This window comes from Nocardia jinanensis (genome assembly GCF_014645735.1).
GTDB lineage: Bacteria > Actinomycetota > Actinomycetes > Mycobacteriales > Mycobacteriaceae > Nocardia > Nocardia jinanensis.
The window spans coordinates 227,091-414,693 of the sequence record NZ_BMMH01000007.1; the positions used below are offsets into that span (position 1 = coordinate 227,091).

Annotated in this window: 166 protein-coding genes, 1 tRNA gene and 2 pseudogenes (1 of these 169 running past the window's edge); 84 read left to right on the top strand and 85 right to left on the bottom strand. The window is 67.4% G+C overall.

All coding sequences use genetic code 11. The annotated features are described in order from the left end of the window. On the bottom strand, nt 1–160 hold the 5' portion of the coding sequence (locus tag IEY68_RS18545) for a FadR/GntR family transcriptional regulator (protein ID WP_058853633.1). It extends 644 nt beyond the left edge of the window; only the first 160 of its 804 coding nucleotides appear in the window; it begins with the start codon at nt 158–160; its stop codon lies off the left edge, out of view. 123 nt (nt 161–283) lie between these two features. After that, nucleotides 284–1,594 carry a TerD family protein gene (locus IEY68_RS18550; protein ID WP_062998638.1) on the bottom strand — a complete coding sequence of 437 codons (1,311 nt, stop codon included), beginning with the start codon at nt 1,592–1,594 and terminating at the stop codon, nt 284–286. Nucleotides 1,595–1,917: 323 nt separating this feature from the next. Between IEY68_RS18550 and IEY68_RS18555 the strand changes: the two genes are divergently transcribed. Then, a complete protein-coding gene (locus IEY68_RS18555) occupies nt 1,918–4,062 on the top strand; it encodes a hypothetical protein (protein WP_189094362.1) in 2,145 nt (714 codons plus the stop codon). Between the two features lie 155 nt (nt 4,063–4,217). Here IEY68_RS18555 and aztD read toward each other — a convergent pair whose 3' ends face one another. The 3 genes from aztD to aztB are packed head-to-tail and all read right to left on the bottom strand — an operon-like array spanning nt 4,218 to nt 8,389. Beyond that, nucleotides 4,218–5,369, bottom strand: coding sequence for a zinc metallochaperone AztD (gene aztD / locus IEY68_RS18560; RefSeq protein WP_058853636.1), 1,152 nt, complete (start codon nt 5,367–5,369; stop codon nt 4,218–4,220). A 60-nt stretch (nt 5,370–5,429) separates the two neighbouring features. After that, complete coding sequence (gene aztC, locus IEY68_RS18565; protein ID WP_058853637.1) at nt 5,430–6,347, bottom strand: zinc ABC transporter substrate-binding protein AztC; 918 nt, start codon at nt 6,345–6,347, stop codon at nt 5,430–5,432. After that, on the bottom strand, nt 6,344–8,389 hold the full coding sequence (gene aztB, locus IEY68_RS18570) for a zinc ABC transporter permease AztB (RefSeq protein ID WP_058853638.1): 2,046 nt from the start codon (nt 8,387–8,389) through the stop codon (nt 6,344–6,346). Before aztB ends, aztC begins: the two co-directional genes overlap by 4 nt. Nucleotides 8,390–8,448: 59 nt before the next feature. Here aztB and aztA point away from each other — a divergent pair, with 59 nt between their 5' ends. From aztA to IEY68_RS18600, 6 genes are all read left to right on the top strand, one after another. Next, nucleotides 8,449–9,120, top strand: coding sequence for a zinc ABC transporter ATP-binding protein AztA (gene aztA / locus IEY68_RS18575; RefSeq protein WP_058853639.1), 672 nt, complete (start codon nt 8,449–8,451; stop codon nt 9,118–9,120). Nucleotides 9,121–9,360: 240 nt separating this feature from the next. After that, complete coding sequence (locus IEY68_RS18580) at nt 9,361–9,657, top strand: DUF6285 domain-containing protein (RefSeq protein ID WP_058853640.1); 297 nt, start codon at nt 9,361–9,363, stop codon at nt 9,655–9,657. Further along, nucleotides 9,654–10,655: a phosphotransferase family protein gene (locus tag IEY68_RS18585; protein WP_058853641.1), complete on the top strand. Its 1,002-nt coding sequence runs from the start codon at nt 9,654–9,656 to the stop codon at nt 10,653–10,655. Before IEY68_RS18580 ends, IEY68_RS18585 begins: the two co-directional genes overlap by 4 nt. Nucleotides 10,656–10,663: 8 nt before the next feature. Continuing rightward, nucleotides 10,664–11,941: an acyl-CoA dehydrogenase family protein gene (locus IEY68_RS18590; protein WP_058853642.1), complete on the top strand. Its 1,278-nt coding sequence runs from the start codon at nt 10,664–10,666 to the stop codon at nt 11,939–11,941. Beyond that, nucleotides 11,942–12,124, top strand: a complete 183-nt coding sequence (locus IEY68_RS18595; RefSeq protein ID WP_156426054.1) for a hypothetical protein — start codon at nt 11,942–11,944, stop codon at nt 12,122–12,124. A gap of 593 nt (nt 12,125–12,717) precedes the next feature. After that, nucleotides 12,718–13,083 carry an HPF/RaiA family ribosome-associated protein gene (locus IEY68_RS18600; RefSeq protein WP_058853777.1) on the top strand — a complete coding sequence of 122 codons (366 nt, stop codon included), beginning with the start codon at nt 12,718–12,720 and terminating at the stop codon, nt 13,081–13,083. Between the two features lie 498 nt (nt 13,084–13,581). Here the strand turns inward: IEY68_RS18600 and IEY68_RS18605 are convergent, their stop codons facing one another. Beyond that, a complete protein-coding gene (locus IEY68_RS18605) occupies nt 13,582–14,202 on the bottom strand; it encodes a TetR/AcrR family transcriptional regulator (RefSeq protein ID WP_229718857.1) in 621 nt (206 codons plus the stop codon). Between the two features lie 53 nt (nt 14,203–14,255). Here IEY68_RS18605 and IEY68_RS18610 point away from each other — a divergent pair, with 53 nt between their 5' ends. Then, the gene (locus IEY68_RS18610; RefSeq protein WP_058853643.1) at nt 14,256–15,107 is read left to right on the top strand and encodes an alpha/beta fold hydrolase; all 852 of its coding nucleotides are present in this window, start codon (nt 14,256–14,258) and stop codon (nt 15,105–15,107) included. Nucleotides 15,108–15,150: 43 nt separating this feature from the next. Here IEY68_RS18610 and IEY68_RS18615 read toward each other — a convergent pair whose 3' ends face one another. Both IEY68_RS18615 and IEY68_RS18620 read right to left on the bottom strand, forming a co-directional pair. Beyond that, nucleotides 15,151–16,086: an LLM class flavin-dependent oxidoreductase gene (locus IEY68_RS18615; protein WP_058853644.1), complete on the bottom strand. Its 936-nt coding sequence runs from the start codon at nt 16,084–16,086 to the stop codon at nt 15,151–15,153. Between the two features lie 96 nt (nt 16,087–16,182). Further along, on the bottom strand, nt 16,183–17,469 hold the full coding sequence (locus IEY68_RS18620) for a PucR family transcriptional regulator (RefSeq protein ID WP_058853645.1): 1,287 nt from the start codon (nt 17,467–17,469) through the stop codon (nt 16,183–16,185). 237 nt (nt 17,470–17,706) lie between these two features. On the opposite strand from IEY68_RS18620, the gene IEY68_RS18625 reads away from it, so the two are divergent. Further along, entirely contained in the window at nt 17,707–18,657 is a 951-nt protein-coding gene (locus IEY68_RS18625; protein ID WP_058853646.1) for an AMP-binding protein, read from the top strand. A gap of 266 nt (nt 18,658–18,923) precedes the next feature. On the opposite strand, the gene IEY68_RS18630 is transcribed toward IEY68_RS18625, so the two are convergent. Next, a complete protein-coding gene (locus IEY68_RS18630) occupies nt 18,924–19,274 on the bottom strand; it encodes a DUF7144 family membrane protein (RefSeq protein ID WP_229718869.1) in 351 nt (116 codons plus the stop codon). 374 nt (nt 19,275–19,648) lie between these two features. On the opposite strand from IEY68_RS18630, the gene IEY68_RS18635 reads away from it, so the two are divergent. From IEY68_RS18635 to IEY68_RS18645, 3 genes are all read left to right on the top strand, one after another. Beyond that, nucleotides 19,649–20,068 carry a YciI family protein gene (locus IEY68_RS18635; protein WP_058853779.1) on the top strand — a complete coding sequence of 140 codons (420 nt, stop codon included), beginning with the start codon at nt 19,649–19,651 and terminating at the stop codon, nt 20,066–20,068. Continuing rightward, the gene (locus IEY68_RS18640) at nt 20,041–21,381 is read left to right on the top strand and encodes an RNA polymerase sigma factor (protein ID WP_058853780.1); all 1,341 of its coding nucleotides are present in this window, start codon (nt 20,041–20,043) and stop codon (nt 21,379–21,381) included. The genes IEY68_RS18635 and IEY68_RS18640 overlap by 28 nt, the downstream gene beginning before the upstream one ends. Before the next feature lie 218 nt (nt 21,382–21,599). Further along, nucleotides 21,600–22,274 carry a lysophospholipid acyltransferase family protein gene (locus IEY68_RS18645; RefSeq protein ID WP_058853781.1) on the top strand — a complete coding sequence of 225 codons (675 nt, stop codon included), beginning with the start codon at nt 21,600–21,602 and terminating at the stop codon, nt 22,272–22,274. A 136-nt stretch (nt 22,275–22,410) separates the two neighbouring features. Here the strand turns inward: IEY68_RS18645 and IEY68_RS18650 are convergent, their stop codons facing one another. Further along, nucleotides 22,411–24,579, bottom strand: a complete 2,169-nt coding sequence (locus IEY68_RS18650) for an elongation factor G-like protein EF-G2 (protein WP_058853648.1) — start codon at nt 24,577–24,579, stop codon at nt 22,411–22,413. Between the two features lie 263 nt (nt 24,580–24,842). On the opposite strand from IEY68_RS18650, the gene IEY68_RS18655 reads away from it, so the two are divergent. Then, nucleotides 24,843–25,358: an MmpS family transport accessory protein gene (locus IEY68_RS18655; protein WP_062998636.1), complete on the top strand. Its 516-nt coding sequence runs from the start codon at nt 24,843–24,845 to the stop codon at nt 25,356–25,358. Between the two features lie 155 nt (nt 25,359–25,513). On the opposite strand, the gene IEY68_RS18660 is transcribed toward IEY68_RS18655, so the two are convergent. Further along, nucleotides 25,514–26,668: a nuclease-related domain-containing protein gene (locus tag IEY68_RS18660; RefSeq protein WP_229718870.1), complete on the bottom strand. Its 1,155-nt coding sequence runs from the start codon at nt 26,666–26,668 to the stop codon at nt 25,514–25,516. A gap of 277 nt (nt 26,669–26,945) precedes the next feature. Here IEY68_RS18660 and IEY68_RS36800 point away from each other — a divergent pair, with 277 nt between their 5' ends. Together IEY68_RS36800 and IEY68_RS18665 are read left to right on the top strand one after the other, a co-directional pair. Continuing rightward, on the top strand, nt 26,946–27,074 hold the full coding sequence (locus tag IEY68_RS36800; RefSeq protein ID WP_267886553.1) for a hypothetical protein: 129 nt from the start codon (nt 26,946–26,948) through the stop codon (nt 27,072–27,074). 188 nt (nt 27,075–27,262) lie between these two features. Continuing rightward, nucleotides 27,263–27,724 carry a hypothetical protein gene (locus tag IEY68_RS18665; protein ID WP_058853652.1) on the top strand — a complete coding sequence of 154 codons (462 nt, stop codon included), beginning with the start codon at nt 27,263–27,265 and terminating at the stop codon, nt 27,722–27,724. On the opposite strand, the gene zapE is transcribed toward IEY68_RS18665, so the two are convergent. Together zapE and IEY68_RS18675 are read right to left on the bottom strand one after the other, a co-directional pair. Beyond that, complete coding sequence (gene zapE, locus IEY68_RS18670) at nt 27,718–28,797, bottom strand: cell division protein ZapE (RefSeq protein ID WP_199804871.1); 1,080 nt, start codon at nt 28,795–28,797, stop codon at nt 27,718–27,720. The genes IEY68_RS18665 and zapE overlap by 7 nt on opposite strands. Nucleotides 28,798–28,917: 120 nt before the next feature. Then, nucleotides 28,918–30,384 carry a flavin-containing monooxygenase gene (locus IEY68_RS18675; protein ID WP_058853653.1) on the bottom strand — a complete coding sequence of 489 codons (1,467 nt, stop codon included), beginning with the start codon at nt 30,382–30,384 and terminating at the stop codon, nt 28,918–28,920. A gap of 244 nt (nt 30,385–30,628) precedes the next feature. Between IEY68_RS18675 and IEY68_RS18680 the strand changes: the two genes are divergently transcribed. Then, nucleotides 30,629–31,117 carry an FBP domain-containing protein gene (locus tag IEY68_RS18680; protein WP_058853783.1) on the top strand — a complete coding sequence of 163 codons (489 nt, stop codon included), beginning with the start codon at nt 30,629–30,631 and terminating at the stop codon, nt 31,115–31,117. Between the two features lie 187 nt (nt 31,118–31,304). Here IEY68_RS18680 and IEY68_RS18685 read toward each other — a convergent pair whose 3' ends face one another. Then, nucleotides 31,305–32,060 (bottom strand): ankyrin repeat domain-containing protein, encoded by a 756-nt coding sequence (locus tag IEY68_RS18685; RefSeq protein ID WP_058853654.1) that lies wholly within the window; start codon nt 32,058–32,060, stop codon nt 31,305–31,307. 166 nt (nt 32,061–32,226) lie between these two features. On the opposite strand from IEY68_RS18685, the gene IEY68_RS18690 reads away from it, so the two are divergent. Continuing rightward, entirely contained in the window at nt 32,227–33,024 is a 798-nt protein-coding gene (locus tag IEY68_RS18690) for a nucleotidyltransferase domain-containing protein (protein ID WP_058853784.1), read from the top strand. A 118-nt stretch (nt 33,025–33,142) separates the two neighbouring features. Here IEY68_RS18690 and IEY68_RS18695 read toward each other — a convergent pair whose 3' ends face one another. Further along, a complete protein-coding gene (locus IEY68_RS18695) occupies nt 33,143–34,138 on the bottom strand; it encodes a zinc-binding dehydrogenase (protein WP_058853655.1) in 996 nt (331 codons plus the stop codon). 192 nt (nt 34,139–34,330) lie between these two features. On the opposite strand from IEY68_RS18695, the gene IEY68_RS18700 reads away from it, so the two are divergent. Further along, complete coding sequence (locus tag IEY68_RS18700) at nt 34,331–35,377, top strand: NAD-dependent epimerase/dehydratase family protein (RefSeq protein ID WP_373292986.1); 1,047 nt, start codon at nt 34,331–34,333, stop codon at nt 35,375–35,377. An 11-nt stretch (nt 35,378–35,388) separates the two neighbouring features. Here the strand turns inward: IEY68_RS18700 and IEY68_RS36935 are convergent, their stop codons facing one another. From IEY68_RS36935 to IEY68_RS18710, 4 genes are read right to left on the bottom strand one after another with little or no spacing between them, the layout of a single operon-like run. Next, nucleotides 35,389–35,730 carry a sensor histidine kinase gene (locus IEY68_RS36935; protein WP_308434978.1) on the bottom strand — a complete coding sequence of 114 codons (342 nt, stop codon included), beginning with the start codon at nt 35,728–35,730 and terminating at the stop codon, nt 35,389–35,391. Between the two features lie 7 nt (nt 35,731–35,737). Beyond that, the gene (locus IEY68_RS18705; RefSeq protein WP_308434979.1) at nt 35,738–36,397 is read right to left on the bottom strand and encodes a histidine kinase dimerization/phospho-acceptor domain-containing protein; all 660 of its coding nucleotides are present in this window, start codon (nt 36,395–36,397) and stop codon (nt 35,738–35,740) included. Further along, nucleotides 36,387–36,512: a hypothetical protein gene (locus IEY68_RS36805; protein ID WP_267886554.1), complete on the bottom strand. Its 126-nt coding sequence runs from the start codon at nt 36,510–36,512 to the stop codon at nt 36,387–36,389. The genes IEY68_RS18705 and IEY68_RS36805 overlap by 11 nt, the downstream gene beginning before the upstream one ends. Nucleotides 36,513–36,531: 19 nt before the next feature. Then, entirely contained in the window at nt 36,532–37,956 is a 1,425-nt protein-coding gene (locus IEY68_RS18710; protein WP_082681166.1) for a hypothetical protein, read from the bottom strand. A 114-nt stretch (nt 37,957–38,070) separates the two neighbouring features. Here IEY68_RS18710 and IEY68_RS18715 point away from each other — a divergent pair, with 114 nt between their 5' ends. From IEY68_RS18715 to IEY68_RS18725, 3 genes are read left to right on the top strand one after another with little or no spacing between them, the layout of a single operon-like run. Beyond that, nucleotides 38,071–38,742: a glycosyltransferase family 2 protein gene (locus tag IEY68_RS18715; protein ID WP_058853657.1), complete on the top strand. Its 672-nt coding sequence runs from the start codon at nt 38,071–38,073 to the stop codon at nt 38,740–38,742. After that, nucleotides 38,739–39,473 (top strand): TIGR04282 family arsenosugar biosynthesis glycosyltransferase, encoded by a 735-nt coding sequence (locus IEY68_RS18720; RefSeq protein WP_082681167.1) that lies wholly within the window; start codon nt 38,739–38,741, stop codon nt 39,471–39,473. Before IEY68_RS18715 ends, IEY68_RS18720 begins: the two co-directional genes overlap by 4 nt. After that, the gene (locus IEY68_RS18725; protein WP_058853658.1) at nt 39,470–40,114 is read left to right on the top strand and encodes a class I SAM-dependent methyltransferase; all 645 of its coding nucleotides are present in this window, start codon (nt 39,470–39,472) and stop codon (nt 40,112–40,114) included. Before IEY68_RS18720 ends, IEY68_RS18725 begins: the two co-directional genes overlap by 4 nt. 14 nt (nt 40,115–40,128) lie before the next feature. Here the strand turns inward: IEY68_RS18725 and IEY68_RS18730 are convergent, their stop codons facing one another. The 3 genes from IEY68_RS18730 to IEY68_RS18740 all read right to left on the bottom strand — a co-directional run bounded on the left by IEY68_RS18730 (nt 40,129) and on the right by IEY68_RS18740 (nt 44,190). Beyond that, on the bottom strand, nt 40,129–40,626 hold the full coding sequence (locus tag IEY68_RS18730) for a nucleoside deaminase (RefSeq protein WP_058853787.1): 498 nt from the start codon (nt 40,624–40,626) through the stop codon (nt 40,129–40,131). A 111-nt stretch (nt 40,627–40,737) separates the two neighbouring features. Beyond that, nucleotides 40,738–42,504 carry a cutinase family protein gene (locus tag IEY68_RS18735; protein WP_058853659.1) on the bottom strand — a complete coding sequence of 589 codons (1,767 nt, stop codon included), beginning with the start codon at nt 42,502–42,504 and terminating at the stop codon, nt 40,738–40,740. Nucleotides 42,505–42,654: 150 nt separating this feature from the next. After that, complete coding sequence (locus IEY68_RS18740) at nt 42,655–44,190, bottom strand: putative glycoside hydrolase (RefSeq protein WP_229718858.1); 1,536 nt, start codon at nt 44,188–44,190, stop codon at nt 42,655–42,657. Between the two features lie 175 nt (nt 44,191–44,365). Between IEY68_RS18740 and IEY68_RS18745 the strand changes: the two genes are divergently transcribed. Beyond that, nucleotides 44,366–45,385: a polysaccharide deacetylase family protein gene (locus tag IEY68_RS18745; protein WP_058853661.1), complete on the top strand. Its 1,020-nt coding sequence runs from the start codon at nt 44,366–44,368 to the stop codon at nt 45,383–45,385. Nucleotides 45,386–45,558: 173 nt separating this feature from the next. Here the strand turns inward: IEY68_RS18745 and IEY68_RS18750 are convergent, their stop codons facing one another. After that, nucleotides 45,559–45,756: a DUF8691 family protein gene (locus IEY68_RS18750; RefSeq protein WP_058853662.1), complete on the bottom strand. Its 198-nt coding sequence runs from the start codon at nt 45,754–45,756 to the stop codon at nt 45,559–45,561. 112 nt (nt 45,757–45,868) lie between these two features. Further along, nucleotides 45,869–48,412, bottom strand: a complete 2,544-nt coding sequence (locus IEY68_RS18755; RefSeq protein WP_189094364.1) for a winged helix-turn-helix domain-containing protein — start codon at nt 48,410–48,412, stop codon at nt 45,869–45,871. A gap of 311 nt (nt 48,413–48,723) precedes the next feature. Here IEY68_RS18755 and IEY68_RS18760 point away from each other — a divergent pair, with 311 nt between their 5' ends. The 5 genes from IEY68_RS18760 (at nt 48,724) to IEY68_RS18780 (ending at nt 53,406) form a co-directional block, all read left to right on the top strand. Further along, nucleotides 48,724–49,098 carry an SHOCT domain-containing protein gene (locus IEY68_RS18760; RefSeq protein WP_058853664.1) on the top strand — a complete coding sequence of 125 codons (375 nt, stop codon included), beginning with the start codon at nt 48,724–48,726 and terminating at the stop codon, nt 49,096–49,098. Between the two features lie 86 nt (nt 49,099–49,184). After that, nucleotides 49,185–50,261, top strand: a complete 1,077-nt coding sequence (locus tag IEY68_RS18765) for an AI-2E family transporter (RefSeq protein ID WP_062998668.1) — start codon at nt 49,185–49,187, stop codon at nt 50,259–50,261. Nucleotides 50,262–50,359: 98 nt separating this feature from the next. Continuing rightward, the gene (locus IEY68_RS18770; RefSeq protein WP_058853788.1) at nt 50,360–50,785 is read left to right on the top strand and encodes a DUF7144 family membrane protein; all 426 of its coding nucleotides are present in this window, start codon (nt 50,360–50,362) and stop codon (nt 50,783–50,785) included. A 198-nt stretch (nt 50,786–50,983) separates the two neighbouring features. Next, on the top strand, nt 50,984–51,643 hold the full coding sequence (locus IEY68_RS18775; protein ID WP_062998634.1) for a GAP family protein: 660 nt from the start codon (nt 50,984–50,986) through the stop codon (nt 51,641–51,643). A 65-nt stretch (nt 51,644–51,708) separates the two neighbouring features. Continuing rightward, nucleotides 51,709–53,406: a SulP family inorganic anion transporter gene (locus IEY68_RS18780; protein ID WP_058853789.1), complete on the top strand. Its 1,698-nt coding sequence runs from the start codon at nt 51,709–51,711 to the stop codon at nt 53,404–53,406. A 54-nt stretch (nt 53,407–53,460) separates the two neighbouring features. On the opposite strand, the gene IEY68_RS18785 is transcribed toward IEY68_RS18780, so the two are convergent. Then, complete coding sequence (locus IEY68_RS18785) at nt 53,461–53,691, bottom strand: lipopolysaccharide assembly protein LapA domain-containing protein (RefSeq protein WP_058853665.1); 231 nt, start codon at nt 53,689–53,691, stop codon at nt 53,461–53,463. 305 nt (nt 53,692–53,996) lie between these two features. Here IEY68_RS18785 and IEY68_RS18790 point away from each other — a divergent pair, with 305 nt between their 5' ends. Then, nucleotides 53,997–55,817 carry an alkyl/aryl-sulfatase gene (locus IEY68_RS18790; protein ID WP_058853790.1) on the top strand — a complete coding sequence of 607 codons (1,821 nt, stop codon included), beginning with the start codon at nt 53,997–53,999 and terminating at the stop codon, nt 55,815–55,817. Between the two features lie 54 nt (nt 55,818–55,871). Here IEY68_RS18790 and IEY68_RS18795 read toward each other — a convergent pair whose 3' ends face one another. Genes IEY68_RS18795 through IEY68_RS18825 form a run of 7 tightly spaced genes read right to left on the bottom strand, consistent with a single transcriptional unit; the run spans nt 55,872 to nt 64,112 of the window. Next, entirely contained in the window at nt 55,872–56,591 is a 720-nt protein-coding gene (locus IEY68_RS18795) for a response regulator (protein ID WP_058853666.1), read from the bottom strand. After that, the gene (locus tag IEY68_RS18800) at nt 56,591–59,137 is read right to left on the bottom strand and encodes a sensor histidine kinase (RefSeq protein WP_058853667.1); all 2,547 of its coding nucleotides are present in this window, start codon (nt 59,135–59,137) and stop codon (nt 56,591–56,593) included. The genes IEY68_RS18795 and IEY68_RS18800 overlap by 1 nt, the downstream gene beginning before the upstream one ends. Before the next feature lie 26 nt (nt 59,138–59,163). After that, the gene (locus IEY68_RS18805; RefSeq protein ID WP_058853668.1) at nt 59,164–60,111 is read right to left on the bottom strand and encodes a potassium-transporting ATPase subunit C; all 948 of its coding nucleotides are present in this window, start codon (nt 60,109–60,111) and stop codon (nt 59,164–59,166) included. 1 nt (nt 60,112) lies between these two features. Next, complete coding sequence (gene kdpB / locus IEY68_RS18810) at nt 60,113–62,260, bottom strand: potassium-transporting ATPase subunit KdpB (RefSeq protein WP_058853669.1); 2,148 nt, start codon at nt 62,258–62,260, stop codon at nt 60,113–60,115. Continuing rightward, entirely contained in the window at nt 62,260–63,930 is a 1,671-nt protein-coding gene (gene kdpA / locus IEY68_RS18815) for a potassium-transporting ATPase subunit KdpA (RefSeq protein ID WP_058853670.1), read from the bottom strand. Before kdpA ends, kdpB begins: the two co-directional genes overlap by 1 nt. Continuing rightward, nucleotides 63,931–64,020, bottom strand: coding sequence for a potassium-transporting ATPase subunit F (locus IEY68_RS18820; RefSeq protein WP_082681168.1), 90 nt, complete (start codon nt 64,018–64,020; stop codon nt 63,931–63,933). It abuts the gene before it with no gap. Beyond that, nucleotides 64,017–64,112 carry a potassium-transporting ATPase gene (locus tag IEY68_RS18825; protein ID WP_189094365.1) on the bottom strand — a complete coding sequence of 32 codons (96 nt, stop codon included), beginning with the start codon at nt 64,110–64,112 and terminating at the stop codon, nt 64,017–64,019. Before IEY68_RS18825 ends, IEY68_RS18820 begins: the two co-directional genes overlap by 4 nt. A 402-nt stretch (nt 64,113–64,514) precedes the next feature. On the opposite strand from IEY68_RS18825, the gene IEY68_RS18830 reads away from it, so the two are divergent. Continuing rightward, the gene (locus tag IEY68_RS18830; protein ID WP_156426058.1) at nt 64,515–64,670 is read left to right on the top strand and encodes a hypothetical protein; all 156 of its coding nucleotides are present in this window, start codon (nt 64,515–64,517) and stop codon (nt 64,668–64,670) included. Between the two features lie 75 nt (nt 64,671–64,745). Here the strand turns inward: IEY68_RS18830 and IEY68_RS36315 are convergent, their stop codons facing one another. Both IEY68_RS36315 and IEY68_RS18840 read right to left on the bottom strand, forming a co-directional pair. Then, entirely contained in the window at nt 64,746–65,177 is a 432-nt protein-coding gene (locus tag IEY68_RS36315; RefSeq protein ID WP_229718859.1) for a hypothetical protein, read from the bottom strand. A 178-nt stretch (nt 65,178–65,355) separates the two neighbouring features. After that, the gene (locus IEY68_RS18840) at nt 65,356–66,681 is read right to left on the bottom strand and encodes a bifunctional o-acetylhomoserine/o-acetylserine sulfhydrylase (RefSeq protein ID WP_058853671.1); all 1,326 of its coding nucleotides are present in this window, start codon (nt 66,679–66,681) and stop codon (nt 65,356–65,358) included. A gap of 380 nt (nt 66,682–67,061) precedes the next feature. Between IEY68_RS18840 and IEY68_RS18845 the strand changes: the two genes are divergently transcribed. The 3 genes from IEY68_RS18845 to IEY68_RS18855 all read left to right on the top strand — a co-directional run bounded on the left by IEY68_RS18845 (nt 67,062) and on the right by IEY68_RS18855 (nt 69,727). Continuing rightward, on the top strand, nt 67,062–68,285 hold the full coding sequence (locus IEY68_RS18845) for a cytochrome P450 (RefSeq protein ID WP_058853672.1): 1,224 nt from the start codon (nt 67,062–67,064) through the stop codon (nt 68,283–68,285). Nucleotides 68,286–68,325: 40 nt separating this feature from the next. After that, nucleotides 68,326–68,931: a TetR/AcrR family transcriptional regulator gene (locus tag IEY68_RS18850; RefSeq protein WP_058853793.1), complete on the top strand. Its 606-nt coding sequence runs from the start codon at nt 68,326–68,328 to the stop codon at nt 68,929–68,931. A 61-nt stretch (nt 68,932–68,992) separates the two neighbouring features. Then, nucleotides 68,993–69,727: a maleylpyruvate isomerase N-terminal domain-containing protein gene (locus tag IEY68_RS18855; RefSeq protein ID WP_058853673.1), complete on the top strand. Its 735-nt coding sequence runs from the start codon at nt 68,993–68,995 to the stop codon at nt 69,725–69,727. Nucleotides 69,728–69,920: 193 nt separating this feature from the next. Here the strand turns inward: IEY68_RS18855 and IEY68_RS18860 are convergent, their stop codons facing one another. From IEY68_RS18860 to IEY68_RS18895, 9 genes are all read right to left on the bottom strand, one after another. Next, nucleotides 69,921–70,298, bottom strand: a complete 378-nt coding sequence (locus IEY68_RS18860) for a helix-turn-helix domain-containing protein (RefSeq protein WP_058853674.1) — start codon at nt 70,296–70,298, stop codon at nt 69,921–69,923. A gap of 497 nt (nt 70,299–70,795) precedes the next feature. Next, the gene (locus tag IEY68_RS18865) at nt 70,796–72,700 is read right to left on the bottom strand and encodes an FUSC family protein (RefSeq protein WP_058853675.1); all 1,905 of its coding nucleotides are present in this window, start codon (nt 72,698–72,700) and stop codon (nt 70,796–70,798) included. Nucleotides 72,701–72,723: 23 nt separating this feature from the next. Next, nucleotides 72,724–73,701 (bottom strand): glycine betaine ABC transporter substrate-binding protein, encoded by a 978-nt coding sequence (locus IEY68_RS18870; protein WP_058853676.1) that lies wholly within the window; start codon nt 73,699–73,701, stop codon nt 72,724–72,726. Beyond that, on the bottom strand, nt 73,698–74,477 hold the full coding sequence (locus IEY68_RS18875) for an ABC transporter permease (protein WP_058853677.1): 780 nt from the start codon (nt 74,475–74,477) through the stop codon (nt 73,698–73,700). Before IEY68_RS18875 ends, IEY68_RS18870 begins: the two co-directional genes overlap by 4 nt. Beyond that, nucleotides 74,474–75,661, bottom strand: coding sequence for an ATP-binding cassette domain-containing protein (locus IEY68_RS18880; RefSeq protein ID WP_058853678.1), 1,188 nt, complete (start codon nt 75,659–75,661; stop codon nt 74,474–74,476). The genes IEY68_RS18875 and IEY68_RS18880 overlap by 4 nt, the downstream gene beginning before the upstream one ends. Next, nucleotides 75,654–76,304 (bottom strand): ABC transporter permease, encoded by a 651-nt coding sequence (locus tag IEY68_RS18885; RefSeq protein ID WP_058853679.1) that lies wholly within the window; start codon nt 76,302–76,304, stop codon nt 75,654–75,656. The genes IEY68_RS18880 and IEY68_RS18885 overlap by 8 nt, the downstream gene beginning before the upstream one ends. Nucleotides 76,305–76,594: 290 nt before the next feature. Then, on the bottom strand, nt 76,595–76,729 hold the full coding sequence (locus IEY68_RS36810) for a hypothetical protein (RefSeq protein ID WP_267886555.1): 135 nt from the start codon (nt 76,727–76,729) through the stop codon (nt 76,595–76,597). A 50-nt stretch (nt 76,730–76,779) separates the two neighbouring features. Further along, complete coding sequence (locus tag IEY68_RS18890) at nt 76,780–78,570, bottom strand: thiamine pyrophosphate-requiring protein (RefSeq protein WP_058853680.1); 1,791 nt, start codon at nt 78,568–78,570, stop codon at nt 76,780–76,782. A gap of 165 nt (nt 78,571–78,735) precedes the next feature. After that, entirely contained in the window at nt 78,736–79,065 is a 330-nt protein-coding gene (locus tag IEY68_RS18895) for an NfeD family protein (RefSeq protein ID WP_373292987.1), read from the bottom strand. Nucleotides 79,066–79,688: 623 nt separating this feature from the next. On the opposite strand from IEY68_RS18895, the gene IEY68_RS18900 reads away from it, so the two are divergent. After that, the gene (locus IEY68_RS18900) at nt 79,689–80,156 is read left to right on the top strand and encodes a PPOX class F420-dependent oxidoreductase (RefSeq protein WP_058853682.1); all 468 of its coding nucleotides are present in this window, start codon (nt 79,689–79,691) and stop codon (nt 80,154–80,156) included. 24 nt (nt 80,157–80,180) lie between these two features. Here the strand turns inward: IEY68_RS18900 and IEY68_RS18905 are convergent, their stop codons facing one another. The 4 genes from IEY68_RS18905 to IEY68_RS18920 all read right to left on the bottom strand — a co-directional run bounded on the left by IEY68_RS18905 (nt 80,181) and on the right by IEY68_RS18920 (nt 85,829). Beyond that, nucleotides 80,181–81,146, bottom strand: coding sequence for a glycerate kinase family protein (locus IEY68_RS18905; RefSeq protein WP_062998666.1), 966 nt, complete (start codon nt 81,144–81,146; stop codon nt 80,181–80,183). 275 nt (nt 81,147–81,421) lie between these two features. After that, nucleotides 81,422–82,879 (bottom strand): catalase, encoded by a 1,458-nt coding sequence (locus tag IEY68_RS18910; RefSeq protein ID WP_058853683.1) that lies wholly within the window; start codon nt 82,877–82,879, stop codon nt 81,422–81,424. Nucleotides 82,880–83,265: 386 nt separating this feature from the next. After that, a complete protein-coding gene (locus IEY68_RS18915; RefSeq protein ID WP_058853684.1) occupies nt 83,266–84,327 on the bottom strand; it encodes a tartrate dehydrogenase in 1,062 nt (353 codons plus the stop codon). Beyond that, on the bottom strand, nt 84,324–85,829 hold the full coding sequence (locus IEY68_RS18920; protein WP_082681169.1) for an NAD-dependent succinate-semialdehyde dehydrogenase: 1,506 nt from the start codon (nt 85,827–85,829) through the stop codon (nt 84,324–84,326). The genes IEY68_RS18915 and IEY68_RS18920 overlap by 4 nt, the downstream gene beginning before the upstream one ends. 213 nt (nt 85,830–86,042) lie before the next feature. Here IEY68_RS18920 and trpB point away from each other — a divergent pair, with 213 nt between their 5' ends. From trpB to IEY68_RS18940, 4 genes are all read left to right on the top strand, one after another. After that, a complete protein-coding gene (trpB, locus tag IEY68_RS18925; RefSeq protein WP_058853685.1) occupies nt 86,043–87,284 on the top strand; it encodes a tryptophan synthase subunit beta in 1,242 nt (413 codons plus the stop codon). A gap of 349 nt (nt 87,285–87,633) precedes the next feature. After that, complete coding sequence (locus tag IEY68_RS18930; protein ID WP_058853686.1) at nt 87,634–89,097, top strand: MDR family MFS transporter; 1,464 nt, start codon at nt 87,634–87,636, stop codon at nt 89,095–89,097. 253 nt (nt 89,098–89,350) lie between these two features. Then, on the top strand, nt 89,351–89,812 hold the full coding sequence (locus tag IEY68_RS18935) for an Ig-like domain repeat protein (RefSeq protein WP_058853687.1): 462 nt from the start codon (nt 89,351–89,353) through the stop codon (nt 89,810–89,812). Nucleotides 89,813–89,866: 54 nt separating this feature from the next. Then, the gene (locus tag IEY68_RS18940) at nt 89,867–90,697 is read left to right on the top strand and encodes an IclR family transcriptional regulator (protein WP_058853688.1); all 831 of its coding nucleotides are present in this window, start codon (nt 89,867–89,869) and stop codon (nt 90,695–90,697) included. Here the strand turns inward: IEY68_RS18940 and IEY68_RS18945 are convergent. Genes IEY68_RS18945 through IEY68_RS18960 form a run of 4 tightly spaced genes read right to left on the bottom strand, consistent with a single transcriptional unit; the run spans nt 90,672 to nt 95,279 of the window. After that, the gene (locus IEY68_RS18945; RefSeq protein ID WP_058853796.1) at nt 90,672–91,619 is read right to left on the bottom strand and encodes an NAD(P)-dependent oxidoreductase; all 948 of its coding nucleotides are present in this window, start codon (nt 91,617–91,619) and stop codon (nt 90,672–90,674) included. The two genes, IEY68_RS18940 and IEY68_RS18945, sit on opposite strands and share 26 nt — an antisense overlap. 44 nt (nt 91,620–91,663) lie before the next feature. Further along, entirely contained in the window at nt 91,664–92,602 is a 939-nt protein-coding gene (locus IEY68_RS18950; RefSeq protein WP_058853689.1) for a hydroxymethylglutaryl-CoA lyase, read from the bottom strand. Then, nucleotides 92,599–93,840, bottom strand: coding sequence for a CaiB/BaiF CoA transferase family protein (locus tag IEY68_RS18955; protein ID WP_058853690.1), 1,242 nt, complete (start codon nt 93,838–93,840; stop codon nt 92,599–92,601). The genes IEY68_RS18950 and IEY68_RS18955 overlap by 4 nt, the downstream gene beginning before the upstream one ends. Nucleotides 93,841–93,863: 23 nt before the next feature. Continuing rightward, nucleotides 93,864–95,279 carry a GntP family permease gene (locus IEY68_RS18960; protein WP_058853691.1) on the bottom strand — a complete coding sequence of 472 codons (1,416 nt, stop codon included), beginning with the start codon at nt 95,277–95,279 and terminating at the stop codon, nt 93,864–93,866. A gap of 323 nt (nt 95,280–95,602) precedes the next feature. On the opposite strand from IEY68_RS18960, the gene IEY68_RS18965 reads away from it, so the two are divergent. Further along, the gene (locus IEY68_RS18965) at nt 95,603–96,400 is read left to right on the top strand and encodes a VOC family protein (protein WP_058853692.1); all 798 of its coding nucleotides are present in this window, start codon (nt 95,603–95,605) and stop codon (nt 96,398–96,400) included. A gap of 279 nt (nt 96,401–96,679) precedes the next feature. On the opposite strand, the gene IEY68_RS18970 is transcribed toward IEY68_RS18965, so the two are convergent. The 5 genes and pseudogenes from IEY68_RS18970 to IEY68_RS18990 form a co-directional block, all read right to left on the bottom strand. Then, entirely contained in the window at nt 96,680–96,865 is a 186-nt protein-coding gene (locus IEY68_RS18970; protein ID WP_058853693.1) for a hypothetical protein, read from the bottom strand. A 35-nt stretch (nt 96,866–96,900) separates the two neighbouring features. Next, nucleotides 96,901–97,983, bottom strand: coding sequence for an Rv2629 family ribosome hibernation factor (locus tag IEY68_RS18975; protein ID WP_062998632.1), 1,083 nt, complete (start codon nt 97,981–97,983; stop codon nt 96,901–96,903). Between the two features lie 111 nt (nt 97,984–98,094). Continuing rightward, nucleotides 98,095–99,069, bottom strand: a complete 975-nt coding sequence (locus IEY68_RS18980) for a TIGR03557 family F420-dependent LLM class oxidoreductase (RefSeq protein WP_058853695.1) — start codon at nt 99,067–99,069, stop codon at nt 98,095–98,097. 121 nt (nt 99,070–99,190) lie between these two features. After that, nucleotides 99,191–99,991 carry a DUF72 domain-containing protein gene (locus IEY68_RS18985; protein ID WP_058853696.1) on the bottom strand — a complete coding sequence of 267 codons (801 nt, stop codon included), beginning with the start codon at nt 99,989–99,991 and terminating at the stop codon, nt 99,191–99,193. A 184-nt stretch (nt 99,992–100,175) separates the two neighbouring features. Continuing rightward, nucleotides 100,176–100,475: pseudogene (locus tag IEY68_RS18990) on the bottom strand (alpha/beta fold hydrolase); the annotation flags it as partial. A gap of 80 nt (nt 100,476–100,555) precedes the next feature. Between IEY68_RS18990 and IEY68_RS18995 the strand changes: the two are divergent. Both IEY68_RS18995 and IEY68_RS19000 read left to right on the top strand, forming a co-directional pair. After that, nucleotides 100,556–101,332 carry an AraC family transcriptional regulator gene (locus tag IEY68_RS18995; protein WP_058853697.1) on the top strand — a complete coding sequence of 259 codons (777 nt, stop codon included), beginning with the start codon at nt 100,556–100,558 and terminating at the stop codon, nt 101,330–101,332. A 100-nt stretch (nt 101,333–101,432) separates the two neighbouring features. Next, a complete protein-coding gene (locus IEY68_RS19000) occupies nt 101,433–102,257 on the top strand; it encodes a YceI family protein (protein ID WP_058853797.1) in 825 nt (274 codons plus the stop codon). A gap of 39 nt (nt 102,258–102,296) precedes the next feature. Here IEY68_RS19000 and IEY68_RS19005 read toward each other — a convergent pair whose 3' ends face one another. Further along, on the bottom strand, nt 102,297–103,514 hold the full coding sequence (locus tag IEY68_RS19005) for a flavin-dependent oxidoreductase (RefSeq protein ID WP_058853698.1): 1,218 nt from the start codon (nt 103,512–103,514) through the stop codon (nt 102,297–102,299). Beyond that, the gene (locus IEY68_RS19010; protein ID WP_058853699.1) at nt 103,511–103,990 is read right to left on the bottom strand and encodes a chorismate--pyruvate lyase family protein; all 480 of its coding nucleotides are present in this window, start codon (nt 103,988–103,990) and stop codon (nt 103,511–103,513) included. Before IEY68_RS19010 ends, IEY68_RS19005 begins: the two co-directional genes overlap by 4 nt. A gap of 193 nt (nt 103,991–104,183) precedes the next feature. On the opposite strand from IEY68_RS19010, the gene IEY68_RS19015 reads away from it, so the two are divergent. The 4 genes from IEY68_RS19015 to IEY68_RS19030 all read left to right on the top strand — a co-directional run bounded on the left by IEY68_RS19015 (nt 104,184) and on the right by IEY68_RS19030 (nt 107,317). Next, complete coding sequence (locus IEY68_RS19015; protein WP_058853700.1) at nt 104,184–105,269, top strand: NAD(P)H-dependent amine dehydrogenase family protein; 1,086 nt, start codon at nt 104,184–104,186, stop codon at nt 105,267–105,269. After that, nucleotides 105,259–105,774: a carboxymuconolactone decarboxylase family protein gene (locus IEY68_RS19020; RefSeq protein ID WP_058853701.1), complete on the top strand. Its 516-nt coding sequence runs from the start codon at nt 105,259–105,261 to the stop codon at nt 105,772–105,774. Before IEY68_RS19015 ends, IEY68_RS19020 begins: the two co-directional genes overlap by 11 nt. Nucleotides 105,775–105,897: 123 nt before the next feature. Continuing rightward, complete coding sequence (locus tag IEY68_RS19025) at nt 105,898–106,377, top strand: hypothetical protein (RefSeq protein ID WP_058853702.1); 480 nt, start codon at nt 105,898–105,900, stop codon at nt 106,375–106,377. Nucleotides 106,378–106,588: 211 nt separating this feature from the next. After that, complete coding sequence (locus IEY68_RS19030; protein ID WP_058853703.1) at nt 106,589–107,317, top strand: hypothetical protein; 729 nt, start codon at nt 106,589–106,591, stop codon at nt 107,315–107,317. Nucleotides 107,318–107,373: 56 nt separating this feature from the next. On the opposite strand, the gene IEY68_RS19035 is transcribed toward IEY68_RS19030, so the two are convergent. The 3 genes from IEY68_RS19035 to IEY68_RS19045 all read right to left on the bottom strand — a co-directional run bounded on the left by IEY68_RS19035 (nt 107,374) and on the right by IEY68_RS19045 (nt 109,438). Then, complete coding sequence (locus tag IEY68_RS19035) at nt 107,374–108,069, bottom strand: NUDIX hydrolase (protein ID WP_058853798.1); 696 nt, start codon at nt 108,067–108,069, stop codon at nt 107,374–107,376. A gap of 52 nt (nt 108,070–108,121) precedes the next feature. After that, the gene (gene lexA, locus IEY68_RS19040; RefSeq protein ID WP_058853704.1) at nt 108,122–108,766 is read right to left on the bottom strand and encodes a transcriptional repressor LexA; all 645 of its coding nucleotides are present in this window, start codon (nt 108,764–108,766) and stop codon (nt 108,122–108,124) included. 75 nt (nt 108,767–108,841) lie between these two features. Next, a complete protein-coding gene (locus IEY68_RS19045) occupies nt 108,842–109,438 on the bottom strand; it encodes an NADPH-dependent FMN reductase (RefSeq protein ID WP_058853705.1) in 597 nt (198 codons plus the stop codon). Between the two features lie 241 nt (nt 109,439–109,679). Here IEY68_RS19045 and IEY68_RS19050 point away from each other — a divergent pair, with 241 nt between their 5' ends. Together IEY68_RS19050 and IEY68_RS19055 are read left to right on the top strand one after the other, a co-directional pair. Beyond that, nucleotides 109,680–110,141 carry a GNAT family N-acetyltransferase gene (locus IEY68_RS19050; RefSeq protein WP_058853706.1) on the top strand — a complete coding sequence of 154 codons (462 nt, stop codon included), beginning with the start codon at nt 109,680–109,682 and terminating at the stop codon, nt 110,139–110,141. 17 nt (nt 110,142–110,158) lie between these two features. After that, nucleotides 110,159–110,983 carry a hypothetical protein gene (locus tag IEY68_RS19055; protein WP_058853707.1) on the top strand — a complete coding sequence of 275 codons (825 nt, stop codon included), beginning with the start codon at nt 110,159–110,161 and terminating at the stop codon, nt 110,981–110,983. Nucleotides 110,984–110,993: 10 nt separating this feature from the next. Here IEY68_RS19055 and IEY68_RS19060 read toward each other — a convergent pair whose 3' ends face one another. The 4 genes from IEY68_RS19060 to IEY68_RS19075 are packed head-to-tail and all read right to left on the bottom strand — an operon-like array spanning nt 110,994 to nt 115,751. After that, entirely contained in the window at nt 110,994–111,971 is a 978-nt protein-coding gene (locus IEY68_RS19060) for an SCO2521 family protein (protein WP_058853708.1), read from the bottom strand. A 1-nt stretch (nt 111,972) separates the two neighbouring features. Then, nucleotides 111,973–112,974: an SCO2522 family protein gene (locus IEY68_RS19065; protein WP_058853709.1), complete on the bottom strand. Its 1,002-nt coding sequence runs from the start codon at nt 112,972–112,974 to the stop codon at nt 111,973–111,975. Beyond that, the gene (locus IEY68_RS19070) at nt 112,975–113,889 is read right to left on the bottom strand and encodes an SCO2523 family variant P-loop protein (protein WP_058853710.1); all 915 of its coding nucleotides are present in this window, start codon (nt 113,887–113,889) and stop codon (nt 112,975–112,977) included. 11 nt (nt 113,890–113,900) lie between these two features. Further along, nucleotides 113,901–115,751, bottom strand: coding sequence for an SCO2524 family protein (locus IEY68_RS19075; RefSeq protein ID WP_058853711.1), 1,851 nt, complete (start codon nt 115,749–115,751; stop codon nt 113,901–113,903). A gap of 315 nt (nt 115,752–116,066) precedes the next feature. Here IEY68_RS19075 and IEY68_RS36320 point away from each other — a divergent pair, with 315 nt between their 5' ends. Beyond that, nucleotides 116,067–117,260: a cation:proton antiporter domain-containing protein gene (locus tag IEY68_RS36320; protein ID WP_229718861.1), complete on the top strand. Its 1,194-nt coding sequence runs from the start codon at nt 116,067–116,069 to the stop codon at nt 117,258–117,260. Here IEY68_RS36320 and IEY68_RS19085 read toward each other — a convergent pair. Continuing rightward, complete coding sequence (locus tag IEY68_RS19085; RefSeq protein WP_189094368.1) at nt 117,235–117,747, bottom strand: MarR family winged helix-turn-helix transcriptional regulator; 513 nt, start codon at nt 117,745–117,747, stop codon at nt 117,235–117,237. The two genes, IEY68_RS36320 and IEY68_RS19085, sit on opposite strands and share 26 nt — an antisense overlap. Before the next feature lie 49 nt (nt 117,748–117,796). Between IEY68_RS19085 and IEY68_RS19090 the strand changes: the two genes are divergently transcribed. Beyond that, nucleotides 117,797–119,920, top strand: a complete 2,124-nt coding sequence (locus tag IEY68_RS19090; RefSeq protein ID WP_082681172.1) for an MMPL family transporter — start codon at nt 117,797–117,799, stop codon at nt 119,918–119,920. Between the two features lie 53 nt (nt 119,921–119,973). Here the strand turns inward: IEY68_RS19090 and IEY68_RS19095 are convergent, their stop codons facing one another. Beyond that, on the bottom strand, nt 119,974–120,417 hold the full coding sequence (locus IEY68_RS19095) for a hypothetical protein (RefSeq protein WP_058853713.1): 444 nt from the start codon (nt 120,415–120,417) through the stop codon (nt 119,974–119,976). A gap of 85 nt (nt 120,418–120,502) precedes the next feature. Between IEY68_RS19095 and IEY68_RS19100 the strand changes: the two genes are divergently transcribed. From IEY68_RS19100 to IEY68_RS19140, 9 genes are all read left to right on the top strand, one after another. After that, nucleotides 120,503–121,291 carry a helix-turn-helix domain-containing protein gene (locus IEY68_RS19100; RefSeq protein ID WP_058853801.1) on the top strand — a complete coding sequence of 263 codons (789 nt, stop codon included), beginning with the start codon at nt 120,503–120,505 and terminating at the stop codon, nt 121,289–121,291. Nucleotides 121,292–121,446: 155 nt separating this feature from the next. Continuing rightward, on the top strand, nt 121,447–122,517 hold the full coding sequence (locus IEY68_RS19105) for an ABC transporter substrate-binding protein (protein WP_189094369.1): 1,071 nt from the start codon (nt 121,447–121,449) through the stop codon (nt 122,515–122,517). Further along, complete coding sequence (locus tag IEY68_RS19110) at nt 122,498–123,592, top strand: FecCD family ABC transporter permease (RefSeq protein WP_058853714.1); 1,095 nt, start codon at nt 122,498–122,500, stop codon at nt 123,590–123,592. The genes IEY68_RS19105 and IEY68_RS19110 overlap by 20 nt, the downstream gene beginning before the upstream one ends. Beyond that, nucleotides 123,579–124,334 carry an ABC transporter ATP-binding protein gene (locus IEY68_RS19115; protein ID WP_058853803.1) on the top strand — a complete coding sequence of 252 codons (756 nt, stop codon included), beginning with the start codon at nt 123,579–123,581 and terminating at the stop codon, nt 124,332–124,334. Before IEY68_RS19110 ends, IEY68_RS19115 begins: the two co-directional genes overlap by 14 nt. After that, complete coding sequence (locus IEY68_RS19120) at nt 124,331–124,954, top strand: hypothetical protein (RefSeq protein ID WP_058853715.1); 624 nt, start codon at nt 124,331–124,333, stop codon at nt 124,952–124,954. The genes IEY68_RS19115 and IEY68_RS19120 overlap by 4 nt, the downstream gene beginning before the upstream one ends. Then, nucleotides 124,944–125,597, top strand: coding sequence for a hypothetical protein (locus IEY68_RS19125; protein ID WP_229718862.1), 654 nt, complete (start codon nt 124,944–124,946; stop codon nt 125,595–125,597). Before IEY68_RS19120 ends, IEY68_RS19125 begins: the two co-directional genes overlap by 11 nt. Then, on the top strand, nt 125,591–126,094 hold the full coding sequence (locus tag IEY68_RS19130) for a hypothetical protein (RefSeq protein ID WP_058853717.1): 504 nt from the start codon (nt 125,591–125,593) through the stop codon (nt 126,092–126,094). The genes IEY68_RS19125 and IEY68_RS19130 overlap by 7 nt, the downstream gene beginning before the upstream one ends. Before the next feature lie 120 nt (nt 126,095–126,214). Next, entirely contained in the window at nt 126,215–126,586 is a 372-nt protein-coding gene (locus IEY68_RS19135; protein ID WP_058853718.1) for a VOC family protein, read from the top strand. Beyond that, nucleotides 126,583–127,899: a cryptochrome/photolyase family protein gene (locus IEY68_RS19140; RefSeq protein WP_058853719.1), complete on the top strand. Its 1,317-nt coding sequence runs from the start codon at nt 126,583–126,585 to the stop codon at nt 127,897–127,899. The genes IEY68_RS19135 and IEY68_RS19140 overlap by 4 nt, the downstream gene beginning before the upstream one ends. A gap of 51 nt (nt 127,900–127,950) precedes the next feature. Here the strand turns inward: IEY68_RS19140 and IEY68_RS19145 are convergent, their stop codons facing one another. Then, nucleotides 127,951–129,042: a DoxX family membrane protein gene (locus tag IEY68_RS19145; protein WP_062998664.1), complete on the bottom strand. Its 1,092-nt coding sequence runs from the start codon at nt 129,040–129,042 to the stop codon at nt 127,951–127,953. Between the two features lie 486 nt (nt 129,043–129,528). Here IEY68_RS19145 and IEY68_RS19150 point away from each other — a divergent pair, with 486 nt between their 5' ends. Continuing rightward, entirely contained in the window at nt 129,529–130,497 is a 969-nt protein-coding gene (locus tag IEY68_RS19150) for an Acg family FMN-binding oxidoreductase (RefSeq protein WP_058853720.1), read from the top strand. A 34-nt stretch (nt 130,498–130,531) separates the two neighbouring features. Here the strand turns inward: IEY68_RS19150 and IEY68_RS19155 are convergent, their stop codons facing one another. Continuing rightward, nucleotides 130,532–131,458 carry a D-isomer specific 2-hydroxyacid dehydrogenase family protein gene (locus IEY68_RS19155; RefSeq protein WP_058853721.1) on the bottom strand — a complete coding sequence of 309 codons (927 nt, stop codon included), beginning with the start codon at nt 131,456–131,458 and terminating at the stop codon, nt 130,532–130,534. Nucleotides 131,459–131,591: 133 nt separating this feature from the next. Continuing rightward, nucleotides 131,592–132,407, bottom strand: coding sequence for an SDR family oxidoreductase (locus tag IEY68_RS19160; RefSeq protein ID WP_058853722.1), 816 nt, complete (start codon nt 132,405–132,407; stop codon nt 131,592–131,594). A 165-nt stretch (nt 132,408–132,572) separates the two neighbouring features. On the opposite strand from IEY68_RS19160, the gene IEY68_RS19165 reads away from it, so the two are divergent. Beyond that, nucleotides 132,573–132,657: transfer RNA gene (locus IEY68_RS19165), tRNA-Leu, on the top strand. Here the strand turns inward: IEY68_RS19165 and IEY68_RS19170 are convergent. Next, on the bottom strand, nt 132,622–134,346 hold the full coding sequence (locus tag IEY68_RS19170) for a recombinase family protein (protein WP_082681174.1): 1,725 nt from the start codon (nt 134,344–134,346) through the stop codon (nt 132,622–132,624). The two genes, IEY68_RS19165 and IEY68_RS19170, sit on opposite strands and share 36 nt — an antisense overlap. Before the next feature lie 1,368 nt (nt 134,347–135,714). Between IEY68_RS19170 and IEY68_RS19175 the strand changes: the two genes are divergently transcribed. Continuing rightward, a complete protein-coding gene (locus tag IEY68_RS19175; RefSeq protein ID WP_189094370.1) occupies nt 135,715–140,070 on the top strand; it encodes an ATP-binding protein in 4,356 nt (1,451 codons plus the stop codon). Nucleotides 140,071–140,337: 267 nt separating this feature from the next. Here the strand turns inward: IEY68_RS19175 and IEY68_RS19180 are convergent, their stop codons facing one another. Continuing rightward, complete coding sequence (locus IEY68_RS19180; protein WP_156426060.1) at nt 140,338–140,943, bottom strand: GNAT family N-acetyltransferase; 606 nt, start codon at nt 140,941–140,943, stop codon at nt 140,338–140,340. Between the two features lie 34 nt (nt 140,944–140,977). Here IEY68_RS19180 and IEY68_RS19185 point away from each other — a divergent pair, with 34 nt between their 5' ends. The 3 genes from IEY68_RS19185 (at nt 140,978) to IEY68_RS19195 (ending at nt 143,823) form a co-directional block, all read left to right on the top strand. Next, nucleotides 140,978–142,138: a cytochrome P450 family protein gene (locus IEY68_RS19185; RefSeq protein WP_063916318.1), complete on the top strand. Its 1,161-nt coding sequence runs from the start codon at nt 140,978–140,980 to the stop codon at nt 142,136–142,138. Between the two features lie 89 nt (nt 142,139–142,227). Continuing rightward, nucleotides 142,228–143,307, top strand: a complete 1,080-nt coding sequence (locus IEY68_RS19190; RefSeq protein ID WP_058853725.1) for a GAF domain-containing protein — start codon at nt 142,228–142,230, stop codon at nt 143,305–143,307. Nucleotides 143,308–143,397: 90 nt separating this feature from the next. After that, nucleotides 143,398–143,823, top strand: coding sequence for a hypothetical protein (locus IEY68_RS19195; protein WP_058853726.1), 426 nt, complete (start codon nt 143,398–143,400; stop codon nt 143,821–143,823). Nucleotides 143,824–143,916: 93 nt separating this feature from the next. Here IEY68_RS19195 and IEY68_RS19200 read toward each other — a convergent pair whose 3' ends face one another. Beyond that, the gene (locus IEY68_RS19200; RefSeq protein WP_058853727.1) at nt 143,917–144,552 is read right to left on the bottom strand and encodes a hypothetical protein; all 636 of its coding nucleotides are present in this window, start codon (nt 144,550–144,552) and stop codon (nt 143,917–143,919) included. Nucleotides 144,553–144,937: 385 nt separating this feature from the next. Here IEY68_RS19200 and IEY68_RS19205 point away from each other — a divergent pair, with 385 nt between their 5' ends. From IEY68_RS19205 to IEY68_RS19240, 8 genes are all read left to right on the top strand, one after another. Continuing rightward, nucleotides 144,938–146,092: a hypothetical protein gene (locus IEY68_RS19205; protein WP_156426062.1), complete on the top strand. Its 1,155-nt coding sequence runs from the start codon at nt 144,938–144,940 to the stop codon at nt 146,090–146,092. Next, entirely contained in the window at nt 146,064–146,822 is a 759-nt protein-coding gene (locus tag IEY68_RS19210; RefSeq protein WP_189094371.1) for a DUF8176 domain-containing protein, read from the top strand. Before IEY68_RS19205 ends, IEY68_RS19210 begins: the two co-directional genes overlap by 29 nt. Before the next feature lie 69 nt (nt 146,823–146,891). Next, complete coding sequence (locus IEY68_RS19215) at nt 146,892–147,497, top strand: hypothetical protein (protein WP_058853730.1); 606 nt, start codon at nt 146,892–146,894, stop codon at nt 147,495–147,497. 298 nt (nt 147,498–147,795) lie between these two features. Next, on the top strand, nt 147,796–148,665 hold the full coding sequence (locus IEY68_RS19220) for a bacterial transcriptional activator domain-containing protein (RefSeq protein WP_373292988.1): 870 nt from the start codon (nt 147,796–147,798) through the stop codon (nt 148,663–148,665). Nucleotides 148,666–149,650: 985 nt separating this feature from the next. Beyond that, complete coding sequence (locus IEY68_RS19225) at nt 149,651–150,817, top strand: AAA family ATPase (protein ID WP_058853732.1); 1,167 nt, start codon at nt 149,651–149,653, stop codon at nt 150,815–150,817. Between the two features lie 45 nt (nt 150,818–150,862). Continuing rightward, nucleotides 150,863–152,563: a VWA domain-containing protein gene (locus IEY68_RS36815; protein WP_058853733.1), complete on the top strand. Its 1,701-nt coding sequence runs from the start codon at nt 150,863–150,865 to the stop codon at nt 152,561–152,563. A gap of 131 nt (nt 152,564–152,694) precedes the next feature. Then, nucleotides 152,695–153,132: a hypothetical protein gene (locus tag IEY68_RS19235; RefSeq protein WP_058853734.1), complete on the top strand. Its 438-nt coding sequence runs from the start codon at nt 152,695–152,697 to the stop codon at nt 153,130–153,132. An 83-nt stretch (nt 153,133–153,215) separates the two neighbouring features. Further along, nucleotides 153,216–153,932 (top strand): hypothetical protein, encoded by a 717-nt coding sequence (locus tag IEY68_RS19240; RefSeq protein WP_058853735.1) that lies wholly within the window; start codon nt 153,216–153,218, stop codon nt 153,930–153,932. Nucleotides 153,933–154,278: 346 nt separating this feature from the next. Here IEY68_RS19240 and IEY68_RS19245 read toward each other — a convergent pair whose 3' ends face one another. From IEY68_RS19245 to IEY68_RS19260, 4 genes are all read right to left on the bottom strand, one after another. Next, on the bottom strand, nt 154,279–155,496 hold the full coding sequence (locus IEY68_RS19245) for a restriction endonuclease (protein ID WP_189094373.1): 1,218 nt from the start codon (nt 155,494–155,496) through the stop codon (nt 154,279–154,281). A 49-nt stretch (nt 155,497–155,545) separates the two neighbouring features. After that, on the bottom strand, nt 155,546–156,829 hold the full coding sequence (locus IEY68_RS19250; protein WP_058853737.1) for a cutinase family protein: 1,284 nt from the start codon (nt 156,827–156,829) through the stop codon (nt 155,546–155,548). 355 nt (nt 156,830–157,184) lie between these two features. Further along, nucleotides 157,185–157,487, bottom strand: coding sequence for a hypothetical protein (locus IEY68_RS19255; RefSeq protein WP_058853738.1), 303 nt, complete (start codon nt 157,485–157,487; stop codon nt 157,185–157,187). Between the two features lie 69 nt (nt 157,488–157,556). Beyond that, nucleotides 157,557–158,198 carry a hypothetical protein gene (locus tag IEY68_RS19260; protein WP_058853739.1) on the bottom strand — a complete coding sequence of 214 codons (642 nt, stop codon included), beginning with the start codon at nt 158,196–158,198 and terminating at the stop codon, nt 157,557–157,559. A 534-nt stretch (nt 158,199–158,732) separates the two neighbouring features. Here IEY68_RS19260 and IEY68_RS19265 point away from each other — a divergent pair. Beyond that, nucleotides 158,733–159,125 (top strand): hypothetical protein, encoded by a 393-nt coding sequence (locus IEY68_RS19265; RefSeq protein ID WP_058853740.1) that lies wholly within the window; start codon nt 158,733–158,735, stop codon nt 159,123–159,125. Between the two features lie 191 nt (nt 159,126–159,316). On the opposite strand, the gene IEY68_RS19270 is transcribed toward IEY68_RS19265, so the two are convergent. The 6 genes and pseudogenes from IEY68_RS19270 to IEY68_RS19290 form a co-directional block, all read right to left on the bottom strand. Continuing rightward, nucleotides 159,317–159,550 carry a hypothetical protein gene (locus tag IEY68_RS19270; RefSeq protein WP_058853741.1) on the bottom strand — a complete coding sequence of 78 codons (234 nt, stop codon included), beginning with the start codon at nt 159,548–159,550 and terminating at the stop codon, nt 159,317–159,319. Nucleotides 159,551–159,604: 54 nt separating this feature from the next. Then, nucleotides 159,605–160,603, bottom strand: coding sequence for a C40 family peptidase (locus IEY68_RS19275; RefSeq protein ID WP_058853742.1), 999 nt, complete (start codon nt 160,601–160,603; stop codon nt 159,605–159,607). After that, nucleotides 160,600–161,502 carry a replication-relaxation family protein gene (locus tag IEY68_RS19280; protein ID WP_199804872.1) on the bottom strand — a complete coding sequence of 301 codons (903 nt, stop codon included), beginning with the start codon at nt 161,500–161,502 and terminating at the stop codon, nt 160,600–160,602. The genes IEY68_RS19275 and IEY68_RS19280 overlap by 4 nt, the downstream gene beginning before the upstream one ends. After that, nucleotides 161,403–161,609 (bottom strand): annotated as a pseudogene (locus IEY68_RS37130) (replication-relaxation family protein); the annotation flags it as partial. The gene IEY68_RS19280 and the pseudogene IEY68_RS37130, both read right to left, overlap by 100 nt. A 68-nt stretch (nt 161,610–161,677) precedes the next feature. Then, complete coding sequence (locus tag IEY68_RS19285; protein WP_058853743.1) at nt 161,678–164,194, bottom strand: type IV secretory system conjugative DNA transfer family protein; 2,517 nt, start codon at nt 164,192–164,194, stop codon at nt 161,678–161,680. Nucleotides 164,195–164,197: 3 nt separating this feature from the next. Further along, nucleotides 164,198–164,401 (bottom strand): hypothetical protein, encoded by a 204-nt coding sequence (locus tag IEY68_RS19290; RefSeq protein ID WP_058853744.1) that lies wholly within the window; start codon nt 164,399–164,401, stop codon nt 164,198–164,200. Nucleotides 164,402–164,623: 222 nt separating this feature from the next. Between IEY68_RS19290 and IEY68_RS19295 the strand changes: the two genes are divergently transcribed. Together IEY68_RS19295 and fxsT are read left to right on the top strand one after the other, a co-directional pair. Then, nucleotides 164,624–165,082, top strand: a complete 459-nt coding sequence (locus IEY68_RS19295; RefSeq protein WP_058853745.1) for a Het-E N-terminal domain-containing protein — start codon at nt 164,624–164,626, stop codon at nt 165,080–165,082. 206 nt (nt 165,083–165,288) lie between these two features. Then, on the top strand, nt 165,289–167,472 hold the full coding sequence (gene fxsT / locus IEY68_RS19300) for an FxSxx-COOH system tetratricopeptide repeat protein (protein WP_189094374.1): 2,184 nt from the start codon (nt 165,289–165,291) through the stop codon (nt 167,470–167,472). Between the two features lie 614 nt (nt 167,473–168,086). On the opposite strand, the gene IEY68_RS19305 is transcribed toward fxsT, so the two are convergent. Beyond that, nucleotides 168,087–168,566, bottom strand: coding sequence for a GNAT family N-acetyltransferase (locus IEY68_RS19305; RefSeq protein ID WP_062998620.1), 480 nt, complete (start codon nt 168,564–168,566; stop codon nt 168,087–168,089). After that, nucleotides 168,563–171,631 carry an orotidine 5'-phosphate decarboxylase / HUMPS family protein gene (locus tag IEY68_RS19310; protein ID WP_189094375.1) on the bottom strand — a complete coding sequence of 1,023 codons (3,069 nt, stop codon included), beginning with the start codon at nt 171,629–171,631 and terminating at the stop codon, nt 168,563–168,565. Before IEY68_RS19310 ends, IEY68_RS19305 begins: the two co-directional genes overlap by 4 nt. 581 nt (nt 171,632–172,212) lie before the next feature. Between IEY68_RS19310 and IEY68_RS19315 the strand changes: the two genes are divergently transcribed. The 10 genes from IEY68_RS19315 to IEY68_RS19360 all read left to right on the top strand — a co-directional run bounded on the left by IEY68_RS19315 (nt 172,213) and on the right by IEY68_RS19360 (nt 187,540). Continuing rightward, a complete protein-coding gene (locus tag IEY68_RS19315; protein ID WP_062998616.1) occupies nt 172,213–172,521 on the top strand; it encodes a hypothetical protein in 309 nt (102 codons plus the stop codon). Nucleotides 172,522–172,679: 158 nt separating this feature from the next. Beyond that, nucleotides 172,680–173,999: a cytochrome P450 family protein gene (locus IEY68_RS19320; protein ID WP_373292989.1), complete on the top strand. Its 1,320-nt coding sequence runs from the start codon at nt 172,680–172,682 to the stop codon at nt 173,997–173,999. Nucleotides 174,000–174,098: 99 nt separating this feature from the next. Beyond that, nucleotides 174,099–174,551 (top strand): cytochrome P450, encoded by a 453-nt coding sequence (locus IEY68_RS36940; RefSeq protein ID WP_308434981.1) that lies wholly within the window; start codon nt 174,099–174,101, stop codon nt 174,549–174,551. A 354-nt stretch (nt 174,552–174,905) separates the two neighbouring features. Next, complete coding sequence (locus tag IEY68_RS19330) at nt 174,906–176,783, top strand: ATP-dependent nuclease (RefSeq protein WP_189094376.1); 1,878 nt, start codon at nt 174,906–174,908, stop codon at nt 176,781–176,783. After that, entirely contained in the window at nt 176,780–178,708 is a 1,929-nt protein-coding gene (locus tag IEY68_RS19335; RefSeq protein ID WP_062998608.1) for a UvrD-helicase domain-containing protein, read from the top strand. The genes IEY68_RS19330 and IEY68_RS19335 overlap by 4 nt, the downstream gene beginning before the upstream one ends. A 455-nt stretch (nt 178,709–179,163) precedes the next feature. Continuing rightward, nucleotides 179,164–180,366: a restriction endonuclease-related protein gene (locus IEY68_RS19340; RefSeq protein ID WP_189094377.1), complete on the top strand. Its 1,203-nt coding sequence runs from the start codon at nt 179,164–179,166 to the stop codon at nt 180,364–180,366. Nucleotides 180,367–180,611: 245 nt separating this feature from the next. Beyond that, nucleotides 180,612–183,587 carry an ATP-dependent DNA helicase gene (locus tag IEY68_RS19345; protein ID WP_189094378.1) on the top strand — a complete coding sequence of 992 codons (2,976 nt, stop codon included), beginning with the start codon at nt 180,612–180,614 and terminating at the stop codon, nt 183,585–183,587. After that, nucleotides 183,587–186,037, top strand: a complete 2,451-nt coding sequence (locus IEY68_RS19350; RefSeq protein ID WP_062998602.1) for an RNaseH domain-containing protein — start codon at nt 183,587–183,589, stop codon at nt 186,035–186,037. The genes IEY68_RS19345 and IEY68_RS19350 overlap by 1 nt, the downstream gene beginning before the upstream one ends. 893 nt (nt 186,038–186,930) lie before the next feature. After that, nucleotides 186,931–187,272 carry a transposase gene (locus tag IEY68_RS19355; RefSeq protein ID WP_189094379.1) on the top strand — a complete coding sequence of 114 codons (342 nt, stop codon included), beginning with the start codon at nt 186,931–186,933 and terminating at the stop codon, nt 187,270–187,272. A gap of 37 nt (nt 187,273–187,309) precedes the next feature. Continuing rightward, complete coding sequence (locus IEY68_RS19360; protein WP_189094380.1) at nt 187,310–187,540, top strand: IS3 family transposase; 231 nt, start codon at nt 187,310–187,312, stop codon at nt 187,538–187,540. Nucleotides 187,541–187,603: the final 63 nt, after the last annotated feature.

Consider the following 187,603-nt stretch of genomic DNA (forward strand, 5'->3'; position numbering starts at 1 on the left):
CCCGGATCGAGGGGTAGGAGACGCCGAACTCCTGGACCAGTTGATCCTGGGTCGGCAGCCGGTAATCGTCGGTGCTGTTGAGGATCCGGGTCCGCAATTCGGACGCCACGGTCTGGGCCACCCGATGCTGGGTGACCCGACCCCGCCGCGGGGCCGTCACGAGGGCCGCTCCCGATCGCAAAGATGCACCATAGCGGGGAGTTTATCAGTGAACATGTTAGTTCTTAAAAGATTATAAAGGTTGTAAAGATAGATAACCGGGGCGTCATACGCCGTGAGGTGTTCAGGTGTCGTCCCGCTTGAACTGATTCACCGGCCCCTTGTCCATCCATACCTCGACCCGTCCGTCGGGGTGCAGGATCGCGGCGGGCCGATGCTCGGAGAACCGCCGGCTGTAGAGCTCCAGTCGCTCGATGAGCACGCCCTCGGGACGGTTGTAGACGATGCCCGGTACGCAGGTGAAGATCCAGCTGGACTTCTTCGCCTGGTCGGCGGGGATCGACACACTGTCGGCACCGTTCTCGATCGACAGTGTCACCCGGTACTTGTGGAACGAACCCGTGCCGTTGTTGATCGCCGAATACGCCACCGGGATCACCGCGAGGATCTCCGGTGCGAGCCGTACCTCGATGACCTCCTCGGTCTGGCCGCCGCCGCGCTGCACATCACCGCGGCCCCGGTCGCCCAGATGGCGCACCAGATCGCTGTGCCGGGGGTTCGCCGGAATGCCGGCGGCCGGGAAGGTCGCGACGTGTACGACATTGCCGTCCGACAGGACGACGAGGGCGTAGGCCTCGTAGTCGGCACCGCTGGCCCACGCCACACGCAGCCGGACCAGCGGGGCCTTCTCGAGCAGCACCGGCGGCGCGCCCTTCGTGAGGGTCACAGCGCCCTTGGTGAAATTCACCCCTGGTGTCGAAGGCCGAGCGTGGGCCTCCGGGACGGCGCGGAGAGGCGGCGCGGCGTGCGATCCGGGAGCGGCCGGAGGCGGCGTCGGCGCGGCGGGCGGGGCCCACTGCTGAGGTGGCGCCGGAACGAACGGGATGGGCGGCGGCGCGGAGCGGGGGGACCCCGGCGCCGCCGATGAGGCGTTCGGCACCGATGGTGCGTCCGGTGCGTCGTCCACGGTGATGCCGAAATCGGTGGCCAGCCCCGCCAGGCCGGTCGCGTAGCCCTGCCCCACATTCCGGATCTTCCATGCGCCGCTCCGGCGGTACACCTCCGCCAGAACGACGGTGGTCTCGGTGCCGAGGCCGGTGATGGGCAGGTCGTAGCCCTCGCCGGGCTGTTCGTCGATCCGTACGTTCAGCGCGAGGCCGCCGAAGGTCCCCGAGTCCACGGAGGCGGAGACCACGAACTTGTCGGTATCCGGCGCGACTCCCGGCAGATCGATCTCGACCACACCGTCGATCAGCCGGACGGCGCCGTCGGGCGAGACGGGCTGGTTGTAGAAAACGAAATCCTCATCACCGCCGACCTTGCCGTTCGTCCGCAGACACAGGACGGTCAGGTCGATGGCGGCGGGGGTAGCGGAGACTCGCAACCGCCCACCCGTAACGCTGACGTTGCCGCCTTTACTGATCACTCGGGACATCTGCACTCCGGCGCGCTCGACTCGGTTGTCCCGTCCAGCCTAGGGCCGGCTGTCCCTCCTGGAGCCGGGTCGGGCCGGTGAGGACCGGCCGGCGCCGGCGCATGTCTCCATTACCCGTTCCGTGTCCGGTTGACCGGACAACCTTTTCCACCACGGAGAATTCATTCCTTGCCGTCGCGAATCCGAAATGGATAATCCATCGGTACGTCGAATCCGGTGCAGATAGTGGAAAAGAGTATTCATATGGTGTCATTTCTTCTCGGACGTTGACCGGGGTGGGACCGGAAGCCTCGTCGTTTCGCGGGCGACTCTCTTCTGCGAGTATGTGGTTGCGGCGCGGGAAGTATTGCGTGGCAGCGTTATACGGAATTCTCGTATTTCCCGGGGGGATCGGCGCGGTGGCGGTGGCCGCGGAACCGGGGCAGACGGAGCGCTCGATCTCCCGGGTGGACGGTTTGTCCTGGACAGGGGTGGTCGACTCGGGTGGCGTCCCGCTGGCCGACTACTCGTTCCTGGTCGATCGGGGTGGGCTGTCGGACCCCGGCGGCACTGTCCTGTGGACGCTGCTCGGCCTGGAATTCGTCGGTTACATGGTTATCGTGACCACGGCTATATGGTTCATCGGATATGCCTTGGGTTTCGAGTGGATGGAATTCTTCTCGGCCGCCTTTCGCGGTGTGGCGGAAGCGATTTCCCGACAGCTCGCCGATCCGGTGATATCGATCACCGCGGCGACGCTCGGCGCATTTGTAGTGGCGTGGTTCATAATTCGCGGCAGCCCGGCACGCGCGGCGCGGCAAATTGTGACCATGGCCGCAGTGGCGGTGTTCGGCGGACTTCTGCTGTTCGGTCCGGTGCCGAATCCACTGTCCGCCGACGGGTGGCTGGCTCAGGGACGTAACGTAGGTATCGCGGTCGCGGCGGGGCTGAACGGTTCGGACCCCGACCCGGATCGACTCGTCGAGACGCTCTCGGCGAACATGTCCGACGATTTCGCCCGCAATCCCGTACAGGTATGGAATTTCGGGCATGTCCTCGACGACCGGTGCGGCGCGGTGTGGAACGAAGGTGTCGCCGGTGGTGAGGTCGACGGCCTGCGCGCGGATATCGCGGGCTGTGGTGACACTGCCGCCGCCGAGCGGATCGCCCACCCCACGACAGGTCAGCTCGGTATCGGTGTGCTCCTGCTGTTGTGCGGCGCTGTCCTGCTGGTCTTCGCCGTCGTCCTGGCCGGTCTCGTGGTCCGGTGCGCACTGGACTCGATCTACCACGGGATACTGGCGATCTTCGGGTTCGCCGCCGGTGGCTACATCTACGGGCCGACCCAGACCTTCCTGGTCCGCAATATCGTCACCTGTGTTTTCGCGGCGGTCCGGATGTGCGCTTTCACGGTGTTCCTCGGCATCTACCTGCTGTTTCTGGGGAATCTGTTCCACCAGGCGCCGGGGCAGGTGGTCGCCGTGATCGTGATCACCGCACTCGTCGAGATCGTCGCGATCTCGCAGATATTCCGGCTCCGTCGTGGTCTGGCCCGGGGCTCGGGGCAGGTGACCGAGTGGATCGGCGCGGCGCTGCGCGGCCGCTCGACGCCGGGGTCCGGGGGCGGAGGGGGTGGTGGCCTATCCGCGGGCCGGTCCGAACCCGGTGTCCTCGGAGCACTCGGCGCGCTGAACACGCTCGACAATTCACCGCTGGTGGCCTGGGTGGCGGCCGGGACCGTGCGCCCGTTCGACCCGCTCGCCCGGGGACAGCGGAAGGTGCAACTCGGGCTCATCGCCTCCAGCGCGAGCATGGCGGAGTCCTTCCGCTGGGGCCATCTGGCACGCCACAACTGGCGACTGGTCGCCCTCCGGGAAGCAGAACGGTTCGGCGGCGTCCGCAGCGAGATGGGGGTCGCCCGGACACTCAAGATGATGCGCGACAACCGGATCCCGGATTCCCAGCTGGCACCGGTGCTGCGCGCGATCGGCGCGCCCGATCACCTGGTCGCCGGCGCGCTGGAGGCATTCGCCGTACAGGAGGCGACCAGATCGCAGGGGCCGTACGGATTTCTGCCCCTGCAGAAGACGGTGGCGGCGGCCTTCGCGGCGAACCATTGGGCCGGTGAACCCGGTGCGCGGGCATTCGCGGCGCAGGCCGTGGTCGCGGCGGAGGGTTTCGCGCGGCACAGCAACGAGCCCGCCGCGAACGCCGTTCTGGACCAGGATTTCATCCGGCGGGTCGAGCAGAACTGGGATTCCGGGCGCGCGCTGCGCGCCGCGATCACACCCGGCGAGTGGAACTCGGTGGGTCGCGATACCCGCTGGTCGATCGGTAGCCGGCTGTCGGCGGCGCATCTCGCCACAGCGCAGGAGCATTACGACAACCCGACGAAGTCCAACCGCGACCGGCTCCTGCGCTCGGCGATGCGGGTGGCGAACCTGGATCACATCGGGCCCGCGGAAGGATTGGATCCGTGGCAATCTTGACCGGCCTCGGCCCCGTATCGGCGCGCGCCCGTCACTCATGGCCGCGCCGGGTTTCGGCCGCTGCGGCAGGCGGCCCCGATTGTTCGGGCCGCCTGCCGCAGGGTGGTGCTCGCCCGGCCCCTCACGCCGTGCCGGGCGAGCCGCCGGTACTCCGCTCAGGAGTCGACGCCGCTGATCTCGTTCGGAACCTCTGCGAGGGTCACCGACGCGGTCACCGCGCCGGAGGCCAGATCGATCCGGTGGATCTGTTTGGTCGCCGTATCGCTGACATAGGCGATCCCGTCGCGGACGAACAGTGCCGGGCGGGGCTGCTGCCACTCGATCGGTTCCTGCCACGGATCGAGCACATCGATCGTCCGCACGGTCTTGCCGGTCACCGGATCGATCACGCGCAGCCCGCCGTCGGTGCCGAGGACGAGGGCCTCGCCTTCGGGGCCGCGGGCCAGCGAACGGAAGGTGTAGCTGGTGCCGATATCGACCAGGCGGATGGTGCCGGATTCGGTATCGATCAGTGAGATCTGCTCGGGGCGTTCCAGTTCCGCGTGCTCGTCCTTCTTGTAGTCACCGAGCACGATCGGCGACTTCTCACTGCCGGCCTGATTACCGATCCGGCCGTACGGGGTCGGACTGGTGACCTTGGTCAGTTTTCCGTCGCGGTAGATCAGGGCACCGTTCCGGCAGCCGACGACCAGGGTGTCGCCGGCCGCGGTGGCCTCGCCGTGGACCCCGGGGCACTGCTCGCTGCGGGTGATCTCCTGACGATCGGCGTCCAGGATCGCCAGCCCGACCCGCTCCTCCGCGGTGCCGAGAGTGACGGCCATTTCACCGCTCTCCAGTTCCACCGCCACCCCGTGATGCGGTGCCGCGGCCCGGTACTCGGAGGTCTGCGGTGCGCCCGCGGCCAGCTCGGCGGGATCGAACGAGGTCACGGTGCCGGCGCCGTCGGAGAACAGCACGGTACGTCCGGCGTGCCGCACCACATGCCCCGGCTTCGGGCCGGGGAACTCGATATCGGTGAACTGCCCGCCGACGGCGTCGAACACCCGGAATCCGTCGGAGGTCGACACGATGATGTGCCGATCGTCGCCGGCCGCGTTGACCCGGTTGAATCCCGCGAGTTCGATTCCGCCGCCCCGCACCAGGGTGTTGCCGTCCAGGAGGTGGATACCGCCGTCGTAGGTCACTGCCAGTGGTTCGGCGATCGCCGTCTCTTCCGCGGTGTCGCTTCCACAGCCGCTCAGCGCGACGACCGCGGTGAGCAGGCCGGACAGGGCCGCGGCCCGTTTCGGGCCGATCCGAATATGCATGACGCTCCCTCATTCTGTTGTGCTGGCTGCGGCAGCGAGATATCGCAGCTGTCCCGGGGGTTACGCGGAAGCCAGACCCTCGACCATCGCGATGGTGTTGGCGCGCATCATTTCCAGGTAGGTGGCCGCGCCCGCACCGGGCGCGGTCAGTGATTCCGAGTGCAGGCCGATGATGCGCACCTGCACACCCGCTTGTTCGGCGAGCGCCCGGGCCAGCCGGTCCGGGCGGGCGGAATCGACGAAGATCGCCGGTACCCCGGTGGTCCGTACGGCAGCGGCCAGATCCGCGAGGTCGGCGGCGCTCGGCGAGGCCAGGGTGGTACCGCCGGGAATGACGGCGCCCACCACCTCCAAGTCGAAACGTGCTGCGAGATAACCGAAGACGTGATGGTTGGTGACCAGTTTGCGGCGCTCGGGCGCGATACCGCCGAACTGATCGGACATCCATCGCCCCAACCGGTCGAGTTCGGTGAGATAGCGCTCGGCGTTGGCGCGTACGGTATCGGCCTCGATATCGGGCACCGTATCGATCACGCGGTCGCGGATCACTTCCACCGCGCGGTGCACCCGCTGCGGGTCGGTCCAGAAATGCGGATCGGGCTGTCCGGCGGCGTCACCGGCCCGGTAGGGGAGCGGATCGATCTCGGCGCCCACCGGCAGTGTCGCGACCCCGGTGTCCGCCGCGGCCGCCACATGACGCGCCAGCCCCTCCTCGAGCCCGAGACCGTTCTCGACGATGAGGTCGGCATCGCCGAGTACGGCGGCCTGCTGTGCCGAGAGCGCGAAGGAATGCGGATCGGAGTCCGGCGGCATCAGCACCGTGACCGGCGCCGCGTCGCCGACCACGGCCCGGGTGATATCGCCGAGAATATCGGTGGTGACCACGACGCCGGCGCCGCCGGAGTTCGTGACGCCACATCCGGCGAGGGGGGCGATCGCGACGAGCAGTGCCGCGCAGAATCGGAGGGCGGTGTTCATCGTCCGGTCTCCACCATCAGGTCGGGTGTGATCTCGAGGTCGAAGGTGCGGGCGACGCGCAGGCCGTCGGCATAGTCGATTTCGTGGATCCGGCGTCCGGCCGGATCGTTGACGTAGGCACGCTCCGCGTCCACCAGGAGGACGGGTGGTGTCGCGGGATCCACGGGCCCGGACAGCACCGGACGCTGTGCGGTCTCGGCGCCGGTCTCCGGGTCGTAGGAGTGCAGGACGCCGCCGGGATCCAGCGTGAGGACATCGGTTCCGGCGCCCGCGGTGGTCGCCGCGGTGACCGGCCCGGTCTCGATCGGCCGCCAGCTCCGGTGTCCGATATCGAGCACCAGCACCCGCGAATCCCGGACGGCCACCAGCACATCGCTGCCGCGACGGTGGAAGAACCGGGCCGTGCTGCCGGTGATCCCCGCCGGGTACGGCAGCTTCTCGGCGGTGAAACGGTGGTCGCGTTCGGTCACCACCAGCGCGCCGTCCGCACAGGAGAATACGGCGCCGCGGCGGGTTGGTGCCTGCCCGCCCGGGTGCGCGCACGGTGGGTCCAGGGTCAGAACCGGCGCGTTCGCCCGGTCGCGGACCTGGATCCGCCCGGTGCCGGTATCCGGTATCAGCAGGTGACCGCCGTAGGGGAGCGCGGCCCCTTCCAGCACCGGGCCCGCTGCGACTTCGCCCTCGTCGAGTGCCGCCCGGTCCGCCAGCGCCGTCGAACCGTTGTCGAGGACAGGTGCGGCGAGCGCGGTATCGCTGTGCGCGATTCGCACGGATCCCGGCAGCAGGCCGACTCGGCGGGGCTGGGCCCGGTAGTAGTGCACATGGTCGCCGTGGTCGACGATCCAGCTCCCGCTGTCGACGATCGTGGTCTCGGCGCCGGCCGCGAGGTAGGCGTAACGGCCGTCGTCCGCGATATGGGCGACGCCCGGTACCGGATCCGCGGTGATGACCTCCTCGGTCACCAGGTCGAGGATGCGCACCGTGCCCGAGGACCGCTCGGCGATCACCAGTCGCGATTGGGCGCTGGCGCTCTCCTCGGCGCCCGCGACATAACCGTGGGGCACCGATTCCGTGGTGGCCTCGTCCGCTTCGGTCCCGCACGCGGCTACCGGAACGAGTAGCAGTGCCGTCGTGATCGCCCCGGCCGTCCGGCCGGCCCGGTTCTTTCCGGAGCGCGGGCGCCCGGGGTCCGGACCGGTCCCCGGCCCACCGCGTGACCTACCGCGCAGCGTCGCGCGGAGGCGGGCGCCGGTCGCGACGAGGAAGAAGATCGCCACCGCCGCCGCGGCGATGGTCGCCCCCGCCGCGGTACCGGCGTGCCAGGAGATGAGCAGGCCCGCGACGGTGGCCAGGGCGCCGAAACCGGCTGCCAGCAGCATGATCCGCGGGATCCGGTGCGTGCAATAGGTCGCGGCGGCGGGCGGTGCGACCAGTAATCCGAAGACCAGCAGGGTCCCTACGACATGGAACGACGCGGCGATCGCCAGCGTCAGCAGGGCCAGCAGCGCGACCTGTGCGCGGTGGGGCCGCAATCCGAGTGTCTGCGCGGTCCGCGGATCGAAGGCGAGGGCGAGAAAGGCCCGGTGGCCCAGCACTGTGATCACCAGGGCGGTACCGAGCGCGGCCAGCAGGAAGAGCAGATCGCGCGGCCGCGTCGCGAGGACATCACCGAAAAGGAAGCCGGTCAGGTCCACCGCGAAGGACTGGGATCGCGAGATCAGGATGACCCCGACCGCGAGCATGCCCACGAACAGCAACCCGATACCGGTATCGGTGGACAGCCGCCGGTTCCGGCTGAGGACCGAGACGCCGGCGGCCATGGCGGAGGCGCTCACCACCGCGCCCAGCAGGAGGTTGCCGCCGAGCAGGGCCGCGACCGCGACCCCGGGCAGCATGCCGTGTGCCATGGCCTCACCGAGAAAAGCCATGCCGCGCACCACGACCCAGGTTCCGGCGAGCGCGCACAGGCAGGAGACCAGCAGTCCGCCCCAGAGAGCTCGTTGTACGAAGGTGACTTCGAACGGGGCGATCAGCCAATCCATGAACACAGACAGTAAACTGATAACGATTGTCATTACAAGTTTTTGGCGGGAGTCACAGAATGCGTACGACGGGTATCGAGATCGTCGGCTTAGCCGCCGGCTATCGGGGAAATCGGGTATTGCACGAGGTCACCGGGGTAATGCCGGGTGGGCGGGTCACCGCGCTGCTGGGGCCCAACGGATCCGGGAAATCGACCCTGCTGGCCGTGCTCGGCGGTATCGTCACGCCGCTGGCCGGATCGGTCACCGGCCTCGGCGGGTCCCGTCCGGCGCTGGTCGTTCAGCAGCAGGCGATACCGGCCACCCTGCCGATCACGGTCGGCGAAACGGTTGTCATGGGCCGCTGGGCGTACCGGGGGCTGTGGCGCCGCATCACCCGGGCGGATCGGGCGATCGTCGCGGACTGCCTGGCGCGCATGGATATCACCGATCTCGCCGACCGCCGCCTCGACACCCTCTCCGGGGGGCAACGGCAGCGCGTGCTGCTCGCCCGCGCCCTCGCACAGCAGTCCGATCTGCTGCTGCTCGACGAGCCCGGCACGGGATTGGACGCGGCCGCGCGGGCCGCCATCGGCGCGGCGATCCGGGAGGCCGCCGCCGCCGGAGTCACCGTCGTACACGCCACCCACGACCCGGTCGAAGCGCGGGAAGCCGATCACTGCCTGCTGTTGCGCGGCGGACGAGTCGTGGAACAGGGGGACCCGGGGGCCGTTCTGGCCACGGCTGCCTGAAGGTCCCCGGACCCGCGTTACGTACCGCCGGGTATTTCTTCGGCACGGCCACCCGTCCGGCCCCGAGACCGCTCCGGCCGGACCCAGGAACTCTGGTGCGACGATGAGAACATCCTCTACTGTTTGTCTCACCGCGTGCCCGTAGCGACGACAAGGAGGTCGGATGGTGGTCGCTCGCCAGTTGCCCGCGGCATCGCCGGCCCTGTCCCGCCGAGCCGGAACCGATCGAGGGGAGCCGTAGTGCAGAACCGCCCGACGGCAGCCGAGCTGCTGGAATCACTTGCCGAACTGCTGGAGGGCACGCTGCTGCCGGCGTTACCGCCCGATCTGCAGCACAGAGCCCGGGTCGGCGCGAACCTGGCCCGCATCCTGGGGCGCGAAGTCGAGTTGGGGCCCGCGGCGGCGGTCCGGGAGCGAGAACTGCTCGCGGCGATCCCGGTCGGCGACGACGAGGCGCTGTGGCAGGCCCTCGCCGAAGTGGTCCGCGCCGACCTCGCCATCGCGAAGCCGGGTTATGACAGCTGGGAGGGCGAATGACCGTGGATCCGGTCCGGGGCCTGACCGACTATCTGACCGGCGCGTTCGGTGAGCCAGTCACGATCAGCGATCTACAGTTCCTCTCCGCGGGCGCGCGGCGGCGCAATATCGCCTTCACCGCCACGGTGGCGGATACGCCGCGCCGCCTGGTGGCGACCCTCGTGCCGCCCGCCGTCGAATTGATGCCGGTCGACGCCGAGGCGGGGGTCCGCGAACTCGCCCGGGCACACGGGGTACCGGTGCCGGCCGTGGTCGCGGTCTGCACCGATACCTCCTATGTAGGTGAACCGTTCGTCGTCTCCGAGCATATCGACGGAGAGACGGTGCCGCGCAAGGTGTTACGGGCCCTCGCGGCCTCCGGAAACGCGACGGAGACCGCGCGCCAGTGGGGTGCGGCCATGGCGCGGCTGCACAGTATCGACCCCGCGACCGCACCGGAATCGGTTCCGGCGGCAGCCGCCGATCCGGCCGCCGGACATCTGGCCGAGGTCGCGGCCGGTGCCCGCGCGCTGCTGTCCGACCGGCCCGTCTTCGCCCTCGCGCTGCGCTGGCTGGAGCAGCGGCTGCCCGGCCCACCGCCGGCTCCCGCGCTGGTGCACACCGATATGCGCAACGGCAACCTGATCATCGGCGCCGACGGTTTGCGCGCGGTACTGGACTGGGAGGGGACCCAGCGGTTCGGTGATCCCATGCGTGATGTCGCCTGGCCCGCGCTGCGGATGTGGCGTTTCCGTGAGGATGCGCGAGAATTCGGCGGTTTCGCCGACCGCGCGACCTTCGTCGGCGGCTACGAGGAGGCGGGTGGGACCTTCGATCTGGATCGTTACCGCTGGTGGAAGGTGATGGGCACGCTGTACTGGGGGGTCGGGCTGGCCCAGCAGGCGGCCGCCCATCTCGACGGCACCGTCCGCGATATCGTCATGGCCGCCAGCGGGCGCCGGGTATCGGAAATCGAATGGGATCTGCTCATGCAGATCCGCCCCCACGCGAAAGCATAGGAGAGACCGTGGATTTCGAGTTGCCCGCCGACCTGTCGGCCTATCTCACCGAACTCGACGAGTTCATCGAACGCGAGATCCGGCCGCTCGAACAGGCCGACGACAACATCCGGTTCTTCGACCATCGCCGCGAGGACGCCCGCACCGATTGGGACCGCGACGGCCTGCCCACCGAGGACTGGGAGGCATTGCTGGCCGAATCCCGGCGCCGGGCCGACGCCGCGGGTCACTATCGCTATGCCTTCCCCCGGGAGTTCGGCGGCCGGGACGGCACCAATCTCGGGATGGCGGTGATCCGGGAACATCTGGCCCGCCGCGGACTCGGCCTGCACTGCGATCTGCAGAACGAGCACGCCATCGTGGCGAACAATGTCGGCCTGCTGCTGATGCTGCGATACGGGACCGCGGAGCAGAAGGCGCAGTGGGTGGACGGTCTCGCCGCCGGGACCCGCTTCTTCGCCTTCGGTATCACCGAACCCGAACACGGCTCCGATGCCACCCATATGGAGACGACCGCCGTCCGCGACGGCGACGAATGGGTTATCAACGGCACCAAGACCTGGAACACCGGCGTGCACATCGCCGACGCCGACCTCATCTTCGCCCGCACCTCGGGCGCCGCGGGCGCGGGCCGTGGCATCACGGCGTTCCTGGTGCCCACCGATACGGCCGGATTCCGGGTCGAGGAATATCTGTGGACCTTCAACATGCCCACCGACCATGCCCGGGTCTCGCTCACCGAGGTACGTGTCCCGGATTCGGCGATCTTCGGCCAGGAGGGCCGTGGTCTGGGCGTGGTCCAGCATTTCTTCAACGAGAACCGCATCCGGCAGGCCGCGTCCAGTCTCGGTGCCGCCCAGTACTGTGTGGATCGCGCCGTGGCCTATGCCAACGAACGCAAACCGTTCGGCAAACCGCTGTCGTCGAATCAGGCGATCCAGTTCCAGCTGGTCGAACTGCACACCCAGTGCGAGATGCTGCGCGCGCTGGTCCACAAGACCGCCTGGTCCATGGACACCTACGGCACTTTCGCGGTCTCGGAACAGGTCTCGATGTGCAACTACTGGGCCAACAGGCTGTGCTGTGAGGCGGCCGATCGCGCCATGCAGGTGCACGGCGGCCTCGGCTATTCGCGCTACACCCCGTTCGAGCACATCTACCGCCATCACCGCCGCTACCGCATCACCGAGGGTGCGGAGGAGATCCAGATGCGCCGGGTGGCGGGCTACCTGTTCGGGTTCATGGACCGCGCCGTGGTGAAGGGCGTCGGAACCGCAAAGCCTTAGATGATTGATTCCAAGGGGTGTGGTCGGCGGCTGCGCCGCGCACCCATGCGCTACGGCACCACCGATGTCCTGCACAAGGTGAGTTTCCGGGCATATCGGATCGACACGACCTACAACGATGAAGACAACGACATCGCCGAAGTCCAATGGGGCAGCTACGCAGGAACCACACAGCACACCTGAGCAGTCGACCTGACCAGAAGGGCCGCCAGCCGAACCGTGGTGGCCCTCTCGCATACGGCGGGTGATTCGACTACTGACTACCCCACATGGAGCCGTGGCAGTGGCCGACGCTCCCGGCCGGCTGCCCAGTGTGGACGCCGGTTCCCGACCTGCAGGGCGTGTGTGACCGGATGTGGGATCGCGACGCCATCTGACAATGCGCAAACCCGCTCCGGGCTGCGAGTCACAGCCCAGGTCGATAGAAATCGGCGACTGTTCGAAAAACGCGTCGTAAAGTCTGTCTGTTCAACAACTGATGTTCAATCTCGGGTGACGGATACCGATGCGCTCGAAGCGCTTTCCCTCGATGGCGATGCCCTGGACCCGATCGGCGGGGGAAGAGCCCTGATCGGGTACGCGCGCGTCTCGACTCGCGACCAGAACCTCGAAGAAGTCGCGCCGGGAGTTACCGCAGATAGTGATCTCTCGGTCCGATAATCATCGGGGATTACGGTGAGTACCGGGGTATAGGCGAAGCAGGCGGCGGAGTCGACAAGGAACACCATCCGCCTCTGTCCGAGTAACAGTTGACCACCTACCGGAATGGATCGCACATGCAGATTCAGATCAACACCGATAGCAACATCGACAGCGGTGACAAGCTGATCCGGCACGTCGAGGAGGAGATCGCTTCGACGCTCGAGCGCTTCAGCGACCAGGTCGTCAGCATCGAAGCCCACCTCAGTGATCAGAACGCGGGCAAAGGTGGATCAGGCGACAAGCGATGCGTGTTGCAGGCTCGTCCAACCGGTCAGCAGCCGGTCGCGGTGACCCACAACGCCGCGACGATCGACGACGCCTGTCGGGGTGCGGCCGAGAGCATGGCACATCTGCTCGCCAGCCGGTTCGGCCGGCTGCACGAGACAAAGGGTGGCGACTCCATCCGGCACCCGCATAAGGACCACCCGCGCACGAACTGAGTCGGCAGCATCGGGTCGTTCGGTACCGGTAGCGACCATCCGTGCGGGAAGCCGGGCTCTCAGTGACCGTGGCCGGGTGCTACCGCATATAGTTTCGCGAGCGGATCGCGCGATGGGGAGCCTCGGCGGCTGTTCGGCTCTCGAACTGCCGCACATAGTGCGCCGACCCGAGCGATCGCATTGGTCCGGGCAGGTCGTCATCAAGGTGACATGAGAAGCGCCCGATCGGCCGACGTCAAGAGCGGACCGCACATCGGCCACGCCCGCACGACAACAAATTCGGTACGGACACCGACAATCAGCCATCCGCTATCGGCATGAGCGTGCGTTCGGCCGCTGTGGGGGTGGGCATGGCGTCATCGTCATCGTGGCCGTGCTGCTCGGCAGCGCTTGCGCCGGCCGGTGCCGCTGTCGTGGGGATGGCGTTGTCGACGAGGACGGCTGCGATGGCGGCGGCGGCGGTGCGTCGGTGTCGAGGACTCGGCTGCGGACCGATTCTCAGGGATCGGCGGATCCGGGCCCGGTGCGTTCCGGGGTGGTGAGCAGTTCGCCGAGACGTGCGCTCATCGCGCGCCCGGCGGCCAGCAGCGGTTCGGTGGACCGCAGGGTGCGGCTCAGGACGAATGCGCCCTCGAGGGCGGTGACGATACCCAGGATCAGTTCTCGTGCGGTATCCGGCGGCAGGTCGCGCGATACGAAATACGTTGTGCCGCCGGTGATCCATTCGTCGATGATCTCGGCGAGGACCTCCCGCAGCGCGGGTTCGGCGTCGGCGACCTCACCGGCGACAGTCCCCACCGGGCACATATTGATCCATCCGGTCTGCTCGATCTGTTCGGCCGCGGCGGCGAACGCCGCGGGTAGCGCCTCGCGCAGGTCCGGGTAGGGGGTGAGCAGCAGCGGGATCAATTCGCCGTAGGCGGTACCCGCCGCCCGTAGCGCGGCCGCGGCGAGTTCGGGCTTACCGCCCGGGAAGTGGTGATACAGCGACCCCATCGGTACGCCCGCTGCCACGGTGATCTGTTTGACGCCGGTTCCGCTGTAGCCGCGGGAGCGCAGCAGTTCGACGGTCGCGGTGATCAGCCGGTCGCGGGTGCTGGTTGACATCTTCTCGGTCACCGCTCCAGAATAGAGCAAACGCTCTAGAGCGATCGCTCGAAAGGGGTAAGCGGATGCCGACGGTTCACCTTCCCTCAGGTCAGGTGCACTATGTAGAGCAAGGTGAGGGCCCGCCTGTGGTGCTGCTGCACGGGCTACTGATGAATCACACGGTCTGGGACACGACGATCGGGCTGCTGCCGCCCGGGTTCCGCTATATCCGGCCCGACCTACCGCTGGGCGCACATCCGATCCCACTGGAACCGGGTACCGATCTGAGCATGCGCGGACTGAACGGACTCCTGGCCGATTTCCTCGCCGCGCTGGATCTCGACGATGTGGTGCTGGTCCACAGCGACTGGGGCGGTTCGCTGTTTCTCACCGCCTACGGACTCGACGAACGGGTCGGTCGGATGATCGTGCTGCCCTGCGAGGCGTTCGACAACTTCCCGCCCGGCCTGCCCGGGAAGACGGCGACGGTGGCGAGCTACCTGCCGGGGGGAGTGGTCCTGGCGTTGCGGCAAATGCGGATCGCCCGGCTGCGCGCCCTACCGCTGCTCTTCGGCTGGATGGCCCGCGAACCGCTCCCGGACGAACTGGTGCGCGGCTGGACCGAACCCGGACTACGGGACCCCCGCATCCGCCGGGATCTGCTCGCCTACACCCGATCGGGTTTCCGTGCCCGGGATCTGGTCGCCGACACCGAAGCGCTGAGCCGGTTCACCGGCGACGCCCTGATCCTCTGGTCGTCGGCGGGCAAGGTGATGCCCCGCGATCACGGCCGCCGGCTCGCGGAACTGATCCCCGGCGCCCGGCTGGTCGAGATCCCCGACGCCTATGTGCTGTCCATGCTGGACCGGCCCGCGGCTGTCGCGTCGGCCATGGCCGAATTCCTGACCGCAGATCGAGCCGGCAGCGAGCGGTGACCGACCGGGTCCTGGCGCCCGCCGTCCGGACAGCACGGGAGGGTCAGCGCGGAAGTCGCGGGGCGACCTCGGCGGCGAACAGCTCCATGGTCGCCGCCGCCTGTTTCGCACCGACCATGAAGATCACCGCGTCGAGACCCTGCTCGGCGCGCTCCGCGAGCTGGTCGGCCACCATGGACGGGGTGCCCACGTATCCCTCGTCGAGTGCGAACGCATCCGCGCCGAAGTGACGCCGGGCCCGGGCCTCGACCTCGGGTAGCTCGCGCTCGTCGGCGGCGAGGGCGAGGACGGCCTGGTGGGAGCGGCGGATATCGGCCGGGTCGCGGCCGATCCGTTCGCATTCGGCGTCCAGCAGACCGGACAGCCGCCGCTGATCCGGTAGGCCGTAAGTGGGGATGTTCCAGACATCGGCGTAGCGGGCGACCAGCGGCAGCGTGTACTTCGGCCCGGCGCCGCCGATATGGATCGGCGGCCGGGGCCGCTGCACCGGGCCGGGCACATTGGCAACCTCGTCGACGCGATAGTGTGCGCCCGCGAACGTGGTGCGCTCGCGGGCGAACATCGAGGTGATGATCTCCAGCGCCTCGCCCAGCCGTCCGGCACGCTCGGCGGCCGAGCCCCAGGCGAGGCCGGTGCGTGTGTGCTCGTCGCGAATCGACCCGCTGCCCAGCCCGAACTCGACCCGGCCCCCGGAGATGACATCCAGCGTGGTGGCCATCCGGCCCAGTACCACCGGATGCCGGAAATTGTTGCAGAGCACCAGCGCGCCCACCCGCAGCGTGGTGGTGGCGGTCAGTAGCGCGGTCGCGGTGGTCCATGCCTCGAGGGACGGGTGATCGGGCAGCCCGGGTGACCAGAGATGGTCGAAAAGCCAGAGCTGATCGAATCCGGTGCGCTCGGCGGTCCGGGCGATATCGAGCAGGGGAGCGAATTCCGAGACGATCTGCGGTACATAGATCCCGAGTTCCGACACTCTCACGGTGCATGATCCTGCCAGCTGTGGTGTCGGAACGCCGTACGAAATCATCGGCGCTACCCGGCACCCGATGAGCAGGTGTCCTCGGCTGGTCGGTACCTACTGTTTCGGGTCCGGGCGCAGGACCGGCCGACCGTACCAGTGGCACACCAGCAGGGCGAGTTCGACGTCGAGCCGGTCGGTGTCGATGGCTCGCCCGCGTCGCGCGATGGCCCGCCCGACCCGATATTTGACCGAGTTGAAATGTAGGTTCAGCTCGTTGGCTGCGGCTTTGTAACTGGATCCGGTACGGAGGAAGACCCGCAGGGTGTCGCGTAGGCGTTTGTCGTTGTCGTTGTCGCCGGCCAGGTCACCGAGTACCTCGCCCACCCAGTAGCGCGCCTCGTCGATGATGCCGCCCAGGAGCGCCGCGGTCGTCAGTCCGGGATCCTCGGCGGCGACGACGCTCGGCGTGGACAGTTCGTGTGCCAGGGCGACGGAGTAGGCGCGTTGTGCACTGCGGTGGGAGTAGCGGAAGCCCTCGATGCCCTCGGCGAGGGTGCCGATCGCGATATCCGGGGCGTCGCGGCGGGCGGATACGAATTTCCGGATGCCGGCCCCCAGCCCCGTTTGCGCGGACCGGTAGGGCAGCCAGGCCCAGACGCTTCCCCGATCCGCCGCGACGACGAGTGGGCTCGACGCGGCACCCAGGAAATCGGCCAGATCGCGGACGAACCGCTGTAGGCCCGGTATCACATCGCTGTCGATCTCGCTTTCGCGATACCACAGGACGAGCGCGAGGTGGTGCCAGCGCAGCGGATACCGAATCGCCTCGGTCGCCGCGTCGACGTCGATGGTCATGCGACCCCCCAGTACTTCGCGTGCCCGCACCGCGCGGATATTGTTCTGGCCTTCCAGCCATTGCTCACGCTCGTCGTTGTAGATGACCAGTACCTGCTCGGTGATGTGGTCGATGTATTCGAACAGCATGGGGGTGATGCGTTCGACCACACCGATCCGGTCGGTCGCGGGTATCGCCATCGTGTGCAACTCGGCGAACACCAGCTCGGTCAGGCGTCGCTGGCCGAGTCGGTAGGCCCGGGCCAAAGCGTTGGCCGGTACCCCCTGCTGAGCCAGACGTCTGGCGTAGTCCACGACGGCGGGCGCGGCCTGGATATCGGCGACGGAGAGGTCGTAACGCAGGGCGTGCAGGATGGTGGCGACGTTGGCTTCGACGCTGGCACCCAGTAGATCGCCGGTGTGCTGATCACGCCGCAGATCGGCGATATCGCCTTCGATATAGGCGCGGATCGCCGCGCTGATCTCGCTCACCCGTTCGTTGAACCGGGCGGCGATCGCCGCGATGACGCGGTCTGCGTTCTCATGGTCGTGACGCGCGATCGTCACGCTGCCAACCGTACCCCCGCGCCCAACGTTCGGGGGAACACCCGGTCGGCTTGTTCTCCGGCGACAAAGTTCGCCGGGCACTTCATCACCGCGCGACGACGACCCGGCGGCCGAGGATTCCTACCGTAAGAGCAGGACAACCGCACCGCTGCGTCGAGGATCGATGATGACTTCCCCGGACTCCCGGGCCGATGCGGGTGCGCGGCCCCGGATCCCCGACACCTCTCCAGGAGCTCCATGAATCTTGCGACCCTTCCGGACTGCCGTGCCGATGCCGCGCCACACGCCGCGGCAGTCGCCGACGAGCACACCGACCTGACCAACATCGGGTTTCTGGACGCCGTGCGGCGGGCGACGACATCCCTGCGTGCCGCGGGTGTCGCGCCGGGCGCCGTGGTCGCTGTCATGCTGCCCAACACAGCCGACCTCGTCGTATCCCTTTTCGCCGCCTGGCGTGCCGGCGCCGCGGTCACCCTCATCGACCCGGCGCTGCCCGCCGGAGACGCCGGTGACCGAATGGCCCGCGCGGGCGCCGGAGTCCTGATCGCTGCGCGCGAACTCGCGTGCGTTTATCCGGTCCGATGCGTTGTCTCCGCCGACCGGCTCACCGGGGCGGTCCTCGACACGAGTGAGCCGGCGCGGGCCTGCGACGACACACCGGCACTACTCGTGCATACCGAGGGCACTGCCGACCATTCGAAGATCGTCACGCTCGATCATCTGAACCTCAACGCCCTGTGCCGATTGGCGATCGAGATATTCGCACTCGCCGATACCGACCACAGCCTGTCGATTCTGCCGCTGTTCCGGATCGACGGCATCGCACTGGGCATCCTGTCACCACTGCTCTCCGGTGGCCGCGCCACCGTCGCCGAGCCCGCCGGTCCCGCCGTGTTCCTGGACCGGATCGAACGCACCCACGCCACCTATATCTCCGCGGCACCGTCCGTGTACACGCAACTGTCCGATCTGCCCGCCGACACACAGCCGAATACCTCGTCGGTGCGGGTCGCTGTCTGCGGCACTGTGCAAACCGGCCTCGAATTGCAGGGCGCCTTCGAACACCGCTACGGCATACCGATCATCCACGACCACGGGCTGACCGAGTTTCCCGCGCGACCACGGTCGTTCCGCCCGTCCGCACCCATGGGACAAGCATCCTGGGCACAGTCGAGCCGGCCCCGATGACCGGAAATGTGCCGATGCGCCGCATCAGGCGGGCACCGAGGTCCGGATTCGGCGCACGCGCCGTCGCCTGAGCACCTCACCGGGGTGCGGCGGCCGCGATCCGGAACAGCGAAACGATCGCCGACGGCTCCTGGCCCACCGGGGCCGCCGCGATCGCCATCCGATCGCGGTCGCACCGGCCGGCCCGCGAACCGGTCGCCGGCGTGGTCGCCGGCGGTGTGGTTCCCGGGCCGGCGCGCTACGGTGCCGTCCCTGCCGGGATCAGCTCAGACCCGATCGGTATCCCAGGTGGCGATGGCCCAGATGATCACGATATCGATCGCGATGATCAGGATCGACCACAGCGGATACCAGGGGATCCACAGGAAGTTGGCCACGATCGACAGGGAGACCAGCCCGATCGCGGTGATTCGTGCCCACAGTGCTCCGGTGAAGAGCGCCAGGCCGGTGAGGATCAGCAGGATACCGAAGACGATATGGATCCAGCCCCAGCTGGTGAGGTCCAGTTCGTAGACATAGTTCGGACCGGCGACGAATACGTCGTCGTTGGCGGCCGCGGAGATCCCCTGGAACAGGGTGATGAATCCGGAGACCAGTAGCAGGGCCGCTGCCGCCATGGAGGTACCGCCGGCGACGGCCTGTTTCACCGGCCGTTCGCCGGTGCCGGTCGCATGGGCCCCGGTGGCCGCGGTTCTACCGGCGGCCGGTGCTGTGGGGTCGGTGGTCATAACAACTCCCTTCGGATGGGAGGGGCCACACCGGACCTCGAGAACTGATCGCCGGTGACGCCCTCATACGCCACACTTCGATTCCTTTGTCCTGATCGGAAAGTATGCCACTGGCCAGCACGTTCCGGCCGATTCGCCGAGGAAACGGAACCGAGTCGCGACTTTCGGGAAAAATCTCCGGCGGGTTGTCGATCCGCCGGCCACCCATTCGACCTATGGGTGAAAGGGTCCGGAAGGGACCCTGAGGACAAGGAGACCAGACCATGAAATACATGCTGATCATGCGTGCCACCGACGAAGCCTTCGCCGCGATGGGCGATATCGACTTCACCGAAATGCTCGAGACGGTGGGCAAGTTCAACGACGAACTGATCCGGGCCGGGGTGCTGCTCGCCGCCGAAGGCCTCGACGACGCCGCCGAGGGAGTCGTCGTCGACTACTCGTCGCAGGACCCGGTGGTGACCGATGGACCGTACGGGGAGACCAAAGAACTGTTCAACGGCTACTACATCCTCAACGTCGCCTCGAAGGAAGAGGCCGTCGAATGGGCCAAGCGGATGCCGATGACCGGGGCCGGCTTCAAAACCGAGATCCGCCGGGTCAGCAGTATCGACGAATTCCCGCAGGACAATATCTGGATCCAGAAGGAACGCGCCTGGCGCGAAGCCACCGGACAGCTCTGACCGGCCGGACCGTGGATCGGCACGAGGGCCGTGCGGCCGTGGCCGCGGTGTGGCGGATCGAATCGGCGCGGATCGTCGGTGCGCTCGCCCGCTACACCGGTGAGTTCGGCCTCGCCGAGGATCTCGCCCAGGAAGCCCTGGCCGAAGCCCTGGTGACCTGGCCGCGCGACGGGGTGCCCCACAACCCGGCGGGCTGGCTGCTCACCGTCGGGCGGCGCCGCGCCGTGGACGGATTCCGGCGCCGCGCCGCCCTCGACGATCGCTACGCCGCCCTCGCCCGCGATCTGGGCGAGGGCGGCGTAGCTGCGGGCAGCGACCCGGTGGATCCGGTGCGGGCCGCCGAGCAGGTGCTGTGGGATCCGGACCGGATCGACGACGATGTCCTCGCCCTGATGTTCGTCTCCTGTCATCCGGTGTTGTCCCCGGAGGCGCGGGTGGCCCTCACTCTCCGGGTGATCGGCGGTCTCACCAGCGACGAGATCGCCCGGGCCTTCCTGATACCGACGGCCACCGTCCAGGCGCGGATCACCCGGGCGAAGAAAACGCTGACCGCGGCCCGGGTGCCGTTCGAGATCCCACCGGCGGCGGAACGTCCGGATCGGCTCGTATCGGTGCTGCGCGTGATCTACGTGATATTCACCGAGGGTTCGTCGGCCAGTTCCGGAACCGACCTCATCCGGTTCGATCTGGCCGCTGAAGCCCAGCGTCTGGCGCGCGTGCTGACTCGGCTCGTCCCGGACGAACCCGAGGTACACAGCCTACTGGCGTTACTGGAGCTCACCGCCGCCCGGTTTCCGGCCCGCACCGGCCCCGACGGTGCACCGGTCCTGTTGGAGGACCAGGACCGCCGCCGCTGGGACCGTTCGGCGATCGGCCGCGGCCGGGCGGCCCTGGCCCGCGCCGAACGGGTTCGGCGCGGCCTGGGGATCTACGGGTTGCAGGCCGCGATCGCCGAATGCCACGCGACCGCGCCGTCGGTGGCCGATACCGATTGGGATCGGATCGTGTTGCTCTACGAGGCACTGGGCCGGCTCGCCCCGTCGCCGATCGTCGAGGTGAACCGGGCGGTGGCGGTCGCGATGGCGCGAGGCCCGGCGGCGGCACTGCCGATCGTCGACGATCTGGAGGCCGCGGGGGAACTGGCGAATTCGCATCTGCTGCCCAGTGTGCGCGGTGAACTGCTGATCCGGTTGGGGCGTACCGCCGAGGCGCGCGCCGAACTGGAACGCGCGATCGTCCGCTGCGGCAATGAACGCGAGCGGTCGGTACTCGAGCGCAAGATCGAACTGCTCGGCCCCGGTACTGCGAGGTGACCACGGCGTACGGCGAGCGGTCGTCCACCGCGGATCGTATGACCGGTCCGTATCGGCTGGTGGTCCTGGAGGGCGTCGGTCACTGGATTCCAGAGGAGGCTCGTGTCCACGTCGTGAACGGCGGATGAGTAGTTTCCCGGATCCCGCGGCCGGATCCGGCGACGATGATGGGTACCGACCGGTGCGGATGCTCACCGGCGGCGAGTTACGGGGTGGAGATGAACGAGAAGGCCGTGCGGCCCAGAGGTCTCGGCAAACGTGCCGGGTTGACCACCGAATTGGTGCGGCGGGTACTGCGGGCGCTGGCGTGGTCGAAGTTCGTGCGTGTCACCGTGATCGGACGTGAACTGGTCCCGCGGACCGGGCCCGTGATCGTAGCGGGCAACCATATCTCCATGCTGGACGCGGTGTTCCTGTGGGGCGCGCTGCGGCGGCGGGCGGTGGCCATCGCCATGGCCGAACTCTGGGCCTGGCCGGTCGTGGGGTGGCTGGTACGGCGACTGGGACAGATCCCGGTGGTGCGCCGCGACAGCGCGTCCGGGCAATCCGCGCTGGCCGCGGGCGAGCAGATCCTGCGGCACGGGGGAGTCCTCATCATCTACCCGGAGGGACGGCTGGTCGCGCCGGGCGAGCGTGAACCGTACAAGCCCGGGGTGGCGAAACTAGCTCTCGCAACCGGTGTCCCGGTGGTGCCGGTGGGTACCACCGGCACCGACGAGGTCATGCCGATGCGGCGGCTGCGGGGCGGACGCCGGGCCTTCGATCGGCGCCGCCGGGTGACGGTCCGCTTCGGAAACCCGCTCGACCCGGCGGAATTCGACGATCCGCAGCAGTTCCTCGATCGGCTGCGGGAGCGGATCGAGGAACTACGCGATGCCCCGGAACCGCGGTGACGGTGACCGGCCGGCCATCGCGGGGGCGCGGACCGTCACCAGGGCACCGGCCCTGTCGGAATCCGGTTCCGCGGCGCGCGGTGACCAGGGCAGTGCTGCTCTCGGTAAGGGGCCGAGTTCGGTCCGGCGGGACGATTCAGGAGCGCGCCCCGGCCGGCCGGTCGCGGACCTTCTCCGCCAACTGGGCCGGCATCGGGTCGTGCCGCAGATACTCGCGGGTGAACTGGGCGACGCCGTGCGTGAGCGACCGTAGCTCCGTGGCGTAGCGCACGAGTTCGGATTCCGGTACCTGGGCGCGGATCAGCGTGCGGCCCGGATCGGCGGGTTCGGTGCCCAGTATCCGGGCCCGGCGTACCGAGAGATCGGTCAGCGCCGCGCCCAGATGATCGTCGGGAACCCGGACCTCTACCAGCGCAATGGGTTCGAGCAGTGCCATCCGGCTGCTGCCCGCCGCGTCACGCAGCGCCAGTGCTCCGGCGGTCTGGAACGCGGCATCGGAGGAGTCGACCGAATGGGCCTTGCCGTCGAGCAAGGTGACGCGTACGTCCACGAGCGGATTGTCACTGGTCACCCCACGTTCGGCCTGCGCCCGCACCCCCTTCTCCACCGAGGCGATGAACTGCCGGGGTACCGCCCCGCCGATCACCTTGTCCACGAATTCGATTCCCGAACCCTCCGCGAGTGGTTCCACCTCGATCTCGCAGACCGCGTACTGACCGTGCCCGCCGGACTGCTTCACATGACGTCCGTGCCCACCGGCCTTTTCCGCGAAGGTCTCGCGCAGCGGGACACGGGTCTCCTCCACATCGACTTCGACACCGAACCGGTTGCGCAACCGTTCCAGTGCGACATCACGTTGCGCTTCCCCCAGCGACCACAGCACCAGTTGATGGGTCCGTTCGTTGTTCTCCACCCGCAGCGCGGGATCCTCCGCGACCAACCGGGCCAGTCCCTGTGGGAGTTTGTCCTCGTCGCTCTTGCCGTGGGCGCGGATAGCGGTGGGCAGTAGTGGTTCCGGCATCGGCCAGGGCTCGATGAGCAGCGGTGAACCGGCGGCGGAGAGCGTATCGCCGGTGCGGGCGTGGCCGAGTTTGGTCACATAGGCGATATCGCCGGCCACCGCCTCGCTCATCGGCCGCTGTTCTTTGCCGAAGGGCGCGGTGACCCCGCCGATACGTTCCTCGTCGTCGTGGTCGGACCCCGGTCCGTGCCCGCGAACGCGGACGGTGTCATCGGCGTGCAGCGTGCCGGCGAACACCCGGACCAGTGACACGCGGCCCACATAAGGGTCCGACGAGGTGCGGACGACCTCGGCGGCCAGGTCTGCCGCCGGATCGCAGTGCAGGGCCACCGGCTCGGCACCGTCGGTCAGCCGCCGCGCCGAGACCGCATGCTCGGCGGGTGCCGGGAATCCCGCGGTCACCAGATCCAGCAATTCGATCGTGCCCAGCCCCTGTCGTCCTTCGCCGGTGGCGGGTGCCGCGAACAGAACCGGGTGGAAACGGCCGCGCGCCACCGCTCGCTCCAGATCCGCCACCAGGGCCGCGAGTTCGATCGGTTCGCCGCCCAGATAGCGATCCATCAGCGTTTCGTCTTCGCTCTCGGCGATGATCCCCTCGATGAGACGCTCCCGCGCCCGCGCGGCGAGCGCCCGATCCGCGTCCGCCGGTTCTGCCCAGGTCCGCTCGCCGCCGGAGTAGTCGGCGACCCGCTGTTCGAGTAGTTCCATCAGGCCGGTGGCCGGCCGGTGCCCGTCGGCGCTCGCGGGCCCGTACACCGGTAGATGCAGCGCCAGCACATTCTCGGTCGATCCGCCGCCGAGCAGCGCCTGACAGGTCTGCCGCATCTCCTCGAAGTCCGCGCGTGCGGTGTCCAGATGGGTGAGCACGATCGCCCGCGGCATTCCCACGCTCGTGCATTCCTCCCAGAGCGCCCGGGTCGCTCCGCCGACGCCTTCCACGCCGTCGGCCGCCGACACCACGAAGAGTGCCGCGTCCGCCGCGCGTAACCCGGCCCGCAGCTCACCGACGAAATCGGCGTATCCAGGGGTGTCGACGAGATTGACCTTCACCCCGGCCCAGTGCACCGGGACCACAGACAATTGCACCGACCGGTGCCGGCGCTGTTCGATCTCGTCGTAGTCCGACAACGAGGTGCCGTCCTCGACCCGGCCGGCCCGGTTCACCGCACCGGCGGCCAGTGCCAGCGCCTCCACCAGGGTGGTCTTACCCGACCCGCTACTTCCGACGAGCACCACGTTGCGGATGTTCCCCGGCCTCGTCTCCCCGTTCGCTCTGACAACCATGGCTCACCGTCCTCGGCAATCGGCACGCGGTCATCTACGAGCTTCCCACCGGCGCGGCCCGCGGTCCACGGTCTCGTGTCCCCATCCGGTCACCTCCGCTCGAGCAGGAGACTCGGCCGGACGGCACAGGGACGCCGATCGCCGGATACGCGACCGGAGAAAGGGCTGTGAACAGGAAATATAGCGATGTAACATTGATCCCATCGAATGTGATCCACCTCCTAGTGGCGCGCGGGGCGTGCCCCCGATCAGAGGAGTTCACATTGGCCGATCCTCCCGGCGAGCAGCGGTACCGTCCCGGGCGACCCGGAGAGTACGCGGGCGGGCCGGACCCGCTCGCCGGATCGTCGTCCGCGCACTACCGTCCCTCGTCGCGAGGGGCGAGATGGTCGTGGGCGGTCGGTGGGGTCACACTGCTGGTCCTCTGCCTCGTCGGAGGTTGTCTCGCGGTCGTCGCGGGGGTATCGGACGAGGTCGGCGACAGATCCGGGCCCGCGGTCACCGTGACCTACCGGGTCGAGGGCACCGGTGACGATGTCTCGATCACCTACCTCGATAACGACCTCGGGATGGCCGGGGAGACGGCCGCCGCACTGCCGTGGCGCCGGGAGGTGACCATCGACGGGTTCGGCACGATGGTCTCGCTGACCGCGATCAACGATGCGGACGGCGGCGAGGTCACCTGCCGGATCCTGGTCGGCGACCGGATCGTCTCCGAACAGACCTCGACCGGTCCGTACGCGTCGGCGGGATGTTCGGGGGACGCCGGAGCGGGGTGAGCGGCCACTCCGAGGTCGGGCGTCGTCCGTGGAAGCCCGATTCCACGCGACCGGCATTGCCGAACCGCGCGGGCTGCCCGCGCCGCGTTGGTGCGGCGGCGCTGCTCGCGCGGAGCGCGGCCGGCAGCGGACACCGCCCATGCCCGGATCGCCGGTCAGCAGTTCGATTGGAACGGATAGCACACTGTGGTGGCCGGGGGCGCGGGCGGCGGGGGCGGTACCCCGGCCCCGGGCGGCGGGGGCGGTGCTTGCGTGATCGAGCTGATCTGGTGCTGGTCGACCGTTTCGCGGGGCTCGGGCTCCCCGCCACCGCCTCGGGCCAGCAGCCACAATCCGCCCCCGATGACGGCGATCGCGGCGAACGCCGCCGCGGTCTGCAGGTGAGTGCGGCGCCGATCGGAAGTGGGTGTCGGGTCCATGTCCGCCGCTGGTTCCGATGCCGGTGCCGAAGGTGGATCGGATGCCGGCGGTGTCGGTCGTGGCGGTGGATCGGATACCGGTCGCGGCGGTGGTTGCGCCGTAGGTTCGTACGCTGCCGGGCCGGGGAGACTACTCGGAGCGTCCTTCGGAACCGGCGGCAGGGCGGGTGCATGGGGTGCGGCGGCCGGTGGCAGCGCCGCAACGGATCTCGCCGCCGGATCCGGTGCGGGCAGCGCGGCCGGGACCGGCAGCGGTTCGACCGCGGGAAGGCTCGAATCGAGCGGGAAACCCTCCTCGGCCAGTTCGGCGATCGTGGTCCGGTCACCGTATTCGAGCGCTTCGATCACCGCGTAGGCCTGCTCCGCGGTCCAGACCACGGCACTGCGGTGATGGGCGCGGTGGAACCAGGCGCGCAGCGGATTCTGGGTATTGCACAGCAGGACATCGCAGCCCGGTGGCGGTGCCGATTTCTTCTCGAGCCGCATGGTCGAACCGCGCGGCGGGACCACGACCACGAGACCGGTGACGAACGCGCTGCCGCCCGCCTGTCCGGCGGCGGCCTTCAGCTTGAACACCCCGTCGCGGACCTGGTCGTAGGGGGTGGTGTCGTTCTCCCGCACACTGACCGGGTCGCCCTCGGATCCGGGAACCTTCCATCGGCTGTTGGTGGTGCACTGCAGGACACTGCCGGTGACCTCGGGATCGACGCCTTTGACCTCGCCGACCACGGTCGTGTACGGGGTGATTATCACCAGGTCCACCTCCTGCCCGGAGATGAAGCAGTTGGTGATCGCGACTCCGGGTACCCGGTAGTCCCCCTCCCATTTCCGGAGCCAGCCGACGACCCGTTTCTCCGCGCCCGATCTGAGCTTATCGGCGATGACGAGCATCCCGATCACCCCTCCCTGTCGCCGGTGATGTGGACACGATATCGGTAGCCGGCCGCCCCGGCGCGAAACCCTTTGGTACAGACGGTGTTCATCCCCGTTGGCTGCTCGCGGCCACGCCTCCTACCAGCACTATCGGCCTCGGCTCTTGCGAGAGCGGCATACCGTACGGTATTCGACTTCATGGAGCGCCGACGGCGGCGGTGCCGATTCGTCGGCCGCGCACCCGCGCCGCGTTCGTACCGCGCCGCAGCGGAACCGAGGCCGCCCGGAGGACCAGATGCTGTTCGACACAACCCCTGAACAGGAGTTCAGTGAACGGGTCCTCGGTATGCCCCGCGAGGCGCGGTCCGATCACGAAGTCGCGTTCCGCGACGTTCCGCGTGGTGGTCGGCGCGGCACCTCGTGACAGGCCGTCCGGCGTGCGGCTCCGGATCGAAGTCCTCGGAGATCGGCCCGGAACGGCGCCGGGTCGCCGGTCCATGTATGCCCGGTCGCCCGATGCCTTGTGGCAAGCCTCGTTCACCGGCCGTAGCGGAGGGGGAACGAGGGAATACGTGGTCTGCGCGGCTGGGGCGCGCACCTTAGGCTCGAACTATGGGACTCGATGTGTACGCCGTCCGGCCCAGCCAGAGCCGGGTGACCGATAGTGGGGCCTTCCGCCGATTGCAGGAGATGTCACCGGCGGAACGCGGCGAGTTCGGATGGCTGCACCCGGCCGAACTGGAGCCGTTCCACGAGTTGCCGCGCGAGTTCGCGACGGGCGGGGTGTTCTGGCCGTCCGACGGTGACCCGACGGGAATCCGGGGGCAGGTCTACGACGAGTGGGTCTCTGATGAATTCGGACTCAGCCTGTACGAACTGTTCGACCCGGAGGATGTGCGGGGACTGCTGCGAAGGCTCGACGACTGGCTCGAGCGGGCGGGGAACGGGGAGGTTACGGTGCCGCTGTTCGGGCACGACAGCGACGACGGGTATGCGCTGTCGAGGGTGCGGTCGCTGGTCGCGTTCCTCCGGGCGACCGCGGCGCAGGAACTCTGGTTGTTTCCGGATTACTGATCGCCCGCGGGGACCGGTGCGGCGGCGCCCGGTAGTAGCGCGAGGCGGCTGGCGGTGCGGTGGATATCGGGTGGCAGGCGGTCACCGGTGAGGCATTCGGCCAGCGGCGCGGCGGCGACCAGGTGCAGGCGGCGGTCGCGGTCGCACAGGACGTCCACGAGGTTGGCGAAACGTTGCGCGGCCTCGCGGTCGGTGGTGGACAGCGGGGGTAGACCGGACAGCGTCCAGTGCCGGAACCGGTCGGCCAGGCGCAGATAGTCGATGGTCGAGTACGGGCCGTCGCAGAGATCGGCGAAATCGAACCAGACGGCGTCACCACGTACCGCCCGGGCGGTTACCGCGCGATCACCGAGGGGGACCGAGCGGCGTTCGGCCGGGGTGGGCGCCACCAGACCGGCTTCCGCCAGCTGAGCGCCGGTACCGGGCCAGAGGAAGCCGCCGCGTTCGAACTCCGCGGCGGGTGTGCCGGGCCGCCGGGTCTGCCGGTAGTCGTGGGGACCGGCGACTTCGACGATATCCAGCGTGTTCTCCAGCGTGGTGGCCAGCGGTTCGATCAGATGATGGAACAGCGGGTTGGGCAGCAGGCCGGCGGGCGGATAGTTGGAGGTGGCGACGAGAGTGATCCGCTGGGCGAAGAGTGAGTCCATGACCTTGGCCATGATCGTGGCATCTCCAGGGTCGTGCACATGGAACTCGTCGAAGCACACCAGCCGGTAGTCGCCGAGCAGTTCCCGGACGGCACGGTCGCATGCTCGTTTCTCGCTGCGGTGGGCGGCGTAGCGGGTGTAGAATTCCCGGAAGAACTCGTGGAAGTGCAGCCGCCGTTTCCGGGTGGCGGGTACGGCGTCGTAGAAGGTGTCGACCAGCCAGCTCTTACCGCGGCCCACCGGGCCCCACACGTACACCCCGCGGGGGGTGTTCCGTACGAAAGATATTCGGCGGCCAGATATTTCGCTGCCCAGCTGTAGCAGGCGGGCGGCGGCATCCCGCTGGGACGGGTCGAGATCGAACCCCGCCGTCCGGGCGGCCGTCTCGAACACCTCCGGCGCCCAACCGTGTTGTGTCGCGATCACCTTCGCCACCTCCTCGGTCCCGGAGGTCAGCCTGGCAGGGCGAGGCCGCCCGGCCCAGAGATCAGGAGCACATGTGAGGATGATCGCGCGGCGGGGCCCGGCGAGGACTTCCGCGCGCGGTTACGCGGCGGGTGTCAGGGTGTAATCCCGCGGATCGAGTTTGCGGACCCGGCGGCGATACCGGGTGACCGTCCCCGGCCAATTGTTGGTGATCTTGCCGGCCGCGTTGCGATACCAGCTGGAACAGAAATTCCACGGGGTGCGTTCGAGGCGTTTCTGCAGCGCGTCGTTGAAGGCACGTTCGGTATCGGCGCGCACCTCGAGGACATGGCCGGGTCTGTCGCCGAGCAGTTGCACCGCCTGCCGGATATAGCGGGACTGCGATTCGATCATGTAGATGATCGACCCGACCCCCAGGTTCGTATTGGGTCCGTAGACCAGGAACAGATTCGGGAAATCGGGGACGGTCATTCCGTAGTAGGCATGCGCGCCCTCGGACCACACCTCGGCGAGCTCGCGTCCGCCCTTGCCGGTGATACGCATCGGCCAGAGGAACTCCGTGCCCTTGAAGCCGGTGCCGTAGATGATCACATCGGCTGCGTGCAGGATGCCGTCGGCGGTCCGCACGCCGTGCGGGGTGATCTCGGTGATTCCCGATGTGGTCACTTCGACATTGGGCTGAGTGAGCGCCGGATAGTAGTCGCTGGAGAACAGGGTGCGTTTGCAGGCGATCGGATAGTCCGGGGTGAGTGCGGCCCGCAGCGCGGGATCGTCGACGTTCTCGCGCAGGTTGCGGGCCGCGATCCGGGAGACGAGACGGCTGATGATCGGCAGTTCCACCAGACCCAGCGAGGAGATCTCGGCGGTCAGCCACCAGCCGAGCCGCTCCACCAGCAACATTCCGGGAATCCGGGCGAACAGCTTGTGCTGGATGGGGGAGTAGTCGGTATCGAATTTGGGCAGCACCCAGGCGGCGGTCCGCTGGAACAGCGTCAGCTGCTCGACCTCCGGCTGGATCTGCGGAACGTATTGGATGGCGCTCGCCCCGGTGCCGATACAGGCGACCCGTTTTCCGGTGAGATCGATATCGTGCTCCCACTGTGCCGAATGGAACGCGGGGCCGGTGAAACTGCCGACCCCCGGGATGGCGGGCAGTTGGGGCCGCGACAGCTGCCCGACCGCGGATATCACCACGTCCGCGGTCCGCTGGCCGCCCTCGGCGGTGTGTACCGTCCAGGTGCCCGCCTGTTCGTCGAACACCGCTTCGGTGACCTCGACGCCGAACTCGATACGGTCGAGCAGACCGTGCCGGTCGGTCACCCCGCGCAGATAGTCGTGGATGGCCGCCTGGCCGGAGTAGCGCTGCGGCCAATCGGGTTTCTGTTCGAAGGAGTAGGAGTACAGCGGTGACGGCACATCACAGGCCGCGCCGGGATAGGTGTTCTCCCGCCACACACCACCGAGGTCTTGGGCTTTCTCCAGGATGGTGATGCGGTCGAAACCGTGCCGGTGTAGTTCGATCGCCATACCGATACCACCGAATCCGGCGCCGATGATCAGGATCGACACCGGGCGTCGCGCGCTCATACACACTCCTGTCGCCAATGTGGCCTCCCTCACTCTAAGGCGGTGACCGAGGTCGGGATCGGCACTTTCGGCCAAACGCCGCGGGCCTGTCGCCGACCCGATCGCGGCGGCGCGGAGCGGCCGCGGTGGCCGCGGAACTCGGTACGGCCCGGCTCGGTGGCACCGGAAAACCGCTTGCCCGGGTACGGCCAGGCCGATAAGTTGTCGCGGTTTGTCCATCCCGATGATCGAAGGAGATACGACCATGGAACCCCTGACCGAACGCGAGATCAGAGCGTCGTTCGTCAATTGCTCGAAAGGCGACGCCAAACGTCTCTCGTTACCCACCGACCTGGCCGACCGCCCCTGGGACGATCTGGACTTCCTGGGCTGGTCCGATCCCGGAGCGCCCGGGCGTGCCTATCTCGTGGTGCCCGAGGAGCAGGGTCCGGCGGGTGTCGCGCTGCGCTACGAAACCTCCGGACCGCGTCGGTCGCAGATGTGCACGATCTGTTCGACCACCCACACCAACGGTGGGGTAGTGCTGATGACCGCCCGTAAGGCGGGTGAAGCCGGACGGCGCGGGAATTCGACCGGGACCTATATCTGTGACGATCTGGCCTGTTCGCTGTACGCCCGCCGGAAGAAGACGCCCGCGATGGGCCGCGCCTATCGCGACGATTTCGATCCCGAGACCCGCATCGTGCAGATCCAGGAGAACGTGACCGCGTTCCTGGCCAGGATTCGCGGCTGATCGTCGCGGACGATACCGCCCGATGAGAAAGAGGTAGTGGCTGTGCGCCGATTCTCGAGACCCCGCCCGGGAAGTGCTCCGGATTCCGCTCTACGCCGAGGGAATCCGGAGCCTCTCGCATCCTCCCCGGCCGAGGCGCCCCGGTCGCGCCGGGCCGCCTCGGTCGGGGAGGACGCGCCCGGGACCGTCATCGCCGGCCCGGTTCGACCGGTCCGGGCCGATGGGCGATATCGCCGAGTAGGTCGGCGATGACCGCGTGCCCGTTCTGCATCGATGTCTCCCCGCTCCCGTAGCGCAGGGTGATCACCTCGGTACCGTCGCCGGCCGGGCGGCGATGAACCGTGAACTCGCGACCGGGCTCACCCCACTGCTCGACGAGAAGTGCGACCGGGTCGGCGGACGCGAGTTCGGTCGCGACGGTCAGGGCAGTACGACCCAGTTCGTCCGTATGGGCCGGGTCGGCGCCGTACGCCAGGAGCGACCGTACGATCCCGTAGCGGCCGCCCCAGGCGGCGATCGTCAGCGGGGTTCCGGGAATATCCGGGTCGGCTCCGGCCGCCAGCAGCAGCTCGACTGTTTCCCGGTGGCCGTTGCGGACCGCCCACAGCAGGGGTGGCGTGCCGGGGCCGAGCTGTTCCGGATGCGGCGGCTCGGGGAGGTCGGGGTCGGCTCCGGCGGCCAGTAGTGCCTCGACGACGCCGATATGGTTCCAGCACGCCGCCGCGCACAGTGGCAGCCCTTCGTCGTCCGCCTCGCCGGGGAGTTGCGGGTCGGCGTCGTAGGCGAGCAGCAGACGCACTATTTCGGTGGAACCGTGTACTGCGGCCCGGTAAAGGGGAGTGGTTCCGTAGTCGTCCGGCTCGTCGGGATCCGCCCCGGCGGCCAGGAGTTCGCGTACCCGGGCCGCGTCTTCCTCGGAAACGGCCGATACCAGATCTGTCACCTGTCCATTAGAGCGACTGCGTCAATCGGATATCCCCGCTCGGGTGGTGCGGGGAAACCACAGCGGACAATGGGTTTAGCCTGTGCGGCATGACCGATCATCTCAACGGCCGGCGGCTGTTCCGGAGCGCCGGACACCTCCCTCGGTGACAGGCGGTGAGCCGGAGGTGTCCGCGCCCGTGATACCGGCCGCGGTTCGGCCCTATCTGGCGGAGCTGGTCCGGCGAGCCCGAACCGTCCACGGAAACCAGCTGCTCAGTGTGTTCGCGGTGGGGTCGCTGGCGCTCGGTGACTACCGGCCCGGGCGTAGCGATATCGATGTGACGGTGATCGTCGCCCCGGACACACCGGAGAAGGCGCTGCACGACCTCGCCGCAGCACTGGCTCATCCGGCTTTTCCGTGTCCCGCCGCCGGGTTGGAATTGGTGGTCTACGACGCGGAATTCGCCGCCTCGGCAACCCCGGAGCCGGGGTATCTGCTGAACCTGAACACCGGCCCGCTGCTGCCCGCGGTCGCGGATTTCGACTCTGCCGGGGCCCCGGCGTTCTGGTATGTGATCGATCGCGCGGTCGCCCGTCAGAGCGGGTTGCCGCTGTTCGGACGCCCGGTGCGGGATGTCCTTGCCGCACCGCGACGGCCCGATCTGCTCACGGCGGTCGCGGCGTCGGTCGACGAGCATGCTGCCGGGGCGGGACATCTCACGGACAACAGGGTGCTCAACGGCTGTCGGGCCGTATTGTTCTGCCGGACCGGTCGATGGGTGACCAAACGGGAAGCCGGACGGGCGATCGCGGCTGCCGAGGAACGGTTCGAGCCGATCGTGGCCGCGGCACTGCGCAGTTTCGAAAGGCCGCGTTCGGAAGCCGTGGCCCTGCCTTGGGTACAGGTGGACGAATTCTCGGCCTGGGTGAGCCGGGCCGTTCGGCGGCCGCCGAGGAACGGCCCGACCACACCCGAGGAGTGAGTGACAGGACAAACGTGTCCAGGTGGCGCGGTGACGTTCTCGGCGGTGGACATTTCGGGTTCGGCGATCCGGCACCGCCGCGTCCACCTGTCAGCTCGCCCGTATCCGGCGACGGGTATCAGACCCGCAGCAGGGTCCGGCCGAGCGCGGTGCGGTCCTCGATGGCCGCGTGGGCGGCGGCGGCGTCGGCCAGCGGGAAGGTCTGCCCGATGACCACCTCGAGTTCCTCGGTGGCGAGCAGTTCGAGGATCTGCGCGGCATAGCGGGCGCGGCTGTCGTTTCCTATGCTCAGGTCATAGAGGCCGAGTACCCGCACACCGCGTTCTCGCGCTTCGTCGGCGGCCGCGCCGGCGAATTCGCCCGCGGCCGCGCCGTATCCGATGAAGAGCGCATCTGCGGGCGTGATCCGCAGGGCGGCGTCGCCCGGTTCGCCGCCGGCGCCGTCGAAGACCACATCGGGTCCCCGGCCCTCTGTCGCGGCCAGTACCTGTTCGGTCCAGCCGGTTTCGGAGTAGTCCACGGCAACCCGGGCGCCCAGCCGCCGGGTGAGGGCGAGTTTCGCGTCGCCGCGGGCGGCCGCGATCACTTGGGCCCCGGCTCGGTGGGCCAATTGGGTGAGCAGGGTTCCGAGTCCGCCGGCGGCGGCAGTGATCAGAACCTGTTGCCCGGGACGGATCCCGGCGCGTTCGAACGCGGCGAATGCGGTGTGGCCGTCGTGCACCACGGCGGTCGCCTGTTCGACCGTGACCCCGTCCGGTATCCGGTTCAACTGATCCGCATCGGCGAGGGCCTGTTCGGCATATCCGCCGATGGGCAGCCCGCGGCCGACGCCGCTGGCCACGGTCCGCGCTGTGACCCGAATGCCCAGAAGTGCGGGATCGACACCCGGTCCCACGGCCGCGACGATCCCGCCGATCGCGCCGCCGGCTACGTACGGCGGTTGTACGGCGAAGAAGTCGGTGCCCCATCCCGACCGCAGCCGGGTATCGAGGAACATCACATCCGCCGCGGCGACCTGCACCAGAACCTGTCCGGCCTCCGGTTCCGGGACCGGTACTTCACGGGGCTCCAGAACGTCCGGTCCGCCGAATTCCTTGACCTCTACAGCCTGCACGATGAATCTCCTCGGGTTTCGACAAGCGGTGACCTCGATCAGTCTGAAACCTTCACATAGGTTCAGGTCAAGTGCGGCTCGTCGAACTGCGGCTTCGGTCCCGGGAGTGTCGTGCCGGCCGGAAACGACGAAATCGTGACATCGGCGTCCGGCTGCCCGGCGCGGCGCCTTCCGGCGGGCAGGATCAGGGGTATGCGAGTACTGCTGACCGGCGCAGCCGGGTTCATCGGTTCCCATATCCGCGCCGGGCTGCGGGCGGGCGGTCACGAGGTGGTGGCGGTCGATCTGATGCTGCCCGCGGCGCACGGCCCCGGCGCGGAACCACCGGAGGGGGTACGGCAGGTGGATATTCGCGCGGCCGGCGGGCTCGACCCGCTGCTACGCGGTGTCGACGTGGTGTGTCATCAGGCCGCCGTGGTGGGTGCCGGCGTCGACACCCAGGACGCCCCCGCCTACGCCGGGCACAACGATTACGGCACCGCGGTACTGCTGGCCGCGATGGAGCGGGCCGGATGCGCCCGCCTGGTCCTGGCGTCGTCGATGGTGGTGTACGGCGAAGGGCTCTACCGGGGCCCGGACGGGATCGTCGCGATCACGGGCCGCCGCGGCGAGGATCTGGCCGCCGGCCGGTTCGAACACCGGTACAACGATGCGGATCTCGCCTGGGCGCCGGTCCCCGAGGACACGCCGTCCCGGCCGCGGAGCCTGTACGCGGCGAGCAAGGTGGCGCAGGAGAACTACGCCACCGCCTGGGCCGCCGCGACCGGCGGCGCGGTCACCGCGCTGCGCTACCACAATGTCTACGGCCCCGGAATGCCCAGGGATACGCCGTATTCCGGGGTGGCGGCTATTTTCCGGTCGGCCCTGGCGGCGGGCCGGCCGCCGCAGGTCTACGAAGACGGTCGTCAGGCCCGGGATTTCGTGCATGTCACCGATATCGCCGCGGCGAACATCGCCGCGATCGAGGCCGCGTTGCCCGGATTCGTGCCGTTGAACATCTGTTCGGGACATCCGGTCACCATCGGTGCGGTCGCCCGGACTCTGGCCGCCGCGCACGGCGGTCCGGACCCGGTGATCACCGGTGCCGTGCGAGCCGGGGATGTGCGCCATATCGTCGCCGACCCGGCGCGGGCCCGGCAGGTGCTCGGGTTCACCGCGCGGATCGCACCCGCCGACGGCCTCGTGGAATTCGCGTCCGCGCCCCTGCGCCCGACAGCGGCCGGCGCCACGATCGGATGAGCCCACGGTCGCTATCCGGAATCGGCCGGTAGCCGGATCTCGAAGCGGCAGCCGGCCCCCCGGTCGGTCGCCGTGATCGCCCCCCGGTGTGCCTGCATCAGACCGGCGGCGATGGCCGGGCCCATACCTCTCCCGGTCAGGACACTGTTGTCCGCCACTGGTGGGCGGGCGGCCGTGCTCCGGTAGGTCGCTTCGAGGAGATGGGACAGATAGGTGGCCGTCGTCCGGGGTCCGGAGTCGTCGACCCGCGTCCGGACCTGTTGGCCACTCTGCCCGGCGGTGATCACCACCTCGCCACCCGGTGGCGTATGCGCGATGGCATTGGACACCAGATTGGCCAGGACCCGGCTCAACGCCTGATCATCGGGCGGTGAGGGGCAGCGGCGCGGCGGACCGGCGTGCGGTGGATCCGATCTCGGCGTGAGGGCCGGCGTAGCTCTCGTCGATGAGTTCGCGCAGGTCGGGCGATTCGAAACCGGGCCGCGCGCCCGCCGAGATCTCGGACATCTCGAAGAGGTCGTCGACCATCCGGGACAGCCGCCCGGTCTCCCGGCCGATCCGCTCGGCGTACCGGGCGAGATCGGCCGGGTCGGCCACCACGCCGGCGCCGAGTGCCTCGGTCATCGCCCGGATCCCGGCGAGCGGGGTGCGCAGATCGTGACTCACCCAGGCCACGAGTTCCCGGCGGGACCGGTCGGCGGCGCGTTCCTGCTCGCGAACCCATCTCTCCCGCAACGTCTTACGGGACCGCTCCCGGCCCAAGAGGGCGGCGGCCGGCACCGTAACGGCGGTGACCAGCAGCAGGACGACGGATGTACGCCGGAACTCGGTGGTGAGCATCCATCCGCTCACCCCGGTGATCCCGGCCAGGGTCGCCAGGATCGGAACGAGGACCAGTACCGCCGCGCTCACGGCGAGCGAACGGTTGCGCAGCGCCCACAGGACCGAGGCGCCCACCACCACTACCGGCAGTGAACAGGCCAGGGTGTAGCCGATGATCTCCAGCAGGTCATCGGGCATCGGCGCGCTCCGCGGTGATCACGGACGGCCCCCAGGCGTCGCCGCGCCCCCGGACGGTTTCGATGCGGTGCCGGGCGTGGTGCACCGCGTCCCGGACCACGGGATCGTCTGCCACGAGTATGCACATGGATACCTCACCAATTCGTCATCAGCAGATGGACCAGGAGCAGGGCCCCGGCGGCCTGGATCGTGAGCCAGGGGCGAATATGTGCACGCGGCAGGAATGCGGTCGCCGCGAGCAGCCACATATCGAACGGCAACCAGATCCGTTCGGTCTCCGCCTTGCTCAACCCGCTGAGGTCGGCGGCGGCGACGGCGCATACGGCGGCGGCGACCAGCAGCGCGGCCGGGTCGAGCGCACGCAACCGGGACGGCGCCAGCGCCCGGGACAGGGCCGCCGCGGTCGCGAGTCCGACCGCGCAGATCGTGGCGGCGAGATTGCCCCACCACCAGTACCCGTCGGGGCGAGTAGCGGCGATCCCCTGGTAGTAGCGCTCGACCACCAGGTGATAGCCGTCGAACCACCAGAAACCGGCGGCGGCGAATCCGGCCACCACGAGCATCGCGCCCAGTGCAGCGGGGAGCAGCGGGCGTACGGTCCGGGCGCCGATCAGCACGGCGACGGCGAGAACACCCATCAGGATCAGGCCGTAGTTCAGGTAGATCCCGAAGCCGAACAGCATCCCTGCCGCGAACGCGACCGGCACCGCGGCCTGCCGGGTGGCGACGGGCCCGGATCCCGGAACCGGCGGCCGGTCGACCGCGGGTCCCGGTGTGCTCCCGGTGACGCGAGCGGACTCGGCGCGTGCGGAAAGGGCGAGCAGCGCCACCGCCCATGCGGTGACACCGGCGAAGAAGGCGTCGGCGGAGACCGCGATCCAGATCGCCGCGGGGGCGAGCACGAGGAAGGGCAGTGCGGTCCGCGCGTGCTCCTCGGCGCCGAGGGCGCGCAACGCGACCGCGACCGCGATCGGCGCACTGCATCCGGCCAGCACACAGACGATTCCCGCCCAGGTGGGCCCCCCGAGGCCGATCCGGTCGAGCAGGACGAAGAACAGCAGGGCGCCGGGCGGGTGGCCCGAGACATGTGTGGTCCAGGAATCCGGTTGCCCGTCGACGATCCGGTCGGCGAACGAGCGCAGCATCACCGGGATATCGGTGACACCGGGCACTTCGGCGAGATACTCGTGACCATCCGCGAGCCGCGCGGTGAACCCCCGCCGCCACCCGTCCACCAACGCCAGCGTGAGAGTCCACGCCACCGCGGTGAGATAACCGACGGTGAGCAGCCGGCGCCAGGGCAGCCGGTCGGCGAGCGCCGGGCCCCGCACGATCACGGCCGCGGCGAGGGCAAGGGCGGGGAGGGTGCCCCAGCCGATATGCGGCGACCAGTGGCCGAAAACGGGGGCGGCGGCGGCGAACAGACTGCGTCGCCACGATTCGCTCGCCAGTTGCGGAACGGCGAACGCCACTGCCACCAGAAGTGCGGCGGCCGCGGCGCCGAGCAGTTCGCCCCGGACCCGGCTGCGGGGGGCGGTGATCTCGATCGACTCCGGCACAGAGGCCACCCTAGGCCGATCCGTACCGACAAAAGCGTATTCACCAGGTAACTCGGACACGACGTCATGGTTTTGTCACAGGTTTTCCGACGGTTCGGGCTTAGCGTTGCACCCATGCCGACAGAGCACCGTGAACCGGCCGGTGTCACCGTGGTGATCCCGTGCCGGAACGAAGCCGAAGCGTTGCCGGCGGTCCTGGCCGCGCTACCGGCCGGATATCAGCCGATCGTGGTCGACAACGGGTCGACCGACGATACCGCCGCCGTCGCGACCGGATACGGCGCCCGCGTGGTCACCGAACCGCGACCCGGATACGGGGCCGCGGTGCAGGCCGGTATCGCCGCGGCCCGTACCGAACTCGTCGCCGTCCTGGACGGCGACGGATCGATGGATCCGGGGGAGCTGCCCCGGCTGGTGGCCGAGATCCGCGCCGGCGCCGATCTCGCGGTGGGCCGTCGCCGTCCGGTGAGCGGCGGAATCTGGCCGTGGCACACCCGGCTCGGCAATCGTGTCGTCGCGCGCCGGCTGCGCCACCGCTACGGGCTACCGGTGCACGATATCGGCGCGATGCGGGTCGCGCCGCGGCGGCGGCTGGAATCGCTGGGCCGGTTACACGATCGTTTCGGCTACCCCCTGGAGTTGCTCGTCCGCGCCGCCGCCGCGGGATGGGACGTCCGGGAGGTCGATATCAGTTATCGGGCGCGGGCCGGTGGACGATCGAAGGTATCCGGGTCGGCACGGGGGTCGCTGCGGGCCACCCGCGATTTCCTGGCGGTCCTGCGATGAGCCGAGTCCGGGATTCGCCCGCCGATGGCGGGGACACCACGGATCCAGCGGATGCCGAGCGGGTGCCGGTGGCGCTACTGGTGGTTGCCAAGGCACCGGTCGCCGGGTATGCCAAGACCAGGCTGACCCCGCCGCTGACGCCGGTGCAGGCGGCCCGGCTGGCGGCCGCCGCACTGCTGGACACACTCGACGCGGCAGGCGCATGTCCCGTCGCCCACCGTGCGGTCGCGTTCACCGGCGACCTGGACGCTGCCGAGCGCGGCAGTGAGATAGCGGGGAAACTGGCGGAATTCGAGGTGATCGCGCAGCGCGGCCCGGGTTTCGCGGTACGGCTGGCGAACGCGCACGCCGATACCGCGCGTGCGGGTCTGCCCGTGTTGCAGATCGGGATGGACACCCCGCAGGTGAGTACCCAGGTGCTCACCGAGGCGGCCCGGGCGCTGGCCGCGGGGGCCGACGCGGTGCTCGGGCCGGCCACCGACGGCGGCTGGTGGGCGCTGGGTCTGCCCGATCCGCGGGCCGCCCGCCTCCTCACGGAGGTGCCGATGTCCACCGCGCGCACCGGCGATCGGACCCGGGCAGTCCTACGCGCGTACGGATATCGGGTCGCGGCCCTACCGGCCTTCACCGATGTCGACCACTATGCCGACGCCCTGCGGGTCGCCGCCGACTGCTCCGGGCGGTTCGCCGCGGAAGTAGCGGCTCTGGGCGCGCCGCGGGTCGCGCGGTGATCGGCCGGTTCGATCCGGCCCTGACCGGCCGCGACTGCTGGATCCGGTCCGCCGACGGCGACCGCACCCGGTTACCGACCCGCCGCTGGCTCGGCGGTGCCCGGATCACCGCCGCGGACCGGCATGTGGACTCGGCCCTGGTCGGTTGCTGCGACGGCCCGACGGTCGATCTGGGATGCGGGCCGGGACGGCTGGTGGAGGCATTGTGCCGCCGAGGTGTCATCGCGCTCGGTGTCGACATCTCACCCACCGCGATCGCGGTCACCCGCCATCGCGGCGCACCGGCCGTGGCCCGCGATATCTTCGGCCCGCTACCCGGCGACGGCCGCTGGCACTACGCACTACTCGCCGACGGGAATATCGGTATCGGGGGCGATCCGCATCGCATCCTGCGCCGCGTCTGCGGACTGCTCCGCCCGGGTGGCCTGGCCGTCGTCGAATTCTCCTGCCCCGGAACGGGTATCTGTGTCCGGCAGATCCGGCTCGAAACCCGCACCGAGGCCGGGGACTGGTTTCCCTGGGCGGAGGCGGGTATCGATCACGCGGCCGGGCTGGCGGGTGAGACCGGATTCGATCTGCTCACCACCGCGGATATCTCGGGGCGTCATCTCGCCTGGTTACGCAGTGACGTGCGCCGGTGAGCCCCGCCCGGAGTTCAGGCGGGAGCGTGCCCGTCCGGAGCGAAACACCGTTGATAGAGAGCGCGCATCTCCGGTTCGAACTCGCGAACCGGGCCCTCGGCGACCACACCGGGGACGACCTGTTCGATCGGCAGGGCCGCCACCGGCCCGGGCGGCGCGCCCCATTCGCGCAGCCATCCGGTGAGCTGACCGGTCGAGGTGGCGAACACGATGCGGCCGAGCCCGACCCAGCCGTGGGCCGCCGAACACATCGGGCAGTGTTCCCCCGAGGTGTACACCGTCGCCGCGGCGCGGTCGGCCGGGCTGAGGTGGGCGACCGCCCAGCGGCAGATCTCGAATTCCGGGTGCCGGGTGGTATCACCGCCGGCCACCCGGTTGCGGTCTTCGAACAGCACCGCTCCGGTCGCGGAGACCAGTAGCGAGCCGAACGGCTGGTCGCCGGCCGTCAGTGCCGCACGCGCGAGTTCGACACAGCGGCGCAGATGATCCACATCGTGCGAGGAAATCGTCATGGGCCCATCCTCGCCGATACCGGTCCGTACCTCCGGCGCGTCGCCGGGTGACACCACCCGAAGAGCCGTATCCGCCGGTCGCGCGGGCGGCCGGCGGATACGGTTCGTGGATCAGCGTGCCGGTGCCGCGGGGGTGGTGGTCTCCACGGGGGTGGTGCTCGGATGAGGTGCCTCCGAGGTGCTGTTCACCGCGACCTGAGTGGGCACGGGACGGGTGGTCGTGGTCACCGGCGCCGTGGTCGCCTCAGGGGTGGCCGGGGCGGTGCCGGTCTCCGCCTGCTCTGGGGTGGTCGCCTGCTCCGTGGTGGTCCCCGGGGCCGGTGATGTCGTGGTCGTATCGGTCGTCGACGGCACCGTGGTCGGCGAACCGGTCGAGGGTTCCGTGGTGACCGGGGCAGGCCCGCTCGTCGTCGGAGCCGCGGTCGTACGGGTGGCCGGTGTGCTCGTCGGTTCGGTCGTGGTCTCGGCCGCCGCGCGATAAGCGTCGTCGAGGTCTTCCGGCGTGGGGGTCGCCTTCGTGTCCACCGGTTCGCCGGCCTGTGCCTGCTTCGCCAGATGGGTGAGCCAGGCCGCCGCGTATTCGGCCGAGGTCAGTGTTCTGCCGGTACCCGGGTCCGCGTCGCGCCAGTAGTCGAAGTGGTGACCGCTGGCGTTCGGGCCGAGCGTGAGGTTGTAGGGGTCGGACAGGATCACCGGGATCGTGTTCTGGTTGGTGACGATCAACCCGACGATCTCGTTGAGGACCTTCTGCGGCAGATAGGCCAGCGGTGACATCTGATCGGTCGAGATGGAATCGCCCGTGGTGGGGGCCGGTGTCGTGGCCTTACCGGGCTCGTAGGCCGGGTCCGATACCCGCAACAGCACTTCGAGGAAGGTTTCGTCACTGGCCATCCAGTTCGGCTGCGACTGGATATCGGCGAGCGCCAGCAGAGCGACCCGGCTGAGAACCACCGCGACATCCTGCCCGGTGGTGGGGTTGAGTCCCTCGCGTTCGAGCGCGTCGACATTCATCTGCCGCGCCACATTGACCACCAGTTGCAGCAGGGCGATATTCTCCGGCGCCGCGCAGGTGAGGTCGCCGTCGGAGCAGAAGGAGGCGATCTTGCCGTTCAGCGCACCGAAATCGCCGCTGGTCCCGGCGACCGCGCCCTGCCCGGGCACCGGGGTTCCGCCGTTCTGGTAGAGCTGGTCGAAGTTGTCCGGGTTGCCGTTGGGATTCTGGGCGCCAGGGAACGGCCCGTCACCCGCCGAGCGACCGGAGTCGGCGAGGATGACCACACCGGTGACCTTGCCGGGGTCGACGATGGCGTAGCCGCCGTCCTGTTGTTCCTGGTGGCCGATCTCCATGGCGACCCGGCGGACCACATCGGCGCCCTCGCTGTACCCGACGATCGCGAACTGCGTATCCGGGCAGGCCTGGGCGATCTCGCGCATCACCTGCTGGGTGTTGGCCACACCGGTGGTGACGGCGTCCTCGTAGGTGGCCATATCGGCCGGATAGGCGATGTAGACCGCGGCGTACGAGCCGGGGTCCACATCGTCGGTGGGTGCGTTGACCACCGGGTCGACCCATTCGCTGCTGTGGTCCCCGGACAGCGCCGCGGGCAGGGGATTGCCGTTGGCGTCGACCAGCAGTTTCGTGGTGCCCTGGGCCGGTGTGTCGCCCCGTCCCGCGACCGAGATGGTCACCATATCGTGGCATTCGGTGACCGATGCCCTGAGCTGGGTATCGGCCTGCTGCGCCGGTGAGGTGACCGAATACGCTGCCGCCACCGCCGCCACCACACCGAGGGTCGCCGGAGCGGCGATCGCCGTGGCGAGCCGGTGCTGCACGAGGTAGGTGCGGCAGCGCACCAGGTAATCACTTCGGAAAGCCATGTCCCGAGCTCCATTCCACTACTGATAAATGGACGGACAGGCCCCCCGACGGGCCATTGCGTCAACGAAGAGTTCGCTCGGCGGGTGCGCGACGTTACGGTGTGCGCAATATGCGGTCGCGGAGGCCGCAGCGACGGCGGGGGTATCGCATCACTTCGGGTCGAGTGCCCCCTCGTGGTAGCTCACCGCCGGGTTCCACAGGAAGAAACTGTCGATACCGGTTCGGTAGGTGGCGTCGATCTGAGCTCTGACCTGGGCATCTCCGTAGGCCGCGCCGAGGCTGAAGTCCTGGAGCCAGGGGATCACCTTCGCGTTCGTGCCCAAGGTCGCGGTCCGGAAATCTCGCAGTGCGGCCGCCACGATGTCGTAGGGCTGGTTGTTCGGATCGGCGACGCCGTACTCCCCGGTGTTCCAGTGCGAGGGGTAGATCATCGGCGCCACGAAATCCACCTGTCGCGCGATGAGCGGAATGTCCTGGGCGATCTGGTCGGGCCGGGAGGCGGCGATACCGTATACCGCCGCGCTGAGATGGGCACCGGCCGCGCGCACCGGTTCCCGGGCCTGGCCCAGGAACCCGGCGACGGCCTCGGTCGCCGGTCCGGTGAGGCCGGGGAATCTCATACTCGACAGGCTGCCGTCGGGACGGCGGACATAGTCGTACATGATTCCGTCGAAGCCGAGCTCACCGGCCTCGACGGCGAGCGCGATGTTGTAGGCGCGCACCTCGGGATGGGCGAAATTGGTGAACGCGATCGCGCCGTAGTGACTGGAGTACGGCTGCCCGGCCGGGCTCTGGACCACCCAGTCGGGCCGGCCGTTGTGCCAGGCCCAGCCCGCCAGTGTGGGGTCGCGGAATGCCACGATACGGCCCACCACCTGCACACCCATCTCGTGCAACTGCCGCAGCGCGTCGCGCGCCCGGTAGATGGGCGTGGCGGCGCCGGTGCTGCGGGCCAGCGGGACTTGTGAGTCGTAGCCGACGACCCCGTCCTCGTCCTTGATATCGAGCTGGACGGTATCGATCCGGCCCTGCCTGGCCATGTTCAGGACAGATTCCCGCATACCGTCGTCCGACCAGGCGTACGCGGTGACGTGTACCGCGCGCATCCGCGGTAGATCGATGCCCGCGGCCAGTGCCCGGCTGGTCGCATTGCCCGCCGAGTCGACCGCGACCACCTCGGAGCCGGACGGATGGTGCGGCAGTTCGGTCTCGAAACTGCCGTCCGCCGCGGGTGTCACCGTCGTCGCGCCGATCGAGACATGCGCGGCGCCGGGTGCTCGACCCCGGACCGTGACCGGGTCGCGGTAGGAGGACGCGGCCTCCGGTGGAGTGACCTCCAGTCGCGGTGCGGTGGTGTCGACGGTGAACGTCGCCGTGGCGGCGGGTCCGTCGCGCAACCATCCCAGGGGCCCGTCGGCCGGGATCTCCGCAGTGAAGGTGTGCTCGCCGTCCGGCAGCCCCTCGGGGTGATAGACCGCCGTATCGCCGTCCACCCGGCCGGTGACCGCCGAACCGTCCACGGTGAGCTCCACCGCGTGCGGATCGTGACCGGTGGCGTCCACTCGCAGGGCCAGATCCCGCAGAGCGGCGGCGCCCACCGGGCCCGGTGGTAGACCGGTCAGGGGGAGTGCGGGGGCCGGAGATCGTCCGGCTCCGATCCCGGCCGAAACCAGCAGTATTGCCAACAGGACACCAAAGGCCAAGGCTGCCAACCGTTTACGATCGGCGGCCCGGAACCGCATGAGCACAACGCATCAACTCCCACGAACACTGTCCCGTCAATATGGACAGTTCGCGCGGTTCTCAACCTCTTTCCCGGAGTCGAAACGTAAATCGTTGTCGGCACGTAACATTCGGGCGATGGTGCGGTTCCCGGAAGTATTCGTACGGGCGGTCGTGTCGGCGCTGGTGCTCGTCGCGGCCACTGCCTGCGGTGGAGCACCCGACGCGGCGCCACCGCAGCCACCACCGGCCGCACCCACACCGCCGCCGGCGACCACACCGCCGCTGCCCGATCCCGCGGCCGTCGGCGCCGATGAACTCGGTAGCGTTCCGATCCTGATGTACCACCAGCTCGCGGCGCAGCCGGGCGGTGAGTACGACCAGACGCCCGCCGAGTTCCGTGCGGAACTCGATCGTCTCCATCGCGAGGGATATCGCCCGATCACGGCCGCGCAGTACGCCGCCGGAGCCGTGGATATCCCGGCGGGAACTCATCCGGTCGTGCTCACCTTCGACGACTCCACCACCAGCCAGTTGCGTTTCACCGCCGACGGCACACCCGCCCCGGACTGCGCGGTGGCCATCCTCGAGGAATTCGCGGCCCGGCATCCGGATTTCCCGGCCCGCGCGACCTTCTATGTCACCGACGACCCGTTCGGCGGCGACCCGCGGGCACTGCCGTGGCTGGCCCGGCACGGCTACGAGATCGGCGCGCATACCGCGACCCATCAGGACCTCGGAACGCTGGACGCCGGGGGAGTGCAGCGTGAGCTGGCTCAGAACGTTCAGGCGATCGGGGCCGCCGCGCCGGATACCGCGGTAACCACCATGGCACTGCCCCTGGGCTCTTCACCGGCGGATCCGGGGCTGGCCGTCGCGGGCACCTGGGGCGGTACCGCCTACCGGTTCGCGGCGGTGATGCTGGTCGGCGCGAACCCCGCGCCCTCACCGTTCGGTGCGGTGGATCCGGGCGCGGTGCCGCGGATCCGGTCCGGCCTCGGGCGGGTTCCCTTCGATTCCGCGTACTGGCTCGACGAACTCGCGGTGAATCCCGGCACGCGGTTCACCTCCGACGGAGATCCGGACCGGATCTCCTTCCCGCGCGATTCGGCCGGTGAGCTCCATCCGCGCTGGGTGGGCAGGGCGGCCCAATACTGATCCGCCCGGCCCGGCATCCGGATTTCCCGGCCCGGCCGGTTACCAGGGAACCGGCAGTGTGCGCCACGACGACCCGGGAATCCTCCAACCCAGGTCGCCGATGTACTGCGGCGGCGCGGCCGGCGGCAGATACTGCGGCGCGCGATCTGGACGGCAGCGTCCTCCTCGCGATCTCAGTCCGGGAGCCGCCGCATCTCGAGCACGGTGAGCCCCAGATTGTCGATCCGGGCCAGGACCGCGCGGACTCCGGTGGGGTCGGTGAGCGGACCGGACAGCACCGTGGTGCCCTGACCACGGTCGCCGCTGAGTTCCGGGAAGGCGGCCAGTGCGCGTTCGGAGAGTTCGCCGTCGATGGTGAACTGGTATCGCATCGCCGTCTCCTGCCTCGTCCGGATCGTCCGACGGCGGGGCCGTCGCGGATCATTCGAGTCTGCGCCGGTAGCGCGGCGCGGCGCATCGTCCGCGCCGGGTGAGTGGCCCGCCTCAGAGCAGGCCGGTGCGGCGTGCCTCCTGCAGGGTCTCCATCCGGGAGCTGGTGCCGAGTTTGGCGTAGATCCCGCGCATATGGGTCTTCACGGTATTGATGGAGACCCCGAGATCGTCGGCGATGTGCTGAGTGGTGCGGCCGGAGGGCAGCTGGCGCAGGATCGTCAGCTCGGTCGCGGTGAGCGCCGGATGGTCGATCCGCCTGCGGGAATGGTGCCCGGCGCGCACCGTATCGGCGAACGCGCTGCGATGGCCGAAGCATCCCGCGTAGTAGTCGAGCAGTTCGATGGTGCCCGGAACGTCGAAGAACGGCCGGGTGATCCGGTGTGTGGCGGCGATGCACAGACCGTTGTCGACTGCTTCGCGGGTCTTGGAGTCGTTACCCAGCTGGTGGTGGGCGCGGGCGTAGAGCAGCCAGCTGGTCAGCTGGGTGACCGGATGCAGTCCGGGGGTCGGGGTCAGCAGCGGTTCGACCTGTAGAACCACCCCGTGGTGGTTACCGGCGACCGCGGTGAGCGCCGCGCCGGACAGCACCGTATCGGGGGTGCGGCCCAGGACGATACGAGCGCGCTCGGCCAACTGCTGCGCGGTGACGGTTTCGCCCGCCCCCAGCAGCGCCCACACCGCGGCGCTGAGCAGGCCGCCGCTGAGCGCCGGTGGCGGATCGGCGTCGAGGAGCCGGCCGATACTGCGCCGCAGCCGGTCCGCGGCGGCGCCGCGGTCGGCCGAATGGTGACAATCCAGCAGGCTGCCCACCACATGCGGGAGCCAGCCCGCCACCGGGCCCGGCGTTCCGTCACGGCGGATGTGCTCGGCGCACAGGATCCGGATGTGCCCCGGCTGCGGTTCGGTGCCCTGGAGATACGCTCCGTAGGCCTCCAACGCGGTGGCGTGCACGGTTTCCGGTAGGTCCAGCAGATCGTGATCGCGTGCGATGGCGCAGGCTCGTTCGGCGCGCTGGCGCATGGTCGTGATCGATCCGGCCAGCCCGGCGGTGACCGCGAGACGGGTCACCGCGATCAGCCGCAGCCGGGGATGGCACCGGGACCGGGTGCGGGTCAGTGCGATCCGTAATCGTTCCTCGCCGCGCGCGAGTTCACCGCGCAACGCCAGCGCCGTGCCGGTGGTCACCGCGAGATAGCCGTCGAGGTCCGGACGGTCGGCGGGCGGCATCCGGTCCGGGAACACCCCGGTCTCCACGGCGTTGCCCGTGGCCACCGCCAGTTCCGCGTCCACAGCTGTGGTGAGCGCCTCGAGCCGGTGCGGACCCGCCAGCGAGAGCGGATCGTCGTCGGCGAGCAGCCGGGCACTGTCGCGGTAGGCCTGCGCCGAACCGCTGTCCCCGTGTAGCAGCGCGTCGGTGACCTGCAGTAACCGCAGATACGGGTCGGCCAGTACATCCGGCGCCGTCTCGGCCAGCGAATCGAACAGCGACTCTCCGTCGCCGGCGAACACCAGGGCCAGCGCGTGCTCGGCCAGGAAACCCGCCAGCGGCCGGTGGTCGGCGACGGTGAGCAGATGCGGTAGCGCGGCCCGCAACTCTCCGGCCGACATCAGCTGCCGCGCGGCCCGCAGCCGCAGATCCGAGCACAGGTCCGCGCCGAGCCGGTTCGCTTCGGCGAGGAAGTACGCGCGCAGCATCGGATGATAGGTGTGCCAGACCCTGCCGCCCCGCGTCTGCGAGGTCATCGGGAAGTTGATCCGGTCGAGTTCGTAGAGCCGATGCGCCGAACCGCCGCCGACCATGGCGTCGGCGAGTTCCTCGGTGAACTCCTCCGGGATACTCGTGCAGGTCAGGAACTGGCGCAACGCCGGTGGGAGGGTATCGATGAGTTCGCCCACCAGCAGATCGGTGAAGGCGTGCGGCGGCCGGGCGAGTGCGGTGAGGGCGTCGCGGTGGTCACCGTCGTGGGCGGCGAGGTAGATGGCGGCGATCCGGATCAGCGCGGCCCAGCCCTCGGTGAGCGACATCAGGGTCCGCAGCGATTGCGGGTCGAGGTCGCAGCCGTGCTCCGCGCAGAGATCGGCGGCCTCCTCCGCCGATAACGCGAGGTCCGGGGCGGTCCATCGAGTGAGCCGGGAATTCAGTTCCAGCAGATGCCACCGGATCGGCGGATCGAACCGCGCGCACAACACGGTGGTCACCGTCGGCGGGGCGTATTGCAGGAAGTATTCGAGCCCGGCCAGGGCGAGCGGGTCGGTGATCAGATGGGCGTCGTCGAGGACGAGCACCGTAGGCGTGGAATCGTCGGCGAGCGCGGCGATCACCGCCTCGGCCTCCCCGACGCCGGCGGCCGGCTGCCCGGTGCCCGGCCCGGAACTGCCCAGACACGACCGCAGCTCCGGCCACAGTGAGGTCTGTTCGCGGATCGTGACCCAGGCGACCCGGGTGTCGTGATGTGTATGCGGCAACTGCTGTGCGGCCCACTCCGCGACGGCCACGGTTTTGCCGATCCCCACCGCGCCGCAGATCAGCAGGACACCACCGTGACCACCGTCGGCCACCGCATCCAGCATCGAATGCAATCGGGGCCGGGACACGGGCGCGAAGGGAAACACCGGGATGGATGATCGGGCCCGGGATCGCGGAACGGAGCGACCTGTCAGATCCAGTGTTGGCGAAGTGGTCACGGTGCCTCCGAAGACGTCGTCCGAAACAGCACTAGCACGCACTCGGCCGCAGCCTACCGGAGCCGCGAGGGCTCTCAGCGGGTCGTGAACCAACCTGTTACCAGGGCGTATCCGGGCGAAATCATCCGGATCGGGTGAACCGGTCACCCTCGGGCGCGCCATAGCGTGGGCTGGGTCGCCGGCACCGGGGACCCCTGTATCCGAGGCAAGCGAGGTGGGCCATGTCCTTCTGGGAAGCGCTCTGGCTGGTTGTCGTCAGTTTCGCGTTCGTCGCGTATCTGCTGTTGCTCTTCTACATCATCGGTGACCTGTTCCGGGACAAGCAGACCTCGGGCTGGATCAAGGCGATCTGGGTGGTGTTGCTGATCGTGCTGCCGCTGCTCGCCTCGCTGGTGTACCTGATCGTGCGCGGCCGGGGGATGACCGAGCGCACCGCTGTCGAGGCCGAACAGGCCGAAGCGGCGCAGAAGCAGTACATCCAGCACACGGCCGGTACCAATCCAGCGGCCCAGATCGCCGACGCGAAGCGGCTGCTCGCCGAGGGCACCATCACCGAAAGTGAATTCGAGCGGCTCAAGGCCAAGGCTTTGTCGTGACCGGACCGCCCTCCGGTGCGGGCGGCCCCGGGCCGGAGCACGCCGGGCCGGAGCACGCCGGGCCGGAACCAGAGCGGACCGAGGCGATGCACTGGGCGATCCCCCGCGGGTTGATCGTGCTGCTCGTGGCGGCGGCCACGGTTGTGGCCATCACCGGAGCGAAGGCGTTCTCCGGCGTCCTCGGTCCGGTGTTCCTGGCGCTGATGTTCGCGATCGCCGCGCAGCCCATCCAGACCCGGATCCAGCGCCGCGGCCGTCCCGCCTGGGTGGGCATGATCGCGGCGCTGGCGGTGGTGTACCTGGTGCTGCTGGGCCTGGTGGCCGCGATGGCGCTGTCGGCCGCCCAGTTGGCGACCGCGCTGCCGGACTATTCCGATCAGTTCTCCTCGCTGTTCGATCAGGTCCGCTCCCTGCTCGAGCAACTGCACGTGGACCAGGATCGGATAGAGCAGGCGCTGAGCGGGTTCGATTTCGGCAATCTGGTCGAGGTGCTCGAGTCCGCGTTGCGCGAACTCGCCGGTGTTTTCTCGAATCTGCTGTTCGTGCTGGCCCTGCTGCTGTTCATGGCATTCGACGGGATGACCATCGGACGCCGGATGAACGTGGTGGCGGGGATACGTCCCGATATCTCGCACGCGCTGAGCACCTTCGCCGCCGGCACCCGCAAATACCTGATCGTCTCGACGGTTTTCGGGCTCATCGTGGCAGTGCTCGACGGTGCGGCACTGTGGGTGATGGCGGTACCGTTCCCGATCCTGTGGGGTCTGCTGTCGTTCATCACCAACTACATCCCGAATATCGGATTCGTGATCGGGTTGATCCCGCCCGCGCTGCTGGCCCTCCTCGACGGCGGGTGGACGAAGATGGTGTGGGTGATCGTGCTGTACTGCGTGTTCAACGTGGTGGTGCAGTCGGTGATCCAGCCGAAGTTCGTGGGCGACGCGGTCGGGCTCAGTGTCACGGTCACCTTCCTGTCCCTGGTCTTCTGGTCCTGGGTGCTGGGGGCACTCGGGGCGCTGCTGGCCATCCCGCTCACCCTCCTCGCCAAGGCGCTGCTGTTCGATATCGACCCGTCGACTCGCTGGATGGATGTGCTCATCAGTGACCGGGCGCCCCCCACCGAACCGGACGACGAGGCCGATACCGCCGAGCCCGCCTCGTGACCCCGGCGCGGCTGTCCGGGTTCACCCGGAACGGGTGAGGCGTACCCCTTGTGCCACACGCGAGAGTCGACGCACACCTGCGCTCGGAAGGAGTGGAGATGACAACCGCACGGGAACCGATGGCGGGTACGTCCGGCCACACCCCGCGTCGGCAGGGGGTCGCTGCCGGCACCTCCATCGCCGCCGCGATCCTGTTGCTGACCGTCGGCGTGCTGTCGGTACTGGAAGGTATCGCCGCGGTGGCCGAGGACGAACTGTTCGTCGTCGGTGTCGACTACGTCTACGCATTCGATGTCACCACCTGGGGCTGGATCCATATCGTGCTCGGCGCGGTACTGATCATCAGTGCCTTCGGGCTGATGACGGGCACCTCGTGGGGACGCGGCCTGGCGATCGGTATCGCCGCGCTGTCCATCCTGGCGAATTTCCTGTGGCTGCCCTATTACCCGTGGTGGTCGATTCTGATCATCGCCCTCAATATCGTGGTGATCTGGGCGATCGCCACCTGGCGGCCGCAGAGCTGAGGCGGACGCTCGGAAGTACCCCGGTGACGCTGCCACCGGGGTACTCGATCGTATGAGCCCGGTGCCGTCGCGCCGGGCCGCCGGACGAAGTCGCGTTCGCGGGCTCAGCACCTTCGCGGGCCGGAGGCCGTCGCGGCGGATATGTTTCACCCGGTGCGTATGACGAAGTCCGCTCGGCTCGCGGCTTAACCTGGCGGAATGGGCACAGTGATCGGTGATCTGCTTCCCTTGGCGGTCGGGGTCTCGATCTCACCGATCCCGCTCGTGGCGGCCATTCTGATGATCCTGTCGAAGAACGCATCCGCGGCGGCGGGTGGTTTCGCCAGCGGCTGGACCGCGGGCATCGTGCTCGCGACTGTAGTGTTCGCCGTGCTCGCCGGTGTGATCGGTCTGTCCGGGGACTCCGAACCGGGCGGCGCGGCGGCGTGGATGAAGATCGGGCTGGGTCTGCTTCTGCTGGCGGTCGCGGTCGCCCAGTGGGGGCATCGTGCCGATACCGCGGAACCCGGGTGGATGCGGGGGATCGATCGGATCACCGCGGGTAAGGCTGTACTACTGGGAGCGACTCTCGCGGCCGTGAACCCGAAGAATCTGCTGCTGTGCGCATCGGCGGGAGTGGCGGTGGGCGCGAGCGGGCTGGGGGTCGGCGCACAGACGGTGGCGGTGGTCGTCTTCACGGTGCTCGCCGCGGCCAGTGTGCTGGGCGTGGTCGTCGGTTACGCCGTCGCGGCCGATCGATTGCGCGGCACGCTCGATCGGGCCCGGGCCTGGCTGGAGGCCAACAATCACGTGGTGATGGCCATCGTGCTGTCGCTGATGGGTGCCGTGGTCCTCGGCAAGGGGATCGGTGGGCTGTGACCGGCCGGGGCGCGGTGATACCGGAAACCGGGTGGCCCGGTACGACCCGGGCACTGCTGGGCGCGTTGTTCCCGTTTCTCCACGGCTATCGGCGGAAATGGGTCCGGCCGGATGTGATCGCCGGTATCACCGTCTGGGCGGTTCTGGTGCCGGAGGCGCTGGCCTACGCGACCATTGCCGGTGTGCCGCCCGTGGTCGGACTCTATGCCGCGGTGCCCGCACTGGTCTTGTACGCCCTGGCAGGAAGTTCCCGTCAGCTGGTCGTCGGACCCATGTCGGCGACGGCGGCGCTGTCCGCCGCGTTGATCACCCCGCTGGCCGGTGCGGACGGCGGCCGGTACCTCGCGCTCACCACCGCGCTGGCCGTCGCCACCGGGGTGGCAGGTCTGCTGGCCGGGCTGCTGCGGCTCGGGTTCGTCGCGTCGTTCATCTCCGAGCCGGTGCTGAAGGGGTTCATCGTCGGGCTGGCCCTGGTCATCATCATCGGTCAGGTCCCGAAGCTGCTCGGTATCGGCAAACACGAAGGCGACTTCTTCGAGCAGACCTGGGGTGTACTGACCCACCTGGGCGAGACCGAATGGCGCCCAGTGCTGATCGGGATGCTGAGCCTGCTGCTGGTGCTCGGTGTGAAGCGCCGGCTGCCGCTGGTCCCCGGTTCGCTGCTCGCGGTGCTGGCCGGAATCCTGGTGGTGGCCCTGTTCGATCTCGACGACAAAGGCGTCGCGATCGTGGGTCCTGTCGAATCCGGTCTGCCGGTGCCCGGTCTGCCCGCGGGTGTGGCGCTGCGCGACTACCTCGACCTGCTCGGGCCTGCCGTCGGTGTACTGCTGATCGGCTTCGCCGAAGGGCTGGGTGCCGCCAAGACCTACGCCGCGAAGGCCGGTTACACGGTGGACCCCAACCGGGAGCTGTTCGGGCTGGGCGCCGCCAACCTGGGGTCGGGTTTCGCTTCTGGCATGGTGGTCAACGGCAGCCTGTCGAAAACCGCGGTGAACGGTTCGGCCGGGGCGAAGAGTCAGGTGAGCGGGTTGGTGGTGGCTGTTCTCACGGTGCTCACGTTGCTGTTCCTCACCGGTCTGTTCGAACAACTGCCCGAGGCGACCCTGGCCGCCGTGGTGATCGCGGCGGTGGTCGAACTGGTCGATATCGCGGCGCTGCGCCGGCTGTACCGGGTGTGGACCGAATGGCTGGGCGGAATCTACGGGACCGCCGCGCGAGCCGATTTCATCGCGGCGGTGGCCGCGCTGCTGGGCGTACTGTTCTTCGGCACCCTGCCCGGTCTGCTCGTCGGCATCGGTATCGCCATGGTCCTGCTGGTCTACCGGACCTCACAGCCGCATATCGCGGCACTCGCCCCGCGGGGTCCGCTGTGGCTGGATGTGGCGCGGCATCCCGATCTCACCCCGCGCCCGGACCTGCTGGTGGTGCGAGTGGAATCGGGACTGTACTTCGTCAACGCCGATACCGTCCGCCGCCGGATCCAGCAGCTGTGCACCGAACACACCCGGCTGGTCGTGCTGGATGCCGAAACCTCACCCGTTATCGATGTGACCGCCGCGACCATGCTGGTCGATCTGCGCGATACCCTCGCACGGCGCGGCGTGGGCTTCCGGATCGCGCGTTCCATCGGGCAGTTCGGCGACGAACTCGAGGCAGCGCAACCCGGCACCCAGCGTATCCCGGTGTATCCCACCGTCGCGGCGGCAGCGGGGGAGGGGTCGGAACACCCGGGGCGCGATCACCCATCAGAGGACGAGCGGTGACCGGGCGGATCGCCCGGCTCTACGCCGACCGGAACACGCGGTCCGCCGCGACGGTCAGTGCCGGCTGCGCCGCCGGATGAGCAAACCGGCCACCAGACCGATCAGGAACATGATCAGCAGGATCAGCCACATCGGCGAACTCACCGTGACCGGGAGGAACCGGATCTCCACATGGTCGCGGTTCTCGACGATGAAGATCACGGCGACGACGGTCAGGGCGAGGGCCAGCCACTGGTTCACGGTGACGCGGGACAGCAGTGACGGCTTGGGTGCTCGTTCGGTCATCGCGGTCCTCCGGGAGGTCGCAGTGGTCGGAATACTGTGCAGTCTCCTGCGCGGTCACGTTCCCGACATCACCCGCTGGGGATGAGCCGCGCGATCGCGGGTCGGAGATCGGCGGGCAGTGCGGCAGGCAGGGGGTTCACCCGCCGCAGGTGATACAGCGTGGGGCGCCCGTGCCTAGCGTGGACCACGCCGGTGTGCCGACACGGCAGCCGGTGCAGCGCGTAACCGGCCGACCGGCGGTGGTGAACAATCGCCCCCACCGGAAACCGAGAGCCGGGCCGACAGATCGCGAGGTAACGATGACCATGCAGCAGCTGGACTTCGACGACACCGCCGACTTCGGCAACGCGGCGCGCGGTTTCATGGCCGAACTCGACCCGCCGGTGGTGACGGCCGCCGACGGCCGGGTGGTCTACGACATCGGTGCCTACGAGTTCCTCGACGGCGACTGCCCGGCCACCGCGAGCCCCAGCCTGTGGCGACAGGGCCAGCTCTGCACCAAGCAGGGACTGTTCGAGGTCACCGAGGGCATCTACCAGATACGAAATCTGGACCTGTCGAATATGACGCTGGTCGAAGGGCGCGAAGGTGTCATCGTGATCGACCCCTTGCTGTCGGTGGAGACCGCGACCGCGGGCCTGGCCCTGTACCGTGCGCAGCGCGGTGACCGGCCGGTCACCGGCATGATCTACACCCATTCGCACGCCGACCATTTCGCGGGGGCGCGGGCGGCGGTACCGGTCGGCCATCCGCCGGTGCCCATCCTGGCTCCCGCCGGATTCCTGGAACACGCGGTGAGCGAGAACGTCTACGCCGGTAATGCCATGAACCGCCGGGCCGTCTTCATGTACGGGGCCGTGCTCCCGAAGGCGCCCGACGGCCAGATCGGTGCCGGACTGGGTATGACGACCTCCACCGGAACCATCACGCTGATCCCGCCCACCGTCGATATCACGCATACAGGTCAGGAAGAGGAGATCGACGGGGTGCGGATGATCTTCCAGCTCACCCCCGGCACCGAGGCCCCGGCCGAGATGAACTTCCTGTTCCCCGATCACCGTGCCCTCTGCATGGCGGAGAACGCGACCCACAATATGCACAATGTGCTGACCCTGCGCGGCGCGGTGGTCCGTGACTCCCGGGTCTGGGCCCGGTATCTCGACGAGGCCATCGCCCGGTTCGGTGACAAGGCCGAGGTGGCGTTCGCCTCGCATCACTGGCCCACCTGGGGCCGGGAGAACTGGATCGCGTGGCTGGCGGACCAGCGCGATATGTACGCCTACCTGCACGATCAGACGCTGCGCCTGACCAACGAGGGATACACCGGGCCGGAGATCGCCGAACGATTCGAATTTCCGCCCGCGCTCGACAAGATCTGGGCCAACCGCGGCTACTACGGCTCCACGAGCCACAACGTCAAAGCGATCTATCAGCGGTACATGGGCTGGTACGACGGTAATCCCGCGCATCTGTGGGAGCATCCGCCGGTCGAGCTCGCCCGGCGGTACGTCGCCGACTACGGCGGGATCGAGGCGCTCGTCGCGAAAGGCCGCGAATACGCCGACGCCGGTGACCTCCGGTTCGCCGCGACGCTGCTCAACCACGCCGTATTCGCCGAGCCCGGCGACGACAGCGCGAAAGAGGCGCTGGCACAGGTCTACGAGCGGCTCGGGCACGGTGCCGAGAACGGAACCTGGCGCAACTTCTACCTGACCGGTGCCCAGGAATTGCGCAAGGGTCCGACCCCCACCCCGATCCAATCGGCGAGCCCCGAGATGATGACCGCGCTGACGCTGGAGATGATCATCGACTCGCTCGCGGTCCGGGTCGACGGTCTGCGCGCCGCGGCGGTCGATTTCACCATGGACTGGGAACTGACCGACGAGAACACCGTCCATCGCATCACCCTGTCCCACGGTGCGCTGACCCATCGCGCCCCGACACCGGAAGCTCCCGCCACCGGACCCGCGGACCTCACCCTCACCCTCACCAAGGCACAACTGTTGAAAGCGGTGAGCGGTAGCGGGTTCGACGGTGTGACGATCACCGGCGACCAGAGCCTGCTCGAAACCTTCATCGGGCTGCTGGACGCCCCCGACCCGCAGTTCCCCATCGTCACACCATGAGCCGCAGAACCGGGTACCGGCCGTATCCCGGCGAGAGGTAGCCCGCGCCCGGCCTCACTGCCGGAACCGGTGGCCCATACCGGGTTCGGTCAGCAGATGCCGGGGATGGGACGGGTCGTCCTCGAGCTTGCGGCGCAGCTGGGCCATATAGACTCGTAGATAGTGGGTCTCGGTCTGATAGGCCGGACCCCAGACCTCGCGTAGCAGTTCGGTGCGGCCCACCAGCTTGCCGCGGTTGCGCACGAGCATCTCCAGGACACCCCATTCGGTGGGGGTCAGATGCACTTCGGCACCGTTCTTGACGACCTTCTTCGTGGACAGGTCGACGGTGAACGAATCGGTCACCACCACCGGTTCGTCCGTTTCCGCCGAGGCCGCCGCGCGCCGCAGCGCCGCGCGCAACCTGGCCAGGAACTCGTCCATGCCGAACGGTTTGGTGATGTAGTCGTCGGCGCCCGCGTCGAGCGCGTCCACCTTGTCGGCCGCATCGGTCCGTGCCGAGAGCACGATCACCGGTACCCGGGTCCAGCCGCGCAATCCCGCCAGCACTTCGATACCGTCGATATCGGGCAGCCCCAGATCCAGGACCACCGCGTCGGGCCGGCGTTCGGTGGCCGCGCGTAACGCGCCCGCGCCGGTGGACGCGGTCACCACCTCGTATCCGCGCACCGACAGATTGATCCGCATGGCGCGCAGGATCTGCGGTTCGTCGTCGACCACCAGAACGGTCGGATGCGGTCCCTGCTCCTGCCCGGACTCCGGCGCGGACTTCATCACAACACCTCCGTAGGCAGTGGGTCCTCGCCGACGTTACCGGTCGTATCCGCCAGCTCGACGGTCACGGTGAGCCCACCACCGGGAGTGGGCTCGGCGCTCACCGAACCGCCCATGGCCACCGCGAATCCGCGGACCACCGACAGCCCGAGCCCGAGCCCGCTGGTGTTGTCGCGGTCGCCGAGCTGCTGGAACTGGTCGAAGACCCGTTCGGGGTCGGTACCCGGCAGCCCGGGTCCGTGATCGACGACCCGGACGACCACACGACCGTCCGCCGTCGCGGCATCCACCTTCACGGGGGATTCGGCACCGTAGCGCAGGGCATTGTCGACCAGGTTGGCCAGAACGCGTTCGAGTAGGTCGGGGTCGGCCTGGACCGCGATCGGCCCCACCTGCACCGTGACCCGGTCCAGGGCGCCGCGCCGGGCGCCGCGCGGGCTGACCCCGACGCTGACCAGCGCCCGGTGCACGACCTCGTCCAGATAGACCGGCCGCAGCCGCGGTCGCACCACCCCCGCGGCCAGTCGCGACGAGTCGAGGAGGTTGCCGACCAGCGAGGTGAGCTGATCCGCCGACTCCTCCACGGTGGCCAGTAGTTCGGCGCGGTCCTCGGGAGAGAACTCCACATCGTCGGAGCGCAGACTCGAGATGGCGGCTTTGACTCCGGCCAGCGGGGTACGCAGATCGTGGCTGACCGCGGAGAGCAGGTCACGCCGCAACCGGTCGGCCTCGGCGAGCGCCGCCGCCTGGTTGGCCTCCTCGGCGAGCTGCTGTCGCAGAACGAGTCCCACGGCCTGGTTGGCGACCGCCTCCAGCACTCGCCGGTCCCGGGCCCGCAGCGTCGGTCCGCCCAGCAGCAGCCAGTAGTCGCCGTCGCGCACCTCCACCGCGGTATCGGCGGTATCGGCGCGCTCCGGCGGGTCGTCTCCCACCGCCGCGATCACACCGTCGGTGTGGTGGCGCAAGGTCACGGCCCGCTGGCCGTAGGTCTGGCGCAACCGGTCCAGCAGTGCGGTCAGATCGGTGCCGCGTAGCACCGAACCCGCGAACAGGGTGAGCAGTTCGGCCTCCCGGGAGGCCTGCCCGGCCTGTTCGGCCCGCCGGGCGGCGGTATCGACGAGGACCGCCACCGCGACCGCGACGACCAGCAGCAGCACCGCGGGCAGGAAATTGTTCGGCTCCTGGATGGTGATGCTGTAGCGGGGATCGGTGAACAGGACATTGAGCAGCAGCCCGGCGAGCAGCGCGGCGGCGATGGCCGGCAGCACCCCGCCGAACAGGGCGACCGCCAGTACCGCGACGAAGTACAGAGCGCTCTCGCTCACCAGATCGAGGTAACGGTCCAGCCAGGACGCCAGCAGCGCCGAGATGGCCGAGGGCACCACGAAAGCGGCGACCCAGGCCGCTGTGCGGCGTGTCCGGGGCCGCGGCCGTCGCCGGCGGCGCCGTCGTCCCGCCGCCTCGTGGGTCACCATGTGCACATCGATCGTGCCGGACCGCTGCACCACCTCCGCGCCGATGCCCTCGTCGAACATCCGCGCCCAGCGGGAGCGCCGGGAGGTGCCGAGCACGAGTTGGGTGGCGTTGACCGTCCGTGCGAAATCGAGCAGGGCGATGGGCACATCGTCGCCGACCACCGTATGCAGTTCGGCCCCGAGGTGGGCGGTCAGCTCCCGGACCGCTGCCATCTGCGGCGCTGCCACACCGGTCAGCCCATCGCCGCGAACCACGTGCACGACGAGCAGTTCGGCACTGGATTTGGCCGCGATCCGCCCCGCCCGCCGGACCAGCGTCTCCGACTCCCGGCCGCCGGTGACCGCCACGACCACCCGCTCACGGGCCTCCCAGGTGGCGGTGATCCGATGGTCGGCGCGGTATTTCGCCAGCGCGGCGTCCACCTGGTCGGCCAGCCAGAGCAGCGCCAGTTCACGCAGTGCGGTGAGGTTGCCGCGCCGGAAGTAGTGGGCGAGCGCGGCATCGGCCTTGTCCGCCGCGTACACATTGCCGAGGCTGATACGCCGTTGCAGTGCTTCCGGGGTGATATCGACGAGTTCGATCTGGTCGGCGGCCCGGACCACCGCGTCCGGCACGGTCTCGCGCTGGAGGACGCCGGTGATCTGCTCGACCACATCATTGAGGCCCTCGAGATGCTGGATATTGACCGTGGACACCACATTGATCCCGGCCGCGATCAGTTCCTGCACATCCTGGTAGCGCTTCTGGTTACGGCTGCCCGGGGTGTTGGTGTGCGCGAGTTCGTCCACGAGCACCAGTTCCGGCCGCCGCCGCAGTACCGCGTCCACATCCAGCTCGTACTGCACCGTCCCGCGATAGGTGATCGCGATCCGGGGCAATTGTTCGATGCCCTCGAGCAGTTCCGCGGTCTGCGAGCGCCCGTGCGTTTCGACGATCGCGGCCACCACGTCCTGGCCGCGGCCGAGCCGGCGATGCGCCTCGCCGAGCATCGCGTACGTTTTCCCGACCCCGGGTGCCGCGCCCAGATAGATGCGCAGCTCACCCGGGGTGCGGTCGTGTGTGGTGCTCACGTCCGCATCATGTCACCGCGCACGGTTCACTCGCCGCCGGCTGTGGCCCGCGCCGGGTAGCGGCGGTCCAGATCCAGATTGAGTTCGAGGACGTTCACCCGCGGCTCGCCGAGGAATCCGAGCTCGCGGCCGGTGGTGTGGGCCGCGACGGCGTCACGCACCAGTGCCGGGTCGATCCCCCGGGCCGCGGCGACTCGGTTCACCTGGATCGCGGCGTAGGCGGTGGAGATGTCCGGGTCCAGACCGCTACCGCTGCCGGTGACCGCGTCGGCCGGAACCGCCGGGTCGGTGGGTGCGCCGCCGGGGATCGGCACGATCCGGCCGACCGAGTAGTCCTCGCCGTATCGAGCGCATTCGACCCGCACGCCCTGGTATTCGGCCAGGAACGCCGACGTCGGAGTGTCGCGTCCGGTCGGGCAGGGTTCGTTCACACTCACCACTCGCGACGGCGTCACCGTCCCGTCGTGGTGGAAGGTCCCCATCACCGAGAGCACCGCGCCGACACCGCCGGGAGTGCAGAACGGCCGGGCGCCGTCCACACCTTCCCGGGCACCGATTTCCCGGCTGCGGGTGCAGACCTGGGTGAGCAGGCTCGGTGCGAAACCGGCCGCTTCCGGGTCCGAGCCGGTGGCCAGTAGAGCGGGATCGGCGGCGGTATCGACGATATCCTCCGGGCCGAGGTTGCTCGGGCTGGAGGCGAGCCCGTCGTAGCCGTCCCCGGCGGAGGATGGCCGGCCCTGGAAATACCAGGCGATCGGCGCCCCGTCGGCATCGGTGAACGACTGGCCGATCAGCGAACTGCCGACCGGACGGCCGTCGGCTTCGATGATCGAACCGTTCGCTTTGTCGTGCAGTCCGGGCAGTTGACCCACCGCCCAGATACCGGCCGGATAGAGCAGGCCGGTCACCACAGTGAGTACGAGCAGCGCACGCAGCGCCGCGAGATGCTGTCGGATCAGATCACTCAGAGACATATCAGGACATCCCGGGCAGGTATTGGACGAAGAGATCGATGAGTTTGATCCCGAGGAAAGGCGCGATGATCCCGCCCAGACCGTAGACCGACAGGTTGCGACGCAGCAGGTTCGACGCGCTGCTCGGCGTGTACTGCACACCGCGCAGTGCCAGTGGGATGAGCGCGACGATGACCAGGGCGTTGAAGATCACCGCGGACAGGATCGCGGACTGCGGACTGGCCAGCCGCATGACGTTCAGCAGGTCCAGCCCCGGGAACAGGCCGACGAACAGCGCCGGGATGATCGCGAAGTACTTGGCGATATCGTTGGCGATCGAGAAGGTGGTCAGCGCCCCGCGCGTGATGAGCAACTGTTTGCCGATCTCGACGATTTCGATCAGTTTGGTCGGATCGGAGTCCAGATCCACCATGTTCCCGGCCTCTTTCGCCGCCGAGGTTCCGGTGTTCATCGCCACCCCGACATCGGCCTGGGCCAGCGCCGGAGCGTCATTGGTGCCGTCGCCGGTCATCGCGACCAGCCGGCCGCCCGCCTGTTCCCGCCGGATCAGCGCCAATTTGTCCTCCGGGGTGGCCTCGGCGAGGAAATCGTCGACCCCGGCCTCGTCGGCGATCGCCTTCGCGGTGAGCGGGTTGTCGCCGGTGATCATGACGGTGCGGATACCCATGCGGCGCATTTCCGCGAACCGCTCCCGCATACCCTGCTTCACCACATCCTTGAGATGGATGACGCCCAGTACGCGAGCATTGCCGTCCCCGATCTCACCGACCACCAGCGGTGTCCCGCCCGCCGCCGAGATACCGTCGACGAGGGTGCCCAGTTCGGTGGGTACCGTCCCGCCCTGGCCGCGAATCCATTCGGCGACCGAGTTGGCCGCGCCCTTGCGTAACTGGTGCCCGTCCACATCCACGCCGGACATCCGGGTGGCCGCGGTGAACGGCACCCACTGTGCGTGAGTGAGCTCGCCCGGGGTGCGTTCCCGTAGTCCGTGTGCCGTCTTGGCGTACACCACGATCGAGCGCCCCTCCGGGGTCTCGTCGGCGAGGCTGGACAGCTGCGCCGCGTCGGCCAGTTGTGCGGCGTCCACATCCGAGAGCGGGAGGAACGCCGCGGCCTGCCGGTTGCCGAGTGTGATGGTTCCGGTCTTGTCCAGCAGCAGGGTGTTCACATCCCCGGACGCTTCGACCGCGCGACCCGACATGGCCAGCACATTGCGCTGTACCAGCCGGTCCATGCCCGCGATACCGATCGCCGACAGCAGCGCCCCGATCGTGGTCGGGATCAGGCATACCAGCAGGGAGACCAGCACGATCCCGGTCACCCCGTGGCTGTCCAGCGCGAGGCCGTCGGGCACACCGGGATTGTTGGACTTGGCGAAGATCGCCAGCGGCTGCAGGGTAACCACCGCGACCACGAAAATGATGGTCAGCGCCGCGAGCAGGATCTCGAGCGCGATCTCGTTGGGTGTCTTCTGCCGGGATGCGCCTTCTACCAAGGCGATCATCTTGTCGATGAAGCTCTGGCCCGGTTCCTGGGTGACCCGTACGACGATCCGGTCGGACAGCACCGTGGTACCGCCGGTCACGGCGGACCGATCGCCCCCGGATTCCCGGATCACCGGCGCGGATTCGCCGGTGATGGCGGATTCGTCCACCGAGGCGATGCCCTCGACCACATCGCCGTCGCCCGGAATCACCTGTCCTGCCTCGACCACGACGTGATCGCCGCGGCGCAGGTCCGGTGCCGGAACCGCCTCTTCGACGCCGGTCTCGCCCGGTGACCAGTCGCGCAGCCGCCGGGCGACGGTATCGGCCTTGGCTTTGCGCAGGGTGTCGGCCTGTGCCTTACCGCGTCCCTCGGCGACCGCCTCGGCCAGATTGGCGAACACGACGGTCAGCCACAGCCACACCACGATGGCCCAGGCGAAGAAACTCGGCTCCGCGATCGCGAGCACCGTGGACCAGACGGCGCCGATCTCGACGATGAACATCACCGGATTGCGCCACAGGGTCCGGGGATCGAGTTTGCGCAGCGCCTGGGGAAGCGAGATGAGTAGCATCCGGGGATCGAGCAGACCGCCGCGGACGTGCTTCTTCCCTTCGGTGGGCCCGGTAGGCGCGCCGGGGGATTCGACAGTGGGAGCGGACATCAGTGGATTCCTTCGGCGAGCGGCCCGAGCGCCAGCGCGGGCAGGAAGGTGAGAGCGACCAGGATCAGCGTGACGCCGACGACGAGGCCGACGAACTGCGGTCGATGGGTGGGCAGTGTGCCCTCGGACGCGGGAGTGGTGCCCTGCCGGGCGAAGGAACCGGCCAGGGCCAATACCAGGATCAGCGGCAGGAAACGGCCCAGGAGCATGGCCAGACCGAGCGCGGTGTTGAACCACTCCGTATTGCCGGTCAGACCGCCGAATGCCGATCCGTTGTTGTTGGCGGCCGAGGTGAACGCGTAGAGCACCTCGGAGAGACCGTGCGGGCCGGAGTTCAGCATGGACGCGCGTTGTCCGGGCATGGCCACGGCGAGGGCGGTACCGGTGAGCACGATCACCGGTGTGACCAGGAAATAACCGGCGGCGAGCTTGATCTCGCGCGGGGTGATCTTCTTACCGAGGTATTCCGGTGTGCGCCCGACCATCAGGCCCGCTACGAACACGGTGATCACCGCCAGGATGAGCAATCCGTACAGCCCGGACCCCACGCCGCCCGGCGCGACCTCGCCCAGCTGCATATTGAACATGAGCATCATGCCGCCGAGGCTGGTGTAGGAATCGTGCGCCGAATCGACGGCACCGGTGGAGGTCAGCGTGGTGGCCGCCGCGAAGGTCGCCGAATTCGCCACGCCGAAGCGCTGTTCCACCCCTTCGGACGCCGCTCCGACCGCGGCCGGCACGGTGCCGTGGTGCTGGAGCTGGAAGAGGTTCACCAGTCCGATGCTGAGCAGTGCCAGCACGGCCATGACCGCGGTGACGGCGTATCCCTGCTTAGGGCTGCCGACCAGCCGTCCGAAGGTGCGCGGCAGCGAGAAGGCGATGACCATCAGCAGGAAGATCTCCAGCCAGTTGGTCCACGCGGCCGGGTTCTCGAACGGGTGGGCGGCATTGGCGTTGAAGAAACCGCCGCCGTTGGTGCCCAGGTTCTTGATGGCTTCCTGACTGGCGACCGGCCCGCCGGGCAGGGTCTGCTCGGCTCCGCCGAGCGTTGTGACCACCTGATCGTGCAGGTGCAGATTCTGGATCACGCCGCCCGCGATGAGCGCGACCGCCGAGATCGCGGCGATCGGCAGCAGGATACGCAGGGTGCCGCGCACCAGATCGACCCAGAAATTACCCAGCGTGCCGGTACGTGACCGCACGAAGCCCCGGACGAACGCCATGGCGACGGCCATACCGACCGCGGCGGAGACGAAATTCTGCACAGACAGTCCGGCGGCCTGTGCGATATGCCCGAGTGTGGACTCCCCGGCATAGTTCTGCCAGTTGGTGTTGGTGACGAAACTGACAGCGGTGTTCCAGGCCAGCCCGGCCGTCATCGGAGTGCCGGGGTCGTCCGGGACCAGCGGCAGCTTGTCCTGTACGAGCAGCAGCAGGTACAGGAAGATCACGCTGATCGCCGAGAAGGCCAGGGCGCTGCGGGCGTAACCGCCCCAGGTCTGTTCCCGCTCGGGATCGGCGCCGATCAGGCGATAGATACCGCGTTCGATACGGGCATGCCCGGTGCGGGTGTAGACACGGTACATGTAGTCGCCGAGCGGAACGTGCACCAGCGCCAGCGCGATCACCAGTGCGGCGAGGAACAAGATCCCCGCGGTGGCGGTATTCACTCAGAACCTCTCGGGGAACAGCAGGGCGGCCACCAGGAACGCGGTCACCAGAACGGCCAGGACGAGTCCCACGGCATTGACGACGTTCACAATCGCTCCACCATCCGCTGCACAAACCCGAGCACACCGAATACCGCGACCGTGACCAAGAGATAGGCCAGGATCGACACTCTCGCCTCCATTCCTGCAACCATGGGGCAGCACCGCGCAACCGGCCGGCTGCTGCTGCCGAGCCGGATCGAAATTACGAGCTGGACGCCCCGATGGCTGCGGACGTTGACGGGTCCTTTACGCGCCGCTTCCCCGCATTGACGCCTTTCCTGCGTCTGTCGCCCGGCCGATGTGACGTCCGTCGCCGCTGGTCGGGTGGCTGCTCCGCGGAACCACTGTGTTGCTGATGTGCGTACCCCAGGGGGCCGCCGGCGTGGTTCGCGGCCGGTCGATCCGCGCCGAGGGGTGAGCTCCGCCGTCGCCGGAGATCGGTGCGGCGGTCGCCGAGAATTTTAGGTGGGCGCATCCGCTCGAACCGGCGCGCGACACGGCGCCGAGAGGGCACGCTGTACAGAGAACGCACCGCGTACGGAATGGCCCCTGATCGGATCCGCTTCGGCCCGCACAACGGAGGACTGTCGATGCACCCGTTCGCCTATCACCCGATCGAACTCATCCAGGCCGTGATCCTGGCGGTGCGCTGTGTACTGCATGTGTATTCGTCGGGCACCCCCTGCGTCCCGATCTGACGAGACCCTGATCATCGTGCGGGCGTATCCGGCCGTCCGGAGCAGAGGACGGCCGGATACGTCCGCCGCGAGCTGTCAGTAGCAGTCGGTCGGTTCACCGACCTTCACCACGGACAGCACCGCGTCACCTTCGCCGATGAGCGCGCCGGGCGCCGGTGTCTGCGCCACCACGACCCAGTTGCGGTCCACCACCTGTCTGCGGCCCTGTCCGGTGGCATCCGCACTGCGCGAGTAGAACACGCCCGCCGTCTGGATCAGATCCTGTGCCGCCTGCAGATTCATGCAGACGACCGCGGGCATCGGTACCCGGGCCGAGGTGTTCGCGGCGGGTGGCGCGGTCTCGGTCGCGACCGGCTGCGGCGCCACGGCCGGTTCCGGTAGGTGAACGCTGGTGATCTGAACCGGCACCGGAACCGGGGTCCGCGACTCCGCCTCCGACCGTGGTAGGCCGCAACCGCCGAGCACCGCGGTGGAAAGGATGATCGCGCATACGCCGGTTCTCTTCATGAGGATCCCTTCGACTCGTTGTTACGTGCTGTAGATCACTTCGAGATCGTTCTGCTATCAGCACTCGTTACGCGGGAATCGATCAGGCCGGTGGCGGGTGCGGGTACGGAACGACAAAGGAGCCGGACCCGCCCAGTGGCGAATCCGGCTCCCGTGCGTGCGCAGCCCGTATCGGAGGCTATCCCTCCACGGCGGCGAAGCCGGCGCGCAGATCGGCGAGGATATCGTCGATACCCTCGATGCCCACCGCCAAGCGCACCAGGCCCGGGGTGACCCCGGAGCTCAGCTGCTCGTCCGGTGTCAGCTGGGAATGCGTGGTCGAAGCGGGGTGGATGACCAGTGAACGCACATCGCCGATATTGGCGACGTGGCTGTGCAGGGTCAGCGCGTCCACGAACTTCTTACCGGCGTCGACGCCACCGGCCAGTTCGAAACCGACCACCGCGCCGGTGCCCTTGGGGGCGAGCTGCTTACCCCGCTCGTACCAGGGCGAGGACGGCAGGCCCGCATACGACACGGAGGTGACCGTCGGCTGGTCGGTGAGGAATTCGGCGACCGCCTGCGCGTTCTGCACATGCCGTTCGACCCGCAGGCTCAGTGTCTCCAGGCCCTGGCTGATCAGGAAGGCGTTGAACGGCGCGATCGCGGTGCCGAGGTCGCGCAGCAGCTGTACCCGTGCCTTGAGCGCGTAGGCCGGGGCGCCGAGATCGGCGAACACCGCACCGTGGTAGCTGGGATCGGGTTCGGTGAAGCCCGGGAAGCGGGGCCCGTCCGCGCCGCGGACCGTCCAGTCGAAGGTGCCGCCGTCGACGATCACACCGGCGATGGCCGCGCCGTGGCCGCCGAGATACTTCGTCGCCGAGTGCACGACGATATCGGCGCCGTGCGCCAGCGGCTGGATCAGATATGGGGTCGCGACCGTGTTGTCCACGATCAGCGGCAGGCCCTCGGCGTGCGCGACCTCGGCGATACCCGCGATATCGAAGATATGGTTCTGCGGGTTGGACACCGTCTCGCCGTAGAAGGCTTTGGTGTTCGGCCGGACGGCGGCACGCCACTGGTCGAGGTTGTCGGGATCCTCGACGAAGGAGACCTCGATGCCGAGCTTGGGCAGTGTGTAGTGGAAGAGGTTGTAGGTGCCGCCGTAGAGCCGGGGACTGGACACGATGTGATCGCCGGCGCCGGCGATATTCAGGATGGCCAGCGTTTCCGCGGCCTGCCCCGAGGACAGCAGCAGCGCGGCCACCCCGCCTTCGAGTGCCGCGATCCGCTGCTCCACCGCGTCCTGGGTCGGATTCATGATCCGGGTGTAGATATTGCCCGGCTCCGCCAGCCCGAACAACGCCGCCGCGTGCGCGGTATCGCGGAAGGTGTAGGAGGTGGTCTGGTAGATGGGGAGGGCCCGGGCGTTGGTGCTCGCGTCGGGGTCCTGGCCGACATGGATCTGCTTGGTCTCGAAGCTCCAACCGGCGGACGGGTCGGCCGGCGGGGTGGATTCGGTCATCTCGGATTTCTCCTAAGGGTGAGGAACGGGACGATCGCGCCGGATACAGCGAATTTGCCTCGCGCTGCACGCTTTCCGGCCTGCCGCGGCCGGATGCGCCGCTGCGGCTCGTTCACGCTAGGGGTGGCCGAGCGGAAACGGCCACAGTTGCGCTCGCGCCGATTCCAATCATGCCGTGGCGTTCGGTGCCGCGAGACGCTTTCCCGCCGATTTCGGCGGGTCGGCTCACCCGGCCGCGGCACCGCGCGGTGCGTACATGATGAGCGCGACTCCGGCCAGACGACGTGGGCCGCGTATCGCCGCCGCGTGCGGTCGGCCCACCGTGGACCCATCTCGGCAAAACGTAAGACATATGAGCCAAACTGTCTTATGGTCGAAACATGGTGGCAGAAACGTATCAGGACCGGGCACGCTTCGAATTGCGCTCCGGCGAGACATGGCGCGAACCGTGGTCGATGTACGCCGCGTTGCGGAATCACGATCCGGTGCATCGCGTCGTACCCGCCGACCGTCCGGAGCACGACTACTGGGTGCTCACCCGGCACGAACACGTGTACGCCGCCGCCCGGGACACCGATACGTTCTCCTCGGGGCAGGGTCTGACGGTGGAATACGGCGAACTGGAACAGATCGGGCTCACCGGGAATCCGCCGATGGTGATGCAGGATCCGCCGGAGCACACCGATTTCCGCAAACTCGTTGCCCGCGGCTTCACCCCGCGTCAGGTCGCCGAGGTGGAACCGGTGGTGCGCCGATACGTCCGGGAACGGCTGGACCGGCTGGCCGACCAGGGCGGTGGCGATATCGTGACCGATCTGTTCAAACCGCTGCCCACCATGGTGGTCGCCTACTACCTAGGGGTCCCGGAGGCGGACCGTTCCCGCTTCGACGGCTGGACCGACGCGGTGGTCGCGGCCGGCACTCAGCGCACGGCCGACGCCCAGACCGCTTCGATGGAGATGCTGGGCTATTTCGCCGAACTCATCAAACGCCGGCGCACCGATCCGGGCGACGATACGGTGTCGCTGCTGGTCCAGGCCGGTATCGGCGCCGACGACACCGATATCGACGGTCTGGTGCAGATCTTGGCCTACACCTGGACAATGGTCGCCGGGGGTAACGACACCACGACAGGCCTGCTGGGCGGCGCGGTGCAGCTGTTGCAGCGCTACCCCGAGCAGCGTGCGGAGCTGGCCGCCGATCCGGCGGGAATCCGGATCGCGATCGAAGAGTTCGCCCGTCTCACCTCTCCCGTGCAGGGCCTGGCCCGGACCAGTACACGTCCCGTGGAACTGGACGGCGTGACGATTCCCGCGGGCCGTAAAGTGCTGCTCGTGTACGGCTCGGCGAATCGCGACGAACGGGTCTTCGGCGCCGATGCCGCCGAACTCGATATCGAACGGAACCCGCAACGCATCATGACTTTCGGTCACGGCCCGCACCACTGTCTGGGCGCGGCCGCGGCCCGGATGCAGGCGCGGGTCGCGCTGGAGGAACTGCTGGACCGGTTCCCGGACTACCGCGTCGATATCGACGCCGCCACCTATGCCCCCGGACCTTATGTCCGGCGGCCGACCGGTGTTCCCTTCCGATGCGCGCCGTGACCGATCGGCCCCGCGCCGCCTCCGGTACCGGGGATTCGCGATGACCGGTGATTGGCTGGCCGGCGGCCGTATCGAATTGGCCGGTGAGCGGATCCTCGACGCGGTCCGGACGCTGGTGATCGACAAAGGCGCCGGGACCGTCGGAATGGCCGAGGTCGCCGAGGCGGCGGGCTGTTCCCGGGCGACGCTCTACCGCTACTTCGCGAACCGGCAGGCGTTGTACGTGGCCTTCGCCGGCCGGGAGGCCGGTCAGCTCATCGCGCGGGTCTGGCGCGACCGCCCGCTCGACGGCCCGGACCGGGCCGAACTGCTGCTCGACGGGATGACCGCGACCCTGGCCGAGGCGCGCAAGACCCCGCATCTGGCCGTCTGGTTCGAACCGGCGAATGTGGGAATCGTGGCGCGGTTGTCGGATTCGTCGGAGGTGATCGACGAACTGGTCGCGGTCTTCGTGGCGCGACTGCGTCCGGACCTGTCGGCCGCGGCGGCGGATCGGCTGGGCCGGTGGGCGGTGCGGGTGATCATCTCGCTACTGACCCTGCCACCGGCGAGCGAGGACGAGGAGCGCGCCCTGTTGCGCGATTTCCTGCTCCCGTTCCTGTTGGATCCCGGTCTCGCGGTGGGCGGCCCCGCGTCGGTGGGATGAGGTGCGCCACCGCGTCCCTTTCCGGCGCGCCGGAGTCGCCGGGGCGCGGTAGCTTGGCGCCATGGACGCGATATCGAGTCTGGACTATCCGCTCTTGCTCGCCGATTTCCAGGGCGAGTTCCTCGCGTCGATACCCGATGCCGATCCTGCCGCGCGAATTCCCGGTTGCGGTGACTGGACGGTGCGCGAACTCGTGGAGCATCTCGCGTTCGTCCACCACTGGGCCGCGGCGAGCGCCCGCGCGGAGAAAGCCGAGGCACTGGAGGACGGGCCGTCCGATCTCGCCGCGCACTATGCCGCCCGCGCGACCGAACTCCGCGAGACGCTGGCGAATCTGGATCCGCAGGCCACCGCCCGGATCCTGGCGTATCCGAAACCCATGGTCCCGGGACCGGTTTCGTTCTGGCCTCGTCGCCAGGTGTACGAAACGCTGATCCACGCCCACGATCTGCGCGCGGCGATCGCAGGGAAGGCCGCCCTGGGCCTGGTTCGGGCGGTGCCGGGCGTATGGGCGGATACGGTGGACGAGGTGGTCACGCTGTTCTACCCGCGCCAAGTGGGCATCGGTCGAATGGAGCCGCTCGAGGTGGCGCTCCGGCTCACGGCCACCGATCTCGGCGAGCCCCGCGAGTGGATGCTCGGGGACTCGGCATCCACGGCCGGCGCGGTATCGGGGACCGCCGAAGGGCTGGCTCTGCTGTTGTGGGGCCGGGCGAGCGCGGAAGAAGCGGGGGTGACCCTCTCCGGTGACCGGGACGAAATCGACGCGATCCTGCGCCGGCCGATCGTGCCATGACAAAGGAGCGCACCTGATCGTGCCGTGGCCCCGGAGCCGACCCGATCGTGCGCCAGATCATTTCATGGATACGAACGCGCCGCGGTCGGGGCACAAGAGGCTCGATCGGCGCCGGCCGCCATGAGGCAGCTGCCTTCTGTCCATCTGGGGCGTACCCCGGATATACGTCCGGGCGGCTGTCCTGCGCGATGGGTCATTCCGTGGGGTCACGGTCGGAGCCCGTGGGCCGCGGGTCGTGGGCTTGTTGCAGTCGGGCGTTGATCTGCTGGGCTTCGGCGAGTTGGTCTTCGAGGATGATGATGCGACACGCCGCGTCCAGTGCGGTGCCCTGATCGACGAGTTCTCTGACCCGGGCCGCGATGCGTAGTTGGTAGCGCGAGTAGCGCCGGTGTCCACCTTCGGAGCGTTGTGGGATCAGCAACTCGGCTGTGTCGAGAGCGCGCAGGAAAGCCTGGGTGACGCCGAGGGCTGCCGCGGCGCTGCCCATGCTGTAGGAAGGGTAGTTTTCATCGTCGAGGTTGCCGGCGTGGCCGCCGGGGTTATCGGTCGATCCGGTCCGAGCTTCGTCCATGTACACCTGTCCGGGAAACGAGAATCGGCCCCCGGCGCTGTGTGCGCCGGGGGCTCGAGGGGATTTACTTCACGAGCCGTGCGTGGTGACCGGCTTCATGCTTTCGCACCCCAGGAAGAACAGGGTGCGAGAATGTCCTCAGCGTGACTGTCGATCACCTCCTGTGAATCAGATGCGGTACCCCGACGCCGAGAACTCGCGTCGATTCCGGATACCGCCCGCTATCCGTCATTTCTTTCGTTCACCCTCCGGGCGCCGATCTTGCCGCGCCCGGAGGGAGTCTTCGGTACTTCGAGTACTTCCCGGGAAGTTCATCCTCTACCCGGCCGATAGGACTCTCTTCATCTGCTGATGAGACGAAGATATAGCACCCGTGCGCGAATGTCTACAGTTGCCAGTGCAGATTTTCTAGGTGTGGCCGGACGCGGAGATGACTTCGTTCAGGTGGTTGTCGAGCCGTGACTCCGGAGTCGGCCGGGTAGCGCGGGCGCGGCGTGCTATGCCAGTTCGGCGAGGCTGCGGGACCAGCGACCCAGCTGCGCGGTATCACCGTGCATGTTCCCCGGCACCTGCCATGTGGCGGCGAGTACCTCGTGACCGAGCCGGCGGATGCGCTGATGCCGGGTCCAGTGCGCACGCGCCCATTCGGGTTCGTTGTGGGCGGCGTCGATCGCGCTGAGGGTGGAACCCATCAGTTCGAATTCCAGCTCCCGCCGCAAGCCCGGTATCCCGGGCGCCGCGTGCCACGGATCGGGTAGCGAGTCGCGCTGCGGATCACCCGGGAGTGCGTCGTGCCGAGTATCCGGCGGTGTGTCGTGTTGTGGGCCCGGGCCTGTGTCGTGGTGTGGGCCCTGATGTGTGTCGTGTTCTGGACCTCGACACGGGCCTGTCTCGTGCCGCCGATCCGATTCCGCCGCGGGCCGTGGGTGCGAGGGTGCCGCGCGCGGGGGGTGCGGTGGGATATCTCGCTGGGCCCGGTTCGGTGATATCCGGCGCAGGAGGTGATCGAGGACCTCCAGCACCCGCTGATCGTTGCGCAGCAGCACCCGCCGATGGGCACGCCGGTCGGCCGCCCACAGCGCGGTCAATCCGATCACCACACCGATCACGCTCTCCAGCAGGCGGTCGCGCAGTACCGGGACCACATCGCCGTACTTCCCGCCGCCGCCCATCAGCAGCGCCAACGGCGTGATGAAGACGACCGCGAGCCCGTAGTTGCGGGCCACGAACATTTCGATCGCGAACTGCAGTGTCATCAAGATCAGCACCAGGGCCCAGCCCCGCGGCTCCAGGGCGTACAGCGCGGCGAACAGCACCAGCCCCAGCGCGGTACCGCCGATCCGGTGTACCCCGCGGTAGGTGCCGCGTACCCGATCCGGCCCCTGGTGCAGCAGCACGGTGACGGTGAGCACCGCCCAGTCCGGCCGGCCGAGGTCCAATGCGACCGTCGAACAACCGGCGAGTACCGCGGCGATACCGATCCGGTTCGCCGACACCACGGCATGACTGTCCGGCGACAGCGATCGCTGTATCCGGTAGCGCAACGACGGTCGCGGTGTCGGCGCGGGACGGCCGGTCTCGAACAGCAGATCGGATTCGTCGTTGCCGGACCCGTTGCGGTGCAGAGCTTCGGCGAAGGCGCGCTGGGTATCGGCCAGCGTGGCGGCGAGCCGGTCGTCGACGGTGCGCCGGGCGTCGTGGAGCAGCGCCCATGCCGTCTGCACCTTCATCGCGGTGGCGTAGCGCGCGTCCACCTGGTCCGCCGCCACCGGGTCGAGGGCGGCGTAGTCGCGTACCGCCGCGATCGCGGCGGTCACCGCTGTCTCTTCCGGCGTGTGCGCTCTGGTCAGCGCCGCCGACATCCCGACCAGCAGCGCACTGACCCCGCCGATGGCGGTCCACAGTGCTACCTGGCCGGGTGGGACCCCGTGCCCGACGATCAGCGCGCCGACACCGGCGGCCAGGACGAAGAAGAACCCGCCCGGGGGACCCAGGCGCAGTGCCGAGTTCACGAAGGTGCCGGTCACCGCGACGGCCGACATCAACAGCACCAGCAGCAGCTGCCACCAGTGCGATCCGCCCGCGTCGATCCGCTGGTGAATCAGTTCCCCGGTCAGGCCACCGGCGAATCCCGAGATCGTGAGGGCCAGCGCGGCCGCACCGATGACCCGCAGGCGGCGGCGATAGACCTGGCCTTCACCGAAGATCACCGCCAGTGCGCCGGTCGCCGCCATCAGCCCCTGTTGTTCGTATCCCAGGGCCACCGCGACAAGTGCGGGCGCACCGAAGGCCAGGGCGGCGCGTGCCGCTCCGGGCAGCCGCCGGCCGGCGGGCGGCAGACCGAACAGCACCGATCGGGCCGGAGCGGGTGAGGGAAGCTGCGGACCGTCCGGCGCTACCATCTGCCATCTCCTTGCCCGGCCGTTTACTCCTCGGTGACGAACCCCTGCGTGATCATCCAGTCGCGAGCCACTTCCGCGGGCTCGCGGCCTTCCACATCGACCTGCCGGTTCAGTTCGGTGATCGATTCGTTGGTCAGCAACCGCGAGATGGGTGCCATGATCTCGGCGACCCGCGGGTGTGCCCGGGCGAAATCCGCGCGCATCACCAGGGCAGCATTGTACTTGGGGAAGAAGGCGCGGTCGTCACGCAGCAGCACCAGGTCCAGGCCCGGGATGCGGCCGTCGGTGGCCGCGACCGAGCCGAATCCGCACTGGGTCGCGTCGGCGGTCGCCTGGTAGACCACCGCGTCCTGGACAATACGTTTGGGCACCCGGCCGCTGTCGATCCCGTAGGCGCGGGTCACCCCGGGGAACCCGTCCTGACGCACGTTGAACTCGGTGCCCACGCAGATGCTCGCCGCGGCGGGGTCGGTGGCGACGAGGTCCGCGTAATCCGAGAGGGTCCAGGTTCCGGTGCGTTCGGCGGTGCGCCGCGCGGTCGCCAGGGCGTAGGTGTTGTTCATCGGGGCCATCGCTGTCCACACCATGCCGTGTGCGGCCGAGTCGGCGTCGCGGACGGCCTCGAACTGGCCCTGTTCGTCCGGGACCGGTTTCTCGTTGCCGAGATAGTTGACCCAGCCCGTACCCGTGTAGTCGTAGGCGATATCGATCTGGCCGTCGACCTGGGCGTCGCGCAGACTGTTGGAGCCCTGTATATCGGTCAGGTCCCGGACTTCGGCGCCGGCCGCGACCAGCGCGAATTCGATGATGTAGCCGAGGATGTTCTGTTCGCTGAAATCCTTGGACCCCACCGTGATCGGCACACCCGCGAGTTCGGGCACCGGGCGGATACTGCCCGGACCCACCCGGAGCGGCACCGCGCCACCGGCTTGCAGACCGCATCCGGCCAGCAGCAGTACGGCTGCCAGGAGCAGCAGTCGTGGCGATCGGCCGGCTCTCATTTCAACCCCCGCGGGCCGAGGACCTGTTCGGCGACCGCGCCCAGCCAGTCCACCAGCAGCGCCAGCGCGACCGCCAGGACCGCGCCCACCACTAGCGTGACATTGTCGCGCAGCTTGTACCCGGTATCGATGAGGATCCCCAGTCCGCCCGCGCTGACCAGGAACGACAGCGTGGCGGTGCCGACGGCCAGTACCAATGAGGTGCGCAACCCGGCCAGGATGTAGGGGACCGCGAGCGGGAACTCGATCCGGCGCAGGACCGTCGCCGCCGACATACCTTGTCCGCGCCCGGCGTCCACCAGCAGTGGATCCACCTCCTGGAAGCCCAGGATGGTGTTGCGCAGTACCGGTAGCAGCGAATAGAACGCGATCGGCGCGACCCCGATCCAGAACCCCGTGGTCCGGGTGACGAGGTAGAAGAGCACGATCAACCCGATCGCCGGTGCGGCGGCACCGATATTGGCGATACCGACGAAGAACGGGGCGAGGCGGCGGTATCCGGGCCGGGTGAGCAATATGCCCAGCGGTACCGCGACCACGACGACGAGCAGTACCACCGTGACGGTGATCAGGACATGCTGCCACGTGACAGTCGCGATATTGCCCGCGTTGAGGCTCGCCTGCTGGGTGACTGTGAGATCACGCCGGAACGCCCAGACCAGAACACCCGCGGTGAGCAACAGGACGAGGACCGGCTGTACCAGTAGCCGCAGCCGCTCGGCCCGCCACTGCGCGGACCGCTTTCCCGGCACTCCCGCTGTCACGGCGGCGGTCATGCCGGCACATCCGCGGCCGTGCCCTCGCCGCTGCCGTTCGCCGTGCGCAGGGCGGCCAGATGACCGACCAGAGTGTCGATCGTGACCAGCCCGGTGTACTCGCCGTGCGATCCGGTGACCACCGCGGTCGCGTTCCGGTCGCCGAGCAGCGCAGCCAGCGCCTCCTGCAGAGTCGATTCCGCGGACAGGGTTTCCACCGGTGCGGATCGGGCCTCGTGCAGGGAGTCGGCATGGGCGAGATCCGCGCCGGCGATCCAGCGCAGCGGCCGGCCCCCGGTATCGAGCACCAGGACCCGGGACCACTCGGCAGCCACCGTACGTGCCACTTCGACCGAAGCGTCCGCGCTGACGGTGGCGCATTCACCCAGCGGCACCTCGCGGATACGGGTCAGTGTCAATTGTTTGAGCGCGGCGTCCGAGCCCGCGAACCCGGCCACGGTGTCGTCGGCCGGATCGGCCAGGATCGCGGCGGGCCGGTCGTACTGCAGGATCCGGGAGTGATCGCCCAGAACGGCGATCCGGTCGCCGAGTTTCACGGCCTCGTTGAAATCGTGGGTGACGAAGACGATGGTCTTGCCCAGTTCGGCCTGCAACCGCAACAGTTCGTCCTGGAGCAGGCCGCGGGTGATCGGGTCCACCGCGCCGAACGGTTCGTCCATCAGCAGGATCGGTGGATCGGCGGCCAGCGCCCGCGCGACCCCCACCCGCTGCTGCTGACCGCCGGAGAGCTGGCGCGGATACCGGCGCCGGTAGATGCCGGGATCCAGACCCACCAGTTCCAGCATCTCGTCGGTACGGGCGGCGATCCGAGCGCGATCCCATCCGATCAACCCGGGCACGGTCGCGATGTTCTTCGCCACGGTCATATGCGGGAACAGGCCGGCCTGCTGGATCGAGTACCCGATCCCGCGGCGCAACTGGTCGGCGTCGATTCCGGCGGCGTCGCGACCGTCGATGGTGACCGTGCCGGACGTGGGCTCGATCAGGCGGTTGATCATCCGCATAGTGGTGGTCTTACCGCAGCCCGAGGGGCCGACCAGTACCACGATCTCACCGGCCGGAATCGTCATCGATACCGCGTCGACGGCCGGGTCATGTTGCCCCGGATACCGTTTGGTTACGGCGTCGAGCACGATCTCGACACCGGATACCGCTGGGGCGGTGCGTGTCTCGGAATCAGTCACGAATTCCCCTCGAAATGGTGAAACGTCCGACGAGGACGAAGAGCCCGTCGAGAACCAGGGCCAGCGCGACGATCAGCACCGTGCCGGTGAGCGCTTGCGGTACCGCGTTGGGGCTGCCGAGCCGGGCCAGCCCGGAGAAGATCAGATTGCCCAGCCCGGGGCCTTTCGCGTAGGCGGCGAGCGCGAGAATGCCCATGATCAACTGGGTACTCACCCGCATACCGGTCAGGATCGACGGCCAGGCCAGTGGCAGTTCGATCGCGGCGAGCACCCGTAGCCGGTTCATCCCGACCCCGCGTGCGGCATCCACCACCGCGGTGTCGACCGAGGAGAGACCGATGAGCGTATTACGCAGTATCGGCAGCAGTGCGTAGAGCACCAGGGCGGTCACTGTCGGCGCGACACCGAGGCCCATCAGGGGGATGAGCAGACCGAGCAGGGCGAACGACGGGACCGTGAGTATCGTCCCGGCCGCGGCGGTCGCGGCCGCCGACCCGAACGGACTGCGGTATACCGCCACCCCGACCAGAACCGCCACCACCGTCGCGATGAGCAGTGACTGCACGACCGCCGATACGTGCAGGTAGGAGTCCACGAAGAGCTGATGCCGTCGTTCTACGACGAAGCTCCACCACGTATCCAGGATCCGACCTCCCCTTCCGGGCCTGCAGCGAGGCTATCGCGACCTCGCCACGCCCGGACCGGTTTTTCCCGGACCACGTGCGACCGTCGAGAGTGTGCGCCGGACGAGCCGAGCTGCCCGCCGCGTCCGCACAGGGAATGCCCCCGGCCGGTGTGATCGAAACACAGTGGGCCCGATGTACCGGTTCCGGAGGGCGAGCCGACACCGTGTGCGCACCGCCGTTGTCCCGCGCTACGCGCGCAACACCGTCTCCGGCGCTGCGCCCTGGTGGGACGCGGAGTCCGGGCGAGCTACGGGTTGTCGCGGTGCGGATTACCGTCGTTGTCCGGGGAATCGAGGGCGCCCGGGCGCGGACCTTTCCGCCACCGGTATCCGACCACCACGGCGACCAGGATCGCGATCGCGAGGATGACAAGTAATTCCATACTGTGCGCTTACCCGTGCCCGGGCGATTCAATCAGCGCATCGACGCAGGTCAGCGTGATCGTGAGGGTACGAACTCCTGTGCCTTGGTCTTGGCGCCCTGCGCCACCAGATGCCATGCGCCGGGATCGCCGCGCAGGACAGCCTCGGCGGTGTCCTTCAATTGGTCCCAGGTGGCGTGCGGCGGGATCGGGGGAACGTCGGGATCGCAGTGCACATCGAGCAGCACCGGTCGGTCCGCCTGTAGCGCACTGTCCCAGGCCGCACCGAGCCGATCCGGCGAGTCGATCGTGATCGAGTCCAACCCCATACTGCGGGCGATATCGGCATAGGACACGTCCGGCAGCGTCTGGGATTCCTCGAATTTGGGGGCCCCGCCCATCGACCGCAGCTCCCAGGTGACCTGGTTGAGGTCGTTGTTGTGGAAAACGCACACCACCAGGCGCGGATCCTGCCAGCGCCGGTAATACCGCGCGACGGTCATCAGTTCGGCGAGGCCGTTCATCTGCATCGCGCCGTCGCCGACCAAGGCGATCGCGGGCCGATCCGGATGAGCGAACTTCGCGCCGATCGCATACGGCACACCCGGCCCCATGGTCGCCAGGGTGCCCGACAGGGAACCGCGCATCCGGCCCCGGAACCGTAGGCACCGCGCGTACCAGTTGGTCGAGGAACCGGAATCGGCGGTGACGATCGCGTCCTCCGGTATCCGGCGATCCAGCTCCCGAACCACCCGCATCGGATTCACCGGGTCGGCGTTCAGCATGCACTGCCGTTCGACGGTCTCCCACCACCGCGCGACATTCTTCTCGACGGTCTCGCGCCAGGACCGGTCCGCTTTCCGGTGCAGCATGGTGTTCAGCTGTGCCAGTGTCGCTTTCGCATCGCCGACCAGGTTGACCTCGGTCGGATAACGCATCCCGATGAGCGTGCCGTCCAGGTCTATCTGCACGGCACGGGCCTGATCGAACTCGGGCAGGTACTGCGAGTACGGGAAGTTCGATCCGACGATGAGCAGGGTGTCGCAGTCGCGCATGAGCTCGTAGCTGGGCCGGCTGCCCAGCAGGCCGATCGGTCCGGTGACGAACGGCAGATCGTCGGGCAGTACATCCTTCCCGAGCAGCGCCTTTGCCACACCCGCGCCGGTGAGTTCCGCGGTGTCCAGGACTTCGGCAGCGGCGTGCCGGGCGCCCTGCCCGATCAGGATCGCGACCCGGGTACCCGCCTCCAGTACGGCGGCGGCCCGCTCGATATCGACGTGCGGTGGCACCGCGGTCGGCATCGTGACCGCCGGGGTACTCGACGGCACCTGTTTGAACGCGTGCTCCGGCGGTGTGTACTTCTCCTCCTGCAGATCCGAGGGGATGATCACCGCGGTCGGGGCGCGCCGCGCCAGGGCCGTGCGGAACGCGCGGTCCAGGGCGTTGGGTAGCTGACTGGAGACATTGACCTCGACCAGATAGTCGGCGGCGACATCCTTGAACAGGCTCTGTAGATCCACTTCCTGCTGGTAGCTCCCGCCCATCGCGCTGCGCGCGGTCTGGCCGACGATCGCCACCACCGGGACGTGATCGAGTTTCGCGTCGTAGAGACCGTTGAGCAGGTGGATCGCGCCCGGCCCCGAGGTGGCCGTGCAGACACCGACCCGGCCGCTGAACTTGGCGTACCCGGTCGCGGCGAAGGCGGCCATCTCCTCGTGTCTGGTCTGGATGAACGCCGGGTCGTCCTCGGCCCGCCCGAAGGCAGCGACCAGCCCGTTGATTCCGTCGCCGGGATACCCGAAGACCTGCGCGACACCCCATTCGCGGAGTCGCTGCACGACGTAATCGCCGACCTGCTGCATAGTTCCTCTCCTCCGGACGTCGGTATGCCTGTCGGCGGCGGCGTACCCGGGGTGTCCGGGCCGAATCGGGTGGTCCGGCCGCGATCCGCCCGGACCGTCAGGAGGCCACCAGGCGGCAACCGACCGTCGAGCCCGGGGGATCGCCGGAGTGGTCCACGGGGTCGATCAGTGCCCGCGTGGCTCCGTCAGTGTCGCGCCCTCTTGCATCTTGATGCGCCGATGCTCGGCTACCACGATCAATGCACCCGCGATCAGGCAGATCACACCGATGATTCCGGCTATGACCGCCCACCCGGCGAATCCGTAACCGGCCGCCGTAAGGGTCAAGGCCACCAGCACGATGCCGACGGCGGCCAGGATGATGCCCGGCCAATTGCGCCGGTCCTCGATCGATTCGCCGGCGTGCGAACGGGTGGTCCGTGCGTCGTCGGGGAAACGATGCTCACTCGGGGTATTGCTCTGGTTGGGATCGTTCTGTCCGGCGACCATGCTCATGTCCTTCCTGTCGAGCCTGCGACCAGGGACTTCGGTGCGAATACCCGCTCGGTGGCAGTTGAATCACCGGGGGCGGCGGATCCGCGCGTCCGGGACGGGCCGCGGCGGAACGGGGTGTCCGGGATCCGGGATCGGCGGGCGATCAGGTGCCGGGCCCGGCTCCGGCGGCGGTCCCGGCGGTCGCGGTGCGGGCTCCGGGATCGGCGGTTGTGGTTCGGGTGAGGGGCCGGGGACCGGCGGTTGCGGCTCCGGTGGCCGGGGCTCCGGCGGGGGAGACGGTAGCGGCGGTGTGGGTGCTGGATCGGGCGCCGGATGTGGTTCGGGGAACGGGCGCTGCGGGTCGGTGGCACGCATGGCGATTGCTCCTGTCGGCTGGGTCCGGGGCTGCCGCGGAATCCGGTGTTCGGCTGCTGACCTGTGCCCGCGATACCCGATGCGACCCGGGCGAATCATCCGACGGCGGCAGCGAACCCGGATTCGAGTGCACTGCCGCCCGGCGTTCCCCGCGGAATTCTCCCCGTACGCGGGTCAACTCATCCTGTTCGGAGGTGGGCCGCCCGCGGCGACGGTGACTATGCTGCGGATGGACCGCCCGAGTGCCGATCAGTTCCCGAAAGGTCTCCATGCCGCGTATCGCGACCACCACCATCGTCGACCGGGCCGACCTGCTGGAGTTCCTGGGCTCCCGGCATCACGGCGTACTCGTCACCACCCGAGCCGACGGTCGTCCGCAGCTGTCGCCGGTGACCTGTGGGCTGGATCCGGAGGGCCGAATCGTCGTCTCCACCTATCCCGGCCGCGCGAAAACCCGCAATATCCGCCGCGAACCGCAGGTCTCGATCTGTGTCCTCTCCGACGAGTTCGACGACGCGTATGTGCAGGTCGACGGCCGCGCCGAAGTACTCGATATGCCCGAGGCGCTCGACGGGCTCGTCGACTACTACCGCGGTATCGCGGGCGAACACCCGGATTGGGACGACTATCGGGCCGCGATGGCGCGGCAGAACAAATCGCTCGTCCGGATCGAGATCCAGCGATGGGGTCCGATCGCCACGGGCGGCTTCCCGCCCGATACCGAGACCGCCGGCTGATCGTCCGGCCGGTGCGTTCGCCGGTCAGGGTGCGATGGCGCCGATCCGTCGTCCCGCCGCGCGCATGGCGTCGATATCGGAGGCCACGATGATCTCGGCGAAACGCGATCGGTAGTCGCCCAGGTCGTCACCCACGGAGCCCACCACCGCGTAGACCGGAGCGGCACCGGCCCGCCCGAGGATCGCCGAGATGATCTTGCCCGCGCGGGTCTGCCCGTCGAGCCGGCCCTCACCGACGACGATCGCGCCGGCCCGCTCGACGAGGGCATCGAACCCCGTGCTGTCGAGCACGTACTCTGCCCCCGAGCGTAATTCGGCCCCGTACTGTGCCCACATTCCACCCGAGAACCCGCCGGCCGCGCCGGTGCCGTCGACGCCGGAGGGATCGCGGGGCAGGGTGCGTGCGGTATCGGCGAGTCGCCGGGTGAGAAATTCGACGGTGGCCGGATCGGCCCCTTTCTGTGGCCCGAAGACGCGCGACGCGTCCACATACCGGGTGGTGACATCGGTGAGCACGGTGAGGGACGCCCCGCCGAGGCCACCCGATTCCTCGATGGCCGCGATCGCTCCGATACCGCCGTCGGTGGTGGCCGAACCACCCGCGGTGACCACGATCCGCCGGGCCCCGCGCCGCACCGCCGCCGCGATGAGCATCCCCGTGCCGTAGGTATCGGCGGCGACCGGATCGCGCGGACCGTCGTGCGGGGTGGTGACACCGCCGGCCGCGGCGATCTCGATCACCGCGGTGCCGTTGGCGGACAGGCCGAAGGTGGCCGTATGCGGGGCGCCCCAGGGGTTTCGTGCCTCGACGGTCACGTGCCGGAGTCCGAGCGGCCGGGTGAGCGCGGCGAGGGTGCCCTCGCCACCATCGGCGACCGGGAGACGAACCGCTGTCGCGCCGGATTCCTCGGCGCCCCCGGCGATGGCGTCGGCGACTTCGGCGGCCGTGAAGGTGCCCTTGAAACTGTCGGGACAGACGAGAACGGTCACGCGGTGCGCCCATTGATCGCGCATACCCGCCGCACACCGGCATCTCGCTGAGCGAGGGGAACGCGTTCGGAGAGGGAGAGGAGGAACCGAGGGCTATCGTCGCCGGGTCGGGTCCGCGATCCCCGGGCGGGACCCGTCGTTCGCACGCTCATGGCTCCCGACTCTATCGGGCGCGCCGGTCCCCGGGTTTGCGCTCACCCGGTGATCTGCCCCGATATCCTCGATACGGCGACGACCGCGGGAGCCGGAGCTGCCCGCGGCCGTCGGTCCGGCGATCAGGATTTCGCGGCGACGCCGTTCTCGATGCGGTCGCCGAGTTCCTTGTCGACATTGCGCCAGTACTCGAAGGCGCGCTCGAGCACCGGGCGGCTCACCCCGTCCAGCAGATGGCCGACGATATTGTTCACCAGCCTCTCCCTGGCCGCGTCGTCGAGGACATTGCGCACCATGGTTCCCGCCTGACCCCAGTCGTCGTCCTCGGCGTGCAGTGTGTAGGCACCGCGCACCAGATCGCCGTCGGTATGCCAGCCCGCCGGCTCACCGTAGCGGTCGGTATCGGGGCGCGGTCCACCCTTGGAGTTCGGTGTGTACACCGGATCCGATACCGGTTGGATGCGCATCGCGCCGTCCTTGCTGTAGCTGTGCACCGGGACGTGCGGTGCGTTCACCGGGATCTGCTGATAGTTCGCGCCCAGCCGGGCCCGGTGCGCGTCGGCGTAGGAGAAGATTCGGGCCAGCAGCATTTTGTCCGGGCTCGGGCCGATACCGGGCACCAGATTGTTCGGCTGGAAGGCCGCCTGTTCGATCTCGGTGTGGTTGTCGGTGGCGTTGCGGTCCAGCGTCATCCGGCCGACCTCGATCAGCGGATAGTCGCTGTGCGGCCACACCTTGGTGAGGTCGAACGGATTGAACCGGTAGTTCTGTGCCTCGCCGAACGGCATGATCTGCATGTGCAGCGTCCAACTCGGGTATTCACCCCGGTCGATGGACTCGTAGAGATCGCGCATGTGGTAGTCGCTGTCGGCGCCGGCGAGGCGGTCGGCTTCCTCCTGGGTGAGGAAATCGATGCCCTGATCGGTCTTGAAGTGGTATTTGACCCAGAACTTCTCGCCGGCGGCATTGACCCACATATATGTGTGGCTGGAGTAGCCGTTCATATGCCGCCAGGTCTTGGGAATACCGCGATCGCCCATCAGCCAGGTGACCTGGTGCGCGGACTCCGGCGACAGGGTCCAGAAATCCCACTGCATATCGTGGTCGCGCAGGTTGTTGTCGGCACGGCGCTTCTGGGAGCGGATGAAGTTCTGGAACTTCATCGGGTCGCGCATGAAGAACACCGGGGTGTTGTTGCCGACCATGTCGTAGTTGCCCTCGCTGGTGTAGAAGCGCAGGGCGAATCCGCGCGGGTCGCGCCAGGTGTCGGGGCTACCGCGTTCCCCCGCGACCGTGGAGAACCGGGCGACCATCTCGGTCTCGGTGCCCGGCTGGAATACGGCCGCCTTCGTGTACGCGCTGACATCACCGGTGACCCGGAAGCGACCGAAGGCGCCACTACCTTTCGCGTGCGGCTGACGCTCGGGGATCCGTTCCCGGTTGAACTGCGCCATCTGCTCGATGAGGTAGTGGTCCTGTAGCAGGATCGGCCCGTCCGGGCCGACGGTCAGTGAATGCTCGTCGCTTTCGACCGGGATACCGGCATCTGTCGTCAGGATTTCGGGCTGCTCGCTGGTCATGCTCTCGGCGTCTCCTTCCGAGCGATGGACCGGCTCCGGGGCTGCGGAACCGGTGGCCTGATCGCGTGGCCGGATCGAGCGCGAGGAAGGAGTTCCTGACCCGGGACCGTCCACACACTAGCTCTTCCCAGAATGTCACCGGGCAATCAGGAAGGAAAGGAATACGGCTCTCGATTCGGGTGAATATGCAGCTCACCGGGTATAGAGCAGCATTACGGGGGCTTTGCCCTCAGCGCTCGGTTTCCCCTCGGCCACATCACGGGCGTGGGTGCCGCGGTGGCGGCGGGAGCGTTCGAACGAGACCCACCGGTGCCGACCGTGCCGACGCCACCGGCGCCCGAAGTGTCCGGGACCGACGGGAGACGGCGTCGGACCCGGACCTGTGGTCAGGCGTGCAGCAGTGCCGATGCGCGGTCGGCGATCTCGGTACCGACCTCGGTGGTGGTGGCGGTGCCGCCGAGATCCGGGGTGCGCGGACCGCCGCTGCCGAGGACATCGGTGACCGCCCGGTCGACCGCCGCGGCGGCCTCGTGTGCACCGAGGTGTTCCAGCAGCATGGCGCCCGCGAGGATCTGTGCCACCGGGTTGGCGATGCCCTGGCCCGCGATATCGGGTGCGCTGCCGTGGACGGCCTCGAACATCGACGGCGCGTCCCGGCCGGGGTTGATATTGCCGGAGGGCGCGAGCCCGAGACCACCGGTAACGGCGGCGGCGAGATCGGAGAGGATGTCACCGAACAGGTTGGAGCCGACGATCACGTCGAGCCGGTCGGGATGCAGCACGATCTCGGCGGCCAGTGCGTCGACGTGCATCTGCCGGGTCTCCACTGCCGGGTACTGTGCGGCGATCCGCTCGAAGACCTCGTCCCAATAGGGCATGGAATGGATGAGGCCGTTCGATTTCGTGGCCGAGCAGACCTTTCCCGCGCGTTCGGTGGCCCGGTCGAAGGCGTAGCGGATGATCCGTTCGCAGCCGACCCGGGTGAAAACGGATTCCTGCAGCACGAATTCGTCCGGCCGGCCGGGGTTGTGCCGGCCACCGATCTCGGAGTACTCACCCTCGGAGTTCTCGCGCACGATGAGCAGGTCCAGATCCGCGGCGGTGCGATCGCGCAGAGCCGAGGTGGTACCGGGCAGCAGCCGCACCGGGCGCAGGTTCACGTATTGGCCGAAGGCCCGGCGCAGTGGGATCAGCAGCCCCCACAGCGAGATGTGGTCGGGCACTCCCGGAAACCCGACGGCGCCGAGCAGGATCGCATCGAACCGGGCGAGCTGCTCGGGTCCGTCGGCGGGCATCATCGCTCCGGTGCGCAGATAGTTCTCGCAGGACCAGTCGAATTCGGTCCATTCGATACCGGGCAGTACCCGGTCGAGAACTTTTACCGCCTCGGCGGTGACGTCGACGCCGATACCGTCTCCCGGAATCGTCGCGATCCGATAAGAATTCACAGTGGCACTCCGATGTATTTGATCTCGAGGAATTCGTCGATGCCGACCAGACCGCCTTCGCGGCCGAGACCGGATTCTTTCACCCCGCCGAACGGGGCCGCGGGGTTGGATACGACGCCCTGGTTCAATCCGACCATGCCGGTGTCCAGCGCTTCGCAGATCCGCAGACCGCGGCGCAGGCCTTCCGTGTACACATAGCTGACCAGGCCGTAGGGAGTGTCGTTGGCGCGTTCGACCGCCTCCTCCTCGGTATCGAAGGACGCGATGCTCGCGACCGGGCCGAAGACCTCGGTATGGCAGATCTGCGCTTCGTCGGGCACATCCACCAGAACGGTGGCCGGATAGAAGTGTCCGGGGCCGTCCAGCGGGTCACCGCCCAGTAGTACGCGGGCGCCGCGGGCCCGGGCGTCGGCGACGAGTTCGGTCACCTTGGCCACCGCGTCGGAATCGATCAGCGGGCCGACGACCACCCCGGGTTCGGTGCCACGTCCCAGTGGCAGTTCGCCCATGCGTGCGGCCAGTCGTTCGGCGAATTCGTCGAGGACACCGCGCTGTACGAAGAATCGGTTGGCCGCGGTGCACGCCTGTCCGATATTGCGCATCTTCGCCGCCAGCGCTCCTTCCACGGCCGCGTCGAGGTCGGCGTCGTCGAAGACGAGGAACGGGGCGTTGCCGCCCAGTTCCATCGAGGTGCGCATCACGGTCCGGGCGCACTGTTCCAGCAGTTTCTTGCCCACCGCGGTCGATCCGGTGAACGATAGTTTGCGCGAGCGCGGATCATGGATCAGCGGTGTCATCACCGCCCCCGGGTCCGAGGTGGTCACCACATTGACGACCCCGGCGGGAACACCGGCTTGGTGCAGGATCTGGGCGAGGGCCAGGGTGCACAGCGGCGTCTGCTCGGCGGGTTTGATCACGCTGGTGCATCCGGCGGCGAGCGCGGGCCCGATCTTGCGGGCGCCCATGGCCATCGGAAAGTTCCAGGGGGTGATGAGCAGACTGGGCCCGACCGGCTGCCTGGTCACCAGGAACCGGGCACCACCGCCCGGGGCGGGCATATAGCCCCCGTCGAGTCGGACGGCCTCCTCGGCGAACCAGCGGAAGAATTCCGCGGCGTAGGTGATCTCGCCGCGCGCTTCCGCCAAGGGTTTGCCCATTTCGAGGGTGGCGATCAGAGCGAGCCGGTCGGTGTCGTCGAGCAGCAGCCGATGGGCGCGCATGAGGATTTCGCTACGCGCGCGTGGGGCAGTACGTGCCCAGTCGGCCTGTGCGGCCGCGGCGGCGTCGAGTGCGGCCAGTCCATCCTCGGGTCCGGCGTCGGCGACCTCGCACAGCCGCGCTCCGGTGGCCGGGTCGAGGACGGGCAGAGTTCTCGCGGTCTCGCGGGTGCGGCCGTCGATGAAGAGACCGGTCGGTACCGACTCGACGGCTTCCCGTTCGGCGGTGGTGAGTATGGCTTCCGTGAGCACGGTGGATGCTCCTCCCTGTCGGCGGCCGGTCATGCCTGGCCATATTGTCGACAATCCTACAATAGGGTCGCGTTTTGGGGGTGGAGTCGGTCGGCGGGCTTCCTACCACCGGGCAGTGCCACGCCGCGACGAAATTCCACACCTTCAGTACTGTTAACTAATCCGTTGCCGAGAGGTGACTCGAAGCTCGCGCCGGGCGTACAGACTTTTCGCAGCGGATTCGGGAACAGAGATTGTGAGTGCTGGATGGTCGTCGGTCACGGGGTCGAGCGAAATACCTTTCGTCCCGGGGATTTTCCGGATGAACACGGCCGATTCGGAAAATTCGGGGGCAGATACGTTCCCGAGGGACTCATGGCCGCATTGCTCGAGCTGGAGCACGCCTATGATCTGGCCCGCGCGGACCCGGCCTTCACCCGTGAGCTGACCGGATTGCTGCGGACCCGGATCGGCAGACCCACACTGCTGCACCAGGTGCCGCGATTCGCGGCGCGGCTGGGAGCGGCGCCGCCGACGGTCTACCTCAAACGGGAGGATATGGCCCACACCGGCTCGCACAAGATCAACAATGCGCTCGGGCAGGGATTGCTGGCCCGGCGGATGGGTAAGCGCCGCCTCGTCGCCGAAACCGGTGCGGGACAACACGGGGTCGCGGTCGCGACGGTGGCGGCGATGCTCGGTTTGAGCTGCACCGTATATATGGGCGCAGTCGATGCGGAACGGCAGCGGCCGAATGTGATCCGGATGCGGCTGCTCGGTGCCGAGGTCCGGGTGGTGGAAACCGGGAGCCGCCGGATCAAAGAGGCGATCACCGAATCCGTCCGGGACTGGGTCTCGCAGGTGGACACCACCCATTACCTGCTGGGCAGCGCGGCCGGACCCGCCCCCTACCCGCGGATCGTGCGGGATTTCCAGTACCCGATCGGTGCCGAGGCCCGGTCCCAGATCCTGACCGCCGAGGGCCGGCTGCCCGACTACGTGATCGCCTGCATCGGCGGAGGCAGCAATGCCCTCGGTGCCTTCCGGCCGTTCGTGGCCGATGCCGGGGTCCGGCTGCTCGGCGCGGAGGCCGCCGGACGGGGGCTGCATACCGGTGCGCACGCGGCATCGCTGAGCGCCGGCAGCCCCGGGGAGATCGACGGCAGTTTCAGCTATCTGCTGCAGGACGACGACGGCCAGATCGCCACGACGCACAGCGTCGCAGCGGGACTGGACTATCCGGGGGTCGGCCCGGAACTCAGCTATCTCGAGGACAGTGGCCGCCTGAGTTCGGTCCCCATCACCGACGACCTCGCCTTACGCGGTATGCGGGAGCTCGGGCACAGCGAGGGGATCATTCCCGCTCTCGAATCCGCGCACGCGGTGGGTTGTCTGCTGGACCTCGCCGAGCGCGGTGAACTGGCCGCCGGTTCGGTCGTCCTGCTGTGTCTGTCCGGTCGCGGCGACAAGGACCTCGATATCGCCGCCCGGGAACTGGGACTGTTCTGACACCCGGCCGGCGCCCGTAGGTGGTATCCCGCGGACGCGTGCGTCCGCGGGAGCAGCGGTGGGGCCCCGGCCACGGCAGACCGCCCGGTCGGCGGACATGACCTCACTCACATCGGCCCCGGGGGACCGGTCGGTGCCGACCCGGCGGGAGCTGTCGGTTCCCGGCTGTGACCGGGAATACGGCCGCCCGAAAAGCGATTGATCCGGCGCGTAGCCGTAAGAAACACTGGCGCGTCACCGATGAGCGGAGCACAGCTCACTCGTCTGTTCTCACATATGCGCCGAGCAACGATCGTCGACGACCGCGCTCGGGCCACGCCAGTTCGCTCACGACCTCCGGAGGTAGCCGATGCCCGCCCTGTTATCCGTTCGCCGGACCGGAGGAGGTACTCCGGCCGTCGTGCGGTTGCTGGTCATCGCGACCTTCGTGGTGATCCTCAACGAGACCATCATGATCAACGCGATCCCGCGCCTGATGCACGACCTGGAGGTCACCGAGCGGGCGGCGCAGTGGGTCTCCACCGCCTTCATGCTCACCATGGCCGCCGTCATCCCGGTGACCGGCTGGTTCCTGCAGCGGGTCACGACCCGCCGCGCCTATGCGCTGGCCATGGGGATATTCCTCGCGGGTACCGCGCTGTCCGCGGTGGCGCCTTCGTTCGCGGTACTGCTCGCCGGCCGGATCATCCAGGCCGGCGGTACCGCGGTGATGATGCCACTGCTGATGACGACCCTGATGACCGTGGTGCCCGAACGCGACCGTGGGCGGGTCATGGGCAATGTCACCCTGGCCATCTCGGTGGCACCGGCCATGGGTCCGGTCATCTCCGGGCTCGTGCTCCAGATCGCGTCGTGGCGCTGGTTGTTCGTGCTGGTGTTGCCGATCGCGGGTGTGGTCACCTGGTTCGGGTTGCGGCGTCTGGAGAACATCGGGGAACCGGAGACCGGTTCGATCGACTGGTCCAGTGTGGTCTTCGCCGCGCTCGGTTTCGGCAGCCTGGTGTACGGGCTGAGCCGTTTCGAAGCCGGTACGGTGGCCACTCCGGCGCTGATCACCCTCGCCGGGGCCGCCCTGATCGGTCTGTTCGTGGCGCGGCAGCTGTGGCTGCAGCAGCACGGCACCCCGCTGCTGGATCTGCGGATCCTGCGCTCGGGCACCTACACCAAAGGCCTGATCCTGATGGCGGTGGCGTTCCTGGCGATGCTCGGCTCGATGATGCTGCTGCCGCTGTATCTGCAGAATCTGCGCGGCCTGTCGCCGCTGGCGACCGGTCTGCTCGTCATGCCCGGCGGTCTGGCCATGGGCGTGCTCGGACCGGTGATCGGGCGCCTGTTCGACCGGTTCGGCGGACGAGTGCTGGTGATCCCGGGCTCGATCGGTATCACCGCCGCGCTGGCCGGATTCACCCAGATCTCCGCCGCTACGCCGTACTGGCAGCTGCTGGCGCTGCACATCCTGCTCATGGTGTCGCTGGCGGCGACATTCACCCCGGTGTTCACCCTGGCGCTGGGCGCCCTGCCCGAGGACCTCTACTCGCACGGCAGTTCCATGCTGGGCACCCTCCAGCAAGTCGCCGCCGCACTGGGCACGGCCCTGGTGGTGACGGTGATGGCCAGTCGTACCACCGCGCTCCAGGCCGCGGGCACCGACGCGCTGACCGCGCAGCTCGACGGCATGCGACTGGCCTTCGTGGTGTCGGCGGCACTGGCCGTCATCGTGATCGTGACGGCGGTCCTGCTGCCGAACAGGTCCAGCGCGCACGTCGAGACAGACGGCACCGAGAAGCCCGATCCCGAACTCGTGGAGGTCTGACCCCCGATTCCGGCAGAGATCCCGGCCGCGCCGATTTCGAGGCGGTCGCCGCGAAGATGAACCGGCTTGCCGGTGACCGCCCTGGAGCCGGAGGACATCACGAAGACGGTGCTGTTCCTGGTCTCCGATGCCGCGAAGTACATCACCGGCACCACCCATGTGAAGACGCCGGGAACACGGTGTAGCCCTGGACCATGCGGGGGTGGTGCGAGGATGGGGCACAGCACGACCGACGATAGAGAGGCAGGAAGCGATGCGGGTGAACAGGTTCCGGGGACCGGCACGTGCGGTGGCGGCGGCATTCGGTACGGCTGCGCTGGTGGTGGCTCCACTGATATCCGCACCGGCCGCCCATGCCGCGGTGGCGCCGGTGATCCGGCTCGCGGTCACCGGTGGACCGACCACGGCGTCGGCGAACACCGTGCCCACCGGATGCACGGTCACCGTGGAGGCGACCGTGACACTGCCCGACGGCGACCCGGTCGAGTACGGCACTGTGCAGTTCTTCAACCGCCTGCCCGGTAACGGCGATGTACCACTGGGCAAGGTCGCGGTGGCCTATGGCCGGGCCAGTGTCCAATGGACTCCGTCCGCGAACGGGGCCAACGGTCTCAGCGCGGGTTACGCCGACGGGCTGCCCGATATCCTGCCGGTCTCGGCCGGTATCGAGGTCACCGCACGGCCCGGGCTGCCGCTCGGTGGGCTGTGCCTGTGACCACCGGCGGTGTCCGGCGCCGGGACGGGTCACGCGCGGCGTAGATTCGGCGATATGTCGAGGCAAGACGGCGGTCCGGCCGCGAACCACCAACCGCTGCTGGTACTGGGGAAGATCACCGAGATCCTCGATGCCTTCTCCCTGGCCCGCCCGTCGCTGACGCTAGGGGAGATCCAGCAGGCCACCGGCCTACCGACCTCCACGGTGCAGCGCCTGGTCACCAATATGGCGGACCGGGGTCTGCTGGATCGATCCGGTGACCGGATCCGGGTCGGGTTGCGGATGAGCTATTGGGCGGCCACGGCGGTGAAGGGACTGGATCTGCTGTCGATCGTCGATCCGGCGCTGCGCGAGATCCGCGACGTTACCGGCGAGACCGCCTGCGTGTTCCGTGCCGAGCACGGTTTCCGGGTGTGCGTGGCGATCGCCGAGACCCGGCACGCGCTGCGCCGGGACATGTACGTGGGCAAGATCATTCCGCTCTACGCCGGGTCCGCGGGCCGTATTCTGCTGGCCTGGGACCCCGAACTCACCGAACGCGTGCTCTCGGCACCGCTGGAACCCTTGACCGAGGGCACTGTCACCAGTCCGCCCGAACTACGTTCCCTCATCGCCCGGGCGAAGGCGGACGGCTACGCGATCAGCGCCGGGGAACGGGAGGATTCGGCGTCCGGACTGTCCGCGCCGATATTCGACGCGGCCGGAAACGTGATCGCGGCGCTGACGATCAGTGGCCCCACCCTGCGGATGCCGCTGGCGCAGTGCGAGGCCTGGGTGGACCTGCTCGTCGGCTATGCCGAACAGGTGACCCGTACCCTCGGCGGGCGCATCCCCGCCGGGGATACGGGATCTCCCGTGGTCAGCGTGCCCGCGCTTCCGGATTGACCGGATACGGCGGGAGTTCGCCGCGGGCGATGGCCACGGCGTTCTCGGCGCAGCGGCGCGCCATCTCGGCGCGCACCGGGACCGTCGCGCTCCCGATATGCGGCAGCAGCACGGTGTTGGGTAGTGCGGCCAGTCCCGCCGCCAGACGCGGTTCGTCCTCGTACACATCGAGCCCCGCGCCGGCGATCGTCCCGTCGCGCAGCGCCGCGACCAGCGCCGTCTCGTCGACGATCGGGCCGCGTGCGGTATTGATCAGAATCGCCGACGATTTCATCGACCGGAACACGGATTCGTCCACGAGGTGGCGGGTTTCGTCGGTGAGGGGGACGTGCACCGAGAGATAGTCGCTGGTGGCGACCAGTTCGGGCCACGCCAGTTGGTGTACCCGCCCGGCGAATTCACCGAGTTCCTCCGTGCTCACCACGCGTTCGCCGGGTGGGCGCGGGGAGAAGTTCACCGTCATTCCGAAGGCGAGCGCGCGGCGGGCCGTGGCCCGGGCGATCCGGCCGAATCCGGCGAGCCCGAGGGTCCGGCCGCTGACATCGTGGCCCAGCAGCAGTTCCGGTTCCCAGCCGCTGAACTTCCCGGACCGGACGAACGTGTCGGCCTCGACGCAACGCCGCGCGACCGCCAGGATCAGCAGCAGCGCGAGATCGGCCGTGGCGTCGGTGAGCACCCCGGGGGTATTGCCCACAATGATGGAGTTCGCCGTGGCCGCGGCGATATCGATGTTGTTGTAACCCACCGCGAAATTGCTGATACCGGCGATTTTCGCCCGGTCCAGCAGTGCGGCGTCGAATTCGTCCTGTAGCTGAGCCACGACCACCCGGTAGTCACCGGATTCGCAGGCATCCGCCAATTCCGCCCGCGTCATCCGGCTCGCGGCCACGGTCACCGATCCCGCGGCCTCCAGTAACCGCATACCCGGATCGGGCAGCGGAGTGGTGACGAGGAAATCCGCGGCCGTCACGACTGCGCGCCGATCACCCAGTCGAAGGCACGGGCCTCCGAGTGCGCGCCCTGGGCGGTCTTGGAACGGTTGGGCTCGCCCAGATCGGCGAGCAGCGCCGCCCCGGTTTCGACCACGGTCGCCAGCACAGCGGGGGTGAGCCAGTCCGGCCGGGTGGCGAACAGCAGGTCTTCGGTGGCGGTGTTACCGCTCGCGCCGGGCGCGAACGGGCAGCCACCCAGTCCGCCCAGCGAACCGTCCACCAGCGTCGCGCCCGCATCGATGGCCGTCAGCGTATTCGCCACACCCAGACCCCACGTGTCGTGGCCGTGATAGACGATCCGGCGCGGCGGCGTGCTCGTGCGAACCGCCTGGATCAGCTGGCGTACCTGTGCCGGTACCGCCTGGCCGAGGGTATCGGCGACGACGATATCGGCGGCACCGTCGGTGCGTGGATCCGCGGCGATACCGAGTACCCGCGCGGGATCGACAACGCCTTCGAACGGGCAGGTGAACGCGGTCGCGATACACAGCTGGATGGTGCCACCACTGTCGCGGGCGAGTTCGATCGCCGCCGGCATGGCGGCGACGCTGTCCTCGGTGCTGCGGCCGATATTGGCCTGGTTGTGCGAATCCGACGCCGACAGGCAGTACTGGAAATTACGCGCCCCCGCCGCGGCCGCCTTCTCCACATGACGCGGTGTGGCCACCCACACCCAGCATTTCGCGAGTTCCTCCGGTGTCAGTGCCGCGATGACCTCGAGCGTATCGGCCAGCGGCGGGACCAGGTCCGGGCGCGCCATGGAACCGATCTCGAGCTCCGGCACACCGAGCGCGAGCAGGTCGCGGGCCAGCGCCACCTTGCGTTCGGTGTCCAGCGGTTTGCCGGTGAGCTGCAGCCCGTCGCGCAGTGTCACGTCGCGTAGTTGCGCCGTGGGTGTGTAGGTGAAGGTCATACCGTAACCTCTGTCTCCGAAGTGCCTGTGACGGCGTCGATTTCGTCATCGGTGAGGCGCAGTACCGTGGCGAGTACTTCGCGCGTGTGCGCACCCAGGTCGGGGCCGATTGTACGGATCGGTAACGAGGCCTCGCCGATCACCGGGACGATGCCGGGGAATCCCACCGTGGCCGGTTCCGCCGCGCCGGTGTCCACCTCGAACCGCTGGATCATGTTCCGCGCGGCGTACTGCTCGTCGGCGCAGATATCGGCCGCGGTATAGATCGGGCCCGACGGTACCCCGGCCGCGTCGAGGATCTCCAGTGCCTCGTCCCGGGTGTGCCGGATCGTCCAGCCGGCGATCGCGGCATCCAGTTCGTCGCGGCGGGCCCAGCGGCCGGCATTGTCGCGCAGATCCGGGTCGGCGCCCAGATCCGGTCGGCCGATCGTCTCCATATAGCGCTGGAAGATGGCATCTCCGTTGCCCGCGATGATGATGCTGGCGCCGTCGCCGCACGGATAGGCGTTACTGGGCGCGATACCCTCCATCCGGCCACCCACGCGTTCGCGTTTCACCCCGTAGGCGAGATAGTCGGGCACCAGCGATTCCATGACCGACAGGATCGACTCGTTGAGTGCCACATCGATGATGCGTTCCGCCAAGGGCACCGGAGCATCGCTGCGGGCCCGCTGGAACAGCGCCATCACGGTGCCGAACGCGGCGTAGATACCGGCGATCGAATCGCCGATGGAGATACCGGTGCGTACCGGCGGCCGGTCCGGATCACCGATGAGTTCGCGCAGCCCGCCGACCGCTTCGGCCACCGCCGCGAAACCGGGCCGGGCGGCCCGCGGTCCGGTCTGCCCGTACGCGGAGATGCGGGTGATCACCACGTCCGGATTGGCTTCCTGCAGTGCCTCGGGGCCCAGCCCCCATCGCTCCAGTGTCCCGGGCCGGAAATTCTCCAGCAGTACATCGCATTCGCGGACGAGGTCGAGTATCAGGGCCCGGCCCGCCTCCGTGCGCAGGTCCACGACGATGGATTTCTTGTTGCGGTTGACGGTGCGGTAGAGCATGGAGGTCTCGCCGTCGTACAGACGCCAGCGGCGCAACTCGTCACCGGTCACCGGACGCTCGACCTTGATCACTTCGGCACCGAAGTCGGCCAGCATCCGGCCGGCGGTCGGGGCTGCGATGTAGTTGCCGAGTTCCAGGACCCGGATCCCGGCGAGCGGTCGAACGGGCTCGTTGCGCATATCTTCCCTATCGTTTCCGAGGTTCACAGGACCAGGCTCAGCGGCATGATGAGCAGGATCGCCACCACCGAGGCGATCGAGACCCCCACCGAGCACGTTTTCAGCGTGCCGCGCGTCGTCTGCCCCATCAGTGATTGCAGCAGCCAGAAGGTGTTGCTCGTGACGTGCACGGCGAACAGGGATCCAGCGCCCGCGGCCAGGGCGATCAGCACCGGGTCGATACCGAGCGCCGGTGCCACCGGGGCCAGGATGCCCGCCGCGGTGATCGCCGAGATCGTCACCGAGCCGACCGCGATATGCAGTACGGCCGCGATCGCCCAGACCATCAGCAGGGGCGCCGCGGTACTCGCGGTGAAGTAGTCGCCGAGGATATCGCCGAGACCGGTTGCCGCGACGGTGGCGGCCAGTGATCCGCCGACGCCGGTCAGGATGAGGATCTGCCCGCTCTCCTGGAACCCGGTCGCGATACTGCGCTGGATCCGGTCGATGCCGATACTGCGGCGGCCCACGACGCTCGTGCCGACCAGCCCGATCAGCAGAGCGATGACCGGGGTCGAGAGGAACGCGATCATCGGATGGTGGATCTCGGCGACCTCCAGGACGGCGCCGGCGGCGATGAGCAGCAGCGCGGTGAGCAGCGGCGCCAGCAGTAGTGGCAGCGGGGTGCGGACCGCGGTCTGCGCGGGCGCGACGACGGCTACTCCGCCGGTGCCGGGTGCGGATCCGGATTCTGATTCTCCGGTGCCCGGAACCGGCTGTACGCCCACGGAGTCGGACTGTTCCTCGCCGGGGTAGGGCTGTTCGTCGCGTTCCTCGTTCCACCAGCCGCGGTCGAACAGAAAGCACATCACGGCGACCGCGATGGTGACCGTGGGGATCACCAGGACGAGGCCGAACAGCAGCATCTTGCCCAGCGGTACGCCGAGGAGGCCGGCCAGGGCCAGCGCGCCGACGCCGGGCACCGTGAGCACGATGCCGCATTCGCCACCGATCGCCAGTGCCGTGGCCATCCGGGCAGTGCCCTTCCTGTTCATCTTGGCGGCGGTGGATCGTGCGAGCGGCGCCGAGATGACCAGCAGTACGTCCAGGTAGATCGACTGGAGTGCGGTGGCGACGGTGAGCGAGAGCGCGTACGGCATCCGGTTGACGCCGAAAACCCGGACAAGGGTCTGTACGAGGCGTTCGATGGCCCCGGTTTCCTGCAGCATCGCGCCGGTCAGGACGCCGAAAGCGATCAGCAGCCCGACCTCGGCCATGATGTCGCCGAAACCGGTGGCGATCGTTTCGACCGTCTTCTCGGTGCCCAGGCCCGCGGAGAGTCCCAGATAGGCCGAGCCGATGACCAGCGATACCGCCGGGTTGATCTTGAATCGGATGATCAGCACGACTACCGCGAGTACCGCGGCGCCCGTATTGATCATCGTTGCTTGGTCTGACATGTGCATATCCCATCGAGTCGCACCGGCCCGGCGTTGCGCTCGTGCTGGCGGCACGGAACCCGTGACGCAGGACACAGTGGATTCACATTATGAGCATAGGCTCACGATATAGGCAATCGGGGCTCCGGATATCGGCGCCGGGCGAATACATTGCCAGGTGGTTGCCCGCCTATCCTCCGGTGGATACCGTTGGCTCACCACGGCCGTGGAGTGGCCAACGATCCCGCGGCCGTATTGCGTCTTTCTCATCCGGCTCTGTCCCATCCGCCGCAACGCCCCGTAATCGCTCGTGCGAACCCGAAACGGAACACGGAGGACACGCAATGCCGATACGTGAAACCCCTTGGCCGGCCGGCACCCCGTGCTGGGCCGACTGCCAGGTCGACGATACGAACCGGGCCCGTGAGTTCTACCGCGCGCTGTTCGGCTGGGAGATCGCCGAGAGCGCGCCGGAGGCCGGTGGCTACCTGATGGCGTTGCGCAACGGCCACCCGGCGGCGGGGATCGGCCCCAAACCACCCGGGCCCACCATGCCGTCGGTGTGGACGACCTACATCGCCACCGAGAACGCCGACGACACCTCGGCCGCGATCGTGGCCGCCGGCGGCACCGTCCTGGCCGCCCCCTTCGATGTGCTGGACGTCGGACGGATGCTCGTCGCCACCGACCCCACCGGCGCGGCATTCGGTGTATGGCAGGCGAAACGGCATGCAGGCGCCGGGATCTACAACGAACCCGGGGCCTACTGCTGGAATGAGCTGCACACCGACGGTTACCAGCGGGCGCAGGAGTTCTACTCGCAGGTTTTCGGCTGGACGTTCACCGAGATCGGTGACGGGGTGAACGTCGACTACGCGACCTTCGCTCTCACCCCGGACGGTGAACCGGTCGGCGGTCTCAACGACTCCACCAAGAATCCCGGTGCCGGACCGTCGTACTGGCTGGCCTGGTTCCAGGTGGAGGACACCGACGCGATCCTCGCCTCGGCGACCGGTCTGGGCGCGACGCTGCTGATGGGTCCCGATGACAGCCCGTTCGGCAGGATGGGTGTGCTCACCGCCCCGCAGGGCGAGACCTTCGGCGTGATCGATACCGCGCAGGCCACCGAGATGCCGTCCTGACCGGAGCCGCCGCCCGCCGGGTGACCGGGCCGGACTCCAGAAGGCAGCCGGGACGAGTTCGCGGGAAAGCGTCCCGTCACACCGCGAACCGGCCGCCCGATACGGGCGGCCGGTTCTGTCGTTCGGAGACGGTTTTCGGCCGGATATCGCGCGACAGTGCTTGTCGCGCAACTCACCGAACCGGACAGTGGCGTGCCGGTCGGTGGTCGCCGCGACGGAATGCCCGGCCTGTCCCGAGGGGTTCGCCGCCGCTGTTCGCGGACTATCCCGGCGGGCGGACTAGGGCCTGTCGTGGCGCTCGGTCCGGTCCACCCGTTCGTGCACCAGGAGATCGTCGTCGGCGGGCGATTCCGGGTCACGCCATTCCTCCACCCGGCTGGACCTGTTGCCGCGCAGGGTGCCCTGCAATTCGTGCGCCAGCTGGTCGTCGCGGGCCGGGCCGTGTTTGCTGCTACCTCGTTCCATGACATTGCTCCTGTCTCGATTCGAGCGGTATGTGGTCAGGCGTAGCGCAGCAGGGCGCCCACTCCTTCCGGCGGTGCGGCCTGCTCGCCGACCGGGGTGACCGTGCCGCCGCGGACCAGCGCGGCCACCGGCAGCGCCTCGTCGGCTCGGCAGGTCGCGCCGGTGGCACTCCGGAGCGCACCGAGCGCGGCCGGGTCCCGCAGCGGTTCGGCGGGCAGGCGGACGGTGCGATCGCCCAGCGCGGCGGAATTGATCAGCAGATTCTCCGCGTTGGACGCCAAGAGCGCGGAGACCGTCCCGGACAATCCGGTGACGGCCAGCCCCTCGTCGCGGCCGTGCGCCTTGTCGAAACGTGCCACGACTTCCGCGCGTCGCTGTTCGGCCTGTTCGGCGACGAGTTCGCGAACCGCGCCGTCGAGTTCAGCGTCGTCGGAGCCCGCTGCGCGACTCCCGGCTTCGACTTCCACGACCCGCGCCCCGGTGGCGCCCAGTGCCCGGCGAACCGCTGACCGGGTGGCAACTTCACCCGCCACGACCACCACCTCCGCATGGACCCGCCGGGCGACGCGGGTGAGTTCTCCGGCGACCTCGTCGGCGTTGCGCCGCACTGTTTCCTCCACCCGCCGCTGCATCGAACGATGCGACCAGCCGCCGCCGTGGCGCACCTTGTGGACGGGATGCCCGGTGCCCTCGATCGATTCGTCGACCACCTCACCTTGCTCGTCGACTCCGTACATATCCGAGCCGACCCGATCGACCACGGCCACGGCGTGCGGTACTTCGCCGGCTCCCTGTTCGATGAGCGGCAGCAGGTACGGCAATGCCGATACGCGGACGATCTCCGGCTGTGGCGGCGTGGGTAGCCGTCTGTCGACGAGTACCGACTCGGCGTCGGCGATGAGGACCCGGCCGGTACGTCCCGGTTCGGGTGGATCACCCGTGACCGCCTCGCCGAGCAGCGCGATCATCTGTTCCGAAGCGCCCTCGGCGGCGAGTCGCTCGGCGAGCGCCCGCCAGCGCAGGGTGCGCTGCCGTCCGGCGTCCTCGGTGTCGTGTTCGGCGTCGATGTACAGCGAGGCGAACGGTCCCGGTCGTTGCGCTATTTCTCTGATACTCATGCCATTCACGGCAGGCGCGATACCCGGACACAGCCGATCGAATCACCGATCCGGCGAAATCGCGGTCCGCGGTGGGTGATGCGGCCGTGACGGGCCACGGACTCCGGCCGGTCAGGCCGCTTGCGGTGTCAGTTTGCGCAGCGGTTCGTCGAGTTCCGCGCGGTAGAAATCGAGAAACCCGTCCGGATCCGGTCCGGCGTTCTGCATCACCAGATGATCGAACCCGGCGTCCACGAAGGGCTGTGCGATATCGAGGTAGCGCCGCGGGTCCGGTCCGCAGGCGAACTTCTCCAGAATGTCCTCCTCGCGCACCGTCGTGGCGGCCGCCTCGAAATTCACCGGATTCGGCAGCTCGCTCATCACCTTCCAACCGGTGAGCGCCCAGCGGCTGGTGTCCAGGGCGGCCCGGGCGGCGGTATGCGCGTCGGGCGCCCATGCCATGGGGACTTCGGCGTAGCGCGGGCCGCCGCCCCCGGCCGACTCGTAGCCGGCCACCAGATCCGGTTTCGGTTCGGTGGCGAAGAGCCCGTCGCCCACTTCCGCCGCCAGTTCGGCGGCATCGCGCCCGCCCGCGGCCACCGCGATGAGCGGCGGCTCGTCGGGAAGATCGAAGACGCGGGCGTCGGACAGTTTCAGATACCGGCCGTCATAGGACCGGTAGCCGCCGCGCCACAGCAGCCGGATGATCTCCACCGCCTCCCGCAGCAGCTGATGGCGACCGGCGACATCGACCGGGAAACCTGCACCGACGATGTGCTCATTGAGGCGCTCACCGGAGCCTACGCCCAGGGTGAAGCGGCCTCCGGAGAGCAGCGCGAGCGTGGCGGCCGCCTGCGCGATGACAGCCGGGTGGTATCGCACGGTCGGGCAGGTGACGCCGGTGGCGAGCCCGATCCGCTCGGTCTCCGACGCGATGGCACCGAGTACGGCCCAGGCGAAGGGGGAGTGGCCCTGGTTATCGAGCCACGGGTGGAAATGGTCGCTGATCTCGACGAAATCGAACCCCGCGGCCTCGGCGCGGACGGCCTGTCGGACCAGTTCGGTGGGGCCGAACCCTTCGGCGGCGAGCTTGTAGCCGATCTCCATGGTTTCCTCCGAACGCTGTGGTCGTCGATGGGCACCGCGAGTTCGGGCTCGCGAATGACGCGGCGCCGGACGAATGCGCTGTACCCGGACAACTCCGCGAGAAACGGAAACATCCCTGGCGTCATGAGGTTTCTGCCCGGGGCCGGGTAGACGGTGCCGAGCCGGTGGTGGCGGGTGTGCGTGTCACGGTGGCACCGATATCGGTCGCGATCGCGGCGAACGCGACAGCGTCGCGGACGGCCGCACCGCCGGGATCGTTGTTGAAGAAGACGAATACGTCGTCGTCCTCGCTCCAGGTCCCGGTCAGCCGTCCGGCCCAGGTCCGCAGGGCACGCGCACCATACCGAGGTGGGGGTCGCGCGCGCCCGCGGTGTAGGCGCAGATAACCCCAGCCGGTGGTCCGCCACCGCGGTGTCACCGGGCGTGATCCGGCATCCGCCCAGCAGAGCGCGGCCCGGTTGTCCTCGAGCACCCCGCGGATACGCGGGGACCACCACGAGTCGTGCCGGGGTTCCACCGCCACCCGGATATCGGCGGGGAAACAACGCAGGCAGGTGTCGAGCAGACCCGGATCGGCCCGCAACGTCCCGGGGAGTTGCAGTAGAACCGGGCCCAGCCGCGGCCCGAGTCCCTCGGCGTGGCGCAGCAGCCGCGCCACTGGTTCGCCGGGATCGCGCAGGCGTTTCATATGTGTCAGGAAACGACTGGCCTTGACTGCGATGACGAAATCAGCGGGGGTGCGGTCGCGCCAGGCCGCGAAGGTCTCGCGCGCCGGTAGCCGGTAGAAGGCGTTGTTGTTCTCGACGGTCGCGAAATTCGCGGCATAGTGTTCCAGCCACAGCCGTTGCGGGCAGCCGTCCGGATAGAGGACGCCGCGCCAGTCCCGGTACTGCCACCCCGAGGTGCCGATATGCAGTGTCATCGCCGGTCCGCCGGTCCTTCGGGCGTGGTCGTGCCGTCGCCCACATCGTCGCGCGGTCGGCGAACTCGCCTACCTCGATCCGCGGTCCGGTCGCCTGTCTGCTCCATACGTGGCGGCTACCCGGGACATGCGCACTCATACCTGTCCGGATATTCGGCGAGCGCACGGCAGGGCCGACCCGGTCGAGATCCAGCGCGTCCAGCATTCGGGCGATCCGGTCGACCTCGCTGTCGTAGTCGCAGGACAGGGCGGTATCGCGTGCTGAATCACCCCAGCCGAGCCAGTCCGGCGCGATCACCCGCCGGCTGTCGGAGAGCGGCCCGATCTGGTGTCGCCAGGCCCTATGCGATTGGGGCCACCCGTGCAACAGGACCAACGGGTCCGCGGCGCCCGCCGCGGCGTAAGACAGCCGCGCGCTGTCCACTGTGGTCTCGTACAACGCCGGAGACCGGTCCGCGGTGGGCGCGATCCGATCGGTGGTCATCGCTGCCCTACCTGAGAGTGTCCGCGGTGGGGTGACGAATCCGGACCGCTGGTCGATCACACGCCGGTATCGTCGCGCGTATGACCCGGTCGGCACTTCCGGAAACGTGCGCTGCGCCCGCGACGACGGCGCGCCTGTGGGTGCGGCTGGGACATGCCGTCTATCTCGGTCCCGGGCTGGGGCTGACCCCGCATGCCACCGCGGTCCCGTCGCTGGGTCTCGGCGTGGACGCGCCGTTCCGGGTGCGTGCCGGGGAATCGGTGGACCTCACGGCACGCAGCTTCCTTTTCCGCGCACGGGTCGTCCACCATCTGGTGGAGACCCACGGGCGGATGCTGTTCTGTTTCTTCGATCCGACCAGCGCACGACTGACCCGGTGCCTGGGCGGAATGACCGCCGCGACAGGTGGCTACCCCTACGCCCACCGGCACGAGGACGAACTCGTCGCACTGTGCCGCGATCCGGAACCGGATATCGAACGGATCCTCGAACTGGCCAGCGTGCCGTTGCCGGCGATACGTGACGACCGTATCGCCGCGGTGGCGGCGACGATCCGGGCCGACCCCGCTCCTCCCTACCGGGCCACGGACTGTGCGCGCGGAGTGGGGCTGTCCACCTCGTATTTCCTGCGCACCTTCGCCGCGCAGACCGGGACGAGTTTCCGCCGCTACGTCCAGTGGGCACGGATGGTGCGTATCGCGCGTTCCCATGCGGCGGGCCACGATATGACCCGGGCGGCCGCGGACGCGGGTTTCGCCTCGCCGTCGCATTTCAGCGATACCTTCCGGACGATGTTCGGGCTCACGCCCACATCCTTCGTCGGGATCGGCGGTGAGCTCGCCATCATCGAGCGGTGAGGCCACCACCTCTGTCGGCGGTGCGGTGGCGTGGGTATATTCGGCATCGGAAACTAGTTGCTTGTGCTAATCAACTCTGAATGGTGAAAAGGTGATGCTCATGTCCGGTGTGACCGGCCGCATCCACGGCGCCGACGGCTGGCCCGTTCCCGAAGCGGTGCTGACCGTGACGGATATGCGCGGTCGGCAGATCTGCCGCGCGGTAGCCGACGAAAACGGTGCGGTGTCCACCGAGCCGGTACGTCCGGGTGTGCACACGGCCGTGATCACGGCCGCCGGGTATCAGCCCGCGGCGCGGGCGGTGCAGATCTCGTCCTCGGGATCGGGCATGCTGGGCGAGATCGCGCTCGTGCCGGTGGTCGATGCCGTCGCCCTCCCCCCGGCCGGTCCGTGGACCATCGATCCGGTGCACTCCTCGGTGATCGCCACCGCGCGTCATCTGGGTATCTCCAGTATCAAAGCGCGGTTCGCCGAAGTCAGCGGCCGGCTCGATATCGCCGAACGGTTCGAGCAGACCTCCGGTTATGCCGAGATCAAGGCCGCCACCATCGATACCGGTATCGATATGCGCGATACGCACCTGCGGTCCAGCGATTTCCTCGATGTGGAGAACTATCCGCTGATCTCCTTCATCAGCAACGGGCTCAGCCGTACGGGCGGCGATACCTGGGTGATGTCGGGTGAGCTTTCCCTGCACGGGCAGCGCCGGGCGGTCGACCTCGCGTTGACCTACGGCGGGTTCGGCCCGGATCCATGGGGTGGGGTACGGGCCGCGTTCCACGCCGAAGCGACTCTGCGCCGTGACGATTTCGCCATCGACTACAACGCGGTGGTGCGCGCCGGAGTGGCGGCGATCGGGACCACTGTCAAGATCGATCTGGATATCCAGGTGGTGCAGGGGGATCAGCTCCCCGAGTCCGCGTAGCGGTGCGGACAGCGGTAGCCGGTCCCGTCACGGCCCCGGCTACCGGATCGCGCTCGTCCGGCGGTATCCCTCGGTGATCGCGCCCAGTTCCGCATCGGTCAGCACGTCCTGGATGCGATCGAAGCCCGCCGGTGCCCGCTCCGCGACGACGCGCAGGATACGGTCCATCGGAATATCCCGGTTGGCGAGCACGACGGCATTGGCCTGTTCGCGACGCGCCGTTTCGTAGGCCGCCAGCCCGGCGACCGGATCGCCGGTGCCCGCCAATCCGGCGGCGACCGCCCGGGCGTCGAGGATCGCCTGCGAGCCGCCGTTGGAGCCGACCGGATACATCGGGTGCGCGGCGTCGCCGAGCAGGGTGATCCGGCCGAAGCTCCAGCGCGGCAGCGGATCCCGGTCCACCATCGGATACTCCAGCAGGGGCTCGCTGGCGGCCAGTAGCGCGGCCGCGTCCAGGCCCGCGATCCGCCACCCGCGGTAGTGCGGCAGCACGTCGTCGAGCCGCCCGGCGCGCGTCCACTCGGCCTCACCCTGTGTGTCCTGCGGCATCCGCACCTCGGCGACCCAGTTGACGAGCACATCGTCGTCACCGGGCGCGGCGGTGCCGATCGGGTAGGCGACGAGTTTGGCGGCGTGGTTGCCACCGGCCATCAGCATCGACGTGCCGCTGAGGAATCGCGGCGCGGTGGCCACGCCGCGCCACATCCGGATTCCGTTCCATCGCGGCGGACCTTCGTCCGGATACAGATGCGCTCGCACGCCGGAGTGCAAGCCGTCGGCGCCGATCACCGCATCCGCGGTCAATTCGACGGCGGTACCGGTATCGCGCTCCTCGACAGTCACGCGTACCCGCCGGTCCTCCTGGACTGCGGTGGCGAAGTAATATCCGGTGCGCACCGCGCCGGGGCCGAGTCGTCCGAGCACCGCGTCCAGCAGTAACGCCTGGAGCCGGCCCCGGTGTACCGAATACTGGGGCCACGGATGCCCGGCCGCGACTCCGCGCGGCTCCCGCCAGATCTCGTTGCCGAATTTGTCGTAATGCACCAGTTCGGAGGTGGCGACTGCCTGTGCGGCGAGTGCGTCGTGCAGTCCGAGCTCGGCCAGGGCGCCGGTGGCGTGGGGCAGCAGATTGATGCCGACCCCCAGCGGGCGCAGCGTCTGCACCCGGTCGATCACCTGGGCCTCGATCCCGGCCGCGTGCAGGCTCAGCGCCGTCGTCAGTCCGCCGATCCCGGCGCCGACGATCAGAACTCTCACCGGGCTACATCCAATGGAACGTAGGCGGGGTTGAAGCGCTCGTGCAGATGGGCCACGACGGTGGACCGGTGGTCGCAGAGCACGCTTTCCTTGTACGCGCAGGGCAGGTCTTCCTGATCCCCGGACACGGGCCACCGGGTGACGCCCGCGCCCAGCACTGTGCGCGCGAGATAGCGCCGGGCGGCGGCCAGGCTGTGGCCGATGGGCAGCTGCTCGTCGGTGAGCAGGGCGGTCAGTTCGTCGTCGGTGGCCACCACGGCCACACAGTTCCACGAGACCGCCGCGCCGTCGCTCGTGATGAGGGTCGAGCGGCGGACGACCACGGGATCGGCATCCGCGCAGCCCAGGGCCGCGCGTACGGTGGGGTCGAGGTCTCGGCCGAGGGCGATGTGCTGATCGGTGAGGTCGAGTGCCAGCGGGCGGCCGACCAGGGCCTCCAGCAGTCTCGTCATCGATCCGTCAGCGCGCAGTAACATCCGGGTAACCGAAGGTAAATCGGATTCCGTTGTCTCCGTGAGGGATTCCGTCACCAGGTCAACGATACCGGGGTCACGCCGGTGTGGCCTTCCCGCCGGCGGAGATATCGGCCACCCGGCGACCGATGAGGCATCGCCGCCGAAGCTGCCGGATTCACCCCTTTCACAACCAAGCGCTTGTTAGAATCCGGCGATGATCTCGACGGTCGTCTGGGGGACCGGCAATGTGGGCCGCGCCGCCATCCGGGCGGTCGACGCCCACCCCGAACTCGAACTGTGTGCTGTCCTCGTCCACGATCCCGGCAAAGCCGGCCGGGACGCGGGCGAACTGGCCGGACTGGACCGGGCACTCGGCGTCGCCGCCACCACCGATATCGACGTGGTGCTGGCAGGCGGTCCGGGCGCGGTGGTGTACGCCGCCTCCGGCGAAATCCGGCCCGACGACGCTCTCGCCGATATCGTCCGCGCGATCGGCGCCGGCGCGGTGGTGGTGACACCGGCGCTCTACGCCCTCTACGACCAGCGCAACGCCCCACCCGAGATGCGTGAGCCGGTGCTGGCCGCGATCGGATCTGGTGGCGGCTCGCTGTTCGTCTCCGGAATAGACCCGGGCTGGGGCAACGATGTGCTGCCCCTGCTGGTCAGCGGGCTGGGCAGCGTCATCGAGGTGGTGCGCTGCCAGGAGATCTTCGACTACTCCACCTATGACCAGCCCGATTCCGTGCGCTACCTGGTGGGGATGGGCCAGCCCATGGATCAGGTGCCACCTATGGTGATGCCCACTGTCCCGACCATGGTGTGGGGCGGTCAGGTTCGGCTCATGGCCCGGGCGCTCGGAGTCGAACTGGACGAGGTCCGGGAGAGCGTGGAACGGCTCGCCCTGGAGACCACCGTCGAGACCGCGACCATGGGCAAGTTCGAGGCCGGCACCCAGGGGGCGATGCGCTTCGAGGTACAGGGGATCGTGGCCGGGGAGCCCCGGATCGTGGTGGAGCACATCACCCGGATCCATCCTTCCTGCGCGCCCGAATGGCCCGCCCCGCCCAACGGCGAGGGCACGCACCGGGTGATCATCGAAGGGCGCCCGCGAATCGAGGTCACCGTCGAAGCCACCGACGAGGGCGGTAACTACGCGGCCGGCGGTAACGCCACGGCCGTGGGCCGGCTGGTCGGTGCGATCGACTGGCTCGTCGCGGCCGAGCCCGGCCTCTACGACGCGCTCGATGTGCCGCTGCGTCCGGCGGCGGGAAAGCTGGGAAGGAACGGTCATGAGAGTTGATATCCCCGAAGGTAAGGATCCGATCGGCTACGTCTGGGGCGAGATGGTGCCCGGGATCGGTATCGCCGCGTCGAACTTCTCGTTGGCGGTGTACGCGCACACCACGCTCGGACTGCGTGAGTTCGAGGCGGCGCGGCTGCGGATCGCCCAGATCAACGGGTGCGTGTTCTGCCTGGACTGGCGCACCGAACGCGACGGTGTGAAGGTGGAAGAGGGCTTCGATGCCGCCGTCGCCGACTGGCGTGATACCAGTGTCCTGGACGGCCGGGCGCGGCTGGCCGCCGAATACGCCGAACGCTACGCCTTGGACCACCACAACCTCGACGAGGACTTCTGGTCCCGGATGACCGCGCACTACAGCCAGGCCGAGATCGTGGAACTGAGTATGTGCCTGGGGTCCTGGCTCGCCTTCGGCCGCCTCAACCATGTGCTCGGGCTCGACGCGGTCTGTGTGCTTCCGGGGCATGCGGCCCCGAGCGCCCCGGGGGCACGCCCGGGCGCCTGAATCCTCTGAACGGGACCGCCGCGATGAACCGCGGCGCGCTGGGTAACTGCGGGGTATGGAAACTCGAGACCGATTCGCCGAGCTTTGGGACGTGCGCACCGCGTACGGCCCGGGAGGCGCCCGGTGAGGCTGCATATCGTCATCGAGGAACTGCAGTTCTCCGAACGCGAACTCGCCGGGGAGCTGTCCGCTGTCGCGATCCGGCACCGCGCCGAGCACGAAATCCACCGAACGGCTCAGGACCTGGCGGTCTGGTCACAGGACCATCTTCGCGAACTGGACGCGCTCGCACCTCGTTTCGGGGTGGCCGCGGGGCGCGGTCGTCGTGATCGGTGGGCCCGGCTGCCCCGGGGCCGCCGAGTGCGGGGAGTGGTCGGCCGGCTACCGGACCCGGGCTTGCGACTGCTCCGCGACCTGCGCCGGCTGCATCAGCTCGCGGCAGGTGTCTCGGTGGACTGGGAACTGCTCGCCCAGGGCGCGCAAGCGGCGCGTGAACCGGAGTTGCTGGACCTGGCCGCGCACTGTCACCCCGGCACCCTGCGGCAGTTGCGCTGGACCAACGCCATGTTGAAGGTGCTCTCACCCCAGATACTCGCCGGCTGAGGATACGACCACCGGAGATCGGCGTGTCTTCATCGGCCGCCCTGGTGAGTGGGCCGTGGTGATCCCATCGGCGAAGACCTGTGTGATCGCCGCCCACACGGGTAGCCGCGCCCTATGGCCGTGGCCGGCGGCATGCTGCTGACGGGACCCCGGTCCAGCCGGCTCGTCGAAGACGAAGGCCGGCGTGAACCTGCGAAGAGAAAGGCCGACGATGACTGATCGGATTTCGGTGAATCCGCTTCCGGCGCTGGTGCGCGGCGCGTTCGACACCGGTGCCCGGCTGCGGCACGCCCGTTTCTTCCATCCACGCGGGGTCCGGCTGTCCGGCCGGTTCCACGCCGAACCCGAATTCGAGCCGTTGTTCGGCGCGGGTGAACGCGCGACGCTCGCGCGGTTGTCGAAAGGCGTAGGTACCCCCGGTGGCGTTCCGGATGTTCTCGGCCTCGCCTTCCGCGTACTCGACCGCGACGAGAAGCCGTGGGATTTCGCGCTCGCCACTACCGGACAGAGCGCAGCCGTCCGGTTGACCCTGACCCTCGCGCGCGGGTGGGACAGTGCGAGATTCGGCAGTCTGCTGCCCTACCGGTGGGGCGATTCCGGTCCGCTCTGGGTGCTCGCGGAGCCGGATCCCGGGCAACCCACGAGCACCTCACTGACATCCTTGGCGCGGTATGTGCACGAGCACCAGGTCGGGTTCACGGTATCCGTCGCCGGGCTGGGGTCCGGGCGTCGCAAGGTCGGGCATCTGCTGCTGCGTGCGGCGGATCCGGGCGAGCACCGGACCGATTTCTACGACCCGGTGTTGAACCATCCCGCCGAAGTGGCGCTGCTACCCCGGCAGGTACAGCGGCTCCGGGAATCCGCCTACGACGGCAGCCGCCGCGGCCGTGGCGTCGAGGACCGGGAGACCGGGCGGGTCGAGGTGAACCCACCCCGGTGACGACGCGGCCGGGGAAACCGGCCACCGCGGTGCCGGTATGTCACGGTGGTGACCGATCAGTGGTGTGTCCAGTCGGGCTGGGCGAAATCGGCGACCCGGGCTGCCTTCGGGTCGCTGCCCAGCAGGACCACTTCGCGGAACTGCCACAGCATGGCGCCGGTGGGTGCGTGGATCGTCATATCCGGGCCCAGGCGCATCTGCAGCAGGCCGGGCTCCCCGGGCGCCGCGTCGATCGCCGGGGTCGTGGTGTCCATACGGGCGGAGTCCCGCAGCACCCAGTGCGGCGCGTCGTCGGCGGCGAGGCGGTCGAAACCGGCCCGGTGCACCGAATGGACCTCGTCCGGACTCGGGTGCAGCCGGGTGATATCGGACAACGTCGCGACGAGGGGAGTAATGGCGAACCCCGAGGCGGCCGGGAAGTCGTCGAGTGTTCCGAGCACATCGCTGGGCCCCATCGTCAGCCCGAGCTCTTCGTGCAGTTCGCGCAGGGCGGCCTGCTCGGTGGTCTCCTCGGGTTCGACCCGGCCCCCGGGCAGTGCCCACTGCCCCGCGTTGCGGCCCCGGTAGGCACGTTTGATGACCAGCACCGCGAGCGACTCACCGGTATCGACCACGCACAACACCACGGCGGCCCGGCGCAGTCCCTCGGTATCGGGTACCGCGATCCGGGGGAACACCGAGAGCCGGGCCCGGGCCAGGGTGCGGAAATCGTCGAGATTGTGCGGGACCCGCGGTCCCCGGTCTGCGCCCATACGTTCGATCATGCACCATCGGCACGGTGCCACCGGGCGGCGGCCGCCACGTTCACATCCGCCGCATCACCGAGACCACCTTGCCCAGCACCACCGCGTGATCGCCGTCGATCACCTGATATGCCGGGTTGCGCGGTTCCAGGTACACATGGCCGGCGCGGCGGCGGAACACCTTGACCGTCGCCTCACCGTCGAGCATCGCGGCGACGATCTCCCCGGTCTGTGCGTCGGGCTGGCGGCGCACCACGACGATATCCCCGTCGCAGATAGCGGCGTCCACCATCGAATCCCCGCGTACCCGCAGCCCGAAAACGGTGCCGCGGCCGACGAGTTCGCGGGGCAGGGTGAGGACGTCATCGGTGTGCTCGTCGGCGAGTATCGGTGTGCCCGCGGCGATATCGCCGACGACCGGCACGGCGACCGCGTCCCGGGCCGGTTCCGTCTCCGCCCCGGCCTTCAGGAACAACCGGATATCCATCGGCCGCGAGACCCCGTCCCCGCGGCGCAGGAATCCTTTCTCCTCGAGGCTCTGCAGATGTCTCGACACCGAGGACGACGACCGCAGCCCCACCGCGTCGCCGAGCTGCCGGGTGTTCGGCGGATAACCGTGACGCACCACCCATTCCTGTATCGCCGCGAGGATCCGGCGCTGGCGCTGCGGCAGTGTCGAGGTGTCGAGGTGGTCGTATTCGGTCACCGGAGCATCGTATGACCAGGCGCGACGACAGCTTCCGCGGTATCGGTCACCGGTGCCGGATGCGCCGGGGCGTGCTCATCGACCGCCGTAGGGCCGGGCCGTGCGGGCGGTGCGCAGTGCCTCGCCCCACCAGACGAGCTGGTCGAGCAGAGTGGTGGCCGCGGTATCGGCGCCGGCGCCGGCGATCAGAGCGCCCGCTTCGTCGCGCTGGCCCCAAGGGTTGTGGAAGCTGACGGTGTCACGGACGGTGACCGCGTGTAGTTCGGCGAACACCGTGCGCAGGTGTTCGGTCGCCCGCAGGCCGCCGGAGATCCCGCCGTAGCTCACGAAACCCACCGGTTTGGCCTGCCATTCGGCATTGTGCAGATCGATGAAGTTCTTCAGCGTGCCCGGATAGCTGTGGTTGTACTCCGGCGTGACGACCACGAAAGCGTCCGCGTCGCCCAATGTCTCCCGGGTTCCGGTGAGGGCGTCGGCGGGAGCGCCGAAGGCGTGTGGCAGTTCGGTGGCCGCGATATCGACGGTGACCGGTGCAACGTCCGCCCGGCGCGCGGCCCGGGCGAGGAACCAGTCGCCGACCGCCGGTGCGAAGCGGCCGTCGCGGCTGCTGCCGATGATGACCGCGACGCGCAGGGGTGCGGTGCCGGATGCTGCGGTGATGGTGCTGTCCACGTTTCCTCCAGAGGGTGTGCCGGGCGGCGGTGCGCCGCTCCGGCACCCACTCTGATTCCTCAACTATTGTTGAGGTCAAGAGTCTTCGGGGTGCTGCTGTGACGGCGACCGGTCAGCGGGTATGCCGACGATAGAACGTGGCGCATCACGGAACGGTTGCGCGAGCTCTACACTGACGCGGTTGGCGAGTAGACGTTCTAGGCTGGTAGCGGACGGCTTATGCCCTGGCATTAGGGAGCACATGGATATCGCGGAGGCGCCACAGCCGGTGTACCGGCAGGCCCGCTTTGCCGACCTCGAGGACATCGCGGCCATCGAGTCCGAGGTGTTCGGCGAGCCGTACCTGTACCTGATGCTGCGCCAGCTCTTCGATCTGCACGGGTCCGAATGGCTGGTCGCCGAGGTCGCCGGCACCGTTATCGGCTACGCCCTCACCCTGGAGAAGTCCGGTCGTGCGCTGCTGTTCACCTTCGCGGTGGCCAAGCGGTATCAGGGCGCGGGTTTCGGTCGTGCGCTGCTGAACCAGACACTGCGCGTATGCCGGGATCTGGGGGCCGACACCGTGTACCTCACCGTCCGGCCCGACAACCATCCGGCCGGAAACCTGTTCAAACAGGCCGGTTTCGAGTTCGCGGAACACGACGATCGCTACTTCGGGCCGGGCGAGCCCCGCGATCTCTACGAGTACCGGCTCCATCCCTGACCGCTAGACTGGCCCGTATGGGCGAGATCTCGCCGTTCGTGGCGTCGGTCTCCACCCGGATCGCCCGGCACGCAGCGGCTTACACCGCCGAACTGGATGCCGGCGAGCACCCCGAGCGGATGTCACTGGACTCCTTCGCTGTGCACGTCGAGGCGGTCCTCGACGATTACGACCCGCCCAGTGCGCGGCGCCGTCACTCCGACACCCTGGTGTTCCCGCATCTCTACGGCGCGGCCCGCGATCCGAATACGGACGAAGAGGGCTGGCGGGTGCCCAGCGCCGTGCTCGCCGCGCTCATGGCGGCGGAAGTGGAATTCCGCGGTCCGCTGCGGCTCAGCGCCCGCCAGAACACCCTGCTGGCCGAGGAATACGAAACGATCGGCGCGCAGCTCTCGGTGGTGGGCCTGGCCACCCACGCGGCTCTGGCCTTCCGTCGCGCCATGGCGCTGTACCGGGTGAACGAGGACGACGAAGCAGAAGATCGCTGCGGCCTGCAGCTCGCCCGCTCGAATACGCGCGCGCTGCCACGCGGGGTCCGGCGGTGGGCCGGGCAGGGGTCCTACCTCCTGTGCGGTCACGGATTCAGGCCGTCGTGGCTGCTGGGCTGGGTGGTGTTGCAGATGCTGCTCTTCACCGGGGTGGCACTGTTGCTGGACAGCGGTCAACCGCCCGCCGATACGATCTACATGGGTGTGACCGGGTTCCTGAATCCGCCGGGCCCCGGTGATACCCGGGACCTACACGGTGCCGTGCGGGTGCTGTTCGTGATCGAGGCCTGGACCGGTGCGGTATCGATGTCGGTGTTCTTCGCGCTGCTGGTCCGCAAATGGTTCCGGATGTAGCCGGGCTATCTCACCACTCCGCGTCGAAGATCTTGTGCCGCAACGCGGAAAGGGTGGCGACCGCGATATTGTCGCGTAACCGGCCGACGAGCGTGTTCCACTGCCGGGAGAAACCCGGATCGTTCTGCAGATCCTTCCACAGCGCGCGCAGCACCGGCGGTGTGTGCGCACCCGGCATCCACAGTCCGGCGAGATGTTCGAGGGCGGGCGCCAGGATATCGATCCGCTCGCGGCTGTGCGGGGCGAATCGGTCGGCTTCGTCGAGCACATCCGCCAGGACGGTCAGCAACCAGTCATGGGCGGCCAGATCCTCGCAGAACCGTTGCGCTGCTACCAGATCCACTTCGTCGCGCACGATCAATCGCACCGAGCGGACGGTGTCGTCGTCCATGTGCAGGGTGGCCGCCGGACCGCTGCTGCCGCCGACCCGGGCTGTCCAGCGCAACCTGGTGGTGCCCGCCTGCACCGGCGGGCTCTGGTCCAGCCGGGAATCGGCGCGTACCCGGGCCAGCAGGCGTTCACTGATGGATGCCAGGTCCAGCGGGGCCGACCCGGGGAGCGGCGCGGCGGCGAGATAGCCGTCGGCCAGACCGGTTCCGGCGGCCATCCGTTCGGGAATCCGGGTGACGACCTCGGTGACCCCCTTCTGGCTGATGTAGTGCGACCAGGTCTGGCGGCGGCGCTCGGCGCCCCGCACGACGCGGGTGCGGGCCGAGGACTGCAGCACCCGGCCGCCGGCCAGCGCGAGACTGGTCGCGACGGTACCGACGATCCGGGCGTTCTGCTCACCCAGCCGCAGATCACAATCGACGCCGACCGCGGTGGTCGGGGACAGGCCCAGCGTGCCGGGTCGTTCCCGCCAGCGCACCCCGCAGCCGGGCAGCAGCGCGAGGAGGTCACCGGCCTCGGCGCGGGTGAGCGCCGTGGCCGACGGTAGTAGGCAGGTGCGTACCTCACCGAGGACGACCAGGGGCGCGGTCGCGGCCATATCAGGACCCGTCGAGCAGCAGGTGGGACAAACGCTCGCTGATCTTGCGCGGTACGACCACCTCTTCGGCGGCCCCGGCCGTGATGGTCTGCGCGAGCACGTCCTCGTCCAGGTCGAGATGATCGAGCACCAGCCGCACCGCGTGTTCGATACCGAGATAGCGTTTGGGCAGCATCGACAGGGTCTGGTAGGCCGCGAACGGCGCCGCCTCCGGGTTCAGCTGCACCACCGGCGGTACCTCGTGCCAGCGGCGTGGCCACGGTTCACCGTTCCACTGTTGCGGATCCACCACGGCGGCACCGTGATACCGCAGCATTCCCAACCGCAGCAGATGCCAGACCGCGGCCAGGAACGGGCACGACCAGCGGGTCACCGTGACGCCGTCGGCGACCTGGGTGCTCCACAACTGCACATCGAGGAAGATCGAGTGTTCACGGCGCCCGAACTCTTCGGGTGGTTCGTAGTTGCGGCCGCGCATGGCCTGGGCCGGTTCGTGTTCGGAGGACCGGCGGCCGTTGCACAGCCAGCCCGATTGGGCAGTCGGTGGCCGGCGTCCGGTATCGGGCGGCGCCGGTTCGGCGACGATCCGCGCGGCCACCATCTCGGCCATCGGTATCGGCTCGCCCAGCGGGACCCCGTCCACGAATTGCGAGGTCTGCCAGCAGCCCGATTCGCGCGCGAGATAATCGATGGTGAGTCCGGATTCGGTGGCGGCGGTGAGCAATTTGCCCAGCACTTCCGCCGGATCGGTATCGGGCTGGAAATAGTCGTCGATCAGATAACAGGTGCTGACCCGGACCTGCGGACCGAACCGGACCCGGGCCGATTCGGTGAACGCCGCGACCAGCGGCACGATCCGGCGGAACTCCTCCTTCACCCGCTCGAGATCGCCGAGTAGATCGTTGAGATAGAAGTGTCCGACCTCGATCGACAGATGGGACAAGGGAACCGGGGCGACCCAGGGCTGTTCGGTGGCCTCGGTGTAGACCTGCCTTTCCCGCATCTAGAGCCTCTCCCAGCTGGCGACATCCACGAGGCGGCGCGCGAGTTCGGTGTAGGCCTGCGCGGTTTCGTGGTTGGCGATGTGGGCGTTGACATCGCTGTCGAGGATCAACTGTTCGCGCCACTGCAGCACCGGCTCCATCGGTGTGGCGCCCAGTACGGCGGTCGCGCCGAGTCGGTTGGCGGTGGCCAGCCGTCGCAGCGCGACATCCTGCTCCTGCAACCATGCCGCCTGGGCCGCGCGCTGCGCGGTGAGATGCGAATTCGCGGCCGGGACGGCGGTACGGATATAGCGGGTCGAGCCGAGCAGTTCGTCGGGGTCGTGGCCGCAGGCGGCACCGGTCTGCAGGAGACCGTGCGGTCCGTAGACCAGACCGGCGGCGGCCAGGATGTGCTGGCGCGTCCAGCGATGGAAGATCAGCCAGCGCGCGGTCCGGCGGCGCAGCTGCGGGAGCGCGGTCGCCTGCAGGGCGATCTCCAAGGCGACCGACCGGCCCGCACTCAGATCGACGAACACGACCCGGAACTCCTGTTCCAGAGCCACCAGCAGTTCCGCGCATCGCGTCACCACCGCGTCGTCGGCGGTGAGGAATTCGGCACCACCCTCGTCGCCCGGGAACAGGACCAGCCGGCCGGAGCGGGGCGCCACCCGTTTGAGTTCCGCACGGTCGGTGGCCGTGCCGATATCGACCCGGGCCGCCGTACCGGTCTGACCGAGCAGATACGAGTGCACACCGCCGTCGGTGATACCGCGTTCGACCGTGCTGATCTCGAACAGCGCCCCTGCGGTGGGCGATCCGAAATCGAAGTCCACATAGGCGACATTGCGACCCGACATGCACAACCGGTACGCGAGATTGCAGCTGGTCACCGAACGACCGGTACCGCCCTTGTCGGAAGTGGAGAAAACCAGCACCTACGCCACCCTCACCGCGTCGCGTCCTGGCGCGCGTACGCCAGTTCGTCGAGCTGGATCAGCGCCTGCGTGGCCAGACTGTAGGCGGTGCCGGGACGTTCGTGCAGTACACCGCGCGCCCGGTCCAGCGACTGCCGGATACGGTTGACGGCAGCCTGTTTCGGAGTCAGATAATCCCCGCCGACCTCGAGCTCCTCCTGGTTGAGCAGATGTTCGGCCTCGCTCAGCAGATCGACCGCGCGAGCGACCATGGTCGCGGGGGCCAGCGGTGGTTCGCGGAAGGTGTCGTAGGCGATCACCAGGCATTCCATCACCCGTTCGGTGACGAACCAGGACGGGCCGCCGGGAACCGGGAGCGCCGGCCCGAGCAGGGCCGCCGGGTCGTCCCAGAGTCCGGCCGCCGGGCCGTCACGCTGGATTCGCCGGTCGAGATGATCCATGGCGGCTTCGGCGAGGGCCATCAACTGGTCGCGGGTGTCGACATCGGTGCGCAGGCGCGCCGCCTGCAAGCACCGTTTGAGCATCATCGTCACGAAATCCGGGACATACCATTCCAGGGTGGGGCCACCGCCGATGTCCTCGCTACCGGCCAGACCCAGCCGGACACCCGGGTAGTGCAGCACCGCGGCCGCGTCCCCGGCGGTGAGGCGGCTGGTGATCCGGGCGCGGCGCGCCAGCTGATCGAATACGGCCACTGTCCGGGCCAGATCCTCGGTGCTGTCCCGGTAGACCAGGTCCTGGATGAGGATGGCGGTGACGGTCAGACTGAAATAGTCCGATTCCTCGCCGTCGGACGTGCGCCACGGAATATCTTCCAGTGGCCAGCGGCCGCCGCCGAAACGGGCCACCGTCGACCAGTAGTTGCGGGCGAGCTCGAACCGCAGCTGCAGGGCGTCGGCGAGTTTGCGCTGTTCGTCGGTCAGCAGGTCCAGTTCCCGGATACGTTGCGAGGAGAGGTCGATGATGCCGTCCAGGGCGACGGCGGTGAAGTACAGGTAGGGGCGGGGCTCGGCATGTCCGGCTGCCTGCCCGGCGCCGCCGGGTACGAATTCGATGGGTTCGGCGGTGCGCACGATGCCCCAGCCCCAGCCGCATTCGAACAGTCGCTCGTCGTCGGCGACATCGACCTCGGTGGCCTGGCTGAGACGGACCTCGTTCGCCGCCTGCACCCGCAACCGCTCCAGCCGTGCCGACAACCGGCGGATCACCTCGTCGGTGGGGGCGTGGTTCTGGTTGATCATATGCAGGATCGCCTGCCCGGCCTCGGATTTCGGCTCGGGGGTGTGGATGACGAAACTGCGCACCAGACCCGCCATCGCCCCCGTGAGGCGCATACCGACCGCGTCGATGACCAGCGGGATACGTTCGCTCAACTGCCGCGCTTCACGCCGGACCTCACCGCCCACGAACCGCTGGAAGCCACGCAGGAAGCGCAGTGCGGCGATACACAGGCTCAGCGACATGGAATAGGAGTCGACGATCTCCAGGGCGAGCTGGGCGTCGGTCGGCCGGCGATCGCCGGCCGCGCGGAGATAGGAGCCGGCCGCGAAGTCCGGTTGACCGTCGGGTCCGGTGTAGCGCCGCAGATAATCCTCGAGCAGCCCCACCAGTGCGCCGCCGATACGGGTTTCCTCACCGAACGGGTCGAGTGCCCGCCGGGCATCGGTCGCCATATCGTCGGGTTGATCCAGCGCGAAGGCGTCGAGTTCGGTCGCCGGATACAGCAGGCACAGCAACTGTTCGGCGTCGCTGATCGAATTGGTGCCGTCCCGGCCGCCCCAGCTCCATGTGTCGTCCCGGTAGGAACAGGCCAGCACGGCCCGCCACAGGTCCAGCAGCTGTTGCCGCGGCTTGATTCTCATATCCGGTGTCCTCGCCCCCGCGTTCGATCGGCGCGTCGAACGTCGTCTCCTAAAGTGTGCCTCGAACTCGTTCGCCGGGACAACAATTCGTGTGGTTTCGGAATTGCCGCGAGATAGCCTGGGGGACAGGTCGTTCGAGCCCCAAGCGAAGGTGGGCGCGTCCTCCGGGGTTCCGGCCGCTCGCCGGTCGCATCGGGTCGCCTCCCGGAATCGCCGCGTGATCACCTCGCCGCGCCCACGCGGTACCAGCCGCCCGACCGTGCGCGCTCGCCGCATCCGGTGGAGCTCTCGGCCGGGATTGCCGATAACGGAGTATTGCGGGCAACATCCGCGCTCATCCGATATCCGGTAGCCGAAAGCCCGGTGGGGCTCTCGGTCGCAGCGGCACCGGCCCCGGCCGGTACGGCGCGTCCCGGCATTCTGCGTTCCCTGGACGGCGCGATGGCAGCAGACTGGACGGTCATGGACCAGTTGGTGCTGACATTCGTGATCCTGTTCGCCGCGGTACTCGCCGAGGCGATCGGGCGGCGGATCGGTGTCGCGTCCGCGGTCCTGATTGCGCTGTTCGGTTGCGCTCTGGCACTGGTCCCGTTCGTTCCGCAGATCGCGGTGCCGCCGCATCTGATCCTGCCGCTCGTCCTGGCCCCGCTGCTGTACGCGGCGGCCCGGCGCACCTCGTGGCGGCAGTTCGCGGAGAGCTGGGAACCCATCGTGCTGCGGGCCGTCGGACTGGTCCTGGCGACCACGGCGGCGGTCGCCGCCGTGTTCCACGCATGGTTCCCGGGTCTGCCGGTGGCCGCGGCCGTCGTCCTCGGGGCGATCGTCGCTCCACCCGATCCGGTCGCGGCGACCGCGCTGGCCGGTCGGCTCGGGCTGCCCCGCCGCTTGGTGGTGGTACTGGGCGGCAGTCGGCCGCGGCCTCGCGTACGCGGCGAGATCGGCGCCGCCGGGGACTCACCCGGCGGCGCCGATCGGTTCCGGTGCCCGGCGACGACAAGCGCGCCGCTGCGCGCGGCCTATGACCGGCCCAGCGCCTCGGCCAGCTGGTTCTTCGTCATCTTCGAGCGGCCCTTGATATTGCGGCTCTTCGCTTCGTTGTACAGCTGGTCGCGGGTGCGGCCCTTGGGCTTGTCGGTGCCCGAGCGGAGCCCGCCACGGCGCTGCGGCGAGATATCGCGGGTCGAGGAGCGGCTGGCGGTCTTGGACTGGCCGGACTGGGCGCGGTTCTTGTTGACGGTCCGTGCACCGATTTCCTTTGCCCGCTCGGTGCCGACTCCTCGATCCTTCGCCGAGTCCTTGATGTGCTCGTACTGCCGTTCCTGTTTGTCGGTCCATTCCTTCGGCATGACACACCTCCTGTCTGCCCGGGCGTATACCCGCGCGGAGCCGGGGCAATCAGATGCTGGTCGACCGCGGGTCGCTGGGCGTCGTACCCCGCGCATGCGGCACTATGCGCCAGAAGTTTCGCAGCTCGCCGGATCGGCTACCCACCGGCCGACTGCTGGGTGAGCGCGAGATGGTGGTCGCGCATCGCGGAGACGACAGCGGAGAGCACCCGATGGGTGGCGGCGAGATCGGCCGTGGGCAACTCCGCCAGTGCCGAGCGCGTGCGCAGGCCCAGCGGATGGAAGAATTCGCCGGCCACCGACATGCCGTGGTCGGAGTAGTGCAGCAGTACTCGTCGGCGGTCCCCGGGATCGGTTTCGCGGTGGATATGGCCGGAGACGATCATCCGTTCCACCAGGTACGTGATCGCCGCCGGGGACAGCCCCATGAGTTCGCGCAACTGCCCGGCGGTGAGGGGCCGGCCCTCGGCTTCGGCGGTGGCGATATGCATGAGCGCGCGGAAATCGTTGCTTCGCAGCGAGTGCGAATGGGCGAAGAGATGCCCGATCTGTTCGGAGACGGCGGTGAGCGCGCGGATATCGGTGGCGATCTCGGTTTCGGCGTGCTCCCGGCTCCCGGTGCCCGTGCCCTCCGATGGTTCGTGTGTCACCTGCGACGTCCTTTCCCTGATCCCGCTCGCAAGAGTGTAGGTGCCGGGGATGCGGGAATTGCCAACTATTTCAGTTTCTGAAATAGTTTCCCGTGTGAATGCCTGGGAACGCTTCGCCGCCGTGGTCACCGGCCGCCGCTCATGGGTACTGCTCCTCGCCGTTCTCGCCGCCGCCTGCGCGGTGATCGTCGGCGTCGGCGCGAACGACGACGCCGGGCAGGCACCGACCTCGCTACCGCAGAACTCCGAGGCCGCGCAGGTGGCGGCCGCGGTGGCGGAATTCCCGGGCGGCCGCGACGCGCCCGCGATCCTGGTGATCACCCGGACCGATGGCGCCGACCTGACCGAATCCGACCGCACCGCCGCCGCGAAAACCGTCCAGGAGGTCTCCGGTGCGGGTGGGGACGCGCTCATGGTCGCGCCGGACGGCAAGGCGGCGCTCGGTCGCGCGACGGTCTCATCGGAACTGAGCGGCGAGGACCTCACCACCGAGATCGATCGGCTGCGCGAATCGGCCGCGCAATACGCGCCACCCGGGCTCACGGTGCAGATCACCGGTGGTCCGGCGTTCGGCGCCGATATCGCCGACTCCTTCGCCGGCGCGGATGTGACCCTGCTGGCCGTCACCGCGCTGGTGGTCGCGCTGCTGCTGATCATCACCTATCGCTCCCCGGTGCTCTGGTTGGTGCCGCTGCTGGTCATCGGCCTGGCCGACCGGACCGCGACCGGTATCGGCACGGCGCTCGCCCGAATCACCGACCTCTCCTTCGACGGGTCCACCTCGGGTATCACCAGCGTGCTGGTCTTCGGTGCGGGGACCAACTACGCACTGCTGCTCGTCTCGCGCTATCGCGACGAGTTGCACGGTCACAGTGATCACCGCGACGCGCTGCGCGAGGCCGTCCGCCGCGCCGGTCCGGCGATTCTCGCCAGCAATGTGACCGTGGTGCTCGCGCTCTGCACGCTGCTGCTCGCGACACTGCCCAACACCCGTTCACTCGGACTCATGGCGGCCGCCGGACTGCTGGTCGCGGTGGTCTTCGTCCTGCTGGCGCTACCGCCGGCCCTGGCTCTGTGCGGCCGGAAGATCTTCTGGCCCTTCGTGCCCCGCGCGAGTGCCGACGGTACCGCGGCCCATGGGGTGTGGCATCGGATCGCGACCCGGGTGGTGGCCCGCCCAGCCGTGGTCGCCGGCGGGGCGATCGCGCTGCTGCTCGTCTTCGCGGCGGGACTGACCGGCGCGGATATCGGGCTGTCGCAGACCGAGCAGTTCCGGGTACGGGCCGAATCGGTCGACGGGCTCGACACCCTGGCCACCCATTTCCCCTCCGGCGCTTCCGATCCGACCGTCGTTCTCACCGAGCACAGCGCTGCAGCGGCGGTCCGGCCCGCGCTGGAGACCACGCCGGGTGTCTCCGGTGTAATGCCCGCCGGTAGTCACAACGGGGTGGACCGGTGGATGGTCACCCTCGCGGCAGCCCCCGAATCCGAGGGGGCCTACACCACGATCGAACAGTTGCGTACGACGCTGTCCGGAATTCCCGGCGCCGAGGCCATGGTGGGTGGTAGCGACGCGAAAGCACTCGACACCCGCGACGCGGCCCGGCACGATCAACTGCTGGTGATACCGCTCATCCTGGTGGTGGTGTTCGCAGTGCTGCTGGTGCTGCTGCGTGCGCTGCCCGCTGCGGTGCTGTTGATAGGGGTCACCGTATTGAGCGCGCTGGCGGCCCTGGGTCTGGGCAGTCTGGTGAGCGCCCACCTCTTCGGTTTTCCCGCGCTGGATACGACCGTGCCGCTGTTCGCCTTCCTGTTCCTGGTGGCGCTGGGTATCGACTACACCATTTTCCTGGTGACCCGGGCGCGCGAGGAGACGCCGGGCCACGGCACCGTCGACGGTATGGTGCGCGCGGTCTCCGCGACCGGTGCGGTGATCACCAGCGCCGGAATCGTACTCGCCGCCGTGTTCTGCGTTCTGGGTGTATTGCCGCTGATCACGCTCACCCAGCTCGGCATCATCGTCGGAATCGGGATCGTGCTCGACACGTTCCTGGTTCGTACCGTGGTGATTCCCGCGCTGTTCGCCCTCGTCGGCCCGAAGGTGTGGTGGCCCGGTGGTCTCACCGGTAGCGCTCCCGCGCCGCCGGCCGAACTGGCGGAGCAGCGACAGTAACCCGGTGGGCCTCCTGGACCACCGGGCCGACCGTGGCCGCCTGGAGGTAGGGGTTAGGAGACACCCACGTACTGGTGGTCCCAGCGGATACGGCCGTCACCGTCGACGAGGAGAACGTCGTATCCGCCGCCCGCCACCGCACCGTCTTTCGTGGCGACCATGAGCCAGGAGAGCCCGATCAGATTCCCCGTGAGCCGGACGGCGGGCCCACCCACCGCGAACGCGTTCTCGCCGGGCGCGACGAACATCTCGTACGCGGCGCGCACCCGCCCTTCCATGGCGGCGCGGCCCCGGATCTCGACCGACGGTAGTGGTACGGCGAGGGTGGCCAGCGCCTCCCGCATGCCCTGGGGCGGGTTCACCAGCACCTGTACACCGTCGTCGGTCCACAGCTCACGCAGGAGTTCACGCCGGGATTGCGGGTCGGCTTCGTTCCACAGGGCGATGTAGCTGTCGGCGAATCGGGTCAGTTCGTGCTCGTCGGAGAGGTTGCTCATGGCACCGAGTCTGTGTCGCGGCGCGGCGGTACGCGATTCCCTGGAGGGAATGGCAGCGGCGGAGTACACATCCGATACTGCACCGATGACGAGGGCAGGGACGCGGACCGATTTCGCCGCGCAGTTGAAGCAGTGGCGGCTGCGGTGCCGGGTCAGTCAGCTCGATCTGGCGATCCGGGCCGGGACTACCCAGCGGTATCTGAGCTTTCTCGAGCAGGGACGATCCCTGCCGGGACGGGTCATGGTGGTGCGGCTGGCCGAATCGCTGGACCTGCCACTGCGCGAGCGCAACGGGCTGCTGCTGGCCGCCGGATACGCGCCGGTGTTCCCCGAATCCCCGCTCGATGCGGCGGAGCTGGCCCCGGCCCGCTCGGCGTTGCGTGGCATTCTCGCCGGACATATGCCCTATCCGGCGGTGGTCGTGCAGCCGTACGGCGTCCTGGTCGCCGCGAACGACGCTTTCGGACTGCTCACCGAGGGCGCGGCGCCCTGGTTGCTGCGGCCACCGCTCAACGTCCTGCGGTTGGCGCTGCATCCGGAGGGGCTGGCTCCGCGAGTGGTCAATCTCGCGGAGTGGGGGCGGCATATCACCGAGGGTCTGCGGAACAGGGTGGATCGCAGGCCGGACCCGGTGGCGGAGGATCTGATCGCCGAACTCGAAAGTTATCTACCGCCACCGGATCTCGGCCCCGATCATCTCGGGTTCGCGGTACCGCTGCGACTTCGCAACGCCGCGGGCGAGTTACGCCTGATCACCATGATCTCCGCGTTCGCCACCGCCGTCGACGTAACTCTCGCCGAACTGCATCTGGAAGCTTTCCTTCCCGCCGACGAGGCGACCGCCCGAATCCTGCGCGAACGCGCTGATAAGTGAGGTGCCCCCGATTCACACCAGTTTAAAAGGTAAGGCTAACCTGAATCCGGTTTGTACGATTCAGAGGCAGGACGGTAGAGCGCATGGCATCGAATATGCAGCGTGCACGGCGATGGAAGCGGAGCTTGCCGCCACGGCGATGGATGGTCGCCGGCATGATCGGGGCCCTCGCGCTGACCGCCGGGTGCTCGACCCGGGAAGCGCGGACCGAGGACGCGGCCACTACCGGCGCGCTGTCCATCGTGGATCAGCGCGGCGAAACCGTCGCACTGGACGGGCCGGCGGCCAAGGTGGCGTTCACCGTGATGCCGGCGCCGTCGATCTTCGCCGCCGTCGACCGCGGCTACGACCGCATCGTCGGCATCAACCAGTCCACGCTGGCGGCCAACAAGGGCGGGATGTTCGCGACCATGTTCCCCGAATCGGCCGAATCGGCCGTGGTCGCGGGTAACGACTTCGTACCCAATGTGGAGACCCTGCTACAACTCGACCCGGATGTCGTGGTGCAGTGGGGCGACCGCGGACCCGATGTCACCGCGCCGATCGAGGCGGCGGGCTTCCCGGTCGTGGGCCTGAAGTACGGCACCCAGGACGATCTCGAACAGTGGATCACCCTGTTCGCACAGATCGCGGGCAAACCCGAGCGCGGACAGGAACTGGTCGACTGGCAGCACACCGAGCAGTCCGAGATGCGCGCACAGGTGGCGGCGCAGCAGGTGCCGCGGCCGAAAGCGATGATCCTGTCCCGGGCCGGTGACACCTACAGCACCACCAGCCCGAAGGGTTATGACGGCTTCCAGTTCGACCTCGTCGGCGCGGATCTGGTGACCAAGGGTTTCGTCTCCGATGCCGGGCAGGTGAGCCCCGAGCAGATCCTGGCCTGGAATCCCGAGGTCATCATGCTCAGCGGATTCGATGAGAGCACCCCCGCCGATATCTACGCCGATCCGCGTCTGGCCAGCGTCAGCGCGGTGCAGAACAAGCGGGTCTACAAAACCCCGCTCGGCGGCTACCGCTGGCAGGTACCCAGCGCCGAATCGCCGCTGATGTGGCAGTGGATGCACCAGATCCTGTACCCGGGTGCGCGCGACGGGAAGTTCCGCGACGAGATCCGGGCCGCGTTCGACGATCTGTTCGCCTACCGCATCTCCGACGAGGAGATCGATCAGGTGCTGCGTTTCGACCTGAACCAGGACGCCGCGGGTTATGACCAGTTCCGCCGCTGACACGGTCGCGGTCGCGGCGCCGGAAGTTCCGGCGCCGCGCCGCGCGCGCTTCGATCGCCGGCTGCTGGCGATTCCGGGATTCTTCCTCCTGCTGCTGGTCGTTTCGATCGCCGCGCTGGCGGTGGGGCGCTACACCGTTCCGCCGAACGAGATCGTGCGAATTCTGCTGGGGCAGATCTTCCCGCTCGAACAGACGTGGTATCCGCAGGAGAGCACCGTGGTACTCGATGTGCGGCTGCCGCGGGTCCTGCTGGCGGTCCTGCTCGGCGCCGGGCTCGCGCTCACCGGCGCGGTGATGCAGGCCGTGTTCCGCAATCCACTGGCCAGCGCCCAGGTACTGGGAGTGTCCTCGGGCGCGTCTTTCGGCGGCGTGCTGATCCTGCTCGCCGGCTTCGGCGGTGCGGCACTGGTCGGCGGAGCCTTCCTCGGCGGGGTCCTGGCACTGGTGCTGGTGGTCACGATCGCCCGGGCGGTGCCCGGGGCGCCGCTGCTGATGATCATTCTCGGCGGCACGGTGGTGGGTGCGATGTTCCAGGCGATGGTCTCGTTCATCACCTATATCGCCGATCCCTACAGCGAACTGCCCTCGATCGTCTTCTGGCTCATGGGCTCGCTGGCGACCGCGAGCTACACCAAGGTGCTGACCGCGGCGATCCCGATCGTCACGGCGGGCGTGGTGGTACTCGCGCTGCGCTGGCGGCTCAACATCCTCGCCATGGGCGACGAGGATGCCACCGCGCTGGGACTGAAACCCGCACGTCTGCGCAATTTCCTGCTGCTCTGCGTCGCGCTGATCACCGCGGGCTCGGTATCGGTGGCGGGGGTGATCGGCTGGGTAGGGCTGGTCGTACCGCATCTGGTGCGCATGCTGGTCGGTACGGACAACCGGATAGTGCTGCCCGTCAGCGCACTACTCGGCGCCACCTATCTCACCGTGATCGATACGCTTTCACGCACCCTGAGTACGGCCGAGATCCCGATCGGCATCCTCACCGCCATCATCGGCGCCCCCTTCTTCGTGGTGCTGTTGATCCGCAATCGTTCCCGCCTGTGGGGTGCCGATGCTCGAGGCTAGGTCACTGTGTTTCCGCTATTCCGCCAAAGGGCCGTGGATCTTCCGCGATGTATCGGTGCGCGCCCGCGCGGGCGAAGTGCTCGCCGTGCTCGGACCGAACGCGCGCGGTAAGACCACCATGCTCAAATGCCTGTCGGGTCTCACGCGGCCGGTCTCCGGATCGGTCGAGGTTTCCGGCGGGGTGGGCTATGTCCCGCAGAGCCATTCGGTGGTGTTCTCGTTCTCGGTCCTCGATATCGTGCTCATGGGCCGGGCCCGCACGGTGAAGATCTACAGCACTCCGACGGCCGTCGATCGCGCGGCGTCCCGGGAAGCGCTGCGCCGGGTGGGTGTGTCATATCTGGCCGATCGCGACTACACCGGGCTCAGCGGCGGCGAGCGTCAGCTCGTACTCATCGCCCGCGCGCTGGTCTCCGAATGCGCCACCATCGTCCTGGACGAACCCGCGGCCGCCCTGGACCTGCGCAACCAGGCACAGGTGCTGACCGTGCTCCGCGGACTGGCCGACGAGGGGATGGCGGTCGTCATGACCACCCATCACCCCGATCACGCGCTGCACGTAGCGGAACGGTCCATGCTGATGGTGGCCCCGGACGATCAGCGCATCGGCCCGACTCGTGAACTGCTCACCGGCGCACTGCTGTCGGAGATGTACGGCGTACCGATCGTGACCGCCGATATCGAGACACCCAGTGCGATACGGCGGCTGACCGTCCCCGATTTCGGGCGGGGGATCGGATGACGGTCCTGAAAGCGGTGATGGCGCCGCGAAATGGAGAGGTCGCCGGTGGTTTCCGCGAGATCGACGTGTACGACCTGCCGGGGGAGTGCACCGCCGGGGTCACCGGTCTCTACCTGACCGGTGACGTGGACCAGGAATACCTGACCGAACAGCGACCACTGCTCGACGCGTTCGTCGCACGCGGCGGGCGGGTCGTGGTGAACGGCCATGTGCAGCGGCTCTTCCTCGAAGGTCTGACGAAATGGCGCAAACTCGAATACCGCGACCCGGGCGACCTCGCGTTGACGCGGGTGACCGAACACCCGGTCTGGGCCGGGACCGATCCCCGTTCGTTCCTCTACAACACCGGCACCCGCGGTCCGGTCCCGTTCGCGGAACTGGAACGGATCGGAGTCGCCGGGTTCTACGGTCGCGGCTGCTACCCGGACCTGCCGGAGAGCGCCCGGATCGTGCACACTATCGGCCGCACCCGCGCCCCGATCGACTACGACTATCCGCTGGGCACGGGCCGGGTGCTGGTACACGGTGGTAACGACCTGTTGCAGTTCGCCACCGCCGACCGCGGTACCGCCCGGCTGCACACCCAGCTCGTGCGCTGGCTGGAGGCCGATGATGAATGACCCCACCCCGGCCACCGGGATCGCTTTCCTGCACGGCGGCAGCCACGCCCAGCTGGCCACCCTCGCCGATCCCGCGCTGGCGCCCTACCGGATCCGCCCGGTACACGTGCGGACCGGAGCTCTGGACGAACTCACCGAGGCCGCGGTGATCGTGGTTTCCGACCGATTGCGGCCCGACCTGCTGCGCCGCTGGACGGGCACTGTCCTGGCCGGTCTGGAACGCGGTGCGACAGTCCTCGTATGCGGCGAGAACGACTCCGGGCAGTGGCTGCCCGGAGTCCGGGAACAGGTCCGGCCCACCGTTTTCTGGTGGTGGCGAACCGGCGAGGATCACCGGCTGCGGAAACTCGCCCTCGATCATCCCGCGTGGGAGTTCTTCTCCGACCGGTCGGTGATCTGGCACTACCACGGTGTGCTGGAACCGCCGGCGGGCGCGGTGAGCCTGGTCGACCTGCACACCGAAGCAGGCACCCGCGACGGCTCGATCCTCTACCTGGACGAAACCTCCACCGCGGGAAAGCTGCTCGTGACCACGATGGATCCGGTGTACCACCACGGATCCGGATTCATGCCCGGTGCCACCCAACTGCTCTATTCGGCGCTGCACTGGGCCACCAGGAACAGAGAGAAGAAGACATGCTGACCGTTCTCGAAGCCGGTACTCCGATCGATTTCTCGTTCGCCGACCTGATGAAGTATCACGGCCCCGAATTCCCGGGCGGGGTCGCGCATGCTTACTGCGCGATGCGCCACGCTGTGTCGCTACTCGGCGCGGTCGAGCGGCGGGAGGTCACGGTCCGCACCGCGTTCCCCGGTCCGGGCGGGCGGGACGCGGTGGAGATGGTGTTGCGCGCGGTCACCGGTGACCGGTTCACCGTGGATCCCGGCCTCGCGGCCGCCCAGCGCGGCCCCGTGCTCGCCCGCTACGTATGGGAATTCACCCATGGCGAGCGCACCATCGCGCTACAACTGCGCGACGCGGGCTTCGTCACCACCGAGTTCATCGAGCTCGGCGCGCGACGCGATCGTGACCCGGCCGAGAACGCCCGGTTGACCGTGCTGAAGCAGGAGATGACCGACCGGCTGCTCGCGGGCGCCGTCGGCGAGGTCTACGAGGCGGTGCCCCCTCCGACGCGCTGACGCGCCTACCCTCCGGGCTCGGGCCACCGCCCTACACTCGGCGCGCACGGCACCCGGGTTTTCCCGGTGTGCGTCCGGGTACGCGTACACCGTTGTCACGTTCGGAAGGAGGGCCGATCCATGGTGGCCGACGGCGTAGAGGGATTGCGGACAGTGGTGCTGGACTGCCCGGATCCGTGGAAACTGTCCGAGTTCTATCTGGGATTGCTCGGCGGGGAGGTAGTACAGGAGGAGAGCGACGACACCTGGGTGGCCATGGTCGACCCACAGGGTCGCCGCCTCGCGTTCCAGTTGTCGCCGGAGTACGAACCACCGCGGTTCCCGGACCCGGCCGGTTCGCAGCAGCTCCACCTGGATGTGCTGGTCCGTGACGTGGAGGTCGCCGAACCGGCCGTCCTGGCGCTGGGCGCCACGTTCGTGCAAGCGCATGAGGCATTCCGGGTGTACACCGATCCGGTGGGACACACCTTCTGCCTGGTCTGGTTCGCGTGACCACGGCGGCGGTCGCTCTGTTCACCCGCGACCTGCGGGTACGGGACAATCCGGTGCTCAGCGCGGCGCATCGGGAAGCCGATACGGTGGCCCCGCTCTTCGTTCTCGACGAGGCCATCCTGTCCGGCGGCGCGTGCCCACCCAACCGCGCGCATTTCCTGGCGGCCGCCCTGGGTGAACTCGACGACGAACTCCGCGAACTCGGTGGCCGGCTCATCGTCCGCGCCGGGGATGTCGCCGAGGAGGTGGCGCGGGTGGCGGCGGCCGCTGATGCGGCCGTCGTCCATATCGCCGCGGACTTCAGCGCCTACAGCCGCGAGCGTGAGCAGCGAGTGCGCGACCGTCTGGCCCGCGACGGCCGCGAGCTGCGGGTGCACAGCGCCTCGCTCACCGTCGTCGAACCGGGCGATCTGCTCCCGGCCGGTCGCGACCACTTCGCGGTCTTCACGCCCTATCTGCGGCAGTGGACCGACGCCCGGCGCCGGACCCCGCTGCGCGCGCCACGTCACCTCGAACTGCCGCGGATTCCGGCCGGATCGCTTCCGGAGCCGGGCGATATCGGTGCCGGGGAACCGTCACCGGAGCTGTCCGTCGGTGGGGAGACGACGGGGCGGAAGATACTGCGGGACTGGATTTCCCACAATATGGCCGATTACGCGCACGGCGGCGACGACCTGGCCGCGGACAGCACCTCCAGGCTCTCGCCGTATCTGCATTTCGGCTGTCTGTCGCCCGCCGAGGTGGTTCGCCGGGCCGGCGATTCCACCGAGGGCGCGGCGGCGTTCGTCCGGCAGCTGGCGTGGCGGGATTTCCACCACCAGGTCCTGGCCGCCCGGCCCGACGCCGCCTGGGCGGACTACCGTGACCGTGGAATCCGCTGGCGGGAAGACGAGCAGGCGGTCGAAGCCTGGCGCGCGGGACGGACAGGTCTGCCGATCGTCGACGCCGGAATGCGGCAGTTGCGCGCACAGGGCTGGATGCACAATCGGGCCCGCCTGATCACCGCGAGTTTCCTCGCCAAATCGCTGCGCGTGGACTGGCGAATCGGCGCCCGGCACTTCCGGTACTGGCTGGTCGACGCGGATATCGCGAACAACCAGCTGAACTGGCAGTGGGTCGCGGGAACCGGGAACGACACCCGCCCGAACCGCGTGCTCAATCCGCTGCGTCAGGCCGAACGCTACGACCCGCACGGCGACTATGTGCGCCGCTGGGTACCCGAACTCGCCGAGATCGAAGGCCGGGCGATCCACCGGCCGTGGCGGCTACAGGTCGACTATCCGGCGCCGATCCTCGAATTCCCCGGTATGTGATGCGACGCTGCCCGGGCGGTGCGCCCGGGCAGCGTCGGATTCGCGGTGTGCTCAGCGGAAGATGGATTTCCTACTCTTGGCCTTGGCTCGCTTGGCCTTGGCTTTTGCCTTGGTCTTCGCCAGCTCGGCACGCTGCGCCTTCGCGGAGGCGGAGAGCTCGACACCGCGATGTTTGGTGTAATCGGCGAGCCCGGCCGCGCGATGCTTGGCCGCCTCCGCCCATTCGGGGCCGCGGTGCTGCGCGGTCTCGGCGAGTTCGTTGCTGCGGTGTTTGGTGTAGTCGGCGAGTTCCGCGGCGCGGATCTTGGCCGCTTCGGCCCATTCGGGGCCGCGGTGCTGCGCGGTTCCGGCGAGTTCGTTGCTGCGGTGTTTGGTGTAGTCGGCGAGTTCCGCGGCGCGGATCTTGGCCGCTTCGGCCCATTCCGGACCGCGGTGCTGCGCGGTCTCGGCCAATTCCGCACCCCGGTGCTTGGCGATATCGGCCCAATCGGCACTCCGCTGTTTCGCGGCTTCCGCCCACACCGGGCCGCGCTGCTGGGCTGTTTCGGCCAGCTCCGCACCCCGGCTCGCCGCGGTACTCGCCAGACCCCGGCCCCTCTCGCCGGCCTGGTGCAACTGGTGTCGCACGGCCTCACCGGTACCACCGCGGCCGGACGAACCGACCGGGAGCGCACCGCCGACCGTATCGGCGGCGCGGCGGGCGGCCCGGCGTCCACGCCACCCCAGGGAGGGCTTGCCGGCGGTATCGGAGGCGGCGATCATCAGGCCGCCCAGCAGGCTTACATCCTTGAGGAACGCCGTCCGCTTGGCCGCCCGGCGCTCCGGGTCGTTCTCAGCCCAGAAATTCTGCTCGGTGACCGTCGCCGGAACCACCGTCGCGGCCAGCGCCAGCGCCGCGGGCCGCGGCGCCTTGCCCAGCGCCAGCAGCGCACCCCCGGCGATCTGCACCGCCGCGGTGACCCGCACCAGCGTGCTGGGATCTTCGGGCAGATTGCCCGCGATATCGGAGGGCAGCGTCTCCTTCCCCTTGTGGACCAGAGTCGATGCTTCCTTCACCCGGGATTCCGGATGCATCAGTGTTTCGACTCCGTTGACGACGAACGCACTCGCCAGTAGGGGGCGGGCAAGCCGGCGTAGCAGCATGGTGTGCATCCCTTTCCTCGGTGTATCGCATCTGTCACAGCTGGTCACCAGGGCTAGTAGGCCAGAGTACTGCCGATCTACCCGGCATCCGGCGCGGGAAACAGCACCGGACCGTTCGTGTCCGCTCGAGCCCGGGTAGCAGGGCACGGCGAACATCTGGTAACGGTCCGATAATGTGTGGAACATCACAAAAATTCGCCGTGTGAATCTCTCTCGACTGGCAGGATCCGGATCGCCGCGCTCAGTGCAGGATTCGGTCCGCGCGGGCGATCACTACTCGGATACCTTCCGGCAAATCCGGCTGCCGCGGGTGCCGCGAGAGCCGCGAAATGTCTATCCTCGGGTCGCGGTAGATCCACCACCGCGGGCATGCGGCATCGTCGCTGCCAGAGCCGCGGTGGGGTAATAGGCGTGCCCGCGTGGCCGCCCGGCGATCGCGTAGCAGTGAAATCTGCACGTCGCCCGTAACCGGAAGGACGCAATACAATGCCCTGCGCGACCCCGGATCGTGAGATCACCGATACTGCCCTCGGCCTGGCAGTTCGAGCGCCGTCCGTCCACAACACCCAGCCCTGGCGGTGGCGGCCCACCGCCACCGGTATCCAACTCCTCGCCGATACCGGCCGTCAGCTGACGGTCACCGACCCCTACCAGCGCTCGCTCGTCGTCAGCTGTGGCGCCGCGCTGCACCATATGCGCGCCGCGCTGGGCGCGCTCGGCTGGGCCTCCGTCGTGGACTACTGCCCCGACCCGCGCGACCCGGACCACCTCGCCACCATTCACACCACCCGCCGGCCGCCCGGCGACGCGCAGATCGATCTGGCCGCCGCCATCCTGCTGCGCCGCACCGACCGGCGTCACTACCTGCCCAGACCGGTCCCGGCCCGCCATCTCCGGTCGCTGGCCGCGCAGGTATCGGCCTGCGGCGCCGCCGTCCGGCAGGTCCCGGAAACGTTGCTGCCACGCCTGGCCGCACCCATGCGGCACGTGGTCGCCGCGCACGCCGCCGACCAGCGATACCAGGAGGAGATCGCCCGCTGGAGCGGACATCACCGGATCAGCGACGGTGTGCCGTCGCGGAACGCTCCCGCGGCACGCCCGGCGGGCGAGATCCCGGTGCGCGCCTTCGCGGACCCGACCCTGCTCGATCCGGTGGACCAGCCCGACGCCGCCCAGTGGCTCGTCGTCGGCACCACCCGCGACGACCGGCGGGCACAGTTGCGGGCGGGGGAGGCCACCAGTGCGCTCCTGCTCACCGCGACCGGTCTGGGTTTGGCCACCAGCGTGCAGACCGAACCCCTCGGTGTGCTGGATACCCGACAGGAGATCCGGACCGGTCTGCTCCACGACTGCGCGTACCCGCAGTCCATGGTCCGGGTCGGCTGGAGCTCCCGCACCGCAGCGCCACTCGCCGATACTCCGCGGCGTCCGATCGGCGAAGTCCTCGAGGTCTGACGGCGCCGCGCCCCGATAACCGTGGCGGTCCGGCTCAGTAGCCGCGTTCGATATCGACCGGTGACAGTAGCGTTTCCCCGGCGGCGAACCGTTCGACATTGGCCCGCACGTGCTCGGCGAGCAGGCTGGGCAGGCCGTTCGAGGGGTTCGCCAGATGCGGGGTGATCACCGCGTTGGGCAGCGACCACAGTGGGTGCCCCTCCGGAAGCGGCTCCGGATCCGTGACATCCAGTGCCGCGCCCCCGATGGTTTCCGCGCGCAACGCGCGCACCAGCGCATCGGTGTCGATCAGCGATCCCCGCGCGATGTTCACGATCCAGGCCGTCGGTTTCATCTGCGCCAGGGCGTCCGCATCGACGAGCTGCGCGGTTTCGGCCGTCGCCGGTGCCGCGATCACGAAATGATCCGCGCGCGCCCAGAGCTCGGCGTTACGGCTCGCGTCCACCGTTTCGGCGGCGCCCGGTACAGGCGTCCCGGACCTGGTGGATGCCAGCACCTCCGCACCGAACGCGGTGAACAGCGGGATCATGGCCCGCCCGATACCCCCGCAGCCGATGATCGCGACCGTCGCGCCGTGCAACGTCGCGACCCGCGTCTCGAACTCCGCCTTACGCCACGACGTCGCGCGCGCCTGCTCACCCAGTCCTCGCACCCCGGCCAGCAGCAGCAGCACCGCATGCTCGGCCACTCTCGGCGCGTAGGCCCCCGCCGCCGAGGTCCAGATCCGCCCGCCGTCGAGGATTCCCGCGGCGAACCACCGCTCGATCCCCGCGCTCGGCAACTGCACCCACCGCACCGCGTCCGGCAGCCGATCGGGGAACGTATCCGGCCCGCCTTTCCACACCACCGCCTCGGCTTCGTCCAGTGGCACCAACCGGCCACCGCCCGCCTCGATTCCCCGGCCCAGGGCCAGGTCGTGGTCCGGACCTAGATGAATTGCGGGAACTCTGGTGGGCGGCACAGTTCACTTCCGAGACGTCGGGGCTGGTGGCCGCATCATCATCCGCGAGTCCGGGCGTCGTCAACAATTGCCCTCACCCGTACCGAGACGCTGGACGAGAACCGGCCCACGTGCGAACACAAATACCGTGCACTCACCCGGTGGCCAGCGTCCGCACGCCCGCCACCGTCCCGCCGTCGACCAGCAGATCGATTCCCGCGATAAAACTCGCCGCCGGGTCCAACAGGAAAGCCGCCGCGTGCGCGATATCGTCCGGCGTCCCCAGCCGTCCGGTGGTCGAGGCATCGACCATCGCCCGCATCGCCGCCCCGGATTCGCCGTCCAACTCCTGCCGGCCCATCGGCGTCGAGATCACCCCCGGACTGATCGAATTGAGCCGCGCACCCCGCCGCCCCCACGCGACGGCCGCGGCCTGCACCCGCGCCACATTGCCCCTTTTGGCCACCGCGTAGGCGATACCCGGATGCGTGTCGTGGTCGAGGAACGGCAACGCCAGCAGCTCTCCGGCCGGAGTATGCGCCAGCGCCGCGACCTGATCGTCCGGCAGCGGCGCCAGATACGCCGACATACTCGCGATCACCACACCCGCCCCGCCCTCGGCGACCACCCCTTCGAAAGCATCCAGCACCAGCGCAGTCCCCAGCAGATCCACCTCCAGCACCGCCTTCGTCACGGCCTGTGTAGGCGAAACTCCCGCGGTATGAGCAATATGGGTAACCCGCCCCAGCTCGCCCGCGGCCTCGGCCAGCGCCGCCACCGACCCGGCATCGGACACATCGACCTGCCGTCCGACCACCTCATGCCCCTCGCCGGCCAGAAGCCGCGCCACCGAGTCCAGATTGCTCTCGTCGAAATCCGCGATCAGCAGCCGCCGTCCACCCCCGATCCGGCGCGCGATGGCCCGCCCCATCCCGCCGACTCCGATAACGACCGCGACATCCTGACCCACTTGGCGCTCCTCACCGCGACTGCACCGTTGCGCACCACAATCTACCGACGACCCGGAGCGACCGGACCGGAATTCGTCAGTGGCTGACAATTGTGTGGATATCCCCAGGTGGCACCCGCGATTTTGCCCCGGTGACACGATCCGATACTCTTGCTGAGCACACCGGTCCGGGTGGCGGAATGGCAGACGCGCTAGCTTGAGGTGCTAGTGCCCTTTATCGGGCGTGGGGGTTCAAGTCCCCCTCCGGACACGTACCATAACCCCACGGGATTTCTGTGGGGTTATTTTTATGCCCACTTCTCGCGCGCGGCCCGTGGCTGTGGGGGCGGGTGTCGATGTTGACTGCGGCCTGCACGATGCGTGTGTCCGGCTGGTAGGTGAGTTTCAGGCCCAGCCGCTGGTAGACGGCAGATTTATCGTCGGCGACAGCTTCGTCTAGTGCAGTGTGGATGTCGCCGAGCGTGCCGAGGAACTCCCGGATCTCCTCTTCTGCCATTCGCTGGGGCTGGCTGGGTATCGCGGGAACCCTGGCGAGTGCTTCTGCCTTCTGCGTTTGGATCTGGCTGGTCCAGGTGGCGATCATTTTCGGGTCGGCGCCTGCCTCGAGAGCTGCCCGGTAGCGGGCCAGCTTGGTGTCGCATTCGGCGACGACTCGTGTGGCTTCGGTGGTCGAGGGGTTGGGGGTGCTGTCGGTCTGGGATTTGTAGAGCGCCCGGACGGTTGTGTCGAGCCGGCCGGGTGTGAACAGGGTCGTGAGCCAGTGGTCCACGACCGGTAGCACCTCGTGTTCGGCCAGGTAGACGTTGCGCGGGTGGTCGACTTTGTTGGCCAGGGCGTATTCGTAGGGGAATCGGCACCGGTAGTAGGGGGCGTCGTGGTTCCAGTGTCCCTGCATGCGGCGGGCGCAGACGCCGCAGTACATCAGGCTGCGCAGGACATAGGTTCGGCGGACCCGGTTCCTCTCCCGGGTCTTGCGGGTCCGGCCGCCGCCGGCGAGTGTCGTTCGGGCGCGTTCGAAGGTATCGGTGTCGATCAGGGGTTCTTGGACGACCGATGCGGACCAGACCCAGCTGCCGGGGTCGTTCCATCGCATCTTGGTTGCGTGTCCGAGTGCGACATCTTCGACGTCGAGCAGTACCTCGTCTTTGCGTTGTTTGTTCCAGACCTGGCGGCCGGTGTAGCGGGGATTCGCCAGGATGGTGCGTACGGCGCCTTTGGACCAGGCGATGCCGCTGCGGTGCTGGTTTCGGGCGCGGTCGTGTGCTGATGGTGATTTGATCCGGTCGTTGGTCAGTGCTTCGGCGATGGCGAACAGGCCGCGGCCGTCGAGGTATTCGGTGAAGATGCGTTGCACGATGGGTGCGGTTTCAGGGTGGGGTTCGAGTTTGTGGAGCCGTTTCCCATCTGCGGCCTTGGCGGGGTTCGGATGTGGCCCGGCGTCGACGATTCGGTATCCGTAGGGTGGTCGTCCGCCGAGGAAGCGTCCTTCGACTTTGGCTTGTGCGGCCATGGCGGAGCGGACGCGGATCTTGATCCGGTTGCGTTCGCCTTTGGACATGCCGCCGAAGACCGACATGACCAGGTCGTGCGCTTCTGATTCCGGGTCTACCTGTCCGCCGACTTCGGGGACCCAGAGCTGGACGCCGTAGTGGACGAAGACCGGGAAGGTGAGCCCGTACTGATTGCCGTAGAACGCGCGTTGCGGTTCTCCGATCACGACCGCGTCGAATCCTCGATCGGGGTCCTTCAGCGCGTTCAGCAGGTGGTTCGCTTCGGGGCGGCGCTTCCAGGGGATCGACCGAGACTGTCCGATATCGAAATGCTCGGTGACGATATCTCCCTCGATCAGGGTTTGGGCGCGGGCCTTCTGCCAGTTGCGGGATGCTTCCGGGTCCTGCTGGTCTTCTGTGGAAACCCGGCCGTAGAACGCGAATCGCACTGCTAGGCAGCCTTTCTGTTCTCGTCCGTCTCATTGTGGACGGCGAGTCGTGAATGATGCACGTTCAGTAATAGCCGCAGTAGCGCCCTACCTACAGGCGGGGTGATGATCGGTGGAGCGTCAGGGAGCTCGACACTGATCGGGTCGTTTGCGTGGACCGACGCGTTGTGTTTGCTCTTCATGAAGTGCTCCACTTCTCCTCGTGGTGACAGCGCGCAAGGGCTACATCGAAAGGTGCGGAGTGCGCGGACGTGTCGCCGCGCGCGAGAGCCACGCAGGCGCGCGTAGGCACTGGCAGCTTCGCAGTCCCACCAGAAATGCTGGTCAATCAACCCTCTGGACGCATCGAGATGTCAAGGATTTAAAATGTGTTCTCTGGTCCAGGGTTGTCGACGGCCGGCAACTCGACAGGTTCGGTGTCGTTCTGGCAATGGGGCCCGATTCACCGGAATGACCTCCTCGTGTCATCTCGGCGTCTTGCACCTATTACTCCGCGATTCATCCGAAAGTTTGGACAACGACCGTCAGCAAAGAACCTGTGATCCCGATTTGGCGGTTCAACGAACCTGTCTCTCGTCGCCGCAGATGGAACGCTGTGGATCCAACAATCCGTTTTGCCTGCGGTGCTGCATAGCCGTGAAGTCGTTGCAACATCGGGGTGCCCGCCTCAACGCGGAAGGTCGGTGGCTTGACCCCAGCTGGCCCCACCTAGAGAATCACAGTTCAGCGCGACTTTTCACCTGGCGCTGAGTCCCTTTGAGCGATAACTGAGCCATTTGAGGTGCAGTGACAGCGCTGTGCGTGGTTCGAAACCAGCCGGTTCTGTGACTGATGCAATCAGCGTCATCGGATTGGCCCGAGTGGTCTACGCGGGGTGATCGCTCTGCCGATGATCGAGGGTTGACGATGACCACGCTGGCGCCTCGGTTGCAGGGAGATCACTGTCGACTGCGACTCGCTTACGCTTGCCGGTCGCGACCAACGCCTCGTGCTCAACTTGGCGTTGCCGAGTCCCTCGATACAAGTGCCCTGGCCCCGCATTGATCGTGACTCAAGTCCGACCACCGGCGTGGACGCGAAACGGCATCGCTGGCGGTTGCGATGTAGACGATGCGCGGTGACGGTGGGCAGCTTCGGATAGCGTCGGCGTCAGCCAGATTGCAGTCGAGGGCGAGGGGCGGTGGCTATGACTGGCAGTGAGCTGCTGTATCCGTATGACTTGGTCAATCACGAAACTCAGTCGGCGGAGCCGGGTCAGCTGGTCCGCACCAGAGTTCGATCGGAGTTAGGAGAGCGGTGAGCCCGAGGTCCGGTGGTGAAGCAGACAAGATAGGCAATAGCTACGAGGCCGCTTGGATCGTGGCGCGAATGCTTGATGTGCTTCAGGGGCACGCGAGCTGGATAAAAATCGAGCCACTGGGGGATCTCCGCGATGGTGCTGAGTTCGTTATCCGCCGCAACGACGGCGTCGACGAAGCGCACCAGGTGAAACGTCAATTCGGAAATGCGAATGCATGGAACTCCGGAGCATTCGACCAGCTACGTATTTGGGATGCGGCGCTGCAGCACTCGCGCGCACACCGGCAGTTTCACTTCGTATCCACGGTGCCGTTCCGGAAGCTGCAGGAGCTTGCAGACCGGACACGTAGCTCTGATGATCTCGCTTCATTCCTTACCGAAGGACTCCCGAATCCCCTAGAGGAACTGTTCAGCGAGCTTACACACCGCTACCAGGGAGCTAACGACGCCTATTGCGTACTACGCGGGCTCTATGTGCGTGTCATCGACGACAGGGAGTTGCGCCACAACAACGCTGCCCTTGCGGCTCTGTTGCTCGAAGGTGCGCCAGACCTACCCGCACGGGCGTCGTTAGTCGAGCTCATCGAGCGTTGTCTCGGTCGCACAGTGCACGCGTCTGATCTGATCGAGTTCCTCGCTGATTACGGGCTTCGCCGACGGTTGCTGACGAATCTGTTGAGCCTGATCGAGCAGGTACAGGCAGAGACATTGACGTGGTTGCAAAGGGTAGAGCAGCAGCAACTGCAGCCAGTCATTGCTCGCGTCGCAGCGCAGCGAATCAGGGAAACGCTCTGGCCGACGCCGGTGACCTTCCTGGTTGGTGCGGCCGGTGCAGGCAAGACCGCAGTTCTGCATCAGACTGTGGAACTATTTGCCGCCGACGGTCTTGTGACCCTTGTGATCTCGCTGGATCGATACGGCTCACTCGGATCGACTCGCGAATTGGGGCGTCATCTGGGCTTCGAGACGTCCCCGGTTACTGCCCTCGCCGCTGCTCGGCGACCGGCAGTTCTGGTGGTCGATCAGTTGGATGCTGTGAGCATGGTGTCGGGCCGGTTGCCTGAGAACTTCAATGTCGTCGCTGACCTGATCGTCGAGGCGCGTGCTTTCCCAGATCTGCGCGTCGTGTTGGGCTGCCGTCAGTTCGATGTCGACAACGACCACCGAATCCGAACACTGATGAGCCGCCATGACGCATCGGTGGTTTCGGTCGAGCCATTGACCGACCACCAGGTCGATACAGCGATCGCCGCCATGGGAATGGCGGCGGTAGCTCTCACTACTTATCAGCGCGATATCCTTCGTCTGCCTCTGCATCTGTCGTTGCTGGCCACCATCGCACACGAACCCAGGGCGCTGGACTTCACCAACAGCCAATCCCTGTTCGATGCCTACTGGGACTACAAGCGCCGGGCGATACGCAGTCGCGGCGGCGTCCAAGAAGGTGTCGATGCTGCTACTGGCCAGTTGGCGCGCGCAATCAGCAACCGGCAGCAATTGACTGTTCCTATCGCGATGCTTGATATCGACAGTTCGACAACGGATCTGCTTATCTCAGAACAACTGCTGGTACGGGACGGAGCACATATTTGCTTCTTCCACGAGGCACTCTTCGACTATGCGTTTGCGCGGCAGTGGGTACGGCGTGAGGACAGCCTGGTCAGCTTCCTCGCCGCGAGTGAGCAGGAACTCTTCCGCCGCGGACAGGTTCGCCAGATCATGACCCACCTTCGCACTAGTGATCCTGTACGTTTTGTCTCCGAAGTCCGGGCGATGCTGACGAGCACTGAGGTGCGGTTTCACATCAAGGACGTTGCACTCGTTGTACTGGGTGGCATCGATGATCCCAGCAGCGCTGAGCTGCAACTACTTTTCGATGTCCTGGATGCGGTGCCTGAGCTCGATTCGAGCATATGGTCTCGGCTGCGAACCCCGTCGTGGTTCGATCGGTTCGATGCCGATGGTCTGTTATCGTGCTGGCTGGAAGGCAGCGAAGAGCAACGTCGGCGAGCTATTTCGGTCATGACGGGTGTGGGGCCCGCGCAAGAGAACCGAATGACGGACTTGTTGATGGGTCGCCGGGACGACCCGGACTTCCCAGGGTGGGTACGGCACCTTGCGCGATGCTTGACTTTCCAGTCGAGCCATAAGTCGATCGAGGTACTCGTCGATTGCGTTCGCGCCGGCGGCTACGACCCCGACGCAGACCAACTCTGGTTCCGAATGCTAGACGTAGCCGTGACTCGGCCGGACTGGGTGGTCGAAGTCCTCGCCGCGTACTTCCTCCGGCCGCCTGCTCTTGAGCCTGGCGAATCGGGGAAAATCGCCATCCTGACGCAGCGATACACCTTCCTAGAGCAGGTGGTTACCACGGTGGCGACTACAGCGCCTGCCTCATTTTGCACATCGCTTCTGCCGTACCTTCTGCAGGTGATGGCCGCCACCGAGTATCGCGACCAGGGCGATCGGCCCCTCGACGACGCACATTTCTCATGCCGAATCCCCGGGGCGGAGCATCGCGACGACGCCGCTGAGGTGCTGTTTGCTGCTATGGGTACGGCAATTCGAGCCATGGCTGCCAATGAGTTAGCAACGCTGCGGCCCATCATGGAACTGCTCGCGGAAGATCGGCACGACGCTGCACAGTGGTTGCTATATCAAGGGTTTCTCGGCGATGGCGTTGTTTTCGCCGACTGGGCCTTTGCAGTGATGATGCAGGGTGCGTGGCGGTTCATGTGCGGCTATGTCTCCAATAGCGTGTGGGTAGCACGCGAAGTCCTTCAATCGATTTGCCCGCACCTCACGCACGAACAGCATCAACGTCTCGAAACCGTCATCCGCGACCTTCGATTCGAGTGGGAGAACCGCGGCCCCGGCTGGTACGCATTCAATCTGCTTTCCGGCATGTGCGAGGAGCGGCTGACCGAGACTGGCCGACGACGGCTGGGCGAGTTCCGCCGAAGGTTCCAGATCAATCAACCACCAGAGCCGGAAGGGATCGTCGTCTTTAGCGTAAAGGCACCGATTCCTGCCGAGCGCGCTCGTCGTATGAGCGACGACAACTGGCTACAGGCGATGGATGTTCATGACGGCGAGCGCGAAACTGCGAGCCAGACCGGTGGTGCACGAGAACAAGCGCGTGTGCTTGAAGAGTTGACGAAGGATGAGCCACGCCGTTTCGCGCAGTTGGCCTTGCGACTAACACCGACGGTCGCCGCCGATTATTCCAACGCGATCCTGCTCGGATTGGGTGCTGCATCGATAGTCGATTGGCCCGACACGGTGTTCGAGGTAGTGCGTCACATTGCGTCAATGAACAATGCAGACAACGACCTCTTCTTCGGGTTCGCGCTGCACCCTTATGCTGCGGCCGTACCCCTCGACATCGTCGAAACCCTGAGAGACCGGATGGTGAATGCCACCGATCCGGGAAACGACGGAATTCAGGCATGGCAGCGGGAAGAGGTCGGTGGCCAGCATGCCGACATCCTGACCTCGGGGATCAACACAGCACGTGGCAGTCTGGCGCGGACGTTGGCCGGGCTGCTGGCGCCAGATGCAGATGGTGAGCGGACCACTCTCGTTGTCCCCGTGCTGAACAGGATGGCCGAGGACCCTTCGGTGTCAGTGCGCGCCACTGCGGCTCTTCTCGTAGGTGCATCGATGCGCCACGCTCCTGCGGCCGCCCGAGCCGCATTCACTCGGCTGATCGACACCGACGACCGACTACTCGCCACCCCACCGGTCCGACAACTCCTGATCTACCTCGGCAACGATGACCCAGCAACCGCGATGCCGGTGGTAGAGCGGATGCTGGCCTCTACGCACCCAAGTGTCCGAGAGGAGGGAGGTCGACTTGCTACCTTTGCCGCACTCGAATGGCGGCGAACCGAGGCGCTCGCAGTGGCACAGGCCCTGGGCGCAGAGGTTCGGCAGGGAATCGCACAAGTTGCAGCGCACCGGTTGACGACCACGAGCGAAACCGCTGCTGCGGTAGCTATTTTGAATAGGCTTTTCCATGACCCCGCGCCTATGGTGAGACAGTCGGCCGCCGATGTGGCAGCTGTGCTCCGCGGTCAGGCACTATTACCGTTCACGCCAGTACTGCGAGAATTTATTTCCTCACCCGCCTTCGTCGAAGGAATCAGCCAGTTACTCATCACCCTGGAAAATGCGCCCGACAAGATCGACGACCTCGTTCTACGCAGCGTCCGCCAGTTCATCACGACTGCAGGCACCGATGTTGGTGACATCTCCACCCACGCAGCGGCCGAATCACAGCATGTGGGCCGGTTGATCATTCGAGGTCTCACGCAGACCGATAACCCCGACCACCGTTCGGCTTTGCTCGATGCCATCGACGAGCTGATCCGCCTGGGGTCTTTCGGCATCAACGATATGGTCAACGCCCTGGAAAGAGGCTGAGCTGCAGGTGAGTAGTTCGGCGGTTGACGGTCCGCCGTAGGTGACATGTCCGAACCCGGGCTGTTCCTGGAGTCTGCTCATCACCCCTCGCATCGACCCTGTGCGCCGGGCCGGGGCTTCGTTCAACCGCTTCCCATTCAGCGTTCCGAAGCTGAGAACAAGTGTTGCGATCTTCGATGGACGTGCCGTTCGCTTCAATACTTCGTCGGATCCCGGGTCCGCAGCCACCGCGCTATCGTTCCTGTTGGTCAAATCAACCTGCGCAGGTTACATATTGACCCTCATCGCCCACATCGGAGGTCTTTCGCCTGCCGGCAATGCGAAAGACTCGGCGACTTCGAATCCGAACCGAGCGTAATACGGGATGTTTCTTTCCCGCGTGCAGACCAGATACGCCGGGGGAGGGGAAGGAGACGTCACGCGGTCGGTGATCAGGCGTGCCGCGTAGCCTTGTCCTCGGACGCTCTGAGTGGATCCGATATTCGCCAGGTACCAGTGCCCAGGGGCGCGGGGGTGATGCTCGTCGAGGGTGCGGCGGACTCTGATTGCGGTCAGGGCGCGGGTTCGTAGGGCGGGTAGTAGGTCGGGAAGGGCGCGGACTGTGGTCATGGTGCTGTGGTCCCACTGTCCAGGTGGATCCCAGACGGCAACGGCCGCGATCTTCCCGTCGCCGTCGCTGGCAACATCGACTCCGCCGTGAGGAACGTGGAAGTACCGTAGCGACGCGGCGAAGTACACGGGTAGCGCACGGCGGCGCTGCTTCTGGTCGGGCCAGATGGTAGCCATCAGCGGGTCGCTGTCGAAGGCTTCGGCGAGAACAGCGGCGGCTTCTGGGATGTCGGTGGTGGTGGCGACACGGGTGGTGATCGGCACGGCGGGTCCTTCCGGTGGTTGGCACACTAGGGGTATGGACTTGGGGCGGTGCCCGTTCACGGCGGGGATTCATGCGGTCGATGCTCTTCATGAGGATCTCAGGACTCGCGGATCGGGGGTGCATCAGGCGGAGCTACCCGACGGTTCGCCGGTGTGGGTGGTCACCGGGTGGCAGGCGGTAACTAGTCTATTGGCCGATCCGCGGATGTCCGCGTCGAAGTCGGATTCGACCACGGGGTTCACGGGACAAAATCTTCCTGCAGCGTTGGATCAGAATCTGCTCAATATCGATGGTGAGCAGCATCGGCGGGTGCGGAAGCTGGCGGCGGAGGCCTTCGCGCCCGCTCATCACGCCCGGCACGAGCAGGTCGTGGTGGGCGCTGTCGCGGAGTTAGTTGATGCGCTGCCGGCGGTGGGGGAGATTGATGCGATGGGTGGGTTGTGCGAGCCGTTGCCCCCGCGGGTGATCGGCACACTGCTGGGTCTGCCTGACGAACAGTTGGGCGAGTTCCGTTCTGCGGCTCGGCCGATGTTTCTGATCGACACCTCCAGCGGAGGCGAGGCTGTTCAGGGCGCGATGTCGGCGATGCTGATGTTGGTGGCGGGGGTGATAGAGGACAAGCGGCGGGAGCCGGGTGATGACCTGATCTCCGACTGGCTCACGGCCCGGGACGGTCAGGATCGGCTCAGTGAGGAGGAGCTGATGAGTCTTGCATTCGCGGTGATAATCGGTGGGTTCGAGAACGTCACATCGTTGACCTCAGCGGTTCTGGATGAGCTGGTCCGCAACCACGGTGAGCGGGCCCGGCGACTGCTGGGTGTGCCGCCGGAGTTCGCGGGTTTGGTGCGAGAGGTGATGGGGGTGGTGGCGCCGGTGAATTATGCGTTGCGGCGGTTCCCGCTGGCCGATGTCGAGGTCAACAAAGTGTGCATTCCGCGGGGTCACACAGTGTTTCTGTCGTTGCGGTCGGCGCATCTCGATCCCGCTCGCCGTGAGGGCAGGGACCTGGTGTTCGGGCATGGCCGGCACTTCTGTATCGGTGCGGCGTTGGCCGAGATGCAGGCTGTCCATGTTGCGCGCGCTGTGCTGGAGAAGTATCCGCGGCTGGAGCCGGTCAAGCTGCGGGAACAGTACCGGTTGCGGCCATCGTGGCTGACGTACGCCTTCGCCGAACTCCCGCTACGAGCCGGTTGATCAGCAGAAGCTGGACACCATTCCAGGTACTCTGAGATCGTTAGGGAAGGCTGGACCACGGGATAGCTACTACCTCGGGGACTGACGTGATGCCGAAGCACGGATGGACGCTGGTCGAAACCCTGGAGCCGGACCGGCTCAGCGTGGTCGCGCGCGACCATCATGCCCGGGATCGGACCTCGTTCGAACGAGCCGTGCAGGACCATATCGGTGCCGGGAAAGCCCCGGCACGAGAAGCTACCCACTGGCTGGAGAACTTGATCGCCGACATGCGTCGGCGCCGGGAAACGGTTATTGCGCAGCGCGTTCTCCGCAACGGCCACGTGGTGGGGGTCCGGGCAGTGCCGGTACTCGCTCCCGACGACTCCCTGCACGGTGTGTATCTGTGGCTGGGCTCCGAGGATGTGACGCCGGTGTATCCGCCGGTGCCGGCCTTCGCATTTACGTGGGACTCGCGTCAACGGCTTGCGGAGATTCCTGCCTCGTTGTCTGTCGAGACATCGCGGTCACGCCTGACAGCGCCGGAGGTCTTCCGGTTCATGGATCCGGTGGACGGGCTCTCTCTGATCCGGGCGTTGTTGTCGTCGCAGCCTGGGCAAAGCTGGGCCGGCGCGGTGACCGTGACGGTTGGTGAGCACATACGGCCGGGGCATCTGGTCATGATTGCCGCCACGCCACCACAGGTGTGGCGGGGGCTGCTGTTCCAAACTTCGGCGACCCCGGCCGAAATGAGTCTGGAGGCTGCGGCGCTGGCTGCGATACCGCGTGTGTCGCAGGTGCACATGGTGTTGGTCGATATCGCCAAGATGCGGTTGATCCGGTGGATCACCGACCCACTACCCGAGGTGCAGTGGAAAGGGCAGGTCGATCAGCGTGACACCCCGCACCCCGCGGATGTGAGGCGGGTGTTCACCGCGGCTGCCGATGTATTCACCGGTAAGTCCGACTCTGCTGCGGTGCAGGGTGTTCGGCTACGGCGCCGGGGCGGCGGGTGGGTGGTGGTCGATGGCACCGGCGCTATCGTCACGACTCCGAGCGGTGGTCCTGCCCTCGCAGTGCTGCAACTACGCGTGGTGGGCTATTCCGACGAACCGGACCCGGTCGAACCCACCGATGACGGTCACCCGGGGCTCGATGACCCCGACTACCCGGATCCCCTCCCGGCCTGACGGTCCTTGACGAGCACCTACCCGTGCCAATGGCGTTTTGCTACTATTGGCGCATTCTTGTTCCCGGTACCAGTCTCTGACGGACGCCGGATGACCGCTCGAATCTGTGTGTTCGAGCGCGTTCTCATCCAGGCGATCGGGGAGGTACCGATGAACGACACGCCGACCGGAGTACGTGGACACTCTGGGGCCCGCGTGCCCGTCAGTGTGGAGATCAACCGGCTGTTCGCCGCGTTCCATATGCGAGGCTGCGACGAGGAAAGCAATGCCGCGGCTGCGGCAGCTGTCAGCCGCATACTAGGTCGGCCGGTCCTGGACCGCGATATAGCAGCCCTGCGTACGACTCGACCTGGGCAGGCCGCCGATCCGGAAGTCCTTGCTGCGTTGTTCGAACACTTCTGCCTACCGGTAACGCAATTTACTTGCCACTCGAGGTCGCACGATCGGATCATCGAGCATGCCCTGCACCTGATGGCGTCGGTTCGGGATCTCGGCCCTGACGTCTATGCCCTGTGACACTCCGTCGCCGCAGGCCTGATCGAGATCGGCTTGCGCGCGGTAACCCGAGTGCAGAGATGTCGGTATTGGCCGGGCTCCGTGCGCGATTCGTCAGTGCTTCTCGTGGTTTCGTGCCCGGTAGCGCTGTTCGAATGTGTGCTGTATAGCCTCGTCGAGGTTTTCGGCGCGGTCTATGAGCCAGCGTCGGTAGAGCTTCTCGGTGGCGTCGGGGTCGTCGGGGGAGACCGGTGCAGCGAGTATCTCCCCGAAGGCGATCTCGATGAGTGGATGTACTGCCGAGCCACGGTTGGCTTCGAGGATGCTGGTGACGAACGGGCCGATGATCGCACTGATCGCTTCGTCGAGTTGTCCGATCGCGTTCGGCAGCTCCGAGATCGGTGCGGTGTGTAGCGACCGCTGTGCGTCCAGTAGCGGGAGGAGTTGCTCGAGACTCAGGTCGACGCTCGGTGCTCCGGGCTCGAGGGTCTGAGGTTTGGTGTCGGCCGGCACGGGTGGGCGGCGTTGGTAGTAGGCAGCGCGTGCCGAGCCGGGGGCCCAGCCGAGCCCGGTATCGAACTTCTGGAACGTGCTGGGCCGCACGCGGGCCGACAGCTCGCCACGCTCGGCGCGTCCCTGAGCCGGTATGGCGGGGCCGCCGCGGTCGTGGACCTCGGACATCGTGAGGTTGCCCAGTTGCTTACGCCTCTCACGCACCACCTGGGCGAAGAACTCATCGTGCGCTCCCATGCCACAGAACTGTACTCGGAAAGTACGCAAAATTTGCCGTAATTGGCCCGTTGGGGAGATTTATTCAAGATTTATTCTTGAAAAGTAAAGAGAAAGTTCTTAGCGTGGGTGGTGTATCTCACGCGACTAGGTAGGTGGGAGTAGTGGCCGCCCTGGTCGTATCCGAAGCCGGAAGCGAGGGAAGAGTGCCATGACCAGTTCTGTGGACAAGAGTTCTGATGCCGGAGTGGTCGGTGCCGCGGTAGCGGCAGCGTCGCGGGCTGCCGGGGGTGGCCGGTGTGCGGCCGTGGGGATCTGGGTTGTCTGGATGCGGGGGCCACGGGTGGTGAGATGCGAGTCGGTGCCCCGACTCGACTATGCGGTCCCGGCGAATCGTCCGAGTGGGGTGGACACGGTGGTGGTTATTGCTGTGGCGCCGTCGCGGTTGTCCGATCCTGTCATCGGCCGAGCCCGGGTGATTGTGGACTACCTGGAGGGACAAGGGCTCGAGGTTGGTGCAGCGCACGCGTGCACCCTGCACCAGGGGGCGTTGTGGACCGCGCTGTCCGGGCCTGCAGTCGGTGGCATTGTCGATCCAGGATCATCGGTGTTGGCGCCGGTTCGGCGGCATCGGTGGCTGCCCGGTTTCGGAACCTGTGCCCACCCGAGGCTGGTCTCCGTTGCGCTCGCACCGCTGGCTGCCGTCGTACTCGCTGCCCCGGCTGCACACGCTGCTCCTACAGGTCAGCCTGGTGTCATCTCCGAACCCGGGCCGGGGCAGGCAGGCATTACAACCCCCACGGCACCGGAAACACCGGGCCCAACCGACACAGGTAGCCCCGGTTACGCCGATCGTGTTGAGGACATGGTTGTGCCGGCGCCGGAGCAGACTCCGGAACCGATCTTGCCTGCCCCGCAGCCGATTTCCGAGTCGCAATCTGCGCCGCAGCTGGCTCCTGAGCATCACCGTGCGCCCGAAACTCAGGTCGACCCAGAGATCGTGCCGGAGCCGCAGGTGCTGACGCAGCCCGACACGGTGAGCGAACCTCAGGTGGATTCGGCGCCGCAGGCGGATCAGGCGGCGGCTCCGGTGATCGCGGCAGAATCCGAATCTGTCGAGGTCGCCCCGCAGTCAGTGGTCTACGACGGTGGCCAGGGTGCAGGCGACGCACCGTTGCCGACGTCGGCGGGCGAGGCCGCGGTGGGTGAGGATCGGTTGCGTTTCGGTGGGGTGAGCGTGCCGCAGCCGGAATGGATGACCTCGGAAGCTGCGCAGTGGGAGCGGGACTGGAACACCGTCGTAGTCCTCGAAGCCTCGGATGCCTTTGCACAGGCGGGAGTTCCCGACCCGGTCGCGGACGCGGTGCTCGGAGTCGATACCGAGCTGGTGCCGTTGCCCGAGGCCCTGGAACCGGTGGTGGCGGTGATCCCCGAGCCGATCGTCCACGAAGTCGAGGCGGTGGGCGGCGCGCCGGTCGCCGAGCTGGCCGCAGTGGTTGAACCCGCGGCGGCGCAGGTGGTCAACGAGGTCCTTGTTCACTGGCCGCCTGTGCTCGGCTGACCGGAGGGGTGCATCGACGATGAGAAAAGAATCGGACGAAGACCGACAGATCGTTCTCGACGAGCCGACTTCCACAGGCATGGTTGATTGGCTCGTCTCGGCCAGCACGCCGAACTCGGCTGACGATGGGCGGTGGCTGACCCCGCCGCGCCGTGCCTGTACACCCGGTCACTTACGCGCCGTTCTCGGCGGCGCGGTGGTGGCAGCGTTCACTGCCAGCGCGATGGTAGTGACCACGGTCGTCGCCGGGACCGACCACGCCGAGACCCCGATCGATCCGCCGATCCGCATTACCGATGCACCCCCATCGTGGCCGGCCGACGGCCGCGACCGATCACCGATAGTTACCGGAAGCAGCACCGACTGCGGGCCCGGCACTGTAGAAGCCGAGACCACGCTGGCCGGCGCGCGCCCGCTGAGAGCCATGAGCGGCGCGTGGGCGATCGCGGTGTTCGAGGCCGCCTACTACCACGCTCGTGACGCCGTTATGGCCCGCGACGTCGTCGCGACCGAGGCCGCAGTCTCTGATGCCACCACCATCCAAGCCGGCATTGATTCGGCGCCGCCGGTCACGGGCTATTGCGTACGGATCCGTCCGTTGACACCGGGCCTGTACGCAGTCGAGATCACCGAAACCCGGCCGGACACGCCGCCGACCGTGTGGCGGCAACGGATCTCCACCACCCGCCTCGACGGGAACTCGGTGATCACCGCGATCACCTCCGAGTAGCCCGAACGCTCACGTATCACCCATCCGAACCATTACTCGTGATGGTTCCCGATCCGCTCCAGTGAAGGGGTGGCGACCGTGCTGATCGCACTCACCGGACTGACTTCTCGCACCGGGGTGACCACCACTGCGGTCGCCCTCGCCGACTCGTGGCCGGGCCCACAACCCGCACTAGTAGTGGAGGCCGACCCTGCCGGCGGCAGCCTCGCCCACCTCACCGGTGCCGATCCACACCGCGGCCTGGCCAGCCTCTCCGCGGCCACCACCGCATCACCGGGCTCCCGAGTCGGCGGACATATCTGGGACCACGTGCAGGTGGTGGGGCGGGTGCCGTTCCTCGCCGCACCCGAACACCCCGCGGCAGTATCGGCGACGCTGTCGGCTCCAGTCACCGCCACGCCTCATTCATCGGGACCCAGGCTGGCCGACCTGGCGGTGATCGCCGACTGTGGTGTCCTTGACCCGGTATCACCCGCAGCACCGATTATCGTCGGCGCCGACGTCGCTCTGGTGATCGTCCGAGGCGACCTCACCGACCCCGCCTCCATCGGCCGGCAAGTCCGCGAGCTCACCGTGGGCTGTCGACGGTGCGCGGTCCTGATGGTCGGCTCACCCGACGCCAGCGAGTTGACCGAGCGCCTGGGAGTCCCGCGGTACTCGGTTGGCTCCCGATGAACCACCACGGCGCGGCAGCGCTGCTGAGCGGAGAGCCGTCCGGCCACCGCGGCCGCGACAACTTCACCTCCGCCGCCCGCGGGGTCGCCTCGGCGCTACACACACAACTGCGCCCCCCTCCACCGTCGGCGTCGAAACCCGCCCCAGCCTTCACGCCCTCGCGGTTCCCGGCTCGATTCCGGCGCCGCTCTCCCGGAGCCGCCTCCGGGTCGGGCGGTCCTCGCGTGTATCGACTGCACCCGCCCCCGGGCTATCGAAACCCCGTCGAAGAGCCACCCGACCCCGCGTCGGGTCTCGAATGCGACAGTCTGGAGGTCACCGCCACCGATCGCTCGACTGTCAAGCCCGCGACCACGGTGCAGAGGGACACTGCTGTTGCCCTGTCGACGACCGACGCCGGCCAGGGTGGGCCGCCGGTGTCGGTCGAGGTGTTCGGGCCTATGCGGGTGCGCTGGCACAGCGGCACCGGCACGGTCGATATCACCGCACGCCTGACACCCCGTGGGCGCGAGCTACTGGCCTTGCTGGTCTTGCGCCCGGAGGGGATGACTCGCGAGGCCCTGGTCGCCGACCTGTGGGGCGAGCAGTCTCCGCGCCGACCGGCCAACGTCGTCAACACCGCCCTCGCCAGACTCACCGCCGCGCTCGGTGCCGCCACCGATCACGCAGTGTCCCGGATCGTGACCGGCGACCCACTGCGCTATCTGCTCGATCCGGAGGTCTTCACTACCGACTTCCAACGCTTCGCGGCCGGTGTACTGCAACGCCGTCACGCCCGCACCGACACCGACCGCTACGCCGCCTGCCATCACATCGTCGACACCGCTGCCCGGGAGTCCTCGCAACAGATCTGCCCGCGGCATGGGCGGCACCCATTCGGGAAGCGGCCCGCCGCGACACGATCACCGCAGTCGGAGCATTGGCCGCCGCTGCCGTCGAGCACGATCCACGCCGCGCTCTGGACCTACTCGAAACAGCTCTCGATCACGACCCGCTCAACGAACTGCTGTGGCGCGACATCCTGCGCCTGCACGCTCGCCTCGGCGAGCACACAGCCATCGAACGCACCATGAGCCTCCTGACGCAAAAACTCTCCGATATCGGAGAACAACCCACGCCGCAAACCCGGGAACTCGCCGAAACTCTCCGGCGAAAATATCCACATTGAACCCGTTTGGCATATGCCACCACATCAATGTGTACCGCATCCAGAATACCTCTCGACGCGTCGGTCGAGAGGTATTCCTTCTATTCGTCCGAGTAGATTTGTACCCGAGCCACGCCTGTGAGTCGAGAAAGCATTGCCCTGAGGCGAGTGCGAAAGAGGTTGCTATGGTCCGGCGCCGGTGAGTGGACCAGAAATTCCGACACTGGAAGGCTCTTCGATATATGCGTACAATTTCTGGTATTCCAGCGTGAATGTCTATCTAATTGAATAGATGGCGATCGTTGCGGCTGTGTAGATATACGTGCCGTGGAAATGTGGATTCGTGGTATATCCGCTTTGAAATTGTGCGAGCTGGATCGGTGGGCAGGTAATTCTATTGCGCGTCGCTGCGTCGCGGCGGTGGTGAGCCGGTGGCCAGGTCTCGTGCGGTACGGCGGCATTAGGTGGGTCAATCGGGGGGTCAATCCGTGGGTCAGTCGGGGGGTTGATCAAGCTGACCCTCTCTGGCGTGGCAAAGTGCCAGGTAGGGGTCAATTTTCTTGGCTTTCGGCTCCACCGGATTACCCCCGTAGGGGCGGTGAGAACACATTGGCGCGGGTCGCGCTGCGGAACTCCGTCGGCGGAATCCGGCTGCTTTACCGATGCCTGCTCCCTTCTTTCGTGTGTGGTCGGGTGATTATCGCTCGAATTGAAATGGCCTTTGAATAGGCTTGGTCCGGCCGGCTTCCTCCTGTGCAGTTACCTGACGAGCGGGCCGGGATCATTTCATTCTTGCCTTGCTCTGCAATTGTTGCCCTGACCGGCGGAATTTCGTCGAAAATAGTGTGGAATGGTATTGAATTTCCGAGACGAGTCGAGATAGTGCCGACCGGCACCCCGGGGAAACCGAAAAATCATTCGATCCGAAATCGCCACCGCGCCACCGCTGTGTCAGGATCCGCCGTAGGCGGCGCACCACGCAATCGCAGGGCAAGGAGAAAAAGAGATGACAATCCCCACCGGACCCACCCACCGGCTCGGTAACGGAGAACTTCGTCGCATGGTCGCGAAAGCCCTGGTTGACAATCCCGGCGCCGAATACACGCCCCGCGAAATCGCGAAACTCACCGGCCATTCATCCGGCGCGATCGGTAACGCGATGAAAACCCTGACCGCCACCGGACAGGCCGAACAGACCAACAGCAAACCCCTGCGATACCGCGCCAACACCCACACCGGCGCGGCAGCGGCCGGGGCACCCGCCACCGCCCCGACACCGACCGCCAGCACCCCGGCCGCGCCCGCTGCGAAACCCGCCACCCGCCGGGCACGGAAGACGCCGACCGCACCGGCCCACAGCACGGCGCCCGCACGGTCCGGGACGGTGGTCACGCGCCCGAACGGGCAGCAGTACCACCTGCGGACCCTGGCCGGGCGCGCGGATGTGGACGTGTTGCGCACGATGCGGGACCACGAGGTCCCGGTCCTGTTGTACGGGCCGCCCGGCACCGGCAAAACGTCGCTGATCGAGGCCGCCTACGGCGATTTATTGACCGTGCAGGGGGACAGTGACACCACGGTCGCGGACTTCGTGGGCGAGTACACCCAGAACCCCGATGGCACCTTCGCGTTCGTACACGGGCCGCTGGTCCGGGCGATGCGCGAGGGTCGGGTGCTGTTCATCGACGACGCCACCCTGATCCCACCCACGGTGCTGGCGTGTGCGTACCCGGCCATGGACGGGCGCCGCGAGATCGTGATCAAAGCCCACAGCGGCGAAATCGTGACCGCCGCGCCGGGGTTCTTTGTGGTGGCCGGGCACAACCCCGGGGTACACGGGGCGATCCTGTCCGATGCGCTGGCGAGCCGGTTCGCGTTCCAGGTGCAGGTGGGTTCGGACTACGACCTCGCCGGTCAGTTGGGGGTCGATTCGAAAGCGGTGCGGGTCGCCCGCAACCTGGCTTCCCGACACGGAAAGGGCGAGATCGGGTGGGCGCCGCAACTGCGTGAACTGCTGGCGTTCCAGAAGATCGCGGCCGCCACTGACATACCCACCGCTGCGGCGAACCTGATCGGCGCCGCCCCCGAAGACGACCGCCCCATCGTCGCCGACGTGGTGCGCGCCGTATTCGGCGCCCGCCTCGAACCGCTGGCCCTCGGTACCCGCATCTGACCCTGCCCGCACCCACCGAAACCGCACCGGAAGGAACCGCCCGCGATGACCGGACACCTGATCTCCGACCCCACCACCACACCCACCCCACCACCGACGGCCGACGGGTGGGATGCCCTGTCGGCCGCCCTGACCGAGGAGGCCCCGCCGATCGCCGATCGTGACGACCTCGTCGTCACGATCGCGCCCGGCGCGGCGCACGGGCATCCGGCGGTGTTCATGCCCCACCGCGCGGCAATCGAACTCGATGGCACCGGCCTCGGTATAGACCCCGCCACCGCCCGCCCGGACCGCAACAGTGACCGCACCCGCTATGCCGCCACGTGGGGTGCGTTCGTGCACGAATGCGCCCACGCCCAGCATTCACGGTGGGAGCCCCCGGCGGTGGCGAACCCGGCCGTGGTCGAGGCGGCCATGCTGTTGGAGGAATCCCGGATCGAGGCCGCACAGATACGGCGCCGCCCCGACGACCGGCACTGGTTGCGCGCCAGCGCGACCGAGATCGTGATCGGCGATAACGGCGGTAGCGATGCTGCCGCACAGATTCCACCGACCCCCTACGCCGCCGCCCACACTGCGGCCCTGCTGCTGGGCAGGGTGGACGGTGGCATCCTCGAACCCCCGGAATGCGCGCCCGCCGCCACGGTCATCGAAACCATTCTCGGCACCGACACCCTCGAGAAACTGCGGGCGATCTGGCAGCACGCGCACACGGTCGACGACCACGACGGCACCACCATGCTCGCGCTCGGGCAGCGGTGGCTCGACCTCATCGGACCCGACCCCCATGCCGAACCGGACCCGGACTCGCCGCTGTCGGCCGCGATCGGCGCCACGGTCGCCAACGTGGCCAATGCTGTGAGCGCGCAGCCGGTTCCGGTCGATCCCGCCGAGGCCGCCGCCATCGCAGAGGAAAAAGCGGAACTCGCCGCCCGGCGCGCGGCGGCGCAGGCGCGCAAGGTGTTCGGCAATGGCACCGGGTCCTGCGCCTCGGCCAGCACTCGAACCACCCGCGCACCCCGCCCTGACGAACACGCCGCTGCCCGGGTGCTGGCGCGGGCACTGAACAATGCGTCGCGGCGTGAACGCGCCACCGTCACCACCACCTCCGCGCTGCCCCCGGGGCGGTTGCGGATGCGCGGCGCGCTGGCACGGGAAGCCCAACGCGCGGCCGGGGCGATCCCGACAGCCGAACCGTTCACCCGCACCACCCGCAAAACCGTGCCGGTGCCACCGTTGCGGATTGGGTTGGCCTGCGACGTGTCCGGGTCCATGGACAAATTCGCGGCCCCGGTGGCCTCGGCCGCGTGGATGATCGCCCGCGCTGCCGAGCTGGCCACGATGCCCGCCGCGACCGCCACGGTCACCTTCGGCGCCTCGGTGAAACCGATCACCTACCCCGGCACCACCCCGGCCCGGGTCACCCGATTCTCCTGCCCCGACTACCTCCACGCCATCGACGACGCGATCGAAGCCCTCACCGGTGCCCTCGACCTGTCCCGGCCGGAAAACACACGCCTGCTGGTGATCATCTCCGACGGCTATTACGACGGACCCCGACGCGACCGCGCCCAGAAACTCCTCGATCGGCTGCGTGCCGCCGGATGTGCCGTGTTGTGGCTGGCGCCGGACACCAACGACCCACCCGACCCCCTGACCGGCTGCACCGTCCACCCGGTCACCGATCCCGCCGCCACCGCCCACGCCATCGGTCGAGCCGCCACCACCGCAGTCCGGACCGCCTGACCTATCACCCACCCCGGGACGCGCACCCACCGCGCCCGGGGCGGGTGGGAGCGGGACAAGCCGACCGAAATCCGAAGGGGTGGAACGGAACCCACCCGACACCGCACCGACGGCAAGACAGGAGCCAGACGATGACCAGCGACACCACACCCACCCAGCCCGAACCCGACAACCCGGCAGAACGCTGCGGCAGCCCAGCCGGACAGTTCGATGAGTGCCAGATCGGGGTCGGGGACGAGGTGACCGAGGTGGAGGAACTGATCCAACTCCACTACCGGGCCACCGTCGCCGGGCTCCACGCCCTCGGCTCGCCTCCCCAATCGGACACCACGGCACCGGGTCCCGATAAATTGCTCACCTGGTTCCGGAACCTGCAACACCGTATCCGCGACGAGATCGACACATACGCCGCGCGCGCGGACGGCACCGAGGACCCGGGTAGTTGCGCCGATCACCATGACCGGCTCGAAGCGCTCTACGCCGAGGCCGCCGACACCATGGCCACCCTCGACAACCAACTCTGCACCGGCGCCCCCCTGCCCACCGCCTGGAACACCGCACCCCGGTAACGCCACCACCGACCGCACACCGCAACGGGCCCCGGACCGAACCGGGCACACCGCCCGCCGACACCACCCGAGGAGACCAGGACATGAACCGCAAGAACCAGACCAGCACCAGAGCGCGCACCGCCGCTGTCGTCCCGATCCGCCGCGAACCCGATACGGTCGAGGAGGCGCGCACCCGGCTGGCCGTCGCGTTCGACTTCCCGCTCGGACCGGTGCGCGAAAAGCGCATCACCGACGCCGTGCTCGCGCTCATCACCCTCGAAATCCGCCGCCGCAACCCCGCGATCACCACAGTGCTGTTCGACTGGGCCCCCTACGGTGGACTCGGTGTCGCCGGATTCCGCAGCCACGACGGCAACGCCGTCCACGACCACGAACTCGACCTCGATATCACCCACTACGCCAGCGACATCCGCGCTGCCGACAACCCGGCCCTGACTCGGACACTCCAACCGCCCGGGCTGTTTCGCCTCGACATGCCACTCGCCACCGGGCCCACGAACACAGCCCGCCCCATCGCGCTCGCCCCCATCTATGAAGTGAAGAACTCGGTCACTGGCGACCAACTCATCGTCTACGGTCGCGCTTCCGGCCACAGCGAAGGCAGTTACCTCGTCGCCCACGTAACCGGCACCGGCACTGTGATCGCCGCCCCACGAATCCAGTTGATACATCCCGAAGACCTCGTTGCCCACACGACCGACGCTGTCGATCTAATGCGCCACGGTCAGGCCGGGCACGCGACCGTCGTGCGGGCCAACCACACCACCGGCGCACTACGCAACCAATTGCCTACGTAGTCGATAAGTCCGAAGACTCCAGGAACGGGCCGCCAGTGGGTGCTGGCGGCCCGTTCCTGGGTCTGGCCGGTCTGTTGCCGACTGATTCTGGATCGCCCGGGTTGTCGTCCGCTACATCCTCAGGACCGGGTCGAGTGCGCGGTCCCCCTGTACCCCGTCGATGATGTAGTAGCCGACAGTCGGCTTCGGCGCCGTGAGGTCGCCGAGTTCCTGACCAGCCACTGAAGTTGACGTTCTGGCCAGTTGCTGTGGTTGTGGCAGACCGGTACCACGCAATATTTCGGGCGGGGCACTTTCTGTCAGGCGGGTGTGCTGAGGTGTGACTGCAACGGTCGTGTGAGCTGCTCTAGCCGCTGTAACCACCTGGGCCCAAATGCTCATTCAAAAGGTGGACGAGCCTTTCACCGTCAATGTAGTCGACCCGGTCGTTGTCTTCGGCGAGGGCATGAACGCCTCGAGTACATCGGCCGGTGGTGACTAGTACGCCGCCGTTCGCGCGTTCGTGCGAGACCGCGCCGAGGAGAGCTCGTGCTTCTTTGACACCAACGACTGGCCTTCGGTATCGCTTGCATTCGATGAGGAGTTTCTGCTTTCCACCACGGTGGGTCGTGCGTGCGATGAGGTCACGACCGCCGTCGCTACGCGGTGGTGTCACGGTGACGTCGAAACCCATCGCGCTGTACAAATGGGCAACCAGATACTCGAACTCACGCGGTTCGATACTGTTCAACGCCTCACGCCATGGGGCCGTGCTGTTGCTGATGTAGTACGCCTTGATGATGTCGATCGCGTCGGCGAGCCCATCTTTTCGTCCTTGGGGAAGCGTGTCCTGGTGAGTCCGGAGGTAGGAGTCCACCACCAGGGCGGCGCGTCCGGGTGCATCGGGTAGCAGATCGATCACCCAACGCACTCCAGGATGTGCATCTGCGTTCGAGAACGCCGCCCGCGGTAGCCTGCGGAAGTACTCGGAGGTTTCTTCCAGCTCCAAGATCCTTCCGCTATCGAGCGCCGAATCGAACGTTTCGGCGTCGAATCCGAACGTGCGAGCCTCGAACAGCAGGACTCGCAACAGTGCACGAACCTGATGCTCGGGCCGTTTGGTGACCGATGCCAGATACTCGTCGAGTAGCCGACGTGTGGGGAACGACCACGCCTGCACTTGAACATTTGGTAGCTCTGGATCCGGGTCTTCCGTCGCCGTCGCTGCAATGAGCCACTCCTCGAGCCGCCCGTCCCAGTAGATACCGAACTGGATACCTCTTGTAGCGGCATCCTGGGCTTCGTTCCGGTGTATCCGAGGCCTGTGCCCGAAGTCGTGCTCTAGTGATCGCAACCCACGCCGAACCGGCCAATCGTTGACCGGAGTCGGGGCAGTTCCCTCGAGCACGTGCTGAAAAGCCTCATCATCGCCGCAATCGGAGCAGATTGACGGATAGTTGCGGCTGCTGGTGTCGCGAACACGGGACAGCGCGGGATACTGCCTTGTCGCGCATCCGCAGCGAGGGCACTTCCAGGATCGCCCCGCCTCGCATAACGCGTAGATATCGCCTTCCGAGATTGCCACGACGTGCAATCCTGCCGTACAGCACCGACATTGCCGAGTTCGTCATCCTTCATTTGCTGTGGTCGATGCGGCTGGCGAGCCAGTCTGCGACATTGCGGACGCCCAGGTCGTAGCCGGTTTGGTGTACACCCGAGGTGTAGAACTCGGCGGCGTCGCCGCCCTGACGGACGAGGTCGGCCATATCCGACAACGCAGAACTCGTGGCGGGATCGGTGTGTGCGGTCAGGTCGGCGGCGAGACCGGTGAGCTGGCCGGCGCCGTCCCCGACGAGTGCGGCGGCCGCGGTGGCCGTGAGGTCGGTGGCCACCGGGGCGAGGCCGGTCAGCTCGAGGCCGGCGCCGACGGGATCGCCGACGGCGAGTTTGTCCGCTGCGCGCCAGGCGATGTCCTGCGCGAGGCCGATGTTGATGGCGATCCGGCCGATATCGACCCGGGCCACGAGATCGACCACCTGCGCAGCGACCGCGGTCCAGCCGCTCGGGTCGGCTGCGGCGGCCAGCGACAGAGCGCGCGCGACCAGGCGCAGATCGACCTCATCCGCGACCTGCACCAACGGGTTGAACAAGTTGTTCAGCTCGCCGCTGATTCGGTGCGCGCTGGGGATATCACCGGCCAGCACGGCCTGCGGGAGTCGCACGATGTTGTCGCCGATCGCGGGAAGATTCGCCGCAAACTCGGCCAACCCGCCGAGCACGAGGACGACCTGCCGGGTCACCGAGGACGGATCCAGCATCCCCGTCGAACTCGCAGCTGTGGGATCGTCGAGAAGAGAGGGGTTTCCGGTGAACGCGCGGCCGAGCGTAGTGAGCGCGGGCGATGTTTCGGGGGATGTGGCGCAGTACAGGTCGCCGGCCGCGCAGACGGTGCGGACTCGGTCGGTGAGGCTACCGAAGTCTTCACGCGGGCCCGCGATACCCTGCCCGGCGACCGGTGCCCCGAGTTGCGGTGTGCTCGGGTCGCGGTTCGGATCGGATAACAACCCGGCGGCGATGACCTGCGCCTCCGGGATCGGTCCCCGTTTCTGCCCGATCCCGGCGAGTACGTCGCCCACGACGTCCGCGCCCTGTGAATACCCGGCCAACACGACCCGCGTGCTCGGGCACAACCCTGCCAGGGCCCCGAACAGTGCTTGCACGCCATCGGATTCCGACTGCTGGTACGGGGCGGGCGCGGCGGTATATGGCAGCGACCGCACATCAATATCGGCACCGTAGCGGGTGCGAAGGTGGTCACCGATCGGTGCCAGTGTCCCCACGGCAGCGGCCGGATCCGCCCCGGGGGTGGTTTCCCCGGTACCGGGCACCAGTACCGCCGTCCACCGTGGACAGTTCACACTATTGGCGGGTTCCGCGCTGGCTGCCCCGGTAGCGACGGCCGTGACGGTGCTCGCTGCGATGGCTACAGCGGCGGCTGCCGCTATAGCACGTGCGGCGCGCTGTGGTGGCGAGGTGTGGTCGCGGTGCGTACGGCATGTACGGGTCTGCCGCGAGGTGAATCGGTGGTGGTTGAGCATGTGGGGCTCCCTGAAGGCGTCGAGTTCGGCCGGGCGGGGAGGGTTGTCTCGCCGCATCGGGAACTCCGCCTTTTCGGCCTTCTTTTGGACACGGCCGTTCAGAAAGCCCACTGATCGAGAAGGACGTGCCGCCCATCGCGTCGGCGATGGGCGCCACGTCCGTGATGCGCGTCGTTCAGGTGCGCGCTGGTCCGCGTCCGGCGGCGGTGTGGGCGGGCTGTGTGCGCGGTGGCTGCCACGCCGGGTAGGCGCGGGCCATCATGGCGGCCGCGGCCTGTTGGGCGGTGTCGTAGGTGCGGTCGGTGCTGGCGGGTAGTCCGGTGTGTTTGTCTACCCACTGCCACTGGTGGCCGTCGGTGTGCAGCGCGCCGAGGCAGATGCTGGTGCCGTCCTCGTATTCGGCGAACACGCGGTGCACAAGTCGGCACAGCGGTAGTGGTTCGGTCCGCAGCCGGTGGGCGGGTGTCGTGATGTTCATGTCGTGTGGATCCTTCTGAATCGATTCGCAGACCGTCGGTCCAAGCGCGAACAGGGACGGGTGGGACGTCTACTGTGGGTCGGGGGTGAGGGCGAATTTCTTGGGGCGGTCGCAGGTCTGTTCCGCGATACCGGTTTTGGCGAGTTTGACCAGCGCGTTGTGGACGGCGCCGGACGAGCGCCCGCCGAGTGCATTGGCGATCTGATGCGGGGTGAATTCCTCCCCGGGGTTGTCGCGCAGGTGGTCCTCGACCAATCCCCGTAACGCACCGGAGGCGAGCTTGTCCGGGTTCGGCGACTCCTCGCTGTTCTGCCCGGCAGGCGCCGGACCGGTAGCGGGTTCAGTTTCGGTGGCCTGTTCGAGCGAGATTGCGAATTCGGAATCGCTGGTGTCGCCGGTATCCGGTAGCGGGTTGATGTCGTGGTGGGTGGGGGAGTCGCCGGTGTCCACTGCGTGAGAGACAGTTTCGGTGCTTTCACCGGGCTCGGTGGTGGCAATGCTCCAGCGGGCGGCGGCGCGCGTGTTGGTGTTGTCGGTATGGCGGGTGACGCTGCCGTCGCTGGCCCACTGGTTGAGGATTTTGCGGGCCTTCGACTGGCTGATGTCGGCGGCGGTGGCCAGGTCGGCGGCGGTCGTGGGTTCGGTGTTGATGACGGCCCACAGGGCATCTTCGGCGGTTGTGCGGGCAGGATCTGTGGTGAGTGTGGACATGACCTTCCTCCTGGGAAGCTTTGGTGGGTGGTGTGTTTCGTCATGTCCCGGCCGGGACGGAACCCCGAGAATTCGGATTCATAGGGTTCCGGTCTCCATGGACGCTCCGTATGCGCGAATTGTCAAGCGGAACGCGAAGAGAATCGTCGCATAGGGCTGACGCACGTCATGAATCGGTGATTGCCAGTACCGCAATTGTTTCCGCTTCGAATGTGGCTTGACAACTCGCCGCGTATCGAGCGTTCATAGATCCGGAAACCCTGGAATCCGGTATTCCCACCGGAGTTCGTTGACCGTCACAGCCGGGACATGACACTCATTCCCCTATCGATATCCGGAGATAAGTCGTGTCCACTGATACTGAGAATTTCGACAACGACTCGGCTGTTCTGTCTGGGAACAGCCGTGGTCAAGGCCGGTGTAGGTGAGCGAGCTCGGTCTGGCTCTGCCGCCCGCCATCTGCCCCGGTCGGGCCACAGGGTGCGGAACCGGCCGCACCACCAGATCGATCTATCGACGACATGGAGACCTCTCATGGATAACATCGTTCTCACTGCCCGCCTGGACGAGTCCTACGCGATCATCGGTACGGGCGAATATGTCCGCCGAATGCGGAAAGTCCTTTTTAAGGTGGTTTCTGTCGATGACTGCGACCACGGGGACGGCCGAATTTGCACGGAGTGTGCGCCGTCGTGGCAGCTGGACTATGAATTCGACGAACCGTTCCCTTTCGAACGTGTTCGCCGGGTGACCGTCTGCGATCTGATCGACGCCGGAAAAATACGCGTGGGAGATACAGTGGCGAGTCCGGACAGTGATGTGACGGTGTTGATCACCGCGTGCGGTGGATTGATGTTGCCTGATGGCCGGGTTTTCGCCAATCCGTCGGCCGCCGCCAACGCTGCCCGCGTTCACTCCGCCGACTAGCACCCAGGATCCCGTAACCCGCGGACTCGCCAAGTGCGAGGCCGCGGGTTACGCGTGTCGCAGCCCATCCGGCACCGACCCTGCCGCCGTGGTCGCGTTTCGGCATGGTCTGCTCTTTGGACTTTTGGAGCGCTGCCGGGGCTGTGTGGTTCGTGGGTGCTGGAAGCGGCACTCCAGGCTCTCGTTTGTTGTCAAGGTCCAGTGTTGTCGGGGTGGTCGTGATCCCAAGGGAGGGGTTCGGCGAACAGGTGCTCCGGTTTCCACAGGTGTGCGCAGTCGGGGCAGATGCTGTCCTGGTGGTCGCAGTCGTCCGGGTCGGTGACGAGAGGGATTTCGACTTCGTCGAGGTGGTGGACGAGTTCGGTGCCGCCGGGAGGGATGTGGGCGAAGTCCACCAGTGCGCTGACGGTGTTCGGTGCAGTCATAGGGATCGGTCTCCTGTCCGGAACGAATGGCTCGGCCCACCCGTCGCGGGTCCGTTACTGCTGGGGCGCCGGTTCCGGAGCGGGTTCGGCGGGGCGAGTGGCGGCGTAGTAGTCGTCGCCGGTCCATCGGTGATCCGAGATCTGGACAGGCTCGCCGAAGGTCGGGGCGTGGAGCATTTTTCCGGCGCCGAGGTAGAGGCTGACGTGGTGGACGTCGGCGGTGGTGCCGTAGAAGAGCAGATCGCCGGGTTGGAGTTGGTCTTCGGGGATGCGGGGGCCGGTGTGGACTTGGTCGTAGGTGGTGCGAGGGATGGTGATGTCGGCTTCGGCGTAGGCGGCTCGGGTGAGGCCGGAGCAGTCCCACCCGCCGGATTGCTCGGGTCCGTTGCCGCCCCACACATACGGCAGCCCGAGTTGTTGACAGGCGAACGAGATCACGGTCGCCGCTGTGGCGCTTGCTGCCCGGATATCGGCGCAGTCTCCGCTGCCGGGAGGTGGGGTGGTGGCGTGGGTGGAGTAGCGGTGGGCTTGGGCGAGGACGTCGCGGACGTACCAGTCGGCGTGGTTGTAGGCGAAGATTGCGGCATACAGGTCGCCGGGGGCGCCGGAATCGCAGAGATAGTGGGCGGCTGTGTGGATGGCGTCGTGGGGGTTGTACCGCGATGGAGGGCTCGCCCCGCCCGGTGGTAGCCGGTGGCGGGCGACGACGGAGTCGAAGGTCGGGGCGAGGAACTGCATCGGGCCGGCGGCTCCGGCGAAGTTCTCCCCAGTGGCCACGCCGGGTAGCGGGGAGCGGCCATGGTCTGTTTCGACCTTGCCGATGGCGGCGAGGATCGACCAGTCCGGGCCGGGACAGGACTCAGCGCCTTGCTGGTAGCGCACCAGCATCTCGGGCGGTATATCGGTGAGGGCTTCGGTACTCGGCCCTGTAGCAGCTCCCGGGGCAGGGACCGGGGTGTAGTCGTAGACAGCGACGGTGGCGACAACCGCGGCGATGACGATCGAGCAGAACACCACCGCCGCAGCACCGGCACAGAGTGCTTTGGTCATCATGACGGCTCTCCCTCGCCGTTGGGCGGTTGGGGTGCAGGGGCAGGTAGGGCCGCAGGCCCGCTGGCTGCGGGTGGGACCGGCTCGTCGGTGGGCACTGGTGGAGGGGCGAGATGCGGCCACGCGGCGGTAAGTTGGTGTAGCGCCACCCGGCCGGTACTGGGTTCGTCGAGGGGCAGCCACACGCGATCGGCGGGGCTCGGATGCGCGAAGGCAGGGTCGAGGCGGTCGGCGGCGGCGGTTGCAACCGGCACCGCGGTCGGGTCGGGCAGTGTGCGCCAGATGTCGAGCAGGGCTTGGCGGGCGCTGATTTCGCGGCGGCTGGTGGGTACCCAGAGCAAGACAGGCGTGATAATGCCGGTGGAACGGGCGAGCTCGGCGTAGCCGGCGAGCTTGTTCGCGACAGTGGACAGGGTGATCGAGCCCAGGTCGTATTCGAGGAAGAAATCCAACACTGTGCCGGTGTGGGTATAGCGGCCGTAGGCATCCGGGCGTGCCAGATCGCCCCAGAGTTGGCGGCAGCGGGTTTCCGACCACCACGTCAGCACCTGCCCTGACCCTGGTGTGGTGGTGAGGGCGGTGAACCACTCGTTGATGCCGACGGTGTGGGCCAGAAGCAGGCTGTGTGCGATGCCCATGGCGTGTTCGTGGCGGTAGTGCAGGTCGCGGACTGCGATCCCGGCTTCGGCGGCCACCACGGCGGCGCCCGCTGGGGCGAGGACCCAGTGCATCGGGGCGCTGCCTCGGGTGCGTAGGGGCCGGAACCGGTCGAGGACGCCGTAGCGGTACAGCGGTACAGCGGTAGGAGGCGGCGCCGTGCCTTGGTGTAGGTGGGGAATGCCAAGTCGGCGAGTTGGCGGGTGGTCAGGACTCGGTGTTCGTGCAGCATCCGCAGGATCCACCGGTCCCGGGCGGTGAGCCGCACCACCAGCTCGGCGTGGTCGGTGGCCGTCACCCGGGCGCGCCGGGGAGCGCGCAGGTCGGATTGGCGGAGCGGGCGACTGATCATGTGAACCAACCTCCGAGAATCGAATTACCTGTCGGTCGGGCGACTTACGGCAGCTGCGGCGACGACGGTCAAGAGAGGCGGGGATCGCGGGCAACCGTTAGCCGGGTGGTTGGCTTGCTGAGATCCGGATCTCGTTCGGTCACCGGTTCGGTCGGCGCCTGCGGTGGTGTGGCGAGGCGTGCACGCGCCGCCGTGCGGATCTCGCGAGCACGGCCCGGAACAGCTGGCGGCAGAGGTTTCGTGGTGAGGGTGAACGGCGGAGCTTGCTGGCCGCGGACCAGGATCCGGGCGGCGGCGTGGTAGGCGTCGAGGTGGGTCAGGTCGTGTTCGGACAGCCAAGGGTTGGTGTGGCGGGCCAGCTCGCGGGCGTCTTCGGGAGAGGCGGTGAAGATGACCTTGTTGCGGGCGTTGGCCGAGACTGCGGCACGCATATCCGAGGGCAGTTGGCCGAGGTTCTGGTGTGCGAGGACCAGGGACAGGCGCAGACCGCGGGCTTCGGCGAGCATGTCCTCCACCGGGGTGGCGAGGTTGAGGAAGTTGTGGGCTTCGTCCAAGACAAGAGACGCGTCGGCGCGCTGGTCGGGGTGGGTAGCTACGCGCGCGGTGGTGGCTTGCCAGGTGCGGGCGACCAGCAGCGAACCCATGAGCCGGCTGGTGTCCTCGCCGAGGGAGCCCTTCGGGATCCGGGCCAGACAGATCCCACCCTGGTCGAGGACCTCGCCCAGGTCCACGGTCGAGGGTCCTGCAGCAAGGGAATCGCGCACGAATTGCCGGAACAAGAAGTGCCGCAGCTTGTTCAACAGGGGCCCGATGACTTGGTTACGGGCCGAATCGGTCAATTCCTCATACGAGGACCAGAACCCCCGCAGGATCGGGTCGCTGGTTGTTCGGGTGACCCGGGCACGGAACGCGGGTTCGGTCAACAGGCGGGGGAGGTCGGTCAATGTCGCGACCCCGGGCTGGCGGCACAGCGTGAGCAGACTCGCCCGCAGGACATCGTCGGTACGCGGGCCCCACCATTGAGCGAAGGTGCGGTGAAAGATCGTGGCCAGGTTGTCCACCGCTCGGTCGGTACCTGCACGATCGGCGGGTGTGTCGAGCGGATTCAAACACGGTGGCCGGCTGCGGGAATCGGCATCGAACAACACGACGCGGTCGGCGCACCGGCGGGGGAGGCGGGCGAGGATATCGGTGATCAGGTCCCCCTTGGGATCGACGACGACCACCCCGCGGTCCTGGTCGGCCTCATCGAGAATCAACCGCGCGAGCAGCGTGGATTTCCCGACCCCGGTCGGCCCGAGCACGTGCAGGTGATGGCGGGCATCGGCGACCCGCACCGCCACCGAACGCCCACCCGGGGTATCGGAGGCACCGAGGGCTTTCGCGTAGGTTGCCGCGACCGGGATCTCGGGTGTGGGTGCAATGGCGCGGGCACCGGCGCGCTGCACTCCGGGGATGGCCGGATCGTGCGGAAGGTGCGCGATCGCTGCTAGTTCGGCTACGGACAGCAGGTCGCCACGGCCGAGCCGTCTGTGCGCGAGCGCCGAGCCCAATCGTCGGTGGCGGCGGTGCCGGTAGTAGTTGTGATCGGTACACGACCCGAACACCACCGCCAGCGCACCCGCCCGCCCCCGCGCCACGGCTCTTGCCGCGGATCGGTTGCCCGTGTCGGGCACGGCGACGGCGTAGCGGACGACGCTCTCCCAGTGCCCGCCCCGGGCTTTATCGGCGGCAGCACGGTGCTCCGTGGTGTCCTGCATCGCCACCTGCCGGTCCTTCGTCCGAGTCGCGGCTGCAACGCGGGTTCGGCCGGAACGGCGAACCGGGCCAGGAGTGAGCAAGTCGAGGACTTCTCGTAGCAGCGCAACCGGCCATACGGTGGTGGCGTGGGTGCGAGTGCCGCGGCGGACGCGACGGCCGGTGACCGGCCGTGCCAGCACCTGCACGCAGGCGGCTTGGCCGGGCGCGAGATCGTCGGCGGCGGAGATCAAGTCACGGACCAGATCCCCACCGTGGTAATCGGTGCGGATAGGCAGTGCTTCGCGGCGTCCCAGTCGCAGCGCACCGCCGGAGAGTACCTGCCGTGCCTTGGCCCCGGGAAGTGGGAGAGGGCCTGTGGCGGTGTGGCTGGTCCGGGTGTGTGCACCCGGCCATGCCGAGGCCACCGCCCGCTCCACCAACCCCGGTGGAACTCGACCGGGAACCCAGATCCGAATAGCGACACCGGTTTCTGGGGTCACGGTGTATTCGAATCCGAGGTGTGGTTGCCCGAACACTGCGCGCCGCCATGCCGGGCGCAGTTGCCCGGTCAAATGCGCCCACAACGCTGCCGCACCTTTCGGATCGACCTCGGGCGGCGTGAGGACTGTGATCTGGCGGGCGTCGACACCCAGCCGGCGCTGGCGCACGCCGGCAAGAATCCGCGTGAGTGCGAGCACCGCCACTACCAGCAGGACGCCGGTCACGGAGGCCGGGCTGGTGACGACCCGTGCGGCAGTGTCGAGGAGGTCTCGCAGCGCTGTGGCAGGGTCGAGCAATATCCCACTCAGCCCGGTCTGAGCGGCCGAGTACCGAAGGCCCGGCATAGCCTATGCCGCCTGGACATCGACGTATGTATCCCCATCGCCCCGGTCATCCCCGTGCTCGTCGTCGAAGTCGATTTCCTCCGTGCTGCGACCGGCAGGAGCGATCACGGCGTCGGCGAGGTCGAGCCCGGCTTCCCCCGCATTGTCGGTGTCGGCGAGTTCGCTGGGGTCGGTGGTGATCAGTGCGTGTTCCTCGGGCGAGGCCATCGCCTATGCGGCGATGCGTCGCAGTCGGTGCCGAAATGTGTCACGTTGGAGCACTGGCAGGGGCGTTGGAACAGGCCACGCACCCGGTCCCGGCTGGCAGCCAGTAATGCAGTGGGTACTGGTTCGAGGCGTAGCTGCTGAATTTAGTCCGTGTCGGCGGGCGATCTCGAATAGCATCGGGGGCAACAGTCAAGGTCGGGGGCGGATCATGGGAGGGCATGTATGGATTTGACGGTCGTCACTGCTGCGGTGGCATTGGTTGCTGCGGGCGCGGGTGCGGGGTTGACCGAGGCAGCCAAACTCGCGGTCACCGATGCTTACGCGGGCCTGAAACAGATTCTTCGCAGCCGGTATCCGAGTGTGGACGTGTCGGGAGTGGAACGGCGTCCCGACTCCGAGGCCAAACGAGTATCACTCGAGGAAGACCTGACAGAGGCGGGCGCGGAGACCGATGAGGATCTGCTCGCGGCCGCGCAGCAGGTCATCGACACGATCGGTGAGCACAGCCCGGAAGCCTTCGAACGGATCGGCCTGGATTTGGCCGATATTGAGGTCGGTGGATCGTTCAACGCGCACCGAATCCACGCCTCCGATGTCGGGGTACGGGTGACCGGCGCTAAGATCGCACAGGACTTTAACGCCACCGACATCACCGCCGGGGAGCCGCCCCACCCTCGGTGAGTGTGCCGGGGACCGCCGGTCCCGACACACACTTACAGCCCACCGGCAGTGCCAGCGCGGGCCGGGCCGGGCCGGTCACGGTTCAAATATCCGGTTCCCCGATCGGCGGGAACGTCGCCATACAGATCGTGAACCGGGCAGTACGACACGACCTGACCGAGCAGTTGCTTCGGGTCGGCGACTTCCCTGACGTGCCAATTCGGTTCGTGGAGCGAGCCACGCTGGAGGAGATCGCTGACGGGTTCCGGACCAGTACCCAGGTGTCGTTGTGTTCGCTGACCGGTCTGCGGGGCATCGGCAAAACCCAGCTCGCTGCCGCCTACGCGCGTCAGCGGCTGGCAGAGCCCGTTGCGGGTGTTGTGGCCTGGTTCAACGCCGAATCCCGTGAAAAGCTGGAAGCCGAACTCCACCGTCTGGCCCTGATCCTCGGTGTCGCCGACCCCGACGGTGATGCCCGAGCCTCGGCTCGGGCTGTGGTGCGGGCGTTGAACGACCGGTCCGGTCGGCATCTGCTGATCTTCGACAACGCGGTAGACCCCGACCTGATCGCCGAGTACCGGCCCACCCGGTCCACACGAACCCTGATCACCAGTACCGACCACCGATTCGCGGTGATCGGTACACAGGTGCACGTCAGCACTTACACCCGTGACGAATCGGTGGGTTATCTGATCACCCGCACCGCCCGCACCGACCCCGCCGGTGCCGGCGAACTCGCTGAACTCCTGGGCGACCACGCCCTCGGATTGGCGGTCGCGGCAGCAACGATCACCCAGCGCTCCACCCGGTTCCCCACCTTCGGCGACTACAGCACGTTCCTGCGCACACGAACCCTCGCCGAGACTCTGCCACGACACCCGGGCAGTGACTACCCGCTCCCCATGGACACGGCGCTACGAGAAGCTGTCGACGCAGCCGTGGACCACACCTGCGGACCCATCATCGATATGTTGTTGCGGGTCATCGCGATACTGGCCCCCGAAGGTGTCCTGGTCGACACCCTGCACCGGCTCATACCCGAGGATCGCGGGCTTGTCGCTGATGCCATCGACGCCTGCCGGAACCTGTCGATCCTCACCGGCACCGGCGGTCGGGTCGTCATGCACCGCCTCACCGCCCGCGCCCTGCGCGAGTACCGCCTCACCGACGACGAAACCCTCGACGCCACAGCTCGATCGGCCGTGGCAATATTGCGGCCGGATGTGAGTTACGACTCGCTCACGGTCCACGATGCTGTCGTGGTCGCCGAAACCTCTGCGCATCTGGACCACGCATGGTCAGTAGTAGAAGACCGCGCGATAACCACTGAGACAGCCGCTGCGCTCCTTCGATCACTGTCCGCTACGGTGTGGCATTCCGCACGGTCGGGTACAAGCCTGTCCGCGACCATCGAACGCGGAGAACACATCGCCGCGAGATCGTCCACGCTCCTGGGCTCCGAGCACCGCGCCACTTTGACCAGCCGTAGCAATCTCGCTGACGCCTACCGGGAGGCGGGGCGGGTGGGCGAGGCGATCGCCCTGTACGAGGCGGTCCTTACCGACTATGAGCGGGTGCTGGGCTCCGAGCACCCCGCCACCTTGACCAGCCGCAATAACCTCGCTAGAGCCTACCGGGAGGCGGGGCGGGTGGGCGAGGCGATCGCCCTGTACGAGGCGGTTCTCACCGACTATGAGCGGGTGCTGGGCTCCGAGCACCCCGCCACCTTGGCCAGCCGCAACAATCTCGCTGACGCCTACCGGAAGGCGGGGCGGGTGGGCGAGGCGATCGCCCTGTACGAGGCGGTTCTCACCGACTATGAGCGGGTGCTGGGCTCCGAGCACCCCGCCACCTTGACCAGCCGTAGCAATCTCGCTGACGCCTACCGGAAGGCGGGGCGGGTGGACGAGGCAATCACCCTGCACGAGGCGGTTCTCACCGATCGTGAGCGGGTGCTGGGCTCCGAGCACCCGGACACCATGGCCAGCCGTAGCAATCTCGCTGACGCCTACCGGAAGGCGGGGCGGGTGGACGAGGCAATCACCCTGCACGAGGCGGTCCTCACCGACTATGAGCGGGTGCTGAGCTCCGAGCACCCCGCCACCATGGCCAGCCGCAACAACCTCGCTAGCGCCTACGCGACCATGGGGCGGGCGGACGACGCGATCACCCTGCTCGCGGCGGTTCTCACCGATCGTGAGCGGGTGCTGGGCTCCGAGCACCCAGACACGTTGACCAGCCGCAACAATCTCGCTTACGGCTACCAGGCGGCGGGGCGGGTGGACGAGGCGATCACCCTGTACGAGGCGGTCCTCACCGACTGTGACCGGGTGCTGGGGTCCAAGCACCCGCTCACGCGGACTGTCGATACCAATCTGTGGTGGCTGATTTCCAGCCCGTTTTCGGACTGAGCGGATAGAGACTCCGACTTATCGTCAGCTGTTGTCGACTGCCTCAGGCGAATCGCGCCGCGCGTGACACGATCCGCTCGGCGTAGGGCTGAACTGCCGCAAATCCCGAGTTGACAGGTAGCCGCTCATCGGCATTACAGGGCGTTCGGCGGGTCACCGGACGCCGGTATCGCATTGCAGATTTGGAACATGTTCACGCAACGAAATACGGCAGTCGGTGTCCGACGCCTCGCTGTGAGGCCGTCCCCTGACGGGTGGTGAACAGCGGACGTCGGCGCTGCGGTTCGATACTGATCATCCGACTGAGGTGCTGTCGAGATTCACGAACACCAAATCGAGCGGTGTTGGGATTCGCAACCAAGGTGGTGCCGAGATTCGCGACCAGAACCAACTGGCCACTGGCTCGCTGCGAGAGCGCTGTGCGTGGCTGATCAGCAGACTCGCGTGGACTGTGCCAGCGTGCATTTACCGACTAATCGGTGCACCCTTCGCGGTGTCTCGGCATACGTGGCCTACGAAGCCAGGTATCAAGTTGAAACGTTGTCCGGGGCGTCGTCGCCGGGGCGGGTTGAGCGAAGCTGGGCATGGAGGCGTAATTCGCGAGCAGCCGAGATTCATTCCAGGGAAAGGGCGTAGACGGCCCGGTCCCGACCGGGGCCTTTGAAGTCGGCGGTCACGGAGATTCCGTCGACCTCATGGTCACCGACTACGTTGTCGAATCCGAGCGAAGTCCAACTCGCGTGTGCTGCCCGGTTGTCGGGTTCGGAGGTCAGATATAGGCGGCGGCAACCCCAGACCTCGGCTCGGGATCGCACGGAGCCCAAAAGTGAGTGGGCGATACGGCGGCGCCGGTACTGCGGGTGGACCATGACGTCCTGGATGTACACATCTGCGGGGTCATCCTGGCTTCGGAACGCCATCACCGCGCCGGCAATCGTGTTGTCCGGGCTGATCGCCACGGGGCAGGTGGTGGAGAACAGCGTTGCGTACAGCCAGTAGTCGGACAGGGTGCGTGCGCTGATGTAGGGCTCGCCGAGCCGCATCAGCTCGCGGACGTCTTCGATGTGTTCGAGCTGGAGGGGGGTGATGATCAAAGGTTCTCCTTGGTGCGGAACTTGCGCTCGAGCCTGGCGAGCTGGGAAATCGTATCGGCCGGGGTGACAGCGTCTGCGACGCTTCGGCCGATGATGGCGATGTCCCAGTTGTCATTGTTCAGCGCGTCGTCGTCGGGGTCGAAGCCACCGGAGACCGCAACGGGCAGCTGGCTGTACCTGCGTATTTCCGCGGCTGTGTCGAGTGGGTGGTGGTCGCCGCGGACACCGAGGTCGATGTTGGTGGTGACGACGAATCCGTCGATTCCGGTGCGCTCCATATCGCGTATCCAAGCCGGTGTGACGTGCTGGGGCGCAACGTCGAGGGTGAGCGCGACGCCGAGCCGCTGCGCCGCGGCGACGGCGGTGGAAACGCTGGCTGTCGACGCGGGGCCGATCAAGAGGACGACATCAGCGCCCGCTTCGGCGGCGAGCTCGACCTGGTCGCGTCCCCAATCGGAGGACATCATTTCAGCGACGACGGCTGTGTCCGGTGTGCAACGCTTGATGTTCTCGATCGCGGCGATACCTGCCCTCTTGATCAGGGGGTCGCCGATCTCGATGAAGTCCGCCCCGGCTTTCAGCGCTACATGGGCTATCTCGATGGCGCGGTCGAGCGTATGTACGTCGAGCGCGATCTGGAGGGAGCGTTTGCCGCGGCGGCGTCGATACCATTCGTGGATACTCGTGGTTCCCCGCTCATGTCGCCGCCGGACCGCACTGGCCTCCCGAGCCGTGAGCCAGTGTGTGGAGCGTTCGCCGCAGGAGACGAGAGACTCCTCGATTTGGTATGGGAGCGGGATCCACCCTGATCGCACCTCCTTGAGCAGGCCTATGAGGCCGATGCTTCCAGCCGGAAGCGAATCGGGGGTGGCGACGCCGCTCAGCAGCTGTATTCGGGTCACGAGCTTCGCGACCTGCGTGGGCGGCCGGAGCCAGGTTTTGTCGGTCGCGACAATGGAGAGGATATCGTCGGCAACCGCTCGGTCGGACGCGGGTTCTCGCCTTGCAGCAACGACTCCCCGGAGGGCTTGCTCGCGCACATGCCAGTTTCCGTCAGCGAGGAGTCGGCGAAAGACACGGTAGGCGTTGGGAGTATCGAGGGCGCTGACGATCCGGGCGAGGCCGGCTCGCACTTTGTAGTCGTGATCAGTGGCGAGCTGCTCGATGACAGCCTCCGCCTGTGGCGGGCCGAGGCTGTGGCGTCTGGGCAGCGATTCGGCGAGCGCAGCGCGTACACGCCAGTCGAGGTGGTGCACGAGCCGGTGCAGGACTCCACGGGGATCATGACCCGGGCCGGTGAAGAGATCGAAATAGCGGGCGAGGAACGCGGCTTCCGGCGCCGAGTCGAGATCGATCTGTGTGGAGATGCGGGCGCTTATCTCCACGTCGAGTACATCTTCGACATGGCGTGCCATGTGGGGCCAGATGTCCGATCCATGGGTACGCAGTTGCTCGACCAACCACTGGGCGTGCCGGTCGCCGAGTACTTCGGGAAGAGCTGGTGTTGCCAACACCGCGATGGTCAGCGCCTGTGCCCGCGCATGAGAACAGCGGTGGGCAGCTGAGCGTACGACCTCGTCTACCAGCACTCCGGCGGAGACCATGGTGTCGAGCAACATCGGCAACGCAATATCGACATTGACCGCTGGTGCCGAGGCGATGACCCCGATGAGGTGGCGTGCGCGGGCGTCGAGAGCGCAGACCAGGAAATCGAAGACAGTGCGCGCGGCAGCCGATTGTGAGGCTCCGGCGGCGAGCTCGTTGAACGCGGCGACGGTGGTCGAGGATCTCCCGAGGTCGGCCATCTGATCAGCGATCCAAATCGCAAGAAAGTAAGCCGAGAAGACGCCGTGGGTGAATCGAAGATACTGGTCAGGGCCCTGCTCCAGGAACGGGGAAACCGGACGCCGGGATTCATTGGAAGCGAGGAGTGTTCGGGACGAATCGACCAGACCGCTGGGTATCGCATCGGGTGTCAATTCGCATGCGATCTGAGCCAGGTGGTCGGTGGTCGAAGCGACGGGTTGCGGGTGCTGACCGAGAAGTGTTCGTACGCAGTGGTCGACAAGGTGGAATCCATTCGCCACACGATCGTTTGTCCCGCCTTGGACGGCTTGTCCGGCGCCATGGAGCATCTGGGAATACAGAGGGATCGTCGCCAGCGATTGCAGCGGTGGCGGTAGATGCGCGAAAGGGGTCTCGTTCTCGCGACGGGTGGCATCCCACCATTCGCGTGTTTCGGCGATGGACCACGGCATCACGGTGTACGAAGCCGTCGGAGACGCGCCCACGCGGCCGAACGTCGACGCCGCCAAGATCGGGAACGAGGAGAGATCCAGCTCTGGCGGTGTCCGGACTACCAGTACAAACCGAAGGTCGTGTGAGCTGGTTTGACGCAGGATGGCATCGACCTGTCGACCTACAAAGGAGAGTTGCTCCTCCGACGCGATACCGTCCACGACGACCATGAGCGGACCTGCCAACGCGTCGGCCGCACGTTCCAGGGCGAGTAGCGCATCATCGCCTCCCGGCAGGGATCCATACCGCAAGATCTCGGTCGCCAGATCCGTGGTCGGTAAGGCCCACGTCGAGCACACGTGGAGCTGAAAATTCACATGGTCTGCGCCGTCGCGCATCAGATACTGGGAGAGGCAAGTCTTGCCGCTGCCCAGACCGCCGGCAATGACGAATACCCTTGCTGTGGATTCCAGGAATTGCCGAAATCGCGATACGGCCGCTCGCTCTACGCGGTACGGCCCTTCGAGGAGAGCTGCTCCGGCCGTTTCCATAAGGAACACGGTCCGCGGTCCGGAGCGATCGCCGAGCTGATGCTCGACCGGCGCCGACCGTGCGGGCCCTGTCCTGTCCTCAGATGAGTCGCCTCGCGTTGCGGACTGCAGGATGAATTCGAATCTGGTCACTACATCCGGCTGGGATCGAGCCAGTTCCGTATCAAGAATCTGTTGCGTCTCGTAGCGCAGCTTCGCTTCGGCCCCACGTCGTTCCCAGTTGGAGACCGCCGCATCGTTGACTCCCAGATGAGCGGCGAATTCACGGACGCTCATCCTCGTGGCCTCACGCAGTGCGCGCGCCTCGTATCCCGTCCATCTGGCCACTACTGATGCCATCAGCCCGGCTCATCCCCCTTGTCGAATCGCACGGAGACCGCCGATCGGCAGCCATCGGAATGCGAGAGTAGGGCAAGTCTAGGACAGCGACCCGTGTTCATGATCTGTCTCCGATGCCAGCCTGAATCAGCCCGGTTCGCAACGCCTCTGAGCCGAGCGAATCGAACCTGTACCGGCAATCCCGAAAGGGCAGAGAAGATGCATCCGCAGCACTTGGTGACCTGTGTCCGCGCCCGCACAGGTAGCCCGCTGACCCGCGCCGCCATCAGACGAGTCGGTGAATGCAACTGCGGCGGCCCGGGCTGTCAAGACGCCGGTCGAGCGGGAATGACAGGCTCGTCATGTCCCTTGTGAGAGAACTTCTCGCTGATGAGGTCGTGCTCGAGCTTGCTTGCCGGGGCCTGCCAATCCTCAGCTCGAGTCCGGTCGTCGAGGCTGCGTCCGAACTGGGCGACTTTCATGCAGCTCTGTACCTCGAAGCCGGTCCCGGAGTTCTCGATGCTCAGCGATTGCGCCTGATGCGCGACATCGACATGCTGGCCGCCGCCGCGGCACCGGACCCTCGGTTGGGCGCGCGGACGAACACTGAATCGTTCGGTGCTCTGGTGGACCAGATCGCGAGCTGCTGCGCGATCGCCTTCCGTGCGCCCCGGTCACGGGTCGGGGCATGCGAAGTCGACGATGCGCTCGCTCAGTTGCGCTGGCTGGGTGGCGAGTACAGCGACCTCATCGACGAGGTCGCCACGGGTATCTGCCGTCTGCCTCCGCTCGCGCACTCCCGCGTGGGGATCTTGGGTATCAGGCTGCTGACCTGCCGAATGCCATAAGGAAAGGCCATGAGGAAGGCCAGTAGAAGCCACTTGTCCCTGTCGCCCGTTCGGCACGGGGACCAACAGCCGAACCAGAGTTCGAGAACGAAAGGGTTGAGCCTCCGAATGAAGTCGGCGGAAAGCACGAAGAACACCGGGGCCAAGGGATCCGGCCGATGATAGCGGTGCCGGCCCCGCAGCCTGGAGTCAGTCCTGCGGTTGGAAGCGGGATGGTGGTGGTGCGAGGCCGGGTGGCGTTGTACTCGCAGGAGTTCGCAGACGATCCCCACGCCGCCTACCGGGACATGCGAAAGATCTACGGACCATTGGTGCCAGTATGGCTGGAACCGGAGGTCCCGGCGACGTTGGTGGTCGGCTACCGGACCGCTCTGCAGATCCTCAACGACCCTGACCGCTTCCCCGCCGACCCGCAGATCTGGGAGCGTGACATCCCCGACGAATGCCCGGCCAAAGCCATGCTGAGGTGTCGCCGCAACGCGGTCCGTACCGCCGGTGCAGAGCACGCCCGGTACCGCCGGGCGATCGTCGACGCGCTGGCCCCACTCGATTTGTATGCCGTGGAGGCGGCAGTCGACCAGGTTGCCGAGCAACTGATCAATGCCTTCTGTGAATCGGGGATCGCAGAGCTACGCGGTCAATACGCGGCGCCGTTGACGTTCCAGGTGATGAGCCAATTGCTCGGGCTTCCCCCCGTCGAGGCGGAGCAGGCATGGGCGGACATGGCCGCGATCCTGGACGGCGTCGCCGAGGCGGGACCGCGGTTCGCCGCAGGCCTGTACCAGGTCGTCACGGCCACACGCGCTGCTCTGAAAACCAGCGGAACCGCCATGCGCAACAACGTCATCACACGGTTGATCACACACCCGGCCGACCTCGACGACCGGGAGGTCGTTGAGCAGTTGGCCTTGCTTCTGGGGCCGGGCACAGAGCCGGCCGCCAACGTCATCACCAACACGGTCCTGTTGATGATGACCGATCCCCGGTTCGCCGGTGGGATGCTCGACGGTTCGCTCTCGATTCGTGACGCCATCGACGAGGTCCTCTACTCGGACACCCCGCTCATGAATTTCTGTATGAGCTACCCGCGGCAGGCGCAATTGATCGAGGGCGTATGGCTGCCCGCGCACCAGCCCGTGGTCATCTCTATGGCTGCCGCTAACAACGATCCTGCGATCCTGCCCGTCGGCGGCGACCGTTCCGGCAACCGGGCTCATCTGTCGTGGGGTGGGGGACCGCACGAATGTCCGGCGCAGTCGCTGGCAGAAATCATGATCCACCGCGCCATCGGCCAGCTTCTCGACGTCGCCCCCGATATCGCGCTCGCCGACCCTCACCACGGAGTGCGATGGCGACCCGGGGCATTCCACCGTGCCGTGGCCGAACTCCACGTCGTCTTTGCTGCCTGTCCGCCGCTGCGGCTCGCGATGCCACCACAACTCCAGCTATCAACTTCTGCCCGGGAGATGAACCGATGACGGCATACACCGTGAACCAGGAACCGATCGTGTTGACCGGCGCCGACCTGGCCGCCGAGCTGGCAATGCTCCGCGCTCGAGGTCCGCTGGCCCGGGTGCCTGCGGGTCCAGCCGCCGATCGTGCACATGCCGTTCCGGTTCGCGGTCGAGGATATCGATATCGACCTCGACACCGGCTCCCTCCGGATCGCGAAAGGCGACGTCCTGCTCGCCTCGCTGGCCGCCGTCGGACGCGATCCGCGGATCCATCACGACCCGGACCGATTCGATCCGCGACGCCGGGTGAAAGACCATCTCGCCTTCGGACACGGCGCTCATTTCTGCTTGGGTGCGCCTCTGGCTCGACTCGAAGCCACGATCGCACTGCCTGCCCTGTTCACCCGGTTTCGGGACATGCAGCTGACCACTGGTGCAGGCCAGCTGAAACGGCTGCCCAGCATCGTGGTCAACGGGCATCAGGAACTTCCGGTGTCTCTCGGACTGCCGCCGCGGACCTTCGCGGATGCTCGTCAGCCAGGCCACCACGCGCCAGGCGATCGCCGTGGTGAATGACCCAGGCCGGATCGGACGTCGAAGTGGTGGTCACGGAACCAGTACCGTTCTTCCTGGACGCATTCAAGGGGTTCGCCTGTGGGCCCCAAAGCTGTGGGTCGAGTGCGGGGTAGCGGACAACGTCGCGACTGCAAGACCGGCCCTGCGCTCGCCCGACCACAGCTCTCGTTGACGCCGCCGACGCGGCCGATGGGATGCCTGGCCCGGTGGTTTGTGACGGGTTGATCCCACTGCAGGGTGATACCCGGCGTCTCGTAATATCTTTCGAAACCGCATGCAGGCGGAGCGGTCGGGGATACCTGCGCGCAGGAGCGCAGGTCTGGTAACAGGGGAGCGACGATGTACTTGTCGTGCGTGCGTGCTGAGAACTTCCGGATTTTCGGATCGGCCCCAGGCGAGCACAGTGATGAAGATGGTCGTCTAGAGCTGGAGCTCGACCGGGGTACGAACGTGCTGGTCGGTGAGAATGACAGCGGAAAGTCCGCGATTATCGACGCGATCCGTATCTGTCTGCTCACCACCGCGGCGGACTACTCCCGGGTCACCCGAGACGACTTTCACGTCGGCCCTGCGGGCAGAGCAACATCCTTCACCATCACGTGCGGTTTCACCGAGCTCACCGTGGAGGAACAGGCGACCTTCCTCGAACTCGTCACGACCGACCGCGGGGGCGTTGCCAGCCTGTTCGTCACCGTACATGCCGAAATGATGGACCCGGTACGTCCGAAGCGTATCTCGATCAGTACTCGAACCGGACCGGACGGCAGTGGTCCTGCGCTGGACGGTGCGGCGCGCGAGCTACTGAAGGCGACCTACCTGCGTCCGTTGCGCGACGCGGAAGCCGAAATGCGTTCTGGTCGCGGATCGCGGCTGTCGCAGATCCTGGCCGGCTACCCGGCCATGACCGCCGAACAGGTGGACGATTTCGATGAAGAGGCCGACTCCGCAAGCACTCTGGTCGGAATTCTCCGTCGTGCCGAGCACCATCTGGCCAAGAACAACGCAGTACTGTTAGCACTCGAGGACATCAATGGCGACTACCTCAGTAGATTCGCGATCGGTACCGATAAACTGCGGGGCCAGATCACAGTGTCCGGGGACGCTACGCTGGCCCGGGCGTTGGAGCGGCTCGAGCTGGCCTTGACCCCAGAGACAGGCGAGTGGACTCGGCGAGGGCTCGGGTACAACAATGCTCTGTTCATGGCTGCGGAGCTGCTTCTGCTCGGCAATAGCGACATCGCGCCCCTGCTCCTGATCGAAGAGCCTGAAGCGCACTTGCACCCACAGATGCAGGCCCGGATCATGGATCTGCTCCAAGAGCGCGCCCAGATCGGTCAGGACAGTGTGCGCTCCACCGCTCCAGTTCAGGTTCTCTTGACTACCCACAGCCCGAACCTGGCGTCTGCGATCCCAGTAGAGCACTTGACCCTCGTAGCCAGGGGAGGTACCTTCCGGCTCGCCCCAGGCTCGACCTATCTGGGTAGCGGCGATTACGAGTTCTTGACCCGGTTCCTCGATGTCACCAAGGCGGGTCTGTTCTTCGCCCGTGCGGTCGCGATCGTGGAGGGCGACGCTGAGGCCATCCTCCTCCCCGCACTGGCCGCAGCGACCGGGAGTCCTTTCAACGCGAGCGGCGTTACCGTCGTGAACGTTGGCACCGTGGGCTTATTCCGCTACAGCCGTATCTTCCAGCGTGACGGCGAGCAGATCCCCGTGGCCATCGCCTGCATCCGTGACCGCGACCTCGTCCCGGCCGGAACACCCGATGACATGCGGGGTGAATTGAAATGCGCACAAGAGATGGAACCGGACGAGATCACCCACCACCTCGACAAGCTGACATCCGGCGACAGCGGCAACGTCCGAACTTTCGTCTCCGACCATTGGACTCTCGAATACGACCTCGCCGCCGCGTCCTGGGAAATGGCGACACTGATGCATCAGGCGGCGCAAGCAGCGGTCCTGTCGAAGTCAGCCTGGCCCGACGCGGTCACCCTCGCCGAGTCCGACACGTCAGCGGCGAAGCAGGTCACACAATGGCGCGACGACGGAGAATCGTTGGAGGCCAAAGCCATCAAGATCTACGAGCCGTTGCGCATGAAAAAGGCGAGTAAGCCCATCACCGCGCAACACGCCGCACGTCTTCTCCAGACCACTCCCATCACCGAGGAACAGCTACCCAAATACCTGGTCCAGGCCTTCTCTCACCTGCGTTCGGCGGCGCCACGATGACGACCCTTTACCGTGCGGATGCCTTCACTCGCGATCGTATTGAAGCGTGTGCTTCCGAACTGGAATTGCAGCTCTCCGACCAGGAGCAATGGGACTTCCTCCAGCGTGTCGACGCGCTGGACTTACAGGCCGCACCGGGCTCAGGAAAGACGAGCCTGATCAGTCTGAAACTCCTGATACTCGCCACCCACTGGACGAGTACGACCCGCGGCATCTGCGTGCTCTCACACACCAACACTGCCAAGGACGAAATCATCGCCCGGATCAGAGACTCTCCCAGTGGTGCTCGGTTACAGCGCTACCCGCATTTCATCGGAACGATCCAATCGTTTACCAGCACGTTCCTCGCAATGCCACACCTCCGGGGGATGCGCAAGCAGGTCCAGATTGTCGATAACGACGAGTACACATATCACGCCAAACGCACCCTCGCAGAGGGACAAAGCTTCAGAACGTTGAAAGCCTTCCTCAACCGGCATCGCGACGGCGCGGACTTGGTCGCTCACGCTGAGTTCCGCTTCGAAGAAGGCCAACTCACCATCGTGTCCTCCCGGGAACTACCCTTCGGCCCCACCAGCGCAAGCGGACAGCAGTTCATCAGTTTGAAGCATCATTTGGCCAGCCAAGGCATCTTTCGCTATGCGGACATGTTCGCCCTGGCCGAACTGCACCTCTCCCGTCGTTCAGGCCTGGGTCGCGCGGTCGCACACCGCTTCCCCTTCGTCCTGGTCGATGAAATGCAAGACACGAGCTCGCTACAGCAGAAGCTTCTGGACCAGGTCTTCGGCGACGCTTCGACAGTTGTTCAACGTGTCGGTGACGTCAACCAGCGGATCTTCACTGATGGGTCCACGGCCCCCTCGTCTTTCCCGCGCCGGGATTCTCTGGAATTACCCGTCAGCCGACGATTTGGCAGCAGCATTGCCGAGCTTGCCAGTTCACTCACGGTCCACCTCCCTCAAACAATCCATGGTAGGGGCCCTACTGGAACGATCGCGGTCCTGCTCTACGACGAAACCTGCGTGACCCAGGTTGTGCCGGTTTTCGAGCGGATCGCAGCAGAGGTCATTCCGCGTCCGCTTCTCGAGCAGCGGGCGCCGCGGGTCCTTGCTTCACGCCTGCAAACTGGTACATCGAAGGCATTCCCGCAGTCCCTCGCCTGCTACGTACCGGAATCCGCAGCGACTACGCCGAGCGGTCGATCAGCCTCACTGCTCATCAACGCACGCGAGGCACGGGCACAGTGGCAATCTGGAGCAAGCCGTGCCGCCGTCGACCTTCTGTGGGAGGCGGTCAGATCAGCGACCAAGTCCGCCACGGATGAAGTCCTCCCAGCACTGCGTTCCCTGAGCAGAGACACCGATACCCCAGGCGCCCAAATGAGGGCCCTGCTCCTCGACATCCTCACCGACTCGAACGACGACGAAACCAGCTGGAATCACCTGATGAATAGCATGAACGGCCTGTTGTCGGAGTTGTTGAGTCAAGCCGGCCCAGTTCGGATCACGCTAGGTGAGCCTGCGCACTACGTCGCGCCGGCCGCGCGCATCTCCGAGGCGGCTGTGATCCCACGGGACGGAGCTGTGGTGGAGAAAGTGCGGAGTGAGCTGGGCTCAATTCAGAGTGCCAAGGGTGAAACTCATACCGCGACCCTTGTTCTGGAGTGCTTGGACCGGCGCGGGAAGAACCACGATGTGCACGAGGTGCTGAGGTTACTCTCAGCAGGCGGGGACCTTGAAAGAGCAACAGCCACCGTACGGAACCTCGCCCAACTGGTATTCGTCGGAGCAACACGACCAACCCAGCTACTCGCATTCGCAGTCCACCGAGAGCGAGCATCGTCATATCTGAATTTCTTCGACTCCAGCAACTGGGTAGTCCATGACCTGACGCTGCAGAGTGACTCGGGTCGAAAATCTGACTGACTGGGCAACATGGAGCAAGTACAGGGTTATCGCCGGTGGCCGTGACGATCGGTTGGGACGGGCGCCACGTCGATCAACGCGCTGACGAGAACGGTAGAGGAGAGCAAGATCTCACCTCCAATCCGCGGAATCTCGGCCAGGATTTCGGCGAGGAAGGCGCGGCGGGTCGTCGAACAATTCAACGTACGGGTCGTCGAGAAGGGATAGGACCAGGGCGAACGTGGATGCCGCACGCCGAGGGAACGCGGCGCGCGTCACTAGAACTCATTCACCGGAACACGATCAGGCCTCCTGACGCGTGGACGCGGCGCGCGTTGAGGCCTCGACACGGCGAGCCATCGTGAGGGTTGGGGCGCCGGATTCGTGCGGCAGGCCGGTTCAGCGCGCTCGTCGGACGGTTCTTGTCGGTGCTCGTCGTTAGGGTGCCGTGCATATCTGACCGCGAAGGAGGCGTGGTGACAGGGTCGCTGGCGATGCCGATGGGACGCGAGGCGGTGGTGACTGCCTGTGTTCAGGCGGCGAATGTGTGGTGGAGTGATGGCGTTCCAGTGGGGACGAAATGGCGGCGGGTGGCGGAGTTGCACGGCCGGGTTGCTCTGGCCCACTTGGTGTCGACCGGTCGGGTATTCCCACTGGTGGAGTTCGTCGACGCGCTCGGTGGCAGCTTGTCGTCACTGCTGCCGCCGTCAATGCGTGAGGACTGCGATGCTGTAGATCTCCTGGAGGACGGTGGGCTCAGCAGCGCTGCGGCTGACCTGCTCCTGGAGAACATGTCACCGTCGGTGACAGCGGCCGATATGGCCGGTTGGAGCTGGAAGTCGCTGAGCGCAGAGAAGGTCCAAGGCTGGCTGTTCCGCCAGTTGCTGGTCACCGGATCACAGAGCGGCTATGTCGAGGCCCGGTCCACCGTGATCCGCAATTCCGCAGGGCCCCTGGTCGGCATCAATGACGCGATCAAGCGAGCTGGATTACCGCGAGACGGCTTGTACGAGTCGATTCCGGCGTGGGCGTGGACGGCGAAAGACGGCCAGAAGTATTGGTTCGGGTGCCCGATATGTGGGTGGCCGATGCGGGTACAGCTGGATCGGATGACCTGCCAGTATCGCCCACACGCGGATATGCTGGGCTGGATCGCGGTCGTGTGGCAGAAGTCCGGGACGCCACAGCTCGGCCCATTCAATCGGAAGAAGTTGCCAGGCATTCAAGTCGTCCGTGACCGCGACTGCGCCGCGCATCCTGTCGAGGACCACCTTTGTCTGGTGCCAGCGGTGTGGCGATATTCGACCATCCCAGGCCTGGAGGAATGCCATCTTTGCGAGGAGTGCAACCAGATTCCGGGGGTCCATGCCGCTCTATGGCCTGACCTCGACTCATACGATCTTTCGGTGGCGCAGCCGAACGGTAAGACCTGGCGGGTCGATGTCAAGGACTACACAGATCCCGGACGCCTGGCATCGGTCTTGTCGAACAAAGCAGTCCTACGCGACCCGACGTTCCGGATCGTGGTGCCCGACTACCGGTCACGCCAGGTGCCGCTACTGAACGAGCGGTTGAATGAGGCGTTTGGGACAGCGCGCCGGACGTACGCAATGACTAGCCGGCAGTTTCTCGGCATGATCCGACGATCGGCCGCCAAAGGGACGGACGGTGCCCGATGACCTTCTCACCCTCCACGCGATCACGCCGTGACCTCGCGGAACTCACACCGCCAGCGCTGCGCGCCACCTTCGCGCTGGCCGAAATCCACTTCCCGCGCGACGTGGAGGGCCAACGCCATGTAGATCCGCGTGACGCCTACTTTTTCCTATCAGGGCATCTGGAGGTGTGGTCGAAATGGCGGAATGGGTTGCCCGCGAGCGAGGCAACCGCTATTGACACTCTGTTGCGGTTTCGGCCACGGCGGTTGGCGACCGAAAGTGGGTTCCGGATCTCGGTCGACTCGGCGTTACGTCACGGCAGACTGATCCGCTACGAAAGGACAGACAACGACAGCCTGTTGCGGGTGATGAGCGGTATACCTGCCGACCAGGTGCTCGCCGAAGCGCTGGAGGAGCTGGAACAGGCGGCACAGCAGCGGCAATGGCTGCCACCTGTTGCCCCCGGACCCAAAACCTATATCTCGTCGGTCTATCTGGGTGCGTCTTCCGGTCGCCAGGAGTTCCGGACCGGCACCTTCCTGGTCCCCGACGTGCCGGTGGGGATTGAGCCGATCCACCTGTCACCCTCGCCGGAGCGCTCGGCGCTGACTTTGGACTTCGATACTCTCCGTATTGCCGCGAAGGAGATCGATGCCGCGGGAACGCATGGATTCTCGCTGTACGACGTCCTCGACGGCTTCGCTGCCGGGCTGCGGACATCCAGCCACTCGGCGGCGAGTTCTCTCGATCTGCGTGCCGGGCCGCTGAACTTGCTCGTGGCACCGACAGGTTCCGGGAAGAGCATCTTTATGCGGGTCGCAGCTTCGTCTCTGGCGCGTGAAGGGAACTCGGTGCTTCTGGTGACTCCAGGGGTCGAGGACACCCTGGCGTTGGCCGAGCAGATCGAAGGAGACCTGCGCGCGGTCGGATCCGAGGCCGAGGTTGTTGCGCTGATGTCACCTCGTCGGTTGATCGAGGTCGCTGAACAGCGCGCCAACGACGCGACTGAGGTTTCCGGTGATCCTCGCCGGACGTGGGATCGCCTCGGCTATTCGTGTCTGCTACCAGTAATCGATGGGCCACCGTGGGAACCCGGGCAGGAACCGTGCACCAATCTGCGCGTGCCTGACGAGGAGCAACGCTATCGGTGCCCGCTGATCAGTGTCTGCGAAAAGTGGCGACCATGGCGCCGAGCTGCTGAGTCGGCGAAGGTGATCGTCACCAATCACGCCTACTTCCAGAGCGGATCTGTTCCTGTCCCGGTGACTCTGAACGGGCGTCCCCGGCCGCGGATAACGGTCCAAGAGTTTCTGCTGCAGCGCGCTGATGTCGTGATGATCGACGAGATCGACGCGTTCCAGGCCCAGGCTGTGGAGAACTCCGGACGGACACTGGTGCTCGCACGGCGTGACAGCGAGGACCTGTTACTGGGCAAGTTGGATCGTCAACGGCGCGAACAAGTCTTCGCCGGCACGGTACCCGCCGAGCTGGAGCTGGACTTCCAGCGAATCATGAAGAGACTGGACTACATCCCCGAACGCTACCTGGCCGCAGTGGTGCACAAGTTCATCGACCCTGCCGACCCCATCCGGAGCCGCCACCGGCCACGGCTGCACATTCCGCGCCGATGGGACAACCTGCTGGCATGCCGACTGTGCGGTCTCGACGAACGGACCGAGCGTCCGACCGACGCGCAACTGGACAGCTTCGAATCGCTGTTTCATCAGCGTGAACCCAAGATGCCGCTTCCCGAAGGTTGGGGTGTGCTGCGTGAGGAACTGCGTGCCGCGGTCTCGATGCAACCATCAGGTGACCAGCTGGCGGATCGGCGCGACGCGATCCGGAATCATCTTGTGCAACTGGAGGTACAAGAAGTCGAGCAGACCGCGGAGCTGATGCTCCGGCGGGTGTTCCTCGGCGAAATCCATCGCGACCTCGCCTCGCTCGAACAACGACTCCCACTCATGCGTGACGCCGGCATGCGACTTGCCGATGAGGTCGAGGCGACGCTGGACCGCGGATCGTCATGGCAGGCCACTCCCGAAGGGCCGATCGGCCGGACCGTCTTCGGATTCGCGACCACCGGTGATCCGGACCGCACCGACGACCGCACACTGACCACGGAGATAATCTCCGGCGACCCCCACGTCTACACCGCCGAACTCGGCCGCACCACCGCCGCCGCGCTGACCGGAGCACCACGCATCGTGCTGGCACTGTCGGCCACGGCCTACCTGCCGGAATCGCCGACCTTGCACGTCCATGCCCCCGTGCGGTGGTACTACCCGGACCACACCGACCACGGCACCGGCAAGGTGACAATCCGCAGCAGCGCCGTCACCGGGCTCGGCGGCACAGGCATCGTCTTCTCCGGCGCACCCAAACATCGCAAGCCCGAGCTGATGAACCAACTCGGCTTCTTCCTGTGGCAGCAGACACTGGAAGACCACCTCGACAGGCTGCACAACCATGCCGACACACAACGCCGCTCCAGGGCCCGCGTCCTGCTGGTCGTCAACTCCTACAACCAAGGAGTACAGCTGGCCCGTGGACTGATCCGCGCCGGAGCCGCCCGCTCGCGCGTCTGCCTGGCAGTCCCAGCAGCCTCGGAGGGACGACGCGACCAGCTCGAGCTGCCCAGCGACGTGCACGTTCTGCCGGCCAACCGGCTCAAGGACTTCCCGAACACCGGCGCCGACGTGCTCATCTCGCCATTCGCTCGCGTAGCCCGCGGCCTCAACATCGTGGTCGAAAACAAATCCGCACTGGACTCCATCTGGGTATGCGTCCGGCCGATCAAACTCATCGATCGCCCCGCAGCACTCGTCGCTCACACAGGCGCCAAAGCTCTCCTCGGCCGTGACGCATCCGACCAGCCAGCCGCGGAATTAGCCGAGCGACACGAACTGTCCGCCTCCCACCTGGAGCTGATCAACCGGGCCAACCCCGCATTCAGCAGGCTACCCAGAATCGTGCGCGTCGCGGTGTTCGCCGACGTGTTCGGAGACCTCAACCAGCTGATCGGCCGCGCCCGCCGAGGCGGCACCGATACCACCTTGTACCTGGTGGACAACGCATTCAACCCGGACGGGAGCGCACCCGGCAGCAGCTTCCACGCCCTGTTCACACACCTCTACCACAGCTGGGAGAGACTCGGAGAGATCGACACCGTACGTCAGATCTACGGCACCACCCTCGACGCCTTCGTTCGCTTCGCTTTGCCCACGACAAGGAACCGCTGATGCAGACCCTCGCCTTCCCCATCACCGAGGAGATCGCCGGGAAGGTGCTGTGCTACAACACCTCTCCGGAGCTGGCGGACGCATGGGAACAACTGTCGCGGCGCCACAACGGCGGTGAGGCGTCGAAGAGGCTCCCGTACACGAACCTGACCCAAGCGCTGCGATTCGTACTCGGAGACTTCGCTGCGATTCAGCGTGGTCCAGACGGCACGATGATCCTCACCCGCCGAGAGATACCCGACGGAGTGACCTCCCGCCTGTTCGCTCACTTCGAGCGTCAACTCGCTGACCGTGACAAGCTCCCATTCGAGAACACTCTCGCCCCCTTGCTGGCCGACATGAATCCCGAGACCATCCAGGTCGGTAACTACCTCGAGACGGTCGGACCGACCGGGGAAACCGACCTTCCAGGCTGGGTCTACGACGTCGTCACCTGGCAAGCAGCCGAGACGATTGCAGCACAACCACTCCATCTACCGTCAGGTCGTACACTGAGGTTGCGGCCAGACACTGCGGGCAACCTCCTCGCCTGGGAGGATCTGCTGCCCGGAAACCATGCAGCGCAGGGAAAACCCACCGCTATGCATTACCTGAGCCTGAAGGCCACGACCACTCCAGGCTGGGCCGGCCCGTTGCTGAGCATCGACGCGCATGTCAGCCGACTCTCCACCAGAATGCACCTCACCCGCAATCTCTGGCTTGCTACCGATCCGAATCGTGCGGTACTGACCTGTGGGAAGCAGTGGAATGCAAAATCCAAGCGGTATCAGCTCAAGGGCTGGGTCGCCGATCTAGTCGACTCCTTCAGCGTGCGCGGGATCCCGGAACTCGACGACCAGACCTTGACTCGCGATTGGGAGCGGGTCCGCGGCAAGTTCGAGAAGACCCCGGATACCCATGTGGTCGGCCCGGGCCCGGGCCGGAAATTCCTCAATGCCGTCCTGGACCACGCCCTCGCGTCGTTGCCTACGGGCTCCGAGCCGCTGACGCTGGTGGACAGCAAGATCCGGACCCCAGATCGCAGCGATAAAGCACGCAAGAACCCCGACACCCCAAAGGACCGGATCAGTCTCACCGAAACTGTTCGCCGGTCCAACAAGGGCCTGGACTTGATAGTTCTTGCTTCCGACGATGCTGCGGAGGCCCGTGCGGCTACTGCTTTCGCCGATGCACTCGATATCGACGCAAACCAGCTCCGAGGTACCGAAGACCCGGTCGAAATATTGCCAGGACTGCTGCGTGTCCGCTTTCACCCCGCGCCCCCCGAGGTTCTACTCGAACCAGGAGACAACACCACCCGTACACTGCTTGCCCAGGCAATCGCTACGGAGGTTCCTGCCGGCTGGACAGGTGCGGTCCTTGCCCAGAGCGACGAACAGCGAGCTGCTGCGAAACCGGTCGGTCAGGACCCGAAGCGACAACTGCGCCGGGGGTTTGCAGTAATGGGCGTCAGCAGCCAGTTCCTGGACCGCCGGACCGCACCCCAGCCCGGGAAGCACGACTACCCGGGCGATGCTGCGGTCCTGGATCTGCTCCGCGCCACTGGGCTCACCGGCACCCTGCCAGGCGCTATCTTCACCAAGCCGCTGAACCGGGGCCCAGTTCTGGTGATCGGCGTCTACTCGGCAATCCAAACGAAGCCCGCCACCCGAATGATAAGCGTCGCTGCCACTGTCACCAACGGCGACGACCAACCCTGGACAGTCTTCGGATACCACCCCGACGCAGGCGGATGGAAGCCCTACCAGCTCACCACCACCAAACACCACGCCACCACAATCAGCCCCTTCGCCCCCTCGACCACATCGGCAAGTCGCGACCGGCATGCAGCGGCATACGTGCGCAGAGCACTCGACCAGGCGCTGCTGAAGTTTCCCGATCTGCCAGTGGTCCTCTACCTCAACGGCGTGGGATGCCGCAGCCTGTGGCAGGGACTGGCGAACCGAACCCTCGGCATCGACAACCCAGACGGACTCCCACACTTCGGGCTCGCCAACGCCGACGACCGTTCGATCGGCGTGGTCCGCGTCATCACCAACGACGACGGCGAGCTGTTCCAACCCGTGCGCCCCTCAACCGGCACCCCGTCCGAGAGGCCGTCCGTCGGCGTCAGCACCAAACTCCACAAACTGCCCAGCACCCGCCGCGACGTCTACTACCTCGTCAATCAATCCCGCAGCGACCAAGCATTCAACACGAATGTGCGTGCGGGCGGCAGCAAAACCCGCTTCGAGGTCGAGGAGGATCCCCGCGTCCTGGCCACCCCATGGCCAGCATTGACCTGTACCGAATTCACCATCCTCGACCACGGACAATGGACAGCCGACCAACTCGGTGCACTCAGCGCCCGACTGTGTGGGCACCCCCTCGTCTGGGACGGAAGAACCTCACGCCCCATCCCCCTGCACCTCGCCAGGCAAGCCCTGCAAGACCATCCCGACCGCACCTGACCGACTCCCGGGACTACTAGAGGAGGTTTGTGGAAGCGGGGAACGTCAGGCCCAAGGAAGCGGGGGAGTTACACATGGCAAGGTATTTGATCGCTTGGTTAGCGGGTTGCGGTGCTTGTGGCCGTGAGTTCCGTGAGGCAGAGGTGAAGATCCGCATGCACAATGGCAAGGACAAAGCAGCAGTCAGCGCTGCTGTCGCAGCCCTACGCTCCATCGCGCACGCCGAGCGCTGGCTCTTGCCGACCGACTACGACCTGGACGACGAAACCGAGACACGATGCCCCGACTGCGCTCGGCAACGGCGAGCCAGCGACCCAACCACGCTATACCTTATCCGGTCCAAGCGTCGCAATGCACTCAAAGTTGGTGTAGCTGGAGCGATGTCGACACGACTGAAAACCCATTACCGACGCGGGTGGGAGATGGTCGAACTGAACGGCAGACCGTGCCTATGGCTGATGTCCCGAACTGATGCCCTCACCGTCGAGCGGGCCGTCGTGCAACGATGGCGAAACGCAGGAGTACCGATGGCCCTGGCGTGCACCATCGCCGCCGAGAACGGCTATACCGAGACGGCGAGCCTCGATACGGCCTTGATAGAGGTCAGGCCCGGTCGAAGACCGGGCCTGACCTATTTATTGTGTCTGGCCCCCCCGTTTACCCCCCGCTTTGGTCCTAGATCCTGTTTGCCTGTGCTGCCTACGCGGTCGTGTTATCTCCTATGTCCACCGTAGTTGGGCTGTCGCTTTCGGTAGCTGGCCAACCGCCATGGATGCCGCGCGGCTGCGACGGAACAATCGATGAGCGGTAATCACGATTTGTTGGCTTGAGGCTCCCCCCGGGTAGTGGACACCGAGTTAGCAGGATCGTTTGTCCTGCGGAAGGATGTCCCTGTGTCTCGGAAACGTCGGTCGTTCACGACCGAGTACAAGGTCGAGGCTGCTCATCGGGTGATCGATTCCGGTCGCACGGTCGCCGAGGTCTCGAGAGAACTCGGCGTGCACGAGAGCCTGCTGGGCCGATGGGTCGCCGATGAACGCCGTCGCATGGAAGCTGCTGCGGTGCATCGTGAACAGCCGTTGTCCGGTGCGGAGCGGGCGGAGTTGCTGCGGTTGCGCAAGCAGGTCGCCGAGCAGGACAAAGACATCGCGTTCCTGAAAAAGCTTCGGCGTACTTTGCCGCGATGCAGCAGAACCGGCCCGGTTCGAGCTGATGGCAGAGTGCGCCGCTGCTGATGCGTTCACCGGCGCTGCTGGTGAGGACGTCGCGCGGATGGCGCGATTGTTGAATGTGTCGAGGTCCGGATACTACGAGTACCGGAAACGCTGCCGGTCGAGGGTGTTGACACCCGCGGCGCAGCGCCGGGCGGACCTGGCAGTCAAGATCGTGGCCCATCACCGTGAATCCGACGGCACCTACGGTGCCCCACGAATCACCGCCGATCTACGTGAGGCCGGTGAGAAGGTCACCGAGAAGACCGTCGCCAAGATCATGGCCTCTTGAATCGTCACGGGTTTGGGGCCGCTTCCTTCTTTGAGGAAGATGGTCTCCATCATGTCGAAGCGC

What these genes read in the sequence shown, in the direction of transcription:
- IEY68_RS18550 (WP_062998638.1), bottom strand. Translation starts at nt 1,594, where the DNA reads ATGTCCCGAGTGATCAGTAAAGGCGGCAACGTCAGCGTTACGGGTGGG.
- IEY68_RS18555 (WP_189094362.1), top strand. Translation starts at nt 1,918, where the DNA reads ATGTGGTTGCGGCGCGGGAAGTATTGCGTGGCAGCGTTATACGGAATT.
- aztD (WP_058853636.1), bottom strand. Translation starts at nt 5,369, where the DNA reads ATGCATATTCGGATCGGCCCGAAACGGGCCGCGGCCCTGTCCGGCCTG.
- aztC (WP_058853637.1), bottom strand. Translation starts at nt 6,347, where the DNA reads ATGAACACCGCCCTCCGATTCTGCGCGGCACTGCTCGTCGCGATCGCC.
- aztB (WP_058853638.1), bottom strand. Translation starts at nt 8,389, where the DNA reads ATGGATTGGCTGATCGCCCCGTTCGAAGTCACCTTCGTACAACGAGCT.
- aztA (WP_058853639.1), top strand. Translation starts at nt 8,449, where the DNA reads ATGCGTACGACGGGTATCGAGATCGTCGGCTTAGCCGCCGGCTATCGG.
- IEY68_RS18585 (WP_058853641.1), top strand. Translation starts at nt 9,654, where the DNA reads ATGACCGTGGATCCGGTCCGGGGCCTGACCGACTATCTGACCGGCGCG.
- IEY68_RS18595 (WP_156426054.1), top strand. Translation starts at nt 11,942, where the DNA reads ATGATTGATTCCAAGGGGTGTGGTCGGCGGCTGCGCCGCGCACCCATG.
- IEY68_RS18600 (WP_058853777.1), top strand. Translation starts at nt 12,718, where the DNA reads ATGCAGATTCAGATCAACACCGATAGCAACATCGACAGCGGTGACAAG.
- IEY68_RS18610 (WP_058853643.1), top strand. Translation starts at nt 14,256, where the DNA reads ATGCCGACGGTTCACCTTCCCTCAGGTCAGGTGCACTATGTAGAGCAA.
- IEY68_RS18625 (WP_058853646.1), top strand. Translation starts at nt 17,707, where the DNA reads ATGAATCTTGCGACCCTTCCGGACTGCCGTGCCGATGCCGCGCCACAC.
- IEY68_RS18630 (WP_229718869.1), bottom strand. Translation starts at nt 19,274, where the DNA reads ATGGCGGCAGCGGCCCTGCTACTGGTCTCCGGATTCATCACCCTGTTC.
- IEY68_RS18635 (WP_058853779.1), top strand. Translation starts at nt 19,649, where the DNA reads ATGAAATACATGCTGATCATGCGTGCCACCGACGAAGCCTTCGCCGCG.
- IEY68_RS18645 (WP_058853781.1), top strand. Translation starts at nt 21,600, where the DNA reads ATGAACGAGAAGGCCGTGCGGCCCAGAGGTCTCGGCAAACGTGCCGGG.
- IEY68_RS18650 (WP_058853648.1), bottom strand. Translation starts at nt 24,579, where the DNA reads ATGGTTGTCAGAGCGAACGGGGAGACGAGGCCGGGGAACATCCGCAAC.
- IEY68_RS18660 (WP_229718870.1), bottom strand. Translation starts at nt 26,668, where the DNA reads ATGCTCGTCATCGCCGATAAGCTCAGATCGGGCGCGGAGAAACGGGTC.
- IEY68_RS36800 (WP_267886553.1), top strand. Translation starts at nt 26,946, where the DNA reads ATGCTGTTCGACACAACCCCTGAACAGGAGTTCAGTGAACGGGTCCTC.
- IEY68_RS18665 (WP_058853652.1), top strand. Translation starts at nt 27,263, where the DNA reads ATGGGACTCGATGTGTACGCCGTCCGGCCCAGCCAGAGCCGGGTGACC.
- IEY68_RS18675 (WP_058853653.1), bottom strand. Translation starts at nt 30,384, where the DNA reads ATGAGCGCGCGACGCCCGGTGTCGATCCTGATCATCGGCGCCGGATTC.
- IEY68_RS18680 (WP_058853783.1), top strand. Translation starts at nt 30,629, where the DNA reads ATGGAACCCCTGACCGAACGCGAGATCAGAGCGTCGTTCGTCAATTGC.
- IEY68_RS18700 (WP_373292986.1), top strand. Translation starts at nt 34,331, where the DNA reads ATGCGAGTACTGCTGACCGGCGCAGCCGGGTTCATCGGTTCCCATATC.
- IEY68_RS18705 (WP_308434979.1), bottom strand. Translation starts at nt 36,397, where the DNA reads ATGCCCGATGACCTGCTGGAGATCATCGGCTACACCCTGGCCTGTTCA.
- IEY68_RS18715 (WP_058853657.1), top strand. Translation starts at nt 38,071, where the DNA reads ATGCCGACAGAGCACCGTGAACCGGCCGGTGTCACCGTGGTGATCCCG.
- IEY68_RS18720 (WP_082681167.1), top strand. Translation starts at nt 38,739, where the DNA reads ATGAGCCGAGTCCGGGATTCGCCCGCCGATGGCGGGGACACCACGGAT.
- IEY68_RS18730 (WP_058853787.1), bottom strand. Translation starts at nt 40,626, where the DNA reads ATGACGATTTCCTCGCACGATGTGGATCATCTGCGCCGCTGTGTCGAA.
- IEY68_RS18735 (WP_058853659.1), bottom strand. Translation starts at nt 42,504, where the DNA reads ATGGCTTTCCGAAGTGATTACCTGGTGCGCTGCCGCACCTACCTCGTG.
- IEY68_RS18745 (WP_058853661.1), top strand. Translation starts at nt 44,366, where the DNA reads ATGGTGCGGTTCCCGGAAGTATTCGTACGGGCGGTCGTGTCGGCGCTG.
- IEY68_RS18750 (WP_058853662.1), bottom strand. Translation starts at nt 45,756, where the DNA reads ATGCGATACCAGTTCACCATCGACGGCGAACTCTCCGAACGCGCACTG.
- IEY68_RS18760 (WP_058853664.1), top strand. Translation starts at nt 48,724, where the DNA reads ATGTCCTTCTGGGAAGCGCTCTGGCTGGTTGTCGTCAGTTTCGCGTTC.
- IEY68_RS18765 (WP_062998668.1), top strand. Translation starts at nt 49,185, where the DNA reads ATGCACTGGGCGATCCCCCGCGGGTTGATCGTGCTGCTCGTGGCGGCG.
- IEY68_RS18770 (WP_058853788.1), top strand. Translation starts at nt 50,360, where the DNA reads ATGACAACCGCACGGGAACCGATGGCGGGTACGTCCGGCCACACCCCG.
- IEY68_RS18775 (WP_062998634.1), top strand. Translation starts at nt 50,984, where the DNA reads ATGGGCACAGTGATCGGTGATCTGCTTCCCTTGGCGGTCGGGGTCTCG.
- IEY68_RS18785 (WP_058853665.1), bottom strand. Translation starts at nt 53,691, where the DNA reads ATGACCGAACGAGCACCCAAGCCGTCACTGCTGTCCCGCGTCACCGTG.
- IEY68_RS18790 (WP_058853790.1), top strand. Translation starts at nt 53,997, where the DNA reads ATGCAGCAGCTGGACTTCGACGACACCGCCGACTTCGGCAACGCGGCG.
- IEY68_RS18795 (WP_058853666.1), bottom strand. Translation starts at nt 56,591, where the DNA reads ATGAAGTCCGCGCCGGAGTCCGGGCAGGAGCAGGGACCGCATCCGACC.
- IEY68_RS18805 (WP_058853668.1), bottom strand. Translation starts at nt 60,111, where the DNA reads ATGTCTCTGAGTGATCTGATCCGACAGCATCTCGCGGCGCTGCGTGCG.
- kdpB (WP_058853669.1), bottom strand. Translation starts at nt 62,260, where the DNA reads ATGTCCGCTCCCACTGTCGAATCCCCCGGCGCGCCTACCGGGCCCACC.
- IEY68_RS18825 (WP_189094365.1), bottom strand. Translation starts at nt 64,112, where the DNA reads ATGGAGGCGAGAGTGTCGATCCTGGCCTATCTCTTGGTCACGGTCGCG.
- IEY68_RS18830 (WP_156426058.1), top strand. Translation starts at nt 64,515, where the DNA reads ATGGCCCCTGATCGGATCCGCTTCGGCCCGCACAACGGAGGACTGTCG.
- IEY68_RS36315 (WP_229718859.1), bottom strand. Translation starts at nt 65,177, where the DNA reads ATGAAGAGAACCGGCGTATGCGCGATCATCCTTTCCACCGCGGTGCTC.
- IEY68_RS18840 (WP_058853671.1), bottom strand. Translation starts at nt 66,681, where the DNA reads ATGACCGAATCCACCCCGCCGGCCGACCCGTCCGCCGGTTGGAGCTTC.
- IEY68_RS18845 (WP_058853672.1), top strand. Translation starts at nt 67,062, where the DNA reads ATGGTGGCAGAAACGTATCAGGACCGGGCACGCTTCGAATTGCGCTCC.
- IEY68_RS18850 (WP_058853793.1), top strand. Translation starts at nt 68,326, where the DNA reads ATGACCGGTGATTGGCTGGCCGGCGGCCGTATCGAATTGGCCGGTGAG.
- IEY68_RS18855 (WP_058853673.1), top strand. Translation starts at nt 68,993, where the DNA reads ATGGACGCGATATCGAGTCTGGACTATCCGCTCTTGCTCGCCGATTTC.
- IEY68_RS18860 (WP_058853674.1), bottom strand. Translation starts at nt 70,298, where the DNA reads ATGGACGAAGCTCGGACCGGATCGACCGATAACCCCGGCGGCCACGCC.
- IEY68_RS18865 (WP_058853675.1), bottom strand. Translation starts at nt 72,700, where the DNA reads ATGGTAGCGCCGGACGGTCCGCAGCTTCCCTCACCCGCTCCGGCCCGA.
- IEY68_RS18870 (WP_058853676.1), bottom strand. Translation starts at nt 73,701, where the DNA reads ATGAGAGCCGGCCGATCGCCACGACTGCTGCTCCTGGCAGCCGTACTG.
- IEY68_RS18875 (WP_058853677.1), bottom strand. Translation starts at nt 74,477, where the DNA reads ATGACCGCCGCCGTGACAGCGGGAGTGCCGGGAAAGCGGTCCGCGCAG.
- IEY68_RS36810 (WP_267886555.1), bottom strand. Translation starts at nt 76,729, where the DNA reads ATGGAATTACTTGTCATCCTCGCGATCGCGATCCTGGTCGCCGTGGTG.
- IEY68_RS18890 (WP_058853680.1), bottom strand. Translation starts at nt 78,570, where the DNA reads ATGCAGCAGGTCGGCGATTACGTCGTGCAGCGACTCCGCGAATGGGGT.
- IEY68_RS18895 (WP_373292987.1), bottom strand. Translation starts at nt 79,065, where the DNA reads ATGAGCATGGTCGCCGGACAGAACGATCCCAACCAGAGCAATACCCCG.
- IEY68_RS18900 (WP_058853682.1), top strand. Translation starts at nt 79,689, where the DNA reads ATGCCGCGTATCGCGACCACCACCATCGTCGACCGGGCCGACCTGCTG.
- IEY68_RS18910 (WP_058853683.1), bottom strand. Translation starts at nt 82,879, where the DNA reads ATGACCAGCGAGCAGCCCGAAATCCTGACGACAGATGCCGGTATCCCG.
- IEY68_RS18920 (WP_082681169.1), bottom strand. Translation starts at nt 85,829, where the DNA reads ATGACCGGCCGCCGACAGGGAGGAGCATCCACCGTGCTCACGGAAGCC.
- trpB (WP_058853685.1), top strand. Translation starts at nt 86,043, where the DNA reads ATGGTCGTCGGTCACGGGGTCGAGCGAAATACCTTTCGTCCCGGGGAT.
- IEY68_RS18930 (WP_058853686.1), top strand. Translation starts at nt 87,634, where the DNA reads ATGCCCGCCCTGTTATCCGTTCGCCGGACCGGAGGAGGTACTCCGGCC.
- IEY68_RS18935 (WP_058853687.1), top strand. Translation starts at nt 89,351, where the DNA reads ATGCGGGTGAACAGGTTCCGGGGACCGGCACGTGCGGTGGCGGCGGCA.
- IEY68_RS18940 (WP_058853688.1), top strand. Translation starts at nt 89,867, where the DNA reads ATGTCGAGGCAAGACGGCGGTCCGGCCGCGAACCACCAACCGCTGCTG.
- IEY68_RS18945 (WP_058853796.1), bottom strand. Translation starts at nt 91,619, where the DNA reads ATGCGGTTACTGGAGGCCGCGGGATCGGTGACCGTGGCCGCGAGCCGG.
- IEY68_RS18950 (WP_058853689.1), bottom strand. Translation starts at nt 92,602, where the DNA reads ATGACCTTCACCTACACACCCACGGCGCAACTACGCGACGTGACACTG.
- IEY68_RS18955 (WP_058853690.1), bottom strand. Translation starts at nt 93,840, where the DNA reads ATGCGCAACGAGCCCGTTCGACCGCTCGCCGGGATCCGGGTCCTGGAA.
- IEY68_RS18960 (WP_058853691.1), bottom strand. Translation starts at nt 95,279, where the DNA reads ATGTCAGACCAAGCAACGATGATCAATACGGGCGCCGCGGTACTCGCG.
- IEY68_RS18965 (WP_058853692.1), top strand. Translation starts at nt 95,603, where the DNA reads ATGCCGATACGTGAAACCCCTTGGCCGGCCGGCACCCCGTGCTGGGCC.
- IEY68_RS18970 (WP_058853693.1), bottom strand. Translation starts at nt 96,865, where the DNA reads ATGGAACGAGGTAGCAGCAAACACGGCCCGGCCCGCGACGACCAGCTG.
- IEY68_RS18975 (WP_062998632.1), bottom strand. Translation starts at nt 97,983, where the DNA reads ATGAGTATCAGAGAAATAGCGCAACGACCGGGACCGTTCGCCTCGCTG.
- IEY68_RS18980 (WP_058853695.1), bottom strand. Translation starts at nt 99,069, where the DNA reads ATGGAGATCGGCTACAAGCTCGCCGCCGAAGGGTTCGGCCCCACCGAA.
- IEY68_RS18985 (WP_058853696.1), bottom strand. Translation starts at nt 99,991, where the DNA reads ATGACACTGCATATCGGCACCTCGGGGTGGCAGTACCGGGACTGGCGC.
- IEY68_RS18995 (WP_058853697.1), top strand. Translation starts at nt 100,556, where the DNA reads ATGACCCGGTCGGCACTTCCGGAAACGTGCGCTGCGCCCGCGACGACG.
- IEY68_RS19000 (WP_058853797.1), top strand. Translation starts at nt 101,433, where the DNA reads ATGTCCGGTGTGACCGGCCGCATCCACGGCGCCGACGGCTGGCCCGTT.
- IEY68_RS19010 (WP_058853699.1), bottom strand. Translation starts at nt 103,990, where the DNA reads ATGTTACTGCGCGCTGACGGATCGATGACGAGACTGCTGGAGGCCCTG.
- IEY68_RS19015 (WP_058853700.1), top strand. Translation starts at nt 104,184, where the DNA reads ATGATCTCGACGGTCGTCTGGGGGACCGGCAATGTGGGCCGCGCCGCC.
- IEY68_RS19020 (WP_058853701.1), top strand. Translation starts at nt 105,259, where the DNA reads ATGAGAGTTGATATCCCCGAAGGTAAGGATCCGATCGGCTACGTCTGG.
- IEY68_RS19030 (WP_058853703.1), top strand. Translation starts at nt 106,589, where the DNA reads ATGACTGATCGGATTTCGGTGAATCCGCTTCCGGCGCTGGTGCGCGGC.
- IEY68_RS19035 (WP_058853798.1), bottom strand. Translation starts at nt 108,069, where the DNA reads ATGGGCGCAGACCGGGGACCGCGGGTCCCGCACAATCTCGACGATTTC.
- IEY68_RS19050 (WP_058853706.1), top strand. Translation starts at nt 109,680, where the DNA reads ATGGATATCGCGGAGGCGCCACAGCCGGTGTACCGGCAGGCCCGCTTT.
- IEY68_RS19055 (WP_058853707.1), top strand. Translation starts at nt 110,159, where the DNA reads ATGGGCGAGATCTCGCCGTTCGTGGCGTCGGTCTCCACCCGGATCGCC.
- IEY68_RS19060 (WP_058853708.1), bottom strand. Translation starts at nt 111,971, where the DNA reads ATGGCCGCGACCGCGCCCCTGGTCGTCCTCGGTGAGGTACGCACCTGC.
- IEY68_RS19065 (WP_058853709.1), bottom strand. Translation starts at nt 112,974, where the DNA reads ATGCGGGAAAGGCAGGTCTACACCGAGGCCACCGAACAGCCCTGGGTC.
- IEY68_RS19075 (WP_058853711.1), bottom strand. Translation starts at nt 115,751, where the DNA reads ATGAGAATCAAGCCGCGGCAACAGCTGCTGGACCTGTGGCGGGCCGTG.
- IEY68_RS19090 (WP_082681172.1), top strand. Translation starts at nt 117,797, where the DNA reads ATGCGGGAATTGCCAACTATTTCAGTTTCTGAAATAGTTTCCCGTGTG.
- IEY68_RS19095 (WP_058853713.1), bottom strand. Translation starts at nt 120,417, where the DNA reads ATGAGCAACCTCTCCGACGAGCACGAACTGACCCGATTCGCCGACAGC.
- IEY68_RS19100 (WP_058853801.1), top strand. Translation starts at nt 120,503, where the DNA reads ATGACGAGGGCAGGGACGCGGACCGATTTCGCCGCGCAGTTGAAGCAG.
- IEY68_RS19105 (WP_189094369.1), top strand. Translation starts at nt 121,447, where the DNA reads ATGATCGGGGCCCTCGCGCTGACCGCCGGGTGCTCGACCCGGGAAGCG.
- IEY68_RS19110 (WP_058853714.1), top strand. Translation starts at nt 122,498, where the DNA reads ATGACCAGTTCCGCCGCTGACACGGTCGCGGTCGCGGCGCCGGAAGTT.
- IEY68_RS19115 (WP_058853803.1), top strand. Translation starts at nt 123,579, where the DNA reads ATGCTCGAGGCTAGGTCACTGTGTTTCCGCTATTCCGCCAAAGGGCCG.
- IEY68_RS19120 (WP_058853715.1), top strand. Translation starts at nt 124,331, where the DNA reads ATGACGGTCCTGAAAGCGGTGATGGCGCCGCGAAATGGAGAGGTCGCC.
- IEY68_RS19125 (WP_229718862.1), top strand. Translation starts at nt 124,944, where the DNA reads ATGATGAATGACCCCACCCCGGCCACCGGGATCGCTTTCCTGCACGGC.
- IEY68_RS19130 (WP_058853717.1), top strand. Translation starts at nt 125,591, where the DNA reads ATGCTGACCGTTCTCGAAGCCGGTACTCCGATCGATTTCTCGTTCGCC.
- IEY68_RS19135 (WP_058853718.1), top strand. Translation starts at nt 126,215, where the DNA reads ATGGTGGCCGACGGCGTAGAGGGATTGCGGACAGTGGTGCTGGACTGC.
- IEY68_RS19145 (WP_062998664.1), bottom strand. Translation starts at nt 129,042, where the DNA reads ATGCTGCTACGCCGGCTTGCCCGCCCCCTACTGGCGAGTGCGTTCGTC.
- IEY68_RS19150 (WP_058853720.1), top strand. Translation starts at nt 129,529, where the DNA reads ATGCCCTGCGCGACCCCGGATCGTGAGATCACCGATACTGCCCTCGGC.
- IEY68_RS19175 (WP_189094370.1), top strand. Translation starts at nt 135,715, where the DNA reads ATGCTTGATGTGCTTCAGGGGCACGCGAGCTGGATAAAAATCGAGCCA.
- IEY68_RS19185 (WP_063916318.1), top strand. Translation starts at nt 140,978, where the DNA reads ATGGACTTGGGGCGGTGCCCGTTCACGGCGGGGATTCATGCGGTCGAT.
- IEY68_RS19190 (WP_058853725.1), top strand. Translation starts at nt 142,228, where the DNA reads ATGCCGAAGCACGGATGGACGCTGGTCGAAACCCTGGAGCCGGACCGG.
- IEY68_RS19195 (WP_058853726.1), top strand. Translation starts at nt 143,398, where the DNA reads ATGACCGCTCGAATCTGTGTGTTCGAGCGCGTTCTCATCCAGGCGATC.
- IEY68_RS19200 (WP_058853727.1), bottom strand. Translation starts at nt 144,552, where the DNA reads ATGGGAGCGCACGATGAGTTCTTCGCCCAGGTGGTGCGTGAGAGGCGT.
- IEY68_RS19220 (WP_373292988.1), top strand. Translation starts at nt 147,796, where the DNA reads ATGCGACAGTCTGGAGGTCACCGCCACCGATCGCTCGACTGTCAAGCC.
- IEY68_RS19225 (WP_058853732.1), top strand. Translation starts at nt 149,651, where the DNA reads ATGACAATCCCCACCGGACCCACCCACCGGCTCGGTAACGGAGAACTT.
- IEY68_RS36815 (WP_058853733.1), top strand. Translation starts at nt 150,863, where the DNA reads ATGACCGGACACCTGATCTCCGACCCCACCACCACACCCACCCCACCA.
- IEY68_RS19235 (WP_058853734.1), top strand. Translation starts at nt 152,695, where the DNA reads ATGACCAGCGACACCACACCCACCCAGCCCGAACCCGACAACCCGGCA.
- IEY68_RS19240 (WP_058853735.1), top strand. Translation starts at nt 153,216, where the DNA reads ATGAACCGCAAGAACCAGACCAGCACCAGAGCGCGCACCGCCGCTGTC.
- IEY68_RS19255 (WP_058853738.1), bottom strand. Translation starts at nt 157,487, where the DNA reads ATGAACATCACGACACCCGCCCACCGGCTGCGGACCGAACCACTACCG.
- IEY68_RS19260 (WP_058853739.1), bottom strand. Translation starts at nt 158,198, where the DNA reads ATGTCCACACTCACCACAGATCCTGCCCGCACAACCGCCGAAGATGCC.
- IEY68_RS19265 (WP_058853740.1), top strand. Translation starts at nt 158,733, where the DNA reads ATGGATAACATCGTTCTCACTGCCCGCCTGGACGAGTCCTACGCGATC.
- IEY68_RS19270 (WP_058853741.1), bottom strand. Translation starts at nt 159,550, where the DNA reads ATGACTGCACCGAACACCGTCAGCGCACTGGTGGACTTCGCCCACATC.
- IEY68_RS19275 (WP_058853742.1), bottom strand. Translation starts at nt 160,603, where the DNA reads ATGATGACCAAAGCACTCTGTGCCGGTGCTGCGGCGGTGGTGTTCTGC.
- IEY68_RS19285 (WP_058853743.1), bottom strand. Translation starts at nt 164,194, where the DNA reads ATGCCGGGCCTTCGGTACTCGGCCGCTCAGACCGGGCTGAGTGGGATA.
- IEY68_RS19290 (WP_058853744.1), bottom strand. Translation starts at nt 164,401, where the DNA reads ATGGCCTCGCCCGAGGAACACGCACTGATCACCACCGACCCCAGCGAA.
- IEY68_RS19295 (WP_058853745.1), top strand. Translation starts at nt 164,624, where the DNA reads ATGGATTTGACGGTCGTCACTGCTGCGGTGGCATTGGTTGCTGCGGGC.
- IEY68_RS19310 (WP_189094375.1), bottom strand. Translation starts at nt 171,631, where the DNA reads ATGAGCGTCCGTGAATTCGCCGCTCATCTGGGAGTCAACGATGCGGCG.
- IEY68_RS19315 (WP_062998616.1), top strand. Translation starts at nt 172,213, where the DNA reads ATGCGCGACATCGACATGCTGGCCGCCGCCGCGGCACCGGACCCTCGG.
- IEY68_RS19320 (WP_373292989.1), top strand. Translation starts at nt 172,680, where the DNA reads ATGATAGCGGTGCCGGCCCCGCAGCCTGGAGTCAGTCCTGCGGTTGGA.
- IEY68_RS19335 (WP_062998608.1), top strand. Translation starts at nt 176,780, where the DNA reads ATGACGACCCTTTACCGTGCGGATGCCTTCACTCGCGATCGTATTGAA.
- IEY68_RS19350 (WP_062998602.1), top strand. Translation starts at nt 183,587, where the DNA reads ATGCAGACCCTCGCCTTCCCCATCACCGAGGAGATCGCCGGGAAGGTG.
- IEY68_RS19360 (WP_189094380.1), top strand. Translation starts at nt 187,310, where the DNA reads ATGGCGCGATTGTTGAATGTGTCGAGGTCCGGATACTACGAGTACCGG.